This is a genomic window from Saccharothrix australiensis (assembly GCF_003634935.1).
GTDB classification, from domain to species: domain Bacteria; phylum Actinomycetota; class Actinomycetes; order Mycobacteriales; family Pseudonocardiaceae; genus Actinosynnema; species Actinosynnema australiense.
On record NZ_RBXO01000001.1, the window covers coordinates 394233 to 619422 of the forward strand.

At 73.0% G+C, this 225190-nt stretch carries 215 protein-coding genes, 7 tRNA genes and 1 other RNA gene (2 of these 223 only partly in view); 134 read left to right on the plus strand and 89 right to left on the minus strand.

The features are described 5' to 3' along the window. Both C8E97_RS01935 and C8E97_RS01940 read left to right on the plus strand, forming a co-directional pair. Positions 1–785: the 3' portion of a sensor histidine kinase gene (locus tag C8E97_RS01935; RefSeq protein WP_246018608.1), read on the plus strand. It extends 145 nt beyond the left edge of the window; 785 of the gene's 930 nt are visible here — the last part of the coding sequence; the start codon falls outside the window, past its left edge; its stop codon occupies positions 783–785. Then, positions 667–1311, plus strand: a complete 645-nt coding sequence (locus C8E97_RS01940) for a response regulator transcription factor (RefSeq protein WP_246019324.1) — start codon at positions 667–669, stop codon at positions 1309–1311. The genes C8E97_RS01935 and C8E97_RS01940 overlap by 119 nt, the downstream gene beginning before the upstream one ends. 197 nt (positions 1312–1508) lie before the next feature. On the opposite strand, the gene C8E97_RS01945 is transcribed toward C8E97_RS01940, so the two are convergent. Next, positions 1509–1883 carry a hypothetical protein gene (locus C8E97_RS01945; protein WP_121001064.1) on the minus strand — a complete coding sequence of 125 codons (375 nt, stop codon included), beginning with the start codon at positions 1881–1883 and terminating at the stop codon, positions 1509–1511. Positions 1884–2262: 379 nt separating this feature from the next. Here C8E97_RS01945 and gmd point away from each other — a divergent pair, with 379 nt between their 5' ends. Continuing rightward, positions 2263–3252 carry a GDP-mannose 4,6-dehydratase gene (gmd, locus tag C8E97_RS01950; protein ID WP_170211586.1) on the plus strand — a complete coding sequence of 330 codons (990 nt, stop codon included), beginning with the start codon at positions 2263–2265 and terminating at the stop codon, positions 3250–3252. Further along, the gene (locus C8E97_RS01955; RefSeq protein ID WP_121001068.1) at positions 3249–4133 is read left to right on the plus strand and encodes an FkbM family methyltransferase; all 885 of its coding nucleotides are present in this window, start codon (positions 3249–3251) and stop codon (positions 4131–4133) included. The genes gmd and C8E97_RS01955 overlap by 4 nt, the downstream gene beginning before the upstream one ends. An 894-nt stretch (positions 4134–5027) precedes the next feature. Here C8E97_RS01955 and C8E97_RS01960 read toward each other — a convergent pair. The 4 genes from C8E97_RS01960 to C8E97_RS01975 form a co-directional block, all read right to left on the minus strand. Then, on the minus strand, positions 5028–7487 hold the full coding sequence (locus C8E97_RS01960; protein ID WP_246019325.1) for a glycosyltransferase family 4 protein: 2460 nt from the start codon (positions 7485–7487) through the stop codon (positions 5028–5030). Positions 7488–7515: 28 nt separating this feature from the next. Beyond that, on the minus strand, positions 7516–8646 hold the full coding sequence (locus tag C8E97_RS01965; RefSeq protein WP_121001072.1) for a class I SAM-dependent methyltransferase: 1131 nt from the start codon (positions 8644–8646) through the stop codon (positions 7516–7518). A gap of 135 nt (positions 8647–8781) precedes the next feature. Continuing rightward, positions 8782–10029 carry an alginate O-acetyltransferase AlgX-related protein gene (locus tag C8E97_RS01970; protein WP_246018609.1) on the minus strand — a complete coding sequence of 416 codons (1248 nt, stop codon included), beginning with the start codon at positions 10027–10029 and terminating at the stop codon, positions 8782–8784. Between the two features lie 356 nt (positions 10030–10385). Next, positions 10386–12017: a glycosyltransferase gene (locus C8E97_RS01975; RefSeq protein WP_246018610.1), complete on the minus strand. Its 1632-nt coding sequence runs from the start codon at positions 12015–12017 to the stop codon at positions 10386–10388. Between the two features lie 741 nt (positions 12018–12758). Here C8E97_RS01975 and C8E97_RS34240 point away from each other — a divergent pair. Continuing rightward, positions 12759–13496 carry a hypothetical protein gene (locus tag C8E97_RS34240; protein WP_170211530.1) on the plus strand — a complete coding sequence of 246 codons (738 nt, stop codon included), beginning with the start codon at positions 12759–12761 and terminating at the stop codon, positions 13494–13496. 283 nt (positions 13497–13779) lie between these two features. Here the strand turns inward: C8E97_RS34240 and C8E97_RS01980 are convergent, their stop codons facing one another. After that, positions 13780–14946 (minus strand): hypothetical protein, encoded by a 1167-nt coding sequence (locus tag C8E97_RS01980; RefSeq protein WP_121001076.1) that lies wholly within the window; start codon positions 14944–14946, stop codon positions 13780–13782. Between the two features lie 245 nt (positions 14947–15191). Between C8E97_RS01980 and C8E97_RS01985 the strand changes: the two genes are divergently transcribed. Then, the gene (locus tag C8E97_RS01985) at positions 15192–17048 is read left to right on the plus strand and encodes a hypothetical protein (protein ID WP_147454975.1); all 1857 of its coding nucleotides are present in this window, start codon (positions 15192–15194) and stop codon (positions 17046–17048) included. Between the two features lie 25 nt (positions 17049–17073). Beyond that, positions 17074–17736 (plus strand): peptide-methionine (S)-S-oxide reductase MsrA, encoded by a 663-nt coding sequence (gene msrA / locus C8E97_RS01990; protein ID WP_121001080.1) that lies wholly within the window; start codon positions 17074–17076, stop codon positions 17734–17736. A gap of 1178 nt (positions 17737–18914) precedes the next feature. Here msrA and C8E97_RS34245 read toward each other — a convergent pair. The 4 genes from C8E97_RS34245 to C8E97_RS02015 form a co-directional block, all read right to left on the minus strand. Then, positions 18915–19343 carry a hypothetical protein gene (locus C8E97_RS34245; RefSeq protein WP_170211588.1) on the minus strand — a complete coding sequence of 143 codons (429 nt, stop codon included), beginning with the start codon at positions 19341–19343 and terminating at the stop codon, positions 18915–18917. Between the two features lie 143 nt (positions 19344–19486). After that, positions 19487–19918: an OsmC family protein gene (locus C8E97_RS02005; RefSeq protein WP_121001084.1), complete on the minus strand. Its 432-nt coding sequence runs from the start codon at positions 19916–19918 to the stop codon at positions 19487–19489. 75 nt (positions 19919–19993) lie between these two features. After that, positions 19994–20066, minus strand: a tRNA-Gly gene (locus C8E97_RS02010). A gap of 27 nt (positions 20067–20093) precedes the next feature. Then, entirely contained in the window at positions 20094–20492 is a 399-nt protein-coding gene (locus tag C8E97_RS02015) for a DUF7674 family protein (RefSeq protein WP_121001086.1), read from the minus strand. 248 nt (positions 20493–20740) lie between these two features. On the opposite strand from C8E97_RS02015, the gene C8E97_RS02020 reads away from it, so the two are divergent. The 3 genes from C8E97_RS02020 (at position 20741) to C8E97_RS02030 (ending at position 23687) form a co-directional block, all read left to right on the plus strand. After that, positions 20741–22201, plus strand: coding sequence for a sigma-70 family RNA polymerase sigma factor (locus tag C8E97_RS02020; protein WP_121001088.1), 1461 nt, complete (start codon positions 20741–20743; stop codon positions 22199–22201). A gap of 98 nt (positions 22202–22299) precedes the next feature. Beyond that, a complete protein-coding gene (locus tag C8E97_RS02025; protein WP_121001090.1) occupies positions 22300–22734 on the plus strand; it encodes a DUF983 domain-containing protein in 435 nt (144 codons plus the stop codon). Positions 22735–22823: 89 nt separating this feature from the next. Continuing rightward, complete coding sequence (locus C8E97_RS02030) at positions 22824–23687, plus strand: Fpg/Nei family DNA glycosylase (RefSeq protein ID WP_121010591.1); 864 nt, start codon at positions 22824–22826, stop codon at positions 23685–23687. Here C8E97_RS02030 and C8E97_RS02035 read toward each other — a convergent pair. From C8E97_RS02035 to C8E97_RS02045, 3 genes are all read right to left on the minus strand, one after another. Then, complete coding sequence (locus tag C8E97_RS02035; RefSeq protein WP_121001092.1) at positions 23680–24282, minus strand: LutC/YkgG family protein; 603 nt, start codon at positions 24280–24282, stop codon at positions 23680–23682. The two genes, C8E97_RS02030 and C8E97_RS02035, sit on opposite strands and share 8 nt — an antisense overlap. Next, entirely contained in the window at positions 24275–25672 is a 1398-nt protein-coding gene (locus C8E97_RS02040; protein WP_121010594.1) for a LutB/LldF family L-lactate oxidation iron-sulfur protein, read from the minus strand. Before C8E97_RS02040 ends, C8E97_RS02035 begins: the two co-directional genes overlap by 8 nt. 209 nt (positions 25673–25881) lie before the next feature. After that, positions 25882–26601, minus strand: a complete 720-nt coding sequence (locus C8E97_RS02045) for a (Fe-S)-binding protein (RefSeq protein WP_121001094.1) — start codon at positions 26599–26601, stop codon at positions 25882–25884. An 83-nt stretch (positions 26602–26684) separates the two neighbouring features. Between C8E97_RS02045 and C8E97_RS02050 the strand changes: the two genes are divergently transcribed. Further along, positions 26685–27944: a sensor histidine kinase gene (locus C8E97_RS02050; RefSeq protein WP_121001096.1), complete on the plus strand. Its 1260-nt coding sequence runs from the start codon at positions 26685–26687 to the stop codon at positions 27942–27944. Between the two features lie 442 nt (positions 27945–28386). Here C8E97_RS02050 and C8E97_RS34250 read toward each other — a convergent pair whose 3' ends face one another. Then, on the minus strand, positions 28387–28554 hold the full coding sequence (locus C8E97_RS34250) for a hypothetical protein (protein ID WP_170211590.1): 168 nt from the start codon (positions 28552–28554) through the stop codon (positions 28387–28389). Positions 28555–28676: 122 nt separating this feature from the next. Here C8E97_RS34250 and C8E97_RS35705 point away from each other — a divergent pair, with 122 nt between their 5' ends. The 9 genes from C8E97_RS35705 (at position 28677) to C8E97_RS02100 (ending at position 37442) form a co-directional block, all read left to right on the plus strand. Continuing rightward, the gene (locus C8E97_RS35705) at positions 28677–29744 is read left to right on the plus strand and encodes a S49 family peptidase (protein WP_246018611.1); all 1068 of its coding nucleotides are present in this window, start codon (positions 28677–28679) and stop codon (positions 29742–29744) included. Positions 29745–29807: 63 nt separating this feature from the next. Next, the gene (locus C8E97_RS02065; RefSeq protein WP_121001098.1) at positions 29808–30665 is read left to right on the plus strand and encodes a LytR/AlgR family response regulator transcription factor; all 858 of its coding nucleotides are present in this window, start codon (positions 29808–29810) and stop codon (positions 30663–30665) included. Continuing rightward, a complete protein-coding gene (locus tag C8E97_RS02070) occupies positions 30662–31102 on the plus strand; it encodes a hypothetical protein (RefSeq protein ID WP_121001100.1) in 441 nt (146 codons plus the stop codon). Before C8E97_RS02065 ends, C8E97_RS02070 begins: the two co-directional genes overlap by 4 nt. Positions 31103–31146: 44 nt before the next feature. After that, complete coding sequence (locus C8E97_RS02075) at positions 31147–32892, plus strand: sodium/solute symporter (protein WP_425470652.1); 1746 nt, start codon at positions 31147–31149, stop codon at positions 32890–32892. Positions 32893–33482: 590 nt separating this feature from the next. Continuing rightward, positions 33483–33839, plus strand: a complete 357-nt coding sequence (locus C8E97_RS02080) for a DUF485 domain-containing protein (RefSeq protein ID WP_246018612.1) — start codon at positions 33483–33485, stop codon at positions 33837–33839. Continuing rightward, entirely contained in the window at positions 33836–35422 is a 1587-nt protein-coding gene (locus C8E97_RS02085) for a solute symporter family protein (protein ID WP_121001106.1), read from the plus strand. Before C8E97_RS02080 ends, C8E97_RS02085 begins: the two co-directional genes overlap by 4 nt. 164 nt (positions 35423–35586) lie before the next feature. After that, complete coding sequence (locus C8E97_RS02090) at positions 35587–35925, plus strand: rhodanese-like domain-containing protein (RefSeq protein WP_121001108.1); 339 nt, start codon at positions 35587–35589, stop codon at positions 35923–35925. Position 35926: 1 nt separating this feature from the next. Next, complete coding sequence (locus tag C8E97_RS02095; protein ID WP_121001110.1) at positions 35927–36829, plus strand: DUF4328 domain-containing protein; 903 nt, start codon at positions 35927–35929, stop codon at positions 36827–36829. Positions 36830–36938: 109 nt separating this feature from the next. Then, the gene (locus tag C8E97_RS02100) at positions 36939–37442 is read left to right on the plus strand and encodes a hypothetical protein (protein ID WP_121001112.1); all 504 of its coding nucleotides are present in this window, start codon (positions 36939–36941) and stop codon (positions 37440–37442) included. Between the two features lie 29 nt (positions 37443–37471). Here the strand turns inward: C8E97_RS02100 and C8E97_RS02105 are convergent, their stop codons facing one another. From C8E97_RS02105 to C8E97_RS35715, 3 genes are all read right to left on the minus strand, one after another. Then, complete coding sequence (locus C8E97_RS02105) at positions 37472–37960, minus strand: hypothetical protein (RefSeq protein ID WP_121001114.1); 489 nt, start codon at positions 37958–37960, stop codon at positions 37472–37474. Beyond that, complete coding sequence (locus C8E97_RS35710) at positions 37953–38462, minus strand: SigE family RNA polymerase sigma factor (RefSeq protein ID WP_246018613.1); 510 nt, start codon at positions 38460–38462, stop codon at positions 37953–37955. The genes C8E97_RS02105 and C8E97_RS35710 overlap by 8 nt, the downstream gene beginning before the upstream one ends. Positions 38463–38526: 64 nt before the next feature. After that, positions 38527–38766, minus strand: coding sequence for a hypothetical protein (locus tag C8E97_RS35715; RefSeq protein ID WP_246018615.1), 240 nt, complete (start codon positions 38764–38766; stop codon positions 38527–38529). Between the two features lie 89 nt (positions 38767–38855). Between C8E97_RS35715 and C8E97_RS02115 the strand changes: the two genes are divergently transcribed. The 5 genes from C8E97_RS02115 to C8E97_RS02135 all read left to right on the plus strand — a co-directional run bounded on the left by C8E97_RS02115 (position 38856) and on the right by C8E97_RS02135 (position 41753). Continuing rightward, positions 38856–39683 carry a helix-turn-helix domain-containing protein gene (locus C8E97_RS02115; RefSeq protein WP_147454976.1) on the plus strand — a complete coding sequence of 276 codons (828 nt, stop codon included), beginning with the start codon at positions 38856–38858 and terminating at the stop codon, positions 39681–39683. Between the two features lie 8 nt (positions 39684–39691). Continuing rightward, on the plus strand, positions 39692–39892 hold the full coding sequence (locus C8E97_RS02120) for a DUF397 domain-containing protein (RefSeq protein WP_121010600.1): 201 nt from the start codon (positions 39692–39694) through the stop codon (positions 39890–39892). A 284-nt stretch (positions 39893–40176) separates the two neighbouring features. Continuing rightward, entirely contained in the window at positions 40177–40368 is a 192-nt protein-coding gene (locus C8E97_RS02125) for a DUF397 domain-containing protein (protein ID WP_121010603.1), read from the plus strand. A gap of 103 nt (positions 40369–40471) precedes the next feature. Then, positions 40472–40666, plus strand: a complete 195-nt coding sequence (locus C8E97_RS02130; protein WP_121001118.1) for a DUF397 domain-containing protein — start codon at positions 40472–40474, stop codon at positions 40664–40666. Between the two features lie 70 nt (positions 40667–40736). Beyond that, the gene (locus C8E97_RS02135) at positions 40737–41753 is read left to right on the plus strand and encodes a glycerophosphodiester phosphodiesterase (RefSeq protein ID WP_121001120.1); all 1017 of its coding nucleotides are present in this window, start codon (positions 40737–40739) and stop codon (positions 41751–41753) included. A gap of 13 nt (positions 41754–41766) precedes the next feature. On the opposite strand, the gene C8E97_RS02140 is transcribed toward C8E97_RS02135, so the two are convergent. Beyond that, on the minus strand, positions 41767–42996 hold the full coding sequence (locus tag C8E97_RS02140) for a cytochrome P450 (protein ID WP_121001122.1): 1230 nt from the start codon (positions 42994–42996) through the stop codon (positions 41767–41769). An 87-nt stretch (positions 42997–43083) separates the two neighbouring features. Here C8E97_RS02140 and C8E97_RS02145 point away from each other — a divergent pair, with 87 nt between their 5' ends. From C8E97_RS02145 to C8E97_RS02155, 3 genes are all read left to right on the plus strand, one after another. Further along, entirely contained in the window at positions 43084–43797 is a 714-nt protein-coding gene (locus C8E97_RS02145; protein ID WP_342776170.1) for a glycerophosphodiester phosphodiesterase family protein, read from the plus strand. Positions 43798–43813: 16 nt separating this feature from the next. Next, entirely contained in the window at positions 43814–44758 is a 945-nt protein-coding gene (locus tag C8E97_RS02150) for a DUF5926 family protein (RefSeq protein ID WP_121001126.1), read from the plus strand. 71 nt (positions 44759–44829) lie between these two features. Further along, positions 44830–45156 (plus strand): DUF952 domain-containing protein, encoded by a 327-nt coding sequence (locus C8E97_RS02155; protein WP_121001128.1) that lies wholly within the window; start codon positions 44830–44832, stop codon positions 45154–45156. Positions 45157–45564: 408 nt separating this feature from the next. Here C8E97_RS02155 and C8E97_RS02160 read toward each other — a convergent pair whose 3' ends face one another. Further along, entirely contained in the window at positions 45565–46122 is a 558-nt protein-coding gene (locus C8E97_RS02160; protein ID WP_121001130.1) for a ferritin, read from the minus strand. Positions 46123–46217: 95 nt separating this feature from the next. Continuing rightward, positions 46218–47465, minus strand: coding sequence for an arginine deiminase (locus C8E97_RS02165; RefSeq protein ID WP_211346894.1), 1248 nt, complete (start codon positions 47463–47465; stop codon positions 46218–46220). Positions 47466–47657: 192 nt separating this feature from the next. Here C8E97_RS02165 and C8E97_RS02170 point away from each other — a divergent pair, with 192 nt between their 5' ends. The 3 genes from C8E97_RS02170 (at position 47658) to C8E97_RS02180 (ending at position 51140) form a co-directional block, all read left to right on the plus strand. Continuing rightward, positions 47658–48020, plus strand: coding sequence for a hypothetical protein (locus C8E97_RS02170; RefSeq protein ID WP_147454977.1), 363 nt, complete (start codon positions 47658–47660; stop codon positions 48018–48020). 1 nt (position 48021) lies between these two features. After that, positions 48022–50238, plus strand: a complete 2217-nt coding sequence (locus C8E97_RS02175) for a caspase, EACC1-associated type (protein ID WP_121001134.1) — start codon at positions 48022–48024, stop codon at positions 50236–50238. Positions 50239–50366: 128 nt separating this feature from the next. Further along, positions 50367–51140, plus strand: coding sequence for a S1 family peptidase (locus C8E97_RS02180; RefSeq protein WP_121001136.1), 774 nt, complete (start codon positions 50367–50369; stop codon positions 51138–51140). A gap of 246 nt (positions 51141–51386) precedes the next feature. Here the strand turns inward: C8E97_RS02180 and C8E97_RS02185 are convergent, their stop codons facing one another. The 3 genes from C8E97_RS02185 to C8E97_RS02195 form a co-directional block, all read right to left on the minus strand. Then, positions 51387–52664, minus strand: coding sequence for an alpha/beta hydrolase family protein (locus C8E97_RS02185; RefSeq protein ID WP_121001138.1), 1278 nt, complete (start codon positions 52662–52664; stop codon positions 51387–51389). 106 nt (positions 52665–52770) lie between these two features. After that, the gene (locus C8E97_RS02190; RefSeq protein WP_121001141.1) at positions 52771–53526 is read right to left on the minus strand and encodes a CPBP family intramembrane glutamic endopeptidase; all 756 of its coding nucleotides are present in this window, start codon (positions 53524–53526) and stop codon (positions 52771–52773) included. 190 nt (positions 53527–53716) lie between these two features. Continuing rightward, positions 53717–54475 (minus strand): DUF2470 domain-containing protein, encoded by a 759-nt coding sequence (locus C8E97_RS02195; RefSeq protein ID WP_121001143.1) that lies wholly within the window; start codon positions 54473–54475, stop codon positions 53717–53719. Positions 54476–54617: 142 nt separating this feature from the next. Between C8E97_RS02195 and C8E97_RS02200 the strand changes: the two genes are divergently transcribed. Together C8E97_RS02200 and C8E97_RS02205 are read left to right on the plus strand one after the other, a co-directional pair. After that, positions 54618–55091 carry a hypothetical protein gene (locus tag C8E97_RS02200; protein ID WP_246018617.1) on the plus strand — a complete coding sequence of 158 codons (474 nt, stop codon included), beginning with the start codon at positions 54618–54620 and terminating at the stop codon, positions 55089–55091. 70 nt (positions 55092–55161) lie between these two features. Then, the gene (locus tag C8E97_RS02205) at positions 55162–55638 is read left to right on the plus strand and encodes a hypothetical protein (RefSeq protein WP_147454978.1); all 477 of its coding nucleotides are present in this window, start codon (positions 55162–55164) and stop codon (positions 55636–55638) included. Positions 55639–55755: 117 nt separating this feature from the next. Here C8E97_RS02205 and C8E97_RS02210 read toward each other — a convergent pair whose 3' ends face one another. From C8E97_RS02210 to C8E97_RS02235, 6 genes are all read right to left on the minus strand, one after another. Beyond that, positions 55756–57063 (minus strand): VWA domain-containing protein, encoded by a 1308-nt coding sequence (locus tag C8E97_RS02210; RefSeq protein ID WP_246018619.1) that lies wholly within the window; start codon positions 57061–57063, stop codon positions 55756–55758. A 31-nt stretch (positions 57064–57094) separates the two neighbouring features. Then, the gene (locus C8E97_RS02215; protein ID WP_246018621.1) at positions 57095–59296 is read right to left on the minus strand and encodes a DUF5682 family protein; all 2202 of its coding nucleotides are present in this window, start codon (positions 59294–59296) and stop codon (positions 57095–57097) included. Then, positions 59281–60363, minus strand: coding sequence for an ATP-binding protein (locus C8E97_RS02220; RefSeq protein WP_121001149.1), 1083 nt, complete (start codon positions 60361–60363; stop codon positions 59281–59283). The genes C8E97_RS02215 and C8E97_RS02220 overlap by 16 nt, the downstream gene beginning before the upstream one ends. Beyond that, complete coding sequence (locus C8E97_RS02225; protein WP_121001151.1) at positions 60360–61793, minus strand: DUF5691 domain-containing protein; 1434 nt, start codon at positions 61791–61793, stop codon at positions 60360–60362. The genes C8E97_RS02220 and C8E97_RS02225 overlap by 4 nt, the downstream gene beginning before the upstream one ends. A gap of 313 nt (positions 61794–62106) precedes the next feature. Then, entirely contained in the window at positions 62107–63375 is a 1269-nt protein-coding gene (locus tag C8E97_RS02230; protein WP_121001154.1) for an SWIM zinc finger family protein, read from the minus strand. A 39-nt stretch (positions 63376–63414) separates the two neighbouring features. Beyond that, complete coding sequence (locus tag C8E97_RS02235; protein WP_121001156.1) at positions 63415–64590, minus strand: homogentisate 1,2-dioxygenase; 1176 nt, start codon at positions 64588–64590, stop codon at positions 63415–63417. A 69-nt stretch (positions 64591–64659) separates the two neighbouring features. Between C8E97_RS02235 and C8E97_RS02240 the strand changes: the two genes are divergently transcribed. The 3 genes from C8E97_RS02240 to C8E97_RS02250 are packed head-to-tail and all read left to right on the plus strand — an operon-like array spanning position 64660 to position 67381. Then, the gene (locus tag C8E97_RS02240; protein ID WP_281275307.1) at positions 64660–65526 is read left to right on the plus strand and encodes a hypothetical protein; all 867 of its coding nucleotides are present in this window, start codon (positions 64660–64662) and stop codon (positions 65524–65526) included. Then, complete coding sequence (gene fahA / locus C8E97_RS02245; RefSeq protein ID WP_121001160.1) at positions 65523–66701, plus strand: fumarylacetoacetase; 1179 nt, start codon at positions 65523–65525, stop codon at positions 66699–66701. Before C8E97_RS02240 ends, fahA begins: the two co-directional genes overlap by 4 nt. 2 nt (positions 66702–66703) lie before the next feature. Continuing rightward, entirely contained in the window at positions 66704–67381 is a 678-nt protein-coding gene (locus C8E97_RS02250; protein ID WP_121001167.1) for an IclR family transcriptional regulator, read from the plus strand. Positions 67382–67493: 112 nt separating this feature from the next. Here C8E97_RS02250 and C8E97_RS02255 read toward each other — a convergent pair whose 3' ends face one another. Next, a complete protein-coding gene (locus C8E97_RS02255) occupies positions 67494–68087 on the minus strand; it encodes a TMEM165/GDT1 family protein (protein WP_121001169.1) in 594 nt (197 codons plus the stop codon). A 329-nt stretch (positions 68088–68416) separates the two neighbouring features. Here C8E97_RS02255 and C8E97_RS02260 point away from each other — a divergent pair, with 329 nt between their 5' ends. From C8E97_RS02260 to C8E97_RS02275, 4 genes are all read left to right on the plus strand, one after another. Then, positions 68417–69952 carry a cytochrome ubiquinol oxidase subunit I gene (locus tag C8E97_RS02260; protein WP_121010616.1) on the plus strand — a complete coding sequence of 512 codons (1536 nt, stop codon included), beginning with the start codon at positions 68417–68419 and terminating at the stop codon, positions 69950–69952. 9 nt (positions 69953–69961) lie between these two features. After that, the gene (cydB, locus tag C8E97_RS02265) at positions 69962–70963 is read left to right on the plus strand and encodes a cytochrome d ubiquinol oxidase subunit II (protein ID WP_121001171.1); all 1002 of its coding nucleotides are present in this window, start codon (positions 69962–69964) and stop codon (positions 70961–70963) included. A gap of 218 nt (positions 70964–71181) precedes the next feature. Beyond that, positions 71182–74583 carry a thiol reductant ABC exporter subunit CydC gene (gene cydC, locus C8E97_RS02270; RefSeq protein ID WP_121001173.1) on the plus strand — a complete coding sequence of 1134 codons (3402 nt, stop codon included), beginning with the start codon at positions 71182–71184 and terminating at the stop codon, positions 74581–74583. Between the two features lie 5 nt (positions 74584–74588). Continuing rightward, positions 74589–75698 (plus strand): GAF domain-containing sensor histidine kinase, encoded by a 1110-nt coding sequence (locus C8E97_RS02275; RefSeq protein ID WP_425470452.1) that lies wholly within the window; start codon positions 74589–74591, stop codon positions 75696–75698. A 152-nt stretch (positions 75699–75850) separates the two neighbouring features. On the opposite strand, the gene C8E97_RS02280 is transcribed toward C8E97_RS02275, so the two are convergent. Then, a complete protein-coding gene (locus tag C8E97_RS02280; protein WP_211346895.1) occupies positions 75851–76474 on the minus strand; it encodes a response regulator in 624 nt (207 codons plus the stop codon). 61 nt (positions 76475–76535) lie between these two features. Between C8E97_RS02280 and C8E97_RS02285 the strand changes: the two genes are divergently transcribed. Continuing rightward, complete coding sequence (locus C8E97_RS02285; protein ID WP_121010622.1) at positions 76536–77018, plus strand: GNAT family N-acetyltransferase; 483 nt, start codon at positions 76536–76538, stop codon at positions 77016–77018. A 198-nt stretch (positions 77019–77216) separates the two neighbouring features. Here the strand turns inward: C8E97_RS02285 and C8E97_RS02290 are convergent, their stop codons facing one another. Then, positions 77217–77828 carry a macro domain-containing protein gene (locus C8E97_RS02290; RefSeq protein ID WP_121001177.1) on the minus strand — a complete coding sequence of 204 codons (612 nt, stop codon included), beginning with the start codon at positions 77826–77828 and terminating at the stop codon, positions 77217–77219. A gap of 103 nt (positions 77829–77931) precedes the next feature. Between C8E97_RS02290 and pheA the strand changes: the two genes are divergently transcribed. Together pheA and C8E97_RS02300 are read left to right on the plus strand one after the other, a co-directional pair. Further along, complete coding sequence (pheA, locus tag C8E97_RS02295; protein WP_121001179.1) at positions 77932–78822, plus strand: prephenate dehydratase; 891 nt, start codon at positions 77932–77934, stop codon at positions 78820–78822. Further along, the gene (locus tag C8E97_RS02300) at positions 78819–79433 is read left to right on the plus strand and encodes a histidine phosphatase family protein (protein ID WP_121001181.1); all 615 of its coding nucleotides are present in this window, start codon (positions 78819–78821) and stop codon (positions 79431–79433) included. The genes pheA and C8E97_RS02300 overlap by 4 nt, the downstream gene beginning before the upstream one ends. A gap of 62 nt (positions 79434–79495) precedes the next feature. On the opposite strand, the gene C8E97_RS02305 is transcribed toward C8E97_RS02300, so the two are convergent. From C8E97_RS02305 to C8E97_RS02315, 3 genes are all read right to left on the minus strand, one after another. Continuing rightward, positions 79496–80188, minus strand: a complete 693-nt coding sequence (locus tag C8E97_RS02305; RefSeq protein WP_121001183.1) for a hypothetical protein — start codon at positions 80186–80188, stop codon at positions 79496–79498. Between the two features lie 215 nt (positions 80189–80403). Further along, a complete protein-coding gene (locus C8E97_RS02310) occupies positions 80404–80754 on the minus strand; it encodes a metallopeptidase family protein (RefSeq protein ID WP_121010625.1) in 351 nt (116 codons plus the stop codon). A gap of 5 nt (positions 80755–80759) precedes the next feature. After that, positions 80760–81821 carry a septum formation family protein gene (locus C8E97_RS02315; protein ID WP_246018623.1) on the minus strand — a complete coding sequence of 354 codons (1062 nt, stop codon included), beginning with the start codon at positions 81819–81821 and terminating at the stop codon, positions 80760–80762. Positions 81822–81947: 126 nt separating this feature from the next. Between C8E97_RS02315 and C8E97_RS36650 the strand changes: the two genes are divergently transcribed. The 10 genes from C8E97_RS36650 (at position 81948) to C8E97_RS02365 (ending at position 91241) form a co-directional block, all read left to right on the plus strand. Next, positions 81948–82757 (plus strand): hypothetical protein, encoded by an 810-nt coding sequence (locus C8E97_RS36650; RefSeq protein ID WP_121001185.1) that lies wholly within the window; start codon positions 81948–81950, stop codon positions 82755–82757. Continuing rightward, positions 82758–83921, plus strand: a complete 1164-nt coding sequence (locus tag C8E97_RS02325; protein ID WP_121001187.1) for a glutathionylspermidine synthase family protein — start codon at positions 82758–82760, stop codon at positions 83919–83921. It abuts the gene before it with no gap. 11 nt (positions 83922–83932) lie between these two features. Next, positions 83933–84385 (plus strand): DUF350 domain-containing protein, encoded by a 453-nt coding sequence (locus C8E97_RS02330; protein ID WP_425470453.1) that lies wholly within the window; start codon positions 83933–83935, stop codon positions 84383–84385. 147 nt (positions 84386–84532) lie between these two features. Further along, complete coding sequence (gene serS / locus C8E97_RS02335) at positions 84533–85783, plus strand: serine--tRNA ligase (protein ID WP_121010631.1); 1251 nt, start codon at positions 84533–84535, stop codon at positions 85781–85783. Between the two features lie 93 nt (positions 85784–85876). Continuing rightward, positions 85877–86575, plus strand: coding sequence for an acyl-ACP--UDP-N-acetylglucosamine O-acyltransferase family protein (locus tag C8E97_RS02340; RefSeq protein ID WP_121001190.1), 699 nt, complete (start codon positions 85877–85879; stop codon positions 86573–86575). Positions 86576–86608: 33 nt separating this feature from the next. Continuing rightward, positions 86609–86848, plus strand: coding sequence for an acyl carrier protein (locus tag C8E97_RS02345; RefSeq protein WP_121001192.1), 240 nt, complete (start codon positions 86609–86611; stop codon positions 86846–86848). Beyond that, entirely contained in the window at positions 86841–87575 is a 735-nt protein-coding gene (locus C8E97_RS02350) for an SDR family NAD(P)-dependent oxidoreductase (RefSeq protein WP_121001194.1), read from the plus strand. The genes C8E97_RS02345 and C8E97_RS02350 overlap by 8 nt, the downstream gene beginning before the upstream one ends. After that, the gene (locus tag C8E97_RS02355; protein ID WP_246018625.1) at positions 87572–88981 is read left to right on the plus strand and encodes an AMP-binding protein; all 1410 of its coding nucleotides are present in this window, start codon (positions 87572–87574) and stop codon (positions 88979–88981) included. Before C8E97_RS02350 ends, C8E97_RS02355 begins: the two co-directional genes overlap by 4 nt. Beyond that, on the plus strand, positions 88978–90024 hold the full coding sequence (locus tag C8E97_RS02360; protein ID WP_121001196.1) for a LuxE/PaaK family acyltransferase: 1047 nt from the start codon (positions 88978–88980) through the stop codon (positions 90022–90024). Before C8E97_RS02355 ends, C8E97_RS02360 begins: the two co-directional genes overlap by 4 nt. Beyond that, the gene (locus tag C8E97_RS02365; RefSeq protein WP_121001198.1) at positions 90021–91241 is read left to right on the plus strand and encodes an acyl-CoA reductase; all 1221 of its coding nucleotides are present in this window, start codon (positions 90021–90023) and stop codon (positions 91239–91241) included. Before C8E97_RS02360 ends, C8E97_RS02365 begins: the two co-directional genes overlap by 4 nt. 266 nt (positions 91242–91507) lie before the next feature. On the opposite strand, the gene C8E97_RS02370 is transcribed toward C8E97_RS02365, so the two are convergent. The 6 genes from C8E97_RS02370 to C8E97_RS02395 all read right to left on the minus strand — a co-directional run bounded on the left by C8E97_RS02370 (position 91508) and on the right by C8E97_RS02395 (position 96598). Continuing rightward, positions 91508–91912, minus strand: coding sequence for an Imm1 family immunity protein (locus C8E97_RS02370; protein ID WP_170211592.1), 405 nt, complete (start codon positions 91910–91912; stop codon positions 91508–91510). 68 nt (positions 91913–91980) lie between these two features. Next, on the minus strand, positions 91981–92391 hold the full coding sequence (locus tag C8E97_RS02375; RefSeq protein ID WP_170211594.1) for an Imm1 family immunity protein: 411 nt from the start codon (positions 92389–92391) through the stop codon (positions 91981–91983). Further along, positions 92379–93170 carry a DddA-like double-stranded DNA deaminase toxin gene (locus tag C8E97_RS02380; RefSeq protein WP_170211595.1) on the minus strand — a complete coding sequence of 264 codons (792 nt, stop codon included), beginning with the start codon at positions 93168–93170 and terminating at the stop codon, positions 92379–92381. Before C8E97_RS02380 ends, C8E97_RS02375 begins: the two co-directional genes overlap by 13 nt. Positions 93171–93413: 243 nt before the next feature. Further along, positions 93414–94511 carry a UDP-N-acetylglucosamine 2-epimerase gene (locus C8E97_RS02385; RefSeq protein ID WP_121001204.1) on the minus strand — a complete coding sequence of 366 codons (1098 nt, stop codon included), beginning with the start codon at positions 94509–94511 and terminating at the stop codon, positions 93414–93416. Between the two features lie 29 nt (positions 94512–94540). Further along, positions 94541–95710 carry an L-2-hydroxyglutarate oxidase gene (lhgO, locus tag C8E97_RS02390; protein ID WP_121001206.1) on the minus strand — a complete coding sequence of 390 codons (1170 nt, stop codon included), beginning with the start codon at positions 95708–95710 and terminating at the stop codon, positions 94541–94543. A 21-nt stretch (positions 95711–95731) separates the two neighbouring features. Beyond that, on the minus strand, positions 95732–96598 hold the full coding sequence (locus C8E97_RS02395) for an LLM class flavin-dependent oxidoreductase (protein ID WP_121001208.1): 867 nt from the start codon (positions 96596–96598) through the stop codon (positions 95732–95734). A gap of 61 nt (positions 96599–96659) precedes the next feature. Between C8E97_RS02395 and C8E97_RS02400 the strand changes: the two genes are divergently transcribed. The 9 genes from C8E97_RS02400 (at position 96660) to C8E97_RS02440 (ending at position 107695) form a co-directional block, all read left to right on the plus strand. After that, positions 96660–97472 (plus strand): HAD family hydrolase, encoded by an 813-nt coding sequence (locus C8E97_RS02400; RefSeq protein WP_121001210.1) that lies wholly within the window; start codon positions 96660–96662, stop codon positions 97470–97472. 185 nt (positions 97473–97657) lie between these two features. After that, entirely contained in the window at positions 97658–98755 is a 1098-nt protein-coding gene (locus C8E97_RS02405; RefSeq protein WP_121001212.1) for a DegT/DnrJ/EryC1/StrS family aminotransferase, read from the plus strand. Next, entirely contained in the window at positions 98752–99723 is a 972-nt protein-coding gene (locus C8E97_RS02410; RefSeq protein ID WP_121001214.1) for a Gfo/Idh/MocA family protein, read from the plus strand. Before C8E97_RS02405 ends, C8E97_RS02410 begins: the two co-directional genes overlap by 4 nt. Before the next feature lie 46 nt (positions 99724–99769). Continuing rightward, a complete protein-coding gene (locus C8E97_RS02415; protein ID WP_121001216.1) occupies positions 99770–101698 on the plus strand; it encodes a DUF6541 family protein in 1929 nt (642 codons plus the stop codon). Between the two features lie 221 nt (positions 101699–101919). Next, positions 101920–104169, plus strand: coding sequence for a DUF6541 family protein (locus C8E97_RS02420; protein ID WP_121001218.1), 2250 nt, complete (start codon positions 101920–101922; stop codon positions 104167–104169). A 47-nt stretch (positions 104170–104216) separates the two neighbouring features. Continuing rightward, positions 104217–105224: a glycosyltransferase family 2 protein gene (locus tag C8E97_RS02425; protein WP_121001220.1), complete on the plus strand. Its 1008-nt coding sequence runs from the start codon at positions 104217–104219 to the stop codon at positions 105222–105224. Positions 105225–105273: 49 nt separating this feature from the next. Beyond that, positions 105274–106539 (plus strand): lipopolysaccharide biosynthesis protein, encoded by a 1266-nt coding sequence (locus tag C8E97_RS02430; protein WP_121001222.1) that lies wholly within the window; start codon positions 105274–105276, stop codon positions 106537–106539. Positions 106540–106587: 48 nt separating this feature from the next. Next, complete coding sequence (locus tag C8E97_RS02435; RefSeq protein WP_121001224.1) at positions 106588–107289, plus strand: glycosyltransferase family 2 protein; 702 nt, start codon at positions 106588–106590, stop codon at positions 107287–107289. 13 nt (positions 107290–107302) lie between these two features. Further along, on the plus strand, positions 107303–107695 hold the full coding sequence (locus tag C8E97_RS02440) for a DUF2304 domain-containing protein (RefSeq protein WP_121001226.1): 393 nt from the start codon (positions 107303–107305) through the stop codon (positions 107693–107695). Here the strand turns inward: C8E97_RS02440 and C8E97_RS02445 are convergent. Further along, on the minus strand, positions 107683–107877 hold the full coding sequence (locus C8E97_RS02445; protein WP_121001228.1) for a DUF397 domain-containing protein: 195 nt from the start codon (positions 107875–107877) through the stop codon (positions 107683–107685). The genes C8E97_RS02440 and C8E97_RS02445 overlap by 13 nt on opposite strands. A 12-nt stretch (positions 107878–107889) precedes the next feature. Then, positions 107890–108771, minus strand: coding sequence for a helix-turn-helix domain-containing protein (locus C8E97_RS02450; RefSeq protein ID WP_121001230.1), 882 nt, complete (start codon positions 108769–108771; stop codon positions 107890–107892). Positions 108772–108901: 130 nt separating this feature from the next. Here C8E97_RS02450 and C8E97_RS02455 point away from each other — a divergent pair, with 130 nt between their 5' ends. From C8E97_RS02455 to C8E97_RS02465, 3 genes are all read left to right on the plus strand, one after another. Continuing rightward, positions 108902–109105 (plus strand): hypothetical protein, encoded by a 204-nt coding sequence (locus C8E97_RS02455; RefSeq protein ID WP_121001232.1) that lies wholly within the window; start codon positions 108902–108904, stop codon positions 109103–109105. 76 nt (positions 109106–109181) lie between these two features. Further along, on the plus strand, positions 109182–110366 hold the full coding sequence (glf, locus tag C8E97_RS02460) for a UDP-galactopyranose mutase (RefSeq protein ID WP_121001234.1): 1185 nt from the start codon (positions 109182–109184) through the stop codon (positions 110364–110366). A 154-nt stretch (positions 110367–110520) separates the two neighbouring features. Next, positions 110521–112410, plus strand: a complete 1890-nt coding sequence (locus tag C8E97_RS02465; RefSeq protein WP_121001236.1) for a glycosyltransferase — start codon at positions 110521–110523, stop codon at positions 112408–112410. 50 nt (positions 112411–112460) lie between these two features. Here the strand turns inward: C8E97_RS02465 and glfT1 are convergent, their stop codons facing one another. From glfT1 to C8E97_RS02490, 5 genes are all read right to left on the minus strand, one after another. Continuing rightward, positions 112461–113357, minus strand: a complete 897-nt coding sequence (gene glfT1 / locus C8E97_RS02470; protein ID WP_121001239.1) for a galactofuranosyltransferase GlfT1 — start codon at positions 113355–113357, stop codon at positions 112461–112463. 3 nt (positions 113358–113360) lie between these two features. Beyond that, positions 113361–114176, minus strand: a complete 816-nt coding sequence (wzt, locus tag C8E97_RS02475) for a galactan export ABC transporter ATP-binding subunit Wzt/RfbE (RefSeq protein WP_121001241.1) — start codon at positions 114174–114176, stop codon at positions 113361–113363. Positions 114177–114191: 15 nt separating this feature from the next. Beyond that, the gene (gene wzm, locus C8E97_RS02480; RefSeq protein WP_121001243.1) at positions 114192–115103 is read right to left on the minus strand and encodes a galactan export ABC transporter permease subunit Wzm/RfbD; all 912 of its coding nucleotides are present in this window, start codon (positions 115101–115103) and stop codon (positions 114192–114194) included. A 48-nt stretch (positions 115104–115151) separates the two neighbouring features. Beyond that, positions 115152–116027: a class I SAM-dependent methyltransferase gene (locus tag C8E97_RS02485; RefSeq protein ID WP_121001245.1), complete on the minus strand. Its 876-nt coding sequence runs from the start codon at positions 116025–116027 to the stop codon at positions 115152–115154. Positions 116028–116124: 97 nt separating this feature from the next. Beyond that, positions 116125–116655, minus strand: coding sequence for a bacterial proteasome activator family protein (locus tag C8E97_RS02490; RefSeq protein ID WP_121001247.1), 531 nt, complete (start codon positions 116653–116655; stop codon positions 116125–116127). A 490-nt stretch (positions 116656–117145) separates the two neighbouring features. Between C8E97_RS02490 and C8E97_RS02495 the strand changes: the two genes are divergently transcribed. Next, positions 117146–118345 (plus strand): cysteine desulfurase-like protein, encoded by a 1200-nt coding sequence (locus C8E97_RS02495; RefSeq protein ID WP_121001249.1) that lies wholly within the window; start codon positions 117146–117148, stop codon positions 118343–118345. Between the two features lie 11 nt (positions 118346–118356). Continuing rightward, a complete protein-coding gene (locus C8E97_RS02500; protein WP_246018629.1) occupies positions 118357–118998 on the plus strand; it encodes a class I SAM-dependent methyltransferase in 642 nt (213 codons plus the stop codon). A gap of 661 nt (positions 118999–119659) precedes the next feature. Here C8E97_RS02500 and C8E97_RS02505 read toward each other — a convergent pair. After that, positions 119660–120631, minus strand: a complete 972-nt coding sequence (locus C8E97_RS02505; protein WP_121001253.1) for an NAD(P)H-quinone oxidoreductase — start codon at positions 120629–120631, stop codon at positions 119660–119662. Between the two features lie 55 nt (positions 120632–120686). Here C8E97_RS02505 and C8E97_RS02510 point away from each other — a divergent pair, with 55 nt between their 5' ends. Beyond that, positions 120687–121334, plus strand: a complete 648-nt coding sequence (locus C8E97_RS02510; RefSeq protein WP_121001255.1) for a GNAT family N-acetyltransferase — start codon at positions 120687–120689, stop codon at positions 121332–121334. Between the two features lie 62 nt (positions 121335–121396). Further along, positions 121397–122932 (plus strand): M28 family metallopeptidase, encoded by a 1536-nt coding sequence (locus C8E97_RS02515; RefSeq protein WP_121010640.1) that lies wholly within the window; start codon positions 121397–121399, stop codon positions 122930–122932. 330 nt (positions 122933–123262) lie between these two features. Here C8E97_RS02515 and ypfJ read toward each other — a convergent pair whose 3' ends face one another. Together ypfJ and C8E97_RS02525 are read right to left on the minus strand one after the other, a co-directional pair. Next, complete coding sequence (gene ypfJ, locus C8E97_RS02520) at positions 123263–124168, minus strand: KPN_02809 family neutral zinc metallopeptidase (protein ID WP_121001257.1); 906 nt, start codon at positions 124166–124168, stop codon at positions 123263–123265. Between the two features lie 673 nt (positions 124169–124841). After that, positions 124842–126560: a bifunctional metallophosphatase/5'-nucleotidase gene (locus C8E97_RS02525; RefSeq protein ID WP_121001259.1), complete on the minus strand. Its 1719-nt coding sequence runs from the start codon at positions 126558–126560 to the stop codon at positions 124842–124844. 133 nt (positions 126561–126693) lie between these two features. On the opposite strand from C8E97_RS02525, the gene C8E97_RS02530 reads away from it, so the two are divergent. Then, complete coding sequence (locus tag C8E97_RS02530; protein ID WP_246018631.1) at positions 126694–127167, plus strand: MarR family winged helix-turn-helix transcriptional regulator; 474 nt, start codon at positions 126694–126696, stop codon at positions 127165–127167. A gap of 101 nt (positions 127168–127268) precedes the next feature. Here the strand turns inward: C8E97_RS02530 and C8E97_RS02535 are convergent. Next, positions 127269–127356: transfer RNA gene (locus C8E97_RS02535), tRNA-Ser, on the minus strand. A 573-nt stretch (positions 127357–127929) separates the two neighbouring features. Here C8E97_RS02535 and C8E97_RS36410 point away from each other — a divergent pair. Beyond that, the gene (locus tag C8E97_RS36410; RefSeq protein ID WP_170211597.1) at positions 127930–130944 is read left to right on the plus strand and encodes a collagen-like triple helix repeat-containing protein; all 3015 of its coding nucleotides are present in this window, start codon (positions 127930–127932) and stop codon (positions 130942–130944) included. 136 nt (positions 130945–131080) lie between these two features. Next, positions 131081–131830 carry a sulfite exporter TauE/SafE family protein gene (locus C8E97_RS02545; protein ID WP_121010646.1) on the plus strand — a complete coding sequence of 250 codons (750 nt, stop codon included), beginning with the start codon at positions 131081–131083 and terminating at the stop codon, positions 131828–131830. A gap of 9 nt (positions 131831–131839) precedes the next feature. Here the strand turns inward: C8E97_RS02545 and hisC are convergent, their stop codons facing one another. Further along, positions 131840–132907, minus strand: coding sequence for a histidinol-phosphate transaminase (gene hisC / locus C8E97_RS02550; RefSeq protein WP_121001262.1), 1068 nt, complete (start codon positions 132905–132907; stop codon positions 131840–131842). 118 nt (positions 132908–133025) lie between these two features. Between hisC and C8E97_RS02555 the strand changes: the two genes are divergently transcribed. The 11 genes from C8E97_RS02555 to C8E97_RS02605 all read left to right on the plus strand — a co-directional run bounded on the left by C8E97_RS02555 (position 133026) and on the right by C8E97_RS02605 (position 143942). Further along, positions 133026–133709, plus strand: coding sequence for a dienelactone hydrolase family protein (locus C8E97_RS02555; RefSeq protein ID WP_121001264.1), 684 nt, complete (start codon positions 133026–133028; stop codon positions 133707–133709). Between the two features lie 132 nt (positions 133710–133841). After that, positions 133842–134786, plus strand: coding sequence for a hypothetical protein (locus C8E97_RS02560; RefSeq protein WP_147454979.1), 945 nt, complete (start codon positions 133842–133844; stop codon positions 134784–134786). Next, a complete protein-coding gene (locus C8E97_RS36415) occupies positions 134783–136156 on the plus strand; it encodes a PPE domain-containing protein (protein ID WP_121001268.1) in 1374 nt (457 codons plus the stop codon). Before C8E97_RS02560 ends, C8E97_RS36415 begins: the two co-directional genes overlap by 4 nt. Continuing rightward, positions 136153–136935 (plus strand): ESX secretion-associated protein EspG, encoded by a 783-nt coding sequence (locus C8E97_RS02570; protein WP_121001270.1) that lies wholly within the window; start codon positions 136153–136155, stop codon positions 136933–136935. Before C8E97_RS36415 ends, C8E97_RS02570 begins: the two co-directional genes overlap by 4 nt. A 160-nt stretch (positions 136936–137095) precedes the next feature. Next, the gene (locus C8E97_RS02575) at positions 137096–139066 is read left to right on the plus strand and encodes an acetoacetate--CoA ligase (protein ID WP_121001272.1); all 1971 of its coding nucleotides are present in this window, start codon (positions 137096–137098) and stop codon (positions 139064–139066) included. A gap of 156 nt (positions 139067–139222) precedes the next feature. Continuing rightward, positions 139223–139312: transfer RNA gene (locus tag C8E97_RS02580), tRNA-Ser, on the plus strand. Between the two features lie 39 nt (positions 139313–139351). Continuing rightward, positions 139352–139424 (plus strand) — tRNA-Arg (locus C8E97_RS02585). A 477-nt stretch (positions 139425–139901) separates the two neighbouring features. Continuing rightward, positions 139902–140744 (plus strand): GntR family transcriptional regulator, encoded by an 843-nt coding sequence (locus C8E97_RS02590; protein WP_246018636.1) that lies wholly within the window; start codon positions 139902–139904, stop codon positions 140742–140744. Further along, positions 140741–141454, plus strand: a complete 714-nt coding sequence (locus C8E97_RS02595) for an HAD family hydrolase (RefSeq protein ID WP_121001276.1) — start codon at positions 140741–140743, stop codon at positions 141452–141454. Before C8E97_RS02590 ends, C8E97_RS02595 begins: the two co-directional genes overlap by 4 nt. A gap of 577 nt (positions 141455–142031) precedes the next feature. Continuing rightward, positions 142032–142532 carry a RidA family protein gene (locus tag C8E97_RS02600; RefSeq protein ID WP_246019326.1) on the plus strand — a complete coding sequence of 167 codons (501 nt, stop codon included), beginning with the start codon at positions 142032–142034 and terminating at the stop codon, positions 142530–142532. Positions 142533–142667: 135 nt separating this feature from the next. After that, on the plus strand, positions 142668–143942 hold the full coding sequence (locus C8E97_RS02605) for a serine hydrolase domain-containing protein (RefSeq protein ID WP_170211599.1): 1275 nt from the start codon (positions 142668–142670) through the stop codon (positions 143940–143942). A gap of 7 nt (positions 143943–143949) precedes the next feature. Here C8E97_RS02605 and fxlM read toward each other — a convergent pair whose 3' ends face one another. Both fxlM and C8E97_RS02615 read right to left on the minus strand, forming a co-directional pair. Further along, a complete protein-coding gene (gene fxlM / locus C8E97_RS02610) occupies positions 143950–145155 on the minus strand; it encodes a methyltransferase, FxLD system (protein ID WP_246018638.1) in 1206 nt (401 codons plus the stop codon). A 55-nt stretch (positions 145156–145210) separates the two neighbouring features. After that, positions 145211–146035, minus strand: a complete 825-nt coding sequence (locus C8E97_RS02615; protein ID WP_121001278.1) for a serine hydrolase domain-containing protein — start codon at positions 146033–146035, stop codon at positions 145211–145213. 17 nt (positions 146036–146052) lie between these two features. On the opposite strand from C8E97_RS02615, the gene C8E97_RS02620 reads away from it, so the two are divergent. Then, positions 146053–146943 (plus strand): ribonuclease Z, encoded by an 891-nt coding sequence (locus tag C8E97_RS02620; RefSeq protein WP_121001280.1) that lies wholly within the window; start codon positions 146053–146055, stop codon positions 146941–146943. A 57-nt stretch (positions 146944–147000) separates the two neighbouring features. On the opposite strand, the gene C8E97_RS02625 is transcribed toward C8E97_RS02620, so the two are convergent. Continuing rightward, a complete protein-coding gene (locus C8E97_RS02625; protein WP_246018639.1) occupies positions 147001–147834 on the minus strand; it encodes an NAD-dependent epimerase/dehydratase family protein in 834 nt (277 codons plus the stop codon). A 108-nt stretch (positions 147835–147942) separates the two neighbouring features. Between C8E97_RS02625 and C8E97_RS02630 the strand changes: the two genes are divergently transcribed. Together C8E97_RS02630 and C8E97_RS02635 are read left to right on the plus strand one after the other, a co-directional pair. Then, entirely contained in the window at positions 147943–148155 is a 213-nt protein-coding gene (locus C8E97_RS02630; RefSeq protein ID WP_121001284.1) for a hypothetical protein, read from the plus strand. 150 nt (positions 148156–148305) lie between these two features. Further along, a complete protein-coding gene (locus C8E97_RS02635) occupies positions 148306–149736 on the plus strand; it encodes an ATP-grasp domain-containing protein (RefSeq protein ID WP_121001286.1) in 1431 nt (476 codons plus the stop codon). A gap of 313 nt (positions 149737–150049) precedes the next feature. Here the strand turns inward: C8E97_RS02635 and C8E97_RS02640 are convergent, their stop codons facing one another. Continuing rightward, positions 150050–150796, minus strand: a complete 747-nt coding sequence (locus tag C8E97_RS02640) for a hypothetical protein (protein ID WP_121001288.1) — start codon at positions 150794–150796, stop codon at positions 150050–150052. A 77-nt stretch (positions 150797–150873) separates the two neighbouring features. On the opposite strand from C8E97_RS02640, the gene C8E97_RS02645 reads away from it, so the two are divergent. The 4 genes from C8E97_RS02645 to C8E97_RS02660 all read left to right on the plus strand — a co-directional run bounded on the left by C8E97_RS02645 (position 150874) and on the right by C8E97_RS02660 (position 154868). Then, positions 150874–152085 (plus strand): DNA cytosine methyltransferase, encoded by a 1212-nt coding sequence (locus tag C8E97_RS02645; protein ID WP_121001290.1) that lies wholly within the window; start codon positions 150874–150876, stop codon positions 152083–152085. Positions 152086–152505: 420 nt separating this feature from the next. Then, on the plus strand, positions 152506–153720 hold the full coding sequence (locus C8E97_RS02650; protein WP_147454980.1) for a thioester domain-containing protein: 1215 nt from the start codon (positions 152506–152508) through the stop codon (positions 153718–153720). Positions 153721–154074: 354 nt separating this feature from the next. Next, on the plus strand, positions 154075–154248 hold the full coding sequence (locus tag C8E97_RS02655; RefSeq protein WP_121001295.1) for an antitoxin: 174 nt from the start codon (positions 154075–154077) through the stop codon (positions 154246–154248). Next, positions 154245–154868: a putative glycolipid-binding domain-containing protein gene (locus C8E97_RS02660; protein WP_121001297.1), complete on the plus strand. Its 624-nt coding sequence runs from the start codon at positions 154245–154247 to the stop codon at positions 154866–154868. Before C8E97_RS02655 ends, C8E97_RS02660 begins: the two co-directional genes overlap by 4 nt. 16 nt (positions 154869–154884) lie before the next feature. Here C8E97_RS02660 and C8E97_RS02665 read toward each other — a convergent pair whose 3' ends face one another. The 3 genes from C8E97_RS02665 to C8E97_RS02675 all read right to left on the minus strand — a co-directional run bounded on the left by C8E97_RS02665 (position 154885) and on the right by C8E97_RS02675 (position 159293). Further along, on the minus strand, positions 154885–156066 hold the full coding sequence (locus C8E97_RS02665; RefSeq protein ID WP_121001299.1) for a thiolase family protein: 1182 nt from the start codon (positions 156064–156066) through the stop codon (positions 154885–154887). A gap of 50 nt (positions 156067–156116) precedes the next feature. Beyond that, complete coding sequence (locus tag C8E97_RS02670; RefSeq protein ID WP_121001301.1) at positions 156117–157937, minus strand: fibronectin type III domain-containing protein; 1821 nt, start codon at positions 157935–157937, stop codon at positions 156117–156119. A gap of 399 nt (positions 157938–158336) precedes the next feature. Then, positions 158337–159293: a prephenate dehydrogenase gene (locus C8E97_RS02675; RefSeq protein WP_121010655.1), complete on the minus strand. Its 957-nt coding sequence runs from the start codon at positions 159291–159293 to the stop codon at positions 158337–158339. Positions 159294–159421: 128 nt separating this feature from the next. Here C8E97_RS02675 and C8E97_RS02680 point away from each other — a divergent pair, with 128 nt between their 5' ends. Next, entirely contained in the window at positions 159422–160366 is a 945-nt protein-coding gene (locus C8E97_RS02680) for a GrpB family protein (protein ID WP_121001303.1), read from the plus strand. Between the two features lie 97 nt (positions 160367–160463). Here the strand turns inward: C8E97_RS02680 and C8E97_RS02685 are convergent, their stop codons facing one another. Further along, positions 160464–161699 (minus strand): M20 metallopeptidase family protein, encoded by a 1236-nt coding sequence (locus C8E97_RS02685; RefSeq protein WP_121001305.1) that lies wholly within the window; start codon positions 161697–161699, stop codon positions 160464–160466. 89 nt (positions 161700–161788) lie between these two features. Between C8E97_RS02685 and C8E97_RS02690 the strand changes: the two genes are divergently transcribed. From C8E97_RS02690 to C8E97_RS02720, 7 genes are all read left to right on the plus strand, one after another. Continuing rightward, the gene (locus tag C8E97_RS02690; protein ID WP_121010658.1) at positions 161789–162277 is read left to right on the plus strand and encodes a tRNA adenosine deaminase-associated protein; all 489 of its coding nucleotides are present in this window, start codon (positions 161789–161791) and stop codon (positions 162275–162277) included. Further along, positions 162274–162723 (plus strand): nucleoside deaminase, encoded by a 450-nt coding sequence (locus C8E97_RS02695; RefSeq protein ID WP_121001307.1) that lies wholly within the window; start codon positions 162274–162276, stop codon positions 162721–162723. The genes C8E97_RS02690 and C8E97_RS02695 overlap by 4 nt, the downstream gene beginning before the upstream one ends. Positions 162724–162805: 82 nt before the next feature. Next, a complete protein-coding gene (locus tag C8E97_RS02700) occupies positions 162806–163015 on the plus strand; it encodes a CsbD family protein (protein WP_121001309.1) in 210 nt (69 codons plus the stop codon). Between the two features lie 236 nt (positions 163016–163251). After that, a complete protein-coding gene (locus C8E97_RS02705) occupies positions 163252–163812 on the plus strand; it encodes an RNA polymerase sigma factor (RefSeq protein WP_121001311.1) in 561 nt (186 codons plus the stop codon). Between the two features lie 159 nt (positions 163813–163971). Then, positions 163972–164056, plus strand: a tRNA-Ser gene (locus C8E97_RS02710). Positions 164057–164274: 218 nt separating this feature from the next. Next, positions 164275–165153 carry an SAM-dependent methyltransferase gene (locus C8E97_RS02715; RefSeq protein ID WP_121001313.1) on the plus strand — a complete coding sequence of 293 codons (879 nt, stop codon included), beginning with the start codon at positions 164275–164277 and terminating at the stop codon, positions 165151–165153. A gap of 290 nt (positions 165154–165443) precedes the next feature. Continuing rightward, positions 165444–167894 carry an endonuclease/exonuclease/phosphatase family protein gene (locus C8E97_RS02720; protein WP_342776173.1) on the plus strand — a complete coding sequence of 817 codons (2451 nt, stop codon included), beginning with the start codon at positions 165444–165446 and terminating at the stop codon, positions 167892–167894. Between the two features lie 55 nt (positions 167895–167949). Here C8E97_RS02720 and C8E97_RS02725 read toward each other — a convergent pair. From C8E97_RS02725 to C8E97_RS02735, 3 genes are all read right to left on the minus strand, one after another. Next, positions 167950–168034, minus strand: a tRNA-Ser gene (locus tag C8E97_RS02725). A gap of 150 nt (positions 168035–168184) precedes the next feature. Then, on the minus strand, positions 168185–168733 hold the full coding sequence (locus C8E97_RS02730; protein ID WP_121001317.1) for a hypothetical protein: 549 nt from the start codon (positions 168731–168733) through the stop codon (positions 168185–168187). 16 nt (positions 168734–168749) lie between these two features. Further along, a complete protein-coding gene (locus C8E97_RS02735; RefSeq protein WP_121001319.1) occupies positions 168750–168977 on the minus strand; it encodes a helix-turn-helix domain-containing protein in 228 nt (75 codons plus the stop codon). A 145-nt stretch (positions 168978–169122) separates the two neighbouring features. Between C8E97_RS02735 and C8E97_RS02740 the strand changes: the two genes are divergently transcribed. The 7 genes from C8E97_RS02740 to C8E97_RS02770 all read left to right on the plus strand — a co-directional run bounded on the left by C8E97_RS02740 (position 169123) and on the right by C8E97_RS02770 (position 174073). Then, positions 169123–169512, plus strand: a complete 390-nt coding sequence (locus C8E97_RS02740; protein WP_121001321.1) for a helix-turn-helix domain-containing protein — start codon at positions 169123–169125, stop codon at positions 169510–169512. A 28-nt stretch (positions 169513–169540) separates the two neighbouring features. Beyond that, positions 169541–169957: a hypothetical protein gene (locus C8E97_RS02745; protein ID WP_121001323.1), complete on the plus strand. Its 417-nt coding sequence runs from the start codon at positions 169541–169543 to the stop codon at positions 169955–169957. 172 nt (positions 169958–170129) lie between these two features. Continuing rightward, positions 170130–170224: signal recognition particle sRNA small type (gene ffs, locus C8E97_RS02750), an RNA gene on the plus strand. A gap of 31 nt (positions 170225–170255) precedes the next feature. After that, positions 170256–172604, plus strand: a complete 2349-nt coding sequence (locus C8E97_RS02755; protein WP_121001325.1) for a DNA polymerase III subunit gamma and tau — start codon at positions 170256–170258, stop codon at positions 172602–172604. A gap of 67 nt (positions 172605–172671) precedes the next feature. Beyond that, complete coding sequence (locus tag C8E97_RS02760; RefSeq protein ID WP_246018640.1) at positions 172672–172998, plus strand: YbaB/EbfC family nucleoid-associated protein; 327 nt, start codon at positions 172672–172674, stop codon at positions 172996–172998. Further along, complete coding sequence (recR, locus tag C8E97_RS02765; RefSeq protein ID WP_121001329.1) at positions 172998–173591, plus strand: recombination mediator RecR; 594 nt, start codon at positions 172998–173000, stop codon at positions 173589–173591. The genes C8E97_RS02760 and recR overlap by 1 nt, the downstream gene beginning before the upstream one ends. After that, entirely contained in the window at positions 173588–174073 is a 486-nt protein-coding gene (locus C8E97_RS02770; protein ID WP_121001331.1) for a uridine kinase family protein, read from the plus strand. The genes recR and C8E97_RS02770 overlap by 4 nt, the downstream gene beginning before the upstream one ends. Before the next feature lie 538 nt (positions 174074–174611). Here the strand turns inward: C8E97_RS02770 and C8E97_RS02775 are convergent. Then, positions 174612–177869 carry an AfsR/SARP family transcriptional regulator gene (locus tag C8E97_RS02775; protein WP_121001333.1) on the minus strand — a complete coding sequence of 1086 codons (3258 nt, stop codon included), beginning with the start codon at positions 177867–177869 and terminating at the stop codon, positions 174612–174614. Positions 177870–178101: 232 nt separating this feature from the next. On the opposite strand from C8E97_RS02775, the gene C8E97_RS02780 reads away from it, so the two are divergent. The 5 genes from C8E97_RS02780 to C8E97_RS02800 are packed head-to-tail and all read left to right on the plus strand — an operon-like array spanning position 178102 to position 183960. Continuing rightward, positions 178102–179787: an ABC transporter substrate-binding protein gene (locus C8E97_RS02780; protein WP_121001335.1), complete on the plus strand. Its 1686-nt coding sequence runs from the start codon at positions 178102–178104 to the stop codon at positions 179785–179787. Positions 179788–179818: 31 nt separating this feature from the next. Then, positions 179819–180823, plus strand: a complete 1005-nt coding sequence (locus C8E97_RS02785) for an ABC transporter permease (RefSeq protein ID WP_121001337.1) — start codon at positions 179819–179821, stop codon at positions 180821–180823. A gap of 6 nt (positions 180824–180829) precedes the next feature. Then, entirely contained in the window at positions 180830–181813 is a 984-nt protein-coding gene (locus C8E97_RS02790) for an ABC transporter permease (RefSeq protein WP_121001339.1), read from the plus strand. Between the two features lie 3 nt (positions 181814–181816). After that, entirely contained in the window at positions 181817–182812 is a 996-nt protein-coding gene (locus tag C8E97_RS02795) for an ABC transporter ATP-binding protein (RefSeq protein WP_121001341.1), read from the plus strand. A 59-nt stretch (positions 182813–182871) separates the two neighbouring features. Further along, the gene (locus tag C8E97_RS02800) at positions 182872–183960 is read left to right on the plus strand and encodes an ABC transporter ATP-binding protein (RefSeq protein WP_121010661.1); all 1089 of its coding nucleotides are present in this window, start codon (positions 182872–182874) and stop codon (positions 183958–183960) included. A 133-nt stretch (positions 183961–184093) separates the two neighbouring features. On the opposite strand, the gene C8E97_RS02805 is transcribed toward C8E97_RS02800, so the two are convergent. Beyond that, positions 184094–184657, minus strand: a complete 564-nt coding sequence (locus C8E97_RS02805) for a TIGR03086 family metal-binding protein (RefSeq protein WP_121001343.1) — start codon at positions 184655–184657, stop codon at positions 184094–184096. Between the two features lie 74 nt (positions 184658–184731). Between C8E97_RS02805 and C8E97_RS02810 the strand changes: the two genes are divergently transcribed. Continuing rightward, complete coding sequence (locus C8E97_RS02810; RefSeq protein ID WP_425470653.1) at positions 184732–185331, plus strand: TetR/AcrR family transcriptional regulator; 600 nt, start codon at positions 184732–184734, stop codon at positions 185329–185331. Here C8E97_RS02810 and C8E97_RS02815 read toward each other — a convergent pair whose 3' ends face one another. Further along, positions 185332–185901 (minus strand): DedA family protein, encoded by a 570-nt coding sequence (locus tag C8E97_RS02815; protein ID WP_121001347.1) that lies wholly within the window; start codon positions 185899–185901, stop codon positions 185332–185334. Positions 185902–186411: 510 nt separating this feature from the next. Next, positions 186412–188202: a 2-isopropylmalate synthase gene (gene leuA / locus C8E97_RS02820; protein WP_121001349.1), complete on the minus strand. Its 1791-nt coding sequence runs from the start codon at positions 188200–188202 to the stop codon at positions 186412–186414. Positions 188203–188428: 226 nt separating this feature from the next. Between leuA and C8E97_RS02825 the strand changes: the two genes are divergently transcribed. Further along, positions 188429–188728, plus strand: a complete 300-nt coding sequence (locus C8E97_RS02825) for a hypothetical protein (RefSeq protein WP_121001351.1) — start codon at positions 188429–188431, stop codon at positions 188726–188728. Positions 188729–188906: 178 nt separating this feature from the next. Here the strand turns inward: C8E97_RS02825 and C8E97_RS02830 are convergent, their stop codons facing one another. Together C8E97_RS02830 and C8E97_RS02835 are read right to left on the minus strand one after the other, a co-directional pair. Continuing rightward, positions 188907–189473, minus strand: coding sequence for a nitroreductase family protein (locus C8E97_RS02830; protein ID WP_121001353.1), 567 nt, complete (start codon positions 189471–189473; stop codon positions 188907–188909). Beyond that, entirely contained in the window at positions 189473–190675 is a 1203-nt protein-coding gene (locus C8E97_RS02835) for a hypothetical protein (RefSeq protein ID WP_246018641.1), read from the minus strand. Before C8E97_RS02835 ends, C8E97_RS02830 begins: the two co-directional genes overlap by 1 nt. A gap of 114 nt (positions 190676–190789) precedes the next feature. On the opposite strand from C8E97_RS02835, the gene C8E97_RS02840 reads away from it, so the two are divergent. From C8E97_RS02840 to C8E97_RS02855, 4 genes are all read left to right on the plus strand, one after another. Further along, positions 190790–192055 (plus strand): aspartate kinase, encoded by a 1266-nt coding sequence (locus C8E97_RS02840; protein ID WP_121001357.1) that lies wholly within the window; start codon positions 190790–190792, stop codon positions 192053–192055. After that, entirely contained in the window at positions 192052–193113 is a 1062-nt protein-coding gene (locus C8E97_RS02845; RefSeq protein ID WP_121001359.1) for an aspartate-semialdehyde dehydrogenase, read from the plus strand. Before C8E97_RS02840 ends, C8E97_RS02845 begins: the two co-directional genes overlap by 4 nt. A 34-nt stretch (positions 193114–193147) precedes the next feature. Next, entirely contained in the window at positions 193148–194581 is a 1434-nt protein-coding gene (locus C8E97_RS02850) for a gluconokinase (RefSeq protein WP_121001361.1), read from the plus strand. Between the two features lie 136 nt (positions 194582–194717). Next, entirely contained in the window at positions 194718–195248 is a 531-nt protein-coding gene (locus tag C8E97_RS02855) for a GrpB family protein (protein WP_121001362.1), read from the plus strand. Here the strand turns inward: C8E97_RS02855 and C8E97_RS02860 are convergent. Next, on the minus strand, positions 195214–196395 hold the full coding sequence (locus C8E97_RS02860; protein ID WP_121001364.1) for an MFS transporter: 1182 nt from the start codon (positions 196393–196395) through the stop codon (positions 195214–195216). The two genes, C8E97_RS02855 and C8E97_RS02860, sit on opposite strands and share 35 nt — an antisense overlap. 85 nt (positions 196396–196480) lie before the next feature. Here C8E97_RS02860 and C8E97_RS02865 point away from each other — a divergent pair, with 85 nt between their 5' ends. Beyond that, positions 196481–196915, plus strand: a complete 435-nt coding sequence (locus C8E97_RS02865) for a Fur family transcriptional regulator (protein ID WP_121001366.1) — start codon at positions 196481–196483, stop codon at positions 196913–196915. After that, positions 196912–198360: a catalase gene (locus C8E97_RS02870; RefSeq protein WP_121001368.1), complete on the plus strand. Its 1449-nt coding sequence runs from the start codon at positions 196912–196914 to the stop codon at positions 198358–198360. The genes C8E97_RS02865 and C8E97_RS02870 overlap by 4 nt, the downstream gene beginning before the upstream one ends. Before the next feature lie 104 nt (positions 198361–198464). Here the strand turns inward: C8E97_RS02870 and C8E97_RS02875 are convergent, their stop codons facing one another. Further along, positions 198465–199532, minus strand: coding sequence for an alpha/beta hydrolase (locus C8E97_RS02875; RefSeq protein ID WP_121001370.1), 1068 nt, complete (start codon positions 199530–199532; stop codon positions 198465–198467). 80 nt (positions 199533–199612) lie between these two features. Between C8E97_RS02875 and C8E97_RS02880 the strand changes: the two genes are divergently transcribed. The 3 genes from C8E97_RS02880 to C8E97_RS02890 all read left to right on the plus strand — a co-directional run bounded on the left by C8E97_RS02880 (position 199613) and on the right by C8E97_RS02890 (position 201218). Then, entirely contained in the window at positions 199613–200173 is a 561-nt protein-coding gene (locus C8E97_RS02880; RefSeq protein WP_121001372.1) for an NADPH-dependent FMN reductase, read from the plus strand. Between the two features lie 129 nt (positions 200174–200302). Continuing rightward, on the plus strand, positions 200303–200725 hold the full coding sequence (locus C8E97_RS02885; protein ID WP_121001374.1) for an organic hydroperoxide resistance protein: 423 nt from the start codon (positions 200303–200305) through the stop codon (positions 200723–200725). Positions 200726–200741: 16 nt separating this feature from the next. Then, positions 200742–201218 (plus strand): Dps family protein, encoded by a 477-nt coding sequence (locus tag C8E97_RS02890; protein WP_121001376.1) that lies wholly within the window; start codon positions 200742–200744, stop codon positions 201216–201218. A gap of 52 nt (positions 201219–201270) precedes the next feature. Here C8E97_RS02890 and C8E97_RS02895 read toward each other — a convergent pair whose 3' ends face one another. From C8E97_RS02895 to C8E97_RS02905, 3 genes are read right to left on the minus strand one after another with little or no spacing between them, the layout of a single operon-like run. Next, positions 201271–203112, minus strand: a complete 1842-nt coding sequence (locus tag C8E97_RS02895; protein ID WP_121001378.1) for a S9 family peptidase — start codon at positions 203110–203112, stop codon at positions 201271–201273. Further along, entirely contained in the window at positions 203109–203912 is an 804-nt protein-coding gene (locus C8E97_RS02900; protein ID WP_121001380.1) for a class I SAM-dependent methyltransferase, read from the minus strand. Before C8E97_RS02900 ends, C8E97_RS02895 begins: the two co-directional genes overlap by 4 nt. A gap of 16 nt (positions 203913–203928) precedes the next feature. Next, positions 203929–204183, minus strand: coding sequence for a hypothetical protein (locus tag C8E97_RS02905; protein WP_121001382.1), 255 nt, complete (start codon positions 204181–204183; stop codon positions 203929–203931). A 478-nt stretch (positions 204184–204661) separates the two neighbouring features. Here C8E97_RS02905 and C8E97_RS33935 point away from each other — a divergent pair, with 478 nt between their 5' ends. Next, on the plus strand, positions 204662–204928 hold the full coding sequence (locus C8E97_RS33935; RefSeq protein ID WP_147454981.1) for a hypothetical protein: 267 nt from the start codon (positions 204662–204664) through the stop codon (positions 204926–204928). A 261-nt stretch (positions 204929–205189) separates the two neighbouring features. Then, positions 205190–205351 carry a hypothetical protein gene (locus tag C8E97_RS35140; protein WP_211346896.1) on the plus strand — a complete coding sequence of 54 codons (162 nt, stop codon included), beginning with the start codon at positions 205190–205192 and terminating at the stop codon, positions 205349–205351. 61 nt (positions 205352–205412) lie between these two features. Here the strand turns inward: C8E97_RS35140 and C8E97_RS02915 are convergent. Beyond that, positions 205413–205489 (minus strand) — tRNA-Pro (locus C8E97_RS02915). Positions 205490–205513: 24 nt separating this feature from the next. Next, on the minus strand, positions 205514–206464 hold the full coding sequence (locus C8E97_RS02920; RefSeq protein ID WP_425470654.1) for a metallophosphoesterase: 951 nt from the start codon (positions 206462–206464) through the stop codon (positions 205514–205516). Positions 206465–206536: 72 nt separating this feature from the next. Between C8E97_RS02920 and C8E97_RS02925 the strand changes: the two genes are divergently transcribed. After that, positions 206537–207004: a GatB/YqeY domain-containing protein gene (locus C8E97_RS02925; protein ID WP_121001386.1), complete on the plus strand. Its 468-nt coding sequence runs from the start codon at positions 206537–206539 to the stop codon at positions 207002–207004. 67 nt (positions 207005–207071) lie between these two features. On the opposite strand, the gene C8E97_RS02930 is transcribed toward C8E97_RS02925, so the two are convergent. Beyond that, entirely contained in the window at positions 207072–209537 is a 2466-nt protein-coding gene (locus tag C8E97_RS02930) for a transglycosylase domain-containing protein (protein WP_121001388.1), read from the minus strand. A gap of 259 nt (positions 209538–209796) precedes the next feature. On the opposite strand from C8E97_RS02930, the gene C8E97_RS02935 reads away from it, so the two are divergent. After that, complete coding sequence (locus tag C8E97_RS02935; protein WP_121001390.1) at positions 209797–210087, plus strand: WhiB family transcriptional regulator; 291 nt, start codon at positions 209797–209799, stop codon at positions 210085–210087. On the opposite strand, the gene bagB is transcribed toward C8E97_RS02935, so the two are convergent. Genes bagB through C8E97_RS02960 form a run of 5 tightly spaced genes read right to left on the minus strand, consistent with a single transcriptional unit; the run spans position 210088 to position 213003 of the window. Continuing rightward, the gene (gene bagB, locus C8E97_RS02940; RefSeq protein WP_121001392.1) at positions 210088–211209 is read right to left on the minus strand and encodes an ATPase BagB; all 1122 of its coding nucleotides are present in this window, start codon (positions 211207–211209) and stop codon (positions 210088–210090) included. After that, positions 211206–212198: an ATPase BagA gene (bagA, locus tag C8E97_RS02945; protein WP_121001394.1), complete on the minus strand. Its 993-nt coding sequence runs from the start codon at positions 212196–212198 to the stop codon at positions 211206–211208. Before bagA ends, bagB begins: the two co-directional genes overlap by 4 nt. A 43-nt stretch (positions 212199–212241) precedes the next feature. Next, positions 212242–212493: a hypothetical protein gene (locus C8E97_RS02950; protein WP_121001396.1), complete on the minus strand. Its 252-nt coding sequence runs from the start codon at positions 212491–212493 to the stop codon at positions 212242–212244. 4 nt (positions 212494–212497) lie between these two features. Next, the gene (locus tag C8E97_RS02955) at positions 212498–212752 is read right to left on the minus strand and encodes a hypothetical protein (protein ID WP_121001398.1); all 255 of its coding nucleotides are present in this window, start codon (positions 212750–212752) and stop codon (positions 212498–212500) included. Then, positions 212749–213003, minus strand: coding sequence for a hypothetical protein (locus tag C8E97_RS02960; protein WP_121001400.1), 255 nt, complete (start codon positions 213001–213003; stop codon positions 212749–212751). Before C8E97_RS02960 ends, C8E97_RS02955 begins: the two co-directional genes overlap by 4 nt. Positions 213004–213127: 124 nt before the next feature. On the opposite strand from C8E97_RS02960, the gene C8E97_RS02965 reads away from it, so the two are divergent. From C8E97_RS02965 to C8E97_RS02990, 6 genes are all read left to right on the plus strand, one after another. Continuing rightward, positions 213128–213988, plus strand: coding sequence for a helix-turn-helix domain-containing protein (locus C8E97_RS02965; protein WP_121001402.1), 861 nt, complete (start codon positions 213128–213130; stop codon positions 213986–213988). After that, the gene (locus tag C8E97_RS02970; RefSeq protein WP_121001404.1) at positions 213985–214164 is read left to right on the plus strand and encodes a DUF397 domain-containing protein; all 180 of its coding nucleotides are present in this window, start codon (positions 213985–213987) and stop codon (positions 214162–214164) included. Before C8E97_RS02965 ends, C8E97_RS02970 begins: the two co-directional genes overlap by 4 nt. Positions 214165–214232: 68 nt before the next feature. Then, complete coding sequence (gene sp36 / locus C8E97_RS02975) at positions 214233–214388, plus strand: Sp36 family protein (protein ID WP_121001406.1); 156 nt, start codon at positions 214233–214235, stop codon at positions 214386–214388. Beyond that, the gene (locus tag C8E97_RS02980; RefSeq protein ID WP_121001408.1) at positions 214385–214843 is read left to right on the plus strand and encodes a RidA family protein; all 459 of its coding nucleotides are present in this window, start codon (positions 214385–214387) and stop codon (positions 214841–214843) included. Before sp36 ends, C8E97_RS02980 begins: the two co-directional genes overlap by 4 nt. Position 214844: 1 nt before the next feature. Beyond that, positions 214845–215447, plus strand: coding sequence for a hypothetical protein (locus tag C8E97_RS02985; RefSeq protein ID WP_121001410.1), 603 nt, complete (start codon positions 214845–214847; stop codon positions 215445–215447). 40 nt (positions 215448–215487) lie between these two features. Beyond that, positions 215488–216933 (plus strand): hypothetical protein, encoded by a 1446-nt coding sequence (locus C8E97_RS02990; protein ID WP_147454982.1) that lies wholly within the window; start codon positions 215488–215490, stop codon positions 216931–216933. A gap of 52 nt (positions 216934–216985) precedes the next feature. Here the strand turns inward: C8E97_RS02990 and C8E97_RS02995 are convergent, their stop codons facing one another. Next, entirely contained in the window at positions 216986–217891 is a 906-nt protein-coding gene (locus C8E97_RS02995) for a Gfo/Idh/MocA family protein (RefSeq protein WP_121001414.1), read from the minus strand. Between the two features lie 4 nt (positions 217892–217895). Continuing rightward, the gene (locus C8E97_RS03000; protein ID WP_147454983.1) at positions 217896–218264 is read right to left on the minus strand and encodes a hypothetical protein; all 369 of its coding nucleotides are present in this window, start codon (positions 218262–218264) and stop codon (positions 217896–217898) included. A gap of 27 nt (positions 218265–218291) precedes the next feature. Here C8E97_RS03000 and C8E97_RS03005 point away from each other — a divergent pair, with 27 nt between their 5' ends. Next, positions 218292–219086 (plus strand): NUDIX hydrolase, encoded by a 795-nt coding sequence (locus C8E97_RS03005; protein ID WP_425470655.1) that lies wholly within the window; start codon positions 218292–218294, stop codon positions 219084–219086. Beyond that, positions 219083–219844: an MBL fold metallo-hydrolase gene (locus C8E97_RS03010; RefSeq protein ID WP_121001420.1), complete on the plus strand. Its 762-nt coding sequence runs from the start codon at positions 219083–219085 to the stop codon at positions 219842–219844. The genes C8E97_RS03005 and C8E97_RS03010 overlap by 4 nt, the downstream gene beginning before the upstream one ends. A 371-nt stretch (positions 219845–220215) precedes the next feature. Here the strand turns inward: C8E97_RS03010 and dnaN are convergent, their stop codons facing one another. From dnaN to C8E97_RS03030, 4 genes are all read right to left on the minus strand, one after another. Continuing rightward, complete coding sequence (gene dnaN / locus C8E97_RS03015; RefSeq protein ID WP_121001422.1) at positions 220216–221316, minus strand: DNA polymerase III subunit beta; 1101 nt, start codon at positions 221314–221316, stop codon at positions 220216–220218. A gap of 59 nt (positions 221317–221375) precedes the next feature. Next, the gene (locus C8E97_RS03020) at positions 221376–222617 is read right to left on the minus strand and encodes an MFS transporter (RefSeq protein WP_121001424.1); all 1242 of its coding nucleotides are present in this window, start codon (positions 222615–222617) and stop codon (positions 221376–221378) included. Between the two features lie 687 nt (positions 222618–223304). Then, on the minus strand, positions 223305–223979 hold the full coding sequence (locus tag C8E97_RS03025; RefSeq protein ID WP_015097742.1) for a Crp/Fnr family transcriptional regulator: 675 nt from the start codon (positions 223977–223979) through the stop codon (positions 223305–223307). A 198-nt stretch (positions 223980–224177) separates the two neighbouring features. After that, complete coding sequence (locus tag C8E97_RS03030) at positions 224178–224429, minus strand: hypothetical protein (protein ID WP_015097743.1); 252 nt, start codon at positions 224427–224429, stop codon at positions 224178–224180. A 462-nt stretch (positions 224430–224891) separates the two neighbouring features. On the opposite strand from C8E97_RS03030, the gene nth reads away from it, so the two are divergent. Next, a protein-coding gene (gene nth, locus C8E97_RS03035) for an endonuclease III (RefSeq protein WP_121001426.1) crosses the window boundary here: on the plus strand, positions 224892–225190 show its start. 472 nt of this gene lie beyond the right edge of the window; 299 of the gene's 771 nt are visible here — the first part of the coding sequence; the start codon lies at positions 224892–224894; the stop codon falls past the right edge of the window.

Below are 225190 nucleotides of genomic sequence, written 5' to 3' on the forward strand. Positions count from 1 at the left end.
CGCCCGCGATCGCGGTGCTGTCCCTGGCGAAGGAGCGCGCGGCCGAGCGGCGGGGCAGGCAGGTGGAGGAGGAGCGGCTGCGGATCGCCCGCGAGGTGCACGACGTCGTCGCGCACAGCCTCGCCATGATCAACGTGCAGGCGGGTGTCGCCGCGCACGTCGCGGACCGGCGGCCCGAGGAGGCCGTGAAGGCGCTCCGGGCGATCAAGGTGGCGTCGGGGCACGCGCTGGACGACCTCCGCGCGACGCTCGGCGTCCTGCGCACCGGCGAGGGCACCACGCCCGCGCCGTCGCTGAGCAGGCTGGACGAGCTGGTCGGCCCGGTGCCCAAGGCGCGCGTGGTGGGCGAGCCCGGCGAGGTGCCCGCGCCGGTCGACGCGGCGGCCTACCGGGTGGTCCAGGAGTCCCTGACCAACGCCCTGCGGTACGCGCCGGACGCCACGGAGATCACGGTGGCGTTCGTCCGCACGGCGTCCGCCCTGGAGCTGACCGTCCGGGACGACGGCTCGGGCGCGCCCGCGCCGCAGGGCGCGGGCACCGGGCTGCGGGGCATGCGGGAACGGGTGGCGGCGCTGGGCGGCGAGCTGAGCGCGGGGCCGCGCGCCGGTGGCGGGTTCGAGGTCCGGGCGGTTCTGCCGTGGGGGGTGGCGCGTGATCAGGGTGGTGCTGGCCGACGACCAGGTGCTGGTGCGGGCGGGTTTCCGGCTGCTGCTGGACACCGAGGACGGGTTCGAGGTGGTCGGCGAGGCGGGCGACGGCGCGGAGGCGCTCCGCCTGGCCCGTGAGCACCGGCCGGACGTCGTGGTGATGGACATCCGGATGCCCGGCACGGACGGGCTGGTCGCGACGCGGCTGGTCTGCGCCGAGCTGCCGGAGGTGAAGGTGCTCGTGCTGACCACCTTCGACGTGGACGAGTACGTCTTCGAGGCGTTGCGCGCGGGCGCGTCCGGCTTCCTGCTGAAGGACACCGACCCGGTGGAGCTGCTGCACGCCCTGCGGGTGGTCGCGCGGGGCGAGGCGCTGCTGGCCCCGAGCGTGACGCGGCGGCTGATCGAGGAGTTCGCGGCGCGCCCCGAGCACCGCAGGCCGGACCCCGGTGCGCTGCGCGAGCTGACCGCGCGGGAACGGGAGATCCTGGCGCTGGTGGCCGGCGGCCTGTCCAACGACGAGATCGCGGCGCACCTCGTCATCAGCCCCGCCACTTCGCGCACGCACGTGAGCCGGGTGATGACAAAACTGGGGGCGCGGGACCGGGCGCAACTCGTGGTGCTCGCCTACGAATCGGGATTGGTGCGCCCGCGCAGGCCATAACCCGGTTGTATGGGCATTTGTTATAACCCGGTAACCCCCGGTATTGGTCGTATTGGTCGTACATTACCCGTGGGGGTTGTAAGGGTGCATATTCTCACTACGGAAAGCGAGCAAATGCCCACGGAAATGTACGCAGGGTGACCACGACGACAAGCCCCGCGTTGTTCGCGCGGGGCTGGGTGAACGGGAGCGGAAGCTCAGGCGATGGCGCCGGGCGGCAGCTTGAGCTTGAACGGCAGCGTCGTCACGACCGCGAGGTCGGAGGCCGTCCGCTTCATCAGGGTGGGCGCGTTGCGCGTACCCGGCTCCGGCAGGTCGAGCAACCGGTCGACCGCCTCGACGAGCGGGCCCTCGTATATCCAGACCGCCTGGGCGGCCCGCGTGCTGTCCCGAACCGCAGGTAGGCGGCCTGCGCGGGCCTCCGTCTCCGACCAGAACAGGATCGAGTCGATGAAGCCGCGGCGCTGTTTGAAGGCCATGATGCGGTCGAGCTGCCCGTCCTCGTCCCGGAGGTGGAGGAACTGGAAACCGCTCTCGCGCAGCTCGATGACCTTGCTCAGTGCGAGATCCATGACGCACCTACCTCTGTTGTGAGGTCCCCTAGCAGGCACAGGTCGTGCGTGCGACCCGAAAAGGATCGTACGGCAAGACCACAATCCCCCATAGGGGCTAGGTGGACGGTGTTGGCTCAATGGGCAAGCGTTGCTGCCCCGTTTTCGATACGGACCGCAGGGTCCGAACGGTGCGCACGGAAAATGCGACCGCTCCCAAGGTGACCAGGGTCACAGCAAGCCACATCGATGTCTCCGGTCGGTCACGGGTTCGGTCTCACGGGAACGGACGCATCGCATGGCGGACGGGTTGCCTGGCGCCCGTCCACCCAACCGCCCGGCGTGGGAGACTTGCCGGATCGGGTGAGGGCGCCCACAGCCGCGCGGCTATCCTTGCGCGGTGGCGCGCGCATTGATCACCGGTATCACCGGGCAGGACGGCCGGTATCTGGCCGAACTCCTGAACAGCAAGGGGTACGAGGTCTTCGGCCTGGTCAAGGGGCAGAACAACCCGCGGGCCGAACTCGTGCAGCAGGAGTTGCCGTTCGTGGAGATCGTGTCCGCCGACCTCCAGGACCTGACGAGCCTCATCGCCGCCGTCGAGCAGACGCAACCGGACGAGGTGTACAACCTCGCCGCGATCTCCTTCGTGGCGCTCAGCTTCAAGCAGGCCGAGCTGACCTCGAACGTGACCGGGCTGGGCGTGCTCCGGATGCTGGAGGCCATCCGCATGGCCGGCGGCAGCTCCGACAACCCGATCCGGTTCTACCAGGCGTCCAGCTCGGAGATGTTCGGCAAGGTGCGGGAGACGCCACAGCGGGAGACGACCCCGTTCTACCCGCGCTCGCCGTACGGGGTCGCCAAGGTGTTCGGCCACGACATCACGGTGAACTACCGCGACAGCTACGGCCTCTACGCCTGCTCGGGCATCCTGTTCAACCACGAGTCGCCCCGGCGCGGGGTGGAGTTCGTGACCCGGAAGATCACCAACGCGGTCGCGCGGATCAAGCTCGGCCTCCAGGAGACGCTGGTGCTCGGCGACCTGGAGCCGCGCCGCGACTGGGGCTTCGCCGGCGACTACGTGCAGGCCATGTGGCAGATGCTCCAGCAGGACGAGCCGGACGACTACGTCATCGCCACCGGCCGGACGCACCGGGTGCGCGACTTCGTGTCCGCCGCGTTCACCCACGCGGGCATCCCGGACTGGGAGCGGCACGTCACCCAGGACCCGCGCTTCTTCCGGCCCGCCGAGGTCGACCTGCTGGTGGGCGACGCGTCCAAGGCGCGCGAGAAACTCGGCTGGAAGCCGGAGGTCGACTTCGCGGGCCTCGTCGCGATGATGGTCGACCACGACCTAGAGGTGGAAGCGCGCAAGGCCGGTCTGTCGTGATCTCGTACGCGCAGAACGGGGAGGACGTCGTGCTGGCCCGCCTGTTCCACGGGCGGACCGACGGCCGGTACGTCGACGTGGGCGCGGCGGACGCCGTCGAGGACTCGGTGACCAAGCACTTCTACGACCTGGGCTGGCGGGGCATCAACGTCGAGCCGATCCCGGCGCAGGCGGAGCGGCTGCGCCAGGCGCGGCCCGGCGACGTGACGCTGGCCGTCGCGCTCGGCGCGCACAACGGCAGCGCGACGCTGCACGTCGTGCCCGACCGGTCCGGGTGGTCGACCCTGGACGCCTCGCTCGCCTCCGCCTACCGGTCCGAGCTGGCCGTGGAGGAGGTCGAGGTCGAGGTGCGCACGCTCGCGGACGTGCTCGACGAGCACCCCGGACCGGTGGACTTCCTGAAGATCGACGTCGAGGGCGCGGAGCAGGTCGTCCTGGAGGGCGCGGACTGGTCGCGCCACCGGCCGCGCGTGGTCGTGGTCGAGGCGACCGAGCCGGGGTCGCCCACGCCCAACCACGCGGGCTGGGAGCCGCTGGTGCTGGCGGCGGGCTACCGGTGCGCGTTGTTCGACGGGCTCAACCGGTTCTACGCGCGGGCCGACGACGAGGAGGCGCTGAGCGTGCTCTCCGCGCCCGCGAACGTGTTCGACCGGTACGTGCGGGCGGAGTTCGCGGACCAGCGCGCGGCGCGGGTGGCCGAGATCGGGTACATCCGGCGGCTGGAGAACGCGGTGCGGGAAGCCCAGGAGGCGCGGGCCAAGGACGCCGCGTACGTCGAGGACCTGCGCGGGGCGCTGCGCGAGGCGGAGTCGCAGCTTGGCCGGGCGCACCGGCGGCTGGCGGCGCTGGAGGCGCGGCTGGTGGAGCTGGAGCCGAGCTGAGGTCGGGCGGTGGGCGGGGCCGGCGGGCTCCGCACGAAGGCCCGAACACGCCGACCCCCGCAGCGGGGATCTCGGCGCTCCCTCGGCGCTCCCTCGGCGAACCTCCCGCGGGCTTCCGGTCGGAATCCTCGGCGGCCCGTCGGCGAACCTCCTGCGGGCTTCCCGGCGGAATCCGCAGCGGCCCTCAGCGAACCCTCAGCAGCCGCCCGAAAACGTCGGTGCCCAGTGGGACAATGGAAACCGGGGGCCGGAGGCCACGCCCGGACGCCCTCCCCGGACGCAGCGGACCGGACGCAGCCGCACCCTGCCGACCGCACGCCCACCTCGGCGCCGACCACCGTTCGACCCACCCGGTGCAGGCCCGACACCGACCGGCTGCGACACCCACCGACGCCGGCCGGTCCCTCAGTCCGGCCAGGCCACAGGTCTTGGCCGACGCGCCGGGCCGACGTGCCGGCATGTGGTGCTTCGCCGACGTGCCGGATCGTTGTGCCGCGCCGACGTGCCGGGCAGACGCACCGGGTCGCGGCACTGCGTCGAGGTGCCCGGTCGAGGTGCCCGGTCGAGGTGCCGGGTCGCAGCACTGCGTCGATGTGCTGGGCCGAAGCGTCGGGCCGAAAGCGCCTGCGGCGAAGCGCCGCGGTCGGTCGACGTGCGAGCGAGGTGTGCCGGGGCATGGCCCCGGCCCGTGATCCGGCGTGGCCTCCCGCCCGCGATTCCGCCGTGATCCGGCGTGGCCTCCGGCCCCCGATTCCATTGTCCCAGTGCGCACCGACATATCCGGGCGGCTGCTGAGGGATCGCTGAGGAGCGGTCGGTGGGTGCGCGGAGGCCGCTCGGGCCGGGCGGCGTGCGGGAGCGGCCCGGCCAGGTGGTCCGGGACGGGCCGGCTCCGTCACTTCCGGTGGACGCCCCCGAGGTGCAGGCCCTCGCGGTAGATCGCGTGGACGCGGTCGCGCATCACCGCGCCGACCGCCTCCGCCCCGCTGTGCGCGCGGATCGCCTTCCGGGCCCGTGCACCCATGCGCGCGCGCAGCGCCGGGCTGTCGGCCAGCCTGCGCAGCCACCCGGCGGCCTGGGCGACGTCCGGCTCCGCCCACAGCTGCCCCGGCCGGTACCAGTCGGCGAACCGGTTGTCGTAGCGGTGGTCCTTCTCGGTGATCGGCCTGATGTCGTAGCCGACGGTCGCCGCCGCGCCGGGCGGCATGAAGTCGGTGTTGCCGCCGTAGCCCGTCGCCACGACCGGCTTGCCGAGCATCATCGCCTCCGCCATGCCCAGGCCGTAGCCCTCGGACCGGTGCAGCGAGGCGTAGACGTCGCACGACGCCAGCAGCGCGTCCATCTCGGGCCGGGTCAGGTCTTCGGCGATCAGGGTGCCGTTGACGCTCGCCACCGCGTCCGCCAGCGCCGCCGCCATCAGCGGGAAGATGTCCAGGTCGATCGCCTTGATCACCAGGTGCGCGGTGGTGCCGCGCTCGTGCGGCGCGAACGCCCGGCGGAACGCGTCGATCACGCCCCACGGGTTCTTGCGCGCGTCGCTGGACGACGAGCTGAACGTGAACAGCACGACGAACGCGTCCTCGGCCAGCCCGAACCGCGCCCGGTCCGGTGCGGCCTCCACCTCCGGGACCACGTTCGGCACCACGGTGATCGGGATGTCGGTGACGGTGCGGAACGCGTCGCCGACGAACGACGACACCACCCACAGCTCGTCCAGGCGCGGCAGCTGGACCAGCGTGTAGTCCAGGATCTCCGGCAGCTCCCACGCCCACAGCGCGATCGTGTACCGGTCGAGCGAGCTGTCCGGGATCAGCTGGAACTCGTTGAGGTTCACCATCCACAGGTCGACCGGGTAGTCCTTGCCGGCGCGCAGCTCGGCCAGCTCGCGCGGCACCTGGACGGTCCGGACCGGCGCACGCGAGTTGAACTCGGTGTAGGTCAGGCCCACGTCGGTGCCGAGCAGCGCCAGGCCCGCGCGCCGGAACGACTCGGACAGGCCGGTCGTGGCCCGCGTGTCGGCGAACAGGTTCACCCCGGGCGCGGACCGCTCGACCAGCTCGACCGGCCGGAACGCACGCCGACCCCCGGACCGCCCGCCCCGGCCGGACCCGCCCTGACCGGACCCGCCCAGGTTCGCGGCCCCTTCGCGCGCCCCGCCGCCGGCGGTGACCAGGTCCGGCGCGTAGGCGTCCTCGGCGGCGGACTCCAGCGCCTCGCGGTACTGCCGCGCGACCACCGGCCACGACGCCTCCCGCGCCACCCAGTCCCGCGCCAGCTCACCCGCCGCCCGCGCCCGCCCTGGCTCGGTGACGACCTGCTCCAGCAGCGCGGCCAACGCCTCCGCCTCGGCGCGCGACTCGATCGGCACCCGCCAGCAGAACTCCTCGGCGTAGTGCCGGTTCTGCGGCAGGTCGCTGGTGATCACCGGCCGGCCGGCCCCGAACGCGCGCATCATCACCGCGCTGGTCTCGCCCGCCGTGGGCCAGCGCAGGTTCACCACCGCGTCGGTCGCGCCGATCAGCTGCTCGAAGTCGTCCTTCGCCGGGCTCAGCTCCATCCGCACGGAGTCCCGCAGCCCGTACTGGTCCAGGGCGCGCACCACGTCGGCGTGCACCTCCGGGTAGTCCACGTGACCCGCGATCAGCAGCCGGGCGCGCGGCCAGCGCCGCCGCACCTGCGCGAACGCCAGCACCACCACGAGGATGCGCTTGATGCGGTTGAACCCGCCGAACACGCCGAACACCACGTGCCCGTCGTCCCACCCGAGCCGCGCGCGCACCGCGGCCCGGTCGGCGTCGTCGCGGACCGGCGCGCCGGAGTTCACCACCGACACCGGCAGTCCGGGGTACCGGGCGCGCAGCCGGTCCGCCGAGTACGGGTCGTGCACGATGAAGCCGCGGCTGGCCGCCGCGAGCCGCCGCTCCATCGTCATCGTCATCGCGTCCAGGTAGCGGGGCCCGTCCGCCTCGACCGCGGGCCACCCGTTGAGCAGTGCCGGGTCCTGCGGGTCGCCCCAGATCGGGCCGTGCGCGAACGCCACCTCGTCCCGGAACGCGGGCGTGCCGATCCCGCCGTGGTAACCCTGGTGGAAGTCCAGCAGCGAGGTGTCGTGCAGCACGACCACGCCGGGCACGGCCAGCGCCTGCCGGTAGATCCACGTGTGCACACCGGCGTGGTTGCCCATCTGGTACACCGGCAGCCCGGTCGCCGCGGCGGGCGTCACCAGGGGCACCGGCGCGGTCGCGTCCGCCGAGCGGGACACGGCCGTCACCGCCACCTCGTCGGCGAGCGGTCCGAGCAGTTCGTAGGTGTAGTCCGCGATACCGCTGCGCTCGGGCGGCAGCGGGCTCCACATGCCGACCCGCGTCGTCACATCCACACCGTCACATCCACGCGAGCAGGCAGTACCGGCCGGCGCGGGCCGCGTCCGGCGCCGCCGTCGCGGGCCAGCCGTCCAGCGGGCCGCCGTCCGGGTAGCGGACCTCGATCCGGGAGAACCCGGCGACCTCCGCCAGGAACCGCAGGAACGTCGGGTGCACGGGCCGCCGCGCGAACGGGTCGACGTGGAAGTCCGCCATGCCGGGGCCGTCCGGGTTGGGCGTCTCCAGCAGCAGCACGCCGCCGGGCTTGAGCGCTTGGCCCGCGAGGTCGAAGAACCGGGACAGCGCCGCCGCGTCCCGCCGCTCGACGAACCGGAACGCCGTCACCGCGCCCAGCGAGCGCTTGGCGGTGCGCGCCAGCGCGTCCAGCGGGTCCGCCTCCTCGACGGCGAGGCCCAGTTCGCCGCAGTGCTTCACGACGAACGGGTTGGGCGACGCGCCGGACGCGGGCACGTCCGCCGAGCGCAGCACCTCCAGCCACTCGCCCCGGCTCGGCGCGACGTCCAGCACGGGGCCGTGCGCGGCCTCGACCACCGGCAGGTACGCGGCGCGCGTGGTGCGCGTCAGGTCGGCGGGCCCGTCGAGCAGGTGCGCCACCGGCAGCTCCAGCGCCGCCGACCGGTCCGGCGCGGAGGTCACCTCGACCTCCGGGGCGGTGGCCCGTGCCCGGTCGAGGAACAGGTCGAGCTGCGCGTGCCGCAGGCGGGTGTCCAGCGCGGCGGAGTCGAGTTCGGCCAGCCGCCGCTCGATGCGGTCCAGGCGCGCGGCGACGTCGTCGGCCGCGGTCTCCCGGTCCACGAGCTGGAGGCGCAGGTCGGTCACCTCGGTGCGGATGCCGCCGATCGCCGCGTAGAGGCGCTGGTTCAGGCCGGCCATGATGTTCTGGTCGGCGCTGCGCAGCTTCTCCACCTCGACGGCGAGGTCCTCGCTCGCGGCGGCCCGCCCGCCGCCCTGGCTGAGCGCGTCGACCGCGTCGCGCACCGCGAGGTTGAAGTCGACCTGCCCCTTGAGCTGGCGCTTCCACAGCAGGCGCAACAGGAACCTGCCGAACAGGTCCCGCGAGCGCAGCGGCAGGTTGAGGTTGCGGTGCTTCTCCAGGCGGACGATGGCGTCCGCCAGGCGTGCTTGCGACATGGACCGTCCAACGGATTGCGGGGGCGAGGTCGCCGGAAATGCGGCCGGCCGCAGTCTAAGGCAGTCGCCGCGCCGACCGACGCCGATCGCCGCAACCCGGCGTCGGCGGATGGGCCGACCGGCGGGCATCCCGCGTCAGCGGACCGGCTTGGCCTTCAGCTCCTTCACCACCGTGTCGACGATCTGCGGGTTCAGCAGGCTCAGCGAACCGGACACCAGGCTGCGCTCGGCGACCTCGACCACCACGGTCGAGTTGTCCGCCAACAGCTTCCCGGCGGCCTCGCCGCGGTCGGCCGCCAGGTTCCCGTGGTGCATGATCGTCAGGTCGCCGAACACGCTGCCGAGGTACTTGGTGGTGCGGATGGTGAACGAGTCGCTGAGCATCCCCACCCGCTGGTGGTACGTGCCCGCGCCGGTGGCCGTGGTGAGCCGGACCGGGGTGCTGAACTCGCGCGGCGCGTCGTTCCTGGTCTGGTTGGTCGTGCCGTCCGGACGGATCAGGTACGACAGGCCGGTGGTGGTGCCGGTGCGGCCGATCAGCGGCGGCAGGTCGGCCGACGCCTGCCACGCCGGGCCCTCGTCCACCCGCCACCGCGCGCTGATGCCCGGTCGCAGCCGCTCGGCGAGCCGGCGGGCCATGACGACGCCGCCCTCGTCGCCCCAGTGCGCGTCGACGGGTCCGTACACCGGCGCGCCCAGGCGCTCGCCCCAGTCCTTCAGGTCCTCGCGCAGGTCCAGCACGTAGTCCTCGCCCGACACGGCCCGCCAGAACTCGTCGACGACCTCGCGGTGGCACTCGCGGCCGGGCAGGTCGGCGGGGAGGTTCTGCGGGTACAGCGTGGCCTTGTCCGGCGCGACGACCACGACGAACCGCCGCCCGGACGAGGTGACGCCGTCGCGCAGGTGTCGCAGCCGCCGCATGACCTCGTCGGTGTCGAGCGCCTGGGAGCAGTGGCTGGCCAGCTCGTCGCCCAGGTACAGCCAGCCGTTCGTGCCCTCCACGACGTTCGGGAACGTCACCGGAGGGCGCTTCGGCTTGGGCGGCTTGCTGGTCTCGGTCGGGATCGGCGGTCCGCCCTGGTCCGCCTTCGGCCGCGCGGGCGGCTCGCCGAACACGCCGCGGCTGATGCCGTCGTAGAGGCCGATCGCCTGCTCGCGCAGCGGCAGGTGGTCCGACGCCCACGCCTGGAGTTCGCCGATCTCCGTGATGCCGGGGAACGCGGTGAGCGACCGGTTCTCGAACTCGCGCGGCCGGACGCCCAGCGCGAACGCGACGGCGGGCAGCGTCAGGAACACCACCGCGCAGATCAGCGCCGTGCGCTGGGTCGCGCCGTGCCGTGGGCGGTGGAGCGCGTGCTCGGTCGGCAGCAGCGACTCGTGCACCGGGGGGAGGGCGGACTTCGTCGCCGGTCGGGCGTTCCCGTGGCCCGGTCGGACTTCTCCGGGAGTCGGGCGGCCGTTCGCGGGGGTGGCCTGGGCATCTGCGTGAGCCGGTCGGGCGTTGGCGAGGCCGGGCTGGGTGTTTCCGTGCGCCGGTCGGGCGTTCGCGTGCGCCGGTTGGGCGTTCGCAGGGGCCGGTTGGGCGTTCGCGTGCGCCGGTTGGGCGTTCGCTGGGGTCGGCTGGGCTCCGGGGGCCGGTTGGGCGTTCAGGGGGGTCGCCTGGGCGTTCCCGGAATTCGGCTGGGCACCGGGGGCGGGTCGGGCGGTTCCGGGAGCCGGGCGGGCCTGTTCGTGAGCGGTCATCGCCGGTCCAGTATGGCTTCCACCCTGCCCAGCGCGTGGCGGATCGGGCCGGCGGCGGGGCCGAGCACGCGGCGCGCGGCCCGGACGAGCGGCGGGCGGGGCGGCGGGGTGGTGCGCGCCAGCCACGTGCGGTGGGCCGCGTCGAGCTGCGTGCGCAGCCACGCCGCCGCGGCGTCGGAGGACCGCGTCCGCAGCAGGTGCTCGCGGGCGGCGAGGCCGCGCCGGTGGGCCTCCTCCGGGTCGTCGGCGATCTCGCGCAGCGCGGCGGCGGCGGCGTCGAGGTCGGGTTCGGCCCAGCGGGCGTTCGGCTGGTACGGCGGCCAGCCCGCGCCGACCTCGGTCATCGTGTGCGGGATCGGCCAGCCGACGCGGGCGTCGAGGAACTCGCTCGTGCCGCCGTAGTCGGTGGCGACGACGGCGAGCCCGCGCGCCATCGCCTCGGCGACGGTCAGGCCGAACCCCTCGCCGCGGTGCAGCGACACGTAGGCGTGGCTGGTCGCGTACAGCTCGGCGAGCCCGGCCGCGCTGAGGTAGCGCTCGACGAGCGTGATGCGCGGGTCGTCGGCGGCCATCAGCCGGAGCCGCTCGGCCGCACCGGTGTGGAGATGGGCATTTGTCGACTTGATGACCAGCTTGACGTCGGTGCGCCCGGGGAACGCCCGCTGGAACGCCGTCACGACGCCGTACGGGTTCTTGCGCCCGGCCGTGCTGTTGAAGTCGAACGCGAACAGGAACCCGGTCGGCTCACCGCGCCGCCGGGGCCGGTCGTGCACCGGGTCGCGCGCCACCACCGGGATCGGCACCGTCCGCACCGGCACCGGGGAGTGCGGCTCGATCGCGCGGCGGACGAAGTCGCTCACCGTCCACACCTCGTCCACCTGCCCGAAGTGGTGCATGGTCGGCGGGAACTCCTCCAGCTCCCACGCCCACAGCCCGATCCGGTAGCGGCCGTGGCCGACTTCCGGGTCGGCTTCCAGCAGCGCGCGGGTGAAGTCGCCGTTCACCGTGATCAGGCTGACGGGGTACTTCGGGCGGCCCACCGAGGCAGGGGCGGCGACGCCGGTGCGCGCGGTGCCGAGGACGGAGTGCTCGTCCACCACCGACACGTGGGGGATGCCTGCGGCCCGCACGACGTCCAGCAGGACGCGGCCCATCTCGCCGATGCCCAGCTCGGCGGTGTGGTAGCCGGCGACGTTGACGCCGAAGTCGTTGACGGGCGGGGCGATCTCGCGGGGTGTGCCGGGCAGCGCCCAGGTGGGCACGCCTTCGTCGACACCGTGCCGCGCGCACCAGTCGCGGAAGCCGGGGTCGAGCGCGTCCAGCGGGCGGGGGAACGCGGCGCGCAGGTCGATCCGGGACTGCCACACGCCGTGCAGGAGGCGGTTGGTGCCGGACGCGCGCTGCGCGGGCGAGGCCGGTTCGGTCAGCCAGGCCCGGAACGCGCTGCCGTCACCGTCGAACGGGTGCGGCGGGAGACCCTTCGGACGAGCGTTGAGCGGGTCCGGTTCGGCGGCGGCACGCAGGGCGTCCTTGAAGACCTCGCGCATGGTCGGCGTGATCGGCTCGTCATCGGGCCCGAACGTGTCGAACCTCGAAACGACACGGGCCCGCGAACCGTCGGAGTACACCGCACGCCCATCATACGCGTACACCATACGCCTACCCGCCGCATCCCCAGCAAGCACATCACCGACGTCCGCTGTAGGCGCAACCTGGCCCTCCGCGGCGCGCACAACCTCGGCGCCCGCAGTCCCTGCACCAATGGCATCTGCTGCACGGACGAAATCGTCGGCGGGCCCGTGCGCGACGCTGGCTGCACGCACGCCATCGGCTTTCAACCCGCGCGCACCTTCCTCGTCCGTGGCGGACGCACCTTCTCCGTCCGTGGCGCGGCCACCTTCTCCGTCCGTGACGCGCCCACCATCGCCCTCTGCTTTATGCGCGTCGTTGGCGTATGACGTACGCGCACGATCCGCCGCCGCTGTGTACCCGCCGTTGGCGTCCGTTGTACGCATACCGTCAGCGTCCGTTGTACGCATACCGTTGGCGTGCGTCGTACGCCCACCGTTGGCATCCATTGCGCGCCTATCGTCGGCGTCTGCCGTGCGCCTACTGTTGGCGTCCGTCGTACGCATATCGTCGGCGTCCGCCGTGTGCCTACCGTCGGCGTCTGCTGTGCGCGCACTGTTGGCGTTAGCTGTACGCGCTCCGTTGGCTACTGGCATGTGTGCGGGGTTGGCGTTGGGCGTACGCCTATCGTTTGCGTGTGGTGTACACGATAGGTTGGCGTACAGGGTACGCCAACCGGGGTGTTCGGATAGTAGGACGCGGTCGTGGTTGCTGGCGGCGAGCCAGGGCTGGGTGGGGTCGTGTCCGGTGAGATCGATCGTGCGGACGTTGGACGGCGAGCGCTCGTGGAGGTTCCAGGCGGCGACGCCGAGGCCGGGGTCGCGGTCGACGTGGTGCTCGAACAGGGCGGCGGCGTCGGTGGCCCAGCCCTTCGGCGTTTCGGCGATCAGATCGGCCCGCGTGCGGTCGGCCCAGAAGTCGACGAACGCGGCGGCGTCCCGGCCGACCGCGACGAAGTTCTCGGTGAACCCACCGACGTGCCGGGGGTGGCGACCGTCGTCGGGCAGTGGCGCGAGCAGGCGCGGCACGAGGGTGAGGCCGTCGCCGAAGTCGGGCAGTGGCGCGAGGACCACGGTGTCCGGCCCCAGGTGGACGACCAGGTCGCAGGAGTCCAGCAGTCGGCGCACGAGGAGCGGCGCGGCGGCCTGGACGAGTTCGGCGGACGTGCCGCAGGTGGCCATGCGCAGGTACTCGTCGACCGGCACGCCGAGGTCGCGGGCGGTCAACACGGTCACCTCGCCTGGCTGGACATCCGTGTCCAGCCAGGCATTCGCGCCCGCCCCGACGCTCGTGCCGGGTCGATCATCCGCGCTCGGTCGACCATCCGTGCCGACCAGATCGGCCGCGTCGACCAGATCGGCCGTACCGGCCCCATCGTTCGTACCGGCCGGATCGTTCGTGCCGGCCGGATCGTTCGCGCTGAGCGGGACATCCGTGCCGGCCTGGACATCCGTGCCGAGTCGGAGGTCCGTGTCTGACCGAAAACCCGCCCCTGACCGAAAACCTGCGCCTGACCGGAGAACCGTGCCCGATCCGACTCCCACACCCGGTTCGGTGTCGGGGTTCGGCGCTGCCGTGTCGCCCGTCCCCGCCGCCGCGCTCGGCCTGATCGACCCCGCCGCGTCCGACTCCGGCGACCACGCATCCGCGACGAGGACCACGAAGGCGTGGTCCGGGTGGTGCGCCAAGTAGGAGCGGGCCAGGACGCTCGCCGCGTCCGGCCCGCCGCCGACTACTACCGTGCTGCCCGCGACCCGCCGGTCAGGCATCCGCGGCGAGTTGTTCGAGCTGGGCCAGCAGCACCTCGTCGAACGTCTTCGTCACCTGCGCCAAGTCCTTGCCCGTCACCTGCACGCGAACCACGACGTCCTTCGACACGTAGTGCGCCCGCGCCACACCGAGGCTCTCGCCCGCGGGCGCGGCCTGGAACGCCGTCACGCCCGCCGGCAAGGTGCCCGTGTACGGCTGCATCGCGTACTTCGCCTGGAGCACGCCGAGCGCGTCGCGAGCGGTCTTCGCCTCGGGGGCGCCGTTCGTCTTCACGGTGAGGACCTGCGTGTACATCGCGCCGCCGGACACCACCGAGCCGGCGAGCCTGCTGCGACCCGCGCCGGCCGCCAGGTACGCCTGGTTCTCCTCTTCGGTGAGCAGCTTCCCGGACACGACGTCGGCGAAGTTCTTCACGCCCGACTGGTCCTGGGCCACGCCCGGCAGCTTGGTGACCTCCAGGCCGTCCTTCGGCTTGGTGGTCGTCGTGGTCGGCGCGGAGGAGCTGGTCGACTGGCCGGTGGTCGGCGACGCCTCACCGCCACCCCCGCCGGAACCGCTGGTGAAGAACCAGATGCCGCCACCGATCAGGGCCAGCACGACGACGATGCCGACGACCGCCAGCCACTTCTTGCCGCCGCCACCGCCGTTCTCGTCGAACACTTCGGGGCCCTGAGCGATCCAGCTCGGCGTCTGCTCGCCGACCACGCCGAACCCCTGGTCGTTGCCCCACGGCGGGGTGCCGACCGGTGCTCCGCCGCCGCCCCACGCGCCCTGCTGGGGCTGCTGCGGCGGAAGCTGGTTCGGCGGCGGCGCGACCGGGCGCACGTACTGCGTCCGGTCGGCGTCCGCGCCGCGCTGGCCGCTGACGACCTGCGTGGCGTCCGGGTTCGGGTTGCCCATCGGCGGCTGGCCCGCGTTCGGCGGCACACCCGGCTGCCCCGTGTTCACCACCTGCGTGGCGTCCGCGTTCGGCTGGGCGGGCTGCGACGCCTCCCACCGGAACGGCGCGCCGAACGGCCCGTTGCCCTGCTGCGGCTGCGGGCCGGCGCCCGAGGCGGAAGCCAGGAGCTCGTCACGACGCCTGCGGTACTCGTCGGCGCTGATCCGACCCTCCGCCAACGTCCTGTCCAGCTCCGCCAGGTCCTCTTGCCAGGCCATCCGCCCCTCCAAAGTCGTGCGCGGTCGCCATTGTGTCCTATGGCCCCTCGGGCCTTCGCGGCATCCGGCACTTGTGATGCGGTCGTTGTCGTCGACCGGCGGACCGCCGGGTCCGCCGGTGCGCCGCGCCCGGTCGGCGGGTGCGGCGCCGACGTGCGCGGTCACCGCATTAGCGCTGGTCGAGAGCGGGTATCGTGCCGCTGCGCAGCGTCGGTCGAACGACGCCACCGGCCACTGGGGGAATGTTGATCACCGAAACTGCCGCCGCGGGTGCGGTCGCGCCGCCGCGGCGCGGTCCCGGCGCCCTCGCGCGGTGGCTGCCGCGGCGGTTCAGCCGGGAAGCGATCCTGGTCGTCCTGTCCGGCTTCGTGCTGTCCGCGCTGTTCAACTGGCCCGTGGTCCGCAACCCCAAGTCGGTGGTCGTGGGCGACCTGGGCGACCCCCTGCTCCAAACGTGGGAACTCGCCTGGCACCGCCGGTTCCTCACGCACGGCGGCGACTTGTGGACCACGAACATGTTCTTCCCGTCGGAGGACAACTTCGCGTTCTCCGACTCGCTGCTGGGCTACTTCCCGCTCGCGTTGTTCGGCGACGGCCAGTACGCGGCCGTCCTGCGCTACAACGTGGCCTTCGTCACGGCGTGCGCGCTCGCGTTCATCGGCGCGTACTTCCTGGTGCGGCAGCTCGGCGGCAACTGGCAGGCGGCGGCCTTGGCGGGCGCGGTGTTCGCGTGGGCGCCGTGGCGGCTGACGCACGGCAGCCACCTGAACATCCTGTCCACCGGCGGCATCGCGCTGGCGCTGTTCGCCCTGGCCCGCGGCCACGCCTACACCCTGCGGTCGGGCGCGCGACCGGCGGCGGCGCGCCCCGGCTGGATCGTGGTGGGCTGGCTGGTCGCCGCGTGGCAGATCACCATCGGGTTCGCCACCGGCATCCCGTTCTTCTACCTGATGGCCGGCATCGGCGTGGTGGCGCTCGTGGTCGTGCTGCGGCGGCGTGCGGAGTTCGGCAACCGGGTCCTGGTCGCGAACGTCGTCGGCGGCGCGGTGTTCCTCGTCGTGACGCTGCTGATGGCGATCCCCTACCTCCAGGTGGTCGAGCGCTACGGCTTCACGCGGGCGTGGAAGGAGATCGTCGAGCTGTCCCCGCCGCCGGCCGGGCTGGTCACCGTGTCGGACATGTCGTGGCTGTGGCGCGGGTCGGTGTTCGACCACGACGCGAACGTGCCCATGCCCGCGCCGTGGGAGAAGATGCTGTTCCCCGGACTGCCGGTGCTGGTGCTCGCGGTCGTCGGGCTGTTCGTCAGCGCGTGGTCGAAGCGGGTGCGGGTCTGGCTCGCCGCGACGGCGGTCGTGGTGGCGGTGTTCGCGCTCGGCGCGGGTTTCTTCGAGGGCGCGTTCACCTACCGCCTGCTGTGGGAGTTCCTGCCCGGCTGGAACTCGATGCGCACACCCGGCCGCCTCATCATGTGGACGGTGCTGCTGCTGGCGTTGCTCGCGGCCGGCGCGCTGACCAGGCTGGGGCAGCTGCTCGCGGACCGGCTGGAGCGGGGTGAGCCGAAGCGGGGTGAGCCGGAGCGGGGTGAGCCGGAGAACAGTGAGCCGGAGCGCCGCGGATCGGACCACCGCCGGCCGGAGCGCCGCCGGCTGAAGCGCCGCCGCCTGGTGTCGCTGCTGCTCGTCGTGCCCGCGGTGGTCGCGCTGCTCGAAGGTCTGCCGGTGCGACCGCACCCGCAGGTGCCCGGTATCCCGCCGGGGCTGCGGACGGTGTTCGAGCAGACCCGCGAGCCGATGGTGATCGTGCCGATGGGCGAGGGCAACGAGTTCCACTACCTGCTGTGGTCGACCGAGGGCTGGCCGACGATGGTGAACGGCAACTCGGGCAACTTCCCCGTGCCGTACGTGGAGCTGTTCGAGGTGACCAGGGAGTTCCCCGACTCGCACAGCATCGACGTGTTGGACAAGCACGGCGTCCGGGCGGTGGCGGTGATGAAGGCGACCGTGCCGGGCACGCCGTGGGCCGACATCCTGACCCGGCCGACCGCCGGCTACCCCGTCACCCGGACGGAGACCGCCGACGTGGTGCTGTTCACCATCAAGTGACCGGGCCCGCGCGTAGATTGGTGGCATGGCTTGGTTCGGGCATGACAAGACGTCCCTGATCAGTCCGGCCGACGCCCTGCCGGGGCGCGCGGAACCGATTCCGGTGCAGCCGGCGCACGCCGTGCACACCGACCGGACGATCGTCGCCCCGTTCCCGACCGGCATGCGGACGGCCGTGGTCGGCATGGGCTGCTTCTGGGGAGCGGAACGCATCTTCTGGCGCACGCCCGGCGTGTGGAGCACCGCGGTCGGCTACGCGGGCGGCTACACCCCGAACCCGACGTACGAAGAGGTGTGCTCCGGCCGGACCGGTCACACCGAGGTGGTGCTGGTCGTCTTCGACCCGTCCGTCCTGCCGTACGAGGAGCTGCTGCGCGTGTTCTGGCAGGGCCACGACCCGACGCAGGGCATGAGGCAGGGCAACGACCTCGGCACGCAGTACCGGTCGGCCATCTACTGGGAGGACGACGACCAGCGGGTGGTCGCGGAGGCGAGCGCGAAGGTGTACCAGGAGGCACTGACGGCCGCCGGGATGGGCGCGATCACGACCGAGATCGCGCCGCTGCGGGACTTCTACTACGCCGAGGACTACCACCAGCAGTACCTGTCGGACGCGAAGAACCCGAACGGCTACTGCGGGATCGGCGGGACGGGCGTCAGCTGCCCGGTCGGCCTGAATTTGGGCTGACCGCCTCGGCGCCGCGGTGAGCGGAGGCCGCCACGGGTCCGGAGCCGGCGTGACCCGTGGCCCATCGCGGTGCTCGTTGCCGCAGACGTCAGGTGAGCCGGCTTGGCCGTACCCACCCGGCTCCCTCGCGGAGCCGGGTTTTCCCGTGTGAGGGCCGCCAGTCGGCTTCGAGCGTCGCCCCGGCGAAGGGCGGGCGGCCCCGGGCGGGGCCGCCCCTCGGTCAGCCCTTCTTCGTGAGCAGCGTCGGGCCGACGATCCTGCGTGCGATGCGGCGCAGCCTGCTCCGCGGCCTGGCGGGTGCGGGGGTTGCCGGGGTCGCCTTGGCGGGCTCGACCGGTGTGGGTGCTTCCGCCGGTGCGGTGGGTCCGGGCTGGGCGGCCGGGGCCGGCTGTGCGGTGGGTCCGGGCTGTGCGGCCGGTGTGGCGGGCTCCAGGTGTGCCGTCGCTTCGGACTGCGTGGCCGGGGCCGGCTGTGCGGCAGGTGCGGGCTGCGCGGCAGGTGGGGCCGGCGGAGCCGGGGTGGCCGGCTGGACCGGTGCCGGTCCCGTGGTCGGAGCCGTCTTCTGGTTCGGGATCACCGGGTGTGCCGGTTCGGGCTGGACCGGTGACGTGGTGACGGTGGGCTGGCTCGCCAGCCGCTCGTCGATGGAGGGAGCGGCCGGAGCGGCGTTCGGCCCCTGATCGGTGGCCGGTGCGGGAGGTGCCGCCAGTGCGGGAGGTGCCGCCGGCGCGGAGGGCGCGAGAGGTGCCGACGGCGCGTACTGCGCGGGCGGGGTGGGCTGCGCGGGCTGCGCCGGCGCGGCGGGTGCCGTCGCCAAGGGTGCCGTCGCCACGGGTGCGGGAGTCCGCACCGTCGCCGGGTGCGTGACCGGGGTCGCGGTCGCCAGGACACCCGACAGGGGCGCGGCCGTGGCCGTCGCCGCGGGTGGCGCGCCCGCCGTCAGGACCGGCATGGCCGCGGTGGTCAGGAAACCCGACAGCGCGGCAGGCTGCCCGTTCGCCGACGTGACCACCGGTGCGAACACCGGCCCGATCCCCGGCGGCGCGGCGGGCTTGATGCGGAGGGTGGGTGCGTCGTTGCTCGGCTGGAACTTGCTCTGCGGGGGCTGGTCAGGCTCCTGGCTGAACGTCACCCCTCGATCCTGCCAAATCACATTGTGTGAACACCCGGTAGGTGAATCAGCAGAAGATGAGTCCGCACGGCCTCTTCGTCGTCGTGGTCGTCGTCGTGCGGGTGGTGGTGGTCGTCGGCGGCCGGGTCGTGGTGGTCGGCGCACGCGTGGTGGTCGTGGTGGTGACCGCGGTCGTCGTGGTGGCGCCGCTGGTCCCGCCGGCCTCGCCGGTGGTGGTGGTCGTGCTCGTCGTCGAGGTGCTCACCGACGTCTTCGCGCTGGTAGCGGCCGAGGTGCCGGTCGTCGTCGGCGTGGTCGCCGGTGACGTGCGGCGGGGCTCGGCGCTGCGCTTCACGACGACCACGCCCGCATCGCCGAACGGCTGGATCGCCTGCGGCGCCGTGCCGAGTGCCCCGTGGGCGAGCAGTGCGGCGACCGCCGCGCCGATCAGGGCCCCGACGGCCAGCCGCGCCGGGCCACCCCCTGCGGTGAGCATTCACACTGACTACCGGCCTCACCCGATCGGGTCAAATCACCTCGCGGGTTCGATACCGGCCCGACACCCGGAGACGCCGGGCCGGTGTCGACGCCGCACGTGCCCGGTGTCGACGTCGCACGCGCCGGGCCGGTCTCGACGCCTCAGGCGTCCGCGAGCTCCGCGGTGAGGGTGATGGTCGTGCCGGCCAGCGCCTGGCTGACGGGGCAGTTCTGCTTGGCGTTCTCGGCGGCCTCGGCGAACGCCGCCGCGTCCAGTCCCGGCACGACCGCCCGCACGGTCAGGTGGATGCCGGTGATGCCGGTCCCCGGCTGGAACGTCACCTCGGCGGACGTGTCGACCTGCCGCGGCGGGGTGCCCGCCTGCGCGAGGCCGTGCGACAGCGCCATCGAGTAGCACGACGAGTGCGCCGCCGCGATCAGCTCCTCCGGGCTGGTCCGGCCGTTCGCCTCCTCGGCGCGCGACGGCCAGGACACCGCGTAGGAGCCGATGCCGGACGACTCCAGGCTCACGGTGCCGCTGCCCTGGAGGAGGTCGCCTTCCCAGTGGGTGGTCGCCTTGCGGGTGGTCGCCATCTGCGCTGTCTCCCTGTCGACGTGGAATCCCTGAGATGCGAAAAGGCCCCGGCGAGCACCGGGGCCTTCTCACAGAGCGGATGACGAGACTCGAACTCGCGACCCTCACCTTGGCAAGGTGATGCGCTACCAACTGCGCTACATCCGCCTGACACGAAGAACTATAGACCACGCCTCAAACGGCATTGCGATCGGGGGGTGGTGATCCCGACAACAGCCGGTCCACCTCGGACAACCGCTCCGCCGGCCATCGCCACTCCCACAGCGGCCGCACCCTCGCCACGACCTCGGCGGGCAGCCACGGCGCCACCTCGTCGCGCAGCTCCCACTCGTCGAACACGTGCTCGTAGAAGCTGACCACGGACGCGTTGGACAGGAACTGCTCCGGCTGGTGGAAGCACCAGTGCGCGAACCCGTAGACCCGGCGCAGCACGCGCTCGTCGCCTGCCCGGTGCGCTTCCAGCGCGAGCTGCCACAGCTCCGACAGGAACACGTGGCAGGACCAGGACTCGCGCTCGACGACCGCGCTCAGCTCGGGAAGAAGGGCGGAAGCCCTTGTGCGCCAATCGCCCACGCGGCAGGACACTACCGGCCGAACGGCGCGCGGGCGCGTGGCCGCCCACCAGCTGACGCCTACCCGTGACCGCGTCGTCACCGACCGCTCACGCTCCGAGGCGCGTCGACCGGCGGTTTCCGCTGCTCCGATCGGTTCACGCCGCTCGTAGGGTCTTCGGTCTCGGGTCGCTATCGGTTCGGGGCGGTTCGATCCAGCTGTGGCATCTTGACCTCGGAGCACGAGGCGGGTGGGAGGTGCCGGGCGGGATGGCCGGAGATGCCGATTTCGACCGGGAACTGCTCGCCAGGGTCAGGGGCGGCGACGACGCCGCGTTCGGCGAGCTGTTCTCGCGGCACGCCGACGCCGTGCGCAGGTTCGCGCTGCGGCACGTCCGTGAACACGCCGAGGCCGACGACCTGACCGCCGAGTCCTTCTTCCGCGTGCTCCAGGCGATCCGCCGGGGCACCGGCCCGACCGACCACGTGCGGACCTACCTGCTGACCGTCGCGCGCCGGGTGGCGTGGGAGTGGAGCGGGCGGCGGCGCGACGTGCCGGTGGAGGACGAGGAGCTGTCCCGCCGCGTCGAGCCGTTCCCGGACGTCACCGCGTCCCGCCCCGAGCAGGCGTTGATCTCGCGCGCGTTCACCAGCCTCCCGGAGCGCTGGCGGACCGTGCTGTGGCAGGTCGAGGTCGAGGGCGAGCGGCCCGCCGCCGTGGCGCCCCACTTCGGGCTGAGCCCGAACGCGATGGCGGCGCTGGCCCGCCGGGCCCGCGAGGGCCTGCGCGCCGCCTACCTCCAGGCGCACCTGGCGGAGGACGCCGGGCCGCGCGCGTGCAGCTCCGTGGTGGCCAAGCTCGGCACGTACACGGCGGGCGGCGTGCAGGGCGGCGAGCAGCGGCGCATCCGCAAGCACCTCCGGACGTGCTCGTCGTGCAACTCGCTCCACGCCGAACTCGCCGAGGTCTGCTCCACGCTGCGGGCGCACGCGGCGCACGTCGCCGTGCCGGTGGCCGCGACCGCGCTGGCCGCTCCCGCGCTGCTCGGTCCCGCCCTGTCGGGTTCCGCGCTGTCGGGTCCTGCCCTGTCGGGTTCCGCGCTGTCGGGTTCCGCCCTGTCGGGTTCCGCGCTGGTGGGGCCCGAGCTGGTCGGTCCGGCGGTGCTGGGCAAGGCCGCGTGGCTGGGCGGCCGGGTGAAGCTGGTGCTCGCGGCGACCGCGTCGGCCGCCGCCGTCGGCCTGTTCGGCGTCCTGGCGGGCGCGTTCAGCGGCGAGCCGGGGCCCGCGCTGATCCAGGCCGGGCCGGACGCGCCGCCCGGCGGCGACGTGCTCGCCCTGAGCCCGACCGACGTGACCGCCACCGGCACGGCGACCAGCGTGCCGTCGCCGACACCCTCGCCCGCGCGGCCCGTCCACCGCGTCGACCCGACGACCCGCGTGGTCGCGCGGCAGACCGGGGCGGTCGTGCCGCCGTCGTCGACGACGGCGCCGACGCAGGTGCCGCCACCGCCCGCGGAGCCGACGCGGACCGGCGAGTACCGGGTGTTCCAGGAGCCGCCGGAGAGCCCGGCGCGGACCACGGCGACGACGGTGACGCCGACCGTGATCGCGACGACGACCGCCGAGACGCCCCGGACCGTCCTGGTGACCACCACGACCCCGTCGAGGCCCGCGGTCACGCCGACGACGGTGACGCTGCACCCGACCCCGGCCGCGATGGAACCCGCCTGATCACCGCCCGCTACCGCCGGGTTCACCCGCTGGAAGCACGGGTTTACCGGTAGCGTTGGGGGTGCGAGGTGATCACTCGACGTCTTGAGGAGACGGTGATGACGCGGCTGGTGCGCGGTGCGGACGGCCGGATGTGGACGGTGCGCAGCCAGATCGAGTGGCGCAACCCGTCGGCCGACGCCGACTTCGAGCACGACGTGAGCGGCGGGCACGGCCCGGGTGTGCTGATGCTCGCGATCGTCGTGGTGATGGCCGTGATCCTGGTGGCGTGGACGCCCGAGCAGGTCGTGGTGCCCGGTTGGCTGATCTTCGCCCTGGTGCTGGTGTTCCTGTTCTTCCCGGCCCGGTGGGCGGTGCGCCGCCCGTGGCTGGTGGCGGCCGAGTCGAAGAAGACCGACGAGCTGCCGCCGGAGCGGTGGGTCGGCTCGGTGCGCGGCTTCCTGACCGTGCGCAACGAGGTGGCCAACGTGGCTCGCAAGATCGAGATGTACTCGCTGCCGGACCTCGACGGGCCGCTGCAGCCGGTGGACTGAGCGCCGCGCCGGGGGCCGCCGGGCCGGGTGCGGGCGGTGTGCCGGTGGTCGAGGTCGACTGGGCGGTGCGCCCGGGTGACACTGGTCGGGTGCCGGAGCTACCCGAGGTCGAGGCGCTGGCCGACCACCTGCGCGAACACGCCGTCGGGCGCGTCGTGCACCGGGTCGACGTCGCGTCGTTGCAGGTCCTGAAGACGTTCACGCCGCCGTACACCGACCTCCAGGGTCGTGCCGTGACGGGTGCCGGCCGGTTCGGCAAGCACCTGGACCTCGACTGCGACGGCCTGCACCTGGTCGTGCACCTCGCGCGGGCGGGGTGGCTGCGCTGGTCGGACGCGCTGTCCGCCGCGCCGCTCAAGCCCGGCAAGGGCCCGCTGGCGCTGCGCGTCCACCTGGGTCCGCCGGGGCAGGGGCCGGGGTTCGACCTGACCGAGGCGGGCACGAAGAAGGGCCTCGCGGCCTGGGTCGTCACCGACCCGGCGGAGGTGCCCGGCATCGCCCGGCTCGGGCCGGACGCGCTGTCGCTCTCGCGGGCCGACCTCGGCGCGCTGCTCGCCGGTCGCGGTGAGCGGCTCAAGACGGCGCTGACCGACCAGTCGCTGCTGGCGGGCATCGGGAACGCCTACTCCGACGAGATCATGCACACCGCGCGGCTCTCGCCGTACGCGACGGCCGGGAAGCTGTCCGACGACGCCCTCGACCGGCTGCACGAGGCGTTGATCGGCGTGCTGACCGACGCGGTGGCGCGGTCCGTCGGCCAGTCGGCGGCCCGGCTGAAGGGCGAGAAGCGGTCGGGGCTGCGCGTCCACGCCCGCGCCGGCCTGCCGTGCCCGGTGTGCGGTGACACGGTGCGGGAGGTGTCGTTCGCCGACAAGGCGTTCCAGTACTGCCCGACGTGCCAGACCGGCGGCAAGCCGTTGGCCGACCGCCGGATGTCGCGGCTGCTCAAGTAGCGCCTCGCACGATCACCACCACCAGCGTGCGCGGGCCGTGCACGCCCTCCACGCGGTCGAGTTCGATGTCGCTGGTGGCCGACGGACCGCTGATGAACGTGAGCGGCCGGGTCGGGTCGAGGCGGGCCAGCGCCTCCGGGACCGAACCGGCGACCTGGTCCGCGCGCACCACGCACACGTGGTAGTCCGGCAGGAGGGTCAGCGCACGCCTGCCCTGCGCCGCGCCCGCGTCGAGCACGATCGTCCCGGTCGGGGCGATCGCCACCGCGCACCCGGTGAGCACGCCGTCCGCCTCGTCGAGCCGGTCGAGCGGCAGCGGCGGGTCGTCGCGCAGCCACGTCACGCCCGGCACGTCCCACGGCAGGTCCGCCGGCGCGACGACCACCCGGCCCGCCAGCAGGTCGCCCAGCAGCGCGCCGAGCCCGTCCTCCGCCACGACGTGCACCGCCGCCCGGTAGTGCGCGACGCGCTCGGCGAGCAGCTCCACCGACGCCTCGCCGGTCCGCCGGTACGCGCGCGGCACGGGCGGCGTCGGCGGGCGGTCCCGCAGCGCCGCGCGGATGCCGGCCAGGATGCTCGCGCGGGCGTCAGCCACGGTTCTTCCTCCACCACTCGCGGAACGGCTCGCGGGCGGGCACCGGCGCGTCGCGCGACGACGTCCACGCCGCGCCGGGGCCGGGCAGCCGGGAGAGCCGCCCGTCCCTGGCCAGGAACCGGGCCAGCGAACCCAGCTTCTGGGCGGCCGCGTACCGCCGCGGCGACGCGAAGACCCACGCGGCGGCGGCCATCGCGACCGACTCGGCGTCGCGCCCGCGCGCCCGCACGACCTCCGCGCGCAGGTGGGTGAGCACCTCCGGGATGTCGATGCGCACCGGGCACACCTCGAAGCACGCGCCGCACAGCGACGACGCGAACGGCAGCGACGCGGCCTGCTCGTCGCGGGGGTCGTCGACCAGCTGCGGGGTGATGATCGCGCCGATCGGACCGGGGTAGACGGAGCCGTAGGACCGGCCGCCGGTCCGCTCGTAGACGGGGCAGACGTTCAGGCAGGCCGAGCAGCGGATGCAGCGCAACGCCTGCCTGCCCTCCGGGTCGGCGAGCGTGGCGGTGCGGCCGTTGTCCAGCAGGACCAGGTGGAACTCCTGCGGGCCGTCGCCGGGGGTGACGCCCGTCCACACCGACGTGTAGGGGTTCATGCGCTCGGCGGTGGACGAGCGCGGCAGCAGTTGCAGGAACACCTCCAGGTCCTGCCACGTCGGCACGACCTTCTCGATGCCCATGACGGTGATCAGCCTGCGGGGCAGGGTCAGGCACATGCGTCCGTTGCCCTCGGACTCCAGGACGACCACCGAGCCGGTGTCGGCGACGGCGAAGTTCGCGCCCGAGATCGCCACGTCGCAGGACAGGAACTTGCGGCGCAGGTGCGCCCGCGCCGCCTCGGCCAGCACGCGCGGGTCGTCGGACTCGGCCTCCAGGCCGGCGGCGCGGAAGATCTCCCGGATCTCCGCGCGGTTGCGGTGGATCGCGGGCACCAGGATGTGCGACGGGCGGTCGTCGCCGAGCTGCACGATCAGTTCCGCGAGGTCGGTCTCCACGGCGTGGACGCCCGCGGCGGCGAGGGCCTCGTTGAGGCCGATCTCGGCGGTGGTCATGGACTTGACCTTGACGACCTCCTCCGCGTCGCCGACGAGGTCGCGCACGACCGCGTTGGCCTCGGCGGCGTCGCGCGCCCAGTGGACCGTGCCGCCGCGCCGGGTGACGGCGGCTTCGAGCTGCTCCAGGTAGGTGTCGAGGTGGTGCAGCACCTGCTCCTTGATCGCCTCGCCGGCGCGGCGCAGCTCCTCCCAGTCGGGCAGCTCGTCGACGGCTTCGGCGCGGCGGCCCCGGATCGTGGTGGTGGCGTTGCGCAGGTTGCGGCGCAGCTGGGTGTCGGCGAGGGCGGCGCGGGCGGCGTCCGGGAACTTCGGGCTGCCGAGCCACGTCACGGGGTTGCGGGCGGTGGCGCCGCGGGTCGCGGTGTGGTGCGCCTCCGGGCTGGGGTGCTCCGGACCGGCCGCCCGCGGGTCGCGCTCGGCCGCCTGAGGCCCGTGTCCGGCCGCTCGGGGTTCGTGTTCGGCTGCTCGGGGTTCGTGTTCGGCCGCTTGGGGCCCGTGTTCGGCTGTTCGGGGTTCGTGTTCGGCCGCCGGGGTGCGCCTCACCGGCTCGCGGGCGTCCAAGGCTCCTCCTCCGTGCTCGCCAGGATCTCCGCCAGGTGCACCGGTCGGACGCCGGCGCGCAGCCGCGACAGCCCACCGCCGATGTGCATGAGGCACGAGTTGTCCCCGGCGGTGAGGACCTCCGCGCCCGTGTCCAGCACGTGGCGCATCTTGTCGGCCAGCATGGCCGTGGACGTGTCGGCGTTCTTGATCGCGAACGTGCCGCCGAAACCGCAGCACTCGGTGGCCGCGGGCAGCTCGACGAGGTCGAGCCCGCGCACGGCGCGCAGGAGCGCAAGCGGCTTCTCGCCCACACCCAACATGCGCAGAGAGTGACAGGTCGGGTGGTAAGTCACCCGATGGGGGAAGTATGCACCCACCTCGGTGACACCGAGCACGTCGACCAGGAACTCGGACAGCTCGAAGGTGCGGGGCGTCCCGGCGCCGAGCCGGGGGTGCACGTCGCGCACCATCGCCGCGCACGAGCCGGACGGCGCCACCACGGCGTCGTAGCCGGCGAACACCTGCTGGAAGCGTCCGGCCAGGTCAACGGCGTGCCGGCGGTAGCCGGTGTTGAAGTGCATCTGCCCGCAGCAGGTCTGGCCCAGGGGGAAGTCCACGCTGCACCCGAGGCGTTCCAGCAGCCGCACCGCGGCGCGGGCGGTGTCCGGGTACAGCGTGTCCGTCAGGCAAGTGGCGAACAGCGCGACCTTCTCCACGGGGCACACTCTGAACCGAAATTCATCGGATGTCTACTCGTTCCGTGACGACCCCTTGCCGAGAGACCACCGCACGGCACAGCATGGACGCCGTGCGTGACCTCCTGACCGAGCGCGCGGTGCTCGGTGTCATCGCGTCCCTGGCCGTCCTCGGCCTGTTCGTGATGCTGTGCCGTGCCCGCCGGGTGAGCACGTCGGTCGAAGACGCCGTGATGGACATGCTGCACCGCATGTCCAAGGCGTCCGCTGACCTGCGAGAAGGGCTCACGCAAGACGCGGCGGACAAAGCCACACCCCACCTGCGCGAGATGCTGCGGTGCGTCGCGGTCGGCATCACCGACCACGACGGCACGCTGCTGTCCTGGGACGGCGGCGCCAACGACCACTACGAGTTCCTGCGCCCGTACATCGAGCGGGCCATCGGCGAGTTCCACAAGGAGCACGTCGAGCACCGGAAGCTCGACTGCGAGCTGCCGGGGCCGTGCTCGCTGCACTCGGCGGTGATCGTGCCGCTGATCGTCGAGTCCGAGGTCGCCGGGACGCTGATCGTCGTCAGCGGGGTGGCGAACAAGCGCCAGATCCGGATGGCGGAGGAGACGGCGCGCTTCGTGTCGACGCAGTTGGAGCTGGAGGTGCTACAGAAGTCCAGGCAGGCGCTGGCGCAGGCCGAGGTGCGTGCGCTGCGGGCGCAGATCTCGCCGCACTTCGTGTACAACGCGCTGAACACGATCTCGTCGCTGATCCGCACCGACCCGTCGCACGCGCGGGAGCTGCTACAGGAGTTCGCGGAGTTCACGCGGTACTCGTTCCGGACGGACGGGTTCTTCACGACGCTGGCCGACGAGCTGACCAACATCCACCGCTACCTGACCATCGAGCAGGCCCGCTACGGGTCGCAGTTGAACGTGCGGCTGAAGATCGCGCCCGAGGTGCTACAGGTGGTCCTGCCGTTCCTGGTGCTGCAGCCGCTGGTCGAGAACGCGGTGCGGCACGGGTTGGCGAAGAAGCCGGGCGGCGGGTTGCTGACGATCATCGCGGAGGACAACGGGGCGGAGGCGCTGATCTCGGTCGAGGACGACGGGGTGGGCATGGACCCGGACCGGCTGTTCGAGGACCTGAAGGACGCGCACCAGACCGGGGCGCACGTGGGCCTGGGCAACATCAACCACCGGATGAGGGCGGTGTTCGGCGATGACTACGCGCTGGTGGTGGAGACCGCGCCGGATGCCGGCATGAAGATCATCCTGAAGGTGCCGAAGTACTCGCCGGGGGTGCGGACGAACCTCCCCATCGTGCCGCCCAAGTTGGAGGAGACGGCGGAGCAGCCGGCGGTACGAGCGTGATCGCTCCTACGATGGCCGTGCTGCCAGGGGTTCCCGGTTCTTGATCAGGGGTCGCTGATGATCACCCCATTGAGCGACGGGTTGCCGGGCACTTTTCGGGCGGCGGTTTCGTTGCCGTAAACGTAAGGAAGCGGCCCCCACGGCGAGGCACCAAGGCGCCAGGCTCGGGCGAACGGTGATTGCGGCGTGCGGCGCGGTGCGGCGCGGCGAGCGGTCCAGCCCGGCGAGCACTCGGCCCGGCGAACACCGAGCGCCCGGCGGGCGCGGGCGGTGAGCGCGGGCGCGGCAGGCGAGTACGGAGCGCGGGCGCGGGCCGGCGAGCGGGTGAGCACCGCGGCGCTCGGAAGGAGAAGCCCGGAGGAGGAAGGGCGAGCGCGGGAGGAGAAGCGAGCGGGAGAGCGGGGACGAGCGGCTGGTTCGGCTGGTTCAGGGGCGGTCTGGTTCAGGAGGCGGCCACGGCCAGCGTCGTCACCATCATCACGGCGCAGATCGACCAGAAGATCCACATCCAGTAGATGTGCATGGACGTGGGGCCGTCCGCGTTCTGCCGCCCTCGGTCGTCCCACCACTCGACGTAGCGTTCGAGCCACCGGATTGGGTTGAACGTCACTGCCCGATGTTAGCTCCGACACGCGTCATCGCGGGTCCACGTAAGGTCGACGCATGAGCGTGACGGACAAGATCACGGCCCGCCTGCCCAGGATCGTCAGTGACCGCGCCGACCGGCGGCCCGTGGTGGCCGCGGTCCGCTTGCACGGTGTCATCACGCCCACGCCGACGCCGATGGCGCGCAACACGATCAACGTGCAGAACACGGAAAGCGCCCTGACCCGCGCGTTCGACCACGATCGGCTGGTCGCGGTGGCGCTCCTGATCAACTCGCCGGGTGGCGCGCCGACGCAGTCCGCGCTCATCGCGGAGCGCATCCGCGAGTTGGCCGCCAAGCGGAAGGTGCCGGTGCTGGCGTTCTGCGAGGACGTCGCCGCGTCCGGCGGGTACTGGCTGGCTTGCGCCGCCGACGAGATCTACGCGCACGGCACGTCGCTGGTCGGCTCGATCGGGGTCGTCAGCGCAGGGTTCGGGCTCAACGGGTTGTTGGAGCGGCACGGGATCGAGCGGCGGGTTTACACCGCTGGGGAGCACAAGGTGCGGCTCGACCCGTTCAGGCCGGAGAAGCCCGAGGACGTCGAGTGGCTCAAGGGGCTGCACGCGGACCTGCACGCGCAGTTCGTCGCGTGGGTCAAGGAGCGGCGTGGGCCCAAGTTGCGGGTTGCCGCCTGGTCGGGCGACCCCGCTCCCGGCTCTGTCGACGCTCCCGGCCCCGCTCGCGGCTCTGCGGGCGCTCCCGGCTCTGCTGGCTCCGCTTTCGGCTCTGCCGGCCCCGGACCCGCCGACGCCGACCCGAAACCTGCCGATGGTCCCGCCGCCGGCTTGAACCCCGCCGACAAGCCCGCCGACGCCGATCTGAATCCCGCCGACGCCGCGCCGAACCCCGCCGGCGAGCCCGCCAACGCCAACCCCGACGCGAACGGGGCCGGCGGGGTTGGCGGCGACTTGTTCAGCGGCGAGGTCTGGACCGGTGCCAAGGCGGTCGAGCTCGGGCTCGTCGACGCCCTCGGCACGCTCCGCTCGGTCGTCGCCAAGCGCTACCCGGACGCCGAGATCAGCATCGCCGAACCCCGCCGCCCCCTCCTCGCCCGCCTCGGCCTGGCCGGCAGTACCACTCGTTCGGGCGACTTCCTGCCGGCCGCCCTGGCCGCCCTGGAAGAACGCGCGCGCTGGTCGCGATTCGGCCTGTGACCCCTGTCCTTGGTCACGGTCCCATCGACACCCCCGCGTCCACGTAGACACGGACCCGCGTCGATGGGCAAGATGCGCCACACAGTGAGTACCCAGGACAACGCCGGCCTCCTCGTTCTGGCGGTGGACGACGAGGCGCCAGGTCTGAGCGAGATCAAGTACCTGCTCGAGAGCAGCCCGCACATTCGGCGCGTGCTCACCGCCTTCGACGCGGCCGAGGCACTGCGCATCCTCCGGGGCGACTACGACCCCGAGGTGATGGACCGCACCCGCGCCGGCCTGCCGCCGGTCGACGCGGTGTTCGCCGACATCAACATGCCGGGCCTCTCGGGCACGGACCTCGCCCGCGTGCTCGGCGCGTTCCGCGCGCCACCGGCACTGGTGTTCGTCACGGGCGTCGAGCACTCCGAGGCCGTCGTCGCGTTCGAGGTCGGCGCGCTCGACTTCGTGACCAAGCCGATCAACGAGGACCGCATCAACAAGGCGATCTCGCGCGTGGTCGAGCGGGTCGCGGTGACGCCCGCCGTCACGCCCGAGCCGGCCGCCCCGCAGGAGCCCACCGACGACGAGGTCATCCCCGTCGAGCTGGGCGGCACCATCAAGCTCGTGCCCAGGGCGAACGTCCGGTACGTGGAGGCGCAGGGCGACTACGCCCGCCTGCACACCAACGACGGCCAGAGCCACCTCGTGCGCATCCCGCTGGCGCAGCTGGAGGAGCGCTGGGAGAACGCCGGCTTCGTGCGCATCCACCGCTCGTTCCTGGTGGCGCTGCCGCTGGTGACCGAGCTGCGCATGACGTCGAACGGCTACGCGGTGGTGATCGGCTCGGGTGACGGCGCCAAGGAGCTGCCGGTGAGCCGGCGGCACACCCGCGAGCTGAAGGAGCGCATCGTCCGGCCGCCCAAGAGCAGCTGGGGATGAGCAAGCACTCCGGCCCGCCGGGGCAGCCCGACCAACCGCAGCCAGGGGAGCGGGACGCCTGGCTGCCGGTGCCCGCGCGCAAGAACCGCCGCCGGCGCGTCGTGCTGGCCGACCCGCGCGGCCGCGGTCGGGTGTTGCGCACGATCATCGAGCTGGAGGAGCAGACCAGCGTCGGCGAGAAGCTGATCCGCGACCTGATCAAGCAGCAGCTCAGGACCGCGTTCGCGCTGGGCGGCGGCACGCTCACCCTGCTCGCCCTGCTGCCGCTGCTGTTCTACTCGGTGCCGTGGCTGGCCGAGGTCGAGCTGCTGGGCGTGCGGCTGCCGTGGCTGCTGCTGGGCGTCCTGCCGTTCCCCCTGTGCTACGGCGTCGGCTACGCCTACCGGAGACTCGCGGAGAGCCACGAGCGCGACTTCGTCAGCTCGGTGGACCGGTGATCCAGAACCTCTGGAGCCTGGGACTGGTCGTGGCCGTCGCGGCGATGACGTTCCTGCTGGGCTACGTGGGTTCGCGGCGCGCCAACACGACGCCGGACTTCCTGGTGGCGCGGCGCGCGATCCCGGCGACCCGCAACGCGGCGGCGATCTCCGGCGAGTACCTGTCGGCCGCGTCGTTCCTGGGTGTCGCCGGGCTGGTGCTCAAGGACGGCATCGACGCGCTCTGGTACCCCATCGGCTTCACCGCGGGCTACCTGGCGATGATGCTGTTCGTCGCCGCGCCGCTGCGCCGGTCGGGCGCGTACACGCTGCCGGACTTCGCCGAGGCCCGGCTCGGCTCGGCGAACCTCCGCAAGGTCTGCACGTTCTTCGTGATCTGCATCGGCGTCCTGTACCTGGTGCCGCAGTTGCAGTCGGCCGGGCTGACGCTGAACACGATCACCGGGTTGCCCGCGTGGCTGGGCGGCGCGGTGGTGACGGCGATCGTCGTGGTGAACGTGCTGGGCGGCGGGATGCGCGCGATCACGCTGGTCCAGGCGTTCCAGTACTGGGGCAAGCTGTTCGCGATCGCCGCGCCGACGTTCGTGCTGTTCACCTTGTTCCTGGCGGGTCCGGGCAACGGGGCGCGCGAGGTGGACGAGGGCGGCGTGCTCCGGTTCCACGAGCGGGTCGAGGTGACCACCGTGGACGAGGTGCGGGTGCAGGTCGTGGAGCCGATGGAGCTGTCGGCGACCGGTCGGATCAACGGCGCGCCCGTGAACGGAGCCGTGTACTGGACGGCCGGCACGTACACGGTGGACCGGAACACCGAGCTGCGGTTCGTGGCGGGTTCGCCGGTGCCGGTCGTGGCGGGTTCGCCGACCAGCAACGAGAACTGGCTGAAACCGCAGACCGGCGGCGTGGGCGGGTTGTTCGAGACGTACTCGCTGATCTTCGCGACGTTCCTGGGCACGATGGGCCTGCCGCACGTGCTGGTGCGGTTCTACACGAACCCGGACGGCAAGGCGGCGCGCCGGACGGCGTTGCACGTGCTCTACCTGCTGGGCCTGTTCTACCTGTTCCCGACGGTGCTGGGCGTCATCTCGCGCCAGTACCTCCCGCAGTTGCTGGTGACCGGCAAGACGGACGCGGCGGTGCTGCTGCTGCCGACGACGATGCAGCCGAACCTGCTCGGCCAGGTGCTGGGCGCGGTCGTGGCGGCGGGCGCGTTCGCGGCGTTCCTGTCGACGTCGTCGGGCCTGGTGGTGAGCGTCGCCGGGGTGGTGTCGACGGACATCCTGCCGGGCAAGGTGCGGGACTTCCGGTGGGCGACGGTGCTGACCGGCGCGGTGGCGATCGGGTTGGCGTTCCTGCTGCCGCGCGCGGACGCGTCGCTGACCGTGGCGATGTCGTTCGCGCTGGCGGCGTCGACGTTCTGCCCGCTGCTGGTGCTGGGCATCTGGTGGCGCGGCCTGACGTGGCCGGGCGCGGTCGCGGGGCTCGTGGTCGGCGGCGGGCTGGTGATCGGCTCGCAGGTGGTGACCGTGATCAGCTCGTACACCGGGTCGTGGGCGCCCTCGGTGTTCTCGCAGCCCGCGCTGGTGACGGTGCCGGTGGCGTTCCTGACGATGGTCATGATCAGCCGGTTGACGCGCCGGCTGCGGCCGGAGGACGTGAGCCAGGTCCTGCTGCGCCTGCACGCGCCCGACCCGCTGGGGTTCATGCGGGACCGGGACGTGCAGCGGTTCGGCACGGCGGAGGAGAAGCGGCGGCTCGCGGAACGGCGGGACCCGCCACACTCCCGGCCCTGAGCGGGACCGGCCCTCAACGGACCGGCCCTGAACGGACGGGGTCCTGAAACGGACGGGTCCTGAAACGGACGGGTCCTGAAACGGACGGGTCCTGAACGGACGGGTCCTGAACGGGACCGGCCGGGGCATCGGCCGTGGGAGAACCGGCCGAGCCCCTGGTCGACCACCTCGCACCCATGGGTGTGAGATTGCTCACACGAGTGATACCGGTGGTGACCTCCGGGACCGGGAAACCGGGGGGTGGGCCACCGCGGGCCCGTCGTCGCGGGTCGCACCCCCGAGCCGGGCGGGACGTGGCGCGGGCGGCCGGCACCACTCGTTCAGCCCTGGCGTTCGGCGCCGTGCCGTAGTGCCGTTGCTCGAACGAGTGACTGAGAACCATTCGATTCGGTGAGTGGCGGCGTCACCTGGCCCCGTGACTGCTCGTCTCAGCATTCCTACCGCTTATCGCATCACCCGACTGTTGAGCGCAAGGCCACGGTCGGGGCCTTTCAGGGGTGACCCACGTCTCCTTACGGTGCTGCGCGTATCGGAGCGCACCAGGAGGGTTACGTGGCGTTCACACCATCGACAACCGCGAGGAGGGGATCGTGAGCACCGCTGAGAACTCCTCGGGGGGCGCCACCCCCACTGGAGCGACCCCCGACTGGGTCGAGGTACAGGCCGGTCCCGACTTCGTCGAACTCCGGCGCAGGCTGCGCGGCTTCGTGTTCCCCGTCGCGGGGCTGTTCTTCGTCTGGTACGTCCTCTACGTCGTCCTCGCCGACTACGCGCACGAGTTCATGGCGACGAAGGTGGTCGGCAACATCAACGTCGGCCTGGTCCTGGGCCTGCTCCAGTTCGTGTCGACGTTCGCGATCACCACCCTCTACGTGCGGCACGCCAACAAGCACCTCGACCCCCGCGCGGAGGCGATCCGCGAGCGGCTCGAAGGGGGTCGGGCGTGACCAGCGGAGCCCTCCTCAACATCGGCATCTTCGGCGTCTTCGTCATCGCGACCCTGTTCGTGGTGGTGCGGGCGAGCCGCAACACCAGGACCGCCGCGGACTACCTCGCCGCCGGCCGCGCGTTCACCGGCCCGCAGAACGGCATCGCCATCGCGGGCGACTACCTGTCCGCCGCGTCGTTCCTCGGCATCGCGGGCGCCATCGCCGTCTACGGCTACGACGGCTTCCTGTACTCGATCGGGTTCCTCGTCGCGTGGCTGGTGGCGTTGCTGCTGGTCGCGGAGCTGCTGCGGAACACCGGCAAGTACACGATGGGCGACGTGCTGAGCTTCCGGATGCGGCAGCGCCCGGTGCGCGCGGCGGCGGCCACGTCGACGATGGCCGTGTCGTTCTTCTACCTGCTCGCGCAGATGGCCGGCGCGGGCGGCCTGGTGGCGCTGCTGCTCGGCATCACCGGCAAGCTCGGCCAGGCGCTGGTCATCGCCGTGGTCGGCGCGTTGATGATCGCCTACGTGCTCATCGGCGGCATGAAGGGCACCACCTGGGTGCAGATCATCAAGGCCGTGCTGCTGATCGTCGGCGCGGGCGTGATGACGCTGTGGGTGCTCGGCAAGTACGGCCTCAACCTCTCGTCGCTGCTCGGCGCGGCCGTGGACAACGCGCCCAAGGCCGGCGAGAAGCTGCTCGGACCCGGCCTCCAGTACGGCGCGTCCGGCACCACCAAGCTCGACTTCCTGTCCCTGGCGCTGGCCCTCGTGCTCGGCACGGCCGGCCTGCCGCACATCCTGATGCGCTTCTACACCGTGCCCACGGCCAGGGAGGCCCGCCGCTCGGTGGTCTGGGCGATCTGGCTGATCGGCCTGTTCTACCTGTTCACGCTGGTGCTCGGGTACGGCGCGGCGGCGCTGGTCGGCCCCGAGAAGATCCTCGGCGCGCCCGGCAAGGCCAACTCGGCGGCGCCGCTGCTCGCGGAGGCGCTGGGCGGGCCGCTGCTGCTGGGGCTGATCGCGGCGGTCGCGTTCGCGACGATCCTCGCCGTGGTGGCGGGCCTGACGATCACCGCGTCGGCGTCGTTCGCGCACGACATCTACGCGAACATCATCAAGAAGGGCGCGGTGGAGGACAAGGACGCCGAGGTCAAGGTCGCGCGGCGGACCGCGATCGTGATCGGCGTCGTGTCCATCCTCGGCGGCATCGCGGCCAACGGGCAGAACATCGCGTTCCTGGTGGCGCTGGCGTTCGCGGTGGCGGCGTCGGCGAACCTGCCGACCATCCTGTACTCGCTGTTCTGGAAGCGGTTCAACACCTCCGGCGCGCTGTGGAGCATCTACGGCGGCCTGGCGGTGACGATCGCGCTGATCGTGCTGTCGCCCGCCGTGTCGGGCAAGCCGTCGTCGATGTTCCCGAACGCCGACTTCGACCTGTTCCCGCTGTCCAACCCCGGCATCGTGTCGATCCCGGTGGCGTTCGCCCTCGGTTGGCTCGGGACCTTGCTGTCCAAGGAGGACGACCGGGCCAAGTACGCCGAGATGGAGGTCCGCGCCCTCACCGGCGTGGGCGCGGAGAAGGCGGTGTCGCACTAACCGTGTCGCACTAACTGCGCCGCACCAGCCGTGTCGCACTAACCGTGTCGCACCGCCGGCGCGTGCCGTGTTGTGACGTGGACCGGGCCGTCCCCTCCCGCCGTCGGGTGGAGACGGCCCGTCCTTATCCCACCCTCACCGGGTCGCGTGGCAGCATTGACCCCGTGACCGTTCCGAGTGTCGAAGTGTCATCGGTGCCCGCGGAGCTGCCCGCCGGCAAAGTCCTGCTCGACGTGCGCGAAGCCGACGAGTGGGAGGCCGGCCACGCCCCCGGCGCGCTGCACATCCCGATGAGCGAGCTGGCGCAGCGGCTGGACGAGCTGCCCGGTGACAGCGAGTTCTACGTCGTGTGCCGCGCGGGCGGCCGGTCGGCGCGCGTGACGCAGTACCTCAACGCCAACGGCTGGGACGCGACCAACGTCGACGGCGGCATGCAGGTGTGGGCCGCCGCGGGCCGACCGCTGGTCGGTGAGATCGACGGCGCGGAGCCGGAGGTCATCTGACATGGCGCTCCAGCCGATGCGCGTGGACTGGGTGGCGACCCCGCCGCCCGGCGCGTACCCACGCCGTCAGCTCGGAGCACCGCCGCGCCCGTACACCGGCCCGCCCGCGTACCCCGTGCCGCCGCGGTGGGGCTTCCCGCTGCTGGCGTGGCGCTGGCCGACGTCCGTGGCGACCGACGGCGCGCCCGTCGACTCGATCGACCAGGCGCAGCGCCTGGCCCGCACCGCGTCGCACGCGCTGGGCCTGGCCGGCCTGACGGCGCTGTGGGCGGCGGGCAGCGAGATCTGGCGCTACGTCCTGCTGGCGCTCAGCCGGTACGGCGCGCTGTCCGCGACCACCGTCGACATCTCGGACGCGCTCGTGAACGCGGCGTCCGTCGTCACCCTCGTCGCGGGCGTGACGGGCCTGCTGCTCACCCTGCTGTGGTTGCGCAGGGCGCGCGAGGCCGCCGCCTCCGCCGCCGGTTACGGCCCGTCCCGCTCGGACACCGAGGTGCTGGTCGGCGTGCTGGTGCCCGGCATGAACCTCGTGGTGCCCGGCTCGGTCGTGGCCGAGCTGGAGCACGCGGCCCTGCGGCTGCCCGCCGACGTCCGTCCCGTGCCGTCCCGCCTGGTGCGGTGGTGGTGGGGGCTGTGGGCGTTCACCTGGCTGTTCGCGCTGTTCACGGTCGTGTGGTCGACCCGGTCGAGCGTGCAGGCGATGGCCGACGGCGTCCTGCTGCACGCCGTGTCGGACCTGCTGGCCGCCGCCGTGGCGTTCCTGACGGCCGTGCTGGTCCGCCGGATCACGACCCTGCTGCTGCCGGTGCCCGCGGACGCGCTGCGGCGGATGCGCGTGGTGGACGTCAAGGACGCGCCCGAGCCCGCCCTCCGCCCGATCCGGGCCAACGGCTCGCCGCGCTGACCCCGCACGTGCCGAACGCCCCCGGCGGGCCCTGCCGGGGGCGTTCGGCCGTCACCGCGTGGTCGGCGCGGGGGTGACGGCGGGCGTGCTCGGCTTCGTCGTGTAGGTCGTGGTCGGGATGTGCGGCCGGGACGTGGTGGTCCACGTCGTGCTGGTCGGCCGCGGGGTCGACGGGACCGTGGTGGTCGTCGGCCGGTCCGTGGAGCTGGTCGGCTCCGGGGTCGACGGCCGCGTGGTGGTCGTCGGCCGGCCCGTGCTGGTCGGCCAGGGCGCCGTCGTGCTGCTGGTGGGCTCCGGGACCGACGTGCCGCCGGTCGGCTCGGAGGTCGACGTCGCCGTGCTGCTCGGCGTCGACGGCCTGGTGGTCGTGCTGGTCGGCGCGGGCGCCGTGGGCGACGGCTCGGCGAGCGCCGTCATGGTGACGCCGCCCGTGGCCAGCACGCCGATCGACACGGCCGCCGCGACGAGCGCGCGGCGGGAACGCAGCGCGGTGGGGAAACGCATGGAGGTCCTCCTCGTTGACGTGCGCCGGCCGGTCGTGCCGACCGGCCGGCGGGCTCACGCCATATCCATGCGCTTGGCCGTGGATCTGTTGCACTGCACCGAAAATTGAGCGCTCCGGGGTGTCAGCGCCCCGAGGTGTCAGCGCCCAGGGCGTGTCGTGTCGACGGCGGTGGAGCGGACGGCGTTTGGGCCGCCCGTGCTCGTGGCCGAGCCGCCGCCTGTCGTTGTCGTGGTCGTCCTGGCCGTGGTGGAGCCCGTGCCGGTGATGGTGGCCGTTGGCGGCCTGTGGGTGACCGTGGTTTCGGTGCTCGTGGGGCGCGCCGGCTTGGACGTGCTCGACGACGCCGGTGGCGGCGACACCGACGTGGCCGGCGGCGTGCTGGGCACGCTGGACGCCGGTGGGCGGCCCGGATCGGACGTCTCGGGGCCGTGGGGAATCGCGACCAGGCTCACCGCCACGACCAGCAGCACCGCGGCGGCCGACACCAGCGGCGCGTACCTCCGCAGCACGCCGTGCCGGGGGCGCGCCTCGGCCCGCGCCCGGATCGCCGGGCCCGTCAGGTTCGACCGCACCCGCCCGGCTCGTGCCGCGAGCCTGCTCCGCAGCTCGTCCTCGATGTCATTCACGGCCCCTCCACGCGCGTTCCGGCATCCCGATCGCCGACCTCAACGCGGCCAGCCCGCGGCTGACGTGGGAGCGCACCGTCGGCAGCCGGCAGTTGAGGACCTCGGCGATCTCGGCGTCGGTGAGGTCCTCGTAGTAGCGGAGCACCACCGCCGCGCGCTGCTGCCTGGGCAGCTCGCGCAGCAGCCGCCACAGCCGTTCGTCGCGCTCGTCCAGGGGGCGGTCGAGGTGCTCGCCCTCGGGCAGGTCGGCGACCGACCGGATGTGCCGGGTGCTCCACCGCCGCCGCCACGAGAGGTACTCGTTGGTGACGGCCCGCCGCACGTAGGCGTACGGCGTCCCGGTAGGGCTGTCCAACTCGCCCCACCGCTGGTAGATCCGCACCAGCACTTCCTGGACCAGGTCCTCCGCGTCGGCCCTGCTGCCGGACAGCAGCACCGCGTACCGGACCAGCGCCTGCTGATGGTCGTGGACGAACTGGTCGAACGACGCCGTGTCGCCCAATCCGGTCTCCGCTCCTCGTCGTGCCCGCGCACTGACTAGACGCGCCCCGACCGCCGCCTGTTGCTCATGTGGCCGGGAACACGTCGTTCTCGAACTCCCAGACGAGGGCGAGCGGCAGCCGGGCGCCCCACCGCCGCAGGGCGGCTTCCGCCGAGCCGTGCTGCCCGACGAGGCTCCGCCCGGTGACGGGGTCGCGGCGGTAGACGACGGCGGTCGTGCGGTCGTCCTCGACGACTTCCATGCCCCACGCGAAGACCCGCGTGTGGTCGGCCTCGGACACCAGGGAGAAGAGGTTCGCTTCCATGCGCACACTGTGCGGGTGGGAGATGCACACCTTGGGGTGATCAACCTCGGGAATCCCGCATCCGGGTTTTCCGCCGGCATGATGGTGTCGTGCCCGCACAACCACCGTTCCGCCGACGCCGCCTGGGGCGGAAGCTGGCGAGGATGCGCGCCGACGCCCGGATGACGCTGGGGGAGGCGGCGGAGGCGTTGTTCAAGACGAAGTCTGCCCTGCACCGGATGGAGAAGGGCGAGACGTTGGTCGACGTCCACCTGGTGAAGTCGATGATGGACCTCTACGACTGCTACGACCCCGACCTGATCGAGCAGACGGTCAAGGCCCGTGAGAAGGGTTGGTGGACCACCTTCGGGATCGAGAACCAGGGGTACATCGACGTCGAGACCGAGGCGACGCACGTCTACGACCTCTCGCCGCTGATCATTCCGGGATTGCTCCAGACACCGGAGTACACGCGGGCGCTGTTCGAGGCGCATCGGCTCAAGCGGACATCGCGGTGGCTGGAGAACGACATCGAGGTGCGGCGGATACGGCAGAAGCGGCTCGCCGACCCGGAGGTGCCGCTGCGGTTGCACGCGATCGTGCACGAGGCGGCGTTGCGCACGGTGGTGGGTGGTCCGGGAGTGATGGGCGGGCAGTTGGCGCACCTGCGCGCCGTGGCCGGGTCGCCGAACGTCGTCTTGCAGGTGCTGGCCGGTGCGGCGGGGATCGTGGACGGCATGGCCACCGCCTTCACGCGGCTGTCCTTCGCCGAGGCGGACGAGCCGGACGTGCTCTACATCGAGTACCTGACCGGTGCCCTGTACATCGAGAACGAATGGGAGTTGAATGAGGCTAAACTGACCTTCGAGCACGTGGCCTCGCGGGCGCTGGGTCGTGACGAGTCGGTGGCCCTGATCGAGCGGATTCCGGCCGAGTGAAAGAGGCGATGACTGTGTCCACAGTGGACTTCTCCGGTGCGGCGTGGCGGAAGAGCAGCCGGAGCAACGGTGCCAGCAACGCCAACTGCGTCGAGGTCGCGGTTGTCGGCTCGGCGGTGGGTGTGCGGGATTCCAAGAGCCCCGGTGCGGGTGTGCTGGCGTTCCCGGCCGCGCGGTGGGCTTCCTTCGTGCGGCGCATGGGTTCCTGATCCGGGGTGTCGGACGCCCGCATGTCCGCACCTCGGTAGACGGGCACTTCACGTCGATCGGGTTGGGGAATCCGGCATTCGGATGTTCCCGTCGGTGTTCCGGAACTTCCCCGATCCGGCGGATTCCCCGATGAGCTACGCCGAGCACCCGTTCGGAGTCGTCCGGATGGGGGAGAAACACCGGTCATCGAAGCTAGACTGGCGTTCGAGCACTTGGTGGTTCAGGCGTCGCAGTCGAGGAATCGGTTGCTCCGCCGACGCGTCGTAGCCGGGTGGAAGAGGCGATGACTGTGGAGTTCTCGGGCACCATGTGGCGCAAGAGCAGCCGTAGTGGCGGTGGCGGCAACGCCAACTGCGTCGAGGTCGCGGTCGCCGGGTCGGCCGTCGGTGTGCGGGATTCCAAGAGCCCCGGCGCGGGGGTGCTGGCATTTCCTGCCGCGCGGTGGGCGTCCTTCGTACGGTGTCTGGGTTCCTGACCTCCGGTTGCCGGACTTTCGAGTTCAGGTGCACCCATACTCCGGAGCGCGGGGTCGGCGGCTCTGATCGAGCGGGTCTTGCGGGGTGAAAGAGGGGATAGCAGTGTCCACAGTAGACCTCGGTGGTGCCGTGTGGCGCAAGAGCAGCCGTAGCGGTGGCGCGAGCAACGCCAACTGCGTCGAGGTCGCGGTCGCCGGGTCGGCCGTCGGTGTGCGGGATTCCAAGAGCCCCGGCGCGGGTGTGCTGGCGTTCCCGGCCGCGCGGTGGGCGTCCTTCGTGCGGCGCATGGCTTCCTGACTCGTTGTTCAACTCGCGTACTCCCGATGGGGCTTGGGGCGGGCACCGGCGTCTGACAGCGTGAGGTGCCATGCGGGCACTTGTCGTCGCGGTGGTGTTGTCGTTGCTGGTGCCGGAGGTCGCGGACGCGCGTCCCAAGCGCGCGTTCGACCTCCAGGCGCATCGGGGCGGTATCGGGCTGACGGTGGAGAGCACGTTGGCCGCGTTCGCCAAGGCGCTGGAAGTGGGCGTCACGACGCTCGAACTCGACGTGCAGATCACCAAGGACGGCCGCGAGGTCGTCACCCACGACCGCAAGACCAATCCCGCCAAGTGCCTCGACACGGCGCCCGCGTTCCCCGGCGACCCGGCCTTCCCGTACGCGGGCAAGTACGTCAAAGACCTGACCTTCGCGCAGGTGCGCACCCTGGACTGCGGGTCGCGCCGCTGGTCGCAGTACCCGGACCAGGAGCTGTCGCCGGGCGCGCGGATGCCGACGCTCGCCGAGGTGTTCGCGCTCGCGCGGAAGTACCGGGCGCACGGCGTGAAGTTCAACATCGAGACCAAGGTCGAGGCCGCCGCGCCGCACGAGACCGCGCCGCGCGAGCAGTTCGTGGAGGTCACCGCGCGGGAGGTCCGCCGCTCCGGCTTCCAGCGCGACGTCACGATCCAGTCGTTCGACTGGGGGACGCTCATGCTGTGGCGCGCCAAGGAACCTCGCCTGCCGCTGGTCGCGTTGACGCAGCCCGAGTTCCTGCGCCCCGGCTCGCCGTGGACGGGCGGGCTGGAGCTGGCGGACTTCGACGGGAGCGTCGTGCGGGCGGTGCGCAGCTTCGGCGCGTCCGCGTTGTCGCCGGTGCACGGCAACCCGCAGAACGGCAAGGTCGGCGACCCCGGCTACACGCCCTTCACCACCAAGGCGCTGGTGGACGAGGCGCACGCGCACGGCATCGAGGTCGTGCCGTGGACCGTCAACGACCCGGCCACCATGCACAAGCTCATCGACGACGGGGTGGACGGCATCATCACCGACTACCCGGACCGGCTGCGGGAGGTGCTGGCGGAGCGCGGGTTCAAGCTGCCCAAGCGGTACCGCGCGCACCGCTGAGAGCGGGCGCGGCTCAGGACGTGAGCGGCAGCTCGCGCAGGCCCCGGATGACGAACTCCGCCCGGCGGCGCGGTTCGGCGGCGAGCCGGGCCGTCGGCAGCTTGCGCGTCAGCGCCGACAGGGCCGCCTGTACCTCGATGCGCGCCAGCGGCGCGCCCAGGCAGTAGTGGATGCCCATGCCGAAACCCAGGTGGGCGTTCGGCGTGCGGCCCACGTCGAAGGTGTCCGGCCGGTCGAACACCAGGGGGTCGCGGGCGGCCGAGCCGAGCAGCGCGGCGATCTTGTGCCCCGGTTCGACGGTGTGGCCGGCGATCTCGACGCGTTCGGTGGCGGTCCGCTCGAAGAGCTGGAGCGGGGAGTCGTAGCGGATCAGTTCCTCGACCGCCGTGGAGAGGAGGGACTGATCCGCTACGAGGCGTTGCCACTGCTCGGGGTGGGTCAGGAGGGCGTTCACGCCGTTGCCGATGACGTTCACCGTCGCCTCGTGACCGGCCATGAGCAGGAGGACCGCGGTGGCGACCAGCTCGTCCTCGGTGAGCTTGCCGCCGTCGGTGTCGGTGACGGCCACCAGGTCCGTCACCAGGTCGTCGCCGGGCGACCTGCGCCGCAGCGCCACGAGGTCGCGCAGGTAGGCGACGAACTCGGTGGCCGCGCGCTCGGCCGCGTCCTTCTTCTCCGGCGCGAGGTCGTACTCGTACATCTTCACGATGGCGTTCGACCACGGTTGGAGCAGCGCGCGGTCGGCGGCGGGCACGCCCAGCAGCTCGGCGATGACCTCCACCGGGAGCGGCGCGGCCACGTGGGTCAGCAGGTCGGCCTGCCCGTGGTCGGCGATGCCGGCGACGAGCCCGTCGACCAGCTCGTCGGCGAGGTCGGAGATCCACGGGCGGAGGCGCTCGACGTGGCCCCGGCCGAAGGCGGCGGCGACCAGGCGGCGCAGGCGGCCGTGGGTGGGCGGCTCGTTCTCCAACAGGGAGTTGCGGTGCAGGAGGTTGAAGCCGGTGAACCGCTCGACGGGCGCGACGTCGGTCCAGACGCGACCCAGCGAGCGGTGCCGCAGCACGGCCGAGGCCGCCGCGTGCGACACGGCCAGGGCGACGCCCATCTCCTCGTGCCAGTGCACCTCGCCCCCGGCGCGCAGGGCGGCGAAGGTCGGGTAGGGGTCGGCGAGGAAGGCCGGGTCGTGCTGGTCGAAGGGCGCCACGGTGACGGACGGTAGGTCGTGGGGTGGTGGCAAGTCCATTCGTGTGTGGTTGTTGTTTCAAATATTCAGCGGGCCGTGACCATCGTTGGCCGAGTTGACCCGTTCGGTACTCCACCAGGAGCATTCGTGCTTGTGCCACCGGAACTCGTCGCCCACCGCGGGGCGTCCCACGCGCGACCCGAACACACCCTCGCCGCCTACGAGCTGGCGATCGCCGAGGGCGCGGACGGCGTGGAGTGCGACGTCCGGCTCACCAGGGACGGCCACCTGGTGTGCGTCCACGACCGGTCCATCGACCGGACCAGCGGCGGCAGCGGCGTCGTCAGCGCGCTGACCCTGGCGGAGCTGCGCCGGCACGACTTCGGCAGCTGGCACGGCGGCGAGCCCGCCTCGGTGCTGACGTTCGACGAGCTGCTGGGGCTGGTCGCGGACAGCGGCGTGCGGCTGTTCGTGGAGACGAAGCACCCCGTCCGGTACGGGGGCGCGGTGGAGCGGCGGGTGGCCGCGGCGCTGGCGGCGCACCCGGTGGACGCGGTGATGATGTCGTTCTCGGCGGCGGCGGTCCGCCGGTTCAAGGCGCTGGCCCCGGCGACGCCCACCGTGCTGCTGTTCGGCCGGGCCTGGCCGGAGCGGCTGCCCCCGTTCGCGGACTTCGCGGGTCCGGGCGTGCACCTGCTGCGCAAGCACCCGGCGCGCGGGGCGGGCACCTACTGCTGGACGGTGGACGAGGCCGACGACATCGCGTTGTGCGTCGAACGGGGTGTCCGGTTCCTCGCGACGAACAACCCGGCGCAGACGCGCGGAGTGCTAGCGGATAGCTTGACGCCCGACCAGCTCTGACCCCAAGGAGGCGGCGGTGGCGAAGCGGACGGCCGTGAAGAGCAAGCCCGCCGACGGCGGCAACCCGCGTCGGCCGTGCCCGTGCGGTTCCGGCAAGCGCTACAAGGCGTGCCACGGCGCGGCGGGTGGCGCGGCGGACGTCATCGTGGCCCGCCCGTTCCAGGGGCTCGCGGCCGAGACCGAGTTGATCGCGCTGCGCGAGTTCGTGCCGTCCGCGACGGTGCGGCTGCCGCTGGCGGACGCGCCGCGCGAGGTGGTGCTGGCGTCGGTGCTGCCGATGGCCGCCGCCGCGCTGGTCCGGGCCGACGGCACCGCGTTCGTCGGGCTCCAGGTGCAGACCCGGTCGGGTGACCTGAGCCGCGACCTGGCGCGGGCCGTGCGGTGGGCGCTGACGGCCCCGACCGGCGAGGCGCTGCCGGTGGTCGGCCCGGACGACGGCAGCGAGCCCGGCCGCCTCCAGGACCTGCTCGACGTGGACGCGACCGTGGAGCCCGAGCTGCACGCGGACTTCGCGTGGTGGCTGCCGCCGGACCAGGAGCCCGCGGGCGAGGTGGCGCTGTCGCTGGAGCGTGCCAACGCGGCGATCCTGCCCACCGAGCGCGTGGACGCGCCCGGCGTGCGGGCCGCGTACTGGGTGGACGCCGGTGACAAGGCGCACCTGCGGTGGGTCCGGCCGGAGCCGGAGGAGGCGCTGCTGGCGGCGCTCGCGCGACTGTCCGTGCGCGGTGAGCTGGACCTGGGCGAGGGCTCGCGGTACGCGGGGTCGTTCCGGGCGCACGGGCTGCTGGTGCCGGTGTGGGACCTCGACCGGGAACTGCACTCCAGCGAGTGGGCCGGTCCGGCCGAGGCGCTGGGGAAGCGTTTGCGGGATGCGCTGACCAGCCTGGACGCCGAGCCGTTGACCGAGGCCGAGCGGCGTGCTCGGGACGGGCTGCGGGGGCGGCAGATCACCCTGCGCTGAGTTGTCCACAGTTGTCCCCAGGGCTGTCCACAGGTGCCTGTGGACAACTCGACGGCCACTAGGGAGCGAAGATGCTGCTCCGGATCGCGTCCAGGGCGGAGTGGGCCGGCGCGAGGGAGTCGGGCGCGATCCCGCTCGACCCGGACGGGTTCGTGCACTGCTCGGACCCCGGCACCGTGCACCTGGCGGCGAACCTCCGGTTCCGGGGTCGGCACGACCTGGTCGTGCTGATCATCGACCCGGAGGGGCTGCCCGTGCTGTGGGAGCCGGGCGACGGCGACGAGGCCGGGCCGTGGTTCCCGCACGTCTACGGGCCCATCCCGGCGGACGCGGTGGTCGGCGTGCAGGAGTTCACGCCCGACGCCGACGGGGTGTTCCGGCCGTTGCCCGTCCTGTGACCTCCGCCTGAGGGGAGGCGGGCGGTGGGCCGCGCGCCACCGCGTCCGACGCGGCGAAGACCGCCGTGGCGACGGTGGTGGTGGGCGACGTGCCGGAACTGCGCCCGGAGGGATGTGCCCGGAAAGATATGCCCGGAGGGATGCGCCCGGAGGGGATCGGGCGGGTGCGGCTGGGTGTGGCGCTGGACGAGCCGCGGGCCACCGGCGAGATCGGGGACGCCTTGGACATGCCCACGGCGTCGGCCGGAAATGACCTGCGGTGCGAGTTCTACTTCCAGGAAGCCGGTGACACGCTGACCGGGATCGGCGTCAGCCGACCCGCGCGGCCGCGCGGTGCGACGGCCGCCCGGAAAGCGCGCCGGGCGGCCGCGTGGAACGGTCCGCCCGGCGTGCGGCGGTTTCCGGTGATCAGAGCGCACCGCCCGCGGCGTGGGGCGCGAAGTCGTCGCCCGAATCGCCCAGCGACTCGCGGGCCAGGTAGTCCTCCACGTGGAAGAGATTGCCCTCCGCGCGGTCGATCACCCCGAGCAGGGTGATCATGGACGCCTCTTCCTCCACCTGTTCCTTGAGGAACCACTGGAGGAACTGCTCGCCGAGGAAATCGCCCTCCTCGCGCGCCGTGCGGGCCAGGACGACGAACTGCTCGGTGACCCTCCGCTCCTGCTGGAGGGCCAGTTCGACCGGCTCGCGGGCGTTGGCGAAGTCGTTGCGCACCGACTCGACGCCCGGAATGCCGACCGGCAGGTTGCGGTCGAGGAAGTACTGCACGATCATCATGCCGTGGTTGCGCTCCTCCAGCGACTGCCGGTAGAAGTGCGCCGCCAGCCGCTGCAGGTCCCGGTCGTCGAACCACACCGCGATGGCCAGGTACTGCTGGGACGCGGCGAGTTCGTGGCCGATCTGCGCGCGGAGCAGGTCGACGAATTTGGACGTGCGGGTTGGAATGTTCTTCACGTTGTCGGCCATGTCGCCGAGGTTAACCCACTCGGCGAATAATTTCATCGCAGGTGAGGCTAATATTGGTTTGGTTCGCCTAAGCTTTCTTCGGTAATCCTCACCTGCTATTTCAACGCGGCGCGGTCGATCGGGCACGACAGGCAACGCGGCCCTCCGCGACCGGAGCCCAGCTCCGATCCGCTGATCCGCAGGACCTCGACGCCGGCGTCCTCCAGCCGCGCGTTGGTCTCCACGTTGCGCTCGTAGGCGACCACCAGGCCGGGCCCGAGGGCGAGGGTGTTGTTGCCGTCGTCCCACTGCTCGCGCTCGGCGGTCACCGGGTCCAGCCCGGTGTCGATGACCCGGAGCCGGTCGATGCCCATCGCGTCCGCCGCCGCCTCCAGGAACGGGGCGCGGTCCTCCACCACCACGCCGCCGTCGCCGTCGGGGCGCACCGGGTAGGCGAAGAGGTTGTCGCGCACCGCCGGGTACATCACCACCGCGTCGCGGTCGACCATCGTGCACACCGTGTCCAGGTGCATGGTGGCGCGCTCCTGGGTGATCGGCACCGCGAGGACCGTGTGCGCCAGGCCGTCGCTGAGCGCCGAGCGGGCGAACGACTCCGCGCCCGCAGGCGTGGTGCGCTCGCCGACGCCGATCGCGAGCACGCCGGGCGCCAGCAGCAGGACGTCGCCGCCCTCCACGGGCGCGGAGTGCGCGCCGTAGGCGCGACCGGTCCGCCGGAACCTCGGGTGGTAGGCGTAGATGAGGTCGGTGAGCGCCGTCTCCCGGTCGCGGGCGGGCAGCGCGAGCGACGTGATGGCCACCCGGTCGCCCACCCAGACCGACGAGTCGCGGGTGAACAGCAGGTTCGGCAGCGGGTCGACGGCGAAGTCGTTCGGGTGGTGCATCTTGCGCACCAGGGACGCGCCCTCGGCGGCGGGCAGCTCCTCGAACGTCATGCCGGTCATCAGGGCCGTGGCGAGCTGCTCCGGCCCGATGGTCGACAGGTGCGAGCGCAGCGCGTCGGCCAGGTCGATGCCGAGGCGGCGCTCGTTGACGGCGCTGTGGATGCCGGCGATCCGGGCGCGGTCGTCGTGCAGCGCGGCCACCAGCAGGTCGGACAGGAGCAGGACCTCCGTGCCCCGGCCGCGGAGCACCTCGGCGAACGCGTCGTGCTCCTCCTGCGCGCGGTCCACCCACGGCACGCCGTCGAACAGGAGCTGGTCGTTGTTGCGCGGGGTCAGGCGCTTCAACTCCGCGCCCGGCCGGTGCAACAGCACCGTGCGCAGGGGGCCGACCTCGCTGTCCACGCGGGGCGCCGGGTCCGGCGCGGCGTCCGGGGACTCCGTTCGGGCGATGTGCGCAGTCACGTCAGCGAGGGTAACCCGACGACGGAGGAACTCGCAGCTCAGAGCGGGGTGAATCAGTGGAGTTCGATCGTATGAAGGGCCTAATGCGGTCAATCGTTAAACGCGAAGGGGTCAACGGGTGGGAAACGTTGCGTGGTGAGGTGGACCCCCTTGCCGGCGCTGGGATGATCGAAGCTCAACCGGGGAGGGTTCTTGGTGCACTTGACGGTCGACGCGCCGGGTGGCGCCGCCGCCGCGACGGACATGCTGATCGGGGAACTGGTGCGAGGGGCGCGGGTGGACGCCCGGCGCGCACCGGCGACCCTGCCGGACGGCGCGAAGAGCGGCACGGGCCTGGCGGTGTCCGAGCTCCTGCTCAACGGCGCGGTGCCCGCCGCCGTCGCCGCGGCCGTGGCGTCGATCGTCACGGCCTTCGTGCAGCGCGGCAGCGCGCGCAAGGTGGTGATCAGGTCGGGCGAGGAGTCCATCACCGTGCAGGGCGCGGACGCCCGGACGCAGCGCGCGCTGGTGGAGGACTGGCTGAAGAAGCACGGCTCGCCCGCCGACGAGGGCTGAGGTGGGCCGGTACGCGCTGCTCGTCGCCACCGGCGAGTACGCCGACGTCCGGCTGAGCCGGCTGCGCGCGCCGTCGCAGGACGTGGAGCGGCTGGCGGCGCTGCTGGAGGACCCCGGGGTCGGCGGGTTCGCCGGGGTGCGGGTGCTGCGGGACGCCGCCGACCACGAGATCCGGCGCGCGGTGGAGGACGTGCTGGCGGCGCGCACGCCGGACGACCTGGTGCTGCTGTACTTCTCGTGCCACGGCCTGACCACGGCGGCGCGGCGGCTGTACTTCGCGGCGGCCAACACCGTGCAGGACCGGCCCGCCGGCACGGCGATACCCCGGTCGTTCCTCAACGAGCAGCTGGAGGACTGCCGGGCCTCCGGGCGCGTGCTGATGCTGGACTGCTGCTTCAGCGGCGCGTACGTGGAGGGGTTCAAGGACGCCTCGTCGGCGGTGCTGGACGGCGGCGGCGAGGGGTACGTGGTGCTGACCGCGTCCAACGCCTACGAGTACGCGTTCGAAGAGGACACGGTGTCGTTGGAGGCGCCGCGGGCGTCGCTGTTCACCGACGTGGTGATCGAGGGGCTGTCGAGCGGCGCGGCCGACCTCGACGGCGACGGGTGGGTCGACGTCAACGAGCTGTTCTCGTACGCGTTCCGGGAGGTGCGCGGGCGGCGGCCGGACCAGACGCCGCAGTTCTTCGCCCAGTCCGCCGGTCCGCCGCTGCGGATCGCCCGCGCCGGCGGTGCGGTGCCGTCGGTGGTGCGGCGGTCCGCGTCCTACACGTCCGGCCAGCTGCTGGTGGCGCGCGGGTTCCGGGCCGCGGCGGAACCGGTGTGCCGGACGCTGGGGCCGTGGGGCAGGCGGTCGGTCGTGCTGGTGGACGGTCGACCGGTGGAGCTGGCGGACTCGGCGGCCATCGCGTCGGCGTTCCAGCCGGACGACCCGCGTGACTCGCTGGGCGCGTCCTACGTGCGCGAGCTGATCTCCGAGGTGCACGCCACGTGCGGTGACGGCGGCGCGTCGGCGGTGGCCGTGGCGCGCGGCGCGATCACGCGGCTGGTGGAGGCCATGCGCGACGGGCACGACCCCGTCCGGCTCCTGCACGGCGTGCGGGCGGCGGCCGACGCGGCGGACCGGCTCATCCGGTCGGTGGCGGAGCCGCTGGAGCGGGGTGACGTGGCGCGGCTGGCGGCGGCGTCGGCCGCGAGCGACCGGATCGGCGCCGTGGTGGGCGAGGTGGTGGCGGTGACCGGGCGGTTCGGCGCGGTGCTGGTCGAGCCGGGGCTGCGGGCCGGTGTCGACCACGAGGTCGTGCCGGGGCTGCGGTTGGAGAGCGGGTACGTGACGGCGCTGTGCGTGACGGACCCGGTGCGGCGGGAGGCCGTGCTGGCGGACGCGCGGGTGCTGCTGTTCGCCGGGCGGTTGCCGGACCGCGCGCTGGCGCTCGTGGACCTGATGGGCCGCGGTTCGCCGCTGCTCGTGGTGTGCGCCGAGGTGCCAGAGTCCGTGCTGGGCGCGCTGCTGCGGTCCGACCGGCCGGTGGTCGTGGTGTGCGCCGAGGTGACGGAGCGGCTGTCGGCCGTGGTGGGCGGCGAGGTGCTGGACGACGACCTGCTCTACCGGGCGGACGCCCATTCGCTGGGGCACGCGGCGAAGGTCGTGGTGACCGAGTGGGACACGACGGTGATCGGGTCGGCGCGGCCGTCGGCGGGTGACGCCGGCCAGGACGTGGCCGGGGTCATCCGCGCGCCCGCCGACGCCCTGGCGCGGACCGAGCGGGCGGTGCGGGCGGTGCGGAGCGCGGCGCGGGACGGCGTGCTGCGCGGCGCGGGCGTGGGGCTGGGTGAGATCGGGGCGCGACTCGCCGACGAGGCGCCGGTCGCCGGGGGCCCGGTCGCGCCGGCGGGGCTCACGCGCCTGGCCGGGTCGGCGGGTGCCGCGGGCTCGGCCGGGCAGGCGGACCCTGCGGTCGCGGGTCCGGTGGGGTCGGGTCCGGTGGGGTCGGGCTCGGTGGGGTCGGGCTCGGTGGCGGCGGCGCGGGTGGCGGCCGAGGCCGCGGGGTGGCGGGCGCTCGCGGGTGCGCTGGGTGAGCCGGCCCGGTGCATCGCCGAGAACTCGGCCGTGGAGCCGCACGACCTCGACCCGGCGCTGATCGACTCGGCGGGGACGGCCCGCGCCGTGGTGGCCGCCGCCGCGCGGACCGCCGCCCGGTTCCTGCTGGTGGCGTAGCCGGCGGTGGCTCGTCCGAGCGAACCGCTCCACACGTTCGTAGTCCCGGTCGAGGGGTGCCGCGCCGCCCTGGCGGATAGTCGGGTGCGGACGGCGGAGTGCGGCCGGGGACGACGCGGAGGTGCGCGATGCGGGGCAGGTCGAGTCTGATCGCGGCGGTGGTCGCCGTGCTGGTGGCGACGGCCGCGCCGGCGGCGGCCGGGCCGCGCATCGTCGGCGGCGGTGTGGCGACCGGCGACTACCCGTGGATCGTCGCGATCTACGACGGTGGCGGCGTGCACTACTGCGGGGGCTCGCTCTTCCGGGCGCGGTGGGTGATCACGGCCGCGCACTGCGTCGACACGCCCGAGCCGACCGGCGGACCCGGTGACATGAAGCTGCGCGTGGGGTCCAAGGACCTGCGGCGGGGTGGTGTGACCGTCGGGTGGGAGCGCGCGATCCGGCACCCGCGGTACGACGGCGACAAGTACGTGCACGACATCGCGCTGATCAAGCTGGCGCGGCCGGTGGCGGAGCGGCGCTCCGTCGACCTCGCGCCGAACCGGGACTGGGACGGCGAGGTGCTCACGCTGCTCGGCTGGGGCCAGACCTGCCCCGCGTACCAGTGCGACCGGGGATCACGCGTGCTCAAGGCGTTGGAGGCGCGGGCGCTGTCACCCGGCGCCTGCCACTCGCGGGCGACGGGGTTCGAGCCGGACACCGAGCTGTGCCTGGACTCCACACCGCAGGCCACCGCGTGCTACGGCGACTCGGGCGGCCCGGCGCTGTGGCGCGGCGACGGGACGTGGCGACTGGTAGGCGTGACCACGCACGGCAGCGAGTCGTGCGGCGACGAGGACACCATCCACACGAAGGTCCCCGCCTACCGCAACTGGCTGAACGCAACCACCGAAGGCCACTAGCCCACACCCCCTCCAGCCTCCCCTCCCCTCCTGCTCCCCCCACTCGCTCCCCCCTCGCTCGCTCCCCCGCGAGGCCGCGTCGGTGGTTCACGGCGCGAGTCCTGCCGATCACGCTTTTCGATCGGCAGGACTCGCCCCGTGTGCCGCCGACTAAAAGGCGGCCGAGCCGCCCGACGGAGTCGGGCCATTCAACACCGAGCCGCCCGACGAAGTCGGGCCATTCAACACCGAGCCATTCAACACCGTTCAGCTCACGAACCGGGTGTCCGGGTGCCGGGCCGGGCCGTGGTCGAACAGGCGGCCGTCGCGGTGCTTCAGGTGCACGTCGAAGAACCGGGCGACGTAGTCGTGCTGGGCGTCGAGCGACTTCTTCGCGTCGATCGCGCCGACCAGCTCCTCCTGCTTGCCCGGCTTGAGCAGCGACGCGACCTGCGGCGTGACGAACTGGAGGTCGGTGAAGCTGTAGTGCGTGGACCGGTCGAAGTGCAGGTCGCGCTTCCACCCGCGCTGCACCTCCCAGAACTTCGCCCACGTCGGCCCGAGCCGGGTGTCGACGTGCGAGTGCTCCCACCGCTCGCCGGTCTCCGGGTCGACGAAGTCACCACCGACCAGCAGGAACGGGCGGTCCAAGCCGTGCTTCACGACGTCGCCGAACTGGCCGTCGTCCCAGCCCATCGAGCCGTCGATGTTGATGCCCGCGTCGAACCGGCGGTCTTGGAACATCGTCTCGCCGGTCGTGTAGCCGCCGTAGGAGTGGCCGAACATACCGACCTCCGTCAGGTCGAGCGAGCCCGCCAGGCCGCGTGGCAGCGGGTCGCGCTCGGCGTCCGGGTTGTCGCCCCGGTCCAGGCGGGCGAGTTGGTCCAGCACGAACCGGGAGTCCGCGACGCGGGTGTCGATCGCGGTCTTGCGGACCGCCGGGTCGAGCTGGTCGACGGTGCCGGGCACGACGCGCCCGCCCGGAAACTCCACGACGGCCGCCTCGTGGGTGTGCGAGACGGACGCGACGACGTAACCCCGGCTGGCGAGGTCGTCGGTGAGGCCGGTGTTCAGCTCCTTGGCGCTGCCGAACCCGTGCGAGAACACGACGACCGGCCAGCCGCCGCGGGTGCGGTCGGCGGTGGCGCCGGTGCGGGCGTGGCGCTTGGCCGAGCCCCAGTCGATCGAACCGGCCGGTAGCTCCAACAGGTACGGGCCGGCGGCGACCTCGTCCAGGACGCCCCGGATGCCCGGTGGTATCCAGGTCGCGCGCTCGCCGCCGCGGTGCGCCGGGTAGGTCAGGGTGACCATCAGCTCGCGCTTCTCGGCCGGTCGCCACGGGTCCGGGCGGTTGTCGACCAGGTGCAGGTCGGTGGTGCCGACCGGGTACCGGCCGCTCAGCGGCGGCATGGTGAGCTTCGCACCGGCGGCTGTCGTGGTGGTGGTCCCGGTCGTGGGGTCGGCTGACGCGGGTGGGGCGAACAGGGTGGCGGCCACCGCGAGACCCGCGGTCAGGCCGAGTGCGCGGACGCGTTTCGAGGACACTGGATGAACCCCTCCTTCGCCGTGTGTCGGCGAAGATCATGCTGGCAAGGGGTGGCTTGCACGCGCGTCAGCCTGTCGGTTGAGCCGTGGTCCGCCGCGAGGGTGATCACGGCAGCCAGGACACGTGCCCCCGCAAGACCGTGTAGCCGACGAAGGCCACCACGTCCAGCAGGGTGTGCGCGACGACCAGCACCCACAACCGGTTCGTGCGCTGCCAGACCTTGCCGAACACCAGGCCCATGACCACGTTGCCGACGAACCCGCCGAACCCCTGGTACAGGTGGTAGGAGCCACGCAGGACGGCGCTCGCCAGCAGGGCGGTGTGGTCGCGCCAGCCGAGCTGCCGGAGCCGGGTCAGCAGGTAGCCGACCACCAGGACCTCCTCGGCCCAGGCGTTGCCCGCGGCCAACAGGATGAGCACGGCGCTCCGCCACCACGACTCGTCCAGGGTGGACGGCTGGACGGCGAGGTTCAGCCCGAGCTGCCAGGCGACCAGGTAGAAGACCAGTCCGGGTATGCCGATGACGGCGGCCAGGCCGAGGCTGCCCAGGGCGTCCGGGCCGATCCGCGTGCGGTCCAGGCCGAGCGCCTTGAGCCGGGTGCCGCCGCGCCACAGGAGGTACAGGCCCAGGCCGCCCCACGCGGCCAGCTGCACCACGCCGAGCAGTTGCGCGAGCAGGTCGAGCAGGTCGAAGCGGGCCTGCGGGGCGTTGATCGCCACGGACTGCTGGTTGAGCGGCTGCGGCTTGAGCAGGCTGTCCAGCAGCCGGACCAGGCTGCGCAGCCCGGACAGGCCCAGCGTGACGGCGAAGACCAGCAGGATCTCGACCTGGTAGCCGCGGCGGGCCTGTTCCTCGATCACCCGTGCAGGTTAACCGCGCCGCGTGGGCAGCCGCGCCGCTCGGGCCGGGACCGCCGCGCCACGTGGGTCGGGCTCGGCGGAGCGGTGGGGTGGGGTGGCGCGGCCCGGCGCGGCGATGCGGCGGCGCGGCGCGGCTGTGCGGCTGTGCGCGGCTGGTGGCGATGTGCGGTTGTGCGGCGATGCGGTGCGGTCAGCCGCGTTGGGCCAGGAAGGGGCAGCCCATCAGCCTGCGCAGCTCGACCGCCAGTTCACCCGACGTCGCCACCGGCCGCGAGAACGCGATCCGCACGTCGTGGTCCTCGTCCGACGTCTCGACCCGCAGCCGCAGCCCGAACCGGTCGAGCCCGAGCGGTCGGACGTGGCCGCCGCGCAGGCCCTCCGGCAGGTGCTGGGAGAGCAGGCCGACGACGTCGCGGTGCGACAGCTCCAGGTGCCGCAGCCAGTGGTCCTCGTGCTGGTGGAACGGGTCCGGGGTGGCCTGCGCGAACAGCTCCGGCCGCAGCGACGTGGTGCCCTCCGCGTCCGCCACCACGAGCGACGCGGGCGACAGCCGCAGCACCGCCGCGCCGTGGCCCACGTCCAGCAGGCGCGGGTCGGGGCGGTGCTCCGCGACCTCGATGCTCGCGGCGCGGGCCTCCGCCGGGGCCAGGGTGCGCAGCCAGCCGGTGATCCAGAGCAGGCCGCGCACCGGCTCGCGCAACTGCACGGGCGCGTGGTCGGCGACCTCCAGCATGGCGGTGACCTCGGTGCCCCGCGCCGCCTCGGTGAGCGGGTGGCCGTCGGGCAGCAGGATCGTGGTGTCACCGGAGGCGTGCACGTGGTGCAGCACGGGGACGACGCGGTTCTCCGCGCCGTCCGACGGCAGCAGCGCGGCCCGCCCGCCCCTGGCGGCGATGGTCCGGGCCCGCTCCGCGGGGCGCGGAGCGGGCGGTCGACGGGTCTGGGTCACCGCTCACCTCCGTAGTTAGGCAAGCCTAACTTGGAGACGGGTGCGGAAGGAAGTCCCACAATCGGTTTATCGGTTCGTGGTTGCCCGCTGACGGGTGGGCGCGGGGGCCCTAGCCTGGGTGCCGCCTTGGCGGAGGTGGGCCGTGGTGGTGCCGAACAAGCCGTCCACCGGACGTGCGGCTCTCGATGACCCGTGGACCAGGCACTGCCTGGAGATCGCCGGTCGGCGGGCGTTCTGCTGGGTGGTGGTCGGCGTGCTCGCGTTCTGCGGGCAGTTGGCGCTGGTGTTCCTCGCCGGCGCGTCGTCCGACCTGCCCGTGGTGCTGCTGGTGCTGTCGGTCGCCGTGTTCGGGTTCGCGTCGTACCGGCGTCGGCCGATCGCGCACCTCATGGCCGATCGCGAGTGGCGGTACGTGCGGGTGCACTGGCGCAACGGGCTCCTCGTCGTGCACGGCGCGCGGTCGGCGGTGCTGGACGTCAGCGCCGGTCCGCTCGCGCGCGGGCGGATCACCCGGCACCGCCGGGCGTGGCTGGTCGTGCCCGACCGGGAGGGCAACACGGTGGTCACGTTCCGGGGCGTGCCGAGGTTGTTCCCGGCCCGCGTGCGGCGGCGGTGAGTTTTCTCTCCACCCGTTTCGGTGATCGTCTTTTCGGGTAATCCCGTCGGTGGCGACCCTTTCTGGTTGTGTGGGAGCAGTGGTGGGCGAGGAGTGGACGAAGCGGTGCCTGACCCGCGCGGACCAGCGCGCGGTGGGGTTCATCGGGCTCGCGCTGCTGTCGTTCGTCGTGCTGTGGCTGGTGTCCCTCTGGGTCGGGTCGCGCTGGGTCTTCGTGCTCGTCCCGCTGTGCGTCGAGTTCGCGGTGCCCGGCTTGCGGCACTTCTTCAGCCGGCACGTGATGCGCCGCATCGTGAAGGCTTTCCCGTGGCACCAGGTGGCCGTGTCGTTCGTGCCCGGTCGGGCGCGGGTGGGGCGGCAGGCGTACCTGGAGACCGCCGGGTCGGACCGGACGTTCCTGCGGCTGCCCGAGATGCCGGAACGCGTGCGCGAGCAGGTGCGGCGCTCCGGGCGGCTGTGGCTGGCGGGGCCGGACGCGCGCGGGCGGACCGCCGTGCTGACCCCGGACACGCCGTTCGTGACGCTGGGCCGGGTCGTGATCCGCTGACGCACCGCCCGGCTGCCGCGAACCGCGCCCCGCCCCCGCTCCGAACCGCGTCCTGCCCCGAATCGCGCCGGGCCCCGAACCGCCGCCGGGCGCTGATCCGCACCGGGCCGGCACGGGTCAGCGGCCCACCGGCAGGTCGTGCTGCTCCGCCCAGGCCGCGACGTCCTCCCTGCGCAGCGCCGTCGCCAGCAGGTCCGGGAAGCGGTCCGGCGTGCACGCGAACGCGGGTGCGCCCAGCTCGGACAGCCGGGCCGCCAGCTCGTGGTCGTAGGACGGCGTGCCGCTGTCCGACAGCGCCAGCAGCACGACCACCACCACCCCGCTCTGCACCAGCTCGCGGACCCGCCGCTGGAGTTCCCGCGCCACACCGCCCTCGTACAGGTCGCTGATCAGCACCAGCACCGTGTCCGTGGGGCGGCGCACCAGCGACTGCCCGTAGGCGACCGCGCGGTTGATGTCCGTGCCGCCGCCGAGCTGCGTGGCGAACAGCAGGTCGACCGGGTCCTTCAGGTCGTCGGTCAGGTCGACCACCTCGGTGTCGAACACGACCAGCCGCGTCTCGACCGCGCGCAGCGACGCCAGGCTCGCGCCGAGCACCGCCGAGTACACGACCGACTCGGCCATCGACCCCGACTGGTCGACCAGCAGGATCACGTCCTTGAGCGCGGCGGCCCGGCTGCGGCGGGTGTGGCCGACCAGCCGCTGGACGACGACCGTGCCCTGGTCCGGCTGGTAGTGCTTGAGGTTGGCGCGGATCGTGCGCGCCCAGTCGACGTCGGCCAGGCGGGGCCTGCTGGTGCGCTTGGCGTGGTCGAGCGCGCCGTGGACGGCCGCCAGCAGCCGGTCGGCGAGTTTGCGCTCGATGTCCTCCACGACCTTGCGGACGACGGCGCGGGCCGTCTCCCTGGTGCGGGCCGGGATGGCGGAGGACAGCGACACCAGCGTGCCGACCAGGCTGACGTCGGGTTCGACGCCGGACAGCAGCTCGGGTTCGAGGAGGAGCTGCCGCAGGCCCAGGCGGTCGACGGCGTCGCGCTGCATGACCTGGACGACGGACGTCGGGAAGTACGTGCGGATGTCGCCGAGCCACCGGTGCAGCACCGGTGACGAACCGCCGAGCCCGGCGGCGCGCTTGCCGCCCGCGTCAGGGGCGTCCGCCACCGCGCCGCCGCCGTAGAGGCCGGTGAGGGCGGCGTCGCGGCGGCGGTCGTGCTCGTCCAGCGCGCCCAGGTCACCGGCCGCGCCGCCGAGCAGGAGCCGCCACCGGCGCAGGCGTTCGGCTTCCCCCGACCCGCCCTCGCCGGCCGCGACCGGCGACGCCCCGTCCCCGGTCACGGCGCCCCCTGGCACGGCGTCCCCTGGCACGGCTCCCGCCGGCACGGATTCCCCTGGCACGGCGTTCATCGGCACGGCGTCTCCGGTCACGACTCCTCCTCGGTGGCGGACCGGCCGCCGGTCACGGTGCGGCTCCCGCCAGGAGGCCGCGCACGTGCGCGGCGAGGCGGGTCGCCAGGTCTTCGTCCCACTCGACGCCGGCGGCTCCGGGCGCGTTCCGGGTCGTGCCGCGGACGCGGTCGCCCAGCATCCGGCGCTCGGCCGGGCTGAACTCGGTGATCGCCCGCCTCAGCAGCGGCAGCGCACCCGCGAAGTCGTCCGCCCGCAGGCCGGACAGCCAGTCGTCCACCACGCCGAACAGCCGCTGGTCCGCCGTGAGCAGGGCCGCCGAGCCGCGCAGGAAGCCCGCCACGAACGCCGTCGCGCCTGCCGCCGCCGACACCGCCCGGTGCAGCCTGGCCGCGACCGCGTCGGAGTCGAGCGCGCCCGCCTCCCACAGCAGCCTGGTCGCGCGGCCGGTCGGCAGGCCGTGCGCGCCCGGCATGGCCACCAGCGACTCCAGGGCGGTGCGCCAGGCGTCCCGGTGCGCGTCGTCGGCGGCCAGGCGCACCGCGTCGTCCGCGCCCTCCACGGCCGCGACGGCGCGCTCCGCCGTGTCGTCGTCCACGCCCCGGCACGCCAGCGGCAGCCCCACCGCGCCCCTGGTCAGCAGGCCGTGCAGGGCGACCCGCAGCAGCTCCGGGTCGGTGCCCCGCACCGAGCCGTAGCGGACCGTCGTCGCCAGGTCGGGCAGGGCCGCCAGCAGTTCCAGGGCGTCCGTCGCCGCCGCCGCGCAGCGGTCCAGGGCGGCGCGCGCGGCCGCGACCGCCGCGGGCACCTCGCAGCCGACGGCGTCGCCCAGCACCTCCGCCGCGCCGACCACGCGGGTCGCGTCGGCCGCGCGCCGGGCCAGCACCTGGCCGGCCGCCGCCGCCACCGTCGTGCCGTGGCGGGCGGCGGTGGCCAGGGCCACCGCGAACTCCGGCCGCCAGTGCAGGTGCCACGCCTCGGCGAACGTGCCCAGCGTCCTGGTCGTGTCCGGCACGCCCCACGGCACGTCCAGCACGGCCAGCCGGCGCAGCAGCTTCGAGCGCTCCCGGTCGGTGTCCTTGCGCAGGTCGAGGCGGACCTGCTTGGGCGTCGCGTTCAGCGGCAGGCGCAGCCGCCTGGTCAGGCGGTTCAGGTCGGCCGCGAGCGGCGACGTCGGGACGCTCGCGCCCACCTCGCCGAGCCGTTCCCCGACCACCAGCCGGTCGTGGACGAGGGCCAGCGGCACCTGGTCGCCGTCGCACAGCACGGCCTTCGCCGCCTCCATGACCTCCGACAGGCCGGGCGACGGCCGGCCGCGCAGGGCGGCGAGGGTGTCGGCCAGGCGCACCGCCTCCACGGCGCTCGCGGTCGACGCCGGTAGGTCCTCGGCGCGCAGCACGGCGCACGCGCGGGAGAACCAGCGGGCCACCGCGTCGCCGCGCGGCGCGCACTCCCACAGGTGCGCGTACCAGCCCGGCGAGCCGATGCCCGCGCCGTAGCCGGACGCCGTCGCCAGCTTCCCGTGGCTCCAGGGCACCCACGTCCCGGAGACCTTCCGCTTCGGCAGGCCGCGCAGCAGCGCCGCGTCGGCCGACGCGGGCGGCAGGGTGCGCAGCGCGGGCACGTGCCACGCGCCGCAGACGACCGCGATCGGGCCGTCGGTGTCCTTGAGCGCCTGCCGCAGGTGCTGCCGCATGGCGGCCTCGCGGCGCAGCGTCCGGTCGTCCACCTCGTCGGCGAACTCCTCGCGCAGCGCCGTCATCGCCTCCGCGACCGCCTCCGCCAGGTCCGCCGGGTCGGTGTGGTGCTCGACGACGTCCTCCCACCAGCGCTCCGGGTCGTCGAACCCGGCCGCCTCGGCGAGCGTGCCCAGCGGGTCGAGCGACGCCCCGCCGCCCTCGGCCGGCTCCTCCGCCAGGGACGCGGCGGCGGTCAGGTCGAAGAAGCGCACCGGCACCGCGTTGGCGTCCGCCCACACCAGCGCGCGCCACTCCGGGGAGAACGCGGCGAACGGCCAGAACGCCGCGCTCGCCGGCTCCGCCTCGTCGTGCAGCAGCAGGGCCACCGGCGGCGTCAGGTCGGGCACGTGGCGCAGCAGCGCGTCGCCCTCCGGCGGGCCCTCGACGAGGACGACCGCCGGCCGCAGGCGTCCCAGCGCCTCCTCGACCATGCGGGCCGAGCCGGGGCCGTGGTGGCGGATGCCGAGCAGGGTCACCCGCGCGGGCAGCTCGCCCGCCATCAGCGGTCCCGGCACGCGCGGTAGAGGTCGCGCCAGTCGGGGCGCTCCTTGACCACGGCCTCCAGGTACTCCTGCCACGCGGCGGTGTCGGAGACCCGGTCCTTGACCACCGCGCCGAGCAGGCCGGACGCCAGCTCGTCGGCGGTGATGGAGCCGTCGCCGAAGTGGCCGGCCAGCGCCATGCCGCTGGTGACCACCGAGATCGCCTCGGCGGTGGACAGGCTGCCGCTGGGCCGCTTCAGCTGCGTGCGACCGTCCACTGTGGACCCGTTGCGCAGCTCGCGGAAGATGCGCACCACGCGCCGCACCTCCTCCAGCGCGGGCGGCTCGGCGGGCAGCTCCAGGGCGCGGCCGAGCTGGGCGGCGCGCGACGAGACGATCGCCACCTCGTCGTCCTCGGTCGCGGGCGGCGGCAGGACGACCGTGTTGAAGCGGCGGGCGAGCGCCGAGGACATCTGGTTGACGCCCCGGTCGCGGTCGTTGGCGGTCGCGATGACCGTGAAGCCCGGCACCGCCTGCACCTGGGTGCCCAGCTCCGGCACCGGCAGCGACTTCTCCGACAGGATCGTGATGAACGAGTCCTGCACCTCGGCGGGCATCCGGGTCAGCTCCTCGATGCGCGCCACCGCGCCCAGCCGCATCGCCGTCATGACCGGGCTCGGCACGATCGCCGCCTCGCTCGGGCCCTCCGCGATGAGGCGGGCGTAGTTCCAGCCGTAGCGCACGGCGTCCTCGCCGGTGCCCGCCGTGCCCTGGACGACCCGCGTCGAATCGCCGCTGACCGCCGCCGCGATGTGCTCCGACAGCCACGACTTGGCGGTGCCCGGCACACCCACCAGGAGCAGGGCGCGGTCCGTGACCAGGGTGCCGACGGCGACTTCGACCAGGCGGCGGTCGCCCACGTACTTGGGCGTGATCACCGTGCCGTCCGGCAGCGTGCCGCCGAGCACGTAGCGGACCACCGCCTGCGGCGACAGGCGCCACCGCGGCGGGCGCGGGCGGTCGTCCGCCTTCGCCAGGGCGGCCAGTTCGGTGGCGTACTGCCGCTCCGCGGCGGGGCGCAGCACGGTCTCGGTGGTCACGGTCGGAGTCCTTCCGGTCGGGTGGCGAAGGCGTCGCGGAGCTGCATCCGCAGGCGGAGCACGTCGAGGTCGGCGGTGTGCTCGGGCCAGCGCTCGGTGATCCGGTCCCAGTGCGCGCCGAGCACCTCGGCGTCGCCGCGGGCCAGCAGCACGGCGGGCGGGCGGCCTGCCCGCCACCGCGGGTCGCGGACGTGGGCGTAGCGGTCGAGGAGGGCTTCCGTCGCCCGCGCCGGCCACGGGCCGGGCAGCTGCGAGCAGGCGTGGTCGAGCAGGTCGTAGTTCCAGCCGCGGGACACGTCGACGATGGTGCGGGCGGCCAGGTCCGGCGGGAGCGCGGCCAGCATCTCGAGCTGCTCCATGCCGGTGAGCGCGCGGGTGGCGGCCACGGCCCACGGCGTGGCGTCCGCGGCCAGCCGCAGGCGCTGCGCCACGCCGCGCAGCAGGGCCGCCGCCCACGGACCGCGGGCCAGCTCGCGCGCCGCGCCCGCGTCGTCGGCGGCCAGGCGGCTCGTCCAGTGCGCGGGCGGGACGCTGGCCGCCGCACCGCGCAGCCGGCCCGCCACACCCGTCTCCGAGCCGTCGCGCAGCAGGTCGCGGGCCTCCTCCGGCGACGGCTCGGCCTCGGTCCACAGCTCGCCGCCGCGCACGTCGAACCCGTCGGCGGTCGGCAGCAGGCCGCGGTGCAGGCGCTCGGCGGCGCGCTCGGCGAGGCGGGAGCCGGGCAGGGCGCGCAGGAGGCGCAGCGCCTCGTCGTGCACGCCGATCGCGCGGTCGTCCAGCGCTCGTTCGAGCAGCGGCTCGTCGGCCGCGGACAGGCCCGCCTCCAGCGCGGCGACCAGCGCCTGCCGGTCGGTGGCCCGCCGCTGGACGGCGAACTGCTCGGCCAGGAACGCCCGCGTGCCGTCCGGGTCGGCGAGGCGGGCGCGGCGCAGGGCGGCGACCCGGCTCGCGCCGGGCAGGTCCAGCGCCTCGGCCAAGTCGACCTCGTCGGCGACGCCCGCGCCGGACGCCCACGACCAGCCGGGGCGCACGGCCGCCAACCACCGGCCGCGCGCGCCCAGCACCGTGCCGACGGCCTGGCGCAGGCCGGGGTGGGTGGTGGCCAGGCCGAGCAGCGCCGGCAGGTCCTTGGCGGCGGCGACCACGCCCGCGCCGGACGCCAGGCCGCACCACTCGGTGAGCACGATCTGGTCGTCCAGGGCGAGGATCTGCGCCAGCACGGCACGCGCGCGGTCGCCCGCCACGCGGTCCGCCGAGGCGGGCGCGGGCGCGAGGGGCGGTGTCGCGACCGGGGCGGGCAGCCGGGCGGCGTGCGCCGCGACGCCGAGGGCCGCGCAGCGGTCGAGCAGGTCGGCGGGCGTCGTGCCCGCGCGGTGCGCGCCGAGGAGCAGCGCCTGGACCGCCTCGTCCCACTCGGTGCGGGTGGTCATGCGGGCACCTCCGGTGCGGGGTGCGGCCGGGTCGCCGCGTCGGGGTGCGGTGCTCGGGTTGGCGCGTCCCGTGTGGTGCGGGTGCTCGTGCGGGCGCCGTCGGTGCCGCGTTCGGCGGTGGTGCCGGGCTGTGGTGCTCGGGTTGGTGCGTCCGGTGTGGTGCGGGTGCTCGTGCGCGCGCCGTCGGCGCCGCGTTCGGCGGCGGGGTGCGGGATCCGGGCTGCTCCGGCCGGCCGCGCGTGGGTGTTCATCCCGCCGCACCGGGTGCCGGTCCGGCTCGGTGACCGCGTCGGGGTGCGGGGTCCGGTGCGCCTCATCCGACGACCTCCGGCGCGCGGCCCGGTCCGGCGACCGCGCCGAGGCGCAGTTCGCGGCCGTTCCACAGGCCCCACGCGTCGAACGGCTCGCCGCCGGTGATCGCGACGGCCTCGTCCAGCGCGAGGTCGCCGCGCACCGGCAGCCCCCGCCCCGTCGCGTCCAGCAGGTGCCGCGCGTCGGCGGTCAACCGCACCCCGCCGCAGCCGAGCGGGTGCAGCCGCAGCCACGGGTCGGCCGGCAGGCGCTCGGCCGCCGCCGCCAGCGCCGCCCGCCAGTCCGCGGGCGCGGGCACCGGTTCCGCCGCGTGCTCGGACACCACCTCGCCCACCGCCACGCGGTGCGGTGGCGCGTCGGGGTACGGGTGCAGCACGGCCCGCACCTCCACCCCGTGCGGCAGCGGCGGGACCGGGCGCGCGCCGCCGCCGGCGTGGCGGACCGCCACCACCCAGCCGTGCGCGCGGCCCCACACCCACTGCCGGACGGTGCGCACCAGCCCGTCGTCCGACTCCAGCCGCAGCAGCGGCAACCAGCGGTCCGACCAGCCCTCGCCGGCCAGCACCTCCTCCTCGGCGACCGCGAACCCGAGCCGCCGCCGCACGACGGGCGAGTCACCGCCCGCGAGCCGCGTCAGCAGGTGCAGCCCGCCCAGGCGGTCGGCGGCGTCCTCCGCCCACGTCGGGCCGCCCGCCGCGACCACCGCCCGCAGCTCCGCCACGGCCGACGCCAGGCCCTTCGCCTGCGCGTCGACCATGCGCGCCCCGATGGCGTGCCACCACGCCGCGTCCCGCGCGGGCAGCCCGGCGATGCCCGCGCCCGCCACGTCGGCCAGCCAGTCCGCCAGGCCGGCCACGCCGCCGCGCACCGCCTCGGCCCGCTCGCGGGCCGTCTTCTCCTTCGCGCGGGCCCGCCGCAGCTCGGCCTCCGGCGACGCGTCGACGGGCGCGGCGGTCCGCTGCCGCCGCGCCAGCCACTCGACCACCCAGTCCGGCGGCTCGGCGACGGCCAGCGGCTCGCGGGCGTCACGCAGTTGCAGCGCCAGCGCGTGCTTGCAGGGGAACTTCCGGGACGGGCAGGAGCACTTCGTCGCCCGGTCGCCCAGGTCGACGCACACCCGGTACGGGGACTGGCCGCTGCCCGCGCACAGCCCCCAGAGCGCCTCGGCGCTGCGGCCGGACCCCGTCCAGCCGGACGACCCCGCCAGCCGGGTGGCGCTGCTCGCCACCCTGCTGTCCGGGGCCAGGGCCAGAACCGCTCGTGCGTCCATGAGCGCAGAAGGTAGCGGCGCCCACCGACAAAATCGCGATCACCCCAGGTCGGGGCCCCGCCGAGCCCAGGACCACGCGTACTCGGGGTCCTCGGAGGCCAGCGCCGCCTCGCCCAGCTCCAGCGGGCGGAACGTGTCGACCATGACCGCCGTCTCGTCGAAGAACTCCGCGCCCAGCGACGCCTCCACCGCGCCCGGCTGCGGGCCGTGCGTGCAGCCCGACGGGTGCAGCGACAGCGAGCCGACGCCGATGCCGGAGCCCTTGCGCGCCTCGTAGTTGCCGCCGACGTAGAACATCAGCTCGTCGGAGTCGACGTTGGCGTGGTTGTACGGCACGGGGATCGACAGCGGGTGGTAGTCGACCTTGCGCGGCATGAACGAGCACACCACGAAGTTCGGGCCCTCGAAGGTCTGGTGCACGGGCGGCGGCTGGTGCAGGCGGCCGGTGATGGGCTCGAAGTCGCGGATGTGGAACACCCACGGGTACAGGCAGCCGTCCCAGCCCACCACGTCGAACGGGTGGTTGGCGTAGGTGAACCGCGTCAGGCCCGCGCGGTGGCGCACCAGGACCTCCACGTCCTCGCCGTCGACCAGCAGCGGCTCCACCGGGCCGCGGATGTCGCGCTCGCAGTACGGCGAGTGCTCCAGGAACTGGCCCTTGGCCGACAGGTACCGCTTCGGTGGCCCGATGTGCCCGGTGGCCTCCAGCACGAGGATGTTCATCGGCTTGGCGGGCACCACGCGGTACGTGCAGGACGTCGGCAGCACCACGTAGTCGCCCTCGGCGACCGTGAGCGCGCCGTAGATGGTCTCCACGACGCCCTCGCCGGTCTGCACGTACAGCAGCTCGTCGCCGGCGGCGTTGCGGTACAGCGGGCTGGGCGCGGTCGCCGTGACGAAACCGATCGTCACGTCCGCGTTGCCGAACAGCCTGCGGCGGCCGGTGACCGCGTCGACCGCGTCCGGCCAGGTCAGGTCCTGGGTCTTGAAGGCACGCGGCTTCAGCGGGAGGTTGGGGGTCAGCGCGCCCCGGTCGTCCTCGACGGTCTCCGCGTTCACGATCGCCGTGGGCAGGTGGCGGTGGTAGAGCAGCGCCGAATCGGCCGAGAAGCCCTCGACGCCCATCAGCTCCTCCGCGTAGAGGCCGCCTTCCGGTGTGCGGAACTGCGTGTGGCGCTTTCGGGGTATCTCACCGACCTGGCGGTAGTACGCCATCGTTCACTCCGGGCGTTCGTTAGTCGGACATCTTTGTTCATTGACCGGTACGCCACTAGCGTGTCAGCCGTGTCAAGCGCCTTCGAACTCCGTGCGCCCGGTCCACGCGGCACTCCGCCCCTGCTCGCGCGGCTAGTCGACGATGCCGCCCTGTTCCCGCCGGGCAACGCGACGATGCCCGACGCGGTCCGCGGGCACCTCGACGCGCGCGTCGGGGACTGGGCGGGTGCGGTGGGGCTGTTCCTCTGCCCCGCGTCCCGCCTCGCCGAGCTGATCACCGAGCTGATCAAGGTGAAGCCGGTCAAGCCCATCGCCCTCTCGCTGGTCATCGACACGGGCCTGGGCGGTGTGCCCAAGGCCGTGTCGATCGTCGAATCGCGCAGCGAGCTGCTCTCGCTGCGCATGGTCGAGATGCCCGCGCCGTCCGACGTGGACGAGGTGTGGCTGGAACGCGTCTCGGAGTTCGTGCCGGAGGACGTCATCCGCGTCGTGGAGCCGCGCCGCGGCGGCCCCGAGTGGCTGGACGGCGTCCGCCGGGTCATCGAGCACGGCAGTTGGCCCAAGCTGCGCTGCGGTGGGCTCTCCAAGGAGAACTTCCCGAGCGTGGACGAGGTCGCCGACTTCCTGTCGGTGGTGTCGGGCGGCGGTGTCGCCTTCAAGGCCACCGCCGGCCTCCACCACGCCGTCCGCTACACGGACACCGGGACCGGGTTCACCCACCACGGGTTCCTCAACCTGCTCGTCGCCACCGCACGCGCCCTGTCCGGCGGCGACGTGCGCGCGGCGCTGTCCTCGTCGGACGCCGAGGCGCTGGCGGCCGAGGCGGACGGGCTGACCGACCAGGCCGCGCACGCCGTGCGCGGGGTGTTCGCGTCCTACGGCTCGTGCTCGCTGGACGAACCCATCGCCGACCTAGAGGAACTGGGCCTGCTGTGACCTGGATCGAAGACCCGGCGTTCGTCGCCGACGCGCCCTTCGGGCCGCAGACGCTGCCTTACGGCGTGCTGCCGGACGGTATCGCGGTGCGCGTGGGCGACCAGGCGCTGCCGCTGCGACCCCTCGCCGACCACTTCGGCGGGCTCGCCGAGCTGGTGGCGGCCGACAACCTCAACCCCCTGCTGGCGGCGGGCCGGCCCGCGTGGAGCGAGCTGCGGGCGCGCCTGGTCGAGCTGGTGTCGGCCACCTCCGCGCCGCGCGGCGGCGCGCTGGTGCCGATCACCGGCGCGGTGCTGCCGTTCGAGGTCGCCGACTACGTGGACTTCTACTCGTCGCGCCACCACGCGGAGAACGTCGGCCGGATCTTCCGCCCCGACGGCGAGCCGCTGCTGCCGAACTGGACGCACCTCCCGGTCGGCTACCACGGCCGCGCGGGCACCGTGGTCGTCTCCGGCACGCCCGTCGTGCGCCCGCACGGGCAGCGGCGGACGTCCGAAGGCCCGGTGTTCGGGCCGTCGCAGCGGCTCGACATCGAGGCCGAGGTCGGTTTCGTGTGCGGCGGACCGGTGGCGTCCCGGCTGAGCCCGTCGCGGGCGGTGGACCACGTGTTCGGCGTGGCGCTGGTCAACGACTGGTCGGCGCGGGACGTGCAGGCGTGGGAGTACCAGCCGCTGGGCCCGTTCCTGGGCAAGTCGTTCGCGACGTCCGTCGCGGCCTGGATCACGCCGCTGGAGGCGTTCGCGGTCGCCCGCGTGACGCCGCCGCCGCTGGGCAACGACGTCCTGCCCTACCTCGCCGAGGAGCGGCCGTGGGGCCTCGACGTCCGGCTGGAGGTCGAGTGGAACGGCGAGGTCGTGTCCCGGCCCCCGTTCCGGGAGATGTCGTGGACGTTCGCGCAGCAGCTCGCGCACCTCTCGGCGAACGGCGCTACGGTTCGGCCGGGCGACCTGATCGCGTCGGGCACCGTGTCCGGCCCGGCCCGCGACGAGCGCGGCTCCTTCCTGGAGCTGAGCTGGGGTGGGAAGGAGCCGGTCGAGGTGGCGGGCGAGCAGCGGACGTTCCTGGAGGACGGTGACACGGTGCGCATCACCGCGACCGCGCCGGGGGAGAACGGCTCGGTCGTCGGCCTGGCCGAGGTGGTCGGCACGATCGCGCCCGCCGACGCGGAGGGGTAGGGATGCCGGTGGCCAGGCCCGACCCGCGCGGCCGACTGCCGCTGCCCGCCGGGTCCAAGGAGAGTTCGCTGACCCTGGAGCGGGGCCTGGCCCTGCTCCAGGCGGTGGCGGACGCCGAGTCCGAGGCGCCCTCGATCAGCGAGCTGGCCTCGGCGATCGGCGCGTCCCGCGCGGCGGTCTACCGGCTGCTGGTGCCGTTGCAGTCGCGCGGCCTGGTGCGGCGGGAGGGGTCGAAGGTCCGGCTCGGGCTGGGCGTGCTGCGGCTGGCGGCGAACGTGCTGCCGCAGCTGCGCCTGGCCGCCCAGCCCGCGCTGCGGACGCTGGCCGAGCAGGTGGGCGCGACCGCGCACCTGACCGTGGCGGACGGGGCGGAGGCGCAGGCCGTGGCGGTCGTCGAGCCGTCCTGGACGGCGTACCACGTGGCCTACCGGGTCGGGTCGCGCCACCCCGTGCACCGGGGCGCGGCGGGCAAGGCGATCGGGTTGTCGCCGGAGGGCAGGCCGTGGGTGCACTCGACCGGTGAGCTGCAACCGGGCGCGTTCGGGGTGGCCGCGCCCGTGCGCGGGGTGCCCGGCCTGCGGGCCAGCGTGGGCGTGGTGGCCCTGGAGAAGCTCGACGGCGACGTGGTGGGGCCCCAGGTGGTGCGGGCGGCGCAGGAGGTGTCGGAAGCGCTGCGCTGAGGGCGGGTCGGCGTCGCGGGCCGACTGCCGGGTGCCACACCGGGGGCAGCGGTCCGCGCACCTGCGGCTGCCCGGCTCGCGCCGTCCGTTCCCGTCGAGCGCCTGCCCGCCGTCAGGCGAACACCTGCCACACCGCGATCACGGCGAACACCGCGAAGATCGCCCCGCTGACCCGCTGGATCAGGTGCGTCGGGATGCGCCCGGCGATCCGGCGACCCACCAGCACGGCGATACCCGCCACCGCCACGAGCGCCAGGAACGCGCCCAACCCCACGGACACCGGAGCGCCGTACCGGGCCGACAAGGCGGCCGTCGCGAGCTGCGACGCGTCACCCCACTCGGCCGCGAACAGCACGCCGAAGGACGTCAGGGCCGCGCGCGCGAACGACACGGCCGGCGCCGCGGCGCCGGCGGCGTCCTCCTCGTCGTCCTTCGCGAAGCTCTCCTTGAGCAGCAGGAACGCGCCCACGCCGAACAGCGCGGCCACCACGCCCGCCACCAGGCGGTCCGGCAGCAGGGTCAGCACCCCGCCGAACGTCGCCGCCACCACGCACTGCACGGCGAACGCGACGGTCACGCCGGCGAACACCGGCCAGGCCCGGTAGCGGGTGGTGAGGACGAGGGTGGCGACCATCGTCTTGTCCGGCAGTTCCGCCAGGAAGACGACGCCGAAGGCGGTCGCCAGGGCGATGAGTTCCGGTGCCACGAGGTACCTCCACGTCCGTGAACCCGGACGGAGGCAGCACGACCCCGACCGGGCGTGATGCGCTGCCCGGCCGGAGGTCTCGTTCGCCCGTCGCGAAGACGGGTGAGGGACCGGACCCGCTCAAGGGCGGATCAGTGTGTCGATCACCTCGCCGGACCGCTGGAGCACGACGCGGTCGCGGGAACTACTCCCCTCTGGCGGAACCGATGGTAGTCGACGCGCCCGCGCCGGTCGACGTGACGCCCGTCGCGGCGGGGGACCTTGGTCCCGGACCGGACGGGACCGTCGTACCTGCGCCGGGCCCGGTCGCCGGGCCTAGCGTCGTGGCCGTGGACGTCCTCGACCTGGCGCGGTGGCAGTTCGGCATCACCACCGTCTACCACTTCCTGATGGTGCCGCTGACGATCGGCCTGTCGCTGCTGGTCGCCGGCATGCAGACGGCCTGGGTGCGCACGGGTGACCGCAAGTACCTGGCCATGACCAAGTTCTGGGGCAAGCTGCTCCTGATCAACTTCGCGATGGGCGTGGTCACCGGCATCGTGCAGGAGTTCCAGTTCGGCATGACCTGGAGCGCCTACTCGCGGTTCGTCGGCGACGTGTTCGGCGCGCCGCTCGCGATGGAGGGCCTGGTCGCGTTCTTCGTCGAGTCGACCTTCCTGGGCCTGTGGATCTTCGGGTGGGACCGGCTGCCGCGCAAGGCGCACCTGGCGTGCGCCTGGGCGTTCTCGCTGGCCACCATCGCGTCGGCGTACTTCATCCTCGCGGCGAACTCGTGGATGCAGCACCCGGTCGGCGTGGACCTGGTCGACGGCAGGCCGCGGCTGAACTCGATCTGGGCGGTGCTGACCAACAGCACGGTGCTGGCCGCGTTCCCGCACACGATCTTCGGCGCGTTCGCGGTGGCGGCGGCGTTCCTGGTGGGCATCGCGGCCTGGCACCTGTGGCGGCGGACCGCCGACGAGCCGGTGTGGCGGTCGTCGGTGAAGCTCGGCACGTGGGTCGGCGTGGTGGCGTTCGCGGGCCTCGCGGTCAGCGGCGACCTCCAGAGCAAGCTGATGTTCGAGCAGCAGCCGATGAAGATGGCCGCCGCCGAGGCCCTGTGCCACACCGAGGCGCCCGCGTCCTTCTCGGTCTTCGCGGTGGGCGACGTGTCGCGGCCCGACTGCGAGAGCGTCAAGAGCGTCACCGTGCCCGCGCTGCTGTCGTTCCTCGCGCACGGCGACTTCTCCACCGAGATCAAGGGCGTGCAGGACCTGGTGCCGCTGTACCAGGAGAAGTACGGCGCGAACTACCCGGTGGACGAGCGGCTGGGCGAGCTGTCGGGTCAGCCGATCGACTACGTGCCGGTGCTCCCCGTGACCTACTGGGGCTTCCGGCTGATGATCGGGTTCGGCGCGCTCGCCGCCGGCGCGGGCGTGCTGATCCTGTGGCTGACGCGCGGCGGGCGCACGCCGCGCGGGCGGTGGTTCCGGTGGCTCGCGCTGGGCAGCATCGCGACGCCGTTCCTGGGCAACAGCTTCGGCTGGATCTTCACCGAGATGGGGCGGCAGCCGTTCGTGGTGGTGCCGAACCCGAGCGGCGTCGACGGGGTGTGGATGTTCACGGCGCGGGCCGTGTCGAACTCGACGCCGGGCGAGGTGCTGACGTCGTTGGTCGCCTTGACGCTGGTCTACGGGGTGCTGGCGGGCGTCGAGGTGTTCCTGATCCGGCGGTACGTCCGCGGCGGCGTCGCGGGCGTGCTGCCGGATCAGGGCGCGGGGTCGGGCGGCACGGGACCGGGTGGCGGCGCGGGGTCGGTCGCGGGGCCGGGTGCGGGTGCGCCTGTCGGGAAGTCCGACGACGACGTCCTGTCGTTCGCGTACTGAGGGGTAGCGGTGGAGACGTTCTGGTTCTGCGTGATCGCCCTGCTGTGGCTGGGCTACCTGTTCCTGGAGGGGTTCGACTTCGGCGTCGGGATGCTGCTGCCCGTCCTGGGCCGCGACGAGGCCGAGCGGCGGGTGCTGATCAACACCATCGGGCCCGTGTGGGACGGCAACGAGGTGTGGCTGCTGGTCGCGGCCGGCGCCACGTTCGCCGCGTTCCCCGGCTGGTACGCGTCGCTGTTCAGCTCCGCCTACCTGCCGCTGACGCTGTTCCTGCTGGCGCTGATCGGGCGCGGGGTGGCGTTCGAGTACCGGGGCAAGGTCGACTCGGCGCGGTGGCGGCGGGTGTGGGACGCGGTGATCGTCGCCGGGTCCTGGGTGGCGGCGCTGGGCGTCGGGCTGGTGCTGAGCACCAACGTCTTCGGCCTGCCGCTGGACGCCGCGGGCGACCGCGTCGGGTCGCCGTTCGCGGCGTTTACGCTGGAGAGCCTGCTGGGCGCGCTGGCGATCGCCGGGTACGCGCTGGTGCACGGCGCGGTGTTCCTGTCGCTGAAGACCGAGGGCGAGGTGCGGGAGCGGGCGCGCGCGCTGGCGTTGCGGACCGCGCCGTTCGCGTTGTTCCCGCTGGTGGTGCTGCTCCTGCTGGTGCAGCTGCGGTTCGGGTCGGTGTGGACGTACGCGGCGGCGATCGGCGTGGCCCTGGCGGCGTTCGGGGCGTTCGCCCGGTTGGCGCTGAGGCGCGAGGGGCAGGCGTTCGCCCTGATGGGCGTCGCGGTGGCGGGCACGGTGGTGGCGCTGTTCGGCGCGCTCTACCCGAACGTGCTGCCGTCCACCCTGGACCCGGCGTTCACGCTCACCGTGGAGAACACCGCTTCGAGCCCCTACACGTTGACCGTGATGACCTGGGTGGCGGCGTTCGGCACCCCGGCCGTGCTGATCTACCAGGGGTGGACGTACTGGGTGTTCCGCAAGCGCATCGGAACGCGCCACATCCCTTCCGTGCACGTGCCCTGAGCCGGGTCTTCGCCACGTCGGTCCCCGTGCGCCCGTTTCCGGGCGTGCGGGGACTTCGGCGTGTTCGGCGCGCCCGTTCACGGCGGTGCGGTGTTCGGTGCGCCCGTATCCGGGCGTGTCGCGCCCGGACGGCGGACGGCGGCACGGGACCTAGGTCCCGCCGGGTACGGGACCGTCGTACCTGCGGCGGCGGGGTGGTCGGGGCATAACGTCGTGCCGTGAACGTCCCCGGAGCCCCTTCCGCCAAGAAGCCGGGGAGGGGTCCGCTCGGCGCGCTGCCCGCCCTTTCGCCATCGGCGCGCCGGGCGTTGGCCCTTTGCGGCGGGTTGGCCGCGCTGTCGGCGGGCGCGCTGGTGTGGCAGGCCGTGGCCCTCGCGTCCGCGCTGGTGGCGGGCGGCTCGCTCGCGTCGCTGGCGGGCGCGGTGTGCGCGCGGGCGGCGCTGGCGTGGGCCACCGAGACGGTGGCGGCCCGTGCGGCGGCCGGCGCCAAGGAGGAGCTGCGCGCCGCCGTGCTCGACCGGGCGCTGGGCATGGGACCGGCGTGGATCGTCGCGCGTGGCCCGGCGGAACTCGCGGTCCTGGCGACCAAGGGCCTGGACGCCCTGGACGCCTACTTCACGCGCTACCTGCCCGCGCTGGTGACGACCGCCGTCGTGCCGGTGCTGGTGGGCGCGTGGATCTTCGCCACCGACCCGACGTCGGCCGTGCTGATCGCGGTGACGCTGCCCCTGATCCCCGTGTTCGCGGTGCTGATCGGCAGGTTCACCGCGGCGCGGGTGGCCGTGGCGGCGTCGGCGCTGGAGCGGCTGTCGGGGCGGCTGGCGGAACTCGTGCGGGCGCTGCCGGTGCTGACGGCGTTCGGCCGGGCGGCGGCGCAGGTGACGGCGGTGCGCGCGGTGGGGGAGCGGTACCGCAAGGCGACGATGGGGACGCTGCGGGTGGCGTTCCTGTCGGCGTTGGTGCTGGAGGTCGTGGCGTCGCTGTCGGTGGCGCTGATCGCGGTCGGTGTCGGGCTGCGGCTGGTGTCCGGTGAGCTGACCCTGCTGACGGGGCTCGTCGTGCTGATCCTCGCGCCGGAGTGCTACCTGCCGCTGCGGGCGGCCGGTGCGGCGCACCACGCGTCGGAGGACGGGGTGGAGGCCGTGCGGCGGGTCGCCGAGGTGCCCGAGCCGGGCGGTGCGAACCCATCCGGATCGACCGCGCCCGGTCCCGTGCCTGGCACTGCGCCGGGTTCCGTGCCCGGCTCTGTGCCCGGCTCTGTGCCTGGCTCTGTGCCCGGCTCCGCGCCGGGTTCGGCCGCGTCGGCGCGGACGGTGGGGCGGATGACGATCCGCCGGCCGGGCGTCCCCGGCGGGGCGGTGGCCGCGCCGGCCGACGGCGGGGTCGTCGGCGTCGAGGTGCGCAACCTCCGGGTGCGGCGGCGGGGCGGGTACGCGCCGGACGGCGTCAGCTTCCTCGTGCGGCCCGGCGAGGTGCACCGGCTCGACGCGCCCAGCGGCGCGGGCAAGTCGACCCTCTTCGGCGTGCTGCTCGGGTTCGTGCCGCCGGACGGCGGCGAGGTCGTGGTCGACCGCGACGCCATCGCCTGGGTGCCGCAGCGCCCCGCGTTCGCCGGCCGGACCGTCGCCGACGAGCTCGAACTCACCACCGGCCGGGTCGACCTCGACGTGCTGGCCGAGGTCGCCGCCGACGCCCTCGTGCACCGGCCCGTCGCCGAGCTGTCCACCGGGGAGCGACAGCGCGTCGCCGTCGCCCGCGCCCTGACCCGCGTGCGGGACGGCGCGGACGTCCTGCTGCTGGACGAGCCGACCGCCCACCTCGACCCGGCGACCGCCGCCCTGGTCATGGCCGCCGTCCACCGCGCCGCCGACCGCGGTGCGACCGTGCTGCTGGCCACGCACCGGGTCGTCGAGCACCCCGCCGGCGCGGTCACCGCCGCGCCCGTCGACCGCGGGGCCGGCCGGACGTCGCCGCCGCGGACGCCGAGGCCGACCGCCCGGGTGCTGGCCGGGGCGGCGCTGGGGGTCGCCGCCTCGGCCGCCGGGGTCGCGTTGACCGCGCTCGCCGCGTACCTGATCGCCAAGGCCGCCACCCAGCCGCCGATCCTGACGCTGTCCGTGCTGGTCGTCGGGGTGCGCACGTGCGCGCTGGCCAAGGGCATCCTGCGGTACCTGGAGCGGCTGGTGTCGCACGACGCCGCGTTCCGGTTCGCGGAGCACCTGCGGGTCCGGCTGTGGCGGGGGCTGCGACCGGGCCGGGCCGAGCTGACCCGCCTGGTGGACGACGTGGACGCGGTGCGCGACCTGGTGCCGCGCGTGCTCCAGCCGCCGCTGGTCGCGGCCGGTGTCGCCGCGGCGGCCGTGGCGCTGTTCGCGGCGATCTCGCCGGCGGCCGGGCTCGCGCTCGGCGCGGCGGTCGTGGTCGGCGGGACGCTCGCGCCGCTGGTCGCGGTGCTGGTGGAACGCCGGGCGAGCACCGCGCTGGCCCGCGGCAGGCGGCAGGTGTCCGAGGACGTGCTGACGCTGCTCACGGCCGCGCCCGACCTGATCGCGTTCCGGGCGGACCGGAAGGTGCGCGCGTCGCTGGCGCGGCACGACGCGGAACTGGCCGGGTTGGCGCGGCGGCAGGCGTTCGGGGCCGGTGCGGCGACCGGTGTCGTGCACCTGGCGCTGGGGATGGCGGTCGTGGCGTGCACGGCGGTGGCGGCCGGTGTCGACCCGCTGCTGGCGCCGGTGCTGGGGCTGGTGCCGTTGGCGCTGGCGGAGGTGTTGGGCGCGCTGCCGGCGGCGGCGCAGCAGTGGAGGCCGCTGCGGGAGTCTTATGGTCGGATTGTTGAACAATCCGGAACTGAGCACCCCCCGACTCAATCCAAGCAGGGGGTGCCGACAGGTTCGGGCGGTGCGGCTGGGAGTGACCGCCGGGTGCCGGTCGGCGGGCCGGGTGGTTCCGGCGACGCGCGACCGGCCGCTGTCGGCGCGCGGTCGGGCACCGGTGACCACGTGCCCGACCCGACGACCACGGCGTCGGACGCGATCGTGCTGGAGGGGGTTTCCGTCGGGTGGCCCGGCAGCGCTCCCGTGCTGACGGGGGTCGACCTGCGGGTGCCGTCGGGGGCCGAGGTCGCCCTCGTCGGGCCGTCCGGCGCGGGGAAGTCGACGCTGTTCGCGCTGCTGCTCGGGTTCGTCGAGCCCACCGCCGGGCTCGTCCGGCGGCCCGAGCGGGTCGCCTGGTGCCCCCAGGAGCCGATGCTGGTCTCCACCTCGCTCCGCGACAACCTGCGCGTCGGCGACCCCCGCGCCACGGACGCCGAGCTGACCGCCGTGCTGGCCCGCGTCGGGCTGCGGATCGACCTGGACGCGCAGGTCGGCCCGTCGCTGCTGTCCGGCGGCGAGGCGCAGCGGGTGGCGCTGGCGCGGGCGCTGCTGTTCGACGCCGACGTCCTCCTGCTGGACGAGCCGACCGCCCACCTGGACGAGCCGTCCGCCCGCGACCTGCTCGACCTGGTCCACTCGCTCGACCGGACCGTCCTGCACATCACCCACCGGCCGGACGAGGCCGCGCGGGCCGACCTGGTGGTGGAGGTGTCCGGCGGGCGCGTGGGGGTCGGGGCCTACCGTTGACGGCTGTGGACCCCGCCCTGGTGCTCGCCGCGTCGACCGAGATCACCACCGCCGCGCTGGCCGGCGACGACCCGGACGCCGTGCTGCCGCTCGTGGTGCGCCGCGCGGGCGAGCTGGCCGAGGCCGACCTGGGCCTCGCGATGCTCACCGGCGACGACGGCGCGCTCACCGTGGAGGCGTCCTCCGGCGGCGACGACCCGGTGGGCATCGTGCTGTCCGACCGCTCGTCGGCCGCGCGGGCCGCCCGCACCGGCGTCCCGGTGGTGGCCGACGACTTCACGACCGACCCCCGCACCGCGCCGTTCGTGCCCAAGCCGCTGCGCGGGTACGGGCCGTTCGCGGTCGCGCCGTTCGGCACCAGGGAGCGCCGCCTCGGCGCGCTGGCCGTCTACCGGCGCAAGGGCGCGGCCCCGTTCAGCACCGACACCGTGGACGTGCTGACGGCGTTCGCCGCGCAGGCCGGGCTCGCCGTGGTGCTCGCGGAGGGGTTCACCGCGCGGCAGCGGGTCGCCGTGTACCAGGAGCGGGAGCGGATCGCGCGCGACCTGCACGACGTGATCATCCAGCGGCTCTACGCGACGGGCGTGCAGCTGGAGCTGCTCGACCGGCGGCTCAAGCTGGACGGGCGGGAGGCCAAGCGGCTGGCGGACGTGGTCGACCAGCTCGACCAGACGATGGCGGACGTGCGGGCCACCGTCCGGGCGCTGCGCAGCGCCGACCCCGGCCGGCCCGGTGACGCCGACCTGCGGAAGTCGGTGCTCGCCGAGGCGCACACGGCGGGTGAGCTGCTCGGGTTCGACCCGGAGGTGCGGATCGACGGCGAGCTGCGCCGGGTGCCGCCGGAACTGGCCGACCACGCGCGGGCGGCGTTGCGGGAGGCGTTGTCGAACGTGGTGCGGCACTCCGGGGCGCGGCACGTCGAGATCGGGGTGGCCGAGGACGCGGAGCGCCTGGTGCTGCGGGTCGCCGACGACGGGTGCGGCATCCCGCGCGGGGTGGCGCGGCGCGGGCTGCGGCACCTGGAGGAGCGGGCGCTGGCGGCGGGCGGCGGGTGCGAGGTGGCCTCGTCGCCGCGCACGGGCACCACGATCACGTGGCACGTGCCGCTGGGGTGAGGCGCTGCGGGCCGGCGCGGTGGCGGCGGGCGTCGGCGGGAAGTCGGCGGACCGGTCGCGGCGGGCGTCGGCGGCGGGTTCCGGCAGCGGGCACCGACAGCGGGCACCGCCACCGGGCACCGACAGCGGGCCCACGACGGATTCCCGGCCGGTCAGCGGGAGCGGCGGGCGACCCAGGCCGCCGCCTGCGTGCGGCGCTCCATGCCCAACTTCGCGAGCACCGACGTGACGTAGTTCTTGACCGTCTTCTCCGCCAGGAACAGCCGTTCCGCGATCTGCCGGTTCGTCATGCCCTCGCCGATCAGGTCCAGCACCCGCCGCTCCTGCTCGGTCAACGCGTCCAGCACGTCCGCCTCCGGCGGGCGGCGCATCCGGTCCAGCACGCGGGCCGTCGTCTGCGGGTCCAGCAGCGAGCGGCCCGCCGCGACCTCCCGCACCGCCACCACCAGGTCCTGGCCGCGCACCTGCTTGAGCAGGTAGCCCGACGCGCCCGCCATGATCGCCCCGACCAGCGCCTCCTCGTCGTCGAACGCGGTCAGCACCAGGCACCGGACGCCGAAGTCCCGCAACCGGCGGCACAGCTCGACACCCGTGCCGTCGGGCAGTCGGACGTCCACCACCGCCACGTCGGGCCTCATGGCGGACGCGCGGACGTACGCCTCGTCCACCCCGCCCGCCTCGGCGACCACGGTGATGTCGTCCTCGTCGTCCAGCAGTTCACGCAGTCCCCTGCGGACCACCTCGTGGTCGTCGACCAGCAACACGCGCACGGGCACGAACCAACCATAGGTCGAATGCCGGTACCGGCCGCACTCGGACGCCAAGACAGTGCAAGACATGCTCGTACGCGTGATCGAGGAAGCCGACCGGATCGTCGTGGGCCGCCTGGTGCTGGAATTATGGGGCGCGCACACCGCCGTGGCCCACGGACAGGTGTTCTTCCCCGCCAGCCTGCCCGGCTTCCTGGTGGAACACCAAGACCAGATCGTCGGGCTGCTGACCTACGCCGCCTCGGACGGGCTGCTGGAGATCGTCACCATCGACGCCCTGCGAAGAGGGCGGGGCGTGGGCAGCTCGCTGGTGGACGCGGCCGTGCAGCGCGCCCGCCAGCTCGGCTGCTCCCGCATCCGGCTCACCACCACCAACGACAACCTCGACGCGTTGCGCTTCTACCAGCGGCGCGGGTTCCGGCTCACCGCGTTGCGGCCGGACGCGGTGCGCGAGTCGCGCAGGCTCAAGCCCGAGATCCCCTCGGTTGGGGATTACGGCATCCCCATCACGGATGAGCTGGACCTGGAACGATGGATCGCGCCGAGGTAGTTGTCCACAGCTGCTGCGCAGGTTGTCCACAGGGTTGTGCACAGCTCGTGTGACCTTGGTAACGCTGTTTCACCTGCTGGTCCGGCCCTGGTCGGTGTTGCCTCGACGGCTCGTTGTCCACAGCCGCCGGAGTAGTCCACAACGCCGGCGCGCCCACCCCGCCGACACCGGGTGCCGGCGCACCGGCGGCCGGTCGCGTCACCGGCTGGACAGCGAGCTGAACACCTCGTCCCAGGCGGCTGCGACCTGACGCGCGCACGTACCCGGCGCGACACCGCCGACCCCCGTGCCCAGGCCGGGCATGGCGATCGTCCGGACCACCCGCCGCACCGGGCGACCGTCGTCCAGCCTGCCGTCCCGCCACAGCCGCAGCACGGCACGCGCCGCCAGATACGGGTGCACGGTGTCCGACGGCAGGTGCTCGGCGGGCGTGCGCATGGTCGGCGCGCTGATCAGCCAGGGCGGCTCGACCTCGCCGGTGGGCACCACCAGCGCCTCGCCGACCGGCAGCTCGCCGCCGTGCAGCGCCAGGATCGCGCTGCGCACGTGCGCCTCGACGTTGGGGAACGCGCGGGCGTACACGGCGTCGATCCCGCCGCGCATCGAACCCGAGGAATTCGCCGGGCTCACGACGGCGTCGGCCACGATGTCGAGCACCGAACCCCGGTGCACCTCGACACCGTCCCGGCCGTCGGCGACACCCGACCACGCTGTCGCGAGCGGCTCGTCGACAGCGCAGAGCACCAGACGGGGCACAGCTGCCGGAGCGTTGATCTCACCCTCCGTATCGGCGGACACGCCCGCAAGCATTCCAGGACACAGGGGTCCGGTGGAACGGGGGCGGGCACCGCCGCACCGGGTGATCCTCGCCTCAGCGACGGTCACGCGGAGGTGTGCTCGTATCGTTGCGACCGTGCTCGCCTACTTCGGACCGCAGGGAACGTTCACGGAGCAGGCCGCGCGCGCCTTCTCCGCCACCGGGGACCTCGCCCCGTACGACACGGTGCCCGCCACCCTGGCCGCGACCAGGCGCGGCGAGACCGACGCCTCGTGCGTGCCGGTGGAGAACTCCGTCGAGGGCGCGGTGCCCGCCACGATGGACGCGCTGACCGAGGGCGCGCCGCTGGTCGCGGTCGCCGAGACGGTGCTCGCGGTGCGGTTCAGCGTGCTCGTGCGGCCCGGCGTGACCGACCCGAAGACCGTCGCCAGCCACCCGCACGCGCTCGCCCAGGTGCGGCACTGGCTCGCCGCGAACCTGCCGTCCGCGACCGCCGTCGCCACCACCTCGACCGCCGCCGCGGCCCGGTCCGTGCTGGCGGGCGAGTTCGACGCGGCCGTGAGCGCGCCCGTGGCCGTCCGGCACTACCCGCTGGAGGTGCTGGCGGACGACGTGGCCGACGTGCGCGACGCGAAGACCCGCTTCCTGCTGCTGCGCAGGCCCGGACCGCTGCCCGAGCCCACCGGGCACGACCGGACGTCCGTCGTGGTGACCGCCACCGACAAGGTGGGGGCGCTGTCGGAGCTGCTGGCCGAACTGGCGCTGCGGCGGATCAACCTGACCCGCATCGAGTCGCGCCCCACCAAGGGCAGGCTCGGCGAGTACCGGTTCTACATCGACCTGGACGGGCACGTCGCGGAGCCCCGCGTGGGCGACGCGCTGGCGGCGCTGCGCAGGCACTGCCCGGACACCCGCTTCCTGGGCTCGTACCCGAAGGCCGCGGCGGGCGGCGCGCGGGTGGACGACGAGGAGTTCGTGGCCGCCGCCGAGTGGCTGGCGTCGGTGCGGGAGGGGCGGGGCGCGTGAAGCTGATCCTGGTGCGGCACGGCGAGACGGCGTCGAACCTCAGGATGGCGCTCGACTCGCGCCCGCCGGGCCCGCCGCTGACGGACGCGGGCGTGGCGCAGGCGGCGGCGCTGGCGGAGTCGCTGGCCGCCACCGAGCGGGTCACCGCGGTGTACGCGAGCACGGCCGTCCGGGCGCGGCAGACCGCCGAACCGGTCGCCGCCGCGTTCGGGCTCGACGTCGAGGTGCTCGACGGCGTGCACGAGATCTTCTGCGGCGACCTGGAGGGCAGGCACGACCGGGAGGCGTTCGAGGTCTTCCTCGCGGCGGCGCGGTCGTGGGCTCAGGGCGACCTGGACGTGGCGATCCCCGGCGGCGAGAGCGGGCGGCAGGTGATCGACCGGTTCGTGGCGGCGGTGGACAAGGTGGCCGCGCGCCACGCCGCGGGCGACACGGTCGTGCTGGTCAGCCACGGCGGCTCGCTGCGGATGGCGGCGCTGGCGCTGGCGACGAACGCGCGGCCGGCGTTCGCCGAGGCGGGCCTGCTGCCGAACACGGGGAGCGTGGTGCTGGAGGACGCCGGCGACGGCTGGGTGTGCACGTCGTGGACGGGGGTCGACCCGCTCGCCTGAGCGGTCGCGGGGTGCCGGGGGCATCCCGCGTTCCCGCGCGTCGAGCGGGCCCGGCCCTGTCGCTAGTGGTTGGACGGCGGCACCTCGACCTGCGACTTCGGATTCTCCTCAAGTGCCGCGCGAGTTCCGAGCGACAATTCTTCGAGGATCGTGTCGGGGCTCTTCAGGAGGTGCGGGTTCCGGTTGATCAGCGCTGCCTGGTCGGGGGTCAGCACCTGGACCATCACCACGCCCCGGCTCTTGACCACGAGGATGGAGCTGAGCCGGATGACCGCGCCCTCGGTGTTGTCGAGCGCGCTTATCAAGTTCGAGACGGCATTCGCTTCGCGCTCGTCGTTCTGCGCGCGCGCCCCGTCGATGTAGTGGAGGCGGGCTGCCTCTTCGAGCTGGCCGGCCAGTTTTTCGAGTTTGGGCAGCACCGATTTCTGCCCGCGGATCCGGAACCGCCGGAACCACGAGCCCGTCTCCACCGGGCCGTCGGCGCGGAACTTCAGGCCGAGGCCGTTGACCAGCTTCCGGACCGCGCCCAGCACGGCCGTGGGGTCGTCCGACGTGGTGTACACGGACGCGACCACCGTGGCGTCGCCGTGCGCGCCCGGGAAGCGCGTGTCGGTGGCCGACCTCCCCCCGCCGCCGGCGTACCCGTAATCCGGTAGTCCCGACCCGGTGGTCAGGGTGGACGACCGCTCTTTGAGCCGCCGCCTGGGGCGCCCGCCCAGGCCGTTCGGGTTGCCCCTGTTCCTGCGCAACGGCATCTCGCCTCCCCGGGGTGTGTCGAGAACGTAGCGGCGGTCGGAATGCGCGTAAATAGGTCGAACGGGTGGTCGGAAATCGCCGCGGAACCCATTCGACATCGGTTTCCCGGCCCGTTCGGGTTAATCCGCGGCGTGCGCGGCGGGGGAGGGCCTACCATGCGCGGGCGACGAACGTGCGGCGGTGTTCGCCGGGGCCGGTCCGAAGTGACCGCCGGTCAGCCCCAGCCCAGTTCGTGCAGCTTGTCGTCGTCGATGCCGAAGTGGTGCGCGATCTCGTGGATGACCGTGATCGCGACCTCTTCCACCACGTCGTCCTCGGTGTCGCAGATGTCCAGGATCGCCTCCCGGTAGATCGTCACCCGGTCGGGCAGCACCCCGCCGTAGTCCGACGTCCGCCTGGTCAGCGCGATCCCGTGGTAGAGCCCCAGGAGGTCCGGTTCCTCCGGGTGGCGGTCCTCGACCAGCACCACCACGTTGTTCATCGCCGCCGCGAACTCCGGCGGGACCAGGTCCAGCGCCTCGCCGACCAGCTCCTCGAACCGCTGCCTCGTCATCTCCGCCGGCACGCGCGTCACCTCGACGTCGTGGTGGTCTCGGAGGTGGACGTCGTCGTCGGCTTGTCCGACGTCGGCGCGGGCGGCGCGCTGGTGGTCGTGGCCGACCCGGACGACGAGTGCAGCGGCGCGCCGGTCGGCTCGTCCTGCTGGACGGCGGTCGTCTGGGGCGGGTTGGCGGTGGTCAGCGGCGGCGCGTCCGGGTTGCGCACGCTGCGCTCGAAGGCCGTCAGGCCCGTGTTGTCCGGCGGGATCGCGCCGACCTTGCAGTTCGCCCGGCGCGAGCCGGCCGCCCAGCTCTCGGGCTTGCGGGTGTCCCACGTCACGATCAGGCCCTTGGCCCGGAAGTCCATGCCGCCGCTGTACTCGGCGGCGATCCGCGCGCACTCGGCGGACATGGTCTCGTCCTGCTTCTCCGGCGCGGGGAACGGCCCGTCCGGCAGCGTCACGATGCCGACGATCTCGAACGCGTGCGGCTGGGCGCAGTCCACCGGGTCGCCGACGCCGCGCGCCTCCGTGATGCCCAGGCACACGCCGGGGTCGTACACGTCCGACTGGTCCTGCGTGCGAGCGGTCCCGTACGCGGGCAGCAGGCCGCCCGCCGCGCCCGCCACCTGGAGGCCGCAGCGCACCGTCCGCTTGCCGTCCGCCCACAGGCGCTCGCCGGGGTTGAGCGGGCCGACCGTGTACTTGCCGTACGGGTCGAACCGGCCGCCGAGGTAGTCCAGCGACGTCTTCGCGCAGTACTCCTCGCTGATCTTCTGCCACTGCTCGTCGGTCGGGAACGGCGCCTGCGGGCCGTACGCCGCGCCGACGTCCGCCACGCCCGTCACCTCGAACATGTGCTGAGCGGCACAGTCGACCTTCGTCACGTCGGACAGGTTGCGCTTGGTCCAGTTCAGGCAGTCGCCCGCCTCGGCCGTGTAGACCGGGTTGACCGGCTCCGAGCTGGTCTGGACGATGGGGCCGGCGCCCACCGGCCACGACGTCACCGCGCTCAGCGCGAGCAGCGTGAACGCACCCGCGAACGCGCCGAGCATGACCAGGTGGTCACCACGGCGAAACCAGCGGGCGCTCATCGACATCGACTCCATGATGCCCGTGCGGGCGCCGGAAGCCATCGGGCGGGTCGCGTGTGTTGCGTTTGGGACACTCGTCACCCGAATGGCGGCCGGCCTCTGTAGCGTCCCCGCAGGGAGTGGCTGATGACTGAGAACGACCGAAACGACCGCGACGACCGGGCCGGCGGCGGTGCCGTGCCCGGTGGACCGACACCGCCCGGCGGCGGCGGCGCGTCCCCGCCGCCGTACGTGCCGCCGCCCGAGCCGGGCCGGGACGCGCCGGTTCGGGACACGTCGGCTCAGGGCACGCCCGCGCAGAGCACGCCCGGACGCGGCGCGTCGGAGCAGGACCGACCGGCCGCGTCGGGTGAGCAGGCCGGCGGACAGGGCAGCGGCGGACAGGCCGGCGACGGGCGACCGGACCTGTCCGGTGGCAAGCGCGGCCGGATCCGGCAGCAGCAGCCGGGCGTCACGCGCCCCCGCCCGCCGACGCTGGCCGAGCAGCGCGCCCGCAACGAGGCCGCCCGGCAGCAGCGGGAAGCCGAGCTGGCGCTGGAGGCCGAGCAGGCCCGCAAGAAGAAGCTGCGCAAGCGCCTGTTGATCGGCGGCGGCGTGGCCGCCGGCGTCGCGGGCGTGGTCGCCATCTGGTACGCCGCGTCCAGCCCCGACGAGGTCGAGGCCCAGTGCACCCAGGACGGCGTGGTGGTCGAGGACCGGTACTGCGACGAGAACTACGCGCGCAGCCACGGCGGGTACTACAGCGGCGGCTTCATCTACATCGGCGGCAGCTCGTACCGCTACCACTACGGCGGCTCCAGCGCGCCCGTCGGCCAGAAGGTCAGCGGCGGCAGCTACACCATCCCCAAGGGCGCGAACGTGACCACCAAGTCCGGCACGACCATCCAGCGCGGCGGCTTCGGCGTCTCCGGCGGCAGCAAGAGCGGGGGGAGCTGAGTGCGCCGGGAGTCCTCCACGCCCCGGCCGGACTGGCAGCGCGCGGTGTCCGAGCAGGGCCTCGTGTTCGGCGCGCCGGCCAGGTCGGTCGACGGCGGTCCGCGCCCGTACTGGGACGAGTCGGTGCACTACGTCTTCGAGATGAGCGACGTCCTGTCGCTGGAGGCGGACGTCGAGCTGCTGCACAGCATGTGCCTGGAAGCGGTCGACAACGTCGTGCTGACCGAGCGGTACCGCGACTTCGGCATCCAGGAGTGGCTGTGGCCCGCGATCGCCGAGTCGTGGAAGCGGCGCGACCCGCACGTGTACGGGCGGTTCGACCTGCGCTACGACGGGCGCGGGCCGGCGAAGCTGCTGGAGTACAACGCGGACACCCCCACGTCGCTGCTGGAGGCGTCGGTCGTCCAGTGGAACTGGAAGACCGACGTGTTCCCGGACGACGACCAGTGGAACTCCATCCACGAGAAGCTGGTCGAGCGGTGGGCCGAGGTCGGCGAGCGCCTGCCGTCCAACGAGCTGCACTTCACCTGGTCCGCGGCCGACCCGTCCGGTGAGGACCACGTCACCGTCGCCTACCTCCAGGAGACGGCGGCCGAGGCGGGCATGAACACCGTCGGGCTCGCGATCGAGGAGATCGGCTGGGACTCGCTGCTCAAGCGGTTCGTCGACCTCGAAGAGGCGCCGATGGGCACGGTCGTGAAGCTCTACCCGTGGGAGTGGGTGGTCGACGAGCAGTTCGGCCGGTTCGCGGTGGAGAGCCTGCCCGGCACGCTGTGGGTCGAGCCGCTGTGGAAGATGCTGCTGTCGAACAAGGCGCTGCTCGCGGTGCTGTGGGAGATGTACCCGGGGCACCCGAACCTCCTGCCCGCGTTCCTCGACGAACCCGGCCTCCTCACGGAGTACGTGCGCAAGCCGCGGCTGGGCCGGGAGGGCGCGAACATCCAGATCGTGGCGCCGGGCTACGAGACGCAGACCGGCGGCGTGTACGGCAAGGAAGGCTTCGTCTACCAGCTGTTCGACCCGCTGCCCGAGTTCGACGGCTACCGGCCCGCCCTGGGCGCGTGGGTGGTCGGCGACGCGGCGGCCGGGCTCGGCATCCGCGAGACGGTCGGCCTGGTGACCGACGATGGCGCGGCGTTCGTCCCGCATCGGATTGTCGAATGAATGGAGTGGCAGTGATCAGCGAACTCGCGTTGGACCCGGGCTTCGGCTCCGCGATCGGCCAGGGCGTCGGCGCGATCGCCCTGTACGCCGTCGTCGGGCTCGTGCTGATGGTCGTCGGCTTCTACGCCATCGACTTCACCACGCCCGGCAAGCTGTCGAACCTGGTGCGCGCGGGTGCGCCGAACGCGGTCATCGTGACGTCGGCGGGGCTGGTCAGCATGGCGCTGATCGTCGTGGTGGCGATCTACAACGCGGCGGGCAAGCTGGACGAGGGCCTGCTGACGGCGCTGATCTTCGGTTTCGTCGGCGTCGTGGTCCAGGTGCTGGCGGTGCGCCTGCTGGAGTGGGTGACCCGCCTGGACATCGGCTCGCTGATCGGGTCGGACCGGTTCGCGCCCGCGAGCGTCGTGGTGGCCAGCGCGCACGTCGCGCTCGGCCTCGTGGTCGCGGTCGCCATCAGCTAGCGCGCCGGGTCGCCGCGCAGGCCCCGCCCGCACGTCCGGGCGGGGCCTGCGCCGCGTCCGGGTCCACCGCCGCGCCCGCCGGCGACGGCCGACGACGGGATGGGCGGCGTCGGCGGGTCGCGGCCGGTGGTTGAGTACTCTTTGCCCGTGATTGACCTCAGGGCCTTGCGCGAGAACCCGGAAGCCGTCCGCGCGTCGCAGCGTGCGCGTGGCGAGGACGAGACCGTGGTCGACGCGCTGCTGTCCGCCGACGAGCGGCGGCGGGCGGCGATCGCCCGCGCGGACGCGTTGCGCGGCGAGCAGAAGGCGTTCGGCAAGCAGGTCGGCAAGGCGCGCGGCGAGGAGCGGGAGGCGCTGCTCGCCAAGGGCAAGGAGCTGGCCGCCGAGGTCAAGGCCGCCGAGGCCGAGCAGGCGCGGGCCGAGGCCGAGCTGGAGGAGCTGCACCGGTCCGTGCCCAACGTGGTGCACCCGGACGCGCCGCACGGCGGCGAGGACGACTTCGTGGTGCTCAAGCACGTGGGCGAGCCGCGCGAGTTCGACTTCGAACCCCTGGACCACCTGGACCTGGGCACGCGGCTGCGCGGCATCGACATGGAGCGCGGCGCGAAGGTGTCCGGCTCGCGGTTCTACTTCCTCACCGGCGTGGTGGCGCGGCTGGAGCTGGCGCTGCTGAACATGGCGGTCGCGCGGGCCACCGCGGCGGGCTTCACGCTGGTGGTCACGCCCACCCTGGTGCGCCCGGAGATCATGGCGGGCACCGGGTTCCTCGGCGCGCACGCGAGCGAGGTGTACCGGCTGCGCGACGACGACCTGTACCTGGTCGGCACGTCGGAGGTGCCGCTCGCGGGCTACCACGCGGACGAGATCCTCGACGGCGAGCGCCGCTACGCGGGCTGGTCGTCGTGCTACCGCCGCGAGGCCGGCTCGTACGGCAAGGACACCCGCGGCATCATCCGCGTGCACCAGTTCAACAAGGTGGAGATGTTCTCCTACGTCCGCCCGGAGGACGCCGAGGCCGAGCACGCGCGCCTGCTGGCCTGGGAGGAGGAGATGCTGGCCGCCATCGAGGTGCCCTACCGGGTGATCGACACGGCCGCCGGCGACCTCGGCACCAGCGCCGCCCGCAAGTTCGACTGCGAGGCGTGGATCCCGACCCAGCGGGCGTACCGGGAGCTGACCTCCACCTCCAACTGCACGACCTTCCAGGCCCGCCGGCTGAACGTGCGCTACCGGGACGAGAACGGCAAGCCGCAGACCGCCGCCACGCTCAACGGCACGCTGGCCACCACGCGCTGGATCGTCGCGATCCTGGAGAACCACCAGCGGGCGGACGGGTCGGTCGTCGTGCCGGAGGCGCTGCGCCCGTTCCTGGGGCTGGACGTGCTCACGGCCGGGTGAGCGGGCCTCCGGTACAGTGGTCCACCGACCCCGTTCCGGCTGTAACCGCTGGTGACGCGGGTGACACACATCATCCACGTGGCAGGGACGGCAGTGGCGAACCGCATTCACCAGACCGCGATCATCGGCGCGGGGGTCGAGCTGGGCGACGACAACGTGATCGGTCCCTACACCGTGATCACCGGCCCCTGCCGCATCGGTGACGGCAACTACATCGGACCGCACGTGAGCATCGGCGGCCCCGCCGAGTACTTGGGCGCGGACCACCTGGCCGGCTGGGACGGCGAGACGAGCGGCCCCGGCGTCGTGATCGGCGACCGGAACCGCGTCCGCGAGTTCGTCACGGTCAACCAGGGCGTGACCGAGGCCACGACCATCGGCGACGACTGCTACCTGATGGGTCGCGCGCACGTCGCCCACGACTGCCGCCTGGACGACGGCGTGGTCGTCACCAGCGCCGTGCAGATCGCGGGCCACTGCCACGTGTGGTCGGGCGCGAACCTCGGCCTGGGCACGGTCGTCCACCAGCGGGTCCGGATCGGTCCGGGCGCGATGGTCGGCATGGGCTCGGCGGTGCGCAAGGAGGTCGGCGCGTTCACCATCACGGTCGGCAACCCGGCCCGCACGACCGGCGTGAACACCATCGGCCTCCAGCGGCGCGGCTGCTCGGAGGAATCGATCGCGGCCCTCGCGGGTTTCCTCACGGGGAAGGACCCGGAGCCGCCCGCCGACCTGCCCGCGGAGCTGGCCGCCCTGCTCAAGGCGTGGGCGGACCGCGGCCCACAGCACTGACCCACGGTTTTCCGCCGAGAGAGTGAGAGCAGCATGTCGCTTCACGACCGACTCCGCGCCGTCTTCGTCGACGCCCTGCAACTGGGCGACGACGTCGACGTGGCGAACCTGAAGTACCGCGACATCGACGCGTGGGACTCGGTCGGCCACATGGCGCTGGTCGCGGCGATCGAGGACGAGTTCGACGTCCAGTTCGAGACCGAGCAGGTCATCGACCTGAGCAGCTTCAAGGTCGCGCTCGACATGCTGCGGGGCTTCGGCGTCGGTGAGTAGCCTCGACGGCAGGGTCGCGGTCGTCACGGGCGGCACGCGCGGCATCGGCCACGCCACGGCCGCCGCGCTGGCCGACGCGGGCGCGACGGTGGTGATCACCGGGCGCGACGCCGGGGTGGCCGCGAGCAGGGCGGCCGAACTGGGCGAGCGCGTGTCGGGCGTCGCGCTGGACGTGACGGACTCGGCGGCGGTGCGGGACGTGTTCAAGGCCGTCGCCAAGGAGCACGGCCGGATCGACGCGCTGGTGGCGAGCGCGGGCGTGCTCGAAGGCGGGCTGCTCGGGATGCTCACCGACGACCACATCGGCACCACGCTGGCCACGAACGTCGCCGGCGCCATCACCTGCGTGCAGGCGGCGGCGCGGGTCATGATGCGCAAGCGGTCCGGCTCGATCGTGCTGCTCGGGTCCATCGTCGGCGAGCGCGGCAACGCGGGCCAGACGGTGTACGCGGCGTCCAAGGCGGCGCTGTCCGCGACCGCGAAGTCGGCGGCCAAGGAGCTGGGCAGGCACGGCATCCGCGTCAACGCGGTCGCGCCGGGCGTGATCGGCACGGACCTGATCGCCGGGCAGTCCGACGAGGTGCTGGCGAAGGTCCGGGCCGACACGGCGCTGGGCAGGCTGGGCACCCCCGAGGAGGTGGCCGCCGTGATCCGGTTCCTGGTCGGCGACGAGGCGTCGTTCGTGACCGGGCAGGTGCTCGGCATCGACGGGGGTCTGGTGCTGTGACCGCCCCGGCGAGCCTGGCGCACCCCGGGGCGCGCCTGCGGGACGCCGCCACCGGCGAGCTGCTCGGCGGCGCGGAGCTGGCCGACCGGGTCGCGCGGGAGGCGGCGGCGTGCGCGGCGCTCCCGCCCGGCGTGCTGTTCCTGCGCGTCGGGACGGACCTGCCGAGCGTGCTGCGCTACCTGGGCGCGTTCGAGGCGGGCCGCGCGGTCGCGCTGCTCGACCCGGCGCAGGACCGGGCCGTGCTGGACGACCTGGTGGCGCGGTTCCGGCCGGCGGCGGTGCTCGGCGCGCCCGTCGACGGCGACCCCGCCCCCGGCTACCGGGCCGGTGCGGACGGGTGGGCGCGCGTGGCCGCCGAGGGCGTCGCGGGCGTCGCGCCGCACCCCGACCTGGCCGTGCTGCTGCCCACCAGCGGCTCCACCGGCAACCCCAAGTTCGTGCGGCTGTCCCGGCGGGCGCTGCTGGCGAACGCGTCCGCGATCGCCGACGTGCTGGGCATCGGCCCGGACGAGGTCGCGCCGACGACCCTGCCGCTGCACTACAGCTACGGCATGTCGGTGTTGAACAGCCACCTGCTGCGCGGCGCGACGGTGCTGGTCGAGGGCTCGGGCGTGGTGGCGCGGCCGTTCTGGGACGCGGTCGCCGAGTACGGCGCCACGTCGCTGGCCGGCGTGCCGTACCACTACGAGATGCTGCGGCGGCTGCGGTTCGACCCGGCCAAGTACCCGACGCTGCGCACGCTGACGCAGGCGGGCGGGCGGCTGCGGCCCGAACTGGTGGCCGAGTTCAACGACCGGATGACGGCGGTGGGCGGCCGGATGTTCGTGATGTACGGGCAGACCGAGGCCGCGCCCCGGATGGCGACCGTGCCCGCCGAGCGGCTGGCGGACAAGCTCGGCTCGGCCGGGCCGGCGCTGCCCGGCGGCTCGTTCGCCGTCCGGCTGGACGACGGGTCGGAGACGGTCGAGCCGGGTGTCGTCGGCGAGGTCGTCTACCGGGGCCCGAACGTCATGATGGGCTACGCCGAGTCCGAGGCGGAGCTGGCCGCCGGCGACGAGCTGGGCGGTGTGCTGGTCACCGGCGACCTGGGCTACCTGGACGCCGACGGCTACCTGTTCATCACCGGCCGGCTCAAGCGGATCGGCAAGGTGTTCGGCAACCGGGTCAACCTGGACGACCTGGAGCAGCTGGTGAAGCACCTGGGCGCGGCGGCGGCGGTGCCGTCGGGCGACAAGGTCGTGGTGTGGCTGGACCAGGCGGGCCGGGACGAGTGCAGGGCGGCGGCCAAGGCGCTGTCCGAGGCGCTGCGCCTGCACGTGTCCGGGTTCGACGTGCGGCCCGCCGACGGGTTCCCGCTGCTGCCCAGCGGGAAGATCGACTACCGGTCCCTGGAGGCACAGGTATGAGCGTCTTCGCCCGACCCCAGGCAGAGCGGGAGACCGACCTGCTGGCGGCGCTGACGGAGCTGACCGCGCACCACCGCGAGCGGTGCGAGCCCTACGACCGCATCCTGTCGTCGCTGGGCGTCGGCTCGTCGTTCGGGTCGACGGCCGAGCTGCCGTGGCTGCCGGTGCGGATGTTCAAGACGCACGACCTCAAGAGCGTCCCGGACGACGAGGTGTTCAAGGTCCTGACGTCGTCCGGCACGACCGGCGCGGGCGCGTCGCGGATCCACCTGGACAAGGAGGCCGCCGCCGTCCAGCCGCGCCAGCTCGGCGCGACGCTGCGCGAGGTGCTCGGCGGCAAGCGGCTCCCGATGCTGATGGTCGACACGATCGGCATCATCAAGAACCGGCGCTCGTTCTCGGCGCGCGGCGCGGGCGTGCTGGGCATGGCGAACTTCGGCCGCAACCACGTCTACGCCCTGGACGAGCACGACCGGCCGGACGTGCCGGCGATCAAGGAGTTCCTGGCCAGGCACGGCTCGGAGCCGTTCCTGATCTTCGGCTTCACCTTCATGGTGTGGCAGTACCTCTACGAGGTCGCCCGCGAGCACGACCTGGACCTGTCCAACGGCATCCTGATCCACTCCGGCGGCTGGAAGAAGCTGGTCGACATCGCGGTGGACAACGCGGAGTTCCGCCGTCGGTTCGCCGAGGACACCGGGTTGACGAGGATCCACAACTACTACGGGATGATCGAGCAGATCGGCACCGTCTTCCTGGAGGGGCCGTCCGGCAACTCCCTGTACTGCCCCGACTTCGCGGACGTGATCATCCGCGACCCGGACACGTGGGAGGAGCAGCCCGTGGGTGTGCCGGGCGTCATCGAGGTCCTCTCGACGCTGCCCCGCTCCTACCCCGGTCACGTGCTGCTGACCGAGGACCTGGGCGTGGTGCACGGCGTCGACGACGGCGACTGGCCGGGCAAGCGGTTCTCCGTGCTGGGGCGGCTGCCCCGCGCCGAGGCCCGCGGCTGCTCGGACACGTTCTCGGGAGCGGTGGCGTGAGGCGGCGGTTCCCGGCCGGGCCCGACGTCGAGGTGGCCGAGCTGCTGGCCGGGCTGGCGGCCGAGCCGGTCGGCGGCCCGCTGCGGGTCGGCGACGAGCGGGTCGTCGACTTCCTGGTGGCGTTCGCCCGCAAGCTGCTGGCGCCCGCGACGGCCCGCCGCTTCCCGGAGCTGGCGTCGCTCGGGTTCTTCCTGCGGCGCGGCGAGATCGCGAAGGTGCTCGCCGCGCCCGAGCGCGCCGGCGTGCTGCGGTTCCCGCGCGGCCTGGTGTTCCACGTGCCGCCGGCGAACGTCGACACCATCTTCGTGTACTCGTGGGCGCTGTCCGCGCTGGCCGGCAACCGGAACGTGGTGCGGATCTCGCCGCGCTCGGCCGGTGCGGCGTCGGCCGTGGTCGACGCGCTGAACGAGGCGCTGGCCTCGGCCGACCCGGTCGTGGCGCGGACCCAGGTGATGGTGACCTACGACCGCGACGACGAGGTGACCGCCGCCCTGTCCGCGGCCTGCGACCTGCGGGTGATCTGGGGCGGCGACCGGGCCGTGACGGAGGTCCGGCGACTGCCGCTCGCGCCGCACGCGCGGGACGTGACGTTCCCGGACCGGGCGTCGTTCGCGGCGATCTCCGTGGCCGGCTGGGAGGCGGCGTCGGCCGAGCGGCGGCGCGAGGTCGCGGTCGGCTTCTACAACGACTCGTACTGGTTCGACCAGGCGGCGTGCGCCTCGCCGCGCGCGTTGTTCTGGGTCGGCGACGAGGCGGGCGCGCGGCGGGGCCGGGAGGAGTTCCTGCGCCTGCTGGGCGAGGTCCTGGTGGGCAAGGGTCACGTGGTGGAGCCCGCGATGGCCGTGCAGAAGCGGGTGTCGGCCTACGGCGTGGCGGCGGACGGGCACGCGCGGGCCATCCGGTTCGACGGCAACGCGGTGGCGACGCTGGAACTGACCTCGCCCGCGGACGTGCCGCGCGAGTGGCTGGGCGCGGGCACGTTCCCGCTGGCGACCCTGCCGTCGCTGGCCGACCTCGTGCCGATGGTGCGGCGCAAGGACCAGACGCTGTCGGTGTTCGGCTTCGAGCAGGCCGAGCTGGAACGGCTGGCGCACGACCTGGCCGGCCGCGGCATCGACCGCATCGTGCCGTTCGGGTCGGCGCTGACCTTCTCCGAGCTGTGGGACGGCTACGACCTGCTGTCCGAGTTCACCAGGCTGGTCACCGTCAAGGCGTAGGGGGCCCGGCGACGCACTCGGTCGCGCGCCCGCTTTCCGCGACAGGCCAACGGCGGGAACGCCAAGGCCACGACCGCCTGGAGGCTCACCACGGCGGGAAAGCGGCCGGGCAGGGAATGAATGATCCCACCCCGGCCGCTTTCGTCGTCTCAGGGACGTCGACGCGGTGGCCCGGCCGGGTGACGTACCGGTGGCGCGCGTACGTCAACCCGCTGACGTACCGGCCGGTCCCGGACCTACACGGTGGGCCCGGCCGTGGGCGACGATCAGCGCGATTGCCACTCGATACCGGTCGGCCGTGCGCCCCCGCTGGTCATGTACTCGTGTGCGGCCCGACGAACCACGTCCAACGGGAGTTCCGCATCCGCCGGGTATTCGGTGTCCGAGCCGGTGAAGTAGTAGATGGGCGGCGGGTCGGACACGTGGGCCCCTTTACTGGTGACACCGTCAGGCGCGTCGGGACCGGAGTAGTAGAGGACTCCGCGCCCGTATTCGGCATCCAATCCCACGTCCAGGATGGCGTGGCCGGGATCTTCCGCGATCAGGAGTTGAACCGTATTGGGCCCCGGCCACCCGGCGACGGTGTCCAACACCCCGTCCAGCCCGGCGGGAGTGTCCACGATGGTCGGTTCGGTCGCGTCCCTGTCGAACCACGCTTCTAGCGCCACCACGGGCGGGCCCCTCCTGTGTATCCGTCGCCATCGTCTTATGGCTGCGATGACCACTTACAGGACACCGCCTAGTTCCAGCTCGGTTGCCACTCGATCCCGGTCGGTCGCGCACCTCCTGTGCTCATGTACTCGTGCGCGGCTCGGCGTGCCTCAGCCAACGGAATCTCCGCGTCCACCGGAAATTCGGTGTCCGACCCGGTGAAGTAGTAGAGGGGCGGCTGTTCGGCGATGTCGGCCCCTTTGCTGATACAGGCGTCCGGGGCGTCGGGCCCGGAGTAGTACAGGACTCCGCGGCCGGTTGAGCCGTCCAAGCCCACGTCAAGGATTGCGTGGCCCGGATCGCCGTGGATCAGGAGTTGGACAGTGGTCGGGTCGTTCCACTCCACTACCGTGTCCAATACCGCGTCCAGCTCGGCGGGTGTCCGCACGGTGGTGGGCCCGTCGGCTTTCCAGTCGAACCATGCATCTAGCGCCACCACGGGCGGGCACCTCCTGCGTATCGCTTGCGGAATCGTTCGCCGGCCGGGGTGACGCCGTGCACGGTCAGCGTGGCCCCCTCGGGAAGCAGGATCGGCACGAGGGTGTCACACCCGAACTGGCCCACGCATGGCTTGGCGTTGATCACGACCGTGGCGTGTTGAATACCTTCGGCGATCATGCGGGCGGCCAGCTTGATTTCCACGTCCGCCGTCTTGGCCGACTGACGGGGCATCCCCATGTCCCTCAGCGTCGCGTCCGCCGCGTCGGCGTACTCGTCCCGGCCGCTGACGATCGGCTGGGCTGCGCCGTCCGGCCCGATCCACGAACCACGCGTCTTCTGACGTGGGCCGCCCGGCGCGCGATGCGGAGGCAGTTCCCGCCGTAGCGCCTCGACCCGTTCCGGCGGGACCACGGGCGGTTGGTCGGGCCCGGACTGGCGGGCCGGGGGTGGCTGTAGCGGGGGCTGTGCGGGCCGCTGGGCGGCCGGGGCGGGTGCCGGGGCCGCCGGGCCCGTCAACGCGGTCAGGGCGGCTTGCGCGTGGTCCATGCCTGTCCCGAGGGTCTTCCACAGGTCCTTCACCCCGGTGATCACTTCTTGGAAGCCGGCCAGCGCCTGTTCGGTGTCCGACTCCAGTTCCACGGTCCCGCGCAGGTGCGCCGCCAACAGGTCGTGCGCCTCTTCCGCCAGGTCCTGAGCCTGTCCCAACGCGTCCCGGCACTGCGACGCCTTGTCGCACGCCTGGGAAACGCTCTTGGCCACTTCCCCGATCGAGGCCACCCCCGCACCTCCTCTCCCGCGCCAGGGTGGCACAGGGGTAGGACAGTGACCGCCCTGCGACTAACCGTGACGAACTCGGCCACTTGTCGAGGTGTGGGGAGCGTGTGAATCCGCGGCCTTCCGCGTTCGACGCGGGCCGTGGGCCAGGGCGGTACTCGACCTGCCCCCGATTCCCCACACCCGCGCAAGTGGGGCCATGCGGGAGGGCACGAAGGCAGCGGTGCGCGGCTGGAACGGGTCGGATCAGCAGTAGCCGAGTTGCGACAGGGTGTCCACGACGATCCGGCTCGGGTGGAACTGGTCCATCCGGTTGGGCAGGCGGTAGGCCTCGTAGTCGTCCAGGAACGACTGGAGCTTGTCGCCGTTCATGCCGGTCAGCAGCAGGGTCGTCCCCGGCCCGTGCCGGTCCTCCGTGCGCTCGCGGTGGATCGCGCACGGCACGCCCAGGTAGTTGCACTCCGCCTGGAGCCCGCCGGAGTCGGTGACCACGAACTTCGCCCGCGCCATGATCGGCAGGAACGCCAGGTAGCGCAGCTTCGGCTTGAGGATGAAGCGCTCGTCGTCGAACAGGTGCCCGAGCCCGTACTGCTTGATCCGGTCCTGCTCCGGCGGACCCGCCAGGTACAGGATCGGCATCCGCTCGCTGGCCTTGCGCAGCAGTTCCAGCGCCTCGCGGTACTTGTCCGCCCGCGAGACCAGTTCGAACCGGTGCAGGGTGGCGAGGCCGAATTCCGCGGGCAGCGGGAAGGTCGGCTCCGCGTCGATGGCCAGGCGCATGGCGTCGATGGCCGTGTTCGCGCCCGTGTTGACGACCGCGCCGCGCGCGCCGCGCAGGTTGTGCACTTCCTTCGCCGTCGGCGCGAAGTGCAGGTCGACGATCTTCGCCGCCAGCTTGCGGTTCAGCTCCTCGGGCAGCGGGGACAGCAGGCTGCCCGACCGCGCGCCCGCCTCCACGTGCGCCACGCGCGACTTGAGGATGCGCTTGCCGATCAGCGCGCCGTACGGCGTGGTGAACGTGTCGCCGTGCACGATGACCAGCGGCGGGCGGCCGTCGTCGGTCAGGATCGAGCGCAGCTCGGCGCGCCGGCCCCACGCGTTGCGGAGCACGGTGGCCGCCCAGCCGGGGACCTGCGCCGGCCGCTCGATGTGCACGGCCTGCTCCTTCGGCACCAGCCACACGGCGGGTTCCGGCAGCCTCAGGTCGGCCAGCGTCTCGGCGACGTGGTCGACGTGCTGCGCGGTGAACCAGATCTGCGGTTTCGTGCCCCGGTCGGAGATGGCGTGGAACACCGGGGCGATCTTGATCAGTTCCGCGGTGGTGCCGAGGATGAAGGAGATCACGGCGGTGAGGATACCGGGGCGAAATCCCCTCACTGCCGTCGCGTCAGGTCCGCCACGTGCTTCGCGATCTCCAGCGACCCGGTCGCGGCCGGCGACGGCGCGTTGAGCACGTGCACCTGGCGCGGCGCGGTCTCGACCAGGAAGTCGTCCACCAGCGAGCCGTCCGGGCGCATCGCCTGCGCGCGGACGCCCGCCTCGGCGCGCACCAGGTCGTCCTCCCGGACGGCGGGCACGAGCCGGGCGAGGCTCCGCGCGAACCGGGCGCGGGAGAACGAGCGCAGCACCTCGTCCAGGCCGGTCCGCGCGTACCGGCGGGCCAGCTGCCACGTGCCGGGGAACGTCGCGACCTCCAGCACGTCGCGGCCGGAGAAGTCGGTCCAGCGGTAACCCTCGCGGCGCAGCGCCAGCACGGCGTTGGGGCCGCAGTGCACGCTCCCGTCGAGCATCCGGGTCAGGTGCACGCCCAGGAACGGCAGGGTCGGGTCCGGCACCGGGTAGATGAGGCCGCGCACCAGCTCGCGGCGGCGCAGCTCGAAGTACTCGCCCCGGAACGGCACGATCCGCGCGGACGGCGTGACGCCCGCCAGCCGCGCCACCCGGTCGCTGTGCAGGCCGGCGCAGTTGACCAGCGCGTCCGCCCGCACCACGCCGCTCGGGGTGGCGACCTCGACCTTGGCGCCGCGCGCCCGGATCGCGAGCGCGGGCGAGCGCAGGCGCAGGTCGTGCCCGTCCAGCTCGCGCACCAGGGCGGCGCACACGGCGGGGAAGTCGATGATGCCGGTGCTCTCCACGCGCAGCGCCCGGACGCAGGACACCTCGGGCTCGTGCTCGCGCGCCTCTTCGGCGGAGATCAGCTCGGCGGGCACCCCGTTGGCCTCGGCGCGCTCGGCCAGCGCGCGCAGGCGGGGCAGCTCGTCGGCGGAGGTGGCCACGACGAGCTTGCCGCAGACCTCCACCGGCACGCCGTGCCGCCGCGCGAAGTCGATCATGGACCGGTTGCCCGCCACGGACATCCGCGCCTTCAGCGAGCCCGGCCGGTAGTAGAGCCCGGCGTGGACCACGTTGCTGTTGTGGCCGGTCTGGTGCGCGCCCCAGCGGCCCTCCTTCTCCAGCACCGTGACCCGGTCGCCGCGCGCGGCCAGCTCGCGCGCCACCGCCAGACCCACGATCCCGCCGCCGATGACCACGATGTGCCGCACGGGGCGTGAATCTACGCGGCGTCAGCCCAGCGCGGGCAGCACATCGGCGGCGAGCTCCTCCAGCACCGACTCCCGGCCCGCGTACACGCCGTCGTGGCGCGGCCAGTGCACGACCACGTCGGTGAAGCCCAGCTCCTCGGCCCGGCCAACGGCGTCCCGGAACGTCTCCACGCTGGTCAGCGAGTACACCGGGGAGGAGTCGAGGTTCAGGTACCGGTCGACGCGGCGGCCCGTCCCGCGCTGGGCCGCGGTGAACCGCTCCGCGAGGTCGGCGACGCCGCGCCACCACGCGTCGACGTCGTCGGTCCGGGGACCGGTGGTGACCCAGCCCTGGCCGTGGCGCGCGGCGATCCCCAGCGCCTTCGGGCCGTTGGCCGCGACCAGGAACGGCATCCGGGGCCGCTGCACGCCGCCGGGCGCGCTGCGGGCGTCCACGGCGGCGTAGTGCTCGCCGCGCCAGGTGGTGCGGTCCTTGGTCAGCAGCTCGTCCAGCAGCTCGACGAACTCGCCGAACCGCGCGGTGCGCTCCGCCTGCGCGGGGGGCGTCGTGCCGAGCACCTCGGTGTCGTACCCCTCGCCGCCCGCGCCGACGCCGAGGGTGAACCGGCCGTCGGAGATGTCGTCCAGGGCCAGCAGCTCGCGGGCGAACGGCACGGGGTGGCGGAAGTTCGGGCTTGCCACGAACGTGCCGAGCCGGATGCGCTCGGTCACCATCGCGGCGGCGGTCAGCGTGGGCACCGCGCCGAACCACGGACCGTCGACCAGCGTGCGCCAGCCCAGGTGGTCGTAGGTCCAGGCGTGGTGGAAGCCGTACTCCTCGGCGGCCCTCCACTTCGGCTCGGCGATCCACCATCGGTGCTCGGGAAGGATGACGATGCCGGTGCGCACGGACGTACGGTAACGAGGCGCTCGTCTCGCGCAGCCGGCGGGACCAGGCATCATCGGTGGTGTGGAAAGACCTGGACTCGTGGCCTCGGACGTCGACGGAACCCTGCTCAGCCCCCTGCACGGGGTGACCGCGCGCACGGCGGCGGCGGTCCGGCGGGTGGTGTCGGCCGGCGTGCCGTTCGTGCTGGCCACCGGTCGACCGCCGCGCTGGGTGCCGGACATCGCCGAGGCCGCCGGCCTCGACGGGTACGCGGTGTGCGCGAACGGCGCGGTGCTCTACCACCTGGGCCAGGACCGGGTGCTGTGGCAGCGCACCCTGGACCCGGTGCTGCTCCGCGACCTGATGAGCGCGCTGGACGACCTGCTGCCGGGCGTGGCGTTCGCGGTGGAGCGGACCGGGGAGTCCGCGTTCGACGAGTCCGTGCCGCAGTTCATCGCCGAGGACGGCTACAGGCACCCGTGGCCGGAAGGCCCGGAACCGGACGGCGACCGCTCCGGGATGCTCACCCGGCCGGCGGTGAAGCTGCTGGTCAGGCACCGCGAGATGACCAGCGAGGACATGGCGCTCGCGATCGGCGACGTGCTCGACGGCCAGGTGGACGTCACGTTCTCCACCAGCATGGGCCTGGTCGAGCTGGCCGCGCCGGGCGTCACCAAGGCGACCGGGCTGGCCGACGTCGCCGAGCGGCTGGGCGTGGCGGCGGCGGACGTGGTGGCGTTCGGCGACATGCCCAACGACATCGAGATGCTGACGTGGGCCGGGCACGGCGTGGCGATGGCGAACGCCCACCCGGACGCGCGGGAGGCCGCCGACGAGGTGACGGGCCCCAACTCCGAGGACGGCGTCGCGATGGTCCTCGAACGCTGGTTCTAGCGCCCGCTCCGGGCGCCCGGAGCGGGCGCTCCCGACGGCGGCGCGCGGGCCGTCCACGGAGGGTCGCCGACAACCCACGCCGAGTGCGGCGCGTCCCGGCAGGTAGCGTGGTGCCCCGCGATGCAGACCGATGGCACCGCGCCGGGCGTCGTGCCAGGTGCTTCCGAAGGCGGAGAGACTGCTGAATGATCCCCATCACTGTCGTTGACGTCGCGGCGGCCGAGGAGCTGGTGCTCCAGGTGCTGCGCTCCGGAGCGATCGCGCAGGGCCCGATGGTCAAGCGGTTCGAGGATGAGTTCGGCAAGGTCGCCGGCGTGCCGCACGCGGTGGCCGTGAACAACGGCACGACCGCGCTGGTGGCGTCCCTCCAGGTGCTCGACCTCGAACCCGGCGACGAGGTGGTGACCTCGCCGTTCACCTTCGTCGCGACGCTGAACGCGATCCTGGAGGCCGGCGCGACGGCCCGGTTCGCGGACATCTCCGAGGACGACTTCAACCTCGACCCGGACGCGGTCGCGCAGGCGGTCACGCCGCGGACCAAGGTGCTCATGCCGGTGCACCTGTACGGGCAGATGGCCGACATGGGCCGCCTCGCGCCGCTCGCCGAGCAGCACGGCCTCGCGCTGGTGGAGGACGCGGCGCAGGCGGTCGGCGCGACGTTCGACGGCCGGCCCGCCGGCAGCTACGGCCTGGGCTGCTTCTCGCTCTACGCGACCAAGAACATCACCACCGCCGAGGGCGGCGTGATCACCACCTCCGACGACACCCTCGCGGACCGCCTGCGCGTCCTGCGCAACCAGGGGATGCGGCAGCGCTACCAGTACGAGGTGGCGGGCCACAACTACCGCATGACCGACGTGCACGCGGCGATCGGCATCCCGCAGCTGGAGCGCCTGGCCGCCGTCACCGAGGCCCGGCAGCGCAACGCCGAGGCGCTGAGCAAGGGCCTGGCCGACGTCACGGGCCTGAGGACGCCCCGCGTCCTGCCCGGCCGCACCCACGTGTGGCACCAGTACACCGTCCTGGTCACCGACGACGCCCCCGTGAGCCGCGACGAGCTGGCCGCCAAGCTCACCGAGAAGGGCATCGGCAACGGCATCTACTACCCGAAGACGGTCTTCGACTACGACTGCTACCGGGACGACCCGAGGGTCGTGGCCTCCGACGTGCCGGTGGCCGAGCGGGTCGCCCGCCAGGCGCTGTCGCTGCCGGTGCACCCCAAGCTGACCGACGCGGACCTCGACACCGTCGTCTCCGCCGTCCGCGAGGTGCTGGGCGCATGACGACCCCGAGGATCGCGCTCGTCGGCGTCGGGTCGATGGGTTCCCTGCACGCCCGCGTGACCAGCCAGAACGAGCGCTGCGAGCTGGCGCGGATCGTCGACCCGCGCGAGGAGGTCGGCAAGCGGGTCGCCGACTCCTACGGCGCGGCGTGGACGCCCGAGATCGGCGACCTGTCCGACGTGGACGCGGTGGTGCTCGCGTCGGCCACCGAGACGCACCACGGGCTGGCGCTGGAGGTGCTCCGCCAGGGCAAGCCGCTGTTGGTGGAGAAGCCGGTGTGCGCGGACCTCGCGGAGACCGAGGAGGTGCTCGCGCTCGCCGAGCGGAGCGGCCTGCCGATCATGTGCGGCCTGCTGGAGCGCTACAACCCGGCCGTGATGACGGCGCTGGAGCTGATCACCGAGCCGGTGTACGTGTCGGCCGTGCGGCACTCGCCGTACGCGCCGCGCATCCGCACGGGCGTCGCGTGGGACCTGCTGGTGCACGACGTCGACCTGGCGATCCGCTGCATGGGCGGCGCGGAGCCGGACCGCTTCTCGGCGGGCATCGGCCAGTTCCACCCCGACTCCGTGCCCGGCGCCGAGGACGTGGTGAACACCCTGATGGGCTTCCCGTCGGGCGCGCTCGCGTCGGTGTCGGCGAGCCGGATCGGGCAGCGCAAGATCCGCACCCTGTCGATCACCGAGCTGGACCGGCTGATCGAGGTGGACCTGCTCACCCGGAACATCACGATCTACCACCACGTGTCCCAGGACGCCGCGACGCCCGACGGCCGCGGCTACCGCCAGCAGGCGATCATCGAGATCCCCGAGCTGGTGACCGCGCGGGAGCCGCTGGCCACCCAGCTGGACCGCTTCCTGGACCTGATCGACGGCCGGGTCGACGCCGACGCCGAGCGCGCGTCCATCCTGCCCTCCCACCGCGCTGTGGCCGCCGTGCGGGCGCAGTCGGCCGCCGCCGCCCGATGACGCGCCGTCCCGCCGCGGACGGACGGAAAGCACTGGGGAACCGAAGATGATCGCCCTGGTCGTCCTGGCCTACTGGGTGCCCGGTCTCGCGCTGGGACTCGCGTTGCGGCTCAGGGGCTGGACCCTCGCCGCCATCGCGCCCGCGCTGACGTTCGGCATGGTGTCGCTCGCCGTCGTGGTGCTGCCGCGCGTCGGCGTCACGTGGGACATCCTCACCGCCCTGCTCTGGGCGGCGTTCCTGGTCGCCCTGGCGGCGCTGGCGTCGTGGCTGGTCAACCGCCGCGCGCCCGCTCCGGTGGAGCAGGTCGACGAGGCCCGCCCGAGCCGCCGGGACCACCTCGTGGTCGGCGTCGGCGTGGCGCTGGGCATGGCGTGGGCGCTGTTCACGTACCTGCGCGGCGTGAAGACCGTGACGACGGTCAGCCAGGACTGGGACGCGCCGTACCACGGCAGCGCGGTCCGCTGGATCGCCGAGCACGGCAACCTGTCGCCCGCCGACCTGGCGGTGCTGGCGAACACGCCAGGCAAGGCCGGCTACTTCTACCCGAACACGTACCACTCGCTGCTGGCGACCCTGTTCGACACGGGCTCGCTGGACATGGCCGTGCTGCTCAACTACGGCGCGATGATGGTGCTGCTCATGTGGCCGCTCGGCATCGCGGCGTTCGGGCTGGCGTGGCGGTTGCCGCCGGTCGCCGTGGCCGTGGCGGCGCTGGTGTCGACGTGGTTCGGCACGTTCCCGTACGACCTGCTGTGGCGCGGCCCGCTGTGGCCGTTCGTGACGGCGGTGGCCCTGGTGCCCGCGACGCTCGCGCTGCTGCGCAGGCTGCTGGACGGCGAGCGCGGCATCGGCGCGCCGGTCGCCGTCGCGCTGTCCCTGGCCGGCCTGGTCGGGCTGCACACCAGCCTGGCGTTCGTGGTCGCCATCTACGGCGGGCTGCTGGCGGTGGCGCTGCTGGTCCGGCTGGAGAAGACGGACTGGCGGCGGTCGTGGCGGCCGATCGCGCTCACGGCGGTGCTGGGCGCCCTGTTCGCGGTGCCGGTCGTGCTGCCCGCGCTGGTCAACGTCGGCGGCATCACGGGCGCGGAGTGGCCGGTGCTGGGCACGGCGTTCGGGGCGTTCGAGCAGGCCGCGATGTTCTCCTCCAGCGACCCCCCGCCGTTCTACTGGCTCGGGGTGCCCGCGCTGCTGGGCGCGCTGATCCTGCTGTGGCGCCGCCGGCTGGTGTGGGCGGTCGGCGCCTACGCGGTGTTCTCGGCCATGTTCATCTCGGCGGTGTCGCACAAGCTGCCGTTCCTGGGCGTGCTGACCGGGCCGTTCTACAACGACGCCTGGCGGATCGCGGCCCTGTTCCCGCTGGTCGGGGCGATCGGCGTGGGCGTGTTCGCGGAGACCGTCGGCGCGGGCGCGACGGCGTTGGCCAAGCGGTTCGCGGACCGGCCCTGGACGCCGGTCGCGGTGCCGGTGGCGACCGCGCTGGTGGTCGTCGCGGTGCTGGCCGCGGGCAGCGGGGGCTACCTGCGGCCGAACACGCAGCGGCTGGCGTGGCACATGGCGGACAGCCCGGTGGTGAGCAAGGCGGAGGTCGAGGCGTACCGGTGGCTCGGTGAGCACGTCCGGCCCGGCGAGGTCGTGGCGAACGACGTCCGCGACGGGGCGGTGTGGATGTACCCGCTGGCCGGTGTCACGCCGCTGAACTGGAGCTACTACGGTCCGCCCGAGCAGAGCGACGCCTGGTGGCTGGAGGAGAACTTCAACCGCCTGGACACCGACCCCGCGGTGCGCCGGTTGGTGGACCGGATCAACATCCGGTACGCGATCGTCGGCGAGGGCATGGTGCAGCGCAAGGGCGAGCGCCCGCCGGGCATGCGGGACCTGGACTCCGTGAAGCACCTGCGGAAGGTGTTCCAGAATTCCGACGCCGTGGTGTACGAGGTCCTGCCGGAGGGTTCGGTCCAGCTCTCGGGGTCGTGAGCGGGTCCGGTTCCCGGTGTCGTGAGCGGAGGTCGTGAGCGGGGGTCCGTCGGGTCCGGCCGGGTTCGCGACGCGGTCCCGGACGGGTCTTGAGCGGTCCTGACGGCGGCGACACCTGGCCCCTTGTGGCCGGTGGTCATCGGCGCGAGCATCGCTTCCGCCGATGACCCCGACGCCACCGAGGACCCGATGACCCACCACCTCCACCCGCGGGTCGTCGGGTGATCGCCCGCGACCTCGTCGCGCTCCTGGTCGCGCTGCTCGCCGTCGTGCTGCCCGGAACCGCGCTGCTGCTCGCCCTGGGCGTCCGCCGTCCCGCGTGGCTGGTCGGGCTGTCGCCGGCCGCCTCGGTCGGCGTGGCGACCCTGACCGCCGTGGTGTGCGCCGTGCCCGGCGTCCGGTACGGACCGCTGCCGCTGGGCGTCGTGACCGCCGTGCTGCTGGCCGTCGGGGTGGCCCGATTAACCGGGTGGCGGCGTCGGCTGCCGACGCGGGGGCGTGGCCTCCGGCCCCCGGTTCCATTGTCCCAGGAGGGACCGACAGAACCGTCGGACGATGTATCGGTGTCGCGCGAGGCATCGGCGGTGTCGAGTGAGACGTCGGCGGTGTCGCATGGGGCGTCGGCGGAACGGCGCGTCGAGCGGGACCCCGGCCACGCGGCCCGACACACCGCTCCCGGCGCGGCCGACCGGCGGGTGCGCGTCCCGTGGCGGGGTGGTCGGTCGCCCGCGCCGTGGCGTGCCGGGCGGGTCCTCGGCCTGCTGCTGGTGCTCGGCGCGGTCGTGGTGAGCGGCTGGACCTGGTGGGCCGGCCTCGGCACGCTGGCCACGGTGGGCCAGGAGCACGACATGATCACCCACCACCTGGTCACGGCGTACATCCAGCGCACCGGGCACGGCGCGCCCTGGCAGCTGATGCCGACCGACGTCCTGACCGACTCGGGCGTCGCGTTCTACCCCGCCGGCCTGCACCTGCTGATGGCGCCGGTCGCGACCCTCGTCGGTGACACCGTGGTCGGCATGAACGCCGTGACGGTGGTCCTGCTCGGCTTCGGCTGGGCCACCTCCGTCGCGGTCCTGACGCACGTCGCCGCCCGCCGCGCCCGCCTCGCCCCGTCCGCCGCCGCGCTCGCGGCGGGCATCGCCGCCGTGGTCGCCGTCGGGCTCTACCGGCCGGTGTTCTCGCTGCTCCACGAGGGCGGCATCCTCCCGAACGCGACCACGCTCGTGCTGACGCCGGGGGTGCTCGCCGCCCTGCTGACGCTGCGGCGCGGCTGGGCGCCGGCGGTCGGCGCGGGCATCGGGGCCGTCGGCGCGCTGGCCGTGCACCCGAGCGCGCTCGCGTCGGTCGGCGTCAGCCTGCTCGGCTGGTGGGTCGGCGACGCGCTGACCAGGGGCGGCCCGCGCCGCATCGCCGCCGCGCTGCCCCGGTTGGCGCTGGTGGGCGCGGTGGCCCTGGTGGCGGGCGCGCCGGTGCTGGCGCAGGTGTTCGGCGTGGCGGGCGGCGCGTCGAGCGCGGGCGCGGACGTCGGGCCTGCCCCGTTCGGCCCGGCGCTGGGCAACGCGGTGGCGCTGGCCTACAGCGGGTACGTCAAGGACTACGAGGGCCAGGCGCAGGTCTGGGCCGCGGCCCTGGCGCTGCTGGGCGTCGTGGCGGTGCTGGTGACCCGGCGCGCCCTGGGCACCCTGACCGCGTGGGCGGGCTGGCTCCTGGTCGAGGTCGCGTTCCTGAGCAGTCCGGCGCGCGGCGCGGACGCCCTGGTCACCGGCTTCTTCTACCACGCCCACCTGCGGGTCTGGTCGCACCTGTCGCTGTTCGCGCCGGTGCTGGCCGGGCTGGGCGTGGTCCTGGCGGCGTCCGGCGTGGCGCTGTGGTCGGCCCGCCTCGCGCGGGCGGTGCGGCCGGGGGTGCGCTGGGCCGCGGTGGCGCTGGCCGCCGCCGCCGGCGTGGCGTACCTGGTGTGGCCCGCGTCGGGCTACGCGCGGGTGGAGAGCCGCTACCTGGCCACCCGGTACGCGACGCCGGACTTCGTGCGGGTCGACGGCGACGACGAGAAGGCGATCGACTGGCTGGCGGACCGCGTGCGCCCCGGCGAGCGGGTGCTGAACTCCGCCAACGACGGCTCCACGTTCCTGTACGTGCGCGCGGGCCTGCCGATCGTCAACACCAGCTCGCTCGGCAACGCGAAGTCGCCGCACACCTACCGCCTGCTCAAGAGCTTCAACCGCTTCCCCTCCGACGCCGGGGTGCGGGCCGCGCTGCGCGACCTGAACGTCCGCTGGGTGTACGTCGACACCCGCGCGCCGACGATCGGCGCGGGCTCGTCACCGGAGGACTGGGTCGGCGGCTTCCTGTTCTCGACCGCCGCCGGCCTGCGCGACCTCGACGGGCTGCCCGGCCTGGAACTCGCCTTCCGGTCCGGCACGGTGTCGGTGTACGGGCTGGACCTCGGCGCGGCGGAGTCGCCCTGACCGCCCCTGGGCGTCGGCCGTCACCCGTCCGCTGGATACTGTGAGGCGTGACGAGCCGGAGCGATGTCCCCAGCCTCAGCGTTGTCATCCCGGTGTTCAACGAACCCGACTGGATCGGCCGCTCGGTCGGCGCGCTGCGCACCGCGCTGGCGAACGCCGAGTGGGACGCGGAGATCGTCGTCGTGGACGACGGCAGCACCGACGACACACCGGAACGGCTCGCGGAGCTGCCCGGCGTCACGGTGGTGACCCAGCCGAACGGCGGCCGGTTCGCCGCCCGGTTCGCGGGCATCACCAGGGCGTCCGGCGAACTGGTGATGCTGCTGGACAGCCGCGTGCTCCTGGAGCCGGGCTCGCTGGTGTTCCTGCGCGACCAGTTGCTGGAGCACCCCGAGCGCACGGTGTGGAACGGGCACATCAACAGCGACGACACGGGCAACCCGTACGGCGCGTTCATGCAGGGCCTGGTCGCCGTCGGGTGGCGGCGGTACGTGGCGAACCCGCGCCTGACGTCGTTCACCGCCGAGGAGTTCGACGCCTTCCCCAAGGGCACGACGCTGTTCGTCGCGCCGCGCAAGCTGCTGGAGGAGGCCGCCACCTCGTTCACCTCGCTCTACGACGACGTGCGGCTGGCCAGCGACGACACCCGGATGCTGCGCTGGGTGTCCGAGCAGGGCCCGATCTTCCTCGCGCCGGACTTCGCCGCGCGGTACATCAGCCGCGACTCGCTGCCGAAGTTCGTCAAGCACGCCTACTTCCGGGGCAGCACGTTCGTCGACGGCTACCTCGACTCGCCCGGCCCGGTGCGCAACGCGGCGTTCGCCGCGGGCGGCGTCGGCCTCGCGGGGCTGGTCCTGCTGCTGCGCAAGCCGAAGGCGGCCGTGGTGCTGGCCGCCGCCGGTTCCGCGGCGGCGGGCGCGGTGGTGCGCAGGTGCGGCGGCTCGAAGGCCCAGTCGCTGGCCGTCGCCAAGCTGCTGACGCTGTTCGCCGCGTGCTTCGGCGCGGGCGCGGCGCGCGGGCTGGCGCTGGCGCTGCGCAAGCGGCTGGGCAGGTGAGCGGGCGGGTGCCCGGACGGGTGTCCGCGTCCGGGGGAGTGGTCCACCGGTGAGCGGCGCGGCGCCCGCGGCGGGGCGGTCGCTGGGCGCCGTCGGCCTCGCGACGCTCCTCGGCGCGGCCCTCGGGTACCCGTTGCTGATCGTCGCCGGGCGCGTGCTGTCGCCCGCCGACGCGGAGGTCTTCCTGACGTTCTGGGGCCTGGTGTTCGGCGCGGGCGCGGCGATGGCGCCCATCGAGCAGGAGGTGTCCCGGCAGGCCGCGCTGGCCGACGTGGCGGGCCGCCGGACCGGGTTCGGCGCGGTGCAGGTGGTCGCCGTCTGCGCGATCGGCGTCGTGCTGCTCGGGTTGGCCGTGCTGCTGCCGCCGGTCGCCTCCCGGCTGTTCGGGTCGGACGGGACGATCGCGGCGGTGGCCGCGGCGGGCGGGCTCGGGTTCGCGTTCCAGTTCGGGCTGCGCGGGCTGCTGATCGGGCACCACCGGGTCAACCCCTACAGCGCGCTGGTGGTGGCCGAGGCGCTGCTGCGGGCCGTGCTGCTGGGCGGGTTCGTCCTGGTCGGCCTCACCGGGCTGGTGCCGCTGACCATCGCGGTGGCCGCCGGGTCGTTCGCGTGGCTGGCGTTCGCCTGGCGCGGCCGTCCGCTGCTGGACCCGAGGACCGACCGCGAGCCGTGGGGCGCGGTCGTGCGGCGGATGTTCTTCCTGGTGCTCAGCGCGGGCCTCAACGCCAGCGTGCTCACCGGCTACCCGGCGATCATGAAGCTGTTCAAGGACCCGTCGGACGGCGACTCGCTGTCCGCGCTGTTCTTCGCGCTCACCGTGGCGCGGCTGCCGCTGCTGCTGCTGTCGCCCGTGCAGGCGATGGCGGTGCCGGCGGTCGTGCGGCTGTCCGCCGACGCGGACGGGCGGCGCAGGCTGCGGGCGCTGCTGGCCAAGGGAGCGGGCGTCGCGGTGGGCGTGGCCGCGCTCGGCACCGCGTTCGGCGCGCTGCTGGGACCGTGGGCGGTGCGGTTCGTCTTCGGCGAGAGCTACGTGGTCGAGTCGTGGGCCGTGGCGGGCCTGGTGTGGTCGTCGGTCCTGCTGGGCGCGGTGATGCTGCTGGCGGCCGTGCTGGTGGCCCGCAAGCAGGTCGACGCGGTGCTGCTGCTGTGGGCGCTGGTGGCCGCGTCGAGCGTGCTGGTGCTGTGGCTCTCGCCCGGCGACATCGTCCTGCGGGCGGTCCTCGGGCTGGTCGTCGCGCCCACCGCCGGCCTCGTCCTGGGCGCCTGGCTCGTCCTTAGGGAACGCGCCGGCAGTCCCGCCGAACCGACTCGTTAGGCTGCGCCCGTGTCTGACTCGGTCGACCTGCGTCGAGTGCTGGTCGTTATGCCGGCGCTGAACGAAGAACACAACATCGACAAGATCGTCGCCGAGGTGCTGGCGGAGCTGCCGGAGGTCGGCGTCCTCGTCGTCGACGACGGTTCCACCGACCGCACCGCCGAGCGGGCGCGGGCGAGCGGCGCGCAGGTGGCGCGGCTCGCCGTCAACCTCGGTGTCGGCGGCGCCATGCGCACCGGCTTCCGCTACGCCGTGCGCCACGGCTACCAGGTCGTGATCCAGGTCGACGCCGACGGCCAGCACAACCCGGCCGAGGTGCCCGACCTGCTGCGCGAGCTGGCGCACGCCGACCTGGTGATCGGCGCGCGGTTCGCGGGCAAGGGCGAGTACAAGGCCCGCGGCCCGCGGCGGTGGGCGATGAAGGTGTTCTCCGTGGTGCTGTCCTGGCTGTCCGGCACGAAGCTGACGGACGTGACGTCCGGCTTCAAGGCGTCCGGCCCGCGCGCGGTCGCCCTGTTCGCGCAGCACTACCCGGCGGAGTACCTCGGTGACACGCTGGAGTCGCTGGTGATGGCCGTCCGGGCGGGCCTGAAGGTCCGCCAGGTGCCGGTGGCCATGCGGGTGCGGATGACCGGCACGCCGAGCACCTCACCCGTCAAGTCCGCCGTGTACCTGCTGCGGGCGTCCCTGGCGTTGATGTTGGCCCTGATGCGCCGCAAGCCCGCCAAGGGCTTGACCGAAGCCGCCTAGGAGGTCGGCCACCATGCCTGAGTGGCGGTTGTTGATCATCGTGCTCGCCGTGATGGTGCTGATCGTCGTCGTGGAGATGATGCGGCGGCGCAAGCTGCGCGAGAAGTACGCGGCGATGTGGCTGCTGGTCGGCGTCGGCGTGGTCGTGATGGGCGCCGTGCCCGGCCTGCCGTCGTGGCTGGCGAGCCTGACCGGCGTGGAGCTGGCGGCGAACTTCCTGTTCGCGGTCGCGGCGGTCGTCCTGCTGTTCGTGGTGCTGCAACTGAGCAGCGAGGTCGGGCACCTGGAGGAGGAGGTGCGCACGACCGTCGAGGAGATCGCCCTGCTGCGGTGCGAGCTGGAGGACGCGAAGCGCGAGCTGGACTCCCGGCTGACCGCGGCGGAGGACCGGCTTCAGAGGTCGTAGTCGCCGTCCTTGACGCCGGCGACGAACACGGCCCACTCCTCGTGGGTGAACACGGCCGTGCCGGCGTCGGGCCTCAGGTTGTTGCGCACGTGCACCGCGTCGTCGGTGAACTTGGTCTCGACGCAGGTGCCGCCGTTCGTCGTGCGGCGTGGCAGGAACCACGCGTTGGACTGGAGAGGCATACGTTCAGTATTTCACCGGCTCCCGCTGCTCGACTCCGCCAGTTGATCCAGGGTTTCCCGCATGATCCGCGTGCTGGCCTCCCGGCTGAGCGCCATCCCCCTCATCAGGTCGAGGTGGTGGGTGGCCTGCTCGACCACGGACGGTCTGTCCTGGATGGTCTCCCGGCCGTAGCTGTCGGTGAGGAGGATGTCCGGCGCGGGCGGTGGGAAGCGGTGCAGGGTCGCGATCATGCCCCGGAACGCGTGCGGGCCGCCGTCGAACGGCATCACCTGGATGATCACGTTGTCGCTGCGCGTGTTCAGCTCGATCAAGTGCTCGACCTGCCGCCGGGTGGTGTTCCGGTCGCCGATGATCGTCCGGAGCGCGCCCTCGCCGAGGATGCACCAGTAGCGCAGCGGAGGTCGGTGCGTGCGGGTCAGCAGCTTGCCCCGCTCCATCCTCAGGTCGAGCAGTTTCGCCACCTCGTCCGGTCGACCGCTCCAGGACCAGTCCAGCAACGCCTTCGCGTAGCCGGGCACCTGGAGGATGCCCGGCACGAGTTCGCCGCTGTAGCAGAGCGACGACACGGCCTGCGCTTCCAGGTCCACGATCCGGCGGTGGTTGTTCGGTACGGTGGCCGCGGTGTAGGGACTGGGCGCTCGCCGGCCGCGGGCGGTTCGCGCGAACCGCAACAATTCGGCCCTTTCGTCGCCCACGACGCCGAAGTGGTCGAGCAGCCGTTCCAGCTCGACGGGTTTGGGTCGTGACCGGCCGGTTTCCAGGTCGCCGATCTTCGAAACCGTGCAGCCGAGCAGCGTGGCCGCTTCCTCGCGCGTCACCTTCGCGTGTTCGCGCATCCGGCGCAGGGTCGCGGCGACCTGCACGTGCTCGGTGTGGACCCGCCGGACGGTCATGTGCCGCACCCCTCCAATCGATCTCCTGAGATTAGCGAGTTTTTCACGTCCGTAACGTCACTCGTCTGGGTAAATGTCAATCCTTACGCACGTAGATACGGTGATGCTCATGTATTCCGATCATTCGCCCGTGCACGGTTCCACGTGGCTCGACCTCGTGGACGCCCATCGGGTCACCTATCGGCTGGAACCGGGCGAGGACACCGCGCGGTTCACCATCCTCGGCCCGCTGGAGGTCGAGCTGGACATGCCCGCGGCCCTCGTGCGGCACTGCCGGGACGTGTTCGACGCGGCGCTCGCGGAACTCGCCGGGAACGCGGCGCACCGGCCCTGATCAGGAAGTTGACACCGGCAGTGCCCCGACGGGGTGGCAGGCGTCACGGCGGGTCACTGCCGTAGGCTCAACCGCCGTGAGCTTCGCAGGATATGACCTGATCGTGGTCGGTTCCGGCTTCTACGGCCTGACCGTCGCCGAGCGTGCCGCCAGCCAGTTGGACAAGCGCGTGCTGGTCCTGGAACGCCGTGAGCACATCGGCGGCAACGCCTACTCCGAGGCGGAACCGGAGACCGGGATCGAGGTGCACCGCTACGGCGCGCACCTGTTCCACACCTCGAACAAGCGGGTCTGGGACTACGTCAACCAGTTCACCGAGTTCACCGGCTACCAGCACCGCGTGTTCGCGATGCACGGCGGGACCGCGTACCAGTTCCCGATGGGCCTGGGCCTGATCACGCAGTTCGTGGGCCGCTACCTCAGCCCCGACGAGGCCCGCGCCTGGGTGGCCGAGCACGCCGCCGAGTTCGACACCAAGGACGCCAAGAACCTGGAGGAGAAGGCGATCTCGCTGATCGGCCGCCCCCTCTACGAGGCGTTCGTGCGGGACTACACCGCCAAGCAGTGGCAGACCGACCCGAAGGAGCTGCCGGCGGCCGTCATCAGCCGGCTCCCGGTCCGCTACACGTTCGACAACCGGTACTTCAACGACACGTACGAGGGCCTGCCCAAGGACGGCTACACCGCGTGGCTGGAGAAGATGGCCGACCACCCGAACATCGAGGTCCGGCTGAACACCGACTTCTTCGACGTCAGGGAGGACATCCCGGCGGGCACGCCGATCGTCTACACCGGGCCGGTCGACCGGTACTTCGACTACTCCGAGGGCTGGCTGGGCTGGCGCACGCTGGACTTCGAGCAGGAAGTCCTGCCGACCGGCGACTTCCAGGGCACCTCGGTGATGAACTACAACGACGCGGACGTGCCGTTCACCCGCATCCACGAGTTCCGGCACTTCCACCCGGAGCGCGACTACCCGACCGACAAGACGGTCATCGTCCGCGAGTTCTCCCGCGCCGCGGAGAAGGACGACGAGCCGTACTACCCGATCAACACGGCCGAGGACCGAGCCAAGCTGGAGCGCTACCGCGAGCTGGCCAAGCAGGAGGCCGCGGAGCGCAACGTGCTGTTCGGCGGGCGCCTGGGCACGTACAAGTACCTCGACATGCACATGGCGATCGGCTCGGCGCTCACCGCGTTCGACAACAGGATCGCCCCGCACCTCACCGACGGCACGCCGATGGACGGCAGCCTGGACTGACGCCCGGCCGGCACCGCGTCGCCCGCGGCGGGCGACGCGGTATGGTCGCTGGTACCACTCGATAGCCAGGCAGAGCCATCCGGGGTAGCGCCCACGCGGTGGCGGCCGACACCAGAACCTCGAACCGCTCCGCTGGTTCGCCGGAGGAAAGCACGTGACCGAGCACAGCTCCAGTGGCGGCATCGACCCGACCAAGGTGCTCCAGCGGGTGATCCTGCCCCGCGACGAGGACCCGCTGGACGTCCGTCCGCTGTACCTGGACGAGCCGGACAACGTGCACTCGCACGTGTCGTCCCGTCGTTCGGTGACCGTCCCGGCGTCGGCGAAGGTGTCGTTCGCCTCCTACTTCAACGCGTTCCCGGCCAGCTACTGGAAGCGGTGGACGGTCGTCGACGAGGTCGTGCTGCGCCTGCGGGTCCGCGGCGAGGGCCGGATCGACGTCTACCGGTCCAAGCCGAACGGCGACCCGATCCACCTCGACGGCGGCCCGGTCCGCTCGCGCGACGGCTGGACCCACGTCGAGCACCGGGTCAGCCTGAAGCCGTTCGAGGACGGCGGCTGGATCTGGTTCGACGTGTTCACCGACGACCACACGCTGGAGATCGGCGAGGCCGCCTGGACGGCCGACCAGGCGCTGCCCCCGCAGAAGGTCGCCATCGGCATGACCACCATGCGGCCGGTGGACGCGGTCATCGCGCTGCGCGCGCTGGGCGAGGACCCGGTCGTGCTGGACGTCGTGCAGAAGGTGTTCGTCGCCGACCAGGGCGCGGTGAAGGTCCGGGACACCGAGGGCTACGCCGAGGCCGTCAGGCTGCTCGGCGACAAGCTGGAGGTGATCGAGCAGGACAACCTCGGGGGCTCCGGCGGCTTCACGCGCGGCCTCTACGAGGCCATCGAGCACACCGACGTCGACCAGATCATGCTGATGGACGACGACATCCGGCTGGAGCCGGACGCGGTGCTGCGCTCGAACGCGTTCGCGCGGGCGGCGGCGCAGCCGGTCGTCGTCGGCAGCCACATGTTGAACCTCCAGGCCCGCGCCCGCCTGCACAGCATGGGCGAGGTCGTCGACCTGGCCTCGGGCTACTGGCGGCCGGCGCCGGGCGCGGTCACCGACCACGACTTCGGCGAGGAGTCGCTGCGCGAGAGCCCCAAGCTGCACCTGCGCATCAACTCCACCTACAACGGCTGGTGGATGTGCCTGTTCCCGCGCGAGGTCGTGCAGCGCACCGGCTACCCGCTGCCGCTGTTCATCAAGTGGGACGACGCGGAGTACTCGCTGCGCGCCCTGGAGAACGGCTACCCGACGGTGTCGCTGCCCGGCTCGGCCGTGTGGCACATGCCGTGGACGGACAAGAACGACGCCACCGACTGGCAGGCGTACTTCCACACCCGCAACCGGCTGGTGCTGGCGGCCCTGCACAGCCCGTACGACATCCGGTCGACGCTGCTCAAGCAGGGCCTGAAGCTGTCGCTGCGGCACCTGCTGTCGATGGAGTACTCGACGGTGGCCGTGCAGCAGAAGGCCATCGAGGACTTCCTCGCCGGCCCGGCCAAGCTGTTCGAGTCGCTGCGGACGGCGCTGCCGGAGATCCAGGCGCTGCGCAAGACGTACTCGGACGCGCAGGTGCTGCCGTCGGCCCGCGAGTTCCCGCCGCCGACGTTCGACATGGTGCGCGCGGAGTCGATGCTGAGGCCGCCGACGAACCCGGCGACGATCGCGGCCGAGGCGGCGAAGGCGCTGGTGCACAACCTGCGCGCGCCGGACGCGGCCACCGCGGAGCGCCCGCAGATCAACGTGCCCGCGACGAACGCCCGGTGGTTCCTGCTGGGCAACCTGGACAGCGCGACGGTGTCGAACGCCGACGGCAGCGGGGTGGCGTTCCGCAAGCGCGACCCGAAGGAGTTCAAGCAGCTCATGGCGCGGGCGGTGCGCAACTACCGCCGGCTGGGCCAGGAGTGGCCGCGGCTGAAGCAGGTCTACCGCGACGCGCTGCCCGAACTCACGTCGGTCGAGGCGTGGCGCAAGGTCTTCGAGAACTAGTGGCTGTGGCGCGTTGACCTGCCTGCGGCAGGTCAACGCGCCACACTCGATCAGGCTCTGAAGAATCTCTCGCGCCGGCCCTGGCGGACCAGTTTGAGCCACTCCACGAACGCCTTCGGGTCCTTGCGCACGCCGATGAAGTACAGGCCGAACCGGAAGAGTTCCAGCAGCCCCAGCTTGCGCATCCCCGGCTGGGACAGCAGGTAGCCGCGGTTGCGGTAGGTGTAGTACCGCTTCACCGGGTTCTCCGGGTCCTGCGCGTGGAACCGGCCGCCGAGCATCGGCTTGAACTCGTCCGAACCGTCCGGGTGCAGGTAGGCCACCTTCAGCGACGTGCCGAACGGCAGCCCGGTCCGCACCAGGCGGCGGTGGATCTCCACCTCGTCGCCCCGGAAGAACAGCCGGTAGTCCGGCACGCCGATGACGTCCACCGTGGACGCCCGGAACAGCGCACCGTTGAACAGCGACGCGATGCCCGGCAGGAAGTCCACGCCCAGGTCGGACGTGCGGCGCTTCCAGGTCAGGCCCCGGCGCAGCGGGAACGCCAGCTTGTCCGGGTGCTCGATGTTCGACACGACGGGCGAGATCGCGGCCAGCTTCCGCCGCTCCGCCTCGGCCAGCAGCACCGCCAGCACCGTCTCGTCGGCCGGCCGCCCGTCGTCGTCGGCCAACCACAGCCAGTCCGCGCCCAGCGACAGGGCGTGCAGCATCCCCAGCGCGAAGCCGCCCGCGCCACCCAGGTTGCGGTGCGACGCCAGGTAGGTCGTGGGTACCGGGCACTGCTCGACGAGGTCGTCCACGGGCTGGTCCGGGCCGTTGTCCACGACCACCAGGTGGTCCAGCGCCCTGGTCTGCGAGGCGAGCACCTTCAGCGACTGCGCCAGCAACTCGCGCCGGTGGCGGGTCACCACGACCCCCACCACGGACCCCTTCGGCAACGGGTTCACGGTCTACTCGCCACCGTTCCCGCTCAGCACCGGCGACTGGCCGATCCGGGCCAGGGTGTCCGGGCTGAGGTGCTCGTACGGGTCGCGGCCCTTGTACGCCTTGACCACCTCGCGCAGCGAGCCGTGCTGCTTGACCTGGCCCTCGTCCATCCAGATCGCCGTGTTGCACAGCTCGACCAGCATGTCGTCCGAGTGGTTGGCGAACACCAGGATGCCGGAGCGGGCCACCAGGTCGTTGAGCCGGTCGCGGGCCTTCTCCAGGAACGCCGCGTCGACCGCGCCGATGCCCTCGTCGAGCAGCAGGATCTCCGGGTCGATCGAGGTCACCACGCCGAGCGCGAGGCGCACCCGCATACCGGTGGAGTAGGTGCGCAGCGGCATCGACAGGTAGTCACCCAACTCGGTGAATTCGGCGATGTCGTCGACCCGCTTCTCCATCTCCTTGCGGCTCATGCCGAGGAACAGGCCGCGGATCATGATGTTCTCGTACCCGGAGATCTCCGGGTCCATGCCGACGCCGAGGTCGAAGACCGGCGCCACCTTGCCCTGGATGCGGGAGCTGCCCCTGGTGGGCTCGTAGATGCCCGCGAGCAGCCGCAGCAGCGTCGACTTGCCCGCGCCGTTGTGGCCGACCAGGCCCACGCGGTCGCCGTGCCGCAGGGAGATGGTGATGTCGTGCAGCGCTTCGATGATCGGGACGCGGCCCTCCGCGCCGATCTTGCCGCCGACCTTGCCCAGCGCGAGCTTCTTCAGCGACCTCGACTTGGCGTCGAAGATCGGGAAGTCGACCGAGGCGTTCCAGACGTCGATGCTGACCATAGGTTGCGGCCTCACTCAGACCCAGTAGGAGACGCGGGCACGGTAGTTGCGCAGCGCGACCAGCGCCAGCCCCCACCCGACGACGGTGAACGCGCCCGCCACCGCCCAGTGGTGCCAGCTCTGCGCGTGGCCGATCAGCGGCGCGCGCACGATCTCCAGGAAGTGGTAGATGGGGTTGAACTCGGCGATCAGGACCTTCCAGCTGCCCTCACCGTGGGTGAACTTGTTCAACAGGCCCACGGGCCACACGATCGGCGTCATGAAGAACACCAGCTGGATGAAGCTGTGGATGACCGGCGGGATGTCCCGGAACCGGGTGCTGACGATGCCGAACAGCAGGGCCACCCACACGGCGTTCGCCACGACCAGCACGAAGCCCGGCACGGCGAGCAGCACGGCCCACGAGAGGCCGGGCTGCGCGGTGATGTCGCCCTCCATCTTGTACGGCTCGGACAGCGTCGGGAAGAACACCGCGAGGACGATCAGGTAGACGACGAGGTTGTGCGCGAAGAACAGCACCTGCCGCCACACCATCCGCAGCACGTGGACGGTCACCGGCGAGGGCAGGTGCTTGATCAGCCCCTCGTTGACGATGAAGACCTCGGTGCCCTCGGTGATGACGCCGAGGATGAAGTTCCAGACGATGAACCCGACGGTGATGTACGGGAGGTAGGTGCCCAGCTCCTGGCCGAGCAGCTGCGAGTACAGCAGGCCGAGCGCGAGCGCCGTGGTGCCCATCGAGATGGTGATCCACAGCGGACCGATCACCGACCGGCGGTAGCGCTGCTTGATGTCCTGCCAGCCGAGGTGGCCCCACAGCTCGCGTTGCCGCCACGCGTCGCGCACGTCGCCGAACGCACGGGCGAATGTGCGCGAGTCGGGTGCCAGGGGAACGGCTGGTCGATCGACCGCACTCGTGTGTTGCACGAGTATTGAGACTACCGGCGACAGGTAGTCCCACCTGTCGCCGGGCTGTCACGGTGCGATTACCTCGGCGGATGGGGTTTCCGACACGCCGGTGATCTTCACGATCACCTGTTCGTGGTCGTACGTGTAGCCCTCGTAACGGAACTCGGTGCCGGTGCGCTCGACGTACTCCGTCCAGGCCCTGTGCTCGTGCTCACGCCAACCCGGAAAGTTGAAGTACTCGTCGAACACGATCACGCTGCCCGGCACGAGCCGGGGGCCGACCAGGTCGAGCACCGTCTTCGTGGAGGAGTACAGGTCGCAGTCGACGTGCAGGAACGTCACCCGACCGGGGTGCTCGGCGAGGAAGCCGGGCAGCGTCTCGTCGAACCAGCCGACGACCAGCTCCGCGCCGGGCACGTCGGGCAGGCTGTCGACGGTGAACATCCCGGCCGGGAACCCGCTGCGCCAGTGCTCGGGCAGGCCCTCGAAGGAGTCGAACCCGTAGACGTCCCGGCCCTCGCGGGCGGCGGCGATGATCTTCAGCGTGGTGCCCGCGTAGACGCCGAACTCCAGCGCCAGGCCGTCCTGCTCGACCAGCGTGAGCGCGTGCTCCAGGGTGGCGTGCGGGTGGTCGAAGTGCGGCGCCGAGGTCATGGCGTCGCGCACGAACCGGGCGCTGTCGGTCGCCGCGTCGCGCTCGCCGGCGAACACGAGGTCGCGGCGGGCGCGGATCTCGAACCGCCGGATGTCCTCGGCGACCCGCTCGGACCGGTGGCGCACCTCCTCCCGCAGCTCGGCCAGCTCGCCCCGGAGCCGGTCGAGCTGCTCGGCCTGGGCGCGGTGGTGGGGGGCGACGACGTCCTCGATCGCCCGCATCACCTTCCCTCTCAGGCTCCCGCGGGCTTGTTCGACCAAACGGCTGTGACGCACCCGGTCGAGCACGTGTGCTCTCCTCTCGCCTTTGCACGCTGAAGACGCGAAACACGCTCGGGCAACGGCGCACCGCGTGTCCAGGGGCCGTTATCCGATCGCCGCGTTTCTACAGGTACTGCCCGCCGCGCAGCGAGGGGTGCTCGGCCTGCTCGCCGGAGGTGCCCGCCGGCAGCGCGCGACCGCGCATCTTCTCCAGTTGCACGCGGGCGGCCATCTGCTGGGCGAACAGGGCGGTCTGGATGCCGTGGAACAGGCCCTCCAGCCAGCCGACGAGCTGCGCCTGGGCGATGCGGAGTTCCGCATCGGACGGCGTGCCCTCCTCGGTGAACGGCAGCGAGAGCCGCTCCAGCTCGTCCCGCAGCTCCGGCGCGAGCCCGTCCTCCAGCTCGTCGATGGACCGCTTGTGGATCTCCTTGAGCCGGTTGCGGCTGGCCTCGTCCAGGGGCGCGGCCCGGACCTCCTCCAGCAACTGCTTGATCATCGTGCCGATGCGCATCACCTTGGCCGGCTGCTCGACCAGGTCGGTGACGTCCTGACCGTTCCCGTCGTCGCCGACCGGCACGCGCGCGGCGCCGACGGGTGTGCCGTCCGGGCCGACCACGACGACGTGCCGCTCGTTCTCCGCTGCCTCGCTCATACCACCATCCTGTCGCGATCGGGTGGCCGCCCGCGAACCGGGTCGGACCTCGTGCACGGTCCGTCAGTGTGGATCTGGGTGAATCTGGGCCGAATGGCCCATTCGCCCGAATCCCGGTCCCGTGCACGTCACTTTCTGTCGTACCCACCTGGAATGATGGGCAATCGGGGGCTGCTCAGCACGGGGTCTTCGCGTGGCGTGGTCGGCGCGGGCCTTCGGGGACAGACCTCCGCGGCACGGACCTTCACGGACCTCCCCGACACGGACCACCTCCGGCGCTGCCCCCTCCGCGCCGGTCGCCCACCCGCGCCGGACGGCCACCCGCCTCGAACCGCCACCCGCGCCGGACCGTCGTCACCGCTACGCCACCGCTACGCCACCGCTACGCCACCGCTCCGCCGTCGTCCCGGCCGTGCGCCGGGTCACGCTTCGGTCGCTACCCCCGGCCCCTGCTGTCGCCCGTCCCGGCGTCCTCCGTACGGTGTGCGGCATGGCGTTCGACGTCGCCCGGGTCCGTGGGCTGTTCCCCGCGCTCGGCGACGGCTGGGTTCATCTGGACGCGCCGGCGGGGATGCAGGTCCCCGAACAGGTGGCCACGGCCGTCTCCACCGCGCTGCGCGCACCGGTCTCCGGACCAGGTGGCATCTTCCCCGCCTCGCAACGCGCCGAGGCCATCGTCGACGCGGCCCGGCGCGCGGTCGCGGACCTCGTCGGGGCCGACCCGGCCGGGGTCGTGCTCGGCCCGAGCAGCGCGGTGTTGCTGCAACGGCTCGCCGACGCCCTGTCCGAGAGCTGGTTCCTCGGTGACGAGGTCGTCGTGTCCCGGCTCGACCACTCGTCGAACATCGCGCCCTGGCAGCGCGCCGCCCAGCGCACGGGCAGCGTGGTCCGCTGGGCCGAGGTCGACATCGAGACGTGCGAGCTGCCCGCCTGGCAGTACGACGAGCTGGTCACCGACAAGTGCAAGCTGGTGGCGGTCACCGCCGCGTCCGGCTCGGTCGGCTCCCGCCCGGACCTCGCCAAGATCGCCCAGGCGGCCCGCCGCACCGACGCCCTGGTCGTCGTGGACGCCTCGGCGGCGGCGCCGTTCATGCCGCTGGACATCACCGCGATGGACGCCGACGTGGTCGCCGTCTCGGCGAACGCCTGGGGCGGACCCCCGGTGGGCGCGCTGGTCTTCCGCGACCCGTCCCGCCTGGACCTGCTCCCGTCGGTCGCCGTCGAGCCGGGCGCGCGCGGTCCCGAACGCCTCGAACTGGGCCCCCACGCCTACCCGCTGCTGGCCGGACTGGTCGCGTCGGTGGAGTACCTGGCGGGCCTGGACGACGCCGCCGTCGGCCCGCGCCGCGAGCGCCTGCTGACGTCGCTCGGGTCCGTGAAGGCTTACCAAGCCGGACTTCTGGCTAATCTCATCAACGAACTGCGATCGCTCCGTCACGTCATGGTGATCGGCGACGCCATGCGGCGGGTGCCCGCGCTGGCGTTCACGGTGGCCGGCGTGAAGTCGACCGACGGCGTCGAGCACCTGTCCGAACGGGGTGTCTGCGCCTTCGCCGACTCGGGGCAGCACGGCGTGTTCTCCGTGCTGGGCGTGGGTGAGGTCGGCGGAGCGATCCGGGTCGGCCTCGCGCACTACACGAACGCGGTCGAAGTGGACGAACTCGTGCGGGCGGTCGCCGAGCTGGGGTAGCCGGAGGTGTGGTGGACGACGCTCTGTCCCGTGAACTGGCCGACCTCGCCGCACTGCACCGCCTCAGCCCCCTGATGTCCGAGTACCTGCCCACCACGGCGCACGAGCTGCGCCCGGCGGCGCTGGCGGCCGTCGTGGACGAGGTGCTGCTCGGGTCGCGGACCGTCATCGTGGAGTGCGGTTGCGGCGCGTCCTCGGTGCTGCTGGCCCGCCTGCTGGCGCATCGGGGGTTCGGGCACGTGCTGTCCATCGAGCACGACGAGCGCACGGCGGCGTTCGTGGCCAGCCAGCTGCGCCGGGAGGGGTTGGGGCACGTGGCGCGGGTCGTCCACGCGCCCTTGGCCCCGCACCCAGCGGCGCTGGGCAACTCGCAGTGGTACCACCCGCAGTTGGTGCACGACGAGGTGTCGGCTTACGTCGAGCGGTACGGGCTGGTCGACCTGCTGCTGGTCGACGGGCCCCTGTTGGGTGACGCGCGGTACCCGGCGCTGCCCGTGTTGCGCGGGGTGCTCGCGCCGGGCGCGGCGGTGCTGGTCGACGACGCCGAGCGGCCCGGCGAGCAGACCGTGCTGGTGCGGTGGGCCGAGGAGTTCGCGTTGCGGTTCCGCACCACGCCGCGCACGTTCCTGGCCAGCGCGATGGCACTGGATTGACCCGACCCGGCCGGCCGGCGCGAGGCGAGGCGGTGCGGCGAGGCGACGCGGGCCGGCGCGAGGCGAGGCGGGGACGGGCGAGGCGGGCGAGATCCGGCCAGGCCGCACCAAGCAAGACCGAGTCCACCCTGTATAAGTACGCCGTACGCTAACAAGACGTACGCGTATGCTGTACGCTCAAGTGCCACGCGCGGGCCGAACCACTCCACGGCCACACCAGATCAGATCAGGTCAGGTCAGGTCAGGCCGCAACAGGTCAGGCCGAGCCCAGAGCACGCCGGCATCCAATCGGGTCGGGCCGGAGGCGGGCGGAGCCGGTCGGGGCCGGGCCGGGGTCGAGGTCGGGCGGGTCGGAGTCAAGCCGGCGCCGGGCCGGTTCGAGGCCGGATCGGGGCCGGGTCGGATCGGGCCGGGCCGGGGCCGGGTCGGATCGGGCCGGGCCGGGGCCGGGTCGGGCCGGGGCCCGCGCCGTCCCGCGCCGCGCCGTCCCGCACTGCACCGTCTTGTGCCGCACCGGTGCGGCTCGCCTCGCCTCCCGTGTGGCGGTGCGGTGTGGAATGCGTACGCCATACGCTTATCTGTGAGCGTATGGCGTACGCTTATGTGTGGAGTGGACTAGCTCGGGCTCGGTTTGGCCTGATCGGTGGGATCGACCGGCGGTTCAGAACTTCAGCACGAGCTTTCCGAACACGTCCCCGCCCTCCTCCAGCGCTCGGTGCGCCTGGGCCGCCTGCCGGATCGGCAGCACCTCGTGCACGATCGGCTTGACGGCGCCCGACGCGATGAGCGGCCAGAGCCGGTCGCGGACGTCGCGCACGATGCGGCCCTTGCCGTGCGGGCCGTCGACGGGCCGGGAGCGCAGCCCGGTCGCCGTGACGCTCGCCCGCTTGGCCAGCAGCTTGCGGAGGTCGAGTTCGCCCTTCGCCCCGCCCTGCATCCCGATGATCACCAAGCGGCCGTCGCGGGCCAGCGCGTCGACGTTGCGCCCCAGGTAGGCGGCACCCATGTTGTCCAGGATGACGTCGACCTCCCCGACCTCGGCGACGAAGTCCTGCGTCCGGTAGTTGACGGTGATGTCCGCGCCCAGCTCCCGGCACCGCGCCAGCCGCTCGTCCGAGCCCGCCGTGACGGCGACCCGCGCACCGAGCGCCTTGGCGACCTGCACGGCGTGCGTGCCGATGCCGCCCGCGCCGCCGTGCACCAGGAACGTCTCACCCTCGCTCAGCCCCGCGACCAGGACGACGTTCGACCACACCGTGCACGCCACCTCGGGCAGGGACGCGGCGGTGACCAGGTCCACGCCCTCGGGCACCGGGAGGAGCTGCGCCGCGGGCACCGCGACCAGCGACCCGTAGCCGCCGCCCGCCAGCAGCGCGCACACCTCGTCACCGACGCGCCACCCGGTGACGCCCTCGCCGAGCGCGGCGACCGTGCCCGAGCACTCCAGCCCCGGCACGTCCGACGCGCCGGGCGGCGGCGGGTAGTGCCCCTGGCGCTGCAAGAGGTCCGCCCGGTTGACCGCGGTGGCGGCCACCTCCAGCAGCACCTCGCCCGGACCGGGCACGGGGTCGGGCAGCTCGGTCCAGGTCAGCACATCGGGTCCGCCGGGTTCACGAATCGTGATCGCGTGCATGGTCCGACGGTAATGCGGTCGCCGGTCCCGCGCGTCGCGGGCACCATCGTCGGGCATGGACCCGTGGCCCCTCCGACACCTCGTGCTCCGCACACCCCGCCTCGAACTGCGCCCGGACGACGACGCCGGCCTGCTGGAACTGGCCGCCGAGGCCGAGCGGGGCGTCCACCCGCCCGACGAGATGCCGTTCGGCGTGGAGTGGACCGACGCCCCGCGCGAGCGGCTGGGCTTCAACGCCGTGCGGCACCACTGGTCGATGCGGGCCTCCCTGTCGTCGGAGCACTGGACGGTCAACTTCCTGGTGCGGCTGGACGGGCGGGTGATCGGCGTGCAGTCGCTGAGCGGGGAGTCGTTCGCGGTGACGCGGGAGGTGTCGACCGGGTCCTGGCTCGGGCTGCGCCACCAGGGCAGGGGGCTCGGCACGGAGATGCGGGCGGCCGTACTGCTGTTCGCGTTCGACCTGCTCGGGGCGGCGACGGCCCGGTCGAGCGCGTTCGTGGACAACCCCGCCTCGCTGGCCGTCAGCCGGAAGCTCGGCTACCGGGCCGACGGGTCGTTCGTCCAGGTCCGCCGAGGCCGCGCGGCGGTTCAGACGCGCCTGCTCCTGGCGTCCGCCGATCTCGTCCGACCTGGTTGGGAGCTTTCGGTGACGGGTGTCACACCCTGTCTGGGCCTGCTCACTGGGCGAGAACCCACCGAGTGACGGATTGATTTCACCCCGTCGACGGGTGAGGGTTCGGCATCCGAGTGAAGGGGAACTCGATCATGTCAGGTAGAACCGGGATCCGACGCGCGGCGGTCCTCGCGGCGTCCGTGTCCCTCGCATTCGCCGCCGCGCCGGTCGCCGACGCCGCACCCGCCGGGTCCGCCGGCCTCGACGGGCCGGCGCTCGCGAAGAAGCTCACGAAGAACGTCACGCTGGAAGGGGTCAACCGCCACCTGATCGCGTTCCAGCGCATCGCCGAGCGCAACGGCGGCAACCGCGCCGCCGGCACGCCCGGGTACGACGCGAGCGTGGAGTACGTCGCGGGCAAGCTGCGCGCCGCCGGGTTCGACGTCAGCACCCCGAAGTTCACCTACCAGGTGCAGATCACGGACGCCGCGGTCGCGAAGGTCGGCGCCACGACCTACCGCAACGACCCGCTGGAGTACTCGCCGCAGACGCCGGTCGGCGGGCTCACGGCGACGCTCCGCGCCGTGCCGGAGGACGCCACGCCGGGCTGCGAGGCGTCCGACTTCGCGGGCCAGGACTTCACCGGGACGGTCGCGCTCATCCGCCGCGGCGGGTGCACGTTCGACCAGAAGCACCGCAACGCGGCGGCGGCCGGCGCCGTCGCCGCCATCGTGGCGAACAACGTGGCGGGTCCGCTGACCGGCGTGACGCTGGGCTCGGACGGCGTCATCCCGACCGGCGGCGTGTCCCAGGACGACGGCACGGCGTTGTTCGGCAAGGCCGGGCAGCGGGTCACGGTCGACCTGCGCTACCACTTCGAGGACCGGGTGTCGCGCAACGTCGTCGCGGAGACCAGGACCGGGCGCAAGGACAACGTCGTGGTCGCCGGCGCCCACCTCGACAGCGTCGAGGAGGGCGCGGGCGTCAACGACAACGGCAGCGGGTCCGCGGGCCTGCTGGAGACCGCCCTCCAGCTCGGCGGGTCGCCGAAGGTCAACAACGCCGTCCGGTTCGGCTGGTGGGGCGCGGAGGAGCTGGGGATCGTCGGCTCCACCGAGTACGTGCGGTCGCTGTCGTTCGAGCAGCAGCTGGACATCGCGCTGTACCTGAACTTCGACATGATCGGCTCGCCGAACGCCGGGTACTTCGTGTACGACGGCGACGACTCGGACGCGGAGGGCTCGGGCGCGGGCCCGTTCGGCTCCGCGCAGATCGAGAAGGCGTTCGTGGACTACCTGACCGCGGAGAAGCGCGTCCAGGTCGAGGGCACGGACTTCTCCGGGCGCTCGGACTACCGCGAGTTCATCCTCCAGGGCATCCCGGCCGGCGGCCTGTTCACCGGCGCGGAGGTCCTGAAGACCCCGGCGCAGGTGGCGAAGTGGGGCGGCAAGGCGGGCGTGGCGTTCGACCCGAACTACCACGGCGCCGGTGACAACCTGGGCAACATCGACCGCAAGGCGCTGGACCGGAACTCGGACGCGCTGGCGTGGGTGACCGCTTCGTACGCGATCAGCACGGAGGACGTGAACGGTGTCCCGGCTCGGTCGGCGCGGGCGGCGGTGCGCGCGGCCGCGGCGCGGACGCTGCACGTCGAGGGGGACGGTCACGGGCACGACGTCGTGGCGTAGTGGTTGAGGGAGTGGTGAGGGGGAGGGCCGGCCTGGATGTGGCCGGCCCTTTTCCTCGCGCGGCGATCTCGGGTGCGCGGTGGTCCCGGTGTGGTGATCCGGTGTGGTGGTCTCAGTGGTTATCTCAGCGGAGTCTCAGCTCGTGCGGCCGGATGTCGGTGGTGGCTGGGATGATGGTGTCGGGGGCCGGAGGCCGAAGCTGCTTCTGTGCGGCTCACGCAAGAGCGTAAAAGTGTCCTCGCCGGATGGGCAGGCCATACGGGGAGAACACGAGGCCGGAGGTCTGCGCGGCGCGGGCAGGGCGCGGCGTGTCGGGCGGGAGTCGCGTGGTCAGCCGAGGTTGTCGGTGTCGAAGGTGTTGCAGCGGGTCGGGTCGCCGGTGTCGAAGCCGAGCGTGTACCACTTCTGCCGCTGCGCCGACGTGCCGTGCGTGAACTGCGTCGTGTCGACCCGGCCCCCGCCCAGTTCCCGCTGGATGAAGTCGTCGCCGATCCGGGCCGCCGCGTCCAGCGCCGCCGCGATGTCGTCCTGCGTCACGCCCGTGATGAGCGGCTTGCCGGAAGCGGTCGGGATGGTGGTCGCGTGGTTCGCCCACGCGCCCGCGTAGCAGTCGGCCTGGAGTTCCAGGCGCACCGCGTCGGACTTGGGTCCGCTGCGGCTGCGCACCCGGTCCGACGTGCCCAGCAGGTTCTGGATGTGGTGCCCGTACTCGTGGGCCAGGACGTACGCCTCGACGAACGGGCCGCCGGTCGCGCCGAACTTCTGCTGCAGTTCCCGGAAGAAGTTCAGGTCGATGTACACCTGCGCGTCGGCCGGGCAGTAGAACGGCCCGACGGCGGACGTCGCGTTGCCGCACCGGGTCTGGACGCCGCCCGAGAAGAAGTTCGTCTGCGCCTGCCGGTAGGTGCGGCCGGACCGGGAGAACTGGTCCGTCCAGTACGACTGGATGGAGTTGATGAACGCGACCGCGCGGCAGTCGGCGTTGCGGTTGGCGTCCGCACCGGTACGGCACTTCTCCCGGATGGCCTCCGAACCGACCTGCTGGTCGCGGCCCACGTCCTCGAAACCCGAGCCGGCGGGCAGTTGCGCGCTGCCGCCCAGCTGGGACAGGACGAAGTAGATGATCAGCCCGACGATGCCCAGACCGCCACCGCCGAGCGCGACCCGACCGCCGACGCCGCCCCGGAGGTCGGAGACCTGTGACGTGTCGAGCTCGGCGTTCTCGTTGAACTGCACCGCGTGTCCTCCAAGCCGGGGCCCCCACCAAGGCGGCCCAACGATAGCCGGGACCGGGTACCCACGGAGGGCGTCCGGGATGCCGGGCGGATCACGGCCGGCGATCGGTGCGGGGAAAGGCGGTGGGCTCCCGGACGGGCAGCGGCTCGACGCGCGTGTGCCCGGGCGCGGTGCCGCTGTTCGAGGCACCGCACCCGGGGTTTTCCTTGTGGAAGTGACTGATCCGGTTCGTGGCGAGGTTGGCGTGGACCTCGGACGGTGTCGCCGGGTGAGACGGCACCCGAGAACTCCGGGGTCAAACAGCGTCAAGCGCGGCATGCGCGTCGATCACGCCGGAAGCACCGCGCGCTCGAAACCTCCGCCCAACCGCTCACGGTCGCGACCGGGACGATCTGGTCCATCCCGCCCGCGGGGTCGCGGCCGAACGCGGATCATCACAGCGAGGACTTCTCTGCACCGCACCACCTACCCCTTCCGGGCGTGCCGGTGAGGCTTCGGCTCGGGTCGCCCCCCGGCAGGTCCTGCCTTGAGGATGCGCTTGATCGGCCGGTGGCACAACTCCTGGGCGACGCCCTGAACTGGTGAAATGGGATTTATTCCCGTCCGGTGCGCCACGCCTGCCCGTCGGCGGCGCGGTGGGCGGGCCGGTGCGCCCCACCCACCGCGCGCGGCCTCACGGCTTGGCCGTGATCCGGCCGAGGGCCGGCGGTGCGGTGTTCGGGTGGGCGGCCAGGTAGGCGCTGAAGGCGTCCAGGTCGATGCCGCCGCCGGTGATGTCCGTGCCGCCGGTGAACGCGCTGAAGCCGTCACCGCCGCCCTGCAGGAACGAGTTGATCGTCACCCGGTAGCTCGCGGCCGGGTCCAGCGGCGTGCCGTTCAGGACGACGTCGGACACCTTCGAGCCGATCGGGGCGGACGCCGACCACGTGTAGGTCAGGCCCGCGCTGGGCTGGAGCACGATCTGCCGCTGCGCGCCGTTGACGACCTGCCACTGCTGCTCCAGCGCCGCCTTGACCTGCGCGCCGGTGAGCGTGACGGTCTGGAGGATGTTGCCGAACGGCTGGACGGTGAACGCCTCGCCGTAGGTCACCACGCCGTCGCCCTCGCCGGCCGGGGACGACGCGTGCGTGAGGTCGGCCCGCACCCCGCCGGGGTTCATCAGCGCGAGGACCGCGCCGTGGCCCGTCGTGGCCGCCAGTTGCGCGTCGGCGATCAGGTTGCCCAGCGCCGACTCGCCCGCGCCGTTCTGCGCACGCAGGACGTCCGCCGCGACGGAGCCCACCGGCCGGTTCGCGATCGGGCCGGACTTGGCCTTCGCCAGGTCGACCACCGACTGGATCGCCGGGTCCGGCGCGACGTCCCTGGTCACGACGTGGTTGCGCGCCACGGTCGCCGAGCGCACGACGTCCCGCGTCCGCCGGTCGATCTTCAGGTCCACCACCGACAGCTCGCGCCCGAACGCCAGGCCCTCGATGAACGGGCGCGGGTTGCCGGCCGGGTCGGTGACCGTGCAGTTGTACTGCTGGTGGCTGTGCCCGGAGAACACGGCGTCGATCTTCGGCGACACCTTCTCCGCGATGAGCCGGCCGGGACCGCCGGGGACCGTGCGGCAGTCGTCGGGGCCGCCGCCCGAGGTGTTGTCGCCCTGGTGCACGAGCAGCACGATCGCCTTGACGCCCATGCGGTGCAGCAGGTCGGCGTACCGGTCGGCCGCCGCGATCTCGTCGCCGAACCGGAGGTCCTTGATGCCGTTCGGGTCGACCAGGATCGGCACGTCCTTCAGCGGCATCCCGATGAAGCCGATCGGGACGCCGTCGCGGAACTCGACCCAGAACGGCGGCAGCGCGGGCAGGCCGCTCCGCGCCAGCGTCACGTTCGCGCCGAGGATCGGGAACCGCGCGCCGTCGAAGGACTCGCGGAACTGGCAGCCGTCGACCGGGTGGCACCCGCCGGCCTGCACGCGCAGGAGCTCGCGGTAGCCCTCGTCGAACTCGTGGTTGCCCGCGGCGGTGGCGTCCATGCCGACGCGGTTGAGGACCTCGACCGTCGGCTCGTCGTGGAACAGCGCCGACACGATGGGCGACGCGCCGATCAGGTCGCCCTGCCCGACGATGACGGAGTTGCGCGCCTGCGCCTGGAGGTTCCTGATGTGCGTGGCGTTGTAGGCCGCGCCGCCCGCCTCCACCTGGGTGCCGCCGGGCAGGGTGACCCGGCCCGACGAGCCCGACGGCGGCTCGATGTTGCCGTGCAGGTCGTTGATGCCGATCAGCCGGACGTCCACGGTGCGCGCCGACCTGTCGTCCGCTTGCGCCGGGACCTGGGCGACGGTGAGGGCCAGCCCGGCCGCGGCGCTGAGCGCGAGCGCTGCCGTGGCCCGCCTGAACGAGGTCATAAGGGGTTCCCTCCCTGACAGCGCCCCGGTAGGAGGCGCACCACGGCGAGGGAGTTTGCCCCGCGCGGCTGACGCGCACCAGACATGCGCGTGGATCGTCCGTGAACGGAGACCTGCGGCATAGCCTGGTGTGGTGACTGAGCACGAGCCCCGGTGGCTTGACGACGGCGAGATGCGCGCGTGGCGGAACTACGTGGTCGGGGCGTCCATGCTGGCGGAACGCCTGCACCGCGAACTCCAGGACCGGCACGGCGTGTCGTTGGCCGACTACGAGCTGCTCGTCCGGCTGTCCGAGCAGCACGGCGGGCGGATGCGCATGTCCCAGCTGGCCGACGAGGTGGCGTCGTCGAAGAGCCGCGTCTCGCACCAGGTGGCGCGGATGGAGCGCGAGGGCCTGCTGCGCAGGCGCGAGTGCCCGGAGGACGGGCGCGGGGTGTTCGCGGAGCTGACCGAGGAGGGCGTGCGGACGCTGGAGGGTTCCGCGCCGACCCACGTGGACGGCGTGCGGGCGCACATGATCGACCTGCTGACGCGCGAGGAGCAGGAGGTGGTGGCGAAGGTCTTCGACCGGGTCATCACGCACCTGCGCGGTGGTGCGCACGCCTGACACCCCGTTCGTGGCCGGCGGCCCGACCGGGCCGGGACGCACAGCGCCCCCGCACCCGGTCGGGGTGCGGGGGCGCTCGTCGACCGGGCGGCCGGTCGCGGTGGCGGTAGCGGTGGGATTTGAACCCACGGAGGTTTTACCCTCGCACGTTTTCAAGACGTGTCCCTTAGGCCGCTCGGGCACGCTACCGCGTAGGAGCGTAGCCGACGGCCGACGGCCGCGGGTGCCGGATGAGCCGGGTTCGGGCGACGCCCCGGAGAGCGGCCCGCCGTCGGCCGGCGGGACTCCGACCGGTCCGGCCGGCTTGCGCAAACCGTGATGTAAAGGGCTGGTTTTCGGCGTTCGCTGTCGAGTATTTTTCGCTGGATTGCATTGACAGGCCCAGGTCGGCGGTGGATCGGGGACACCGGAACGCACCGGGCGTGGACTCCAGGGGGCATCACCTTGTCGAGCAGTAGCGCTGCCGCGCGCCCGAAAACGGGTGCGCGGTTGGCCAGAGCGGTGACGGCGGGCGCGGTCGCGCTCGTCGTCGCCCTGGGCGGTCAGACCGCGTGGGCGCAGGACGTCGAACCGACGCCGCCGGCCGGAACGCCCACCGGAACGCCCACCGGTGCGCCGGAGGCACCCGCGTCCGAGGCGCCGCGGGAAACGCCGTCGGAAACGCCATCGGAAACCCCTCGGGAAACACCCGCCGGGACCCCCGCGGAAACACCCGTGGAGACCCCGGCGGAGAGCCCGGCGGAAAAGCCGGCGGAAACCCCGGTGGGGACCCCGGCGGAAAAGCCGGCGGAGACCCCGGCGGGTACGCCGGGCGGCACCTCCCCGACCACCGGGACCATCCCGGACGAGGCGCAGGCCGAAATCCACCGGCAGGACGTCGAGGCGCAGGCGCCGCCCAGGGTCGCCGACCTGCGGGTCACCGCGTCGTTCGACCGCGCGACCTACCCGGTCGACGCCGACATCGCCATCCGCGTCACCGTCGAGAACGTCGGCCCGGTGGCCGCGACGGACGTCCGGCTCCGCGACACCACCAACCTGTCGCTGAAGTCCGGCGAGCTGGACCTGCGCCGCGTGCCCGGTCCCGTGATCGGCCCCGGCGAGCGCCGCACCTACGACCTGGTCGCCCGGCAGGATCACGTCAGCCCCGTCAACCCGGAAGAGGTGTACTTCCAGGTCTCCGCCGGGCAGGGCGCGCAGCAGTGGCCCAACGCCGACCCGACGCCCAACGACAACTCCGCCCGGATCACGGCTCGCGTCCCGCGCGAGTTCGGCTCGGTGGACGCGGTGGTCTTCGTGGACGCCAACGGCAACGGCCAGGTGGACGCCGGCGAGGGCCAGGGCGGCCTCTCCTTCGTCGCCGACGGCGGCTCGTCGACCAAGCGGGTGGGCGGCGCGACCTCGCCGACCGGGACCGTCCGCTTCACCAACGTGACGGCCGGCCACTACCGGCTGACCATCGGCTCCTCGTCCTCGATCTCCAAGGTGCCCGCGCCGGGCTCCGGCGAGTTCGACGTCGTGGGCGGGCGGACGACCACCGTGCTGGTCCCGCTGGTGGAGCCGGTGTCCTCGGTGCTCGTGCCGCGGGTCGAGTTCCTGAACGACCCGTTCGTGAACGCCGGTGACCAGGTGCAGGTCCGGGTCACGCTGAAGAACTCCGGGTCCGCGCCGCTCACCGGCGTGGTCGCGGTGTGCAACCAGAACAGCTCCACCCCCGGCCTGACGGGCACCGGTCCCGGGTGGGCGGCCCTGCACCCGGACGGTCCGGGCGTCACCCTGGCCGCCGGTGAGACCAAGCAGCTCGTGGTCACCGACGTCGTACCGCAGGCCGCGGCCGACTACGGCAGCCTCTACGTCGGCTGCGACTTCGGCAACGACGGCCGCAACACCGCCGGCTACCGCGGCGCGTCGGACTTCGCCGACGTGAACGGCAAGTACGGCAAGGTCACCGGGACCCTGCTGCTGGACGACGGCGCCGCCGAGCGCCCGCTGGCCGGCACGCGCGTCGTCGCCCTCGACCAGCGCACCGGCCTGTGGGCGGCCGAGACCACCACCGACGACAAGGGCGCGTGGCGGTTCGACCGGGTGGTCGCCGGCCCCACCAGGTTCGTCGTGCCGGGTGAGTTCAAGCCGCGCGAGGGCGCCGAGCTGGTGGCCGACGTCGTCGCGGGCCGGACCGCCGCGGTGACGTTCCGGCTCGTGCCGGGCCCGCGCTGGGACGTGCCGGCGCACTCGCCCAAGGTCGAGGTGACGGCGTCGTTCGACAAGGACGCCTACGACGTCCGCGACGTGGTCACCGCCCGGATCAGGATCGCCAACAACGGCACCGGCGGACCGGAGCGGATCTTCTACGCCGAGGACCGCGAGGCCACCACCCTGGAGTACGAGCGGGGGCAGTGGGGTGTGCTGGGCGGTTCCTACTCGTCCCCCGGCATGGACCTGTGGCCCGGTCAGGTGCACGAGGTCACGATCACCGGCACGATCCGCCAGTGGTCGACGGGCGGCGCCGTCCGCCTGAAGGGCTGGCTCGGGTACCCCTTCCCGGGGCAGCCCGCCTCCCGCGCCTTCGACCTCTCGGCCAAGGTCGTCTTCCGGACGGGTGACGCCGACGTGCTCGTCTACGGCGACGCCAACGGCAACGGCTCGTTCGACCAGGGCGAAGGGCTGCCGGGCATCGGGCTGTACTTCCAGGGCGGCTTGCCGAACCGGACGTCCGAGGGCCGCACCGACGACGCCGGCCGGTTCCGGTTGAAGGACGCGCCCGCGGGTGTCCACGAGGCGCAGGTGCGGACCGAGGGCACGGGTTGGGCGCGGCCGTCCGACTACTACGGCCAGTTCACCGTCGAGCCGGGGCAGGCGCCGCAGGTGGAGCTGCGCCTGGTGCGCCCGCTGTCGGACGTGCTGCACGCGGCGATCGAGTTCGACAAGGAGTCCTACGACCAGCACGAGCGGGTGGGCGTGAAGATCACGCTGACCAACGACGGCCCCGAGCTGCCGGTGCGGATGCACTGCGGCGGCGAGCTGCCCGCACCGGACATGGGCCCGGAATGGGGTCCGTTCGCACCCGGCGGCACCGGCGTGGTGCTCAAGGCCGGTGAGACGCGCGAGTTCCAGGTGGTCACCACGATCCCCGACTACGCCGCCGACCACGGCCTGCTCTCGCTCACGTGCGGATTCGGGCCGGGCAACAGCTGGGGCGACGGCCATCCCGAGGCGAACGACCTCGCGAAGGTGACGGGTGTGACGACGACCGTCAACGCCGAGGTGCTGACCGGGGACTACCCGTTCACGCGCGTGCCGGACGTCACGGTCGTGCTGGTGGACCTCTTCAGCGGCAAGCCCGTCGCGCGGTCGGTCGCCGACGGGGCGGGCACGATCACCTTCCCGGACCTGAAGACCGGTCTCTACAAGCCCGTCGTGGTGGGACCGTGGAAGTTGTCGGAAAGTCAGCAGAACCTGATCCGGGCCGTGCGCGGGGACGACCGCTCGCAGACCATCCTCGTGGAGCCCGGCCCGGAGGTGGCCGACCCGTGGACGGACCAGCCCGGTGCGCCGGGTGCGCCCGGTGACGCCGGTGACCCCGGTGTGCTCGGTGACCCCGGTGCGGCGGGCGGTCCCGACCAGCCCGGCGCGGGTCAGCCCCGCGCGTTCGGGGTCGCCGGCAAGGACGGCGGGCTCGCCGACACCGGCGCGAGCGTGATCGGCCTCGGCCTGCTGGGCGGACTGGCGCTGGTGCTCGGGTTCGTCGTGGTGGTGGCGAGCCGACGCCGCACGGCGTGAGGACCCGGTAGGACGGCGACGGGGCGTGGCGCGAACGGGCGCCGCGCCCCGTCCCGGTGTCACGGGCGCCACACCGCGCCCCGCCGCGCACGGTGTTAGCGTCGCTAACCAACTGCGCAGTGGGGGAGAGGTGGCCGTGACGACGCTGGAGGTGATCCTCGTCGTCCTCGCCGGGGTCTTCGCGGGCGGCATCAACACCGTGGTCGGCTCGGGCACGCTGGTGACGTTCCCCGTGCTGCTGGCCGTCGGCTTCCCGCCGGTCACCGCGAACGTGTCCAACAGCCTCGGCCTGGTGCCCGGCTCGTTCAGCGGCGCGGTCGGGTACCGCCGCGAGCTGGTCGGCCAGGGACCGCGGGTCAAGCGGCTGCTGCCCGCCTCGCTGCTCGGCGGCGTGGTGGGCGCGATCCTGCTGATCAAGCTGCCGGAGGACGCGTTCGCCGCGATCGTCCCGGTGCTCATCGCGATCGCCCTCGTCCTGGTGGTCGCCCAGCCGTGGCTCAACCGCAAGCTCGCCGAGCGCGAACGGCACGAGCACGGCGGCGTCGCGCTGTGGATCGGCGTGTTCCTCGGCGGCATCTACGGCGGCTACTTCGGCGCCGCGCAGGGCGTGCTCGTCATGGGGCTGATGGGCGTCCTCATGAACGAGCACATCCAGCGCATGAACGCCCTGAAGAACGTGCTCACCGCGTTCGTCAACCTGATCGCGGGCGTGCTGTTCATCTTCATCGCCGACGTCGCGTGGGACGCCGTGCTGGCGCTCGCCGTCGGCTCGGTGATCGGCGGCCAGATCGGCGCGAAGGTCGGCCGCCGGCTCCCACCCACCGTGCTGCGCGCGGTGATCGTGCTGGTGGGAGCCGTGGCCATCGTGCAGATCCTGACCCGCTGACCGGCCTGCCTACCGCGCGAACGACCTGGCCGCGGCCAGGAACGCCTCGTTCTCGTCCGGCTCGCCGATGGTGACCCGCGCGCCGTCACCCGCGAACGCCCGCACGACCACCTTCTGCGCCAGGCAGTGCTCGTTGAACTCGGCCGTCCGCTCGCCCAGCGGCAGCCACACGAAGTTCGCCTGCGACTCCGGCACCTCGTACCCGGCGGCTTGCAGCTCGCCGCGCACCCGGCCCCGCTCCGCCACGATCGCGCGGCACCGGGCCAGCAGCTCGTCCTCGGCGTCCAGCGACGCCAGGGCCGCCGCTTGCGCCAGCGCGTTCACGCTGAACGGCACGTAGACCTTGCGCAGCGTCTCCGCCACCTCCGGCGAGCCCACGGCGTACCCGACCCGCAGCCCGGCCAGGCCGTACGCCTTCGAGAACGTCCGCAGCACCGCCACGTTGTCCCGCCCGGCCGCCCACTGGGCCTTCGCCAGCTCCACGCCGTCCGGCACGTCCGGGTCGTCCACGAACTCCTTGTACGCCTCGTCGATCACCACCAGCGTCTCGGCGGGCACCTGCTCGATGAACCGCTCGATCTCGGCCCGCCGCAGCGCGGTCCCGGTCGGGTTGTTCGGGTTGCACACGAAGACCAGGCGCGTCCTCGGCGTGATGGCGGCGGCCATCGCGGCCAGGTCCAGGCCGTGACCCGCGGTGAGCGGCACCCTGCTCCGGCCCGCGCCGACGACGGCGGTGATGATCGGGTACGCCTCGAACGAGCGCCACGGGAACACCACCTCGTCCGCCTCGGTGCAGGTCGCCTGGACCAACTGCTGGCACAGCGTCACCGAGCCGCAGCCCACGGCCAGCTGTCCGGTGGGGACGTCGAGCTTGTCGCCCAGCCTCGCCACGAGTTCGGTGGCGGCGGTGTCGGGGTAGCGGTTCACGGCGGTGGCCGCGTCCGCGATCGCCCGCACCACGCTGGGCAGCGGTCCGGCCGACACCTCGTTGCTGGCCAGCTTGATGGCGCCCGTAACGGTTTTGCCGGGCACGTAACTGGGTAGCGCGGAGAGGTCTGCGCGGGTTCGCACGGTCATCCAGGGACTCCTTCCGGTTCTGAGCTGGACGTTAGCCGCTCAAGACCCGGATGGGGCATACCCGCCGTCTGGTTGCTCACGTTGACTGCTGTTCACCCCAACGTGGAAGGGTTGCGCCATGACACCTACCCGCACCGAGACGCTCTCGCTCACCGACGGCCGCACGTTGCGGCTGACCGTCGCGGAGCCGGAGAACGTCGTCCGCGGCGGCCTCGTCGTGCTGCACGAGGCGCGCGGGGTGACCGGCGCCGTCCGGGGCCTGGTGAGCGGGCTCGCCGCCGAGGGGTGGCTCGCCGTCGCGCCGCACCTCTACCACGGTGCCGAGGACGAGCCCGCCGACGCGGCGGAGCGGGTCAGCGAGCTGTCGGGCGAGTCCGTGCTGGCCGACACGGACGTGGCGTTCGTCTGGCTGGGGCAGCGCGGGGTGAGCGCGGACCGGCTCGGCGTCATGGGTTTCGACCTCGGCGGATCGGTCGCGATGGTGGTTGCGGGAAGCCGAAGCATCGGCGCGGCGGTCACCGTGGGTGGCGGCGGCATCCTCGAACCGCTCTCCGACGGGCTGCCGTCGCTGGTGCAGGTCGCGGAGGAGCTGGCGTGCCCGTGGTTGGGGCTCTACGGCGACGACGACGCCCAGATCCCGTTCAGCGACGTGGAGAAGCTGCGGGACGCCGCGGCCGCCGCGCCGGTCGCGACCGACGTGGTGAGGTTCGAGCACACCAGCCACCGGTTCGACACCCGGCCGGACGCGAGCGCTGAGGCGTGGCAGCGGGCCCTGAACTGGTTCGATTCACACCTCCGTTAGAGCGTCTTCCCAGCGGCTTGGAACCGAACCGGCCACCGGGTACATCTAAGGGACGCGTCCGGACGCCGATGCGGACGCCGCTGGGTAACGCGCGGCGCGGCTGCGGCGAAGACCGCAGTGCAGGGGGTAATGATGAGCGATGGCAACACCGTTTCACTGACGCAGCCCGCACCGGTGCCCGCACCGCACCAGGCGGCGGTCCCGGCTGCCGACACCTCGACCACGCAGGTCATCACGCCCGACGTGCTGGCGTCCCTGGTGCCGTCCGCGCCGCACCCGGTGGTCACGTTCCCGGCGGACACGGTCACGCTGCCGTCGCCGGTCCCACCCGCGACGCCCCCTCCCGAGACGATTCCCGCCGCCACGGCCCCGGAGCCGGTCGCTCACGGGACGATCGCGCCGGGCGCGGTTCCCCCGGAGGCGGTTCCCCCGGACCCCGATCCGACGACGGGGGCACCACCGGTCCACGAGACGACGCCCGGGGCCACGGCCCCGCCGCTCGTGCCGCCGACGCCGGGCGCGGAACCGACGGCCCCGGTGACGACCGGCCCCGTGACGTCCGCACCGGCGGGCGACGCCGCGTCCACGGGTCCGGCCACCGCGCCCGCCACCGCGCCGTCCGACCCGGTCACGACCCAGGTCGTCCCGCCGGAGACGTCCGCCAAGCCGAGCTTCACCGCCGCCGCGCAGACCGACCTGGCGAAGGCGACCACCGCGCTGGACGCGGTGGACAAGCGGCAGGTCGAGCTCGACCTGGACAAGCAGGCGCTGCAAGACCTGCTCGCGATGATCCGCCAGGCGCGGAACCTGGTCGACAACGTGCACTACAACGCGGTCAACAACCTGGACGTCGAACTCCAGTTCGGCCGGAACTGGGTCGGTGAGGCGATCAGCAGGCGGCTGCGGGAGGTGGCGGTCGGCGACGAAGCGTCGGCGGTCTCCGTGATCGGCGACTTCATGAAGGTGCTGTTCGAGGTCGAGGAGACCATCCGCGACGCGGCGCGCAACCTCGAAGAGGCCGACGACGACGCGGCGGAAGCCTTCAACTCGGTCGCGGAGGAGGTCAAGGGCTCGTGAGCGACGACAGGCGCGGCGGTCCGGGCGGCCAGGGCCAGTACGGCCAAGGCGGTCAGCAGGGCGGGCACGGCGGGAACGGCCACCAGGACGTGCCGAGCGACCTCGGCCAGAAGGTCGACTGGATGGCGTTCTCCCACCAGGCCCTCTACGACATGGTGCACACCGGCGTCGACCTCCAGGCGGCCGGTTCCGCGCAGGCGAACTGGGCGTCCGTCGGCAAGGCCCTCGGCGAGGTGCAGGAGCTGCTGGCCAAGGCGATCGCCCAGTCCCAGCAGGCGTGGGCGGGCGAATCGGCCGACCTCGCGCGGGAAGCCCTCGAATCGGTGGAGAAGTGGGCGCTGCACACCAGCGACCACGCCGAGAACGTGGCCAAGTGCATCGGCGACGAGATCCAGCACGTGCAGACGGCGCGCGAGATGATGCCCGCGCCCGTGCCCGCGCCGCCGGTCGTGGAGCCGGTCGCGGGCGCTCCCGGCGGGTCCGCCGGCGCGGCCGGTGCCGCCGCGGGCGGGGCGATCGGCGCGCAACCGCAGGCGGACACCCGCACACCGCCCGCGCTGCGCCCGCCGAGCCCCGGCTCGCACGGCCTGGCGACCGACGTCGGCTTCGCACCGGTGGGCGGCGCGGGCACCGCGCCGCGCGGCGCCGTGCCGTCGAGCCCGTTCACCGGCCTGGAGTCGGTGTCCGCGCCGGTCGTCGACTCGGTGCTCACCGCCGACGCCACGCACCGGCAGGCGGCCGAGGTGATGGCGATGTTCCAGCAGAACTCCTACGCCGTCGACCGGACCGTCCCGTCGTTCAGCCCGCCGACCAACCCGGTCGCGCCGCCGCCCCCGGTGGTCCAGCCGACCCCGGTGCCGGTCCCGGTGACGCCGCCCGTCGACGGCGGTCCGGGCGTGGTGCCCACCTCGCCACAGCAGCAACAGCAACAGCAGCAGTCCTCCGAGCGGGGGGCGACCACCTCGCAGCACCAGCAGCGCGGCCGTGCCGGCGGAGGTGGCGGGCTCGGCGGCTTCCCGTCCGGTCGCCGGGGGATGCCCGTGCCGATCGGGGCGAGCGGCGGTGGCGGTGGTGGCGGCTCGGCCCCGCTGGGCTCGCCCGGTTCGACCAGCGGCACGCTGGGCGCGGAGCCCGGTGGCCGCGCGGCGGCCGGCGCGAACCCCGGCAGCGTGACCGGCCAGTTCCAGTCCGCCAAGGCCGTGACGCCGCACTCGGGCATGATCGGCGCCGCGCCGATCGCCGCGCCGCCGCCCCTGGCCGCGTCGCCCGGCGGTGGCGCGAACGAGCGCAGCCGGCCGGGCTACCTGGAGGACGACGACAACGTGTTCGGCGTCGACCGCAAGGCCGCGCCACCGGTGATCGGCCTGTGACCGAGCGCGTCTTCCGGCTGAGCGCCGTGGAGTTCTTCCTGCTCTGGCAGGCGGTCCACCGCGACGAACACCCGGTCCCGCTCGGCACGCGGCACTACGGGCACACCCGGGGGGAGCGGGCGCGGTTGGTCGAGACCGCGTCCCGCGCCCTGTTCGCCCGCGGCCTCGGCACCGTGCAGCGACCCGACGAGGAGCTGTACGGGGTGCTGCGGTCGTTGGCCGAGTTCGAGATCGGCCTGGAACTGGTGTTCACGCGCAACGGCGAGCAGGCGCGCGGCCTGGCCACCGCCGCGTGGCACGGCGCGTTCGCGGGCCGCGTCGGCGACCAGGTCCAGGTGACCGGCTTCCGGCCGACGGCGCTGGCCGCCCGGACCGTGGCGACCCTGCCGCCCGCGCCGCCCGGCACCGGCCGTTCGGTGAACGTGCGGTGGGACGACTACCTGGCGGCCGGCGCGGCGGGCGTCACCGACGGCACCCAGGGCTTCCTGGACGTGCTGCGCGGTGTCGGTATGCGCGAGCCCGAGGCGAACACGCTGATGCGCGCCGTGACCACGCGCAGCGGCGGTGGCCAGGTGGCCGTGATCGCCCGCAACCGCAACGGCTACCTGCACCCGACCGGTGCGGCGATCTCGTGGCTGGACACCGCCGAGGGGCGTTACGTGGTGCGGCGCGACGGCGCGTGGATGGTGGTCGCGCCGACCGACGCGCCGCGGCTGACGTCGGCAGTGGAGCAGATGATCGCGACGGCCGGCCACGGCCAGGGCGTGTCCGCGTACTGACGTCCGGGTCCCACGGCACCGGTCGCGGCTCGTGGAGCCCTCCTGCCCGATCTCCGGGCCGCACCACGTCGCCCGTGGTGCCCGCCGCCGGCCCCGACCGCCGTGATGTGTGGACGTCGCCTGTGGTTCCGCGCGCCCCGATGGGCTAGGAACTGTGGTTATGACCGACATGCAGGCCGGCACCGCCGCCGGCGAGGCAGAGCTGCTGTGGCGCCCGGACCCCGATCGGGTCGCGGGCAGCCGCATGGCCGCGTTCCGCACCTGGCTCTCCGCGGAGAAGGGCCTGCGGTTCGCCGACTACCCCGCGCTGTGGGAGTGGTCGGTGACCGAGGTGGAGGCGTTCTGGGGCGCGATCGCCGAGTTCTTCGAGGTGCCGTTCCACAGCGCGCCCACGGCGGTGCTCAGCGAGCGCGTGATGCCCGGCGCGGAGTGGTTCCCGGGCGCGACGCTCAACTACGCCGAGCAGGCGCTGCGCCGCGACAGCGACGAGGCCGCGGTCGTCTTCCACCGCGAGGACGGCCTGTCGTCCCGGCTGACCTACGCCGAGCTGCGCGCGCGCGTCGCGGCCGTGCGCGCGGGCCTGGCGTCGCTGGGCGTCGGGCGTGGTGACCGCGTGGTGGCCCTGGTGCCGAACTCGCCGGAGGCGCTGATCGCGTTCCTGGCGACGGCGTCGCTGGGCGCGGTGTGGTCGTCGTGCTCGCCGGACTTCGGCGCGCGGGCCGTCGCCGACCGGTTCGCGCAGATCGAGCCGACCGTGCTGATCGCCGTGGACGGCTACCGGTACAACGGGCGCGGCTTCGACGTGCGGCCGACGGTGGAGCGGCTGCGGGCGGAGATCCCGTCCCTGCGCGCCACGGTGCTCGTGGAGTACCTGGGCGGCACGCTGCCCGACGTCGTCACGTGGGACTCGCTGCTGACCGGGTTCCCGGGGGCGGAGCTGGAGTTCGAGCCCGTCCCGTTCGACCACCCGCTGTGGGTGCTGTACTCGTCGGGCACCACGGGGCTGCCGAAGGGCATCGTGCAGGGCCACGGCGGGATCGTGCTGGAGCACCTGAAGATGCTGGCGCTGCACAGCGACCTGGGTCCGGGCGACCGCTTCTTCTGGTTCACCACCACCGGCTGGATGATGTGGAACTACCTGGTGTCCGGCCTGCTGGTCGGCACCACGGTCGTCCTGTTCGACGGCAGCCCGGCCCACCCGGACCTGTCCGCGCTGTGGCGGCTGGCCGAGCAGCACCGGGTGACGTACTTCGGCACGTCCGCCCCGTACATCCAGTCGTGCCTGAAGGAGGGCCTGCGGCCGGCGGACCGGCACGACCTGGCGGCGCTGCGCGTCGTCGGCTCGACCGGCGCTCCCCTGACGCCCGAGGGCTTCCGGTGGATCGCCGACGCCGTGGGGCGGGACGTGCAGATCGCGTCGGTGTCCGGCGGCACGGACCTGTGCACGGCGTTCGTGGCGGCGTCCCCCGACCGGCCGGTGTGGCTGGGCGAGCTGTCCTGCCGGTCCCTCGGCGCGGCCGTGCACGCCTACTCCGAGGCGGGCGAGCCGGTCGTCGACGAGGTGGGCGAACTGGTGATCACGCAGCCCATGCCGTCCATGCCGGTGCGGTTCTGGGGCGACGAGGACGGTTCCCGGCTGCGCGAGGCGTACTTCGACACGTTCCCCGGCGTGTGGCGGCACGGTGACTGGATCCGGATCACCGGGCGCGGCTCGGCGGTCATCTACGGCCGCAGCGACTCGACGTTGAACCGCGGCGGGGTGCGCATGGGCACCAGCGAGTTCTACCGGGTCGTCGAGGGGCTGCCGGGGGTCGCCGACTCGCTCGTCATCGACACGTCGGGAGCCGGGCGGACCGACGGCGAGCTGCTGTGCTTCCTCGTCCTGGAGCCGGGGACGGCCCTGGCGGACCTGGAGCCGCGCCTGAAGGCGGAACTGCGGGCCAACCTGTCACCCCGCCACGTGCCGGACCGCTTCGTGCGGGTCGACGAGATCCCGAGGACGCTCAACGGCAAGAAGTGCGAGGTGCCGGTCAAGAAGATCCTGGCGGGCACCCCGCCCGACCAGGCGGTGAGCCGGGACGCGCTGCGCAACCCGGACGCCCTGCTCCCGTTCCTGTCCCTGGCGCCGTGAAGTCCTTGCCGAGACGTACGCCACACAACCCCCGCCTGAACCCACGGTGAACGCCCCCCTTACCACCTTTGACCTGCGTGAACAGGGGTGGGAGGGGGGCGTTTTGCCAGCCGGGCGCCGACCTGTGTAATCTATGCGTCGTAGCCGAGGGCTCCGGGAGGCTTCGCCTAGTCTGGTCTATGGCGCCGCACTGCTAATGCGGTTTGGGTTTATCGCCCATCCCGGGTTCAAATCCCGGAGCCTCCGCAACACCTGGCTTCGGCCGGGTGACAACTGAAAACCGATGCGCTCGTAGCTCAACGGATAGAGCATCTGACTACGGATCAGAAGGTTGCAGGTTCGAATCCTGCCGAGCGCGCAGGTCGGAGGGGCGGTGCCAGTCGGCACCGCCCATCTGGGTTTCAAATCGGGTCTCACTTGTACCTGTGCCGACCCGGTTCACGATGTTGGCAAAGCATGGCCTGCCTTGCAGAGTCAGGCGCGCACAGGCACCCCTGCCGCACTGCCGCTTACCGGTCCGCTCGTCCACGCGCTGCTTGGCCTGCTTACCCCGGCCCTTGTCCTCCGCGCTCATGTACTCCATGTCCGGCGCGACCTCGCCGACCATCAGCGCTCCCATCGGGAACACCTGGTCGAACGCCGCCTCGAACCGAGTGCCGTACGGAACTGCCACGACTGCCAGCTCCATCACAGATTAAGCCAGCCTGTCTAGACAAGATGAGCGTTGGTGAAGTGCCGATCGACTAGCTCCCTAGGTGGGCTAGACGAGTGACCTACCTTTGTGCGTATAGACGTTCTGCATATTCAGACCGCATATTCACGAGACGGGGACGGCATGGCACTCGACCCGGACGATCCGCGACCGCCATATATGCAGGTGGCGAGCGCGCTGAGGGCCGCCATCCTGACCAAGGTCTTCAAGGCCGGGGACAAGCTGCCCTCGCGCGCCGAGCTGGCGAAGAAGTACGACGTTGCCCCGATGACCGTGCAGAACGCTCTGCGCGAGCTGCGCGAGGAGGGCCTGATCGTCTCCAGGCAGGGCAGCGGCGTCTTCGTCAGGGAACGCACCGAACGCCCGGTGGGCCTGCGCCCGCACATCGAACGGGCCTTCGAGCAGGACCACGTGACGATCGACTTCGCCGGCTTCTCCGGTGAGACCCTGCACGGCGTCCTACAGGAACCGCTGGACAAGATCCGCATCGGCCGCCTGACGCCTCAGGCACTGCACGTCCGCATCCTGGTCCCGGACCCGGCAGTCCCGTGGTCCGTCCCCTGCACCGTCGAAGACCGGGCCGACAGCCCCGCCTTCCGCGAACGCGCGGCCGAGATCATGCGGCGGCACACCCTCGCCATCCTCGACAACGTCACCGAGCTGGGCGCGCTGGGCCTGGTCAAGGACGCCACCGCCGAGGTCCGCGTCCACGCGTCCGCCCCGCTGTTCAAGCTCTACCTGATCAACAACAGCGAAGCCTTCTTCGGCTTCTACCCGGTCCGCGAACACGTCCTGTCCCTGGGCGGACAACCGCAAGCGATCTACGACCTCATGGGCAAGGACGCGATCCTGTTCCACCACAGCGTCACCGACGACGACACCAGCACCGGCAGTCAGTACGTCGAGCAGGCCCGGACCTGGTTCGACAGCCTGTGGAACACCGTCGCCACGGAGTACAAGCGTTGACCACGGACAACACCCCCGTGGACGACCCCGAGGCACTGCGCCACATCCTGGCCACGACCGACGCCCTGCTGCTCGACTTCGACGGCCCGGTCTGCTCGATCTTCGCCAACGTCCCCGCCCACCATGTCGCCGGCCAGCTCCGCCGAGTCCTGGCCGAGGCCGGGCACACCGAACTGCCCGCCGAGGTCGAGAAGACCGCGGACCCCTTCGACGTGCTCATCCATGCCGCCACGCTCGGCAGCGACCAAGCCCACCACGTCGAGTCCTCACTACGTGCGCACGAGGTGGAAGCCGCCACGACCGCCGAACCCACACCAGGCGCACACGACCTCATCCGCACCTGGCACGCGACCGGACGCAAGCTGGCGATCGTCAGCAACAACTCACAAGCCGCCGTCAACACCTACCTGCACCAGCACGAACTGAACCCCTTCGTGCACTTCGTATCCGCCCGCACGGACCCGAACCCTGCGCTCCTGAAACCAAGCCCGCACTTGATCGGCCAGGCCAGCGCCGCACTCACAACTCCACCGCCGAAGTGCACCCTCATCGGCGACTCACTCACCGACCTACGCGCCACACGCGCCGCCCGAACCCGTGCCATCGGCTACGCCAACAAGCCCGGCAAAGCCGACCTGTTCACCGCGGAGCACCCCGCCGCCATAACCACGAGCATGGTGCCCCTCGGCCTCGCCGCACGCTCTCGGTAGTCTGCCGAACTTGGCTCTAGGGGATCAAGGCGCGCTACCGCAGCAAGTGCCGATCAAGGGAAGTTTGCCGCCGCTCAACTCGGGACGATCGCGCGCTCCAAGACTTGGACGGGCTGGGCACGGCGATCGGCTGCCGCGCCAGCTCCGCCGACTTGCCACTGGCCGGGGTGGGTAGCCCGAAGCCGACCGCAATAGTGACCGCGACGGGATTCCATCAGCGGCTACCACTGCACCGTCTGCACCAACGCCAGACGAAGAGGAACGCCTGGTCAGCGCTTCGACAGGTTCCTACGGATCAGAAGGTTGCAGGTTCGAATCCTGCCGAGCGCGCAAGAGCGAGTACAGGCCAGGGCCTTGTTCCGGTTGACGGAACGGGGCCCTGATTTGTTGTGCGGGTAACTGCTGTCCCACATCTCCACACGAACGCTCGTGTGCTGTCCCAAGTTCACCGCCAACTCCGCGGCCCGACCGGCGCCAACCTTCAACCGCCGCCGGAAGGTGTCGGCTGTCGTTGTCGGCGGGCTTCCGGTGTTCGCTCGCCGGCTCGCCCGCGGGCGCCGGGAAAACTCGGTGCGTCGTGCCGGCCCGGTCGTCAGGCTCGGCCGCATTATCGCCGAGATCACGCGCATCAACCCCGACCACCTCCACCCGCCCCCGGCTACCACCACATCCCGTCGTCGAAGCGGGGCGCACCGCGTACCTCGCCGGGCAGTGCCCGCTCGACCCGTCCGGCGCCCTGGTCGGACAGGGTGATCTCGACGCCCGGATCGACCAGGTCGCGGCCAACGCCCTCGCCGCCCTGGACGTCGTGGGCGCGAAGCCGGACCAGGTGGTCCGCTCGGTGATCCACGTGGTCACCGACGACGGCCCGGTGCCGGCCGCCGCCTGGGAGCGGCTCACCGGCTCGGTCATCGGGTCGGCGTTCACCACCGCGAGCACCCTGCTGGGCGTCGCCCAGCTCGGGTTCCCCGGCCAGTTGGTCGAGGTCGACCTCACGGTGGCGCTGGGCCGACCCGCCGCGCCCGACGGAGATCCGAGGGGTGGTGCAGGCGCTACCCCCGAACGGGCGCTGGCGTGATTCTGCTCGTTCCGCGCGGTCCATACGGTCGGACACGGCAAGCGTTCGTCGCGGCACCCGCCCGGCGGACGTGCAGGCGTGACCCGGAAAGCCGGGACACCGATCACGAGGGACGGGACCTGGATGAGAACGACGATGCGACGGCTCGGTGGCGCGGTCGTGATGGCCGCGCTGCTGACCGGGATGACCGGCCAGGTCGTCTCCGCCGCGCCGGGCGACCGGGCGGACGCCGTGCAGTCCGGCGGTGCGCAGTCCGGTGGTGCCCAGCCCGACGGGACGCAGGTCGAGGCGGAGGAAGGCGCGGCACAGGCCGAGTCCACCCGCGCGCGCCGGGAACTGCGGCAGGCGATGGACGACGTCGTCGCCGCCGGCGGGGCCGGGGTCGTCGTCCGGGTCCACGACGGCAAGGGCGACTGGGTGGGCAGCGCCGGGCGCGCCGAGCTGCACCGGTCGGCCGAACCGGTGCCCACCGGGCGGTTCCGCGCGGGCAGCATCACGAAGACGTTCGTCGCCACGGTGGTCATGCAGCTCGTGGACGAGCGCAAGGTCTCGCTCGACGACCCCGTCGCCCGCCACCTGCCCCGCTTCGGCGTCGACCCCCGGATCACGGTCCGGATGCTGCTCCAGCACACGAGCGGCCTCTTCAACTACACCGGTGACGTCAAGCCCGACGGCACGGCGGACCCCGGCATCCCCATGTGGGGCCAGGAGTACGTGGACAACCTGTTCCGCACCTACCGGGCCGAGGAGCTGGTGCGGTCCGCGCTGGCCAAGCCCGCCCGGTTCGAGCCGGGCGCGCGCCACGCCTACTCCAACACCAACTACCTGCTGCTCGGGCTGCTGATCGAGAAGGTCACCGGCACCGGCTACGACACCCAGGTCGAGCGCCGGATCCTCCAGCCGCTCGGGCTGCGGGACAGCAGCCTGCCGGGCACCCGCACCGGCATCACCGGCCCGCACGCGCACAGCTACTTCGGCTACCAGCACGACGGCCGGCTGAAGGTCGTCGACATCACCCGGATGAACCCGTCCTGGGCGGGCGCCGCGGGCGAGATCATCACCTCCACGCGGGACCTCGACAGGTTCATCTCCGCGCTCCTCGGCGGCCAGCTGGTGTCGCCCTCCTCGCTGGCCGGGATGCGGGAGACCGTGCCCGCGGGCCGCGCCGGCCGCATCGGCCTCGGGCTCTTCGAGACCGAGTTCGCCCCCGGCTGCACCGCGTACGGCCACACCGGCGGCACCCAGAGCGTGACCTCGTACATGTACAGCACGCCCGACCGCGCCAGGCGGGTCGAGTTCTCGATCAACCACGGGACCATCGACGCCGGCGACCCGGCGCAGCGCGAGAAGTTCGGCAAGGCGCAGGAGAAGCTCGCGGCCACGGCGTTGTGCGGCCCGTCCGGTCGGTGACGCGCGGTCACCCCTCCGCGTCCGGCCACGTGACGGTGACGCGGCTGTGCCGCTTCCGGATGACCGTCCCGGACGCGGGCGGGTCGCCGGACGTCCCGCGCCACACGGTGAAGACCGGCCCCGGACCGTCCCGCCGGCCGTCCCAGGCGGTGATCCGCTCGGCGAACGCCCCGGCCAGCTCGTCGGCCCGGCGACCGAAGGCGTGCGCGCCCAGCTCGAACCGGTCGCCCGCCACCGGGCGGGACACCAGGTAGGCGACGGCACCGCCCCGGACGGCGGCCTGCGGGAACCAGCGGTTGCCCGGCGCGACCAGGTTCGCGCCGGGCGCGGCCACCAGCGCGCCGGCACCGGGCAACGTCGTCGCCAGCCACAGTTGCAGGTCCTCGACCGGCTCGGCGGCGTCGACCACGACACCCGTCCAGACCTCGACCCGGTCGGTGGCCGGCACGCCGTCGAGGTCCGGCTCACCGACGCCCGGCTCGTCGTCATCGTCGAACCGGACGACGACCTCCTTGCCGCGCAACGGAACCACGCGTTCGGCGTGCGCGCCCGCCCCCCGGATCAGCACGAAGCCGCACGCGGTCGAGGACCGGCTCACCAGGCGGTCCCCGACGCGCGCCAGGGCCATCGACCGCGTCAGTCCCCGGACCCGCAGGGGCACGACGAGCAGGCCGTCCGGGGTGAGCTGGTCGATCCACGCGGGCGGGACGTCCCACGCGCCCACGGTGACGATGATCCGGTCGTAGGGCGCGTGTTCCGGCACCCCGTGCTCCGCGTCGGCGAGGACCACCCGCACCCGCGAGTACCCGGTGTCCGCGAGCAGGCGGCGGGCCCGACCGGTGACGTCCGGGTCGATGTCCACGCTGGTCACCGCGCCGCCCGGACCGACCAGCTCCGCGATCAGCGCGGCGTTGTACCCGCCGGAGCCGATCTCCAACACCGCCATGCCCGGCTCGATCCCCGCCTGCGCCAGCATGAGCGCCTGGATCTCCGGCGCGGACACGGAGCTGACCGGCACGCCGTGCTCGTCGCGCTTGGTGACGACCGCCGTGTGGACGGCGTAGGCGTCCGCCGGGTCGGTGCCCGGCGCGAACCGGTGCCGCGGCACCGCGCGGAAGGCCGCCGCGACCGCGTCGTCGCGGATCGTCCCCAGCGCGAGCAGCTCGGCCACCATCGCCTCGCGCAGCGCGCCCTCGTCCCGGAACGGTCCCACCGGAACCTCCTCTCCGCCCGCGTACGACCCCGCGCCGGCCCCACTCCGCGCCGGCCTACTCCGCGCGGCGGCCCAGCTCGGCCAGCACCCCGTCCGTGAACGCGGGCCACGCCTCGACCGCCCACTCGCCGAACCGGCGGTCGGTCAGCGCCACGCACGCCGCCCCGGCCTCCGGGTCGACCCACAGGAACGTGCCGCTCTGCCCGAAGTGCCCGGACGTCCGGGGCGACGACGCCGCGCCCGTCCAGTGCGGCGACTTGTGCCCCCTGATCTCGAAACCCAACCCCCAGTCGTTCTCGCGCTGCAACCCGTAGCCGGGCAGCACGCCGCGCAGACCGGGGAACACCACGCTGGTCGCCTCGGCCACCAGCGCCGCCGACACCAGTTTCGGCGACTGCACCTCGGCCGCGAACCGGACCAGGTCGTCGACGGTGGACGTCGCGCCCGCCGCGGGTGAGCCGTCGAGCGTGGTCGACGACATGCCGAGCGGCGCGAACACCGCCTCGGCCAGGTAGTCGGCGAACGGGATGCCGGTGGCCGCCGCCACCGCGTCCGCGAGCACCTCGAACCCCCGGTTCGAGTAGATCCGCTTGGCGCCCGGCGCGGCCTGCACGTCGGACGAGTCGAACGCCAGCCCGGACGTGTGCGCGATCAGGTGCCGCAGGGTCGACCCCTCGGGCCCGGCGGGCTGGTCCCACTCGACCGCCCCCTCCTCCACCGCCACCAGCACCGCGTACGCGGTCAGCGGCTTGGTGACCGACGCCAGCGGGAACCGGTGGTCCACCGGCCCGTGCGCGCCCAGGACGCGCCCCCGCGCGTCGACCACGGCCGCGGCCGCCGTCTCGACCGGCCACCGGGACACCACGTGCAGACTCTCCATGCCGCAGACTCTGCCACGTGTCCCCACGCGAGCTGGTCGTCCTCGGCACCGCGAGCCAGGTGCCCACCCGCACCCGCAACCACAACGGCTACCTGCTGCGGTGGGACGACGAGGGCTTCCTGTTCGACCCCGGCGACGGCGCGCAGCGGCAGATGCTGCTCGCGGGCGTCGCCGCGCGGGACGTCACCCGCATCTGCCTGACGCACTTCCACGGCGACCACTGCCTGGGCGTGCCGGGTGTGGTGCAGCGGCTGTCGCTGGACCGCGCGCCCCACCCCGTCCACGCCCACTACCCGGCGTCGGGCGCGCACTTCTTCGCCCGCCTGCGGCACGCGAGTTCGTTCTACGACGTGCTCGACCTGCGGGAGGCGCCCGTCACGGGGCCGGGACCGGTCGCGGAGGGCGCGTTCGGCGTCCTGGAGGCCCGCCCGCTCGACCACTCGCTGGAGACCTACGGCTACCGGCTGGTCGAGCCGGACGGCCGCCGGATGGTGCCCGAGCTGCTGGCGCGGCACGGCATCCGCGGCCCGGCGATCCGCGAACTGACGCCGCCGCTGCTGGACGAGGTGAGCGTGCACCGGCCCGGCCAGCGGTTCGCGTTCGTCATGGACACGCGGCTGTGCGACGGCGTGTTCGAACTCGCCGACCGGGCCGACCTGCTGGTCATCGAGTCGACATATCTGCACGTCGATGAACGCCTGGCGATCGAGCACGGCCACCTCACCGCCGCCCAGGCCGCGCGGGTGGCCGCCGAGTGCGGCGTGCGCAAGCTCGTCCTGACGCACTTCTCGCAGCGCTACGCCGACCCGGCGCGGTTCCACGCGGAGGCGGCGGAGGTGTTCGACGGCGAGATCGTGGTGGCGGCCGACCTCGACCGCGTCGCCGTGCCCAAGCGGCTGCCGGCGTGACACCCACGTGCCTGCCGGCGTGACACCCACGTGGTCACCGGCATGGCGGTCACGTGGTCACCGGCGTGCCGCCCACTGGTCGCGGACCAGCGCGTCCAGGTCCGACTCGACGGGCAGCCAGCCCAGCGCGCGCAGCCGGGTCGTGTCGGCGCGCGACACCCGCGCCTCGCCGGGGTGGGCGGGTTTCCACTCGACGGCGACCTCCGCGCCGGTCACCCGGCGCACGGCCGCGAGCACGTCCGCCACGGACGCGGGCGTCGCGCCGACGTTGTAGACCTCGTGGCCGGGGCGGCAGGTCTCCAGCGCCAGCACGAAGGCCCGCGCCGCGTCGCGCACGTGCACGAAGTCGCGCACCGCCGTCCCGTCGCCGTAGACCTCCATCGACGGCAGCCTGCCCGCCGCCACCCCGCACGCCCTGGTGATCAGCCGCGTGTCGTCCCGGTCGCCGCCGCCCGCGAGGTTGAACAGGCGCAGCGTCACGGCGGCGAGCGGGCCGCCGCGGGCGGTCCAGGCGACGGCGTCCTCCGCCGCCGCCTTCGTGGCCGCGTAGGGGTTCGCGGGGCGGCGCGGGTGGTCCTCGGTGAGCACGTCACCCGCGGGCGCGCCGTACACGGCGGCGGTCGAAGCCAGGACGAATCGGGCGGGCGCCGATCGGAGCAGCCGGAGCGTCCCGGTGACGTTCACGTCGTAATAGGCAAGAGGATTGTCGAACGATTCCCGGACGCGGGCCAGCGCCGCCAAATGGATCACGCCGTCGGACGGCGGTATCGCGTCCTCCCGGATGTCACCGCTGAACGGCAGCGCGGTGTGACCGGCCGCACGGAGTTGTTCCACGACGTTGCGGCCCAGGTAGCCGCGTGCGCCGGTGACCAGGACGCGCATGGTGGACATCCCAGCACGGGGCCACCCGACCGGCGGACGGTGGTCTGGCAAAAATTGCCCCTAAAGGTGTTGTCGGGGTCGGCCGATACAACCCAAGTGAGTTACCCGCATCCAGTCATGCACACGAGCATCGAGGGCGTACTCGCGAACCACGCCGTCCAGGAGGCGAAGAGGCAGCGCTTCCTGGAGAACGCCGCGGCCGTCGTCGCCGCCGCGCCGCCGTCGCTGGACGAGACCCTGCTCGGCCTGTGCCTGCCGTTCCCCAAGACGAACTCCCGCCGCTCCTTCCTGAGCCGGGTCGACGAGGTGCTCCGCGACGCCGCCCGGTGAGCCCGCGCGGGGCGTTCCCGCGCCACCGGCAAGCTTCATCCGGTCGTTGCCGGACCGTGCTGGGCCGGTCGACTCGCCGCCCTCTACAGTGCGTGGCACCCGGCGCTCGCCGGTCGTCTCGTCTGCTTCTCATAAAGCGAGTTCTCGGCGATGGATCACGTCCTCCCCGCGCTCCAAGAGCGCCTCGGCACCCTGTTCGGCGACCGGTTGGTCGTGCTCGCCGGCGGCACCCGGCTGAGTGCCCGCGCCGGTGAGCTGCACCAGCTCGGCGCACGCCACACGCTCGTGCTCTCGACGGACGACCACGCGCCGCTGCACGACCCGGAGGTCGCGCGCTGGGTGCCGCTGGGCATCGGGGGCGGCTTCGTCGCCGTCGAGCAGAACCGCCTGACCCGGCTGCTGACCTCGCCCGACCGCCGCGTCCGGGAAGTCCTCGCCGACTTCGACCCGACGGGCGACGCGCTGGTGATCGGCACGCACTACGCGCACACCCCCGAGTTCGCGGGCCGCCCGGTGCTCAACGCGCGCCGCCCCGAATGGGTGGAGTTGGAGAACAAGACCACGATCGACGCGCTGTGGGACGAGCTGTCCGCGCCGCGCGCGCCCGCCGTCGTGCGGGGCCTCGACCTCGACGCGCTGTGGCGCGCGACCCTCGACCTCGACCGGGGTTCGGGCGTCGTGTGGTCCGGCGACGGCCCGGCGATCAACGGCGGCGCGAACTTCGTGCGGCGCGTGCGGGACCGGTCGGAGGCGCTGGAGGCGTTCGAGGTGCTGCGGGCCAAGTGCGACTTCGTCCGCGTGATGCCGTTCCTGGAGGGCATCCCGGTGAGCGTGCACGGGATCGTGTTCCCGGACGGCACCGCCGTGCTCCGGCCGATCGAGATGGTCGTGCCGCGCCGCCGGGGCCAGGCCCGCTTCCTGTACGCGGGCTGCGCGTCCTACTACGACCCGCCCGCGCGCATCCGCGAGGAGATGCGCAACCTGGCCCGCCGGGTCGGCGAGCGGCTGCGCGAGACCGTCGACTACCGGGGCACGTTCACCCTGGACGGCATCGCCACCGCCGAGGGCTTCCTGCCCACCGAGATCAACACCCGCTACGGCGGCGCGATGACGTGCTTCGAGGACGCGCTGCCGCAGCTCCCGCTGGCGCTGGCGCAGGTGGCCCTGGTCGCCGGGCACGACCTCGGGGTGTCGTCCATCGAGTTCGAGGAATTGCTGGTCGGCGCGGCCGACGGCTACCGGCGTGGTTCGGTCGGCGCGAACGTCCGGGCGGTGCGCCCGACCGAGACGGTGGAACGCCCGGTCGTGTTCACCGAGTGGTCGTGCCGGTTCGCGCACCCCGACGAGGTGCCGCACGGCGCGCTGCGGCTGCGGCCCTCGCCGCTGGGCGCGCGGCTGGAGCTGGACCTCTCCGCCGACCAGCTGACGCCCGGTCGGCCGGTGGTGCCGCTGGCGGTGGCGGCGTTCGCGCTGGCCGACCAGGAGTGGCGGACGGGGCTGGGCCCGCTGGAGCCGGCCGTACCGGTGGCGGAAGGTGTTGGATTCGCCCTCCTCTCGTCGGGCGGCTCGGCCGCCAGTTAGTGGATGTGTTGGATTGCCGCTGCTTCGCAGACGGCGGGCTCGGCCGCCTTGTGGTCGGGCCGTCGCTGTGTTGAATTTGCCTCGGCTTCGCCTCGGCGGGCTCGGCCGCCTGAAGTCGGGCCGTCGCTGTGTTGGATTGCCTCGGCTTCGCCTCGGCGGGCTCGGCCGCCTGAAGTCGGGCCGTCGCGCCTGATTTCCCGCCGATCGAAGGGCGTGATCGGCGGGAAATGAGGCGCGACAACCCGACGCGGCCTCGCGGGGTGCGTGCGGGAGAAGTGAGCGAAGAGCGGGGGAGTTGGAGGGCGGGCGGGGGTCAGCCGTAGGCGGCTTGGTGGGCGTAGTGGTAGCCGATCAGTTGCACGGTCACCGCGGGGGGCTGGTTCGGGGGGTGGGCGCCGGATTCGTAGGCGTGCAGGGTTTTCGCGTCGGCCTGCGCGGTCGCGTGGGCCCACTCGTCGTCGGTGTCCTCGTCCAGCATCAGGTGCAGCGCCACGCACGCGGCCTCCGCCAGCAGTCGCGGGTGGGTGCCACCGAACGCGATGCCCTGCGCGACGTCCGCGATGTGCTTGGGCGCGACCTCGGGCACGGCGATCGCCAGCGCCATCGAGCACGCCACCTCCGCGCCCGCCAGCGCGTCGAACACCCTCGGCGCGGCCTTGGCGACCGCGTACCGCGCCTGGGTGATCCAGTCCGGCGCGAGGCGGGGCAGCTCGCGGCGCACCGCGTTCCACCGGCGGCGGGTGCGCCGGCCGCCCTCGGTGAAGCCGGCGCTCGCCAGCGCCAGCGCCGCCAGCAGGAAGATCACCCGATCGCGTGCCGCGCCGGGCACCCGGTAGCTCGCGCCCAGCTCGGCCAGGAACGGCACGGCGTGCACGCTCGCCTCGGACACCGTGTCCTCGTCCAGGAGCCGTCTCTCCAGCCGCCCGCACGCCTCCTGGTCGCCCTCAGCGGTGGCGCGCAGGAGGTCGTCCACGCCGGCACCGCGGGACAGCTCCGCCCACGGCACGTCCTCCAGGCCGCGCAACGGGTGCGGTCGTTGCCAGGCGGGTGGCAGCTCCATGCGGGGAAGCTACGGGATGGACGCGCCGGTGCGGCGGTGCGGCACGGGTGGTTTCGCCGGGCCGTACGATCTCCGGCGTGCGTGGACCCACCTACAAGGTCGTCGACCTGTTCTCCGGCGCGGGCGGCATGAGCCTCGGGTTCCAAGCGCACCGGGACTTCACCGTCGTCGGCGCGGCGGACGCCCAGATCGGCAAGCCCTCGTCCCGGCTCGGCTCGCTGCGCTGCAACGGCACCTACCGGGACAACATCGGCGTCGACCCGCTCCAGGTCGACCTCGGGCGGCTCGACCCGGCCGTGCTGCGCGAAGTGTGGGGCCTGCGGCGCGGCGAACTGGACGTGCTGGTGGCGTGCCCGCCGTGCTCGGGCTTCACCCGCATCACCGCCGCCAACCACCTGCGGGACGACCCGCGCAACTCGCTGGTCGGCCGCGTCGCGGCGTACGTGGCGGAGCTGCGGCCCCGCGTCCTGCTGCTGGAGAACGCCCGCGAGCTGGTGAAGGGCAAGCAGCGGCACCACCTCGACGGGCTGGCCGAGCAGCTCGTCGCGCTCGGGTACGAGGTCGACGCCTCCTCGCACATGCTGTCCCGGTTCGGGCTGCCGCAGCTGCGGGAGCGGGCCGTGGTGGTCGCGGTGGACGCGGGCGTGCCGCTGCGGACCATGCACGACCTGTGGGCGGGCTGGGAGGTGCGGCCGGCCGCCGTGACCGTGCGGCGGGCGATCGGCAAGCTGCCCGCGGTGGCGGCGGGCGAGGCCGACCCGGAGGACCCGATGCACGTGTCGCCGTCGTTCCGGCACGACCGCTCGCTGGACCGGATGCGGGCCATCCCGGCGGACGGCGGCTCGTGGGGCGACCTGGTGGGTTCGCCCGCGGAGCGGCTGCTGAACCCGGCGCAGCGCAAGATCATCGACGACGGCAAGTGGGGCTCGCACCCGGACGTGTACGGGCGGATGTGGTGGGACGAGCCGGCGCGGACCATCAAGCGGGAGTGCGGCCACGTGGGCAACGGCCGGTACGCCCACCCGGAGCAGGACCGGCTGTGCACGGTGCGGGAGATGGCGCTGCTCCAGGGCTTCCCGCGCAAGTTCCGGTTCGACGTGTCGATCATCGGTAACGCGTACCGACATCTGGGTGACGCCGTTCCGCCATTGGTGTCATACCAGTTGGCTGCGCTGTGCAAGTGGATCCTGGCTGGTCAACCACCCACGGCCAAGGATCTCTGCCTTCCGGGGACGTCGCTGCGCGTGGGCGACATCCGGCCGGTGGCCGAGGCCGAGCTGGTCGCCTAGATCACCGTTTCGCAACGGTGTGGCGTCGGTTTGCGGACACGGCTGATACGTTTCGTGGTACATACCCGATGTGACCTGCGATGATGATCGGCATGTCCTACGGTTAAGCGCTTTCGTCGTTCATCGAAGCGTTGGTGCGGGGGTGCGCGCAATCGGGTGACGCCGATCGGTGATCGTCCCTTGTGGACCGGACGGTGTCGTTCTCCCTGGTGACCGGGGTGACGAAGCTCGCCACCCCCGTCACCGCTCCGATTTGGATCGATCGGATAGTGTTCCGCCGATTCCTGTCGATCCGGTGCCGGAGCCCCCTGCACCTGCGGCCCCGCCGGGTTCGACACGGACCCGCCGTCTTGATCCACACCATCGGGCTACTCGCGAGCCTCAAGGAGACACATGGCACCCCGGTTGACCCTGAAGCGCATGGGGGCTGCGGTCCTCGGCGCCTCCCTCGTGCTGCTGTCCGCCGCACTCCCGGCCGCCGCCGACGCGGTCGAGGTGAGGCCGCACCCCGGCGCCGACCGCCCTGGTATCGGACTGCGCCTGACCGACGCGCAGGGCAAGCCGCTGGAGAACGGCAAGCAGTTCCACACGGAGCTGATCGGCCTCCGCATCAACGAGGACGGCAAGGACCAGTACGCCACGGCGTACTGCGTGGAGCTGCCGACGCCCCTTGAGGACAACACTCCCCTCAAGGAAGTGCCGTGGGACCAGCACCCGAACCCGAACACCCAGTTCAAGGCGAACGCCAAGTACGTCAACTGGATCCTCCACAACAGCTACCCCAAGCTCGACCTGGCGGAAGCGCAGGCGGCGTTCGGCCTGGAGGGTGTCAAGGAGAGCGTCTTCATCGCCGGCACGCAGGCCGCGGTGTGGCACTACACCGACGGCATCGGCCTGTACGAGCAGGACGCCACCATCGAGGGTGACGACGTCGACAAGGACGTCATCACCGTCTACAAGCGGCTGACCGACCCGGCGATCAACGTCGGCGAGGACCAGGAGCCGGGCCCGACGCTGACCGTCGACCCGAAGGAGCTGGAGGGCAAGGCGGGCACGCTGATCGGCCCGTTCACCGTCACCACGACGGCGGACAAGGTCATCGTCGAGGCCGAGGTGCCCAACGGCGTGACCTTCACCGACAAGGACGGCAAGGAGCTGGACATCGTCGCCAAGGGCGACGTCAAGGCGAAGGCCGAGACCAAGGTCGGCGAGATCTTCGTGAAGGTCGCCGACGACGTCGAGGCCGACTCGTTCGAGTTCACCGTGCACGCCACCGCCGAGGTGCACCACGGCCGGCTGTTCGTGTCGAGCGACCGCAACCTGAAGACGCAGTCGCTGGTGATCGCCAAGTCGGCGAAGATGGACGCCAAGGACAACGCCAAGGTCAAGTGGACCGTGGCCACCAAGCCGTCCACGCCGACGTCCGCCGTGCCGACGACGGCGCCCACCACCACGGACGCGCCTGCCCCGACGACCACCACGTCGGCCCCCGCCGTGGCGGCCCCCGGCGCCGGTGGTGACGACCTGGCCCAGACCGGTGCCTCGATCTTCGTGCCGCTGCTGATCGGCCTCGGCCTGCTCGGCGCGGGCGCGGCGGCGCTGATCGTGGTGCGTAAGAAGAAGAGCGTCGCGTAGCACCTGACCTGCCGACGCGGCCTCGCCCGCCGTCTGCGGAAGCAGCGGCCATCCGACACAGCGAGGCCGCGTCGGCCTGTCGGGCCTCATTTCCCGCCGATCACGCTTTTCGATCGGCGGGAAATCAGGCGCGATGGGCCGACTTCAAGGCGGCCTCGCCCGCCTCGGCGGAGCCGAGGCAATCCAACACAGCGAGGCCGCGTCGGCCTGTCGGGCCTCATTTCCCGCCGATCACGCTTTTCGATCGGCGGGAAATCAGGCGCGATGGGCCGACTCCATGGCGGCCTCGCCCGCCTCGGCGGAGCCGAGGCAATCAAACACAGCTAGCCTGTGGGTGAGTCTTTGGGAGCGTGGATGAACTTCGACGAGTTGAAGAACAAGGCGTTCGAGGTGCTGGAGGAGAACCACGAGAAGGTGGACCAGGGCATCGACGCCGCCGCCGAGTTCATCGCCGGCAGGTTCGGCCACGAGGAGCAGGTCAGGACGGTGGCCGAGCAGGCCAAGAACATCCTTCCGGGTGGAGAGTGAACTCGTTCAACCCGGCTGAGCCGGCGCACCCGACCGGCGAGGCTCGCTCGCCTTCCGCGCAGATCGTGACGTGGCAGGGCTACGACGTGCCGCGCCTGGAGCAGGTCCGGTTCCTGCTGTCCGAGCGCAAGCTGCGAGCCTCCGGCCGCCTCGTGTCGGCCGGGCCGGACGAGCAGTTCAGCGGGTCGTTCGAGGTGTCCGTCGGCGAGGCCGGCGCGGTCACCCGCCTGTTGCTGCGCACGGCGACCGTGTCCGAGGAGCGGCAGGTCTCGGTGTCCCGCTCGTCCGAGGGCGTGTGGCTGGTCGACCACGGCCAGGGCGCGGAGCGGGCCGACTTCGACGGCGCGGTGGACGTCGACGTGCAGTTCGCCGTCCTGTTCAACGCCATCCCGATCCGCCGCCTCGGCCTCCAGCGCGAGGCGGGCGAGCACGAGCTGCCCGTCGTGTACGTGACGCTGCCGGACCTGTCGGTCCGCCTCGTGCGCCAGAAGTACCGGACCGTGTCGGTGGGCGACGAGCAGTCCGTGGTGTCGTTCGAGAGCGGCGACTTCCAGCAGGACATCACCGTGGACGGCACCGGCCTGGTGATCGACTACCCGCGGGTCGCGCGGCGCATCTGACCGGGGCCGCGCCGGGTCACACCTGCACGACGATCGCCATCCCCTGGCCAACGCCCACGCAGGCCGCCGCGACGCCGAGCCCGCCGCCGCGCGCCCGCAGGTGCCGGCACAGGTCGACGACCACGCGCGGCAGGGACGCACCCAGGGGGTGGCCGTAGGCGATCGCGCCGCCGTGGACGTTGACCTTCTCCCGCTCCACCTCCGGCAGGTGGTGGAGCACGGACAGCGCCATCGCCGCGAACGCCTCGTTGATCTCCCACAGGTCGACCTCCTCGGCGGCGATCCGCAGGCGCGCCAGGAGCTTCCGGATCGCCGCGACCGGGGCCAGCGTGAAGCGCTGCGGCTCGTCGGCGGTGACCGCGCTGCCCAGCAGCGCGCCCAACGGCCGGACGCCCAGTTCGTCCGCCACCTCCTCGGTGCCCATGAGCAGCGCGGCCGCGCCGTCGTTCAGCGGCGACGAGTTGCCCGCCGTCACCGGTCCGGACTCGGAGAACGCGGGCGCGAGCCTGCCCAGCTTCTCCAGCGACGTCTCCGGCCGCACGCTCTCGTCGCGCCGGACCGCCGAACCGTCCGGCAGCAGCACCGGGAACGCGAACCCCTCGTGCACGCCCGCGTCCCAGGCCGCCGACGCGCGCCGGTGCGAGCGCAGCGCGTAGTGGTCCATCTGCTCCCTGGTGATGCCCAGCGACACCGCCACGTCCTCCGCCGCCCGCCCGAGGGGCACCGTCCACTCCGCTGGCATCCGGGGGTTCACCAGCCGCCAGCCGAGCGCCGTGGACACCGGTTCCAGGCGGTCCGCGAACGGCCGGTCCGGGCGGGGCACCACGAACGGCGCGCGGGTCATGCCCTCCACGCCGCCGGCGATCAGCAGGTCCGCGTCGCCCATCGCCAACGCCCGGCCGGCCTGCGCGATCGCCTCGCCGCCGGACGCGCACAGCCGGTTCACGGTCACCCCCGGCACGGTCGGCGGCAGGCCCGCGAGCAGCGCCGCCATCCGGCCGACGTTGCGGTTCTCCTCGCCCGCGCCGTTGGTGTTGCCGTACAGCACGTCGTCGACCCGCGCGGGGTCGAACGCGTGCCTGCGCAGCAGCTCGGTGATCGGCAGCGCGGCCAGGTCGTCCACGCGCACGCCGGACAGCCCACCGCGGTATCGGCCGAACGGCGTGCGGGCGGCGTCGAGGATCAGCGGGCGTCGCATGACCTCATCTTGTCACTGGCCGGCGGCGCGGCACTGCGGCGCGAACATCGCTAACCGACGAAGAACGACACGAACGCCGAGGTCGGACGCGTGTCGGCGGACGTGCCGAACAGCTGCACCTCGATCATGTGCGGCCCGTGGGACAGGCCGCCGGTGTTCAGCGCCAGCCGGTACCGCCCGGCGACGCCCGGCCCGCCCAGGTTCGTCGGCACGGCCGCCACGCGGTCGCCGTCGAGCCGCACCGTGAAGCCGGCGAGCCCCGCCACGCCGGTGCCGCGCTGCCCCGACCGGCCGTCGAGCACCAGGTCGAACACGACCCGCCCGCGCTGGATCGGCGAGTTCTCGGGCACCGGCCGCCCGCTCGCGTCGAGCACGGTCCCGTGCACGCGGGCGAGGACCTGCTCCGGGCCGCTCAACGGGGTGCTCCCGGCGCTCGGCCGCGGCGGGGCCGGCGCGCCGGGCGCGGGCACGAGTTCCAGGTCGACGTGCGTGGCCTGCGCCTTCAACCCGGTCAGCACGGTCACCGGCAGTTCGCCGTCGACCAGGACCAGCGCCTCCGCCGGCACGTCCGCGACGACCGGGTAGCCGACACCCGGCCGCCACGGCGCGCCGGGCACGGCCGGTCGCAGCGGCACCCGCGCGGCGCCCACGGCCAGCGCGAACTCCGGCGCGGTCGGCGACGCGTCGCTGTGCAGGAGGGTCATCCGCACCTGCCCGCCGGTCACGTGGCGCACGGGCGTCCCGGTGGTGGGCGGCGCGTCCGGGGCGATCGCGGTCCGCACGGCGGGCGGCGGCACGTGCGGTGGCGCGGTGGCCGGCGCGGCGTCGAACGCCACCAGGCCGACGTGCACGCGCTGACCGGTCGGCCCGGACACCGAGAGCAGCGCCGCGGCCTCCCGCCAGCGCGGCACGGCGGGGCTGGTCGCCACCATCTCGCCGTCCAGCAGCACCCGCGCGCCGTCCCGGCGCAGCGCCAGCTCCCAGCGGTGGGTGATGCCCCGCTCCAGCTCCGGCACGGCACGCGTCGCCGTGGTCGGCGTGCCGTCGGGCGTCCGCACCTCGGCCGACGTCGTCCCGTTGCCGGTCGCCACCCGCAGCCGGACGGCGTCCGGCGGCAGGCCCTCGCCGCTCACCGTGCTGACCGGGCCGGGCACCAGGTCGACGGTCAGCTCGCCGTCGTCGCCGGGCGCGTCCGTCTCCACGACGACCCGGCCCAGGTCGTCGGCGTCCCGCAGCACGAACGGCGTGCGCGAGCGCAACGAGACCGGAGCCGCCGCGCAGGTGCTGCTGATCACCAGTCGCGCGCCGGTGTCGCCCTCGCCGGGGCCGGCGCGGGCGCAGTTCGGCCGGGTCGCGAGCCGCCAGCGGGCCGGGTCCGGCGCGTCCGGCTGGTCGAACCGGTCCACCAGCGCGTACCCGTCCTCCGCCCGGCCGCTCGGGGTGCCCTCGCCGCGCACGGGCTCGGAGCGCTGCCCGAACGCGTCCACGGCCCGCACCTCCACCTGGTGGGTGACGCCGTCGTCCAGCCCGTCGAGCTGGGTCACGGGCTGGGCGATGAGGCGGGTGCGGTCGAGCCGCCCGTCGCGGCCCCAGCGGATCTCGTAGCCCGCCGCGTCCTCGCCGGTCCACCGCACCTGGAGCCGGCGGGGCCCGGCCACCACCCGCAGGTGGTCCGGTGGGGCGGGAGCGTCGCCCGGCGTCGGCGTCAGCACCCCTTCGGCGGCGAACGGGACGAGGGACGTCGGCGGCGGTGGCGCGGACGTGCTCGCCCGCGCGCCCGGCTCGCCGGCGCCGGTGCTCCGCAGGACCGCGACGACGCCGCCGAACAGCACCACACCAGCGGCGACGACGGCGATCCGGCGACGGTTCATGGCGTCAAGCTATGCGGCGGGGTGACCGAGGTCACCAGGCGTTGCGCACCCGAGACCTGGCCGGGCCGATCCCGGTCGGGCGCTCGGCGGACCGGCCCACCGCCCGTTCAACCGATCGGGCTACCGCACCCGTCCGCCCAAGACCACGGCACCGGCTGGTCCCCGCCCTCCACCGGCGCGGTCCGGCGCGCCTCCACCGCCGCTGGGGCGTTCGGCTCGATCGACCGCCGCCATCCGGCCGGCCCCGCGCCGCCAGCTCGTCGGGTCGGGCTCGCCCCGCCGCAGTCCGCCCGGTCGGGCTTCGCGCCGCCGCAGCTCTTCGGGCCGGCCTCGGGCCGAAGCAAGCCGTCGGGTCGGCCTCCACCTCCCGCTCGACCGGTGCCGGTGGGCGACGCGGCCTCACGACGTGCGCGCGAGCACCGTGCTCCCGGTCAGCCCGACGACGCGGCCACCGCGCGACCCGAGCGCCCGCAGCGCCGCCAGCGCCTCGGGCGAGGTGAGGTCGATCGTCACGTCGGCGCGGTCGGCGTGCCGGACCTCCTGCAGGGCCACCCGCGCCCGGTGCCCCGCGTCGATCGTCTTGGCCAGCCCGCCGGTCGACGCCAACGAGCCGCGCGCCGCACCGAGCCTGCCCAGCGCGTCGTCCACGGCGTCCAGCAGCGCCGCCCGGTTGCCCTCGCACATCGCGCGGACCCCCTCGGGCCTGCTGCCGGCGACCCGCGTGCCGTCGCCGAACGAGCCCGCCGCCAGTGCGAGCGCCAGCGGTCCGCCGTCCGCGCCGACGCTGGCGAGCACGGCCGCGAGGACGTGCGGCAGGTGCGAGATCCGGGCCACCGCCGCGTCGTGCTCGGCGGCCGTCGCCGGGACGACGTGCGCCCGCGCGTCCAGCGCGAGCCCGACGACGTCGGTCAGGACGTCGAGGTCCGTGCCGTCCTCGGCGGTGACGACCCAGGCGGCGTCGTGGAACAGGTCGGCCCGCCCGGCCGCCCACCCGGACTCCGCCGTGCCCGCCATCGGGTGCCCGCCGACGTACCGGGCACCCGGCGCGACCCGCGCCACCACCTCGGCCACGGGCCCCTTGACGCTCACCACGTCCGTCAGCCGGACGCCCGCGGGCACCCGCCGCAGCACCTCCTCGACGGCGGGCAGCGGCACGGCGACGACGACCAGCGCGTCCCGCTCCCGCGCCAGGGACAGGGCCGCGCCGAGGTCGAGGACGTCGAACCCGTCCGCGCGGGCCGCCTCCGCGTCCTGGACCGAGGCGGTCGCGCCCCACGCCACCCGCCCGGCCGCGACCGCGGCGCGCAGCACCGAGCCGCCGATCAACCCCAGTCCGACCACGCACACGTCACGCACGGGGGACATCCTGCCGGCGACCACCGACAATCCGGGCGCGCGACGACCCCCGACCACCGAGGACCGCGCCTCGGGCCCCGATCGCGGCGGGTGGCAACCCGGACCGGCGGGCGCGCGTCCTCCCGGTCATGAGGGTGGAGGTGTCGGCCGGACCGGGCGCGGACGAGGTCGCCCGCCTGCTGCGGGACCACGACCGCTCCGGGCTGCTCACGGTCGCGGTGGTGGACCGGCCGGGGTTGGCGGCGTTCGTGATCGGCGTGACCGGCGACGCGGCGGTGGCCGCCGATCCCGGTCCCGACGCCGGGCTCGATCCCGATGCCGGGCTCGATTCCGATGCCGCCGCCGGTCCCGATGCCGCCGGTCCCGATGCCGTCGCCTGGGCCGACGCCGTCGTCGGGCCGGAACGGCGGGCGGACCGGGTCGCGGAGCTGTGGGCCGAGCGCGTCGGACCGCTCGCGCGGTGGTCGGCGGGCCTGGAGCACCGCGGACCGGGCCCGGCCGTCCTGCACGACCACGACCCGCTGCTGCCGTCCGCCGCGAGGCGGTTGTGCGCCCGACTCAGGTCCGCCCTGCTCGACCGCGGGCTCGACGACGGCACCTGGACCTACGACCACATCGGCTCCACGGCGGTGCCCGGACTGCGGGCCAAGCGGTTCGTCGACCTCCAGCTCGGCGTGCCCGCACTGCCCGCCGAGGGCTCCGCGACGGACGACGTGCTGCTGGCCGCCGGCTTCGCGCCACCCGCCGGGACGCGTCCGGACTCGCCGGGCGTGCACCGCGACAACGTGCTCGAACCGGGACTCGCCCCCGACGACGCCTATCGGAAGCGCCTGTACGTGCGGCCGGACCCGGCCATCCCGATGATCCTGCACGTCCGGCTGCTGGGCTCGCCGTGGTGGGCGGCGACCGTGCGGTTCCGCGACCTGCTGCGCGCCGACCCGGCCGTGCGGCGGGCGTACGAGCGGACGAAGGAGCAGGCCGCGCGGGCACACGCGGACGACGCCGACTACGACGACTACACGCGCTCGAAGACGGGGTTCTTCGAGGAGTTGGTGCAACGGGGTCGCTGGTGAGCGCCGCCGACCTGCCGCCGCCTCCCGGCCCGTCCGGGCCCATGAGCCGTGACGGGCCGGGGAGCGGGCGATCGGGGTCCGCACCCGGCCGCCGGGGTCAGCGCAGGGCGTCCAGGGCGAAGGCCGTGTAGACGACCACGCCGTGCTCCATCGCCGCCTCGTCGAAGAGCACGCGGTTCGAGTGGTTCGGCTCGGCCTGCGCCAGGTCGACGCCCCTCGGGCACGCGCCCAGGAAAGCCATCGCGCCGGGCACGCGTTGCAGCACGTAGGAGAAGTCCTCCGCACCCATCAGCGGGTCCTCCATCGGGCCCGCCCAGCGCCCGCCGAGGGCGGCGGCGGTCACGTCGATCACGCGCGGGCCCACCTCGGCGTCGTTCACGGTCACCGGGTAGCCGGGGACGACCGTGACCTCGGCGGTGCAGCCGTGGGCCGCGGCCACGTGCCGGCAGACCTGCTCCAGTTCCTTGCGCACCAGGGCGCGGGTGTCCTCGGAGAGCGTGCGGATGGTGCCCTCCAGCAGCGCCGTCTCCGGGATGATGTTGCTGGTCGTGCCCGCCTTGATGCGCCCGACGGTCACGACGGCCGGGTGGTGCACGGTCACCCGCCGGGACACCATCGTCTGGAGCGCGCCGACCATCGCGGCGGCCGGCGGCACCGGGTCGACGGCGTCGTGCGGCGTCGCCGCGTGACCGCCCCGGCCCCGCACGAGGACGGTGAAGTTGTCCGCCGAGGCCATCGTCGGGCCGGGGCGCGAGACCACGACGCCGGACTGGAGCGTCGAGGTGATGTGCAGCGCGAACGCCTTCTCCACCGGCGGGCCGGCCGCGTCCAGCACGCCCTCGTCCAGCATGTGCCGCGCGCCGTGCATCCCCTCCTCGCCCGGCTGGAACATGAACACGACCTGGCCGTTCAACGCCTCCCGCCGGGAGCACAGCAGCCGCGCGGCGGACGCGAGCATCGCCACGTGCGTGTCGTGGCCGCACGCGTGCATCGACCCCGCCACCTCGGACGCGTACGCCAGCCCCGTCTCCTCCTGGAGCGGCAGCGCGTCCATGTCGCCGCGCAGCAGCACCGTCGGACCCGGCCGCGCGCCGCGCAGCACCGCCACCACCGACGTGCTCGACTTGCCCGTGGTGACCTCCAGCGGGAGGCCGGTCAGCGAGTGCAGGACCGCCGCCTGCGTCGCGGGGAGGTGCAGCCCCTGTTCCGGGTGCTTGTGGAGCTGCCTGCGGAGGGCCACCGTCCGGGGCTGCAGGGCACGAGCTGCCTCCACGAGCCCGGTGAACCGCGGCTCGGGTGCGATCGTCTGTGCGTTCGGCGCAGTTGTGCTCATCCCTCGATAGTGGCATCGGACCGGTGCTCGTGCCCGGAGCCGAGGCCCCCGTGCTACCGGGTGCGCTCCGGTGGCCCTACGGTGTGCACATGGCACACGAGGAGCCGGTCAACGGCTTCGCTGTCGCGGTGGTCCGGGAAGACGGCCGCTGGCGGTGCAGCAGGATGGACAGCTCGGCGCTGTCCGAACTCGACGCGGCCATCACGGAACTGCGCCAGCTCCGCTCCACAGGTGCCGTCTTCGGCCTGCTGGCGGTGGACGACGAGTTCTTCATAGTGCTGCGCCCGGTGCCCGGCGGGGTGTCGCTGCTGCTGTCGGACGCGGCCGCCGCGCTGGACTACGACATCGCCGCGGACGTGCTGGACCTCCTCCGGGTGGACCCGCCGGACGAGGAGGACGACGAGCTGTGGCCCGAGGGCGACCTGGCCGTCCTCGCCGACCTCGGGATGCCCCAGCACGAGTTGCAGGTGATCGTGGACGAGGTCGACCTGTACCCGGACGAGCAGCTCCAGATGATCGCCCAGCGGTGCGGGTTCGGTGACGAGTTCACCAAGCTGCTGGACACCATCCAGGCGTGACCGACGAAGACCTGGTGCGGTCGGCCCTGGAGGTCGCCGGTCGCGCGCCGCGGACCGGCGACGTGCCGATCGGCGCGGTCGTGTGGGGCCCGGACGGCACGGAGCTGGCGCGGGCCTGCAACGCGCGCGAGGCGCTCGGCGACCCCACCGCGCACGCGGAGGTCCTGGCGCTGCGCGCGGCGGCGGCGGTCCACGGCGACGGCTGGCGGCTCGGCGGCTGCACGCTCGCGGTGACCGTGGAGCCGTGCACGATGTGCGCCGGGGCGCTGGTGCTGGCGCGGGTCGCTCGGGTCGTGTTCGGCGCGTGGGAACCCCGGACCGGCGCCGTGGGCTCGTTGTGGGACGTCGTGCGCGACCGCCGGCTCAACCACCGGCCGGAGGTCGTCGGCGGCGTGCTGGAGGACGAGTGCGCGGCCCTGATGCGCGGCTTCTTCGCCGACATGTGACTCCGGGCGCACGGGTGTTATGGACCGCCCGGACGGGGCACCCCTCGGGCGGAAGGACCACTCGCCGGAAGGGGAAGTCGCGATGGGCGTTTTCGACCAGGCCAAGGACAAGGCGGAGCAGTTGATCGGCGAGGCGAAGGAGAAGGTCGGCCGGATGACCGGCAACGAGGACCTGGAGGCGGCCGGCAAGCGCGACCAGGTCAGCGGCGAGGTCAAGGAGACCGGCCACGACCTGCGCGACAAGGCCGCGGGCGCGGCGCACGACGCGAAGGACAAGCTCTCCGGTCGGTAGACGACTCCGGTGGGAGCCGGGCACGGGGCCGCACGGGTTCCGGTGCCCGGCTCCGCGTCTTTTCGCGGTCTTCTCGCGGTCTTTCGAGGTCTTCGAGGTCCTTCGAGCCGTGGCTGTGCCGTGCTGCGGCCGTGGCGCTGCGACGCGGGCCACGGCCGGGACGGCGTCGGGAAATAGCCCACTCGGGGGAGCCCGCTGATCTGCACGCGCGCGGGCGCGCTGCCACGATTGGACGGGTGTCGGTCGAGAGCACGGACTCCGCGCTGGCAGGCGGCGTCGCCAGGGGTGACTTGGCCGCGTTCGAGGTGCTGGTCCGCCGCTACTCCGGCCGCGTGTACGGGTTGGCGTTCCGGATGCTCGGCGACCGGGCGGAGGCGGAGGACGTGACCCAGGAGGTCTTCGCCACCGCGTGGCGCCGGCTGGACTCGCTGTGCGAACCGGCGGCCGTGCGGACGTGGCTGTTCCGGGTGGCGCACCGGCAGTGCCTCGGCGTGCTGCGGCGGAACCGGACGGACCCGGTGGGCGACCTGCCGGACTGGGGTGCGACCCCGGTGGGCGCGGGCCAGGGCCCGCGCGACCCGTCGCTGGTGGCGGAGGCGGTGGCGGCGGTCGCGGCGCTGCGGCTGGCACTGCGGAGGCTGCCCGCGGCGCAGCGCGTGGCGTGGCTGCTGGCCGAGGTGGACGAGCTGTCGTACGCGGAGATCGCGCTGGTGGTGGGTGCCAGCGAGGAGTCGGTGCGGGGCAGGCTGGCGCGGGCGAGGGTCCGGCTGGCCGAGGTGATGAAGGTGTGGCGCTGATCGCGCTGCCCGCGGTCCGGTGGCGGTGCCGGCGGTGTCGTGGGGCGAGCGCGTTCGGGCCCCCTCCGGTCCCGGCCTTCCACCTGCGGAAAGGTGCCGCAGGTCTTGCCGGCGGACCCCCGTGACGGGCGGGGGCAGCGGTCTTGTATTGTTCTCGGCGGTGGCGTGTCCGAGCGGCCGAAGGAGCACGCCTCGAAAGCGTGTGAGGTGAAAGCCTCCGTGGGTTCAAATCCCACCGCCACCGCTGAAGACGGGGCCTGCCGACGGAAACGCCGGCAGGTCCCGTTCTCGTTCGGTGGCGCGTGCTCGGACCGGAAGGCGGCACGGCCGTTCGGGGCCGGGACGCCCGTGACCACTCCCTTGGTCGTCACCGCAGCCGGATGACGTCGCTCCTCAAGCACCCCTCCGTGCAGTACCGTGAACTGTGTCACGTCACGTACCGTGTCGAGAGGGTTACGGATAATGACGACGACGGACGACCAGGTCTCCCCGCGGTCCACCGCCCCGACCCCCGAGGAGGTCGGCGCCGCGTACGATCGGTTCGGTGACCTCTACGCGATCACCACCGGCGACGTCGGCCTGCACATCGGCCTCTGGTCGCACCCCGACGAGCGCGCACCCGCCGCCACCCTGACCGACCTGGCCAACCGGGCGCAGGAGCGGCAGACCGACCACCACATCGACCTGCTCGCGTTGGCGCCCCACGAGCACCTGCTCGACATCGGCTGCGGGAACGGGCAGCCCGCCGTGCGCGTGGCGCGGCGCAGCGGCGGTCGGGTCACCGGGATCACCGTCAGCCGCAGCCAGCTCGACCGGGCCACCGAGGCGGCCCGGTCGGCCGGGCTCGCGGACCGCGTCTCCTTCCGCTACGGCAACGTCCTCGCCCTCGACTTCGAGGACGGCTCGTTCGACGCGGCGATGGCGATCGAGGTGTTCGCGCACCTGGACGACCGACAGCGGGCGTTCCACGAGACCGCTCGGGTCCTGCGGCCCGGCGGGCACTTCCTGCTCAGCGAGTTCACCCTGCGCGGGTCGCCGACCGAGGCGGAGACGGCCGCGTTCCAGCGGACCTGGTACTGCGCGCCGCCGACCACGCCGGCGAAGGTGCTGGAGATGGCGGACGCGGCGGGCCTGGAGCTGGTCAAGGTCGAGAACATGACGCAGAACTGCTCGTTCTCCGGCGACCTGATGGGGCTGCTCTACGCCGAGCGGCACGACGAGATCCTCGACCGCTACGGGCCCGAGCTGGTCGCCGAGATGGACGAGGTGATGCCGCTCGTGCGCTCCTACACGCGCGACCACCTCGGGTACTACCTCTTCCTGCTGCGGAAGCCCGCGTAACCGCCGGCGCATCGGGGGCGCGGCTCGCCTCGTCAGGCGTGCCGCGCCCCCGCCGTGTGCGCTGCGCCGGCTCCGGCGCTGGGAGGGCCACCGGATGGGCGCGGGATCGACCTTACCCCATGATCGAACACACGTTCGAGTGATCGTCGGGGTTCGCCCGTGCGAGGTATCCCACCGTGGACGACCTCGCAGCCCACGCCCCCGCCAGGTCAACAGTTAGTGATGGCTTCTTTCGCAGTTCACTCGATCCAGGGAGGATGCGCGGACCCCGCCAACAACCGGAGGATGCGTTGAGACCCACCCCGCTCCGCGTCGGTCTGGCCGTCACCGCCGCGTCGGCCCTGTCCCTCGCCCTCGTGGCACCGGCGACCGCCGCGCCCAGCCCGGACGCCCTGATCGCCGAGGTCTACGGCGGCGGTGGCAACTCGGGCGCGACGCTCACGCAGGACTTCGTCGAGCTGGCCAACCGGGGCACGAGCCCCGTCGCGCTCGCCGGCTGGAGCGTCCAGTACCTGCCCGCGAGCCCGAGCGCCGCGAGCCGGTGGCAGGTCACGCCGCTGACCGGCGCGATCGAGCCCGGCGGGCGCCACCTGGTGGCCCAGGCCAGGGGCAACGCGGGCACGGTCGCGCTGCCGACGCCCGACACCACCGGCACCACCGCGATGTCCGCCACCGGCGGCACGGTCGCGCTCGTCGCCACCACCGCGGCGCTGACCTGCAAGACGGCCGCCGACTGCGCCGCCGACACCCGCGTCCGCGACCTGGTCGGCTACGGCTCCGCCACGGTCGTCCGCGAGGGCACGCCCACGCCCGACCTGAGCAGCACCACGAGCGCCGCGCGCCCGGCCCTCGACGACACCGACGTGAACTCCGCCGACTTCGCGGTCGGCGCGCCGACGCCGGTCAACGCCGCGGGCCAGGGCACCGGCGGTCCCGGACCCGACCCCGACCCGGAACCCGGCGACCGGCGCATCCGCGACATCCAGGGCAGGACCCGCATCTCGCCGCTGCTGGGCGCGAAGGTCAGCGGCGTCCCCGGCGTCGTCACGGCCACCCGCGCCACCGGCGACCGCGGCTTCTGGTTCCAGGACACCAGCCCCGACGCCGACCCGCGCACCAGCGAGGGCCTGTTCGCCTACACGGCCGACCTCGCCCCGACCGTCGAGCCCGGTGACGCCGTGCTGGTCAGCGGCACGGTCGCGGAGTACCGGCCGGGCGGCGACACGCCGGCCAACGCCAACCAGACGCTCACCGAACTCGCCGGCGTGACGGTCACCGTCCTGTCCAAGGGCAACGCCCTCCCCGCGCCGGTCGTGCTCAGCCCGCCGGACGGCTACCTCCCGTCGGCGGGCGGCGGCAGCATCGAGGCGCTGGAGCTGAACCCGTCGATTTACGGCCAGGACTACTACGAGTCGCTGGAGGGCATGTACGTCCAGGCGGACGACGCCCGCGTGGTCGGACCCACGAACGGGGCGGGCGAGACCTGGATCACCACCAGGCCGACCCAGAACCCGACCGCACGGGGCGGCACCAACTACCTCGGCTACGACCAGCCCAACAGCGGCCGGATCAAGGTCAAGGCGGGCAGCGCCACGCCGCGGCCGAGCAACGTCGGCGACGTGTGGCGCGGCGCGACGGTCGGCAACGTCGAGTACACGAGGAACGGCGGCTACACGCTGGCCACGAAGACCGTCGGCGAGCACGTGCCCGGCGGCATCACCCCGGAGAGGACGGACGCGGCGCGCCCCCACGAGCTGTCCGTCGCCACCTACAACGTCGAGAACCTGGCCGCGACCAACGAGCAGGCGAAGTTCGACCGGCTCGCGGCGGCCGTCGTCGGGAACCTGGCGTCGCCGGACGTCGTGGTGCTGGAGGAGATCCAGGACGACAACGGGGCCACCGACGACGGCACGGTCACGGCCGGCGCGACGCTCGCCAGGTTCGTGGACGCCGTCGTCGCCGCCGGCGGCCCGCGCTACGAGTGGCGGCAGATCGACCCGCGGAACAAGGCCGACGGCGGCGAGCCGGGCGGCAACATCCGGGTGGCGTTCCTGTTCGATCCCGCGCGGGTGTCCTTCGTGGACCGGGCCGGCGGCGACGCGACCACCCCGGTGTCGGTGGTGAAGCAGCGCGGTCGCGCGGCGCTGTCCGCGTCGCCGGGCCGAGTCGACCCCGCGAACCCCGCGTGGGACAACAGCCGCAAGCCGCTCGCGGGCGAGTTCCTGTTCCGCGGCCGGACGGTGTTCGTGGTCGCGAACCACTTCAACTCCAAGGGCGGCGACCAGGCCATGCACGGCCGCTACCAGGAGCCGAACCGCGGTTCCGAGGTGCAGCGCGGTCGGCAGGCCGCCGCGCTGCGCGCGTTCGTCGACCAGGTGAAGGCCGTCGACCGGGGCGCGAACGTGGTGCTCGCGGGCGACATCAACGACTTCCAGTTCTCGCCGGCGGTCGCGACGCTGACGGCGGGCGGCTCGGTGGTGGACCTGATCTCGGCGCTGCCCCCGGCGGAGCGGTACAGCTACGTCTTCGAGGGCAACTCCCAGACGCTGGACCACATCCTGATCAGCGCCAACATCAAGCGCTACCGGTACGACGTGGTGCACGTCAACGCCGAGTTCACCGACCAGGCGAGCGACCACGACCCGCAGGTCGTGAAGCTGCGGCCGAGCACGGGCAACGCCCGCCTCGACCGGATGCTGTTCCTGCTGGAGGACCTGGCGGACTGCCTGCCCGAGCGGTGACGCCCGCCGAACGACAGGGCCCCGGTCACCTGACGGTGGCCGGGGCCCTGGTCCGCGGAGGATACGGGATTTGAACCCGTGAGGGGGTTAACCCAACACGATTTCCAATCGTGCGCACTAGGCCGCTATGCGAATCCTCCGTGGGAGAGCCTACCCAACGGGATGATGGCCGACCAAAACGGCTGGTCAGGGGGAGTGCGGGACGCGGTCGCGCGCGTCCCGCACCCCCCACCCCCGGTGCCTCGCTCCGAACCCGGCGGAGTGCCGCGACCGGCCGGCGCCGCGACCGGTCAGGGCCGGGATTCCGGCTTGACCGCGATCGCCAGGCTGAGGCGGGGGTCCGTCCTGATCTCCGGCGTGCGCTGGATGACCAGTGCGGCGATCCCGGCGTCCACGAGGCCGTCGGCGCACGCCTGGACGCTCGCCGCCAGGTGCTCCGGGTCGCCGTGGTGCCCGTCCGGCACCGTCCACAGCAGCCGGATCGAGCAGTGGCCGAGTGGCGGGATGCCGGTCTTGCGCGCCAGTTCGGCGGTGGTGGCGCGGAGTTCCGCCGGTGGCAGGCGCGGGTTGGGCAGCACGAGCAGGTACGAGCGCGGCGGGCGTACCGCGGGCGGGCCGGCGTCGCGGAGGGTCACGCGCCAGTGCCGCACGATGTCGGCCGGCGTGATCGCGCGGGCGCTCTGCCGGTAGTGGACGCGGATGGCCTCCTGGGCGACTTCGACGGGCACGTCGTCCAGTTGCGCGGCCCACGCGGTGAGCGTGTCGTCGTCGGGCGCGGCCAGGCGCGGGTCGACCGCCGAGGCCGCGCGGAGCACGGCGGCTACCTGGGTGCGGTTCATCGTGGTCTCCCCAACGTCACCCCCGGGGTGCGGGGCACTCGCGGAGCAGCAGGTCCGCCGGCTCGACGGCGAGCGCGTCGGCGATTCGGCCCAGCAGCGCGGGGCTCGGGGTCCGGTGGCCGCGCTCGATCGCGGAGAGCGCGCCCTTCGTGCAGCCGACCTCGGCCGCCAACTCGGTCACGGTCCGTCGTGACGACACCCGGAGGTGCCTCAGCAGGGTTCGATCGATCGATAACGGGGTCATCGCCAAACCATAGAACAAACAAACAAATCCACGGAAGGTGTTTGCGGAAGTTTGCGCAGGTCGCCGGCGTTGCGCGCCCGCGCGGTGCGCACCGCGCGCACGCCGAGCCTTGATGGTTTGCGATTGTTTGCGGAACACTTGATCTATGACCCGCCCGGAGGATGGCTCGGACCGGCTCCCGGACTGGCCGCTGGGGCCGTACCTGAGGGAGGCGCGCCGCCTGGCCGGGCTCTCCGTGGCGGAGGTCGCCCGTCTGGCTGAAGTCAGTCACGCGAAGGTGCGGCAGCTGGAGCGCGGGTACGCGGTGCGCGATGGCAGGCGTTACGCCGTCGGCACCACGAAGACCACGGTCGAACGGGTCGCGCGGGCGGTGGGGGCGGACATCGCGCAGGCGCTCGGGCTGGTCGGGATCACGACCGACGACCCGAGCGGGCCGGGCAGGCGGGCGAGACCATTGGACCTGTCCACCGTGTCCGACGAGGACCTGTTGACGGAGATCGCGCGCCGGTTCGGGGCACGACACCGGGCGGACTGAGCGCACTGGGTCACGGCTGGGAGGGACTGTGCCGTCGCTGGATGGTGGTGAGTGCTACCTGTGCTGGTCGGCGTACGGCGAACCGCTCCACCTGTGGCTGAAACCCCTGCCCGACCGGGGCGTCTGGGCGTGGCTGGAGGGGACTTCGCTCGAACCCGTGGTGTTCACCGGGGCGGAGGCGGACCAGCTGCTCACCCTGTGGCGCGACCTGCGGCGCAAGCAGCGCGCCGGTGTGGTCACCGACCAGCAGTGGTGCGTGGTCGCGACCGGCGAGGAGTCCGGGACGCGGACCGCGCTCGTCTACGGCTTGGAGCACGGCCACGTCACGTACTGGCGGGTCGGCGAGCCGCGCGACCCCGTGCCGCTGGACCTGAACGCGATCGGCGAGCTGATCAAGGCGTGGGACGAGGTGCGGGGGAAGGAGCCCTGGCGCCCGCCCGCTTGACCGCCGAGCCGACGACCGCGGCCTCCGCCGCGGGCGCGTCGCGCAGGCCCGCCACGAACCCGTAGAGCGGGGTGGCGGCGCCGGGGTGGCGTGCCGGGGTGGCGGTGCCGGCGCGTCGGCGGTGGCGGTGCCGGGGTGGCGCGGGCCCGTCCGGGCGACCGGCTACACTGGACGCGGACCTCGTGCGGCACACATCTCGCGAACCTCCCCAGGGCCGGAAGGCAGCAAGGATAAGCGGGCTCTGGTGGGTGCACGGGGTCCCCTCATTTTGTCGGTCCCCTTCGGTAGGGTTCGGTCCGTGGCGCTCGCCCTCTATCGCAAGTACCGGCCGGCCACCTTCGCGGAGGTGGTCGGGCAGGAGCACGTCACCGACCCGCTGCGCACGGCGCTCGGGGCGGGGCGGGTCAACCACGCCTACCTGTTCTCCGGGCCGCGCGGCTGCGGCAAGACGTCCTCCGCCCGCATCCTGGCGCGCTCGCTGAACTGCGTGAACGGGCCCACGCCCGACCCGTGCGGCGAGTGCAACTCGTGCGTCGGGCTCGCGCCGAACGGCGTGGGCAGCGTCGACGTGGTGGAGCTGGACGCCGCCTCGCACGGCGGCGTGGACGACGCGCGCGAGCTGCGCGACAAGGCGTTCTACGCGCCGGCGGAATCGCGCTACCGGGTGTTCATCATCGACGAGGCGCACATGGTCACGACGCAGGGCTTCAACGCCCTGCTGAAGATCGTGGAGGAGCCGCCGGAGCACCTGATCTTCATCTTCGCGACCACCGAGCCGGACAAGGTGCTGCCCACCATCCGGTCGCGGACGCACCACTACCCGTTCCGGTTGATCCCGCCGTCCTCGATGCGTGCGCTGCTGGAGCGCAACTGCGCCGCCGAGGGCGTGGCGGTGGAGCCGTCGGTGTTCCCGCTGGTGATCCGGGCGGGTGGCGGTTCGGCGCGGGACACGCAGTCGGTGATGGACCAGCTGCTGTCCGGTGCCGGCCCCGAAGGGGTGACCTACGAGCGGGCGATCGCGCTGCTCGGCGTGACGGACGTGGCGTTGATCGACGACGTGGTGGACGGCCTGTCGGCCGGCGACGGCGCGGCGGTGTTCGGCACCATCGACCGGCTGGTCGACGCGGGTCACGACCCGCGCCGGTTCGCGTCCGACCTGCTCGACCGGTTGCGCGACCTGGTGCTGCTGCACGCGGTGCCGGACGCGGCGGACCGCGGCCTGGTGTCCGCGCCGGACGACGTGCTGGCGAAGATGACGGCGCAGCGCGAGGCGACCCGGCCGGCGACGGTCACCCGGTGGGCGGAGGTCCTGCACCAGGGGCTGACGGAGATGCGCGGCTCGACCGCGCCCCGGCTGCTGCTGGAGCTGGTGTCGGCGCGGATGCTGCTGCCGTCGGCCAGTGACGCGGAGTCCGCCGTGCTGCAACGGGTCGAGCGCTTGGAGCGGTACGGCCCGCCGGCGGGTGCCGCCGGTCACGCGGGTTCGGGTGGTGCCGGTCACGCCGGCGCTGGATCGGGTGGTGCCGGTTCCGGTGGTGCGCCGGGTGGTGCCGGGCCCGGTGGTGCCGGGTCGGGTGGTGTCGCGCAAGGTGGTGTCGGGCCCGGTGGTGTCGCGCCGGGTGGTCCGGCCGGTGCGGGCGGGCGCTTCCAGCGGCCGTCGCAGCGCGCCGCCGCGCCGCCCGCCGACGGCGCTCCGGCGCGTGCGGCGGGTCCGCCCGCGCCCGAGCCCGCTCCGCACGCGTCGAGCGGGTCCGCCCCGGTGCGGCCGTCGGGTGCCGTCGGGTCGTCGGGTGGGTCCGCTCCCGTCGGGGCCTCGGGTGGCGCCGTGCCGCCGGGTGGACCGGTGTCGTCGGGTGGCGCCCTGCCGCCGAGCGGTGCCGGGCAGTCTGGTGATGCCGGGCAGTCTGGTGATGCCGGGCAGTCGGGTGGGTCGGTGCCGTCCGGTGGTGCCGTGCCGTCCGGTGCCGTGCCGCCGAGCGGTGCGGTCCCGGCGGGTGGCCCCGCGTCCGCGCACCAGGCGGGCGGTGGCGAGCCCGCCGCCGACCAGGTCGCGGCGCAGGCGGCGCAGGCACCGGCGTCCGGGGTCGACGTGGCGGAGATCCGCCGGCGCTGGCCCGAGCTGTGCGGCATCGTGCGCGGCATCGCCGGCCCCAGTGCGGGCGCGCTGCTCACCAACGCCACCATCGGCGCGGTCGAGGGCACCTCCGTCACCGTCAGCCACACGTCCGCGCCGCTGGCGCGGCGGCTCGCCGAGCAGCGCAACACCGACGCGATCGCGACCGCGTTCGGCCAGGTCTTCGGCGGCACGTGGCAGGTGGCCTGCGTCCACGGGACGCCCGCCGCCGCGCCCGTCCGGTCCGCGCCGCCGTCCCGGCCGCAGCGGCCCGCGCCCACCCGCCCCAGCCAGGCGTCCCGCGCCGCCGAGCCGAGCAGGCAGCCGCCGTCCCGGTCGGCGCCCGTCGACGACGTCCCGCCGCCGCCCGAGCCGCCGGAGCCCGACGAGCCCCTCCCGCCGGAACCGGTGGACGAGGAGGAGATGCTCGCCGAGGCGGCCCGGCCCGGTGCCGCCGGCGACCAGCTCGACCCCGAGGCGGTCGTGCTCAAGCTCCTCGCCGACGAGCTGGGTGCTCGGCCGCTGAAGAGCTGATCCGCGCGGCTACCCTGGTGACAAACCCCAACGAGAGGAACCCGCGGTGCAACCCGGTGGGCCGAACATGCAACAGATCCTCCAGCAGGCGCAGAAGATGCAGCAGCAACTCGCCGTCGCCCAGCAGGAGCTGGCCGAAGCCGAGGTGACCGGCACCGCGGGCGGCGGACTGGTGACCGCCGTGGTGTCCGGTGGCGGTGAGCTGAAGAGCTTGGCCATCGACCCGAAGGTGGTCGACCCGGACGACGTCGAGACGCTGTCCGACCTGGTCGTCGCGGCCGTGCGGGACGCGAACCGCGCCGCGCAGGAGCTGGCCGCGCAGAAGATGGGCCCGCTGGCGTCCGGCATGGGCGGCGTGGACGGCCTCGGTGGCCTGGGCGGGCTGTTCGGCTGATGTACGAGGGGCCCGTCCAGGACTTGATCGACGAACTCGGCAGGCTGCCGGGCGTCGGTCCGAAGAGCGCGCAGCGCATCGCCTTCCACCTGCTCGCGGCGGACCCGGCCGACATCGGCCGGCTCCAGGACGCGCTGCAGAAGGTGAAGGACGGCGTGGTGTTCTGCGAGGTGTGCGGCAACGTCTCGGCCGAGACGACCTGCCGCATCTGCCGCGACCCGCGCCGCGACCTGACCCTGATCTGCGTGGTCGAGGAGCCGAAGGACGTGCTGGCGGTCGAGCGGACCCGCGAGTTCAAGGGCCGCTACCACGTGCTGGGCGGCGCGCTGGACCCGTTGTCCGGGGTGGGCCCCGACCAGCTGCGCATCCGGCAGCTGCTGACCAGGATCGGCACCGACGTCAACGAGATCATCATCGCGACCGACCCGAACACCGAGGGCGAGGCGACCGCGACCTACCTGGTCCGGATGCTGCGCGACTTCCCCGGCCTCACCGTGACGCGGTTGGCGTCGGGGCTGCCGATGGGCGGCGACCTGGAGTTCGCGGACGAGCTGACGCTGGGCCGGGCGCTGTCCGGTCGGCGGAGCATGTGAGGCTGATCGCGGTCGACGGGCCGTCCGGGTCGGGCAAGTCGACCTACGCGGCGTCGCTGGCGGCCGAGCTGGGCGCGACCGTGGTGCCGACCGATCACTTCGCGACCTGGACGGACCCGGTGTCGTGGTGGCCGCGGCTGGTGTCCGGCGTGCTGGTGCCGCTGTGGGCGGGCCGGCCGGGCCGGTACCGGCGCGTGGACTGGTCCGAGGGGTGGCCGCGCGAGGGCGACTGGGTGACCGTGGAGGTGCCCGAGGTGCTCGTGATCGAGGGCGTGTCGGCGGCGCGGCGGTCGATCGCGGACCGGTTGGACGAGGCGGTGTGGGTCGAGCTGCCGGACGAGCGGGAGCGGCTGGAGCGGGCCGTCGCGCGGGACGGCGAGGCGAGCCGCGCGCACCTCGTGCGGTGGCAGGCGTTCGAGCGGGGTTGGTTCGCGGTGGACGGGACGCGCGACCGCGCCGACCGGATCGTGACCGTGAGCTGACCGGGCCGTGAGCTGATCGGGCCGGGCTGACCGGGCCTGCGGGCGGTGCGCGCCCGGCCGGCGTGCTCGACGGCGGTGCGCCGCTGGTCGGGGTTGGTTCGGCGGCCGGGCGGTGGCGCACGGGGGCGTCGCCAGGCGGCTGGGCGTGGCGCCCTCCACCGCCCTGGACCGGGTCCGCGTGGCGGTGGTGAGCGGTTCGGTGGTCGGGCGGCGATGCGGGTCAATCGATCAGCATCGCACGGGGCACCGACACTCCGGAGCGGAAGCGCCCCCGACTTCATTCTCCCACCGGGCACCGACAATCCGGGCTGATCGCCCCCTGGGGCTCATTGTCCCACCCGACACCGACAAGCGCGTTCAGCACGGACAGGCGCGTTCAGCACGGACAGGCGCGTTCAGCACGGACAGGCGCGTTCAGCACCGACAAGCGCGTTCCGGACCGACAAGCGCGTCCCGCACGGCACCGACGGACGCCGTGCACCCGCCGCGTTCCCGTCGTGGACCGGAGGGCCGGCCGCGGCGCGCTCGGCGGGCCCGCTCAGCGGTCCAGCGCCGCCCGCACCACGGCGGCCTCCGGCGCGCCGATCGCCGTGAAGCACTCCAGCGCCGTCGTCCAGTGGTCGCGCGCCGCGGCCAGGTCGCCGGTGCTCGCCGCCGCGTCACCGGCCACGTGCGCCGCCCGCGCCTGCACGAACCGCTGACCGGTGGAGCAGCTCAGCTCCAGCGAGCGCTCCGCGAACCGCACCGCCTCCGCCACGTCGCCCTGGTCGAGGCGGATGCGGCCCAGCAGCGCCAGCACCTCCACCTCGGCCAGGCGCAGCCGGTAGCGGACGGCGCTGTCCAGGGCCTGCGTGGCGGAGTACCGCGCCTCGTCCAGCCTGCCCGCCGAGCGGTGCGCCAGCGCCAGGCCGCGGCGGGCCGCGCAGATGCCCCACGGGTAGCCGGTCTCCTCCGCGATCCGCAGCGCCTCGGTGTGCCGCTCCACCGCCTCGCCGTGCCGACCCTCCCCGTGCAGCGCCTCGCCCAGCACGTTCTTCGCGTCGCACACGCCCTTGAGGTTGCCGAGCTGGTCGGCGATGCCCAGCGCCCGTGACGCCTCGGAGATCGCGTCGGCGAACCGGCCCCGCATCACGTACGTGTGCGCCAGGCCCTCGTGCGGGATGTGCGCGAAACCCCGCGCGCTGGCCCGTTCGTACAGGTCGCCCGCCCGCTCGTAGAGTTCCGCCGCGCGTTCCGGCCGGCCCTGGAACAGGTGCACCTCGGCCAGCGCCCGGTAGCTGTCGGCCTGGGTGATCCACACGCCCAGGCGGTTGCCGACGTCGAGCGAGCGCTCGAACGACGACACCGCCCGGTCCAGCTGACCCAGTTGCAGGTACACGCCGCCGAGGTTGAGGAGCGCGATGCCCTCCTGCTGCAACGCGCCGATGCCGCGCGTGATCACCAGCGCCCGCTCCAGGCAGTCGGCGGCCTGCTCCAGCTCGCCCAGGTCGATGTAGACGCCGCCCAGGTTCGCCAGCACGGCGGCCTCGGCGGCGGGCGCGGCGCCGGTGCGCTGCTGGATCGGGATGGCGCGGCGGAAGTAGTCGACCGCCACCCGGTGCTGGCCGATCGCCCAGTACAACACGCCCAGCGACGACAGCATCGCGACCTCGCCGACCGGGTCGCCGATCGCCTGGGCCACCATCAGCCCGGCCTTCGCCGTGGCCAGCCACTCGACGGGCAGGCCCTGCGCGTAGAAGTAGCGGCGCAGCGCGTCGGCCAGCTGCCAGCAGTCGCTGTCCGGCTGCCGGTCGGTCGAGTGCAGGACCAGCGCGACCAGGTTCGCGCGCTCGGCGTCCAGCCACGCCAACGCCTCCGCGGGCGTGGAGAACAGGCGCGGCGCGACACCGGACTCCACCGCGTCGCGCGGCAGGCGCATGAGGGTCGCCTTCACCGTGTCGGTCGCGTTGTCCACCGACCGGATCGACCAGTCCAGCAGCCTGCGGTGGGCCTGCGCGCTCTCCGCCGGGTCGTCCTCGAACGCCAGGCGCTCGGCCGCGTAGTCCCGCAGCAGGTCGTGGAACTGGTAGCGGCCAGGCGCGTGGTTGTCCACGAGGTTCGCCGTCGCCAGGCGGTCCAGCCTGCGCCGCGCGTCCTGGGTGGTCAGGCCGCCCAGCGCCGCCGCCACGTCCGGCGTTATGTCGCCGGGCGCGAGGCTGAGCAGCCGGAACAGCGACGCGAGTTCCGGCTTCAGCGCCGTGTAGGACAGGTCGAACGCCGCGTGCACGGCCGCCCGCTCGTCGCCCTCGACCGCCAGCGCCGCCAGCCGGTTGCCCGCCCGCAGCTCCTCCACGTACGACGCGATGGTGGTCTCCGGCCGGGACAGCAGGTTCGCCGCCGCGATCCGCAGCGCCAGCGGCAGGTGCGCGCACAGCTCGGCCAGCTCGTCGGCCGCCTCCGCCTGCTCGGCCACCACGTCCTCGCCGAGCATCCCGGCCAGCAGCGCCCTGGTCTCCTCGGCGTCGAGGACGTCCAGCCGCACGTTGGACGCCGCGTGGCTGACCGCGAGGCCGCGCAGGGTGTCCCGGCTCGTCACGAGCACCGCGCACCCCGGCGAGCCGGGCAGCAGCGGCCGGATCTGCTCGGCGTTGGCCGCGTTGTCCAGCACCAGCAGCACCTGCTGGTCGGTCAGCCGGGACCGGAACATCGCCTCCTGCTCGTCCTGGTCCAGCGGCACCGACTCCGGCGGCACGCCTTGCGCGCGCAGGAACCGGGGCAGCACGTCCACGGCGTTCAGCGGCGGGCCCTGGGCGTAGCCGCGCAGGTTGACGTAGAGCTGCCCGTCCGGGAAGTACCGCCGCATCTTGTGCGCCGCGTGCACGGCCAGCGCGGTCTTGCCCACGCCCGGCGGACCGGCCAGCGTCACCACCGGCACGCCCTGCGCCGTCCGCAGCAGCGCCTCGATCAGCTGGACGGCCTGCTCGCGCCCGACGAAGTCGCCGATGTCGGCGGGCAGCTGCGACGGGACCACCCGGTCCCGCCGCGCGGGCGCGGTCGAGCCGAGGTCGAGCGCCGCCGCGCCGCTGAGCACCTGCTGGTGCACGCGCCGCAGCTCGTCGCCGGGGTCGATGCCCAGCTCCTCCGCCAGCAGGTCGCTGACCTTGCGGTACGCGCCCAGCGCGTCGGCCTGCCTGCCCGACCGGTACAGCGCCACCATCAGCTGCGACCACAGCCGTTCCCGCAGCGGGTGCTCGCTGGTCAGCCGGTACAGCTCGGGGATCAGCTCGGCGTGCCTGCCCAGCTCCAGGTCGACCTCGACGCGCCGCTCCTCCACGTGCAGCCGGCGCTCGCCGAGCCGGGGCACCTCGTCGCGGTGCAGCACCTCCGACGGCACGTCGACCATCGCCGGGCCGCGCCACAGCCCCAGCGCGGCGGTGAAGATCGCCGACGCCGACTCCAGCCTGCCCGCCGCCCGCTCCTGCTCGCCCTCCTCGACCAGCTGCTCGAACCGGACCACGTCGATCGTGCGCTCGTCGACGTCGATCAGGTAGGCGTCGGGCACGGTGCGGATCGGCACCGCCGGGCCGAGGACCTGCCGAAGCCTCATCACGTAGGTCTGGAGCGTGCCGCGCGCGCGGGCGGGCGGCTCGGCGCCCCAGATGTGCTCCGCCAGCTCGTCCACGGACACGCTCGACCCGGCGCGCATCAGCAGCGACACGAGCAGCGAGCGCTGGCGACCTGCCCGGACCACCACCTGCTCGCCGTCGACCAGCACCTGCAACGGCCCGAGGACGCGGAACTCGACCTGTGGGCCCATCCCCGACCTCCCCTCCGCGCGCGTGCGGGTTTCTGTTGTCCGTTGTACAGCGTAGGAGAGCGTTTGCCCGACGGTCCGTCGTCACGTTGGGTCAACGCGTGTGCGCCGGAAGCACGTGAATGCCGATTCGCGTGGCCGTATCGTGACCTGGCTTACCTCCTGAAGGGTTGCGGTGACCGGTTAGTGTCGCTGACCACACCGTGAGATCCCGGATTTCCACTAGGGGTGTTTGATGGCTCATTCCCGAACGGCCCGGCGCCGCCGCTGGACGGCCGCGATCGGCCTGACCGGCGTCGCCGCGCTCGCACTGTCCGCCTGCGTGCAATCGAACCGCGGTGAGGAATCCGGGTCCGGCAAGGTCGGCGGCACGCTGACCTTCGGCGCGGCGGGCGCGCCCAAGGGGTTCGACCCGTTCTACGCGACCGACGGCGAGACGTTCCGCGTGTCCCGGCAGATGTACGAGGGGCTGGTCGGGTTCAAGCCGGGCACCGCCGAGGTCGAGGCCGCGCTCGCGACCAAGTGGGAGCCGTCCACCGACGGTCGCACGTGGACGTTCACACTCAAGGAGAATGTGAAATTCCACGACGGCACTCCGTTCAACGCTGAAGCGGTGTGCTTCAACTTCAACCGCTGGTTCAACCAGAAGGGCGCCGGTCAGAGCGAAGCCGTTTCGCAGTACTGGCTGGACAACTTCGGCGGCTTCGCGGACACCCCGGACAAGCCGTCGCTGTTCAAGTCCTGCGCGGCCAAGGACCCGAAGACCGCGGTGGTCGAGCTGACCAAGGCGACCTCGCAGTTCCCGTCGGTGCTGGGCTTCCCGTCCTTCTCGATGTCCAGCCCCGAGGCGCTGAAGAAGTACGAGGCCGACAACGTCGTGCAGGTCGGCGAGAGCATCACCTACCCGCCGTACGCGAACGAGCACCCGACCGGCACCGGGCCGTTCAAGTTCAGCAAGTTCGACAAGGCCAACAACGTGGTGGAGATCGTCCGCAACGAGGACTACCACGGCACGAAGGCCAAGCTGGACAAGGTCGTCTTCCGCATCATCCCGGACGAGACCGCGCGGAAGCAGGCGCTGAAGGCCGGCGACATCGACGGCTACGACCTGCCCAACGCCGCCGACTGGGCCGGCCTGAAGTCCGACGGCTTCGACGTCAAGGTCCGCCCGGCGTTCAACGTGCTGTACCTGGGCATCAACCAGCTCAACAACCCCAAGCTCCAGGACCTCCGCGTCCGCCAGGCGCTGATGTACGCGATCAACCGCGAGCAGCTGGTCAAGTCGCAGCTGCCCGAGGGCGCGACCGTCGCCAGCCAGTTCATGCCGCCGCTGGTCGACGGCTACGACGACAAGCTGACCCCGGTGAAGTTCGACACCGAGAGGGCGAAGTCGCTGCTGGCCGAGGCGGGCGCGAGCGACCTGACGCTGAAGTTCTACTGGCCCACCGAGGTCACCCGCCCGTACATGCCGAGCCCGAAGGACCTCTACGGCGCGATCGCGGGCGACCTGGAGAAGGCGGGCATCAAGCTGGAGCCGACCAGCAAGCCGTGGAACGGCGGCTACCTCACCGACGTCGACCAGGGCGTGCCGGACCTGTTCATGCTCGGCTGGACCGGTGACAACGGCACCCCGCAGAACTGGATCGGCACGTTCTTCGGCCGCACCGACAACCGGTTCAACACCGGCAAGTCGCCGTGGGGCAAGGAGCTGGCCGACAAGCTGGCCGCGGCGAACGCCGAGCCGGACGAGGTCAAGCGCAGCGCCCTGTACAAGGAGCTGAACAAGAAGATCGTGGAGGAGTACCTGCCCGCCGTGCCGATCTCGCACTCCCCGCCGGCGCTGGTCTTCAAGAAGGAGATCCAGGGCGTCACGCCGAGCCCGCTGACCGACGAGCGGTTCGGCTCGGCCACCAAGGGCTGACGGACCGCGGACAGGAACGACGGGTAGTCCCATGCTCCGCTACACGATCCGGCGGCTCATCCAGCTGGTCGGCGTGGTGCTGGTGCTGTCCCTGCTGCTCTTCGCGTGGCTGCGCGCTCTCCCCGGAGGACCGGTCTCGGCCCTCCTGGGAGAGCGCTCCACGCCCGAGTCGCGGGAAGCCCTCACCAAGCTGCTCGGCTTGGACCAGCCGATCATCGTGCAGTACTTCAAGTTCCTCGGTCGAGCGGCGTCCGGCGACTTCGGCACCTCACTCGGTGTCCAGCAGGGCGACTCGGCGATGGAGATCTTCCTCCAGCGGTTCCCCGCCACCATCGAGCTGAGCGCCCTGGCGATCGTGATCGCCATCGCGCTCGGCATCCCCCTGGGTTACCTGGCGGCCAAGCGGCGCGGCGGCTGGTTCGACAACGTCAGCGTCGCCGGCTCGCTGATCGGTGTCGCGGTGCCGGTGTTCTTCCTGGCCTACGTGCTCAAGGACGTGCTGTCGTCCGTGCTGGGCCTGCCGACGGAAGGCCGCCAGGACGCCATCAACGCGACCCGCGTGACCGGGTTCTTCGTGTTCGACGGCGTGATCACGGGCGAGTGGGACGCGGCGCTCAACGCGCTGGAGCACCTCATCCTGCCCGCCATCGCGCTGTCCACGATCCCGTTCGCGGTGGTCTTCCGGATCACCCGCGCGGCCGTCCTCGACGTGCTCGACGAGGACTTCGTGCGCACGGCCGAGTCCAAGGGCCTCACCGCGCCGGTCATCCGGCGGCGGCACGTGCTGCGGAACGCGATGCTCCCGGTGGTGACCACGATCGGCCTCCAGACCGGCGCGCTGCTCGCGGGGGCGGTGCTCACCGAGAAGGTGTTCTCCTTCGCCGGCGTCGGGCAGGCGCTGGCGATCGGGTTCGAGCGCCGGGACTACCCCGTGCTGCTGGTGCTGATCATCATGGCCACGGTCGTCTACGTGGTGGTCAACCTCCTGGTGGACCTCTCGTACGCGCTCATCGACCCGCGGATCAGGACGAGGTAGGCCGCGATGGTCACTCCCACGCAGGAAGGCCAAGGCCCGGAAGGGCCCGCGCGGAAGCCGGGCAGGCGGCGAAAGGACCGCATCGACGCCCTCGCGGCGTCGACCGCGGCGCCCGACGCCGGCGTCAGCCTCGCGGCGAGCGCGTGGCGCACGCTGCGGCGCAGCCCGGTGTTCCTCACCGGCGCGGTCATCATCGGCCTGTTCGTGCTGGTGTCGCTGCTCGCGCCGTGGCTCGCGCCGCAGGACCCGTCCGAGCCGATGCTGATCGACCAGGTCGTCAAGGCGCGCAACGAGATCCCGCCCGCCCAGCCGGGGCACCCGCTCGGCGGCGACCTCCAGGGCCGGGACTTCTTCTCCCGCCTGCTGGTCGGCTCGCAGCAGACGCTGGTCGTCGGCGTGCTGGCCACGCTGATCGGGCTCACCGGCGGGCTGACGCTGGGCACGCTGGCCGGCGCCCTCGGCGGCTGGGTCGACTCGTTGGTCATGCGGCTGGTCGACGTCATGCTGTCGCTGCCGAGCCTGCTGCTGGCGTTCAGCATCAGCGCGATGTTCGCGCGCCCCAACCAGTTCACCGTGATCGTCGCGGTGGCGGTGGTGCAGATACCGGTGTTCGCGCGGCTGCTGCGCGGCTCCATGCTGGCGCAGCGGCACAGCGACCACGTGCTGGCGGCGACCGCGCTGGGCGTCAAGCCGGGCGCGATCGTGTTCCGGCACATGCTGCCCAACTCGCTCGGACCGGTGATCGTGCAGTCCACGCTGGTGCTGGCCACGGCCATCATCGACGCGGCGGCGCTGTCGTTCCTCGGCCTGGGCAACCCCGACGACCGCATCCCGGAGTGGGGCCAGATGCTGGGCGACGTGCAGAACGTGTTCGACACGCACCCGCACCTCGCGTTCTGGCCGGCGGGCTGCATCATCCTCGTGGCCCTGGGCTTCACGCTCATGGGCGAGACGCTGCGCGAGGCACTCGACCCCAAGAGCAGGCGGTGAGTCATGGCGTTGCTGGAAGTGCGCGACCTCACCGTGGTTTTCGAGCGCAAGGGGGAACAGCCCTTCACCGCCGTGGACCACGTGAGCTTCGACGTGGAGCCCGGCCAGACCGTGGGCCTGGTCGGCGAGTCGGGGTGCGGCAAGTCCGTGACCTCGCTGGCGATCATGGGCCTGCTGCCCAAGCGCGGCGCGCGGGTCTCCGGGACGGTCGGCTACGAGGGCACGAACCTGTTGTCCCTGTCGGACCGGGAGATGCGCGACCGGCGCGGCCGTGACCTCGGCATGGTGTTCCAGGACCCGCTGTCGTCGCTGAACCCGGTCATCCCGATCGGCGTGCAGGTGACGGAGGTGCTGGAGCGGCACCGCGACCTGCCGCGCAAGAAGGCGATGGTGGAGGCGGCGGACCTGCTGGACAAGGTCGGCATCCCCGACCCGAACCGGCGGCTGTCCGAGTACCCGCACCAGCTGTCCGGCGGGATGCGGCAGCGCGCGCTGATCGCGATCGCGCTGGCGTGCCGGCCGCGGCTGCTCATCGCGGACGAGCCGACCACCGCGCTGGACGTGACGATCCAGGCGCAGATCCTGGCGCTGCTCAAGGAACTCGTGCACGACCTGGGCACCGCCCTGGTCATGATCACGCACGACCTCGGCGTCGTGGCCGGCCTGTGCGACGAGGTCAACGTCCTCTACGGCGGCCGGGTGGTGGAGAAGGCGCAGCGGCACGAGCTGTTCGCCGCGCCGCGCCACCCGTACACGCACGGGCTGCTGTCCTCGATCCCGCGCCTCGACGCGCCGCGCGGCGAGAAGCTGTCGCCCATCAAGGGATCGGTCGCCGACAACATCCCGTGGGACGGCGGGTGCGCGTTCGCGCCGCGCTGCCCGAACGCGCTGGACGCGTGCGTCCGGGTGACGCCCGAGCAGGAGGACGTCGGCGGCGGGAGGTTGTTGCGCTGCCACAACCCGGTGCGCCCCGCGGTGACCGAGGAGGTGTCGGTGTGAGCCCGCTGAGCGACGCGGCGCCGCGGACCGCGACCGAGGAGTCCACTGTGGACACCCTGATGGTCGTGGAGGGGATCAAGGTGCACTTCCCGATCAAGCGGGGTCTCGTGCTGGACCGGACGGTCGGGCACGTGTACGCCGTGGACGGGGTGGACCTGAGCGTCCGGCGCGGCGAGACCTACGGGCTGGTCGGCGAGTCCGGCTGCGGCAAGTCCACCCTCGGGCGGGCGATCCTGCGGCTGACCGAGCCGACCGCCGGCCGCGTGGTGTTCGGCGGCACGGACCTGACCACGCTCAAGGGCGAGGCGCTGCGCACCATGCGGCGGCGGATGCAGATGGTGTTCCAGGACCCCATGTCGTCCCTGGACCCGCGGCAGTCCGTCGAGTCGATCCTGGTCGAGGGCCTGCGGGCGCACGGCCTGGACCAGGGCAAGGAGTCGACCGGGCGGCGGCTGCGCGAGCTGCTCGGCGCGGTCGGCCTGCCGTCGACGTCGCTGCGCAAGTACCCGCACGAGTTCTCCGGCGGGCAGCGGCAGCGCATCGGCATCGCCCGCGCGCTGGCGGTCGAACCGGACCTGATCATCGCCGACGAGCCGGTGTCCGCGCTGGACGTGTCGGTGCAGGCGCAGGTGGTGAACCTGCTGGAGGAGTTGCAGGACCAGTTCGGGCTCACCTACCTGGTGATCGCGCACGACCTGGCCGTGGTGCGGCACATCTCCGACCGGGTGGGCGTGATGTACCTGGGCGGGCTGGTGGAGGAGGCGTCGTCGGACGACCTCTACGCCGAGCCGCTGCACCCGTACACGAAGGCACTGCTGTCGGCCATCCCGGTGCCGGACCCGCTGGTGGAGGACCAGCGGGAGCGCATCCTGCTCAAGGGCGACCTGCCCTCGCCCGCGAACCCGCCGAGCGGCTGCCGCTTCCACACGCGGTGCCCGTGGAAGCAGGAGACGAAGTGCGCCACCGAGCGGCCGGCGCTGCGCGAGGTGCTGCCGGGCCACAAGGTGGCGTGCCACTGGGCGGAGGACATCCGCGCGGGCCGCATCCGGCCGCACGAGGTCGAGGCCGTGCTGGTGGAGGAGGACGGCCTCTCGCCGGACATCCCGCTGGTCGGCCCGGCGTCGGTGACGGAGGCGCTCAACCCGTGAGCACCGCGCGGGGACGCCACCCCCTGGTCGGCGTCCCCGCGCGGTGCGGCGCGGACCGGGGCCCGGCCCGCGCCGACGGCCGCTCACCCGTCACGGCGCTGCGTCACACGACCCTGCGTCACACGGTTCTGCGTCACGGCTGCCAGTCCGGCGTGCGGCCGAGCAGGGCCACGAGCCGGTCCGTGACGGGCGCGTCCGCCGGGACGTCGACCGCCGCCGCGAACGCCCCGCCCGGCCCGCGCACGTCCGGCGTGTCCGGGTACCGCAGCGCCATCCGGTACGCGGCGTGCGCGAGTTCGCCGTCCAACGTGCTGTCGACGCCGAGCGCGCGGCGCAGGTCCCACGAGTGCACCAGGTTGTCCACGAAGTGCGCGGCGACGAGCGAGCTGCCGGGGCGCGTGCCGAAGCCGGGGAACTCGGCCTGCCGGTCGAGGAACCCGGCGGCCCGGAACGACTCGGTGACCTGCTCGCTCGCGACGGCGTAGGCCGCGACCAGGTCCTCGTCGGGCCGCGGGCGGACCTCGCCCGCCCGCGCGCCCGCGTCGAACTTGAGCGTCATGTCGACCTGGTGCCGCAGCAGGTCGCGGACGGTCCACCCGGCGCAGGGCGTGACCCGGTCGAGGTCGCCAGGGGTGAGCGCCCCGAACAGGGCGGTGTTGGCGTCGATGGCGGCGCGGTTGAGGTCGAGCAGGTCCATGAGGCCCCCTTGGAAGTTGTACGAACGATCGTACAATTAGTTTCGGACCGGTCAAGGGGGCTAGCGTGCACACCGTGAAGGTCGACGGGCGGGTGGAGCGGGGCGAGCAGACGCGGCGGCAGATCCTGCTGCGGGCGGCCGGCATCGCGTCGGTGGAGGGGCTGGAGGGCCTGTCCATCGGGCGGCTCGCGACCGAGCTGGAGGTCAGCAAGAGCGGCGTGTTCGCGCACTTCGGGTCGAAGGAGGAGCTACAGCTCGCCACCATCCGGGCGGCGACGAAGATCTTCGTGACGCAGGTCGTGGAACCGGCGCTGGCCGTGCCGCCGGGCGCGGACCGGCTGGCGCTGCTGCTCGGCGGCTGGCTGGACTACTCCGAGCGGCGCACGTTCCCCGGCGGGTGCTTCTTCGCGGCGGTGCAGGCCGAGTTCGACGCCCGGCCCGGTCGCGTGCGCGACGCCGTCGCCGAGTGCGGCCGGCGCTGGGACGAGCTGGTGCAGGAGACCATCCGGGCCGTGCCGGGCCTGGTGGTCGAGCCGGCGCAGCTGGCGTTCGAGCTGATCGCGTTCCTGGAGACGGCCAACGCCCGCTCGGTGCTCCACGACGACCCGGACGCGTACGCGCGTGCGCGGACGGCGGTGCGCCACGCCCTGGACCGCGCCACCCGGCGGCCGTGATCAGGCGGCGGCGGGCGCCGCGGCGGCGTCGACGGTGCGGCGCTGCGCGGCCCGGACCGCCATCCCCAGCGGGATGCTGATGAGCATCGCCGCCGCCCACGACAGGAGGACGGCCGGCAGCGGGTCGTCGACGACCCGGCCGCCGAAGTAGCCGATCAGCGCCGTGTACCCGCTCCACAGCGTCGCGCCGACCAGCGCGACCGGCGCGAACCGCCTGCTCGGCCACCGCAGCGAACCGGCCAGCAGCGCGCCGACCAGCCCGCCGCCGGGCACCCACCGCACCGCCACCAGGACCGGCTCGCCGCGGAGCGCGAGCTTGGCCGCCGTCCACTGGACCACCGCCCGCGATCCGGGCTTGCGGCTGAACCGGCGCAGCGCCCGCATCCCGGCGCTGCGCCCGAGCGAGTAGTTGACCAGGTCGGCCACGAAGCAACCGAGCGCCGCGACCGCGACCACCGCGGCCAACGGCAGCCGGCCGGTCGCGGCGAGCACGCCACAGCCGATCAGCACGGCCTCCGTCGGCGCCAACGGCACGGCGGCGACCACGAACAGCACCAGAAGGGCGGTCATGATCAGGCAACGCTACCGCCCGGACGATCACGCGGTCGGCATCTTCAGCGAAGGTTCAGGCGGCAACGCCCACGAGGACCCAGACCCGCGCCCTGCTCCTTCCCTCCCGCTCCCTCCCGCCAACACGCGGTCCCCCCGCGAGGCCGCGTCGGTGGTTCACGGCGCGGGTTTCGCCGATCACGCTTTTCGATCGGCGCAACCCGCCCCGTGTGCCGCCGACTTCCCGGCGGCCGAGCCGCCCGACGGAGGAGGGCAAATCCAACACCGCGAGGCCGCGTCGGTGGTTCACGGCGCGGGTTTCGCCGATCACGCTTTTCGATCGGCGCAACGCGCCCCGTGTGCCGCCGACTTCGAGGCGGCCGAGCCGCCCGACGGAGGAGGGCAAATCCAACACAGCCGCGTCGGTGGTTCACGGCGCGGGTTGTGCCGATCACGCTTTTCGATCGGCGCAACGCGCCCCGTGTGCCGCCGACTTCCAGGCGGCCGAGCCGCCCGACGGAGGAGGGCAAATCAAACACAGCGGTTCAGCGCCGAGACCACCGCCCGCAGCGACGCCGACACCGTCGAGGAGTCGATGCCCACGCCCCACAGGACGCGGTCGCCCACCGCGCACTCCAGGTACGCCGCCGCGCGGGCGTCGTCACCGGCCGACAGCGCGTGCTCGAAGTAGTCCAGCACCCGCACGTCGTAGCCGACGGTGGCCAGGGCGTCGACGAACGCCGCGATCGGGCCGTTGCCGCCGCCGGTGACCTCCGTCGTCTCGCCGTCCACGACCAGCACGGCCTTGATCGTCTCGTGGCCGCCGCCGTCGCCGGACACCTTCTGCCGCACCAACCTCAGCGGCGCCGTCCGGTCCAGGTACTCCTGCGAGAACGCGTCCCACATGTCCTTCGGCGAGATCTCGCCGCCGTGGGTGTCGGTGACCTCCTGGATGACCCGCGAGAACTCGACCTGGAGCCGGCGCGGCAGGTCCAGGTGGTGCTCGGTCTTCATCAGGTACGCCACGCCGCCCTTGCCGGACTGCGAGTTCACCCGGATGACGGCCTCGTAGTTGCGCCCGACGTCCTTCGGGTCGATCGGCAGGTAGGGCACCTCCCAGGGGAACTCGTCCACGTGCCTGCCGGCGTCCTTGGCGGCGTCCTCCAGGGCCTCGAAGCCCTTCTTGATGGCGTCCTGGTGGGAGCCCGAGAACGCGGTGAACACCAGGTCGCCGCCGTACGGGTGGCGCTCGGGCACCGGGAGCTGGTTGCAGTACTCGACGGTGCGGCGGATCTCGTCGATGTCGGAGAAGTCGATCTGCGGGTCGATGCCCTGGCTGAACATGTTCATGGCCAGCGTGACCAGGCAGACGTTGCCGGTGCGCTCGCCGTTGCCGAACAGGCAGCCCTCGATGCGGTCCGCGCCGGCCAGGTAGCCCAGCTCGGCGGCGGCCACGCCGGTGCCCCGGTCGTTGTGCGGGTGCAGCGACAGGATGATCGAGTCGCGGCGGGCCAGGTTGCGCGACATCCACTCGATCGAGTCGGCGTAGACGTTCGGGGTGGCCATCTCGACGGTCGCCGGCAGGTTGATGATCAGCGGCTTGTCCGGCGTCGGCGCGATGACCGCGGACACCGCGTCGCAGACCTCCAGCGCGTACGTCAGCTCGGTGCCCGTGTACGACTCGGGGGAGTACTCGTAGCGGAAGTCGGTGTCCGGGTACTTCGCGGCCTCGGCCAGCGCGAACGCCGCCGCGTCCGTGGCGATCTTCTTGATGCCCTCGCGGTCGGACTTGAACACGACGCGGCGCTGCAGGATCGACGTCGAGTTGTAGAAGTGCACGATGGCCTTGCCCGCGCCGCGCAGCGCCTCGAACGTGCGCTCGATCAGCTCGGGGCGGCACTGCGTCAGCACCTGGATGGTGACGTCCGGCGGGATCGCGCCGTCCTCGATGATCTCGCGGACGAAGTCGAAGTCGGTCTGCGAGGCGGCCGGGAAGCCGACCTCGATCTCCTTGTAGCCCATGCGGACGAGCAGGTCGAACATCTTGCGCTTGCGCGCGGGCGACATGGGGTCGATCAGCGCCTGGTTGCCGTCGCGCAGGTCGACCGCGCACCACAGCGGTGCCTGCGTGATGCGCTTGGTCGGCCACGTGCGGTCGGGCACGTCCACGGTCTCCACCAGCTCGTGGAACGGCCGGTAGCGGTGGACGGGCATCGAGGTGCCGCGTTGGGGGTTCCAGGCGGGCTGACCGGCCGGTGCCGGTCGGGCCGGCGGCCGGATGCGGCTCGTGCCGGTGGTGTACGCGTCGGGTGTGGTCGTCATGACTGGGGTGGCTCCTGCCGGCCGTTTCGGATGACGACCGGCGGCAACGCTCGATCCCGCGACGGGGGGCCGGTCTGATCAGACCCCGTCACGGCGGCGAAGCAGGAGGGCGCGTGCCACGCGGACAGCCTAACCAGAACATCGTGCCGGGTGGAACCGCCCGCCCAGATGGTGGAACTTCACCCGTTCGAGTTTCACTCGTCCGTGGCGCGGGCACGCCTGGTACATGTCCAGATGGCGAACCTCAACCCGCGGCGGCAGCTTCACCGCCGCCCGAGTGATCAGTGGCGTCGGCGCTGCGTTCGCGCTCATCGAGGTGCTCTACATCCTCATGATCCTCTTCGGGGCGAACCAGGCCAACGCGTTCTTCCTCTTCGTCCAGCAGCTCGCCGAGCCGCTGGCGCTGTTCTTCCCCGGCCTGTTCCAGCTGGGCAACGCGAACTTGGACGTCATCGTGAACTACGGCCTGGCCGCCGTGTTCTGGCTGGTGGTGAGCAGCCTGCTGGCCCGCGTGGTGGCCCGGTAAGCCCTTCGTCGGCCAATTTCGCAGCCCTCACCCCCGACTCGTTCCCGCGCCGCGAGGCCGCGTCGGGTCGTCGCACCTCATTTCCCGCCGATCACGCTTTTCGACCGGCGGGAAACGAGGCGCGACGACCCGACCACAGGGCGGCCGAGCCCGCCGAGGCGAATTCAACACAGCTCCTCTACTCGCCCCAGCTCCGGCCCCACTTGTCGGTGAAGACCGTTTCCGACAGGGGTTTGCGCTGCCGGGGGCGGCGTTCGCGGGCTTGGAGGTCTTCGGGCAGGTCGTTGACGTCGCCCAGCTTGCCGACCGCCACCACCACGACCGGCACGGCCTCGGCGGGCATCTCGAACGCCTCCGCCAGGGCCGCGTGGTCGAACCCGCCCATCTGGTGGGTGACCAGGCCAAGGTCGACGGCCTGGAGGACCAGGTTCTGCACGGCCAGCCCCAGCCCGTACTCGGTGTTCGGCACCGGGCCGCGCTCGTCGGCGGTGACGCGGGCGCCGACCAGCAGCGCGGACGCCCGCCACGCCCACGACTGGTTGCCGGGTTGCAGCGTGTCGAAGATGCGGCGGAAGGTCTCGTCGCCGCGGTACCCGAGGATGAACCGGGCGGGTTGCGTGTTGCCGTGCGAGGGCGCCCACCGGGCGGCCTCCAGCAGCAGCCGGACGACCGGCGGGTCGAGCGTGGCGTCGGCGTCGAAGGCGCGTGGGCTCCAGCGCCGGGCGATGATCGGGTGCGTTTCCATCAGATCGCATACTGCCAAGCCGTGATGGCGTACGCACCGAACCACGCGCTGAACGCCACGACCCCGGCCAGGACGGCCACCGCCGTGCCCGTCCGCCGCCGCGCGAGCGCCAGCGCCGCGGGCACGAGCAGCGTGAACGCGGGTACCAGCAGCCGGGCCTTGGAGTTCATCAGCCCGTTCGACCCGAGGTCCATCACCAGCACGCCCACGCCGTACACGACCAGCGGCCACGCCACGCCGCGCCGGGCGCACAGCACGGCCAGCGCGATCGCCGCGACCAGGAACCACACGGTGGCCAGCTCCAGCACCGACCGCGGGTCGCCCAGCACGGCCAGCGCGAACCGCCAGGTCGCCGCGCCGCCGTCGAACCGGGAGTCCCAGCCGCGCTGCTGCACGGCGAACCACCCGTCCCACTGGCCGGTGCGCAGGGCCACGTACCCGAGGTAGCCGAGCAGGCCGAGCGGCGCGATCGCGCCGCCCACCCACGGCCGCGCGCCGCCCTCGCGCCGCGCGATCGCGACCACCGCCGCCGCGACCACCGCGAGGACCAGCGCCGCCGCCGTGGGCCGCACCAGGCCGGCCGCCGCGCAGCAGGCGCCCGCCAGGACCCACCGCCGTTCGAGGACGCCCACCAGCGACCACGCGGCCAGCGCGCAGAACGTCGCCTCCGAGTACGCCATCGACAGCACGACCGCCATCGGCGACGCCGCGAACAGCACCACCAGGACCAGGCCCGCCCGGTGCGAGCCGCCCGCCACCCGTCGCCCGATCCGGTGCAGTGCGTACGCGCAGCACACGCCGCTGAACAGGCTCACCGCGAACGCCGCGCCGACGGGCTCGACACCGGGCAGCGCGGCCAGCCACCGCACCAGGGCCGGGTAACCGGGGAAGAACGCCAGCGGCGTCTCGTCGGTGCGCCGGGAGAACGCGTCCACCAGCCACGGCGGAACGTTCCGGTAGCCGCCCTCGGCGATGCCCAGGAACCAGTGCCCGTCCCACGACGTGAGCGCGCGGCCGACGTCCTTGTCCCACCGGTGGGCCATCAGCCGCAGCGCCAACAGGCCGATCTCGCGCACCGCCAGGTACAGCAGGGCCGGCGCCAGCAGGTGCGTCAGCCGGTGGCTGACCAGGCGTTCCCACCGGCCGCGCGCCGCGGGCGGCGCGCCTCCGGGCTCCAGGTGCACGGCCTCCGCGGTGGACACGACCACGAGCGTAGTGCCCGTCACGGTGACCGCTGTCCCCTCCTCGATCCGGGTAGTCTGCCTCCGAGCTGGGGTTTCCCCCGCTCACGGCATCGGCTCGGAGGGAGAGGGTCTGTGGCGCTCGTCGTCCAGAAGTACGGCGGTTCCTCGGTCGAGAGCGCCGAGCGGATCAAACGGGTGGCCGAGCGCATCGTCGCGACCCGCAAGGCCGGCAACGACGTCGTGGTGGCCGTCTCGGCGATGGGCGACACCACCGACGAGCTGCTCGACCTCGCCCGCCAGGTGTCCCCGGTGCCGCCCGCCCGCGAGATGGACATGCTGCTCACGTCCGGTGAGCGCATCTCGATGTCGCTGCTGGCGATGGCGATCCACTCGCTGGGCGCCCAGGCGCGCTCCTACACCGGCTCGCAGGCCGGCGTGATCACCACGTCCGTGCACGGCAAGGCGCGCATCATCGACGTGACGCCCAGCCGCATCCAGGACGCGCTGTCGGACGGGGCCATCGCGATCGTCGCGGGCTTCCAGGGCGTGAGCCAGGACAGCAAGGAGATCACCACCCTCGGCCGGGGCGGCACCGACACCACCGCGGTGGCGTTGGCGGCGGCGCTCAAGGCCGACGTGTGCGAGATCTACACCGACGTGGACGGCGTGTTCACCGCCGACCCGCGCATCGTGCCGAACGCCAGGCGGCTGGAGACCATCACCTACGAGGAGATGCTCGAGATGGCGGCGTGCGGGGCCAAGGTGCTCATGCTCCGCTGCGTCGAGTACGCCCGCCGCTACGGCGTCCCGGTGCACGTCCGATCTTCGTTCAGCAACAAGCCCGGAACCATCGTGTCCGGGTCAGTGGAGGACCTACCCGTGGAACAGGCGATGATCACCGGCGTCGCGCACGACCGGTCGGAGGCCAAGGTCACCGTGACCGCCGTGCCCGACCACCCCGGCGTGGCCGCGCGGATCTTCCGCGTCGTGGCGGAGGCCGAGCTCGACATCGACATGGTGGTGCAGAACGTGTCGCAGGCGGTGTCCGGCCGGACCGACGTGACGTTCACGTTGTCCAAGGACGACGGACCGCGCGCGGTGGCGGCGCTGGAGAAGGCGCGCGGCGAGATCGGCTTCGAGAAGGTGCTCTACGACGACCACGTGGGCAAGGTGTCGCTGATCGGCGCGGGGATGCGCTCGCACCCCGGCGTGACGGCGACGTTCTGCGAGGCGCTGGCGACGGCGGGCGTGAACATCGAGATCATCTCGACCTCCGAGATCCGGATCTCGGTGATCTGCCGCGACACGCAGCTGGACGACGCCGTGCGCGCGCTGCACGACGCGTTCGAGCTGGGCGGGGACGAAGAGGCCGTGGTGTACGCGGGGAGTGGACGATGAGCCCGACGCTGGCCCTGGTGGGCGCGACCGGTGCCGTGGGCACCGTCATGATCGACATCATCAACGGGCGCGAGTCCGTGCCGTGGGGCGAGATCCGGCTGATCGCGTCACCGCGCTCGGCGGGGAAGAAGATCACCGTGCGGGGCGCGGAGCTGACCGTGGTCGCGCTGTCGCCGGAGGCGTTCGACGGCGTCGACATCGCGATGTTCGACGTGCCGGACGAGGTGTCCGCCGAGTGGGCGCCGATCGCGGCGGCGCGCGGCGCGGTCGCGGTGGACAACTCGGGCGCGTTCCGCATGGACCCCGAGGTGCCGCTGGTGGTGCCGGAGGTGAACGCGGACCGGATTTCGGTGCGCCCCAAGGGGATCATCGCGAACCCGAACTGCACGACGCTGTCCATGATGGCGGCGCTGGGCGCGCTGCACCGGGAGTTCGAGCTGCGCGAGCTGGTGGTCGCGTCCTACCAGGCGGCGTCCGGCGGCGGCCAGAGCGCGATCGACCGCCTCTACGGCGAGCTGGAAGCGTTGGCGGGCAAGGAGGTCGGTGTCCGCGCGGGTGACGTGCGCGAGGTGCTGGAGGCCGCCGGCTTGCCGGTCTCGGACTCGCCGTTCCCCGCGCCGCTGGCGCTGAACGTGGTGCCGTGGGCGGGTTCGCTCAAGGACGAGGGCTGGAGCAGCGAGGAGCTGAAGGTCCGCAACGAGTCGCGCAAGATCCTCGGCATCCCGGACCTGAAGGTGTCCGCGACCTGCGTGCGCGTGCCCGTGGTCACGACGCACTCGCTGGCCGTGCACGCGACCTTCGCCCGCGAGGTGACGGTCGAGCAGGCGCACAAGGTGTTCGCCGAGCAGCCGACCATCGTGCTGGTGGACGACCCGTCGGCGGCGCGGTTCCCGACGCCCGCCGACGTGGTGGGCGAGGACCCGACCTACGTCGGCCGCGTGCGCCAGGCGCTGGACTTCCCGAACACGCTGGACTTCTTCGTGTGCGGGGACAACCTCCGCAAGGGCGCGGCGCTGAACACGTACGAGATCGCCGAGGAACTGGCGAACCGCCTGTAGGTCCGTCGACCGGACCGCCGGTAGGTTCGCCGGCATGGCGGACGTGGTGCTCGCGGTGGACCTCGGCACGACGGCGACCAAGGTCATCGCGGTCGACCGGGACGCGGGCGTGGTGGCATCGGCGGAGCGCGGCTACCCGATGCGCACCACGCCACCCGGCGAGGCGACCCACGACCCGGCCCGCGTCTGGGCCGCCGCCCTCGCCGCGCTGCGCGAGGTGGCGGCCAGGGGCCACCGGGTGCGCGCGCTGGCGCTGACCGGCGCGATGCACACGCTGCTCGGCCTGGACGCCGAGGGCGAGCCGGTGACCCCGTCGGTGAGCTGGGCGGACAACCGGGCCGTCGCCGAGGTCGCGCGCCTGCGCGGCACGCCCGAGGGGATCGCCCTGCACCGCGCGACGGGCACGCCGGTCCACACCATGTCGCCGATGGCGAAGCTGGCCTGGTTCACGTCGCGGGGCGTCACCGCGCACACCTGGTGCGGCATGAAGGACTTCGTGGTGCACCGCCTCACCGGCCGGTTGGCCACCGAGCACTCGTCCGCGTCCGCCTCGGGGCTGCTGGACCTGGGCTCGCTGTCCTGGCACCGGGGCGCGCTGGCGGTCGCCGGCATCACGGCGGACCGGCTGCCGGTCCTGCACGCGCCGACCGACTCGTTCCCGCTGACGTGCGACATCCCCGGCGTGCCGCCCGGCACGCCGGTCGTGCTGGGCGGCGGTGACGGCCCCCTGGCGAACCTGGGCGTCGGCGCGGTCGTGCCGGGCGTGGCGGCGGTCTCGCTGGGCACCAGCGGCGCGCTCCGGGTGGTCCGGGACCGGCCCGCGGTCGACGAGCGTGGCCGCGTCTTCTGCTACGCGTTGGCCGACGGCCTGTGGGTGCTCGGCGGGGCCGTCAGCAACGGCGGCGTGGTCGCGCAGTGGGCGGCCGACGCGTTCGGGACCGACGTGGCGACGCTGCTGACCGAGGCCGCCCGCGTGCCGGCGGGCGCGGCGGGCATCACGGCGCTGCCCTACCTGCTCGGCGAGCGCGCTCCGTGGTGGCGCCCGGACGCGCGGTCGGCGCTGGTCGGGCTGCGCCGCGAGCACGGTCGGGCCGAGATCGCCAGGGCCCTGGTGGAGGGCGTGGCCCAGCAGCTGGCGCTCGTGCTGGACGCCGTGCGGTCGGTGGCCGACGTGCACGCGGTCCGGGTGACCGGTGGCGCGTTCCGCAGCGACCTGTGGGCGACCGTCCTGGCCTCCGCGCTGGGGCTGGAGCTGGAGCTGGCCGAGGACAGCGAGGGCTCGGGCGTGGGCGCGGGCCTGCTCGGCTGGCACGCGCTGGGCGAGCTGCCGGACCTGACCGTCGCCGCGTCGCTGGTCGAGCCCACGAGGACCATCCGGCCGGACGCCGACGCCCGGCGCCTCTACGCCGCGCGCAGGCCCGCCGTGGAGCGGCTCCACCAGGCGCTGCACGACCTGGACCACGCGTGAGCGACGGCCGTCGCCGCGCACGTCAACAGCGCGCCGACCGCGCGTGACAACAGCGCGCCGACCGCGCCCGTCGACCGCCCGTCCACACCCTGAAACTGCGCGCAGCGGCGCGCACGGTCCCGATAGCGTCCGCGCCATGACCGATCCCGCGTGGGCGCACGAGCCGGTCGAGGTGCGCCCCCACGACCCCCGCTGGGCGGCCAGGGCAGAGTCCGAGCGCGCCCGGCTCACCGAGGTGCTGGCACCCTGGCTGGTCGACGGCGTCGAGCACATCGGCTCGACGGCGGTGCCCGGCCTGGCGGCCAAGCCGGTCGTGGACCTGATGGCGTCGGTCGCCGACCCGGCCGCGGTGGTCGGCGCGCTGGTGGCCGACGGCTGGGCCCACGTCCCGCCGGAGCTGGACCGCCAGGACTGGCGGCGGTTCTTCGTCCGCCCCGACGACGCCGGGCTGCGGCGCGTCGCCCACCTGCACGTGGTGCCCGCCGGGCACCGGCGGTGGCGCGACCAGCTCGCGTTCCGCGACGCCCTGCGCGCCGACGCCGGCCTCCGCGACCGCTACCAGGCGTTGAAGGTCTCCCTGTCGGACCGGCTGGGGCACGACCGCGAGGCGTACACCGCGGCCAAGGCGGGGTTCATCGCGACAGCGCTGCGGGCTCGCCCCTCCTGACCGTGGCGCTGAGCAGCATCGACCCGGCCGCGATCACCACCGCGCCCGCGCCGCCGACGAAGAAGCCCCAGGCGGGCGACGAGTGGTCGATCACGAACCCGGTCAGCGGCGAGCCGAGCGCCGCGCCCAGCGTGAACGCCGAGCCCTGCAACCCCATCGCCTCGCCGCGCGCCGACACCGGCGTCATCCGCGTGATGGCCTCGCCCGTCGCGGCGATCGTCGGCGCGCAGAGGAAGTTCGTCGGCACCAGGGCCAGCGCCAGCGCCCAGGGCGACGACCCGAACAGCCCGATCGGCACGGCCAGCAGCCCCATCACGCCCATCAGCGCCCACAGCGGCGGCACGCGGTGCGTCCCGCCGTACACGAACCCGCCGACCAGGGACGCCACGCACATGACGGCGATCAGCGCGCCCGTCCAGTCGGTCAGCCCCAGCCCGCGCATGTTCGCGACGACCGCCACCTCGACGCCGGACAGCACGAACGTCGCGCCGCCCGCGTTGACCAGCACGCCCAGCAGCCGCCCGGTGAGCCACTCCGAGCGCGGCACGGGTGCGCCGAGGGCGGCCTCCTCCCGCACCGGCGGGTCCACCACGTACAGGACCAGCCCGAACAGCACCATGCTCGCGCCGACGGACCACATCGCGACCCGGCTGCTCCACTGCGTGGTCAGGAACACGCCGAGCGCCGGCCCGGCCATGAACGCGACCTCGACCGCCATCGAGTCCATCGCCAGCGCCGTGCGCCGGCCCGACTCGCCGACCAGCGCGGTGATCACCTGGCGGCCGATCTGCATGACCGGCATGACGACGACGCCGGACAGGAAGCACGTGACCAGCAGCACGGGGTAGCTCAGCGACGGCGCGACGAACCAGAACAGGCCCTGCGACACGAGGGAGACCAGGAGCATCGTGCGCAGCCCGCGCCGGTCGGTCAGGCTGCCCATCAGCGGCGCGCCGACCGCGATGCCGACCGTGACGGTGGCGCCGACCAGGCCGGCCGCGCCGTAGCCGCGCTCCAGGGCGAGCAGCACGTGCATGGTGATCGTCATGCCCGCCGCGGTCGCCGGCACCCGGGCGAACAGCATCAGCAGCATCAGGGACGGGACGCGCGGGGTGCGCAGGACCGCGAGGTAGGGGGCGAGGTTCACCAGCCCATCTTCACTCGATCCGGCAAGAGGTTTAACCAATCGTTTTCTTGACCTGTTCCAGAAAAGGTGGTGTAGTAGTGGGGCCATGACCCCAGGACCACGTGAGCTGCTCAAGGACGCCGGGCTGCGGATCACCGCGCCCCGTCTCGCGGTGCTCGAGTGGCTCGGCGGGCACCCGCACTCGACGGCCGACCAGGTCGCCGAGGGCGTGCGGGCCAGGTTGGGCGCGGTGTCCACGCAGGCCGTCTACGACGTGCTCAACGCGTGCTCGCGCACCGGGTTGTTGCGCCGCATCGAGCCCGCCGGCCACCCGGCGCGCTACGAGCGGCGGACCGGCGACAACCACCACCACCTCGTGTGCCGGCGCTGCGGGCGGACGGAGGACGTGGACTGCGTCCACGGCTCGGCGCCCTGCCTGGAACCCTCCGACACCGTCGGCTTCACCGTGGACGAGGCCGAGGTCCTGTTCTGGGGTCTGTGCCCCGACTGCCGCACCCCCGAGAAGGAGCAACCAGCGTGACCGAAGCGCGTCACACCACCAACAACGCAGGCATCCCGGTCGCGAGCGACGACCACTCGCTGACCCTGGGCGCCAACGGGCCGATCCTGCTCCAGGACCACTACCTGATCGAGAAGAACGCGCAGTTCAACCGCGAGCGCGTGCCCGAGCGGGTCGTCCACGCCAAGGGTGGCGGCGCCTTCGGGTACTTCGAGACCACCGAGGACGTCAGCCGCTACACCAAGGCCGCGCTGTTCCAGCCGGGCGTCAAGACCGAGACGCTGCTGCGCTTCTCGACCGTGGCCGGCGAGCTGGGCTCGCCCGACACCTGGCGCGACCCGCGCGGTTTCGCCGTGAAGTTCTACACGACGCAGGGCAACTACGACATCGTCGGCAACAACACGCCGGTGTTCTTCCTGCGCGACCCGATGAAGTTCCCGGACTTCATCCGCTCGCAGAAGCGCCGCGCCGACACCGGCCGCCGCGACCACGACATGCAGTGGGACTTCTGGACCCTCCAGCCGCAGACCGCGCACCAGGTCACGTGGCTGATGGGCGACCGGGGCATCCCGAAGACCTGGCGGCACCAGAACGGCTACGGCTCGCACACCTACCTGTGGGAGAACGCGGCCGGCGAGAAGTTCTGGGTCAAGTACCACTTCAAGACCGACCAGGGCATCGAGAACCTGACCTCGGAGGAGGCCGCGCGCATCGCCGGCGAGGACGCCGACGCGCACCGCGCCGACCTGTGGCACGCCATCGAGCGGGGCGAGTTCCCGTCGTGGACGCTGAAGGTGCAGGTCATGCCGTACGCGGACGCGGCGGACTACCGCTTCAACCCGTTCGACCTGACCAAGGTGTGGCCGCACGCCGACTACCCGCTGATCACCGTCGGCAAGCTGGTCCTCGACCGCAACCCGTCGGACTACTTCGCGGAGATCGAGCAGGCCGCGTTCGAGCCGACCAACCTGGTGCCGGGCATCGGCACGTCCCCGGACAAGATGCTGATCGGCCGCATCTTCTCCTACCCGGACGCCCACCGGTACCGCATCGGCGCGAACTACAACGAGCTGCCGGTCAACCGCCCGAAGTCCCCGGTGAACTCGTACTCCAAGGACGGGGCGATGCGCTTCAACAACGCCACCGACCCGGTGTACGCGCCGAACTCCTACGGCGGCCCGCACGCGTCCGCCGCGGTGGCCGGCGAGACCGTGTCCGCGTACGGCGTCGAGGACGAGGTCGTGCGCTCGGCGTACAAGCTGCACGCGGAGGACGACGACTTCGGCCAGGCAGGCACGCTGGTCCGCGAGGTCTTCGACGACGCCCAGCGCGAGCGGCTGGTGAAGAACGTGGTCGCGCACGCGAGCAACGGCGTCTCGGCGCCGGTGCTGGAGCGCGTGTTCGAGTACTGGCGCAACATCGACAAGGAGACCGGCGACAAGATCGCCGCCGCCTTCGGCAAGTGACCCGTCGCCCGTCGACCGGGTGGTAGCGCGAGGGGAGGGACCGCACCCGCGGTCCCTCCCCTTCGCACGTACGCGGGTGTTCTCCGGTGGCGCGGGGCGCGCGATCAGCCGGTCTCGGCGATGTCCTGCCGCGCGTTCGCCAGCGCCAACCCGGTCCGCAGCGCGCCGACGGCCTCCGCCACGGCCTCCCGGAACACACCGCCCACGCCGAGGATGTTCGCGTACCCGTGGAACAGCCCCGCGTGCCGCCGCAGCACCACCGGCACGCCCTGCGCCGCGAGCTTGTCGGCGAACGCCTCGCCCTCGTCGCGCAGCGGGTCGAACCCGGCGGTCGCCAGGTAGGTCGGCGGCAGGCCGCTCAGGTCCTCCGCCAGCAGCACGGACAGCCTCGGGTCGGCGTGCGAGTCGAGGGACGGCGCGTAGTGGTCGATGAACCAGTCCATCTGCCGGTCGGTGAGGAAGAAGCCGTTGCCGAACAGCTCACGCGACCGCCGCCGCGCGGTGGCGTCCACCGCCGGGTAGAACAGCAGCAGGAACACCGGTTTCACCGGGCCCGCGTGCAGCGCCGTCACGGCCGCCAGGTTGCCGCCCGCGCTGTCGCCGCCGAGCGCGATGCGCGCCGGGTCGACGCCCAGCTCGTCGGCGTGCGCCGCGGCCCACTCGAACGCGGTCCGCGCGTCGTCGGTCGCCGCCGGGAACGGGTGCTCGGGCGCGAGCCGGTAGTCCGCCGACAGCACCCGCACCCCCGCCTCGGCGGCCAGGTACCGGCACAGGTTGTCGTGGCTGTCCAGGTCGCCGCTGACCCAGCCGCCGCCGTGGTAGAAGACCAGCAGCGGCGAGCCGTCGGCCAGCCCGTGCGGCACGTAGAGCCGACCGCGGACGCCGTCCATCGTCACCGCCCGGACCGCCAGCCCCCCGATGGCGGGTCCGGCGACGAGCGCGGTGCTCCGGGCCATCGCGGTGCGGTCGGCCGCGGGCGTGGTGGTCCGCCCGCCCTCGCCGGCGAGCTGCTGGAGCCGGAGCAGCAACTGGGCCTCGGGGTGCAGGCGCTGGCCGTCCAGGACGATCGGCCTGCCGATGACCAGCCTCCGCAGCGGAGCGGGCAGGCCGAACGCGAAGCGCAGGAGCCCGGCGAGTACGCCGGGAGGGAGCAACTCGGCGAGCGGTGACATGGGATGCACGTTACTCGCGGGTAATTCCTGCTGCAGGGGCATGGACCTCCAGCTAGGTGGAGGTGGCAGGATCGGGTGCCATGACGGTCACGGTGGTGGGCATCGGCGGTTCGCTGCGTCCGAACTCCCAGTCCGAGCGGGCGATGCGGCTCGTGCTGGCGGGCGCGGAGGACGCGGGCGCGAAGGTCCTGGAGGTGCCCGGACCCGAGCTGGTCCTGCCGTTCTACGACCCGGCGGTGACCGACCGCCCGGCGAACGCCCGCCGCCTGGTCGAGGTGCTGCGCTCGGCGGACGGCGTCGTGCTCGTCTCGCCCGGCTACCACGGCACGGTGTCCGGCCTGGTCAAGAACGCCCTGGACTACGTCGAGGACCTGCGCGCCGACGAGCGCCCGTACCTCGACGGCCGGGCCGTCGGCTGCGTCGCCACCGCGCGGGGCTGGCAGGCGTCCGTGACGACCCTCAACGCGCTCCGGTCCATCGTGCACGCCCTGCGCGGCTGGCCCACCCCGCTGGGCGCGGCGATCAACTCCGGCGAGGTGGACTTCGACCTCGACGGGGGCTGCTCGGACCACTCGGTCGCGGTCAATCTCCGCACGATCGGGCGACAGGTGGCGGAGTTCGCCGCGTCACAAGCGGGTTGACGGCTGTACTGGGCGGGTACGCCTTGGCCAAGCGTGGCTCGCACCCGACCGGGTGCGGCGCGGTATCGGTTCCGGCCGGGCGCCGTGGTGGCCGGAGGTCTCGACCACCGGCTCGAAGGGTGATCGTTGATGCAGGTGCTCTACACGGCGGAGGCGACCGCGGTCGGCGAGGGTCGCGACGGTGAGGTCCGCTCCTCGGACGGCGTGCTGGACGAGCGGCTGGCCACGCCGGCGGAGCTGGGCGGCCCCGGTGGCGACCTGACGAACCCGGAGCAGCTGTTCGCGGCCGGGTACGCGGCGTGCTTCCACAGCGCGCTGAAGGTCGCGGCCCGCCGGGCGAAGGTGCCGCTGGGGGAGACGGCGGTGACCGCGAGGGTCGACCTCGGCCCCGACGGCACGGGCGGCTACCGGCTCGCCGTCGGCCTGCGCGCGCACCTCCCCGGTGTCGAGCAGTCCGCGGCGGACGACCTGGTGGCCGAGGCCGACCGGATCTGCCCGTACTCCAACGCCACGCGCGGCAACATCGAGGTGGCCCTGACCGCCACCGTCTGAAGGAGGCGCTAGCAGCATGAGCAAGTCCCCGATCACCAGCTCGCTGTCCGACTCGGACAAGGCGTCCGTCGCCACCGTGCTCCAGGCCACGCTGGTCGACCTGATCGACCTGTCGCTGGCCGCCAAGCAGGCGCACTGGAACGTGGTGGGCAAGAACTTCCGCAGCGTCCACCTCCAGCTCGACGAACTGGTGACGACGGCGCGCACCTACACCGACGAGGTGGCCGAGCGGGCCTCCGCGCTGGGCATCTCGCCGAACGGCAAGGCGAAGACCGTGGCCGAGTCGTCGGGGGTGCCGGAGTTCCCGGACAACTGGCTCAAGGAGGAGGACGTGGTGACCGCCGTGGTCGCCGCCCTCGCCAAGCTCATCGAGCGGTTGCGGGACCGCATCGACGAGACCGACAAGTCCGACCTGGTCACCCAGGACCTGCTGATCGAGATCACCAAGCAGCTCGAGCAGGCCCACTGGATGTGGCAGGCCCAGCAGGCGTGACGCCACCGGCCGGCGCGCGGGTGGGAACGCCCGCGCGCCGGCCGGTCGGGTGTCAGGTGGTGGTGGCCGCCGGGGCGTCGGACCGGAGCACCCGCCGCACGAACGCGACCTCCGCCGCCGTCTGCCGGATGGTCTCCGCCACCACCAGCGAACCGTGCCCCGCGTCGTACCGGTACACCTCGTACGCCGCGCCGCGCGCGGCGAGCCGCTCCAGGTAGTTGTCGATCTGCCGGATCGGGCAGCGCGGGTCGTTCTCCCCGGCCAGCACGAGCACGGGCGCGCGCACCGCGTCCACGTAGGTCAGCGGCGAGCACTCCCGGTACCGGTCCGGCACCTCCTCCGGCGACCCGCCGAACAGCGCCCGGTCGAACGCCCGCAGCGGCTCCATCTCGTCCTCGTAGGCGGCCAGGTAGTCCGCGACCGGCACGCCCGCCACGCCCGCCGCCCACCGCTCCGGCTGGGTGCCGAGCGCCAGCAGCGACAGGTACCCGCCCCAGGACGCGCCGTTGACGACGCACCGCGCCGGGTCGGCGAACCCGGACTCGACCGCCCAGTCGTGCACGGCGGCCACGTCCTCCAGCTCGGTCAGGCCCGGCCGACCCTCGATGGCGTCCCGCCACCGCGAGCCGTAGCCGGTGGAGCCCCGGTAGTTCACGTGCACCACGGCGAACCCGGCGTCCAACCACACCGCGCGGTAGGCGGAGAACCGGTCCTCGTCCGCCGAGTGCGGGCCGCCGTGCAGGCTGAACACCGTGGGCAGCGGACCCTCGGGCGCGCCGTCCGGGCGGGCGACCAGGGCGTGCACGTCACCGACGAACACGTCCCGCAGCTCGGCCGACGGCGGGGCCTCGTGGCCGCTGGGCGCCAGCAGCACCCGCTCGTCGCCGTCCACGTCGAGCACCCGCACGACGCCGGGCCGCGCGGCCGAGGACCACGAGTACTCGACGGCGCCGTCCGGGCGGACGTTCGCCGAGCCGACCGTCCCGCGCGGGGTGTCCAGGGCGGTCAGCGCGCCGGTCGCCAGGTCGTAGCGGTGCAGGGTGTTCCGGGCCTCGAACGTGTGCACCACGAGCAGCGCCGTCGCGTCCTCGTACCAGTCGGCGCTGATCTCGCCGGGCAGGTCGACGGTGATCTCGGTCTCGGTGTCGGCCTCGACGTCCCAGATCAGCAGCTCCTCCCGGCCGCGCCGCTCGTGCAGCACCAGCAGGCGGTTGTCGCCGCGCACCGGGCTGAACGCGATCGCGTCCAGGCCCTTGCCCGGCCCGTCCCACTTCTCGGCGACCTTCGTGCCGTCCGGGGTGACGACGCGCAGCGCCGCGTGGCGGTTGTCGCCGTGCTCGGAGTGCGCCAGCGCCAGCAGGGTCTCGTCCTTGGACAGCGCGCTCACGCCGCCGTCGTTGGCGTGGGCGTAGATCACCTCGGCCGGTGCGCCGTCGCGGGACACGTGGATCGTGGTGCCATCGTCGGTCGAGGTGCCGACGGAGACGACCCGGTGGCCGATCTCCAGCCCCGCCGGGTACCCGGCGGGCACGCCCTCGACGGCGGGCGCGGCGGCGCCACCGCCCGGCTCGAACGGCTCGCTGACCCAGACGCCGAACTCGTCGCCGTCGTTGTCGGCGAACCACCAGATCGTCCGGCCGTCGGGGCTCAGCGCCGCGTGGGACGTGCCGTTCGGGCGGTCGGTGACCTGGCGGTGGGTGTCGGTGCCGCGGTCCCAGGCGTAGACCTCCCAGACGCCGCTCGCGTTCGACAGGTAGAGGCTCCGGTGCGGTGCGTCGTCCGCCCAGCCGGGCAGGCTGACCCTCGGCGCGGTGAACCGGGCGCGCCAGCGGGCGTCGGCGTCGGCGTCGTCGAACAGCGGGTCGGGGACTTCGGCGGTCGGGTGCGTCGTCACGACGTCGATCCTGCCGGCTTCCGGGCGGTGACCAGGTAGTAGTCCAGCAGTCCGCGGTCGACCGCCACCAGCCAGTTGCGGCCCCAGCCGTCGGGGTCCTCGCCGAGCGCAACCCAGCGGTCGAGGCCGGGCCACACGTGCGAGCCGATGCGGTCCGCGCGCACGTCGGCGAGCCCCGCGGCCCGCAGGTCGTCGGTGAACCGGTCGACGGGGTGCGCCAGGTCGAGCCCGGACGCGAACGTCTCCAGCAGGCCGGCCAACTCCGGCCCGGCGTCGTCGCGCCCGGCGAAGAACGTCGTGACGACGAGCCGGCCGGCCGGCGCGAGCACCCGCGCGGCCTCCCGCGCGAACCCGGTCAGGTCCTCGAAGTGCTGCGCGGCCTCGACCGACAGCAGGCGGTCGAAGGAGCCGTCCGGGAAGGGGATGGCGGACGCCGAGCCCACCGAGAACCCCACCCGCTCGTCCGGCGCGGTCCGCCGCGCGCGGTCGACCTGCTCGGGCACCAGGTCGATGCCCCGGACCAGCCGGGGCTGACGCCGCAGCACCCGCGACACGCCGACCCCGCGCCCGCAGCCGACTTCGAGCACCCGCCGGCCGGTGACGTCCAGCGCGTCGAGCGCCACGTCGTACAGGGCTCCCTGCGAGGCGATCCGCTGCTCGACGGTGATCGGGCCGTCGAGCGGGATGCCGTCCCAGTAGCCGAAGTTGATGAAGCCGCCGGCGAAGACGGGGAGGGTGCTGAGGTCGCGTGGGCCGTAGATCGCCCTGCGGAGTTCTTCGCGTGCCGAATCGTCGGTCATGCCACGATCCTGCCGGTCACCGGGGCGGGGCGGCGGCGATCCGGCGGCCCTGGTCCAGCTCTTCGTCGAAGATCCGGTCCATCGTGCGCGACGCCTTCGCCAGCGCGTCGCCGGCGACCACGAGCAGCGCGAGCACCGCCCCCGCCACCAGGCCGGCGGTGGGCGAGGCGAGGACGGCGACGACGCCCGCCGAGCCGAGCACGACCAGGCTCCAGGCGAGGAGGCGGAGCAGGCTCCCGGAGGCGGGCCTGATCGAGGAGGCGATGCTCATGCCGGCTCTCCCTCTGCGGAAGCGTCCGTGACCGACCTTCGCCTTGCCTTCGCGCCGCCCCGCTCGACCGTTACGTTGAGTGACTTGAACCGACGACCTTTCACTCAATCGGCGTAACGGAACGTAACCAAAAGCTCAGACGTGCAACACGCTACGTCGTGCTTCGGTCACACGGCCCAAAGTTCATCCCATCGAGCGACCGAACACGCCAACGCTGTGCGTTGCCGGGCGGCCGGTGCTGGGATGGCGGCGATCTTGTCGGCGGGTCGTCCCGGTGCAGACCGCGAGGATGGCGTGGTGCGTCGCAACGGAGGACGGTGTCGCCGTTGATCAAGGCCGGCAGCGGGGACGATCTCCGCTCGCGCGGGAAGACACTTCGTGACCCTGCGACCACAGCCGCGCCTACTCCGATTTCCTTCGGTTCGGCGGGTTTCGCACTTGGCCGGCACCCGCGTCGGGCAGGCACCCGCTCCCGGCCGTGCCGGACCGCTACCGGGCCGTCGTCGCCGTGGCCGCCGGTACCGGACAGCGCTGGGGCGAGACCATCGCGGACCGCCTGGACGTGCTCGACCTGGACAATCGCGTCGTCCGGGTCGTACGCACGATCATCGAGGTCGGCGGCCACACCTCCTACAAGCCGTTCCCGAAGACCAAGGTCAGCGGCGGGAGATCCCGCTCCCTGCCTGGCTGGTGCCGATCCTGCGGGAGCACATGGCGACCTACCCGCCCAACGACGACGGGCTGACCTTCACCAACGAAGCGGGCGGACCGCTGCGCCGGACGCTGTTCAGGTCGCGGGTGCGGAAGCCATCCCTCGTCCGCGCGGGCCTGCTTGGCGAGATCCTGCCGGACGGTGACGGCTTCGAAGGGCGCTGGAGCGACGACCAGGGCGTCAAGCAAGTCGAACGGTTCGCCAAGCACGACCAGGCCGTCCCGACACGTCGCCAAGTTCGCGGCGGGCGGGATGACGTTCCACGACCTGCGGCACTCCTACGCCACGTAACTCGTGGACGATGGCGTGCCGGTCAACATGGCTCAACGGGTCCTCGGGCACGAGCACGCCTCGACCACGTTGCAGCTCTACACCCGTCGCACGCTGGACCACCAGCGGATCTTGAAGGCGCTCGATGACGACGACGATGACGGCCTGTGTCAGCCCGTGCGCTGACTGGTCGCTGACCAGAACGCAAATCAGGCCCGGTATGTCTTGCGACATACCGGGCCTGAGCTGGTCGGGGTGACAGGATTTGAACCTGCGACCTCTTCGTCCCGAACGAAGCGCGCTACCAAACTGCGCCACACCCCGGCTTGCGATCGAACGAGGAGAACTCTACCTGACGTTCCCGCCCACCCCGAACCGGGTATCCCTTTCCGCGTCCGACCCGTCCTGACCTGCGTCGACAGGACGCGGCACGAGGGTGAGCAGGCTGGCCTCCGGAGGGCACGCGAAGCGCACCGGGGCGTACGGCGACGTCCCCAGCCCCGCCGACACGTTCAGCCACATGTGCGCGCCCCACCGGGAGACGCCCCGCGCCCGCGACCGGTCCAGGTCGCAGTTCGTCACCAGGGCCCCGTAGCCCGGCACGCGGAGCTGCCCGCCGTGCGTGTGGCCGGCCAGCACCAGGTCGTAGCCGTCGGCCGCGAACGGGTCCAGGACGCGGGGTTCCGGGGAGTGCGTGACGCCCAGCCGCAGGGACGCCGACGGCACCGGGCCGGCGATGTCCGCGTAGCGGTCGCGCTTCAGGTGCGGGTCGTCCAGGCCGGCCGCGAAGATCGTCTGCCCCGCCACGGTGAGCGTCTCGCGCACGTGCGTCAGGTCGAGCCACCCGCGCTCGACCATCGCCGCCCGCAGGTCGCGCCACGGCAGCGGGATCCCGTGGATGCGCCTGGTCTTCGCCGACGGCAGCAGGTAGCGGGCCGGGTTCTTCGGCCGCGGCGCGTAGTAGTCGTTGCTGCCGAACACGAACACGCCGGGGCGGTCCAGCAGGGGGCCCAGCGCGCGAACGACCGCGGGCACGGCCTGCTTGTGCGCCAGGTTGTCGCCGGTGTTCACGACGAGGTCCGGCTCCAGCTCGTCCAGCGCCGCCACCCACCGCTGCTTCGACCGCTGGCCGGGCAGCATGTGCAGGTCCGAGATGTGCAGCACGCGCACCGGCGCGGAACCGGGCGCGAGCACCGGCACGGTCGCCTGGCGCAGCGTCCAGCGCCTCCGCTCGATGCCCGCCGCGTAGGCGAGCGTGGCCGTGCCGAGGGCGGTCGTGGCGAGCAGGGTGCGGCCCAGCGTGTTCACACCCCCGAGGGTAGGGGTTGACCGATTCGGGGCGTAGCGCGGTGCCCGGTACCGTTTCCGCTCATGGCGGAGTTGAAGGCGCGGTTGCAGGCGGATCTGACGACGGCGATCAAGAACCGGGAGACGGTCCGGGCCGGCGCGTTGCGCATGGCGCTGGCCGCGATCACCACCGAAGAGGTCTCCGGCAAGTCCGCCCGCGAGCTTTCCGACGACGAGGTCCTGAAGGTCATCACCCGCGAGGTGAAGAAGCGCCGGGAGGCCGCGGAGGCGTTCGCGGGCGCGGGGCGCGCCGAGCAGGCCGAGCTGGAGCGGTCCGAGTCCGCCGTGCTGGAGGGCTACCTGCCTGCCCAGCTGGACGACGCCGAACTGGCCGCCCTGGTGGACGCCGCCGTCGCCGAGGTCGCCGCGCAGCTCGGCGAGCAGCCCGGCCAGCGGCAGATGGGCCAGGTCATGAAGGCCGTCAACGCCAAGGTCGCGGGCCGCGCCGAGGGCGGCCGGGTCGCGGCGGCCGTGAAGGCCAAGCTGGCCTGAACCGCCCCGACGCGCTCCCGGCCGCACAGCGGGGCCGCGCGGCCGGGAGCACGGGAGAACGCCGCGCTCAGCGCCCCGGCGGGTCGGTCGGCAGGGTGATCGGAGGGGGCCCGGTCGGCCGCCCGGTGCCCGGCGGCTCGCCCGACGGCTCACCCGGCGGTGGCTGGGCGGCCGTGGTCGTCTCCGCCGGCTGGGGCGGCGGCACGTACCCGGTCGACACGAGCAGCGTCACCACGGTGCCGCGCAGGGCGCTCCCGCGCGGCGTCTGGCTGACCACCGTGCCCTTCGGCTGCTCCGAGTTGCGGTTCGACGCCGTGACCTTGTAGCCGGCCTCCTCCAGCTCCCTGGTGGCGTCGTTGACGTTCTTCCCCACCACCTCGGGGATCTGGATCTCCTTGCCGCCCTTGCGGTAGCGCTCCTCCACGTCCGGCAGGCCGCGCTCGGGCAGCCCCTCGTGGACCTTCACCATCGTGTCGAACCACGTCCGCGCGGGCACGGTGCCGCCGTAGATGTCGCCCTCGCCGCACAACCGGGGCGGACCGGCGTTGACGCAGATGCCGCGCGGCGTCGTCCCGTCGTTGAACGTCTGCACGGAGCCCGCGTAGTCCGGCGTCGCGCCGATGAACGCCGCGGACTTGTACTCCTCCGTGGTGCCGGTCTTGCCGATCATCGGCCGGCTCCAGCGGAACTCCTTGGCCGCCGCCGCGGCCGTGCCGCGGTCCTGGTCGTCCTTGCTCATCCCGACCGCCAGGCCGTTCGCCAGGCCCTCGGCGACGACCTGCTCGCACGGCGCCTCGTTCACCGGGACCGGTGTCCCGTTGCGGTCCACCACGTCCGCGATCGGGCTCGGCGGGCACCACACGCCGCCGCTGACGATGGTCGCCGCGACGTTGGCCAGCTCCAGCGTGCTGACCGGCGCGGGGCTCAGCGTGAACGAGGCGTTGCCGCCGTTGGCCTTGTAGTACTCGGTCTGCGACATGCGCAGGTTCCGGTCCTTGGCCTTCGGGTCCGGGCGGACGCCGGCGATGTTGGTCGCCATCGTCTCCCGCATGCCCAGCCGGGACGCCATGTCCACCACCGGGTCGAGCCCGAGCTGCTCCTCCAGGATCACGAAGCCGGTGTTGGGCGAGGTCTGCAACGCCTGCTGCAACGTCATCTGCGGCGGGTAGTTGGAGGTCGCGTTGCCCAGGCAGTACCAGCGGGTGTCGGGCTCGCCGGTGGACGGGCACCGCGCCGCGCCGCCCTTGAACACCCGGGACGCGTGGAAGCCGGGCGTGGCCATCATGTTGTCGATGCCCATGCCCTTCTCCAGCGCCGCCGCCGCGGTGAACACCTTGTAGACGCTGCCCGCGCCGAACTTGTTCTCCACGCCGGACGGCAGGTCGTACGTGGTCTGGAACTCGTCCGCCTTCAGGCCGTAGTCGCGGTTGGCCACCAGCGCGACGACCTCGTGCTTCTCCCGGCCGGGGCGCACGATCGCCATCGTGTTGGCGATGCCGTCGGTGTTCTTGGCGACCTGCGACTCGGCGGACTCCTTGGCCTTCCGGGTGATCTCGCGGTCCAGCGTGGTCCGGATCGTGTAGCCGCCGTTCTTCAGCTGTTCCAGGCTGAAGCCGTTGCGCTCCAGGTAGGTCACGACGTACGAGCAGAAGAAGCCGTCGTCCGGGCCCGCTCCCACGCAGCCGTTGGACGGGGTCCGCACGGGGTCGACGAGGCCGAGCGGCTCCTTCTTCGCCGCCTCGGCGGCGTCGCGCGACAGCTTGTCGTTCTCGACCATCTTGTCGATGACCTGGTTCCGGCGCTCCAGCGCCTTCTCCGGGAACGCCTCCGGGTTCAGCGCCGACGGGCTGTTGACCATCCCCGCGAGCATCGCCGACTGCGGCACCGTCAGGGCCTCGGGCGTGGTGTTGAAGTACGCCTGGGCCGCCGCCGAGATGCCGTAGATCGTCGAGCCGAACGGCACCACGTTGAGGTACCGGGCGAGGATCTCCTCCTTGCCCAGTTTGCGTTCCAGTTGCAGGGAGATGCGCGCTTCACGCGCTTTTCGCGCAATTGTCTGCTCTTGCGCCTTCTGCTGTTCAACCTGGTTATTCCGCGCGACCACGTGCACCAGGTAGTTCTTCACGTATTGCTGCGTGAGCGTGGAGGCACCCTGGGTGACCGCCCCGCCCAACTGGTTGGTCAGCCCGGCGCGGATCGTGCTGCGCCAGTCGACGCCGTCGTGTTCGTAGAACCGCCGGTCCTCGACGGAGACCAGGGCCGCCTTCATCGTCGTGGAGATCTTCTCCGGTGGGACCAGCACGCGGTACTGGTCGTACAGGTAGGCGATCGGCGCACCGGCCTTGTCCGTGATCGTGGTGATCAACGGCGGGTCGGTGGTCACCAGATCCGCGGAGATGCTGTCGACCGTGTCGCTGGCTCTGTTCGAGACCAGCCCCACCGAGCCGACGACAGGGAACATCATGCCTGCCAGCAACACGCCGGCTAGCAGACACAGGCCGAGCAGTTTCAGCACGCCGTTCCTGGCTCGCATGACAGCTAAGCGTACGCCGTACCCGATCGGGTGAGAGGGTACGCGCAACCTTGATTACACAGGATGAGTACTCGTACTCAAGACAGGTAACAGGTGGGCAACCCAGGGTTGGAGGTGGAACCGGAAGGCTCTACAGTCCGTCACTGTCCAAGACAGCAGCCGACGGCGCGACCACTCAGTGGGGAGCCTACGGCATCCGCGGCAGGGGTGTGGCGGATTTAAAAAGAGTCTGGGCACTGTGTGAACCGAGGTGGGGGTTATGCAGCAGCAGGGGGATTGGCGGATCAGGGCCTCGTGCCGTGATGAGGAGCCGGACCAGCTCTTCGTGCGCGGTGCGGAGCAGCGCAAGGCCAAGGTGGTGTGCCTGGGGTGCCCGGTGCGCACCGAGTGCCTCGCCGAAGCGCTCGACAACCGGATCGAGTTCGGGGTCTGGGGCGGCATGACGGAACGGGAGCGCCGCGCGTTGCTGCGGCGGCGACCCGACGTCACGTCCTGGCACGAGCTCCTGGACACCGCGCGCCAGGAGCACCACGAGGAGAAGGTCGGGTAGTCACTCGCCCGCGAGCCGCCGGCCGATCTCGTGCAGGCCGACCAGGTCGTGCACGTCGGCCGGCAACGCGGGCACACCGACCAGCGGGACGCCGGGGTGGGCGCGGGTGAACCGCGCGAGCAGTCGCTTCTCCCGATCGGCGACGGCCACGCGGTCCGCGTGCACCCGGAGCACGGCGGCGGCCAGCGGGGCGTCGCCCGCGCGTTCCAGCCGGTCCGCGGCGGCCAGCGCACCCGGTGCGGGCAGGGAGGCCAGCACCGGGTGCGTGCGGTTGGCGACCAGGCCGTTGATGGGCATCCGCTCCGCGGACAGGCGTTCGACGAAGTAGCTGGCTTCCCGCAGCGCGTCCGGCTCGGCCGCCGCGACGACCAGGAAACCCGTGCCGGGTGACCGCAGCAGCTCGTAGGTCGCCTGGGCGCGCTGCCGGAAGCCGCCGAACATGCTGTCGAACGCCTGCACGAACGTCGAGGCGTCCTGGAGCAGCTGGCCGCCGACGATGGTCGACACGGCCTTGGTGAACAGGCCGAAGCCCGCGCCGACGATCTTGCGCAGCCCGCGCCCGCCCGCGCGCGCGGGCGCGGACAGCATCCGGATCAGCTTGCCGTCCAGCACCGTCGACAGCCGCTGCGGCGCGTCGAGGAAGTCCAGCGCCGACCGGCTCGGCGGCGTGTCCACGACGATCAGGTCCCACTCGTCCTGCGCGACGAGCTGGCCCAGCTTCTCCATCGCCATGTACTCCTGCGTGCCGGAGAACGACGTGGAGATGGTCTGGTAGAAGGGGTTCTGGAGGATCTGCTCGGCCCGCTCGCGGCCCGCGTGCTGCCAGACCATGTCGTCGAACGTCCGGCGCATGTCCAGCATCATCGCGTGCAGCTCGCCCGCCGGCTCGAACCCGTCGACCAGCACCCGGCGCGGGTGGTTGTCCAGCTCCCGCAGGCCCAGCGACTGCGCCAGCCGGCGCGCCGGGTCGATGGTGAGCACGACCGCGCGGCGGCCCCGCTCGGCGGCCCGCACGGCGAGCGCGGCGGCCGTCGTCGTCTTGCCGACCCCGCCCGAGCCGCAGCAGACCAGGACCCGCGTGTCCGGGTTGTCGAGCAGGTGGTCCACGTCGAGCCGGTTCATCGCACACCTCGTCCGACCAGCACCTCGGCCAGTTCGTACAGCGCGGCCACGTCCACGCCGTCGGTCAGCTCGGGCAGCTCCAGGGACGGCAGGTCGGCCTCGGCGAGCAGGTCCTTGGCCTGCTCCTCCATCCGCACCCGCACGGCGTGCTCCACCGCCTCGTCGACCAGCCCGGCGAGCACCTCGTCGTCCACGTCCAGCCCGGCGGCCAGCAGCCCGGCACGCAGCGCCGCGCCGTCGACGTCGCCCGCCGCGGCGGGCGCGATCGACCGGGACGGCAGCCGGGGCGGGCGCACCCGGTTCACGAACACCGCGCCCGGCCGCAGGTCGGCGGCGTCCAGCTCGGCGACCGCGTCGAGCGTCTCGCGGACCGGCATCTCCTCCAGCAGCGCGACCAGGTGCACGGCCGTGTCACCGGAGTGCAGCAGCTGCACCACGCCGTCGCTCTGGCCCTTGATCGGCCCGACCTTCGCCAGGTCGGCCATCGCGCGGGTCACGTCGAGGAACCGCACCACCCGCCCGGTCGGCGGCGCGTCCAGCACCACGGCGTCGTACTCGTGCCGCCCGGCCTTGCCCGCGCGCCGCACGCACTCCTTGACCTTGCCGGTGAGCAGCACGTCGCGCAGGCCGGGCGCGAGCGTGGTCGCGAACTCGATCGCGCCCATCCGGCGCAGCGTGCGGCCCGCGAACCCCAGGTTGTAGAACATGTCCAGGTACTCCAGCAGCGCCGCCTCCGGGTCGACGGCCAGGGCGCGGACCTCGCCGCCGCCCGGCGCGGACGCGATGCGCTCCTCGGAGTAGGGCAGCGGCGCGCAGTCGAACAGCTGCGCGATGCCCTGCCGGTTCTCGACCTCGACCAGCAGCACCCGCCGCCCGCCCGTCGCCAGCGCGAGGGCGAGCGCGGCGGCCACGGTCGTCTTGCCGGTGCCACCCTTGCCGGTGACCACGTGCAGCCGGGCTCGGGCGAGTTCGTCGGTCCAGCCGTTCACCAGGTCAGCCTATGCGCGCCACCCTGAGAGCCGCCGAACGCGGTCAGTCCATCATGGTGACGAACGCCACCCCGATGGCCGTCGCCGCGACGATGCCCCAGGCCGCGACCGAGGGCAGCCAGTACGCGATGAGCACGGCCACCACGCCCACCACGGCGAGCCCGACCAGGCCCGCGCGCCACACGTCGGCGGACTTCGCGTACTTGCGGTCGCGCGCCTGCGCCATCCCGACGAGCACCATGATCAGCCCGCCGAGGATGAACGCGCCCGTCGCGACGAGCCGCCACGTCTCCACGTGATCAAAGTAGCGCCGAACCGCGCGGTTGGGCAGGGTTGACCCAGACGAGACTGGTCCGGACGTCCTCGCCCTCGTCGAAGTAGCGCAGGGCGCTCTCCGGGCTCGCGGTGAGCATCCGCAGGTCGCCGGTGGTCGAGGCGACCTCGGCGTGGTCCTCGAACGCCATGCCCCAGGCCGCGATCCAGTCGTCCTCGTCGTCCTGCTGCACGACCGCGAACAGCTGGGGCGCCAGTCGCTCCACGTCGATGCCGATCATTCGTCCTCGTCCTCCCTGGTGTCGGCGTGGCCCTCGACCACGACGTGTCCCCTTGCCTCGGCCCACCGCATGGCCTGCCAGCCGACGTCCAGCAGCACGACGCCGAGCTGCCGCGCCCACTGCCCGACGGGCTCGGTGTAGTCGGTGGTGCTCCGCCCGCTCGACTCGTCCAGCACCCGCGCGATGAACCGCTTGCACTCGTCCAGCGCTCGCCCGGCCGCCGCCGCCATCTCCAGCTCGTCGCGATCCATCCCCGCCCCGTCCGAATTGCCCCTCCGCTGTAACGAGCCTAACATCTGAACTGTTCACCTCCTTGGTGTTCAGAAGAGTGAAGTCGCGCAACCACGTGTTGCGCACAGTGATTGGAATAGTTGAATGGCGGATGGCACCACGAGGGGCAAGCGCAGGCTGGCCCGATTCATCAAGCAGCTCCAGGAGAAGTCCGGGCTCACCGCCGAGGAGATCGCCAAGCGGACCCGCGTCTCGCGGCCCACCGTCACCCGATTGCTCGCGGGCACACATCTGGCGCGGTGGCCGTCTCTCTCCGTGATCCTCGACGTCCTGGGTGCCACGCCCGAGCAGAAGACCTTCCTGCTCCAGATGTGGGAGGTCGCGGACGTCGACAACGCGTCGGTGGAGTACGCCGCCGCCCTGCCGATCAAGTACCGGCGCTTCCGCATGGACGAGCTGGAGGCGTATCGCGAGCGCACGCTCGACTCGACGCACGTCCACGGCCTCCTGCAAACCGCCGCGTACGCCGAGGCGGTCGCCCGCGCGTCGCACCGGTTGATCACCGGTGACAGCTGGGACCAGACCGCCGCCCTCGAACGGTCGACCCGCCAACAGCTGCTCGACCGCCCGGAGCCGTTCGAGTTCCACGCCCTGCTCGACGAAGCGGCGTTGCGCCGGATGGTCGGCGGTCCCGAGGTCATGCGCGAGCAGCTGGACCACCTGGTCCGGGCGGCGGACCGGCCGAACGTGACGATCCAGGTCCTGCCGTTCGGCATCGGGGCCTACGCCCCGCTGCTCAGCGCGCTGGTGCTGCTGGACTTCCCGGAGGCCGACGCGCCCTGCGCGGCCTATACCGAGGAAGTATCGGGTCTTGCGATGCTGGAGGAGCAGGAGGATGTGGAGCCGTTGGACGGCGTCTGGCGCGACGCGGCGTCGGCCGCGCTCACGCCTGGCGAGTCGATCGAGTTCATCAAGGCCGTTCGGGACACACTAGGAGACCGATGATCGAGCAGACCTGGCGCAAGAGCAGCCGGAGTTCGTCCGCCGCGCAGTGCGTCGAGCTGGCGGTGACCGACCGCGTCACCGGGGTGCGGGACACCAAGAACCGGTCCGGCGGTGTGTTGGTCTTCAAGGCGCGGGCCTTCCGGGCGTTCCTCGCGGGAGTGAAGCAGGGGCGTTGACGGCGCCGCGCACGAAGGGGGGTACTCGGCCGGGTGCCCCCCTGGCCCGTGCGGCTAGGCTGCCCGACATGACCAAGTGGGAGTACGCGACCGTCCCGCTGCTGATCCACGCCACCAAGGCGATCCTGGACCAGTGGGGCGAGGACGGCTGGGAGCTCGTCACCGTCCTGCCCAACCCCAGCGGTGAGCAGCACGTCGCCTACCTGAAGCGGCCCAAGGCATGAGTTGGCGGTCGCGCCTGGCCGAGCTGGGCGTCGAGCTGCCCGCCGTCGCGGCGCCGGTGGCCGCCTACGTGCCCGCCGTGCGCTCCGGGTCGCTGGTGTACACCTCGGGGCAGCTGCCGTTCGTCTCCGGGTCGCTGGCCGCCACCGGCAAGGTCGGCGGTGACGTCAGCCCCGAGGAGGCCAAGGCGCACGCCCGGACCTGCGCGCTCAACGCGCTGGCCGCGATCGACGCGCTGGTCGGCGTCGACGCGGTCGTCCGGGTGGTGAAGCTGACGGGGTACGTGGCGTCCGCCGAGGGGTTCACCGGGCAGCCCGCCGTGGTCAACGGCGCCTCCGAGCTGCTGGGCGAGGTCTTCGGCGAGGCGGGCAGGCACGCGCGCGCGGCGGTCGGCGTGGCCGAGTTGCCGCTGGGCGCGCCGGTCGAGGTGGACCTGATCGTCGAAATCGGGGAGTGAGATGTCCGACACCGTGCACGAGCTGTTGCTGCGGCTGGCCGGCCGGCTGCCCGACGACGTGCTGTGGCGGTTCCGCGACTGGGCCGCGTCGGACGCGGTCGCGGTGCTCGCGCGGGCGCTGCCCCGGACCCTGCTGCACGACCGGCTCGGGCTGACCGACCGCGAGCAGCGCCTGCTCGTGGAGGGCTTGCTGCCGCACGGCGCCGACCTTTCCGCGATCAGTTCCGTCAAGGGGCTGGACGAAGAGCCCGATCCCCGTTACACATTCACCCCGGAATCACCCGAACGGGTGGTCATGGGTGATCCCGCGACCGTAGTGCTCGGCGCGACCCTGCGCGGTCGCCTCGGGGTCGGCGAAGTCCGGTCCACGTGGCGGCACGGCGAGGGCGAGGTCAGGAGGGTCATCCTGGTCACCGCCACGTCCGAGCACGCCCGGCTGGCGAGCGAGCTCCAGCGGGTGCTGCGGGCGCTCGGCGAGCACGACCCCTGCGTGGAGGTCCTGCCCGCCGACCTTGACCTGCCGCCCTACCACCGGGTGGCGTTGGCGGCATCGGAGCTGGTGTGCACCGGCGCCGAGGCCGACGGGCACCTGGTGCCCGTGTAGAGCGCTCGTCGCTGCCGCGCGGGCCGGAAGGAGAGCAGGCGTGACGAACGACGGAGTGGGGCTCACCGTCCGTTTACACGACCTCCTGTTGGCGCTGGCCGGACGCGTCGACGACGACGCGTTGACCCAGGTCCGGGAGCTGTTGGCGGTCGCCGAGCTCGACCGCGCGGTCGAGCTGCTGGTCGGCTGCCTCCTGGCGGGGCGCATCCCGGTCTCGGTGGACGAGCGCCGCGAGATCGGCCGGCTGCTGGGCGAGGTGCGGTCCGACGGGTCGCTGGCGGACCGGCTGTTCGCCGTCGAGTCGGTCCCGGTGCCGCGCCACCGGTTCACCGCCGAGTCCGACCCGGCCGAGGGGCTGGCCGAGGTGCTGGGCAAGACGGCCTCCGTGCTGCCCGACGTGCGCTCGGTGCGGGTGACGTGGCGCTCCAGCCCCGCCGGCGCGACGCCGGGCCCGCTGCCGCAGCGGGTCGTCCTGGTGGAGATCGGGCCGGCCGGCTTCGCGCCCGCCACGGCCTACCGGCTGGACACGGTGCTGCGGAAGGCGGGCATCCGGGCGGCGGTGGAGGTGCTGACCGCCGGTGCGCCGCTGGGCGACTACCACGCGGCGGCGGTGACGACGGCCCGCGAGGTGTTCTTCCAGACCGCCGCGCCGCCGAGCGCGTCGCAGGACCCGGTGACCTGGTTCGCCGGGGCGGAGGTCCGGGACGAGGCACCGGTGGTCGAGCCGGCACCGGTGCCCGTGGAACCCGAAACCGGCTCCAAGCCCCGTCGGGCGCGGGTTGACCCGTTCGAGGGGGCGCAGTTCGAGGGGGCGCAGTTCGAGGGGGCGCAGCCCTTCCCGCCCAAGCCGGTGAAGCGGCTGCCGGTGCGGGACCTGCCGGCGGAGCCGGTCGTGGTGGCGGAGCCGGACGAGCCGCGACCCGGCGACCACCGCGCGCCCGCCGAGCACGCGGTCGACCAGGCGGCGGTCGAGCAGGTCGGCCGGACCGACCACGCGCCGGTCGACCACGCGCCGGTCGAGCACTCGGTGGTCGAGCACGCGCCGGTCGAGCACTCGGTGGTCCAGCACGTGTCGGTCGTCGACCTCGGGACCGCCGAGGAGCCGCCCGCCGACGCCGAGCCCGGTCGCGAGCCGCACCGGGCCGACCACGAGGCGGAGCACGGCGACCAGCACCGGGCGCAGGAGGAGCAGGGCCAGGCGCACCGGTCGCCGGCCGAGGAGCCGCCGCTGCTGCGGTCCGAGGTGACGACGGAGCTGGGACCGGACGACCTGGCGGCCCTCCAGGCCGCGCTGGCCGACGGTCAGGCGCCGGCGTCGGCCGTGCCCCTGCCGCCGACCGTGGACGCGAAGCTCAGCGACCGGGAGCGGGCGCTCCTCCAGCAGTTGCACGAGGAACTGGCCCAGCGCGAGCAGCAGCCCTGGTCGTCGAGCCCGGAGTTCGTGAACGGCGTGCGCAAGCCGAACAACGGGAACTACTCCGGCTGAACCGCCGCGCCGGCCGCCCCGCTCTCCCGAGGGGGTGGCCGGCGCGTTCCCGTCACCGCGCGGCTTCGGCCTTGCGCCTGGCCTGGTCGATGACCCGTTGCAGGTGCAGGCCGCGGTGGACGTCGCACCGGTGCGCCCTCGCGCCGCTGTCCACGAGGGCCACGAAGTCGTCCAGCAGGTTGGTGTAGCACTGCTGCGCGTCGGTGCCGCGGTCGGCGAGGACGCGGTAGCCGTGCTCGCCGTAGACGCTGACCTCCGACACGCCGGGGTTCAGCGGCAAGGCCATGCTCAGCGACACGCTGCTCGTCGCGCCGCCCTCGTGGCCGAAGACCAGGTGCCACAGGCCGGTGTCCGAGCGGTGCGCGGCGATCACGTCGGTGATCCGGCCGAGCGCCGCGTCGAGCAGGTCGATCGCGTGCGGGCCGATGTCGTCCAGCGGACCGCGCTCGTGCCGCCAGGGCGACCGGGAGTACGGGCCCTCCAGCAGCGCGCCGTTCAGCCAGCGGACGTTGCCGCCCGTCCAGCCGCCGGTCTCGCGCAGGTGCGCCAGGTGCTCCTCCGTCTCGGGGGCGAACCGCCTGGTGAGCATGACCAGCGAGGCGACCCCGGCCTCGTCGACGGTCCGGGCCAGCCGTTCCGCTTCGTCCACCGTGGACGCGACGGGCTTCTCCAGGATGACGTGCTTGCCCCGGCGCGCGGCCTCGATCGCGATGTCCGCCTGGATCGCCGGCGGCACCGCGAACGCGACGGCGTCCACCGAGGACAGCAGTTCCTCCGGGGTCTCGGCGACCGCCGCGCCGTGGGGCAGGGCCAGTTCGGCGGCGGCTTCCGGGCGGCGGGCCCACACCGCCGCCAGCCGGGTGCCGGGGTGGTCGGCCAGACCCGGCGCGTGCACCGAGCGCGCCCACGGTCCGGCTCCGACGAGTCCTACGCGCAGCTGTTCGTCCACGGCGACCATGCTGTCACCGGCCGCCCCCGTAGGCCGAGGCCGGGACGAAGATCCGCCCGCCGTTGTCGAACCGGAGCTCGACGCCGTCCGGCCGGCGGTCGACCTCCGGCGAGTGGCCCCAGCCGTTCGGGATCTCCACGACGTGCCCGCGGTCCTCCGCCCGGCCCAGCCAGACCTCGTGGTCGGGCAGGCCCAGCAGGGTGTCCGACCGCTTCACCCAGACGCCGGGCTCGCCGGGGTCGGAGCTGATCGTCGAGGTCGTCGGCAGGAGGAGGACCACCAGCAGGACGGCGGTCAGGCCGGTGCCGACGATCGCGCCGAGGACGAACAGCAGCACTTTCGCCAGTCGGCCCCTTGTCGTGGTGTCCACGGGGATCATCATCGTCGTAGGCTCGGTGGCGTGCGCGAGCTGCCCGATGACCTGGTCCTGCCGCCGGGGGTGGTGCCCGACGTGGCGCCCGAGGTCCCCGTGACGCCTCGGGACGCCGCTACCGTGATGCTGCTGCGCGACGGCGACGCGGGCGTCGAGGTGTTCCTCCAGCGGCGCGTGCAGGGCATGGCGTTCGCCGGCGGGATGACCGTGTTCCCCGGTGGCGGGGTCGACCCGAGGGACGCCGACGCGTCCATCGCGTGGGCCGGGCCGCCGGCGGAGTGGTGGGCCGAGCGGTTCGCGTGCCCGCCGGAGACGGCGCGGGCGCTGGTGTGCGCGGCGGTGCGGGAGACGTTCGAGGAGTCCGGCGTGCTGCTGGCCGGCCCGTCCGCCGACGCCGTCGTGGCGGACACGTCGTCGTACCTGGAGGGACGCCGGGCGCTGGTCGCGCGCGAGGTGTCGCTGGCCCGGTTCCTCGGCGACGAGGGGCTGGTGCTGCGGGCGGACCTGCTGCGGCCGTGGGCCAACTGGGTCACGCCCGTCGAGGAGCCCCGCCGGTACGACACGCGGTTCTTCGTGGCCGTGCTGCCCGGCGGCCAGCGGGCCGACGGGTGGACCACGGAGGCGGCGGACGCGGTGTGGCAGTCGCCGTCGGACGCGCTCGCGGACTGGCGGGACGGGCGGCGGATGCTGATGCCGCCGACCAGGGTGGTGCTGTCGGAGCTGGCCGAGTTCGCGGGGGTGTCGGACGTGCTGGTCGCGCCGCGCGCGGTGGAGAAGATCGTCCCGAAGGTCGTGCGGGACGGCGACGAGGTGCGGGTGGTCCTGCCGTGAGCCCGGCGTACGGGCAACTGCGCGAGGTCACGCCGTTCGCGTCGGTGGTGCTCGCGGAGAACCCCTCGGTGATGACCCTGGAGGGCACCAACACCTGGCTGCTGCGCGCGCCGGGGTCGTCGTCGTGCGCGGTGGTCGACCCCGGACCGCTCGACCGCGGGCACCTGGCGCGGGTGGCGGCGTGCGGGCCGGTGGACGTCGTGCTGCTGACGCACGGCCACGCGGACCACTCGGAGGGCGCGGCGGAGTTCGGGGCGCTGGTCGGCGCGCCCGTGCGGGCGGTGGACCCGGCGTTGCGGCTCGGGTCGGAGGGGCTGGCCGACGGGGACGTCGTCGAGGCGGGCGGGCTGGAGATCCGGGTGCTCGGTACGCCGGGGCACACCGACGACTCGCTGAGCTTCCTGGTGGGTAACGCCGTGCTGACCGGCGACACCGTGCTCGGGCGCGGGACGACCGTGCTGGACGGCAGGCTGCGCGACTACCTGGAGTCGCTCAAGGCCCTGGCCGACCTGCCGCCGGACACGGTGGTGCTGCCGGGGCACGGGCCGGAACTGCCGGACGTCGTCTCGGTGGCCCGCTCCTACCTGGCCCACCGCGAGCAGCGCCTGGCCCAGGTGCGAGCGGCGGTGACCCGGCTGGGCGGCTCACCCACCGCACGCGAGGTGGTGGAACTGGTCTACGCCGACGTGGACCCGTCCCTGTGGCCCGCAGCCGAGTGGTCGGTCCGAGCCCAACTCGACTACCTGTCCGACACCTGACCCCGCCACCAAGCCCTCACCCACCCCCGCCCGGTCCTCTGACCAAGTCGCCACCTTCACCCACCCCCGCCCAGTCCTCTGACCAAGTCGCCGCCCTCACCCACCCACCTGCTCGCGCGCCGCGCGAGGCCGCGTCGGGGTGTCGCGCCTGATTTCCCGTCGATCACGCTTTTCGATCGACGGGAAATCAGGCGCGACGGCCCGACTCCAGGCGGCCGAGCCCGCCGAGAGCGAAGCCGAGGCAAATTCAACACAGCTCTACGCCCTGCCTCACCGCTCCCGCCCCTGCTCTTCGTCGCTCCTGCTCCTCCTCGCCCCGCTCAGTCCGGGCTCCTGCTCCTCCTCGCCCCGCTCGGTCCCGGCTCCCGCTCTCACTCCACCCTGCGCAGCGGCACCACCAGGTACTTCAGCTCCACCCCGTCCTCGCCCGGCTGCGAGGTGAGGACGGTCGAGCGGAGGCCGTCCTGGATGCGGAGTTCGACCCGACGGCCGCTGAACGCCTTCAGCGCGTCCGCCAGGTACCTGGCCTGGAACGTCTTGGTCACGCGGTTGCCGTCGATGGTGGCCTTGATCGACTCCTCGGACTCGCCGGTCTGCGGGTCGCTGCCGCGCACCCGCAGCTCGCTGTCCTCCACCTGGAGCGTCACGGAGCCGTGCGGGCCCGAGTAGGGCGTCGCCCGGCGCACGGCCCCGGCCAGGGCGTCCGCCTCCACCACCACAGTGCTGTCTATGGCTGCCTCCAGCAGTTTGCGTGCTCGGTCGTCGGGGAAGGGCGCGGCCAGGAGGGTCGTGCTGACGCTGCCGCCCGTCCACGACAGGGCGATGCGGTCTTCGTCCGCGTGAACGGTCACGACAGTGTGCTGCGGAAGGCGCGCCACGTCAGCCATTAGGGCGGCCGGCGCGAGGACGTTCAGGGAACCTTCAGGCGTCCACGGCACGGTCGCGTACGCCATCCGGTAGCGGTCGGTGGCGATCAGCTCGATCCGGTGGCCCGTGCCGAGCATCCGGACGCCGGTGAAGATCGGCAGGACGTCGTCCTTCGACGTCGCGCTGGACACCGGAGTGAGCGCGGCGGCCAGCGCCTCGGCCGGGATCCGGCCGACCGCGGGCGGCAGCGGCGGGACGCCGGGGTGCGACGGCAGGTCGAGCAGCGGCAGGGCGAACCGGGCGGTGGTGGTGCGGACGGCCAGCCGCGACCCCTCCACGACCAGGCGGACCTGCGGGTCGTCGAGGCCGCGCAGGGTGTCGGCCAGTGGCTTGGCGGGCACCACCACCTCGCCGTCGGTGTGGGTGGTGGCCGGGCGGTTCAGGCGCACCGCGCGCTCGCGGTCGCTGCCCGCCAGCTCGACCCCGGCCGGACCGGCCCGCAGCACGAGCCCGGCCAGCACGGGGTCGAGCACCCTGGTGGGGAGGAGGCGGGACACCTCGGTGGCGGCGGAGGCCAGGTCTGCGGTGGTCGCGGTCAGGTCCATGCCGCGGACGGTAGACCCGACCACCGACAATTCCGGGGTCCGCGCTGGTCAGGGCGCGATCAGCGCGAGACCAACTCCACCTCGGCCTGCCGCGGCGACCGCGGCGCGCCGGCCGCGACGGTGCCGCGGAACAGGTACACCAGCGCCGCGATCACGAGACCCGCGCCGGCGGCGGCGACGAACGCCGTCGGCGTGCCGTGCGCCTCGACGAGCTGGCCGCTGACGGACTGGCCCAGCGCCAGGCCGACCGTGACCGCCGTGACGACCCAGCCGAACGCCTCGGTCGCCGTGCCCGCCGGCGCCACCTGCTCGATCGCGGCCGAGTGGGTGGTGGACTGCGGCGTGATCAGGGTGCCCACCACGAGCAGCGCCGCGCCCAGGCCGATCAGCGTCGTCGGGATCGCCAGCAGCAGCGACAGCGCCGCGAACCCGGCCAGCAGCACCGGCAGCCGCAGGTGCATGGCCTTCGGGAACGGCTTCATCGCGTAGAGCACGCCGAACAGCACCGAGCTGACCGACCACACGCTCAGCAGCAGGCCACCCAGGCCGACGTGGCCGGCGCGCTCGGCGGCGGCCGGGACGGCGACCTCGATGAAGCCGATCGTCACGCCGAAGCCCAGCGCGGCCAGCGCCACCGTGCGCATCCCCGGCGACGCGAGCGCGCCGAGCAGGTCGCGGTGGGTCTGCTCGGGCTGCACGGCCCGCACCGTCGGGTTCAGGGCGAACCAGAGCGCGCCGACGACCATCGAGCCCGCGGCGATCACCACGCCGGTGCCCGCCCAGGGCGCGGCGACCAGCAGGCCGGACAGGCCGGGGCCGAGGATGAAGAAGACCTCCATGCTGATCGCCTCGTAGGCGAACCCGGCGAGCCGGGTCGAACCGGGCGGCAGCATCCGCGCCCACAGGGCGCGGGACGCGGAGCCGACCATCGGTTCGTTCAGGCCGACCAGGAACGCGACCGGCACCAGCACCGCCATCGACGCGCCCGCCTCGACGCAGACCACGGCCAGCGCGACGAACACGGCGAACAGCGTCACCGCGCCGAGCAGCGGACGCGTCGGACCGAGGCGGTCCATCAGCCTGCCCTGGATGATCGAACCCACCGAAACGCCGATCAGCGACGCCGCCGACACCACACCGGCCGCCGCGAACGAGCCCGTCTCGCGCTGCACGTAGAGCAGCAGCGAAAGGCCGACCATCGCGATGGGCAGCCGGGCGAGCAGCGACGCGGCCACGGGGCCGCGCATGCCGGGGGTGGTCAGGGCAGCGCGGTAGTCGGAGAGACGGGCGGATTGGGACATGTGTACCAGTATGCCAAGCACTGGTACGGGCGTACCACTGTTTCGGCGGCGACGTCCATCACGCGGGCGCAGTGTTGCGATTGGGTCACAAGAATGGGATGACCGGGTGAAACCAGGCAGCGAAAGCGCTGTACAGAACGTCCTTGAGGGTGAACGGGCTTGAGTTGCGGGGTAGGTGCCGTGCGATCGTGGAAACCACCACCGCGGCATCGTTTCCACGAGGTCAGGTGGGGTAGCCAAGCCTCCTTCCGGCGCCAGAGGGTCGGGGCCTGCGGGCGTCGGAGGTGTGGGAGGCGCGGTCTGTCGGGGGATGGGCCGCGCGACACAAACAAGGCCGGTGCGCCGCGTCGGGGGCGGCGCCCGGTCTTGTTTTTTGTGGGCGGGTGCCGGCGGGGGCGCTAGCGGGAGTGGGGCGCTAGCGGGGCGCGAGCAGGAGCGTGGGGTGGGAGCGGGAGTGGGGCGAGGACGAGCAGGAGCGACGAGGAGCAGGAGCGAGGAGGAGCAGGGCGGGAGCGGTGAGACATGGCGTAGAGCTGTGTTGGATTTGCCGCTCCTCCGTCGCGGCGGCTCGGCCGCCCTGTGGTCGGGCCGTCGCGCCTGATTTCCCGTCGATCGAGAAGCGTGATCGACGGGAAATGAGGCGCGACAACCCGACGGCGGCCTCGCGCCGGGTCTTCGCCCGTCCGGTTACCTGGCTCGGCGGGCCAGGCGTTCCGGGTCCAGGATCAACACGCTCTTGCCCTCCAGGCGGAGCCAGCCGCGGTGGGCGAAGTCGGCCAGCGCCTTGTTCACCGTCTCGCGCGACGCGCCCACGAACTGGGCGATCTCCTCCTGCGTCAGGTCGTGCGTGACCCGCAGCAGGCCGGCCTCCTGGCTGCCGAACCGCTGCGCGAGTTGCAGCAGCGCCTTCGCGACGCGGCCGGGCACGTCGGTGAAGATCAGGTCGGCCAGCATGGAGTTCGTCCGGCGCAGCCTGCGCGCCAGCGCCCGGAGCAGCTGCTCCGCGATCTCCGGCCGGTTGGTGATCCACTGCCGCAGCGCGGGGCGGTCCATGCTCACCGCGCGCACCTCGGTCACCGTGGTCGCGGTGGACGTGCGCGGACCGGGGTCGAAGATCGACAGCTCGCCGAACATGTCGGAGGGCCCGAAGATCCCCAACAGGTTCTCGCGGCCGTCCGGCGACTTGCGGCCGATCTTCACCTTGCCGGACTGGATGATGTAGAGCCGGTCGCCCGGCTCGCCTTCCGCGAAGATCACGTGGCCACGCGGGAATTCAACGGACTCCAGCGTCTGCGCCAGTGCCTCCGCTGCCGCCGGTTCAACCCCCTGGAAAATGCCCGCGCGGGCCAGGGTCTCGTCCACCTCGTCCCTCCTGTCGAGACGCGACGGCTGGTCGAGCGCGTTCCGCCTTCTGGCGGATCAGCGCCTTGCCGTCGATCACTGAGTGCAGTCTAAGCGCTGTGTCTTGGATCGCCTTTCGGCGCGCCGTCGACCCAGCCCCGGACAGCCCGATAAGGCCCACCGGGGGTGACCCCGTGGGCCTCGCCGGTCCTTGCCCCGCTAGCGGCGGGTGCGCCGCTGACGCAGGTTCCTGGCACGACCGCCCAGCCTGCGCAGCCGGAACAGCTCCAGCGCGCGGCCGATGCCGTGCCCGTAGAGCGCCCTGACCTCGTCGGGGCGCGCCGACTCCAGGAACTCTTCGACCTCGTCCTCCTGAACGGCGACGTGGCGGAGACGAGCTTCAACGCGCTCCATGAAGAGCGCGAAGAACATGATCACGATCGGAACGGCGATGACGAACCAGGCAGTCATGATGGCTCCGATCCTTGCGCATCCCCTGTGGACGCGCATCCGAGGGGGTCTCAACCGGCGTGTCGTGCTCGTCTTGTATGGGGACGTGCACCGTGACGCCACGGTTGCTCGCTGTATCAAAAACACCCGGATCCCACACCGAGCGGTTACCCCCACCCCCCCAACCGACAAACCGGTCAACCGGGCACCCCCAGCCGGCCGCCCGACCTCCGGTCCACACCGGACGCCCTCCCTCCACCAACGCCCTCCCTCCACCGCCCCCCTCCCTCCACCCCAGACACGAGCCGTCACCCGCGCCGCGAGGCCGCCGTCGGGTTGTCGCGCCTGATTCCCCGTCGATCACGCTTTTCGATCGACGGGGAATCAGGCGCGATGGCCCGACTTGAGGGCGGCCGAGCCCGCCGTCTGCGGAGCAGCGGCCATCCAACACAGCGCGGCAATTGAACGCAGTAGCCTGCTCGTATGGCGGCTCGTGGCACGGTGAAGAAGCCGGAGACCCCGCTCGGCCGTACCCGGCGGGCGCGGCGGATGGTGCGCATCCTCCAGCAGGGGTACCCCGACGCGCACTGCGAACTGGACTTCAGGAACCCGTTGGAGCTGCTGGTCGCGGTCGTCCTGTCGGCCCAGACCACGGACGTCCGGGTCAACATGGTCACGCCGGCGCTGTTCCAGCGGTACCGCAAGGCCGCCGACTACGCGTCCGCCGACCGCGCCGAGCTGGAGGAGCTGATCCGCTCGACCGGCTTCTACCGGAACAAGGC

Excerpts from the sequence above, each read along its gene's own strand:
- C8E97_RS02740 (WP_121001321.1), top strand. The coding sequence starts at position 169,123 with ATGACCCGCCCGGAGGATGGCTCGGACCGGCTCCCGGACTGGCCGCTG.
- C8E97_RS01945 (WP_121001064.1), bottom strand. The coding sequence starts at position 1,883 with ATGGATCTCGCACTGAGCAAGGTCATCGAGCTGCGCGAGAGCGGTTTC.
- C8E97_RS02985 (WP_121001410.1), top strand. The coding sequence starts at position 214,845 with ATGTCCGACACCGTGCACGAGCTGTTGCTGCGGCTGGCCGGCCGGCTG.
- C8E97_RS02615 (WP_121001278.1), bottom strand. The coding sequence starts at position 146,035 with ATGGAGAGTCTGCACGTGGTGTCCCGGTGGCCGGTCGAGACGGCGGCC.
- C8E97_RS02290 (WP_121001177.1), bottom strand. The coding sequence starts at position 77,828 with ATGCTTGCGGGCGTGTCCGCCGATACGGAGGGTGAGATCAACGCTCCG.
- C8E97_RS02855 (WP_121001362.1), top strand. The coding sequence starts at position 194,718 with ATGACCGATCCCGCGTGGGCGCACGAGCCGGTCGAGGTGCGCCCCCAC.
- C8E97_RS02590 (WP_246018636.1), top strand. The coding sequence starts at position 139,902 with ATGGCACTCGACCCGGACGATCCGCGACCGCCATATATGCAGGTGGCG.
- C8E97_RS02670 (WP_121001301.1), bottom strand. The coding sequence starts at position 157,937 with ATGAACCGTCGCCGGATCGCCGTCGTCGCCGCTGGTGTGGTGCTGTTC.
- C8E97_RS02450 (WP_121001230.1), bottom strand. The coding sequence starts at position 108,771 with ATGACCGTCCGGCGGGTCCACACCGAGCACGTGCAGGTCGCCGCGACC.
- C8E97_RS02900 (WP_121001380.1), bottom strand. The coding sequence starts at position 203,912 with ATGACCGACGATTCGGCACGCGAAGAACTCCGCAGGGCGATCTACGGC.
- C8E97_RS02605 (WP_170211599.1), top strand. The coding sequence starts at position 142,668 with ATGCGACGGCTCGGTGGCGCGGTCGTGATGGCCGCGCTGCTGACCGGG.
- C8E97_RS02785 (WP_121001337.1), top strand. The coding sequence starts at position 179,819 with ATGCTCCGCTACACGATCCGGCGGCTCATCCAGCTGGTCGGCGTGGTG.
- C8E97_RS02955 (WP_121001398.1), bottom strand. The coding sequence starts at position 212,752 with ATGATCGGCATCGACGTGGAGCGACTGGCGCCCCAGCTGTTCGCGGTC.
- C8E97_RS02575 (WP_121001272.1), top strand. The coding sequence starts at position 137,096 with ATGACCGACATGCAGGCCGGCACCGCCGCCGGCGAGGCAGAGCTGCTG.
- C8E97_RS02020 (WP_121001088.1), top strand. The coding sequence starts at position 20,741 with ATGGCCGGAGATGCCGATTTCGACCGGGAACTGCTCGCCAGGGTCAGG.
- C8E97_RS02795 (WP_121001341.1), top strand. The coding sequence starts at position 181,817 with ATGGCGTTGCTGGAAGTGCGCGACCTCACCGTGGTTTTCGAGCGCAAG.
- C8E97_RS03020 (WP_121001424.1), bottom strand. The coding sequence starts at position 222,617 with ATGTCCCAATCCGCCCGTCTCTCCGACTACCGCGCTGCCCTGACCACC.
- C8E97_RS02875 (WP_121001370.1), bottom strand. The coding sequence starts at position 199,532 with ATGTCACCGCTCGCCGAGTTGCTCCCTCCCGGCGTACTCGCCGGGCTC.
- C8E97_RS02050 (WP_121001096.1), top strand. The coding sequence starts at position 26,685 with ATGGACGCCGTGCGTGACCTCCTGACCGAGCGCGCGGTGCTCGGTGTC.
- sp36 (WP_121001406.1), top strand. The coding sequence starts at position 214,233 with ATGACCAAGTGGGAGTACGCGACCGTCCCGCTGCTGATCCACGCCACC.
- C8E97_RS02160 (WP_121001130.1), bottom strand. The coding sequence starts at position 46,122 with ATGGCCGACAACGTGAAGAACATTCCAACCCGCACGTCCAAATTCGTC.
- C8E97_RS02965 (WP_121001402.1), top strand. The coding sequence starts at position 213,128 with ATGGCGGATGGCACCACGAGGGGCAAGCGCAGGCTGGCCCGATTCATC.
- C8E97_RS02630 (WP_121001284.1), top strand. The coding sequence starts at position 147,943 with ATGCACACGAGCATCGAGGGCGTACTCGCGAACCACGCCGTCCAGGAG.
- C8E97_RS02285 (WP_121010622.1), top strand. The coding sequence starts at position 76,536 with ATGCTCGTACGCGTGATCGAGGAAGCCGACCGGATCGTCGTGGGCCGC.
- C8E97_RS02005 (WP_121001084.1), bottom strand. The coding sequence starts at position 19,918 with ATGGCGACCACCCGCAAGGCGACCACCCACTGGGAAGGCGACCTCCTC.
- C8E97_RS02125 (WP_121010603.1), top strand. The coding sequence starts at position 40,177 with ATGACTGTGGAGTTCTCGGGCACCATGTGGCGCAAGAGCAGCCGTAGT.
- C8E97_RS02625 (WP_246018639.1), bottom strand. The coding sequence starts at position 147,834 with ATGTCCACCATGCGCGTCCTGGTCACCGGCGCACGCGGCTACCTGGGC.
- C8E97_RS02790 (WP_121001339.1), top strand. The coding sequence starts at position 180,830 with ATGGTCACTCCCACGCAGGAAGGCCAAGGCCCGGAAGGGCCCGCGCGG.
- C8E97_RS02815 (WP_121001347.1), bottom strand. The coding sequence starts at position 185,901 with ATGACCGCCCTTCTGGTGCTGTTCGTGGTCGCCGCCGTGCCGTTGGCG.
- C8E97_RS02065 (WP_121001098.1), top strand. The coding sequence starts at position 29,808 with ATGGGCAAGATGCGCCACACAGTGAGTACCCAGGACAACGCCGGCCTC.
- C8E97_RS02685 (WP_121001305.1), bottom strand. The coding sequence starts at position 161,699 with ATGAGCACAACTGCGCCGAACGCACAGACGATCGCACCCGAGCCGCGG.
- C8E97_RS01980 (WP_121001076.1), bottom strand. The coding sequence starts at position 14,946 with ATGGCCTGGCAAGAGGACCTGGCGGAGCTGGACAGGACGTTGGCGGAG.
- C8E97_RS02155 (WP_121001128.1), top strand. The coding sequence starts at position 44,830 with ATGCTGCTCCGGATCGCGTCCAGGGCGGAGTGGGCCGGCGCGAGGGAG.
- C8E97_RS34245 (WP_170211588.1), bottom strand. The coding sequence starts at position 19,343 with ATGCTCACCGCAGGGGGTGGCCCGGCGCGGCTGGCCGTCGGGGCCCTG.
- C8E97_RS02235 (WP_121001156.1), bottom strand. The coding sequence starts at position 64,590 with ATGGCGTACTACCGCCAGGTCGGTGAGATACCCCGAAAGCGCCACACG.
- C8E97_RS02120 (WP_121010600.1), top strand. The coding sequence starts at position 39,692 with ATGACTGTGTCCACAGTGGACTTCTCCGGTGCGGCGTGGCGGAAGAGC.
- C8E97_RS02445 (WP_121001228.1), bottom strand. The coding sequence starts at position 107,877 with ATGCCTCTCCAGTCCAACGCGTGGTTCCTGCCACGCCGCACGACGAAC.
- C8E97_RS02805 (WP_121001343.1), bottom strand. The coding sequence starts at position 184,657 with ATGGACCTGCTCGACCTCAACCGCGCCGCCATCGACGCCAACACCGCC.
- C8E97_RS02905 (WP_121001382.1), bottom strand. The coding sequence starts at position 204,183 with ATGAGCATCGCCTCCTCGATCAGGCCCGCCTCCGGGAGCCTGCTCCGC.
- hisC (WP_121001262.1), bottom strand. The coding sequence starts at position 132,907 with ATGACCGTGCGAACCCGCGCAGACCTCTCCGCGCTACCCAGTTACGTG.
- C8E97_RS02925 (WP_121001386.1), top strand. The coding sequence starts at position 206,537 with ATGGCGGAGTTGAAGGCGCGGTTGCAGGCGGATCTGACGACGGCGATC.
- C8E97_RS02890 (WP_121001376.1), top strand. The coding sequence starts at position 200,742 with ATGAGCAAGTCCCCGATCACCAGCTCGCTGTCCGACTCGGACAAGGCG.
- C8E97_RS02025 (WP_121001090.1), top strand. The coding sequence starts at position 22,300 with ATGACGCGGCTGGTGCGCGGTGCGGACGGCCGGATGTGGACGGTGCGC.
- C8E97_RS02760 (WP_246018640.1), top strand. The coding sequence starts at position 172,672 with ATGCAACAGATCCTCCAGCAGGCGCAGAAGATGCAGCAGCAACTCGCC.
- C8E97_RS02960 (WP_121001400.1), bottom strand. The coding sequence starts at position 213,003 with ATGGATCGCGACGAGCTGGAGATGGCGGCGGCGGCCGGGCGAGCGCTG.
- C8E97_RS02935 (WP_121001390.1), top strand. The coding sequence starts at position 209,797 with ATGCAGCAGCAGGGGGATTGGCGGATCAGGGCCTCGTGCCGTGATGAG.
- C8E97_RS02305 (WP_121001183.1), bottom strand. The coding sequence starts at position 80,188 with ATGCCGTTGCGCAGGAACAGGGGCAACCCGAACGGCCTGGGCGGGCGC.
- C8E97_RS02680 (WP_121001303.1), top strand. The coding sequence starts at position 159,422 with ATGAGGGTGGAGGTGTCGGCCGGACCGGGCGCGGACGAGGTCGCCCGC.
- C8E97_RS02825 (WP_121001351.1), top strand. The coding sequence starts at position 188,429 with ATGTCCAGATGGCGAACCTCAACCCGCGGCGGCAGCTTCACCGCCGCC.
- C8E97_RS02250 (WP_121001167.1), top strand. The coding sequence starts at position 66,704 with ATGCCGGTGGCCAGGCCCGACCCGCGCGGCCGACTGCCGCTGCCCGCC.
- C8E97_RS02180 (WP_121001136.1), top strand. The coding sequence starts at position 50,367 with ATGCGGGGCAGGTCGAGTCTGATCGCGGCGGTGGTCGCCGTGCTGGTG.
- C8E97_RS02070 (WP_121001100.1), top strand. The coding sequence starts at position 30,662 with ATGAGCAAGCACTCCGGCCCGCCGGGGCAGCCCGACCAACCGCAGCCA.
- C8E97_RS02405 (WP_121001212.1), top strand. The coding sequence starts at position 97,658 with ATGATCCCCATCACTGTCGTTGACGTCGCGGCGGCCGAGGAGCTGGTG.
- C8E97_RS02510 (WP_121001255.1), top strand. The coding sequence starts at position 120,687 with ATGGACCCGTGGCCCCTCCGACACCTCGTGCTCCGCACACCCCGCCTC.
- C8E97_RS02885 (WP_121001374.1), top strand. The coding sequence starts at position 200,303 with ATGCAGGTGCTCTACACGGCGGAGGCGACCGCGGTCGGCGAGGGTCGC.
- C8E97_RS02505 (WP_121001253.1), bottom strand. The coding sequence starts at position 120,631 with ATGCACGCGATCACGATTCGTGAACCCGGCGGACCCGATGTGCTGACC.
- C8E97_RS02655 (WP_121001295.1), top strand. The coding sequence starts at position 154,075 with ATGAACTTCGACGAGTTGAAGAACAAGGCGTTCGAGGTGCTGGAGGAG.
- dnaN (WP_121001422.1), bottom strand. The coding sequence starts at position 221,316 with ATGGACCTGACCGCGACCACCGCAGACCTGGCCTCCGCCGCCACCGAG.
- C8E97_RS02225 (WP_121001151.1), bottom strand. The coding sequence starts at position 61,793 with ATGACCACCCGCACCGAGTGGGACGAGGCGGTCCAGGCGCTGCTCCTC.
- C8E97_RS02490 (WP_121001247.1), bottom strand. The coding sequence starts at position 116,655 with ATGAGCGAGGCAGCGGAGAACGAGCGGCACGTCGTCGTGGTCGGCCCG.
- C8E97_RS02095 (WP_121001110.1), top strand. The coding sequence starts at position 35,927 with ATGGCGCTCCAGCCGATGCGCGTGGACTGGGTGGCGACCCCGCCGCCC.
- C8E97_RS02800 (WP_121010661.1), top strand. The coding sequence starts at position 182,872 with ATGGTCGTGGAGGGGATCAAGGTGCACTTCCCGATCAAGCGGGGTCTC.
- C8E97_RS02135 (WP_121001120.1), top strand. The coding sequence starts at position 40,737 with ATGCGGGCACTTGTCGTCGCGGTGGTGTTGTCGTTGCTGGTGCCGGAG.
- C8E97_RS03030 (WP_015097743.1), bottom strand. The coding sequence starts at position 224,429 with ATGACTGCCTGGTTCGTCATCGCCGTTCCGATCGTGATCATGTTCTTC.
- C8E97_RS02980 (WP_121001408.1), top strand. The coding sequence starts at position 214,385 with ATGAGTTGGCGGTCGCGCCTGGCCGAGCTGGGCGTCGAGCTGCCCGCC.
- C8E97_RS02715 (WP_121001313.1), top strand. The coding sequence starts at position 164,275 with ATGACGACGACGGACGACCAGGTCTCCCCGCGGTCCACCGCCCCGACC.
- C8E97_RS02515 (WP_121010640.1), top strand. The coding sequence starts at position 121,397 with ATGTCAGGTAGAACCGGGATCCGACGCGCGGCGGTCCTCGCGGCGTCC.
- C8E97_RS02525 (WP_121001259.1), bottom strand. The coding sequence starts at position 126,560 with ATGACCTCGTTCAGGCGGGCCACGGCAGCGCTCGCGCTCAGCGCCGCG.
- C8E97_RS01965 (WP_121001072.1), bottom strand. The coding sequence starts at position 8,646 with ATGTCGCAAGCACGCCTGGCGGACGCCATCGTCCGCCTGGAGAAGCAC.
- C8E97_RS02970 (WP_121001404.1), top strand. The coding sequence starts at position 213,985 with ATGATCGAGCAGACCTGGCGCAAGAGCAGCCGGAGTTCGTCCGCCGCG.
- C8E97_RS02410 (WP_121001214.1), top strand. The coding sequence starts at position 98,752 with ATGACGACCCCGAGGATCGCGCTCGTCGGCGTCGGGTCGATGGGTTCC.
- C8E97_RS02700 (WP_121001309.1), top strand. The coding sequence starts at position 162,806 with ATGGGCGTTTTCGACCAGGCCAAGGACAAGGCGGAGCAGTTGATCGGC.
- wzt (WP_121001241.1), bottom strand. The coding sequence starts at position 114,176 with ATGGTCAGCATCGACGTCTGGAACGCCTCGGTCGACTTCCCGATCTTC.
- C8E97_RS02415 (WP_121001216.1), top strand. The coding sequence starts at position 99,770 with ATGATCGCCCTGGTCGTCCTGGCCTACTGGGTGCCCGGTCTCGCGCTG.
- C8E97_RS02075 (WP_425470652.1), top strand. The coding sequence starts at position 31,147 with ATGACGTTCCTGCTGGGCTACGTGGGTTCGCGGCGCGCCAACACGACG.
- bagB (WP_121001392.1), bottom strand. The coding sequence starts at position 211,209 with ATGAACCGGCTCGACGTGGACCACCTGCTCGACAACCCGGACACGCGG.
- C8E97_RS02345 (WP_121001192.1), top strand. The coding sequence starts at position 86,609 with ATGTCGCTTCACGACCGACTCCGCGCCGTCTTCGTCGACGCCCTGCAA.
- C8E97_RS02995 (WP_121001414.1), bottom strand. The coding sequence starts at position 217,891 with ATGGTCGCCGTGGACGAACAGCTGCGCGTAGGACTCGTCGGAGCCGGA.
- C8E97_RS02690 (WP_121010658.1), top strand. The coding sequence starts at position 161,789 with ATGGCACACGAGGAGCCGGTCAACGGCTTCGCTGTCGCGGTGGTCCGG.
- msrA (WP_121001080.1), top strand. The coding sequence starts at position 17,074 with ATGGCTTGGTTCGGGCATGACAAGACGTCCCTGATCAGTCCGGCCGAC.
- C8E97_RS02850 (WP_121001361.1), top strand. The coding sequence starts at position 193,148 with ATGGCGGACGTGGTGCTCGCGGTGGACCTCGGCACGACGGCGACCAAG.
- recR (WP_121001329.1), top strand. The coding sequence starts at position 172,998 with ATGTACGAGGGGCCCGTCCAGGACTTGATCGACGAACTCGGCAGGCTG.
- C8E97_RS02865 (WP_121001366.1), top strand. The coding sequence starts at position 196,481 with ATGACCCCAGGACCACGTGAGCTGCTCAAGGACGCCGGGCTGCGGATC.
- C8E97_RS02845 (WP_121001359.1), top strand. The coding sequence starts at position 192,052 with ATGAGCCCGACGCTGGCCCTGGTGGGCGCGACCGGTGCCGTGGGCACC.
- C8E97_RS02640 (WP_121001288.1), bottom strand. The coding sequence starts at position 150,796 with ATGGAGCTGCCACCCGCCTGGCAACGACCGCACCCGTTGCGCGGCCTG.
- leuA (WP_121001349.1), bottom strand. The coding sequence starts at position 188,202 with ATGACGACCACACCCGACGCGTACACCACCGGCACGAGCCGCATCCGG.
- C8E97_RS02495 (WP_121001249.1), top strand. The coding sequence starts at position 117,146 with ATGGCGTTCGACGTCGCCCGGGTCCGTGGGCTGTTCCCCGCGCTCGGC.
- C8E97_RS02635 (WP_121001286.1), top strand. The coding sequence starts at position 148,306 with ATGGATCACGTCCTCCCCGCGCTCCAAGAGCGCCTCGGCACCCTGTTC.
- C8E97_RS02730 (WP_121001317.1), bottom strand. The coding sequence starts at position 168,733 with ATGAACCGCACCCAGGTAGCCGCCGTGCTCCGCGCGGCCTCGGCGGTC.
- C8E97_RS02140 (WP_121001122.1), bottom strand. The coding sequence starts at position 42,996 with ATGGACTTGCCACCACCCCACGACCTACCGTCCGTCACCGTGGCGCCC.
- C8E97_RS36650 (WP_121001185.1), top strand. The coding sequence starts at position 81,948 with ATGACTGAGAACGACCGAAACGACCGCGACGACCGGGCCGGCGGCGGT.
- C8E97_RS02360 (WP_121001196.1), top strand. The coding sequence starts at position 88,978 with ATGAGCGTCTTCGCCCGACCCCAGGCAGAGCGGGAGACCGACCTGCTG.
- C8E97_RS35715 (WP_246018615.1), bottom strand. The coding sequence starts at position 38,766 with ATGGAAGCGAACCTCTTCTCCCTGGTGTCCGAGGCCGACCACACGCGG.
- C8E97_RS02830 (WP_121001353.1), bottom strand. The coding sequence starts at position 189,473 with ATGGAAACGCACCCGATCATCGCCCGGCGCTGGAGCCCACGCGCCTTC.
- C8E97_RS02650 (WP_147454980.1), top strand. The coding sequence starts at position 152,506 with ATGGGGGCTGCGGTCCTCGGCGCCTCCCTCGTGCTGCTGTCCGCCGCA.
- C8E97_RS02435 (WP_121001224.1), top strand. The coding sequence starts at position 106,588 with ATGCCGGCGCTGAACGAAGAACACAACATCGACAAGATCGTCGCCGAG.
- C8E97_RS02775 (WP_121001333.1), bottom strand. The coding sequence starts at position 177,869 with ATGGGCCCACAGGTCGAGTTCCGCGTCCTCGGGCCGTTGCAGGTGCTG.
- C8E97_RS03000 (WP_147454983.1), bottom strand. The coding sequence starts at position 218,264 with ATGATGATCCCCGTGGACACCACGACAAGGGGCCGACTGGCGAAAGTG.
- C8E97_RS01960 (WP_246019325.1), bottom strand. The coding sequence starts at position 7,487 with ATGTGGAGCCCGCTGCCGCCCGAGCGCAGCGGTATCGCGGACTACACC.
- C8E97_RS02560 (WP_147454979.1), top strand. The coding sequence starts at position 133,842 with ATGAGCGATGGCAACACCGTTTCACTGACGCAGCCCGCACCGGTGCCC.
- C8E97_RS02555 (WP_121001264.1), top strand. The coding sequence starts at position 133,026 with ATGACACCTACCCGCACCGAGACGCTCTCGCTCACCGACGGCCGCACG.
- C8E97_RS02735 (WP_121001319.1), bottom strand. The coding sequence starts at position 168,977 with ATGACCCCGTTATCGATCGATCGAACCCTGCTGAGGCACCTCCGGGTG.
- C8E97_RS02780 (WP_121001335.1), top strand. The coding sequence starts at position 178,102 with ATGGCTCATTCCCGAACGGCCCGGCGCCGCCGCTGGACGGCCGCGATC.
- C8E97_RS02315 (WP_246018623.1), bottom strand. The coding sequence starts at position 81,821 with ATGAGCGCCCGCTGGTTTCGCCGTGGTGACCACCTGGTCATGCTCGGC.
- C8E97_RS02665 (WP_121001299.1), bottom strand. The coding sequence starts at position 156,066 with ATGCGACGCCCGCTGATCCTCGACGCCGCCCGCACGCCGTTCGGCCGA.
- C8E97_RS02930 (WP_121001388.1), bottom strand. The coding sequence starts at position 209,537 with ATGCGAGCCAGGAACGGCGTGCTGAAACTGCTCGGCCTGTGTCTGCTA.
- C8E97_RS02440 (WP_121001226.1), top strand. The coding sequence starts at position 107,303 with ATGCCTGAGTGGCGGTTGTTGATCATCGTGCTCGCCGTGATGGTGCTG.
- C8E97_RS02230 (WP_121001154.1), bottom strand. The coding sequence starts at position 63,375 with ATGGACGCACGAGCGGTTCTGGCCCTGGCCCCGGACAGCAGGGTGGCG.
- C8E97_RS02880 (WP_121001372.1), top strand. The coding sequence starts at position 199,613 with ATGACGGTCACGGTGGTGGGCATCGGCGGTTCGCTGCGTCCGAACTCC.